We start from the raw sequence: 230686 nt of genomic DNA, 5'->3' as shown, positions 1-230686 counted from the left end.
GCTGTTGATATTGCCATTTGGGATTTGCGTGGCAAAGCAGAAAAGAAGTCCGTCTATCAGTTGCTAAACGGCATACGAACTGAGCTTGCAGCTTACGTTAGCTGCATGGGCAGCAAAGCTCCAGAGGATGCGCTGCTAAAGGCAAAGTACTGGTATGACAGGGGCTTTAACCGCCATAAATGCTTTTTGCCACACCGTCCTATAGAAGCAAAAGGGGTCAGAAGCAATCTTAATTTTGTTGATACTCTTCATAAAGCTTTAGCAGAGGATGCGCAGGTGATGTATGATCTTAGCAGATTAAGTGATCAGCTTAACGATCCATCTTCGCGTAGCACAAGATTGTCCTGGGTCAGCGAGTTGGTAAAAGAGATGCTGCCTTATCGCCCGATTTGGATAGAAGAGCCTGTAGCACCGGATGATATTGAAGGCTACAAAATGATTAAGCAAGCTAATCCTTCGGCAGTGTTAGCCGGTGGGGAACATCTTTACACACGTTGGAACCTCAAGCCTTATCTGGATAATGGCTTGCTCGATTATGTTCAGTGTGATCCGGAATGGTGCGGAGGAATTTCCGAATCAATAGCAATCTGCAAGATGATTGCAGCCTCATATCCGGGGGTTCGCATAGTTCCGCATGGACACATGATTTTGGCAGCATCTCAGATTGTGGCGGCACATTCCGAAGAAGTATCCCCTTTTGTAGAATATTTATATCAAGTCATTCCGAATAGAATTCGTTATTTCAACAATGTGGTAGAGCCGGTTAACGGCGTCTTAAGAGTACCGCTGGAGCATGGAGTTGGTCCGATGCTAGACAGCTCAAAATATCAAGTGGTTCGGATCTACCAGGATGAGGAGTAAAGTGATGCAGGAAATAAAGTTGGTTTTAACTACGGTCGGTTATCAAAACAAGCATTGGGCGCGTTTCTGCGAAATCTTTGCTCCAGCGGAAGTTATTAGGCTTCCAAATGATGACACCGACGGTATCAATGCCGCGCTCCAATATGCTGATGTCGCTGTACTAGAGAGAGAGTTGGACGACCGCTACCTGAAAGCACCTTCTCTGCGTTGGGTTCATTGCGATCATGCAGGTTTGAACAATTGCGCTTGGCCCGAAATTTTTGACAGAGGTTTGCTTGTTACTGGATCAGCGGGCCGTTCCGCTCCTGCATTAGCGGAGCATGCGCTCTTCTTTATGTTGGCGCTGGCTTACCGGGCTCCTGATTTTATCGATGCGCAGCGGGCGCATCACTGGGGAATATCAGGACAGGACCAGCTTCGCGGATTGTTTGGGCAAACAATCGGTATCATAGGTATGGGGCATATCGGGAAGGAACTGGCTGTCAGGACCAAATCCATGGGTATGCGAGTTCTTGGTTATCGTCGAAGTGCAGAATCACCTTCACTGGGAGTTGATCGCTTATATTGTGGAGAAAACGGCGAGACCATGGATGAAATACTGGCTGAAAGCGACTTCATCGTATTGGCGCTGCCTTTGACCAACAAGACCCACCACCTCATTGGGAAGCGAGAGCTGGATTTAATGAAGCCGACGGCATGTCTCATTAATATGGCACGAGGAGCCGTAATTAATGAAAGCGCGCTCGTTGAGACACTCTATGCTGGCCATCTCGGGGGAGTAGGACTAGATACTTTCTCACAAGAGCCGCTGCCGAAAGAAAGCCCATTATGGGATGCGCCAAGAACCTTGATTACTCCACATACGACTCCACAGGTTCCAGACCGTACAGGTCGTTCTCTTGATATCATTAGCGAAAATGCGAGGCGGTTCCGTGAAGGGAAACCACTTTTGAATCAACTGAAGCCCGAGGATATCTACACCCCAGATATTTTAAAAGGTTGAGGAAGGAGGCCGGTGATGAGCCGTTTGGTTCGATTCTAGTCTCAGCCGATGGTGACGTGCTTGGAGAAGATCACAACCATGTATCCGGCGGAGATCATACCCAGCACCCGGAATTCGCGCTGGCGCGTTGGGCGGCAGAGAACATGACGATAGAAGAAAGACACAAGGCGACGGTTTATACCTCGGGGGAACATTGCCCGATGTGCGCCGCTGCTCACGGTTGGGTTGGACTAGGCCGGATTGTGTATGCGAGCTCCTCTGCACAACTGGCACAATGGCTAAGTGAGATGGGGATCGCTGCCTCGCGCGTCCGCAACCTTCCAATTCAGGAAGTCATTCGCGATACGGACATAGACGGTCCTGTTCCCGAACTCGCTGATCAGGTTCGAGAGATCCATAGACAGTTTTACGCGAAGAAACGGTGATCTGAAAGAAACCAGGAAAATCGCTGCTGGCTACTAAAAAGGTCTGTTGCCGAGCAAATAACTCGGTAATAGACCTTACTCAAAGAGGAGCTTTCCCAAGAGAAATCGATCCGGCAACCTTAATCCTCCAAGCAAATGCAAAAAGGATCAACCAGTAGTCTCTGGTCAATCTCATAATACGAACGGCTAGGTTATTCCAATATGTGGTATATTGTTTACGAAGTAAAAAAGTGGGGTTAGAGGAGGATTCGTAGCGGTGAACAAAGACGATATTGTTATTAAACAAATAGCAGAATTAGATAAAATGGAATCAATAATATCATTACAATCGACAATCAATAAACTCGAGAATGCCTTGTCCCAGATGTCTCAAAATGGAACCAATACTACCCTAGTAAAGAAACGACTCAAAGCTGTGTATATCGGCTTGGCCACGCTAGAAAACGTTTGGAATCAAAAAACCCATCATTACACCCAGGAAGACTTAGCAGAAGCTCGCAATGTTATTACTGGTTTATTTCCATCAATTGAAAACAGTTATGTTAAGTCAAAGGCTGGTAGCCCCCAAAGAACGCTTTTAGAAAGAAGAATTAAAGCTTTGGAACTGGCTGTTCAAGCAATTAATGGCCTTTCTGCTAAATAACTCACTCTCTTTGACCGGAGCATTTTATCGAATAGGTAGGACATATAAAGTAGTTAATGTTTTATCAAAGCAAATGCCGAATGAGGTGATTGTAACTGGATTTCGCTTATTACACATGCAAGCATGATGGATTCTTGCAGGCGGCTTTGTCGAATGTCTCCCAAGTCAATAATGTCAAACCAGCCCAGATCTTTAAGAAGAGATTTGACCTGATTTTTGGAATGTATTTCATTGCCCGAGATAAACATGACAGGCACGCCTTCTTTGAAATTTGGATGAACCATTTTCTTGTCATTGATCGTGTTGAGTGTTTTCACGACATAACAGTCTGGTAACAACTCTTGAACCCATTCACCTGCTGACGTATTGTTGAATAGTAAGCGTGGACCGTTATCAAATTGAACAGCATTACTTACATCAATTATCGTTTTATTTTTCAGGTATGCAGGGTCAATCTGTTCAAGCACTTCCTTTAAACATGACCAAGGAAGCGCTACAATGATAATCTCAGCCAACTGGGCAGCCATATTAAACGAAGTGATATCCCCATTTTCCCCTATTTCTTGTTTCCACGCGTAATAATTGGAATTGTTAGGGTCGCGGCTGCTGATAAAAACGTGATGACCTCATGAACTAACCCTTTGCTTAGTGCAATCCCTACATTACCTGCCCCAAGGATTCCAATTTTCATAAGGTGAAACAATGCCTGTGCAATTAAATTAAAACAGCATCTTTTTTTACCATTCAAAATTAATGACAATAGCTGTCACTATTATCAGCTAAACTAAAGCCAGAAACAAAGAAAATAAACCTCGAAGGAGAGATCTACATGACAGTGCAGTTGATTCCCTTTTTAATGTTTAACGGTAACGCCAGTGAAGCCATTTCGTTTTATGAAACGGCTCTGGAAGCCAAGGTGCTTTTTAAGCAGACGGTTGGCGAAGGTCCCCTGAGTCCTGAAGTTCAATTAACAGAAGAACAGCAGGCACAAATTTCCCACTCCATTCTAAGCATTGGCGAAACTGATGTGTATGCCTCCGATCTAATTCCGGGACAAAAGTTGCAGGTTGGCAATCAAGTGACAATATGCATTACCACCAATGATGCTGGAAAGTCCCGCCAATATTATGAAGCTCTGCTGCCAGGCGGGAAGGTGCTGCAGCAGTTAGGAGAAGTTCATTTTAGTCCAGCTTACGGTATGCTAACGGACCAATTTGGTGTCACCTTTCAAATATTTACTACAAGACATTGAAAAGCCATAATTTCCAAGGGGAATGGCTCCCTCAAAGGTTTCATCGAGAGCCTTTAACAAAAACATTTCCGTGAAGCCACGCTATCCAAGCTTAAAGACCAGTTGGACCCAGGAGAGAGTGCTCATATTTTGTTTGAAGATGAGTCTGCCTTGCGGCAGGCTCTCATCTGTATGTGAAGGAACTTAATTGTCATGGACAAGCTAATCATGTTCTTCAGCAGCATCACAGCAAAAAAGCCGACGACTCCTACCCTTGGGTGGAGTAACCGGCTTTTTTATCCCGTGTAAGATAAAAGGATGATGAAGATGAGATGTTTGATAAATTGTGGTGGTTTACAAAGAGGTAGTTTTATTATGAATAATCGTTTGTTCTTTAGCTGCATGGACATTAAGGATAACATTAAGCATAAATAACACGACAGCAATAGCGGTTACAGTTCCTCCAACGGCAACTATAGGTTCCGTATTAGGAACACCGCTAACTAAAAGAATTAAGCCGATCATCATGATAGGAAGTCCGATATTATGCAGCCAAAAATGAAATTTACCTAATCGGGAGTCCGCTGCTTTTGGAAAAACACTATAGACCAAACCAGCTAATGCAAGCGAAACCCAACCAACAAGATTGATATGAGCATGAACCGAAGCGAATTCAAATTTGTGAGTAATCGACATAAACATGCCGAAACAGACACCTACAACAAAATAAATCGATGCGATTTTAATAAGTGTAGCTCCCATTGACGTACCTCCTCAGAATGACTATTTTTAACCTGTAATATCATGAGTGAGAAAATTTCACGTTACTTTTCAATTTCATACGGAAATACCGGGAACTGAATCAGGTCCGATTGAGCAACGGGTACAAATACGATTTTATCATGAACAGGGACTCTTTTTGGTAGTTTATGGAGATTACTTCCGTCATAATATATGGGCTTATCTTGTTCATTTGACACAATAATCACCTCCTTACTTAATGACATTAGAGTCTTGCGTGACCAGACCGGAAACGCTAGCGTTACTGTATACATTAGAGATGGAGATACCTCTCTCAAATTCCATTTACAATTTACTAGCAATTTACGATAACATTAAGGGTACCATTCTGCGTTAGCACATTCTATTATCCGAAAGTAGTAAATCGGGTATACTTTCGTTTTCGTTTTTCCTCACCGTGTCGGAACTGTCCCACGTTACAATTAAAACGCTACATCCTTATCACAAGATCGGTCTGCTCATGCCTGGCAAAATAAGTGAACCGGATACCGGTTGTATGGAGCGAAACAGTTGGAACGTTTGCTGGAAGATCAGCAAAGCGGGTTGCTTTTTTAATTGCGGTCGTTCCATGCGCAGACGATGTAATGGGGTTAATCATAAAAGATCCTTACTAAATCATTGACTTTATAAATTAAAAGATTTAATATTAAGACAGATTCAAATTATAACGAAATCCATACCAAAGCCAGGTCGAGAAATGAGGTGAGAAATAAATGCCGGTTGATATTTTTTCAGCGCTTGCTGATCCTACTCGAAGGAAAATAATTGAATTGCTTGCCGAGCACGAAGAATGCCCCGCATCTTTCATTCACGCGCAATTCTCGGTTAGTCCTCAGGCGATCTCTCAACACCTGAAAATTCTTCTGGAAGCTAATCTAGTCAGTGTGGAGAAAAAAGCGCAGCAGCGTATCTATCGGCTGAATCCCGTGGTCTTGTTAAAGCTTGATGAATGGTCCCATCACGTCAAGCAAAGGTGGAACAGACGTTTGGATGCTTTGGATGCCGTTTTGAAAAATGAGATGGCGAACATGCTCAAAAACCATGAAAAGGAGATTGACGATGAACCTTAATAAGCAAGATGTCGTAATTACACGTGTTTTCGATTTTTCGGTGGAATTGGTGTGGAAGGCATGGACGAATCCATCACTTGTGATGAAATGGTGGGGGCCTGCTCATTACACGTCACCAAGGTGTGAAATCGATTTTCGAGAAGGGGGAAAGTTTCTGTTCTGCATGCGTGCCCCCGATTCACATGGCGGTCAGGAGTCGTACTCTGCAGGTGTCTACAAGGTAATCAAGCCAATGGAACGCCTTGAGTTCAATCAGTATTTAAGCGATGCAAACGGCAATTACATCGATCCGGCAGAAGCAGGACTCCCTTCGGATTTTCCCTGCAATGTTGAATTTGTAATCGAGTTTTCCTCAAAAGGCGAGCAGACGGAGCTTAAGATAACGGAATATGGCTGGACGCCGGGAGAGATGTTGAAGTATGCGATCATGGGGATGAACCAGTCGCTCGACAAGCTTGCCGAACGAATCGGACCGATGAATCTGTCTTAGCTGACAAGACGCGCATGTGTATGACAAGATCTAACAGATTAACAAAAATAAACCTCTGAAAGTCCGAGTCGCAACGTCATTGGGGAATGAAGCGCAATTCCAGCATCCAAGAGGTTTGTTTCTAAATGGAGCTATAACCTATGAAATTGAAAAATTCCAATAAAAGTGAGGAATGATAAAATGGGAAAAGTAATAGCGTCAGTAAGCTGCACATTGGATGGTATTTTTACAGGATCGACCGGTGATGAAAATAATATGGTTAGCTGGGCAATGCCCGGTGTCATAGATGCGATGATGGATAATCTGGTTATGTTTCAGCAGGCTGAAGCACTTTTGATGGGGCGAGTCACATATGAAGGATTTTCCATGTACTGGCCCTATCAAGAGGGAGATTGGGCTGATGCCATGAACAAAACCCGCAAGTATGTGGCAACCCGCAATCGTGAGTGTGATGTGAAGTGGGGGGATTACCAAAATACGATTACGCTTCTATCCGGCGATGTGGAGGCACAATTGGAAGAGCTTAAAAATGAGCTTGATGGCGATATCGTTATCCCTGCGAGTGCTGGTCTGGTACAATGCCTGTTAAATGCTGGCTTGGTTGATGAATTTAGCATGATCGTTCACCCTGTTATCCTTGGGAGCGGCAAAAAGTATCTGAAGAACATCGCAAGCAGAAAGGATTTAAAGCTCCTGCGAACGCAGCACTATGAGACTAGCGGATCTCTACGGTTATGTTATGAGGTGATGAAGTAACGGCAGTTTAACCTCGTAGCCGGCTTGCCCCGCTCCGCGTTGAACGGCTGCGGCTAGTATAGCGGAATTGCCGTTTCGACGTGGACTGCTAAGCCCTACCAGGCGAGGATAAGCTGAAGTGTTGGGGCAAGCAGAAGCGACTTTTGCTGATAGGGTTTGGATTAGAGCAATTCGCATGAGTTCAAGTCAACGAGGTATAAATATTTTCAGTATACTTAGTAATGGCTTCATCGTAATCCGGATACTTGTATTCGAGACTTTCTGCCACAGCCTTTGAGTACTTTCTGAATAACTCATAACTAGTTAATAAGGACTGCCACATTTCCTGATACCCATTCTCAGAATAGGTGGATAGTAAGGATGCCCAATCTTCATTCGGAAGGTAACGATTTATAAATTTATAGTTTTTCCCCACACTAAAGGTATATCCCTGCTCTGATCCAATTTGCCAAGCCATCATTCTCAATAAATTAGGTCTTGCAATCTCGTTTAAATGATCAATAGCAACAAGTATTTCTTTTCTCGCTAATCCTTTTACTACGTAAGTTGAAACCATCCAGAACTCATTGCAACAATCATCAAATTCTCTTGCAGTTGGCTTTTTAATCCAATATTGACGATCATCAGCTATCACTTCATTTTTGATTTGAGTATCCTTATCGAGCAAGACCGCAACTAAACCATCGCTCTTGGTAAAATAATCCTCCACCTCGTTAATTGGAATAAGTGTTAGGTCTACTTTATTACCATCCTCAAATAGAATTAAATATGAAAACCAATTACCTAATTCTGACGGAAAAAGCTCCATATCCTCGGGTTTTTGCATCATAACACGATTTCCCAAAATTTCAAGCCATTGATCATTTTCCTTGAAAGAATCAATATCTGTTACAAAGTAAGAAATGTCATAATCTTGGAATGTATCAGGGGGAATATTGTTGTTTGTACGTGACCCTTCCAAAGTTACCAATCGGATTCTATCATCATTCATAGCAAAATCTACAAGGATATTCATCATTTCCTGTTCACTTCTCAATACAGTAATCCTCCGTTCCAATCATTTTCTTTTGTACCATTAAAATTAGAGCTTCAATATTGCCGCATTACTTTGACGAAGACTGACATTAGTCACATTTTCCGCTGCTGGCGGGATCTGTTTACTGTGGATAAGGGTTTTCTTATTTTACCAGGAAAGAGAGGATTTTTGTATTTTTATTTCATCAGTGCGATGTTCATTCCTTTCCAAATTATTATGCTTCCGATTGTAAAGCTTACAACGGCATTGCATAACTTGGCATTTGCGTCTTATCTGCTTGCACTCGCCCCGATGGTTATCGTATATCTGATTGCGCAAAAATGGATTATTAATGGAATTACGCAAGGTGCTTTAAAGTAAGGATATTGGAATAGTAGGAAATATAGCATTTACAAGGCCCCTCAGCGTTTTCTGAGTGGTCTTTTCGTTGTAGCATATCCATTTTCCAACGGATTTGTTCTAAGGAAATGCATGGCGAATTTGAAGGTATTTTTCTAAAGATCTCGAATTATTCGATGTATGAATTCGATTACAAATCTTAGGAGGGATTTATTGTGTGGAACCCGGATGAGTATATTAAGGATCTATATGAAAGCGTGCGTCCTGTCGAAATCTTTCGTGCGGACTCGCAGCTGGAATGGGAGAAGTGGAGAGGGCGCTTACGTAAACAGCTGGTTGATCTGCTTGGCGGTTTTCCCGTTGAGGTGCCAAGTCTTTCACCGGTTCTGCTCGAATCGGAGGACTGCGGAACGTATATCCGTCAGCGCATTCAAATTCAGACTTATCCACGACTCTATATGCCCATCTATGTCCTTATCCCTAAAGAAAGCAAAGGCCGTCTTGGAGCGGTTATCGCCTGCCACGGTCACGGATACGGTAGTAAGGATATCGTAGGTCTAAACCCCGATGGCACGAAAAAAACGGGAAATCCAGGATACCAAAAGGATTTTGCTGTCGAGCTGGTTAATCAAGGTTTTCTTACCATCGCGCCCGAATTGTTTGGATTTGGAGACCGCAAGCTTCAAGAGGATGCCAAGGCAGGGAACTCCTGCCATAGGTTATCTACGTTTCTCCTGGCAGTAGGCCAGACGATGGCGGGGTATCGAGTTTTTGAGACGCTGCGTTGTGTGGACTATTTACTTACACGTGAAGATGTTGATGCGGAACGAATCGGATGTATGGGCATTTCTGGTGGAGGTCTTGTCTGCTCATTTGCGGCCGCCATAGATGATCGAATTTCTGCCGCGGTTGTAAGCGGGTTCGCCAACACCTTCCAAGCCAGTATTTTATCTATGCATCATTGTGTGGATAATTACGTCCCTGGGTTGTCACTTGTTGCGGAAATGCCAGATCTGCTGAGTCTGATCGCCCCTAAGCCTCTGCTCATTGAAGCGGGAACGCGAGACCCGATTTTCCCCGTTCACGCCACCAAGGAGGCATATGAGAAGCTCCAAAGCATTTATCATTTATTAGGTGCTGTTCATAATTTGGAATTAGATCTATTCGAGGGTGAGCATGAAATATCGGGTAAGCTCGCTTATGATTGGTTTCGTCGTGTGATGGTGTAATCAACTACGCCAAACTTGGATGTGAACATTTTGGATATGCCTCTTGCACATACCAATGCATCATCCAAAGTGTTCCATGTATCGTAGACTCCATTTACTTTTGAATTATCTATTTTTCACCAGAAAAATCTGCCAAATCCTCAGTCTTTATACTCGTTACATTCAAAGGAGAAATTATCTCGGGACGATAATACCATTTAAATTATCTGACTATTCTTATTATAAATGAATCCAATATGCTTACCAAGATGAAGAATTTCATCAGGAAAGCTGTATTTCGATCATATATTACCAATATTTTCTAATTATTATGACATAAGTCATATTGGATTCTGTAATTTCCTTTGCAACTTTTGGAAATTCATGATAATGTCGTTGTCAGAACAGCATGGACATGGAGGTTAATTGCGGTATGGCTCAACTAGACCAAACTATCCGTTTTAGGGCAATGATTGCGTTTTTTTTGCCATTGGGTTTTTCCGCATTACTGATATCGGTTTCTCATGTCATAATTAATAGTACGCTAGCTCATGCGATCATAAATCCTGAAATCGTGATAACAGGTTATGCGATGGCTTTCAGCATTTTTGGTTTGACAGAAGAAGCAGCTGTCTTAATGAGGCAAACGTGTACCGTGCTGGTAAAAGACAAACGGACGTTTAAATCGCTTTTAATTGTTTGTTTATTCCTGATTATTTTTATTCTATTGATTTCTTCCATTGTTGCATACACTCCTGCAGGAGCCTGGTTGTTCGGATATGTATTCGGGGCCTCTGAGGAGCTTCAAACGGATATTCTCGGTACCTATAGGGTTTTGGTATTCGTCACTATTTTTTCTGTGCTTAGATGTATTTACCAAGGAATCATCATTTCCAAAATGCGTACCAAGTGGCTAACGATTGCCATGATTATCCGATTATCCGTAATGTACGGATTATCTTTATTATTTATCAGCAATCCGCATTTAATTAGCGGCAGGACGGGTGCTTTTATTTTTTTGGCGGGTATGATTGTAGAAGCGGCAGTGAGTTATGCGGAGGGGCGTATGCTTGTAAACAAGCTGCCCGCTTTTTCGGATGATGGCGAATCACGGGATGTTCGGGGTGTTTTTCGATTTTATCGGCCGATGCTTATATCCGTTTTTCTTGCCGTTAGTGTCACTCCTGCGATTAATGTGCTGCTGGGCAAAACGGTTAATATGGAATTAGCCATTGCCTCTTACACTATCGCATTCAGTATTACTTGGCTTGCGACAAGCTTTCAGACGTATATGCATCAGATCGTTCTGAATTATTACAAAAAAGCACCTCACCTTGTTTTTAGGTTTGGAATCATCTTTGGGATTATGCCAGGGTTTTTCCTTTGCTTGTTGGGATTCACCCCGCTTGGACATTGGGTATTACAGCATCTCGTTGGAATTAACGGTGATCTGCTGACAGCTACCGCACAAGCGCTAAACATATTTGTACTGTTCTCGCTTATTTTTCCTTGGGTCGACTTTTGCAACGGAATTGTCATGCTGCGCAGCCAAACCGGTATTATGGTGTACTCCCAGGGTTCCAATATAGTTATGACTTTAGTTGTACTCCTGATTGGCATTTGGCTCGTTCCAGACTGGAATGGAGCGATTGGTGCATTGGCCCAGTCCATTGGAAGTGCTGCCGAACTTGGTGTGCTGGTGCTTTCGCTGTATAGACTACGTCAGCCTTCGACTTACTCAATAGGGAATTAGGAGGAAGCGAGGAGGAGGAGGAGGAGGTTAATAAGTATTCAAATGAAATATCATTTGTCTCTAATTTTGCTGATTCTAATTATGGTTCTTCTGGGTGGATGCAATGATAATCCTTTTACAAAATCTAATAGCGGATACAAAGATGCAATCCCTATGACTACAAAAAATGAAGCTGACTCTGCACAAAAGAAACCATCAGACATCAACACAGACATAACTCTGGAAAAAAAGGCTAGTTGGGCTTTAGGAATAAACTATGCATGGTCAAATACAAACGGATTTGGATATGATTTTTCAGACTCAAACTGGACCAAGAATTGGGATAAAATTCAATCAGATATCAATACGATGCAGTCCAAAGGAGTAAAGTCGTTACGTTGGTGGGTTTTTGCTGGACTTGATAAAGCGCCTTTGTGGTCTGGAACAGAAAGAGGCAGTACAGTAACAGGTCTACCTGATCATTGGATAGAGCATATGGTTGCTGCTACCAATTATGCGAACAAACAAGGTATTAAAATCTACTGGTGCCTACTCAGCTATGATCTTGCCTTAAATTATAATTCTCAAACCCATGATGATATCATTGATAATCCTGACGTTCAAACTTCATATATAAATAACGCGTTGATTCCAATTATAGAAGCGTTAAAAGATAATACGGGAGTAATGGGATGGGATATCATCAATGAACCAGAATGGATTATACGTGCCAACGATGGGGGAGATCCTAACCATGATGCACGTAGAGTCTTTACTTTAGACCAGTTAAGAAGTTTCGTTGAGCGTAACGTGAACCAAATCCATTTGCTTGGTGCCAAACAACCCGTTAGTGTAGGTAGTGCATCCGCAAAATGGAGTGGTAAGCAGTATTCCTTTTGGACAGGACTAGGCCTCGATTTTTATGACTTTCATTGGTATGACTGGTACACCCCATATTTTGATCCTTCCACAACGGATGCACAATCATTGGGTTTGGATAAACCCATACTGATAGGTGAGGTGATGTCTGATCCTTCCACGGAGTATAGTGGATCCACCGTACCCAAAAATCATCAATCATTAGCCGAACGCGTACATAGTCATGGTTATGCAGGATATATGCCATGGGCATGGTCAGATAGTCAACACAATGCTAGCCAGACAATTACACCTTATTTTAACAATATTAATACAGAGCATCTCAAAGCTGTACCCATTACTGATTCTAAACATAAGGAATAAACTGAGGAAAAGTAATAAGTTTCGGAATACGAGCAAGGAATGCATAGATTGTTTGGTGGCAATGCCAAGTATTAATGAACCTGCCAAGGTGGCAGGTTCTATTTGTATGTAACAGACCATCAGGGAATAAATTTTTGCAAAAGTTAATTAACAAATAACGTATAAATCTGTTACCATAGAACAACATCCATCCCAGAGCAGGTTGCTTATAGTTAGATAATTTACAGGAGAGTGCGCTATGAATCACAGAAGAAACCCTTCATTTTCCTTATATTCCCAGTTAGGTCTGCGCTCCAAAATATTATTGATCTTCATACTGATTCTGGTTATTCCTCTGAGCTTGCAGGGAATCCTCACCTATTATGAATTTTCAGCTTCTGTCCAAAGAAGGTCCGCTGACTATTCAACACAAATTGTCGGGCAAATTAACCGCAACCTGGACCGGACGCTAATGGAAATGCAGCGACTCTCTCTGATGCCACTATACGATACACAAGTGTTAACGATTTTGCATAAATACAGCCAGGCCGAATATGCCCAAACCCGACCTTCGCTTGCCGAAATGGAAAAAATGTTCCTGTATATCTCGGGCTCAGCCTACAATCGATCCGAAGTGAGAGGCATTCAGATTATTGCCGATAACGGTTTTATATTTACCAATGTAGACTCCGCACTGATGAATTTTTACGTGGATGTGAGGCAGGAGGATTGGTATCGAAGAGCGCAGATAGCGGACGGTGCCTGGGTCATTATCCCCCAGCATCAACCAAGCTATTATACCCAAAACTCCGCGCAAGTGTTTTCCGTAGCCCGTATGATTCGCGAGCCTGATACCAATAATGTAATCGGTATGATCAAAATAGATTTAAAGCTGGATGTATTCAGGCAAATATTGTCCAATGTCAAGTTTGAGGATAAGGGCAGCATACTTGTTGTGAATGACCGTAATGAGTTTTTGTTTGAAGAAAGCAGCCCTACACTAGAACCTCGACTAGCTGCTGCTATCCGATCTACGAAACCATCCAATGAAAATAAGGTCAAGAATCTGGTTCTGGGCGGAAGGCCCTTTATAGCCATTGTTGATTATTCTGATTATTCCGGGCTTAAGGTGATCGACTTTATTCCGGTGGATTCCTTGCTGCTAGAAACCAAAAATTTACGCAACTTCACAATCATCATAGCCGTTATTTTTGTTGTTGCCACAGGTATTCTGGCCTTTATTTTCTCTTATAACCTAAGCAGCCCCTTAATACAGCTTAAACGCAAAATGCAGCTGGTTGAAATGGGCCAGTTTGATCAAAGCGTGCCGGTCGTCACACAGGATGAGATTGGACAGCTGAGCAAGGGCTTTAACCGAATGGCCGAGGAAATCAATCACTTGGTCAAAGAAGTCTATGTGATAGGACTAAGGGAGAAGGAAGCCGAATTAGCGGCGCTGCAGAGCCAGATCAACCCTCACTTTATTTATAACACGCTCGAATCGATCAATATGAAAGCGCTCGAACGGGAAAATTACGAGGTATCCGACATGATCTCCACACTGGGTCAATTGATGCGATATTCGGTTGATCCCTACGACAGGCTGGTGCTGCTAAAGGAAGAACTGGCTTCTGTAGGCTCCTATGCAAAAATCCAGCAGCTGCGCTATGGTAATAGACTGCAATTTATTTTTGATATTGAGCCTGATCTTGAGAACGCACTGGTCCCTAAGCTGTTATTGCAGCCGCTCGTTGAAAATTCCATTTTTCATGGTGTTGGGGACAGGCCTCAAGGCGGCACGATATGGATCTCTGCCGTTCGATTCGCGGATGATTTGCTGCTGACGGTTCGAGATGATGGAATCGGGATGACCGAACAGGAAATCGAACAATTGAGATCGTCTCTAAGATCCTCCTTGCCTGACGATAATGTTCAGAAGCAAGGTGTAGCCTTGCGAAATATATACCAGCGTCTTTTATTAATGTTTGGCGCATCTTATGAGCTTCAGTTTGATGGAAGTCCTGACCAGGGAATCTCTTTTACCATTACGATACCGATAACGGAAAGGACGAAGGAAGATGTATAAAATCATGCTGGTTGAGGATGAAGAAATCATTCGTACAGGTATTAAAAATCTCATAACCAAAGTTTCCAGTAAATTTGAAGTGGTCAAAGAAGCCGCACACGGAAAAGAAGCATTAGCTTATTTGCAAGCTGAAATACCGGATGTGGTCATTACAGATATACGAATGCGCGAAATGGATGGATTATCACTCATTGCCAAAGTGAGAGAGCGCTACGCGCATATGCCGCTATTAATTATAAGTGGCTATAGTGATTTTGAGTACGCGCAGAAGGCGATGCGCTTCGGAGTATCGGAATATTTGCTCAAGCCTATTAATCGGTTGGCATTGGTATCCGCACTTGAACGTATTTATCAAACTCTTGAGCTTCAAGAACACGGCGGGCAGCCGACTCGGACTGTCCTTCACACAGAAGGAGCCCCAGATGAAACCATAATCAAGAATGGTGACGGAAAACGGCTTATTCGCAAAATCAAGGAATATATACAGGGCCATCCGGAAGGCGACTTGCGGCTGCAGGCTCTAGCTGAATACGTCCATTTAAATCCGGCTTATCTCAGTCAATTATTTAAACTGGAAACCGCTATGAACTTATCTGATTACATTATGGAAACCCGAATAGAGAGAGCCAAATATTTACTGATCTCGACCCAATTAAAAATTTACGATGTAGCACGGCTATCGGGATACCAGAGTCCCAAACATTTTATGCTTGTATTCAAGCAGCAGGTTGGCATGTCTCCAGGCGCATATCGAGAGGATCAAGGTTTGTAAAATATATATAAATAACGGACCAAATCTGAATATCGCGTGATTTTTTTGGTGCAGGGCTACCCGTATAATGAGGGCTGTAGAGGTTTACTTATTATTAAGGGGGGAATTGTATGAAGAAAAAGAAATGGTTAAGCGGTCTTCTAGCTGTAGCTATGGTTATGGTGTCAACCGCATGTACGAAGCAGGAAGCAGCCGTATCCGGTGATGCGGCCGGTAATTCAGCGAGCAATAAACCAGTAACATTGAAGTTTTTGACATGGGGGAACCAGGCACATCTGGATATGTATGCCAAGCTGCTGGAAACCTACAAAAAGCAAAATCCCAACATTACAGTAACGCTGGAGTCCATCCCGTTCGCAGATTATCAGCAAAAGGTTTCGGTGCTCGCTGCCGGACGAGAGCTGCCTGACATTGCCTGGGTATCCGAGCGGATGGTACCGCAGTTCATGGCCAATGACATTCTGGCCGATGTGTCAGATATCAAAAATGATGCCGCCTTCAATTTGAACGATTTTATTCCTTCCACCTTGAATTTGTTTACGAAGGAAGGGAAATTGTATGGACTGCCGTTCTCAACACCTCCAAGCGTGATGTTTTATAACCAGGATTTATTTGATAAAGCAGGACTTACGTCTCCTAACGAGCTGGCCAAGCAAGGGAAATGGACGTGGGAGGAGTTTACCAAGTCTGCCAAAGCTCTCACAAGCGGTACGGGAGCCAACAAAGTATACGGCGCTAATTTCTTCCGTGATTGGAAAACATGGATTATGCTAGCTTCCTACGCATGGTCAAACGGCAGTGGCCCGTTCAATAAAGATATGACGAAATTTACATGGTCTGACCAATATGGTGTAGAAACGTTCAAGATGCTTCAAAATATGATGTTTGTGGATCAATCCCATCCTAAAGCAGGAGAACAAATCAATTTTGAAACCGGAAAAATCGGTATGTTCTTCGATGGATACAGCTATATGTCCAAAGCCCGTACGATCAAGGATTTTAAATGGAGTATTGCTCCAATGCCATCAGGTTCCAAAGGCTCGGTTCCTATGATGGGCCAAGCAGGTTACGTTGTGTTTAAAGAAAGCAAGCATCAAAAAGAAGTGAAGGATTTACTGAAGTTTTTTGCCAGTCAGGAAGGCATTCAGACTTCTTCCACGTTCTTCGTGCCGCCACGCAAAACTGTGCTGAACTCGGATTCATTTCTTAAACAGCCTGACAGCCCCGACCCGTCCATCATTAAACAAGTTGTCATTGACGAGATGGAGAAAGCCGTCGTACAGCCAGGACATGTTCAATGGCAAAAAATCGATAATGAGATATTGGGTGGCTTTGATCAGCTCTTTGGTCAAACCGCACAGCCAGAACAAATTGTGAAAACGATGGAAGATAAAATTACTCCGCTGCTCAAAAAATAACAATGATGTAAGCTGCGGTTCATTCCATAATGGGCCGCAGCTCTACAGGATGGGATGTTACTATGAATCGGTTACGCCAAGCGTTGCATGAACCTAAGCTTCAATTATTTGTCAGCCTGCCTTCCAATGATTTGGCATTGGCGCAAGCGGCCATTGAGGAGGGGGCGGATGGACTGAAGGTACATATCAATGTAGATCACCGCGCCAGTGGAAACAGCTTTGGGCCTTTATCGGAGTATGCAGAGACATTCGGTCAAATTCGTTCCTTGCTGAATGGACCTTTAGGCATCGTTCCTGGTGGCTCGCTTGATGCCATTAGTCCGCAGGAAATCGAGCAGCTGATCGCACTCGGCATAGATTTCTTTTCGATTTATGCCTGGCATATGCCAACGTTCTTATTACATTATCCACAATTGGCTCCTACCTTTGCTATTGATCATACATTTGATGCCAGACTGCTGGAAGCAGCCAAAGCTTTTCCGATCCAAGCGCTGGAAGCTTCCGTTATTCCATCGGAGCAATACGGGACACCCCTTAACTTTGCTGATCTGCTTCGATATCGTTGGTTGGTGCAAACAGCTGGTTTACCTGTAATCGTTCCATCTCAGCGCAAATTGGTGCCTGGAGATGTTCCGGCTCTAAAGGATAGCGGAGTTCGAGCCTTGCTGCTTGGCGCTGTCGTCATTGGCAAAAGCGCCGATGAAATAAGACGGGCGATACACGACTTTCGCAATGCGATCGACAGTTAGGAGTGAATACCTATGGAAAGCGCACCTTCAGCAAGAAGGAAAAAAGCAATGAATCCATTGAAGCGTGAAGCGAATATTACAGGATGGATTTTTGTTTCACCTATGGTTTTGGGGTTTGCCGCCATATTGATGGTTCCATTGTTCCAAGCCTTTTACATGAGCCTGACGGATTGGCCCTTACTTGGAGAAGCCAAGTTTATCGGTTTTGATAATTATGTAAACATTTTATCGGATCACGACTTTTGGGTTGTACTCGGCAACACCTTTTATTTTGCAGCCGGGCTGGTGCCGCTCAATATTGCTATTGCTCTACTTTTCGCGGTACTGCTAGCCAAAAGCATGCCAGGCATCAGCTGGTTCCGCACGGCCATATTCGTTCCTGTTATGACCTCGTTAATCGTCTGGTCGATCGTCTGGAAATACATGTTCGCTACAGACTCCGGCTTTATCAATCAGATTTTGCAGCTCATCGGTATTGAGGGTCCTGCTTGGTTGTATAACCCTCAATTGGCGATGCCAGCTGTCATCATTACCAGCGTGCTAAAAAACGTCGGCTTAAACATGGTCCTGTTTATTGCAGCTCTGCAGCAGGTGCCTGTTCATCTGTATGAAGCCGCAAAAATAGATGGTGCCAACCGCTTCACTCAATTTATACGAGTTACGATTCCACTCATAACGCCGACCTTGTTCCTCACCATTATTATGACGGTCATTGGTTCTATGAAGGTGTTTGGCCAGATTTATGTCATGACTCAGGGTGGACCCGGAAGCAGTACCAAGGTGATGGTGTATTATATTTGGGAAAAAGCATTCAAGCTGTTTGAATTCGGTTATGCCTCAGCTTTGGCTTATATTCTTTTCTTTCTGATTATGGCATTCACTTTGATTCAGTGGACGCTTAGGAAGAGGTGGATTTTTCATGAAAACTAGATCTCTAATGGAAACGGCTTCCAGAAGAGTGGGTGTTACTGCTCATTACGCCGTTTTAACGATATTCTCACTTCTGCTGCTGTTTCCTTTTATCTGGATGATCTCGACCTCGTTAAAGGAACCGTCGCAAATTTTCGTTTTTCCTCCGGTATTTTTACCGTCGCCGATCCGCTGGGTAAATTACACGGAAGTTCTTCATCTCATACCGTTTCACCTGTTTTATTTTAACAGCTTGTATATTGCCATCGTGGTTGTCATTGGAACGATTTTCTTTGCTTCTCTGGCCGGTTATGCGATCGGTCGAATTCCGTTCGCTGGAAGAAATCTGATTTTCTTGCTCTTGTTAAGCACTATGATGGTTCCTTCTGAAGTTACAGCTATTCCTTTGTTTCTGTTCATGCGGGATATCGGCTTCATCAATACACATCTTCCTCTAATTATACTGCCGATCTTCGGGGCGGGCGGTGTCTTTGGTGTCTTCGTCATGCGCCAATTTTTCCTTGGAATGCCCAAGGATCTGGAAGAAGCCGCTATGATCGACGGATGCTCACAGTTCCGTATTTATTGGAATATTATGGTCCCCTTAGCCAGGCCGGCCATCGCGACCTTAACTATTTTTACTTTTTTAACGAGCTGGAACGATTTTTTTGAACCGCTCATTTTTATTAATGACCGTAAGCTTATGACGCTGCCGTTGGCGCTATCGCTGTTTACGGATGAAGCTGGCACATCGTGGCATCATTTGATGAGTGCTTCAACTATGGCGACCTTGCCGCTGCTGATCGTATTTTTCTTCGCGCAGAAGCAATTTATTGAAGGCGTAGCGATGACAGGATTAAAGGAATAGGAGTGAGGATAATGACTCGCAAGCTACATGCGGATGTTGTGGTTGTCGGAGGAGGCCCCGCTGGAATTAATGCGGCTATAGCCGCCGGAAGACAAGGAGCCAGCACCATACTGATAGAACGGTATGGCTTCCTTGGAGGGATGTCAACTGCCGCCTCGGTTTACCCTTGGATGACCTTTCATACGGAAAGCGGGCAGCAGGTTATTAAAGGGATCGCTCAGGAAATCATCGACCGGTTGATTGAGCGCGGTGGATCACCTGGACATTTACGCGATACGATCGGCTTTGTCCACACTGTGACTCCCTATCACCCGGAGATTTATAAGCTGCTTGCCATTGATATGCTGAAGGAGGCTGGGGTGAAGCTGCTCCTGCATAGCTTTGTGGATGGCGTCCAAGTGGATAATAATATGATCCAATCTGTTCAGCTTTCAGGGAAATCAGGACCTATTCAGGTTTCTGGTCAGATGTTCGTCGATACCTCCGGGGATGCGGATATGGCTTATTTGTCAGGAGCCCCTACACAAACAGGGCGTGAGGGCGATAAGCGGACCCAGCCGATGACGATGAAATTTCGTATGCGCGGAGTAGATCTCGAAGTCATTCGCCAGGAGATGATCAACAATCCAACTAACTTTTATCATAAAACACCGTTTCATGAGCTGAATGAATTGCCGTTAACGGGCATTCAAGGCTTTTACTCCCAATGGAATGCGGCCAAGCTGCCGATTAATCGGGATCAGGTGCTGCTATTTGCCGGACCGGAGCCTGACGAAATTCTGGTCAACTGCACCCGTGTCCAAGGTCTGGATGGTACGGACATCGAGGACTTGACTTTAGCCGAAGAGGAAGGTCTTCGACAGGTGATGATGATGGCCGAGTTTTTGCAAAAATCGGTTCCCGGATTCTCCCAAGCTTCCATTTCCTCTGTGGCTGCACAGATCGGTGTGCGCGAGACGCGACGGATTGATGGGTTATATCGTCTTAGTATGGATGACGTAGTTACAGGGAGACGCTTCGAGGATGTCATTGCGCGCAGCGGTTATCCGATCGATATCCACGATCCATCCGGCAAAGGCGTTACGGAGGCTTTGGTCCGAGGTGATGGCGCTTATGATATTCCTTATCGCTGCTTGGTGCCACAACAGGTGCATAATCTGCTCGTAGCCGGCCGCTGTCTGTCAACTACCCATGAAGCATTGGCAACAACAAGATTGACTCCGAGCTGCATGGCAACTGGACAAGCTGCAGGGACAGCAGCTGCTTTAGCCAGCGCTGCGGGTACTACGGCTGCTGGGGTTGATGTGACTCAGCTGCAGAAGGTGCTGCTGCACAATCATGCTGTCTTAACCTAGAATCACCAATATAGCAACGATCGTCGAGCCGATTAAAGAAACCGAACCGTCAGGGTAACTTCAAAGTTACCCTGACGGTTTTTTTGGGTTCATTCCTTTTGTTTCACAGAACCCGAACAAGCCTCATATTTTACCGTTCGGATAGCATAGAACAACCAGTGACAATATGTGCAACAAATGACTATCAGACCGTGTTTCCCCCTCTGAAGCAGGGGCTTTGCAAGGTGAGCAAGTAGAGACTATGGACGGCAATTGGGCATCACCATTATGATAAGGCTACGAAACTTGTAATCAGTACATCAGTCATTGAGTGTGTAAACATTACATCAGTCATGAGAAATGAGAGGAAGAAGGCAATATGCAAACGAGTATGGAAGCGCGTATCCCGGCAGCTTCGAAGTCATCCATGCTATGGAAAAAACTGCTGCGAAACCGCTGGCTTTATTTCATGGTCTTACCTGGTCTTCTGTACTTTTTGATTTTTAAGTACTGGCCTATGTACGGAATATTTATTGCATTCAAAGACTATCAGCCTTTTCTTGGCTTTTGGGATAGCCCCTTTGTCGGACTCAAGCACTTTGAGCGTTTTTTTAACGATTCCAACTTTATCGTACTTTTCCGAAATACTCTGATTTTAGCGTTCTATAATATTGTATTTTTCTTCCCGCTTCCCATTATTATTGCGCTCATGTTGAATGAATTGAGACAGGAGTTCCTTAAGCGGACTTTCCAGACCCTGATTTACATTCCGCATTTTATGTCTTGGGTTGTTGTTGTCGGGATAGCTTACATTTTCTTAACTACTGAAAACGGGATTGTTAATGAGCTGCTAGTGCAATTTGGCGGACAAAAAATCAATTTTCTGGTGAGTCCCGATTGGTTCCGAACGTTAGTTACAGCCGAGGTCATCTGGAAAGAAACAGGCTGGGGTACGATAATATTCCTTGCCGCACTGGCCGGAGTGGACCCGCAATTATATGAAGCTGCCCGCATGGACGGAGCAAATCGGTTTCGCCAGCTAGTGCACATCACATTGCCCGCTATCCGTACCACGATTATCATACTGTTAATCCTTCGGCTCGGTCATTTCCTCGATACTGGCTTCGAGCAAATCTTCCTGATGCTGAATGCGATGAATCGCGATATCGGCGAAGTATTTGATACTTATGTGTATGCCGTCGGTATTAGTCAAGGGCAGTACAGCTTCAGTACAGCAGTCGGTTTGTTTAAATCAGTTGTAGGCTTGATTCTTGTAGTAGCTTCCAACTATTTGGCTAAAAAATTCGGAGAAGAAGGCATTTACTAATGAGAGTTACTAGATAGAAAGGAGCGTCTAAACGCCATGCTTCACAGACCAACCTGGGGGAGTCGCATATATGACAGCCTGAACACTACGGTGCTGACCCTTTTTGCCATAATGACCGTTGCCCCTTTCATTTACATAATCGCCGGCTCGTTTGCCACTCAGAAAGAACTGCTGCTGCGAGGGTTCATCCTGTTTCCTACAGAGTTTACGCTGGATGCATACAAATACATTTTTTCTACGCAAACTCTTGTCAGGAGCTTGGGGGTTACCGTTTACATTACGGTTGTAGGCACTTTTATTAATATTTTCTTTACGAGTCTGATGGCTTATCCGCTTGCCCGGAAAGATATGGATTTCCAGAAACCCATCATCCTGCTCGTTCTGTTTACGATGCTGTTTGGCGGTGGGATGATTCCAACGTTTCTGGTTATCAAGCAGCTTGGGATGATCAACTCGTATTGGTCTTTACTGCTTCCTGGCGCGATCAGCGCATTTAACTTAATTATTATGCGTAACTTTTTTCAGCAGCTGCCGGATGGTTTGGAGGAATCAGCGAAAATCGATGGCTGTAACGACGTAGGCATTTTTTTTCGGATCGTATTGCCTCTATCCTTGCCTGCTATCGCGACATTCTCATTATTTTATGCGGTAGGACATTGGAACACGTTTTTCAATGCGGTACTCTATATCAACGACAATACCAAGTGGCCTATTCAAGTGCTGTTAAGACAGATCGTAATCTTATCCTCAGGTGGAGTCGGTGACTCGGCCCAGATGGATGCGACTTATGTCGCTCCCCCGGAGCAATCCGTCAAAATGGCTGTTATTGTGGTATCGACCTTACCGATTCTACTTGTATATCCATTTTTGCAAAAGCACTTTGCCAAGGGAGTTTTACTTGGTTCAGTCAAAGGATAGAAGATATAATTACTGGTTATAAGGATCGTTTTACTGAAACAAAACACTAGGAGGATATTAAAATGAATAGTAGTCACAAGAAGAAACCCAGAATAAAGGCCGCCGTTTTGCTTACGATAGTAGCTTTAGCCGTTACGGCATGCGGCGGGAAGGATCCTCAAGGAGATCCAAAAGCTGCCGGGCAGCAGGGACCGCTTAATCTTACTATGATGTTACCTACCTACAATCCCGAACAAATGCCGACAGACAGCTCGGTCTTGAAGCAGCTTGAAGAAAAGACAAACACCAAAATTACAGTTTCATGGGTGCCTTCGTCATCTTACACGGATAAATTAAGCGCTACGGTTGCATCCGGAGAGCTGCCCAAGACGTTCGTTGCGTTGGAGCCGAAAGCCTCGTTTATTGTAAACGCCGCCCGTTCGGGTATGTTTTGGGAAGTGGGTCCCTATCTGAAAAGCTATCCGAATTTGAGCAAAATGTCCGATATCGTGCTTAAAAACATATCCATAGACGGCAAAATCTATGGCGTTTACCGTGAACGGGATCTCGCTCGTTTCGGTCTGATGATTCGTCAGGATTGGCTCGATAATTTGGGATTAAAGACGCCGAAGAATATGGATGAGTTCTACAATGTGCTGAAAGCCTTTACGACGGGTGATCCGGATAAGAATGGCAAATCAGATACGATCGGGCTTGCCGTTGGGATGCAGGGCAACACCATAGCAGGTTTCAAAGATATTCTTGTTTATATGGGTGGTCCAAATGAATGGGAGTTGAAAGATGGTAAGCTGTCTCCGGCCCATATGACCCCTGCTTACCTGGATACGCTGAATTTTTACAAAAAACTGTATGACGAAAAAATCATCAATCAAGACTTTGCTATCGTGAAAGACGGCAGGCAAGTGATAAATAAGGGTCAAGCAGGTGTTTGGATCGATAATATGTTCGACGGTAAAGGGATCGATGATAATATTAAGAAAATTGAGCCGAAAGCCCAAATTAATCTGATTAATCGCATCTCGGGTCCAAAAGGTGAGCAAACCCGCGCGGGAGCCGGCTATCTGGGAATGTACATGATTCCAAAAACGAGTGTGAAGACAGAAGCGGAATTCAAGCAAATCCTTGAATATTTCGATAAAGTATCGGGTAAAGAAATTCAGAACCTGATGAAATATGGCTTCGAAGGCAAGCAGTACACCGTAGAAAATGGAAATTATAAGCAAAGCACCGATCCCAAATTGAAAACGGAAATTCTGGACGGCAACCAATTTATGGTTATGCAAAATGAAGTTATAAGCTACGGCAATGATCTTGAAAAGCTCAGCTATAAGCTCTTTCAAGACAATGCGACTATTGCCCTTGCGAATCCTGCCGCTCCGTATATCTCCAATACCGAAGTAGAGAAGGGTAAAGAGATTTCCAAAATTATCGATGATGCCGTAGTAAAATACATCATGGGTTCAATAGACGAAGCTGGTTGGAAGCAAGCGCTTGAGAAGTGGCAGCAAAGTGGCGGTAATAAAGTCATTGAAGAAATAAACGCCGAGCATGCGAAACAAGCAAAAAAGTAGGGTTTACCGGGAAGGGTCATAAGACTCTTCCTTCTTCCTTTTCATGTTCCTAAAAGAGGTTGGAACGCCATCTTTGAACACGCACTCACTAATAGTGTGGTATAATATAGCGTTTTTAAGTATACTCAAGGAACCAATACATGGAGGCATTATGAAACTTCGATCCCCCTCATACTTAATCAAGCTTATGTTATTTTCTGTCCTGATCGGAACCGTACCCGTTGTTGTACTCGGCACCTTTGCTTACTTAAACTCATCCCAGACGGTACAAGAAAAAGTAAACGAAAGCAATAAGCAGCTGCTGCAGCAAACCCAAATGCGAGTTGAGCAAATTCTTAAGACGATAGACGCTTCCGCTACGCAGCTGCTGCAATCACCAGTTGTCACATCTGCCTTTGATAATGAGATTTCCAGTAAGGATTTCGAATTAGTACGCGAGCTGTTCAAAGGAATCTCACTAATTCAAACCTATGAGCTCGGTACCAAGGATGTATTTCTATACAGCTTATCCCAAAACTGGATTGTTAATGGTAGCGGGGTTAATGAATACAGCGTCCCAGGTGCTAGATCTCAGATGGAAGCATTTTCCCGGCTTGCGGGAGGCTCTTTCTGGACAAGCGGCATGAATAAGGACATTGCTTATAATAGCGCAGATTCCCAAGGCTCGATACATTCTATTTATTTTGTAAAAAAATTTCCCTTTAACGCCATTAACCCGAAAGGAATAATAAGCGTTGAGCTTTTGCCGGATACGATTAAAGAGCTTGTTACGTTGCATAACGGAAAGACAGGCAGCACGTTTCTCCTGGATCAAAATTTCAACATCATTGGACACCATGATCGTGCGATGCTGGGGAATGACTTGTCCGGCGAAGCTTACTTAAAACCCATTGTGGAAACCGATGATGCCAATGGGCAATACAGAACCTCCAAGGAGGGTAAAGAAGTTACCGTTACTTACCGGAAGTCCTTATACAACGGTTGGAAATATGTCTCTATCGCTTCAATTGAGGAAATCAATGAACACAACAAAATTATCGGCTGGCTTACCCTATTAGTCAGCGTGGGCATTCTGCTGGTCACACTGATCCTCGCATGGTTAGGGTCGAAAAAAATGTATAGCCCCATTCAATCCATCTATACGGCTCTTACAAGAGAACCCTTTGCGGCTTCTACCGAAAACAAGAGAGGCGAACTTCAGTTCATTGGCGAACGCGTCGATTATTTAATTCAGAATCAATCCCTGCTGATGAATGAGCTGAAGGGTCAGCAAGTTCAGCTTAAGGAATTTTTTATGCAAAAATTGTTTAATGGCACTATCAAGTCTGACGAATTCAAGGCAAAATTGAGTTTGTACGGTTTTAAGCGTCATTGGCCTGTCATGTCCGTTCTTGCTGTGCAAATTGACACGCTTAAAGATACCAGATTTGAAGAGACGGATCGGGACCTGCTCATGTTTGCCATTAACAATATCGTCGGTGAATTGATCCCCGCCGAGCAAAGGCTTGTACCTATTGTAACCGCAGACTGCCAAGTCACGATAATCGGATCGCAGGAAAGTGATGCCGATTTCAAAGAGCAAATTTTTTCGCTCTCCGACACGATTCAAAAAGCAATTGTACAATACTTGAAAATTAAGGTAAGTATGGGGATCAGCCGCCCTTTTACTACGATGTCCGAAACGCCGCAGGCATTTCACGAAGCCGTAACAGCATTGAAGTACAGAGTTGGGCTCGGACAGGAGTCGATACTATTTATCGAAGACGTTCAGCCGCAAAGAAGCAATTTATATTTATTTCCGCAGGAGCGCGAGCAATCGCTTTTTGATGCTATGCGGACAGGCAATCTGGAGCAATCCGAACGGTCCTTAAAGGAATTTATGGGGGAGCTGTTTCAGCATCGCATACAGCATCAGGACTATCAGTTATCCTTACTTCGGTTATTGGTGGATATTATTCGATTTGGTCAGGAATTTTCAATTCCGACAGGTCTTATTAATCAAGACGAGGCTACATTAATTCAAACCTTATTTAATCTCAGATCCATTGAGGAGATTGAACAATGGTTTTGGACCACGTTCGTAGCGCCATTCATACTTGAGCTTGGCAGGAGAAGGGAATCTCAGTTTAAGCATATTTCGGAAGCTATCATTGATATAATTCATAGAGAATTCGACTCGGAGCTAACGCTTGAAGGGTGCGCTTCACGCATTAATTACCATCCTCATTATGTAAGTCGGGTATTCCGTCAAGAGACTGGCATTAATTTCGGTGAATACTTGACTCAATATCGAATGGAAACAGCGAAGAAGTGGCTGAAGGCAACCGACATGAAAATTTCTGAAGTCGCAGAGCGGTTGAGATACAATAACTCCGCCAATTTTATTCGCTCTTTTCGGAAAACTGTAGGTATGACTCCGGGACAATACCGGGAGGAAGGCTAGTACTCTATCTGAACAAAAACCAGTGCAGTTATCCGATAGCGTATGTAAGGTATCCGGCCAGCTGCACTGTCTGCAAGTATGGTAGTTTTGACGTTTGTCCGTCGGGCCCCACCAGTGCTGCCGAGAAGCAGGCATTTACAGGTTAAAGCTGCAGAAGGGGTTTGATTGCTACATCCGGTTTTTTGTTGCCTATTAAAGTTAACTTAAAATAGGTTGACAACTTATATCTACATAGTGTAGATTAACATAGAACTACATGATGTAGAGGAGGATTCGCATGACAAAATGGCTACGCATGTCTGATGCTGAGAAACAGATCATGGACATCATATGGGCAACCGGGCGACCTGTTACAACATCGGAGATTATCAGTAAACTACCGGAAGATAAGGCATGGAAGCAAAGTACAGTCCTTACGTTTTTAGCCCGGCTGATGGACAAAAACATGATTACAGCCACTCGGATAGGAAAAGCGAATCATTATGAACCTTGTATCACCGAACAGGGGTATCTGAATATAGAAACCAAGCAATTTATTAAAGAGGTTCATCGCGGTTCTGTCTCTGGATTAATTAGTGCGCTTTGCGACAGTGAGGATTTAACGAAGGAAGATATTGAAGACTTGATGAAAAGGCTGAAAGCGCAGTCCGAAAGATGATGGTGGAATTATGTTTCTCTTTACTCCTCATGTCCACCGTTGCTACGGCACTATATTTGGTTTTTAAATTTTTCATCAAAGTGACACAGAAGCATTTTACCGCTTCCTGGATCTATTATTCCCATGTCCTGCTCAGCACCTTTTTTCTCATTCCGTATTACAAGCTGTACGCCTATGCGAATGAGGATTTTAAGCAAATTGCTCACCATGGCTTAGAGACAACCACTGTCGCCACTCCGGTTCGTTCCGTGATTCAAAATTATATTACTTCTCAGAGCTTGCAAGAAGAAAGCTATGCTCCACTTGTTGGAACAAACAGCGCTGTTTCGTTTTCCATTAGTCTTTTACCCTATGTGTTTATAGCCGGAGCCTTTGCTTTTATTGTAGTTATCGTGTATCAGAATATAAGGTTTCATCGTCGTATGTTCAAAATATGTGAATGGACCGATGATCCTCTGATCATGGGGGAACTTGCGACATGCAGACAAACCATGGGGGTTAAACAAGAAATTCAGGTCTATTTATCACCCTATATCAGTACACCGTTCCTGTATGGGATTTTTAAACCACGAATCGTATTGGCTGCCAATATGGAGTTTACACCAGAACAATATCGCCAAATTTTTCTTCACGAGCTGACCCACTATAAGCGTTATGACATTGTACTAAAATGCCTAATGGTTTTCATTAACGCAACTCATTGGTTTAATCCATTCGTTTATTGGGCTAGACGGGACATAGATCGCTATTGTGAACTGTCCTGTGATGAGAAAATTGTTCCATACATGAATGATGCTGAAAGAAAAAGATATTGCGAATTATTACTTCATGTACTATGGAATGCTGTCAACCAAAAAGATGAGTTGTATTCCGCCTTCAGCGGCAAGCGAGACTATCTGGAGAGGAGAATTAGTATGATTATGAGAAGCAAACACTATAAGGGCAAGCAATCCGTTCGTGTCTTTACTGTCGCAATATTGCTTTCTGTTGCCTTCATAAGTACGGCTTTAGCCTATATCGGAAGTCATAATGAATCTCTTAAAATGGGCGATGAGCCAAAATCCGCTGCTAGTCCTGCAGGTGCCTATGTACCCGATAAGTCTATTATTCTCGAAGGTGAGGTTGGTACCACAATTCGCAAAGGTGACTTGGTTTTCGAAAGAATTGTAAGTGATAGCCGTTCATTTCCTGAACAAGCAGATGCCATTTTAGCCAATAATTCGCAAACGCATCTCATTAGAAATAGCAGAGGCAATGAATACTGCACGATATGGATCCAAAATGCGGCCAGTGGCCATCTTATATTTACAATAACAAAGGGTTCTCCTACTGGAACTGTGGTACCTGGTAGTATTGTGAAGATCCCCGCTTATACAACTTGGACTGTCTCTACTCTCAATCCTTTGAAGGCAGAAGCTTATTATGCCAACTTTACATCTGGGTCTGTTGATATGTCAGGTCAAGTCGCATTCACATTCTCGAAAAGGTAAGCGTCGGCACCGACTGTCCGCTTCGCTAACGGGCAGCTTAAGGCATCGCCAACAAAGTCCTTGTTATGTAAGGACGTTTATTCAGGAGATGGGGCCGATCTGGTGGAGTTGAATATGGATGGTTACATGCGAAAAATGCGCGGTAATGCCGGGAGAAGCCTGTCCATTGTAATAGGATCGTCGAAATTCCATTTGGCTTCCGTCACATAAACGTGTTGACTGTCAAATGAATTCCAGTAAGTGCTATTCATTACACGCATTGCTTCTTTTTTGGAACGCTCACTCTCATCCACTAATAGAAACAAACGGTCAGCATCATACTCGCTTATTTGCTCTAATTCAACAGCATAAAAGGGAATTCCGGATTCGATCATCTTCTTCACCTTGTCAGCAGGCTCAAACGCCATTGGGTGATAGAGTGTCAATGCAATTCCTTTCATCCCCATCACAAATAATCTACCTTCCGCAAAGACGAAAATTGCAGCCGTTTCCTTTGTTCCTTTATGGGCAGCAAGATGCTTCCACATTTCCTCAGATTTCCGCTTATGGCTCTCAATCCACTGCTGAGCGAGGTTTTGCTTGCCGAATAGCTTTGCTACTTGGATAATTCGAGAATAAGTCGGTTCATTTCTATCAATAGAGACGGTAGGGGCAATTTTGGACAGATCCTCCATTTCATCCTGTCGAAAGCTGCTATACAATATTAAATCCGGGTTCAGCGCCTTTATTTTGCCTGGTTCCCCCAATAAGCCGATATCTGAAATGTTGTGCAGTTCATTGCGATAAACAACCTTCTTGCCGATAACGGTCATATCCGCACCAACGGGTCTGATGCCCAGAGCAAGCAAATCTCCAAGTACATAACCAACCGCAACTACTCTTGAAAAGGGATTAGCGCCCTGGTCACTTACCGATTGATTATAGCTTCTAGTCCTCGCATATTGCTTCGGCGTCAGGCCCATCGTATGGCGGAACCTGCGTGCAAAATAATATTCATCCTTATAACCGACCCTGCGGGAAATTTCCCGCAAAGGATCGTCGGTCAGCAGCAATAGTTCCTTCGCCCGATTCATTCGCAGCTCTGTCAAATAATCGAGAGGCTTCTTGCCTGTCAAAGACTGAAATAAAGCGCTATATTGCCAGCGGGCTACGCCGGACATTCTGGATAGCTGCTCAACGGTAATTTCCTCCCGGTAGTGCTGAGCCATATAGGCTACGGTGCGCTCTACAGCCAGTGCCGCATCTGATGCGGAATTCGAAGCTGTGACATTGTCCATAAGCATAACAAGCAGCTCTTGCAGGCGAATTTGCTGCTTGAGCTTCTCGACTTCTTGATGGCTTTGATCGGTTGAAGCCACCTCTGCCATTTGTTCCAGCAAATCAACAAAACGGGACATGGAGGTCACATCGATCTTCGTCTCATAAGGCAGCTTTAATCCGATCTCATTAGCTGGTTGCTGCTCTCCCAAACGGTAGGCATCGAATGAAATGACGTACACCGCATCCAAATAATCACCATTTCCGCTTAATTCAATTTCTGCTTTCGCATCTGGTGCGAGCAGAAGGCACACTCCTTTATCGACATGGATGGAATGGCCCTCTAGATGAAGCTTGCCTTCGCTCTGGACAAAGGCCACGATGCGATGGCCCGACCGCTGTAAAGACTTGGCGGATGAATTGAGTGCTGAATCTACTATATGAACTTTCACAGGAACGTACAAATAAGGAAGTAACGGGGAAGCCGATGGTTCATCTGGTTCTAACAATGGATAGTCATTCATCAGCGGACCCCTTTTAATCATTATGATTATAATAGTATATCGGAATATAAATAGCCTATCAAGAAATTAGCTGCGCTCTTCATTTTGTCCAAAAAAAAATCAGACATTTCTCTATTGTTATTATCGAAGAGAATTCTTAGTATTATTGATGATAATAATCATTCTCAATATAAAAAGGGGTACCTACTTAAATGTTCAGAATAAAAGGAAACACATTCGTCCCTAAGATAGCCATGCTACTAGCCTTGCTTATGCTGGTAATAGGATGCACACAGCAAAACGCTGCTTCGACCGACACTAAGGAAATGGTAACAAGCGATACAGCCCAAACGAATAAAGCGATCACCGTTGCGTGGCTGAGAGATATAGGACCCTTGAATCCTCATGTTTATTACCCATCGCAATTATTTGCCCAATCAATGCTGTACGAGCCACTGGTCAGCTATAAAGAGGGCGGTCAGCTTAAGCCCTATTTGGCTGAGTCATGGACCATTTCAGCTGATGGCAAAGAATACACCTTCAAGCTTCGCAAAGATGTCAAGTTCTCAGATGGATCATCCTTTAACGCTTTTCTTGTAAAAAAGAATTTCGATGCGATCATGGTAAACAAAAGCGTTCATAGCTGGGTCGGATTAGTAAAGGTGCTTAAACAAACGGAAGCTGTGGACGAGCATACGTTTAAAATAACTTTGACTGACCCCTACTATCCGACCTTGCAGGATTTGGCGATCGTGCGGCCTTTCCGTTTTCTTGCAGAAGCTGGATTCCCGGATGATGGGAACACTACCAAAGACATAAAGAAACCAATAGGTACTGGACCTTGGCTGCTTGCCGATTATAAGCAGGATCAGTATGCGGTATTCACCAGAAATCCGAATTATTGGGGAGATGTTCCCAAAATTGACAAGATAACCGTTAAAATCATACCTGACGGTGAAACGCGAGTGCTGGCTTTTGAGAAGGGCGAGCTGGATCTGATTTTTGGCGAAGGGGCCATTAGCATGGATGCCTTCCAGCAATTGAAAGCTTCGGGCAAATATGAAACCGAATTATCCGAGCCTGTAGGTACAAGAAGCCTGCTGCTAAATACATTAAATGAAAAGCTGGCAGACCACCGGGTGCGGCTTGCTCTTCAGCACGGCTTCAACAAAGCAGCCATGGTGAAGGGGATAACCGGAGATGTAGAGGAAAAGGCAGACAACATTTTGTCCAAAAACTATCCTTACTCCAATATCAACGCCCAGCCGATCAACTATAATGTTGATAAAGCTAAGGCCTATCTGGAAGAAGCCGGTTGGAAGCTGAAGGCGGGCCAAACCGTAAGGGAAAAGGACGGACAAAGGCTGGAATTAGAGTTAATGTATGATAAGGGCGATCTCATTCAAAAAACGATGGCAGAAACCATTCAGTCTCAATGGGGAGAAATTGGGGTTAAGCTGAACCTCTCAAGCGTTGAGTTAGCCGTTATACCCAAACGGTTGAGAGAGGGCCAATTCGACATCCACTTCTGGTTCAATTATGGTGTACCTTATGATCCGCACTCGTTAATCAATTCTGTAAGCGAGCCGAACTTCGGCATTTCCGAAGCCCACAGCCGTATCCCGATGAAGGCAGAGCTGGATCAGCAAATTCATGCGGCACTGGCTTCAACGGATGAGACCAAACGCCAGGAGCTGTACACGTCTATTTTGAAAACATTGCATGAGCAGTCGGTTATCCTGCCTATTTCTTATATTAAACAAACGGTGGTTTACCAGAAAAAAATCAAAAACTTTAAATTTCCGGCAAGCCGTTGGGATCATCCCTTTGATGGAATTACAATCAAACCGTAACGAACAGGAGGTCCCTTCCATTATATGAGCAGCTATATCGGGAAGCGATTTCTGGCAATCATCCCTATGGTTCTTTTTGCGACACTCATCACGTTTATACTCATTCATCTTTCGCCGGTCGATCCGGCGGAGGCTTATTTTTCAGCAGCACATATTAAACCAACCGAAGAGCTGCTATCCGAGAAACGGCATGAGATGGGGCTGGATATGCCGCTGCTAGTACAATATGGACATACTGTAGCACGTATAGCCCAGCTTGATTTTGGCACCTCGTATCTTTCGGGTAAACCTGTCTGGCAAGAGGTAAGGCTTCGCTTGCCCGCTACGCTGCAGCTTGCCCTAAGCAGTATGTGCTTCACGATTGTGGTCAGCGTCCTGCTTGGGTATGGATCGGCGATTTATAAAAATAGCTGGGTGGACTATTTCAGCAGATTGCTTTCGTATTTCGGCGCCTCGATCCCGCAGTTTTGGCTTGGGTATTTGTTGATTTTCTTCTTCTCTGTTCAGCTGGATTGGCTGCCTGTAGATGGAATCGGCACTTGGAAGCATCTCGTTCTTCCTTCCTTAACGTTGTCTTTGGGACTCATCGCCATCTATACTCGACTGCTGCGGGAAAGCATATTGGAGCAATTGCAGGAATCTTATGTGCTGTACGCGCGGACGAGGGGAATGAAGGAAAAAACGATTATTTTGAAGCATGTTATGAAAATTGCAATTTCTCCCGTCATTACCGGTCTTGGCATGAATTTAGGCAAATTGCTGACAGGAACGATTATCGTAGAGCAGCTGTTTTCATGGCCCGGATTTGGACGTTATTTCGTAGAGGCCATTTTTAATCGGGACATTCCCGTTATTCAATGCTACGTAGTTCTCGCAGCCTGTCTGTTCCTTATAAGCAATCTGCTCGTTGACTTGGTGCAAATGTATATGGACCCGAGAATTTCGTTGAAGGGAAGAAGCGTTCATTGATTGCAGCCATTCACAATACCTTCAAAGGAAGGAAGACAATTGCGGTATGCTCCTCTGTACTGCTGCTTTGCTTTCTTATTACGATTCTAGCGCCATGGATCTCGCCGCATGATCCAGTTAAGGTCAATCTGGAGCTTAAGCTGCAGCCGCCTTCATCCGACTATTTATTAGGAACCGATCACTTGGGACGCGACAATTTATCTCGTCTCCTGTTTGGGGCCCGAATATCGTTGGGTCTTGTTTCCATGGTCTTTATGGCTTCATTAGGAATGGGGCTTCTCGTTGGAACGGCGGCAGGCTACAGAGGCGGCTGGATCGATTATGCTGTCATGCGGTTTTGCGATGGGGTTATGGCTTTTCCAAATCTTGTGCTCGTATTGGGGATTGTTGGTATCTTTGGTCCTGGAATTATGCAAGTCGTGCTAGCCCTCCTGTTTGTGCAATGGGTATATTATGCGCGAATGTTTCGCGGACTCGTTGTCAGCTTGAGAGAACGGCAATTTATAACCGCTGCGCGGATTAGCGGCTCCTCTTCATGGAAGATTATCAGATTACATATAATTCCAAATGTACTGCCACCCATTATCGTCATCGGCACTCTGGAAATGGGCTGGGCGATTATGGATATTTCTGCTCTATCCTTTCTCGGTCTGGGCATTCAAGCACCTACACCCGAGTGGGGAGCCATGATTCATGAAGGCAAAGCCTTTATTCGCAGCCATCCCGAATTAATGCTGTATCCAGGACTGCTTATTTTGCTTGTTGTTATTAATTTCAATTTGCTGGGAGAAGCTTTATCCAGTCATTTTGGGGTAAAAAAACATTTTTGAACAGGAATGAGACCTACGATGGAAGAGCCTCGCAAAGTGATGCAGGTAAGCGGTTTGAGCGTCACCATGAAGACGAAGCAGGGCTTGCTCCCGCTCATTCACAATATTCATTTTGATTTGAAGCAAGGTCAGGTGCTTGGTCTTGTCGGAGAAAGCGGCAGCGGCAAAACCGTTACCTGCAGCTCCTTGCTGCAATTGTTAGGTCAACAAGCTATCAGGGAAGGCAGCATTCAATTAAACGGACGTGAGCTGAACGGCTTGAGCCAGCAAGAGATGCAGCGTATTCGAGGCAAAGAGATTGGCTTTATTATGCAAAATCCGATGAATGCCTTTACACCCGTGTATACGATTGGCCATCAATTTATAGAAACTATCCGTATGCATTGCAAAATGAGCAAAAAACAAGCATTCGAGCTGGCAGCTGTTTGTCTGGAAAATGTAAACTTGCCTGATCCTTCAAGTCTCATGAAGCTGTATCCTTTTCAACTGAGCGGGGGCATGCTTCAGCGGGTCATGATTGCCCTTTCCATGTGTCTGAAGCCTGCCGTCGTAATCGCCGATGAGCCAACGACTGCTTTGGATGTGGTCAACCAGCTTCAGGTGTTAAAGCAGCTTGAACGGCTGAGATCGGAATACGGTACAACGATTTTATTAATTACCCATGATTTGGGCGTCATTGCGGAGATGGCGGATGAAGTTATCGTCATGCATCAAGGGTCTATCGTTGAACAAGCCGATGTATTTGAACTGTTCGATGCTCCCAAGAACGACTATACAAAAACTTTGTTAAACGCCAGGCTAAAGCTGCCTGCTTCGTTGACAATGAGGACATGATCGTAAATGTAATTTAGCAAACGGGGTAGAACCATATGAGCTTGCTGCAAGTAAAAGAAATCACCCTTGCTTATGGAAAATCCGGACTGTTCGGCTTATCGCGTCGAGGTATTCCCGTCCTCTCCAATGTCTCTCTAACGATTGATGAGGGTGTTTGTCTCGGTCTGCTTGGAAGCAGCGGCGCAGGGAAAAGTACGCTTGGCAAAGTTATTTTGGGCTTAGAGAAGCCATCGCATGGCCAAATTATTTTTCAAGGAAAAGATCTTTACAACATGAGTGCTTCTGATCGAAAGCAGGCCAGAAGGGATTTGCAAGTCGTGTTTCAGGATTGTTATTCCTCGGTAAATCCACGAATGACCGTAGAACAGATCATTGGAGAGCCGCTGGATAACTACGAAATCAGGTCACCGAGCAAACAAAAGCATGCAATTGGTGAGCTGTTGGAGATGGTCGGCTTAAAGGCGGAGGATATGACCAAATATCCGAATCAATTCAGCGGTGGACAGCTGCAAAGAATTAATATCTCCAGAGCGATTGCCTTAAAGCCGAAGCTAATTGTACTGGATGAATCGGTAAGCAGCCTCGATATGGTTACCCAAACCCAAATTTTGGATTTATTGAACGATTTAAAACGCTCATTTGGGCTTTCTTACTTATTTATTACACATAATTTGGAAGCTGCCTATGTTCTGTCAGATCGGTTAGCCGTGTTAGACCAAGGTGAACTGGTTGAAATGTTTGCGGAAAAGGAACAAATCTTCACTTCGCCACATCCTGCTGTACAAAGTCTGCTGCAATCTGTTCTAGCCGACCATCCGGGAAATCGGAAAGTAAGAAACGTTCAGCAAACTACTTAAGTGTGTGAGGCATAACCACGAGGCGATTCAACGTGGCAGCCAACACACTTTTTTACGTGATGGCCTCTGGCCACTGTGCCGTACTTGAAAGGAGTAAGTTTACCACTATGAGCACAAATCTGTCCGTATCCTCACCTTTTATTAGACTTTATGTCATTACGTTTTTGTTTTTCAGTGCAAATCCCATTATCAATATTGTTGTTCCGCTGCGTGGTGAAGCCGAAGGGGCAAGCAATACCGAAATTGGTATCATGATGGGCGCTTATATGATGACCAGCATGCTGTTCCGCCCATGGGCGGGCAACGTTGTCTACCGCTTTGGCCCACTATTCGTGCTGCGTATTTTATTAATGGCAAACTTCGTTATTTTGGCTCTTTATACACAATCCGGTCTGGAATGGTACTTTGTTCTTCGTGCTCTGCAAGGCATTACGACAGCTTTTTTCTCCTTAGCCTTGCAAATGGGCCTTGTCGACACGTTACCCGAAAAAGAGCGTTCGCAAGGCATCTCACTGTATTTGTTAGCAGGCATGCTGCCTACCGTAATCGGACCCATGGTCGCTTTATATTTGTGGGATTGGGGCGGGATGAAGGCGTTCGCTTCTGCCATGCTCATAGTTGGCCTTGCATCCAGCGTTATAGGATACCATTCGCCACTTCCGTCCCGTATGATCAGTAACGATGACGGGAAGCCAAAAAGCTCCATGATGGCCCAGCTCAGCCAATTATGGAGCAATCGCGCCTTTCTCGTATGCAGTATGGCTATGCTCATTGCTTCCGCAGGCTTTGGCGCTGTTGTAACGTTCATTGTGCTGTATACACAACAAAGCGGAGTCGGCAATGCCGGCCTCTATCTCATGGTTCAGGCGGGCGTCATCGTATTATCCAGATTTGCTCTTCGCAAAAAAGTACCTTCAGAAGGGAAATGGCATGCCCCTTTAGTTATCAGCCTGCTGCTGTGCTTAACCGTAGGCATTCAGCTATTAGCCATGTCTATACATTATGGAGCAGCCCTTATGTATGCGTCGGCTGTATTAAACGGACTTGGCATGGCACTGCTGTATCCAACGTTAATGACGTATTTAACCTTTGTGCTGCCAGCGGCTTCCCGCAATACGCTTATTGGTATATTTATTGCGGTATCAGACCTTGGCGCCGTGCTCGGCAATATGGCAATGGGACCGATTGCTGACCATTGGTCATATTCGTTGATGTATAGCGTATGTGCCAGCCTGCTGCTTGTCGCTGCTGGAGTTGTATACGTAATCGGGCGTCGCTTGAATAGACATTGACAAGACGTTTCTCGAAACATTTCATTACCAGTGTTTTTATTAATTCTCTATGATTTATATCACTTACGTTCTTAACCTAACAACTTATAATCAGTTCTATAAGCAGCTAAAGTTAATAACGAATAGGTGGGGGTATGATTTATGGAGTTAATGAAAAATACAGAACCGAAAAACCAATTTAGCGGACTTGGCCTTGTTATTTTCCTGATGGGTGTGATTACGTTCGGCCCTTTTATTTATTTTATGATTAGCTGGGCGCTTGGCAATGTGCCTCTGGTTTCTGGGGGAAGTGTACATTAATTATTTGTAAAATTATGGATAAACTATCTTGTTGATAGCATACGGAAAAAAATCCTCCAGCTGCCTCTGTGGCGACTGGGGGACTCCGTTAAAAAGGACATTCCATTTTCCATCATATCGAAGCTGCCAGCTTGGCAATTTCCGCTTTTTCCTCCGGGAACTTAGTGGTAAAGGAATCATAGATTTGTTGATCATTTTGCCCTAATTTTTGCAAGGCTGCCAAGTACCATCTCACGATCATACGTGAAATGGGCGCATCCGATTGAAGGCCGGCATTCAGTCGCAGTACATCTGCCGCGCCTTTGTAATCCTGCCGTTCCGCGTAAATTTTCCCTATCGCTAATGAAATGCCGGGAGTAACATCAAATGGCTCCCCTTGCATCTGTCCTTTGGGAAGGCTTTTTAAAGACTCCTTACGGGTCAGCACCTGCTGGTAAGTCTCAACAGCTTGATTCCATAGCTTGACATTCAATTCCTTGTTGCTATCCGTTCTCGCACGGTCACCCAGCTCAGCATAAAGACCAATCGCACGTTCATACCAGTTCTGTCCGCCTTGTCGAATATTAATACCCCAGCTATTATTACGCAGGTTTCTCTCTGTCACGGCTAAAGCCTCGTTTAATTTCCCTTCCGTAATGTACTGGTTATACTCAGTCTCAAGGCTTTCTTTATTATAGGGCTCCTTCTGCTTCAACAGCTCCAAATAGGTTTTGGCCTCTTCGTTCAGGCTAGCATTTTTAGTTTGATTGTAAGCTTGATACAGCAGGCTTAGCTTTAGATTCACATAATCTGGATGAGCAGGTGTCGCGGCCAAGGCAGCATTCATCGGTTTCATCACATCTTCAAAACGAACCTGTTCGCTGCTCTGCAGCTTTTCTAGTGTCGCCATGTACTGCCGATTACCATTTAACTCTTTAAGTCCGGATACCATGACAACAATCGAGACAACACCGATCAAGAACGGGTATATCCAGCGTGCTTTGCCTTCATTTATGCGACCGAACAGAGCTTTTTCCTTGATTAATGAGGGGATGAACCGCAAGCTTGCAGCCAAACCACCCAGAGAAAGGAACACAACCGAAGCCAGATAAGCATAGCTCATTTCAAAATCAAGTAGGCTATGGATCAAAATCGATACGGAAACGATATAGAAAACCTGATAGCCGCCCCGATCTTCGATGTTTTGCTTGAAGTACTGCCTGATATACAAATAATAAATAGTAATGAGCAGAACAGACAGTAGCAGTATTCCAATCAAGCCGGTTTCAACCCCATATTGCAGGAAAAAGTTATGGACTTGTTTAACGATATAAGGATTGTTTTGATACTGCTGATATAAAATCGTCCATGCGCCACCCCCGGCTCCAGTAATGGGGTAATCACCTACCAATTTCATAGAATCCTTATACATGGTCAAACGTTCTAGAACACTATGCTGCTGGAAATTAATCGACTGCAGTCGAGTCTGTAATTCTACGGGCAGGAGCCTGGAAACAAAATTGTTTCCCGACAGCAGTATAGCCCCGAACAAGCCCGCTACAATCAGAATGATCGGAATAAACAGATTGGCTAACCGATATTTGTTAATCGCAAGCGTTCGCTGCTCCAGCTTCGGCACCGCGTATCGTTGAATAACCGTAATGACCAGTCCCGCTAGTATCGATACGGAGCCTACAATCAGCCAGCCCTTTAACGACTCAGAATCAAACAGGCTGAGTAGAGCAGGTTGAAGGGGGTCACCCGCTGTTACTTGCTGAAAGATACGGGTCGTAAGACTTCTTATCGGCTCAAGAATCAGCAGCGCGCCGATGGCTCCAATTATCGCATACACAAAAAAACAAATCTGCTGTATGAATCTGAAAAAAGGTAAAATAGCCAGCGCAATCAGAGGCAATACGACTAATCCACCTCTGGAAAGTGTGAGAAGGAACGACACAAGCAGCGGCACTATCATAACCGCGTGGATCGAGACCATATACCATTTGCGTTCATTCATTAACAGCCACAAAGCAGATAGTAGAATGGCCAGCAAATAAGCGGCATACGCATTGGCATATTGAAAAACCGAAGTTAACCTCAGTCCTTGATCGGATAGCATCACCGCATCCCTAAAATAGGCATTGCCAAACATATTCATAAAACAATAAATGACAGCGACGTAACCAGCTAATACGATACCGTTTTGAATAATTCGTGCGCCGAGCTTGTCCTTGGCAAAAGCTGCGGCTAATACAAAAAAGATACTATACATCACATTTAACATAATCATACTGGAGGCATAGTGGCTTGAAACAGCATGGAAGGATGCGAGAATGTAAGCAGCGGGTATTGTCCATATCCATAGCCCGAGCACATCACTGACATCCGTTAATTTCCAATGGTAAGCTTGATAAATGCTGAGTACAAACAGCATGATCCCAGCCCAAATTAACGCAGAATTCAATGCGTATTCGTATTGTACGGTGTAGCCGTAAAAAAGCCCGGTTTGAAACAACCATACGAACAAAAATACGATAATTAATGCAAGCGAAAGCCAATACAGCAGAGATCTTTCCTTAAAGCTCTTGTTTCCTCGTTCCCTGTCCTTTTTGTATGAATGGGGTATTGATGATGCTGCCATACCTAACCTCTTTCCAAGAAAATTTTGTCTTTTTTTGATTCACATATCATCTAATATTTTCCACCCCATTAGACGTAGCAAGCCCTACATTTGTTTCATTTTCTGGAATATTTATATTCTTAAATATTGCTCTTCCCGAAGTTATACGGATTCGATTCCAGGAACTCCTCTTAGCTTGGATGATTTATGTTTAAACTGTAGATTGTGATTGCCGCTATGAACGATTCGAAGTATGATATCCATGGGTAAACGAAATGATGGAGATGATACCATGGCATTTGGAAGTTCTCGATTCAAAAAAAGTATAGCCTTTAAATGGTTGCTGTCCTATTCGATCATCCTGATCATTCCCGTGCTGATTAGCGCCTTTATTTATGCACAGACGGGGAAAATTGTCGAGTTTGAGATCAATCGGGCTAACAACGCAATGCTCAAGCAGGTAAAATACATTGTTGACAGCGGAGTGGATCATACGACTAAACTGGTTAATCAGCTATCGATCAACAATGAAATTCTTGGTTATATCAATTTGACCAAGGAGACAGAGCCAGCGTACCAATTCACGATTTATAAAATGGGCCAGGAAATTAGCAAATATCGTCTCTCCAACGATTTTATCAAGGACATTTACATTTACTCGAAAAGCTTGAATGCTGTACTGACCCCGGAAACATATACCCAAAGTGACTTGTTCTATAACATATTCCACAAAAGCGATACGTTTACTTACGATAAATGGACCCAACTGATGAATGCTCCGCATACAAAGGAATACATACGAATACTGAAGCTGGACAATGATCATCTTGCCGAAACCACTGCATATATGCAATCCTTGCCCATCCAAATGCCTGCGGATTCATTGGGTACATTGGTAATTACGCTTAACAATACTAAAATCGAGAAGATTCTTCAAAACATGGATTGGGTTGACCGTGGTCATGTTGTGATTGTGAATGCAAACAATCAGATTCTGTTCCAAAATGATCCTGCCTATAAGCCGATGATCGCTTATGAAAGCATGGCAAAGGCTCGGGAGGGCAGCTACTTCGACACCATTGACGGGGAAAAGGTAATGGTTTCGTACACGACGTCCGAAGCCGCAGATTGGAAATATGTAACGATCATTCCATCCCGGATTTTTTGGGAGCAGGCTGAATATATGAGGAACCTGAATTTACTCGGATTGTTCGTCTGTTTTGTAATCGGTGGCGTGGTGATCGTTGTTTTTGCCCGAAGGAACTACAATCCGATTAATCAAATGGTTCGCTTGTTAACAGGTAAGGCGAAGCTGAATATGGACAACGAACAAAATGAATACGAATTCATCCACAAATCCATCATGGAAACGATCCGGGAGCGGGATGATATTAACAATAAGCAGCTGCAGCAGATCAAGCTGCTCCGCGGATATTTTGTGTCCAGGATGCTGAAGGGGCAGCTGGAAAAGGATGTCGATCTAGCGGAATCCCTGCACATATACAAAATCGAACTGCTTTCCTCTCAATTTGCTGTGCTTTTATTTCAAATTGACAGCAGCCGCAGTACGGACAAGGAGGCCCAGCTTTCTCAGTTTATTGTATCCAATATTGTCCAGGATGCAGTGGGCAGTATGCATTCGATCTGGTTCAGCGAGATTGATGGAACGTTGGCGGCTTTATTAAACTTCAGCTCGGAGGACACGACTCAATGGAAGGACACATTGGAGGAAAGTCTGGGTGAGGCCAAAGATTTCATAGAGCATAGGTTCCGGATTCAATTTACTGCTGCGGTTAGTGATGTGCAGACTGGATTTTCGGAGATTCATCAAGCTTTTTTGCAGGCACTCGAAGCCCTTGAATATCGAATGGTCGTGGGAGAGGGTCAAATCGTATGGTACAGCGATATCAGGAACACGAACCATACCTACTCGTATTCCGTGAATCAGGAGCTGGTTCTGCTCAATTTGTTAAAAAGCGGCAGCTATGAAGAAGCTCGCCAACTCGTTCTTGATGTGCTGGATCATAGCTTTGGTCAAACTCAAATCTCAATGGAAATGCTCAAATGCGTGATGATTGATTTGATCAGCACCATGATGAAATCTATGGACAATGAAGACAATGGCATGAGAATTTTGGAAGAACTGAGACCGGTCCGAAGAATACTTACGTGTAATACCCGACTGGAAATTGAAACCGAACTGCTGGATATGATCAAGCGGGTCTGCGATTATGCTGAAGGCAAGTATAAAGCCTTATCCAATTCCAGTATGGGCGATAAGGTCACGGAGTTTGTAGAGGCGCACTATGCCAATCCCGATTTGAACGTATCTTTACTCGGCTCGCATTTCTCGATTACACCGCAATACGTGTCCAAGCTGTTCAAGGAGCAGACGGGGCAAGGGCTGCATGAATACATCAGCCAGACCCGGCTCAAGCATGCCAAGCGTTTGCTGCTGGAGGGTGCAACCATTGATGACACGGCTCAGCGCGTCGGATTTGCAAGCAGCAGCGCATTTATTCGGGTATTTAAAAAATTCGAGGGAGTGACACCCGGCAAATTCAGAACCATTCATTAACTGATTTTCTTCAATAACAGCCCAGGGTAATGAAGGAGCGTGTCAAAACGTTCCTGCGCCCTGGGCTTTTGTTATTGGCAAACAAAAGCTGATTTATTTACATCGAATAGGCTTCCCATCTGAGGTTTTTTTACAAAATGAGCATTGTTTTTAAACTGACTACTGCGATTTTCGTGATTTTGTCGATCATTTTCAAATTGAAACTTGATGACCTGGCGGCTATCGCCTACATTAAAAGCGGGTACCCAATCCGGATTTAAGCAATCGATCAAAAATAGCAAACAACGGAGGTCTATGGATGAATAGAAATAGGTATAGCATGTGCACCGCATTATTAGCAACTATCATGCTGATGTTATCCGCTTGCAGCTCGGAGCAGGCAGCTCCAGCAGCAACGGATAAAGGTGCGGATGCAAAGGGAACGACCGATACTCCCCAAGGAGCGATCTACCCTTTTAAAAAGAATGTGACGGTGTCCTACATGACGGAATTCCCGGGATCCGAGCAAGGGTTCAAGGAAGAGTTGAAGATCGAGAACTCATGGCAGCAGACGATGGAAAAGCGTACAGGCATTAAGCTCAATCATCGCGGTGGAGCCAAAATGAACTCACAGGAGTTCAATCTGATCCTTGCTTCCGGCGATCTTCCCGACATTTGGACGAACGATTGGCTGAATTTTCCGGGCGGCCCCGAGAAGGCGATCGAGCTCGGATACATTATGAAATTAAACGATGTCATTGATAAGTATGCCCCTAATTTGCAAAAGGCTCTGAAGGACAATCCAGAGATGGCCAAATCGATTCGTACAGATACAGGCGCTTATTATGCGTTTCCATTTTACCGTTCACCAGAAGCTCAAATCTACGGAGGACCTATTATAAGGAAGGATTGGCTTGACGAATTAAGTCTACCGGTTCCTGCGACGATGGATGAATGGTATACAGTCCTGAAAACGTTCAAGGAGAAAAAGGGGGTAAGCGCTCCATTCACGCTTCGTACGATGTTTTGGGAAAGAACCTCTGCCTTCCAAGGGGCTTATGGCGTGATGAACGGTTTTTATCAGGAGAACGGGAAAGTGGTCTTTGGTAATATCCAGCCTGGTTACAAGCAGTTTTTGACCACGATGCACAAATGGTACGCTGAGGGCCTTCTGGATAAAGACTTTGCTTCGATTGATGCCAAAACGGTCGATAAAAAAATGACGACAAACGCCAGTGGTGCGACGGTTGGATGGACAAACGGTTATATCGACAAATATATGGATGCTTTAAAGGCGACAGAGCCAAAGGTGGAGCTTGTTGGTACGACTTATCCGACCTTAGAGAAGGGCCAACGGCCGAAGTTCGGACAGATGGATAATGCTTACTTTGGCTGCTGCTCAGGTGCGATCTCAGGAAACTCCAAAAATGTTGAGGCTGCCGCTCGTTGGCTGGATTATAACTATTCCAAGGAAGGCCAGATGCTGAATATGTTCGGCATTGAGGGTCTTACGTATACGCTGGAAAATGGCCAAATCAAATATACGGATCTAATTACGAAAAATCCTGAGGGAAAAACACCATTTGCCGCCCTGTCCGGAATCGCACGTATTACGAATCATCCGTTTATGCAGGTTGGACCGGAGCCTGCAACGGTTAAGCAGGCTGCAGATGCGGTCAAGCTTTGGCAGAATACTGACCATGCCAAATATTTGCTTCCTCCGATTACACAGCTTCCTGAGGAATCGAAGGAAATCGCCAAGATATTGAATGAAGTGAACGTGTTGGTAAAGGAGTCGGAAATTAAATTCATTCTTGGTGATAAACCACTTGATGAATTCGATGCTTATGTGGGGCAATTAAAGAAATTGGGAGTCGACAAAGCAGTTGAACTCAAGCAAAAGGCCTTGGAGCGTTATCAAAAAAGATAAGACGAAAAAGTGAGGGGGGAAAGCTCTTGGTTTTCCCCTGCAATTTGCTTGACAGTAAAGGGGAATTGAATGATGAATGTGCGGATCGAATCAGGAGAAGCCAGTTTAAAATATACAAAACGATCTTCATGGTTGACCATTGTGCGCAAGGATTTTGTTCGTAATAAGGCACTATATTTGCTCGTAACGCCCGTTGTGCTGTTCTATATTCTGTTTGCTTATACACCTATGTATGGAGCGATCATTGCTTTTAAAGACTACACACCGATTAAAGGAATTGTGGGCAGCCGCTGGGTTGGGTTGGAGCATTTCAAGGAATTTTTTGGAAGCCTGTACTTCTTTCGCATTATGAAGAATACGCTGCTGCTAAGTTTTTACAATTTACTGTTCGGGTTTCCGGCTCCGATTATTTTGGCAGTGCTGCTGAATGAGCTCAAAAGCTCCATTTTTCGAAGAGTCACTCAAACGATAACGTATATGCCGCATTTCATTACACTGGTTGTCGTGTGCGGAATCCTGCGCGATTTCACGCTAACAGACGGCTTGATCAACGATATGATTGCTTATTTTGGCGGGGAACGTATCGCTTTTCTGCAAAAGGCGGATTTTTTTCGAACCTTGTACGTTTCTACGGAAATTTGGCAGGGGATCGGTTGGGGAACCATTATTTATTTGGCGGCAATTACGGGTATCGACCCTCAGCAGTACGAGGCAGCCAAGATCGATGGGGCGAACAAGTGGCGGCAAATCTGGCATATTACCCTTCCGGGTATTCGTCCGACCATCATTATTCTGCTGATTTTGGCGATCGGAAACATGATGAATGTTGGATTTGAAAAAATTATTTTACTTTACAACCCGGCAACCTATGAAACGGCCGACGTGATTTCGTCCTATGTATACCGTAAAGGGATTCTGGAATTCGACTATAGCTTTAGTACGGCAGTCGGGCTATTTAACTCGGTAATTAATTTTATTGTGCTTCTCGCAGCCAATTATTTAAGCAAGAAGGCCAGCGGCAGCAGCTTATGGTAAGGAGGCAGATGTCATGAACAAGAAAGTAAGTCTGGGTGAACGCTTATTCGATATCAGCAACGTGCTGTTGATGCTGGGCTTGATGATAGCTACCTTTTACCCGATTTTATACGTGGTAATTGCATCACTTAGTAACGGCAGCAGATTAATTGCCCATCAGGGCTTGCTATTGTGGCCACAGGGCTTCTCGCTTGATGCTTATAAAGCCGTATTGCTAAATCCAAGCATTCTTCAGGGCTACAAAAATACACTTTTCATTGTAATCGTGGGTGTTGCCATTAATTTGGTGTTGACCTCTATAGGTGCTTATTTTCTATCCAGGGACAACGTATTCTGGAAGGCGCCGATTATGATGATGATTGTCTTTACGATGTTTTTCAGTGGAGGTCTGGTTCCCTTCTACCTGACGGTGCGTGCGTTGGGTCTGTATGACAGTATATGGGCATTGATTGTGCCTGGAGCGATCAGCACCTTTAATCTGATTATTATGCGTACTTATTTCCAGTCGATCCCCAAGGATATGGAAGAATCGGCGGTGATGGACGGAGCGGGCCACTTTACGATTTTGTTCCGGGTCTACCTGCCCTTGGCTATGCCGGTTGTTGCCGTCATGATTTTATATTATGGGGTCGGTCATTGGAACAGCTGGTTTAACGCGATGGTTTTCTTACGGAATCATGACTTGTATCCGCTCCAGCTCATATTACGCAATATATTAATCGATAATGATGTTGAATCGATGATGGGACAAACCTCGACCTACATGTCGAAGCAGGAAGTTGCGGAAACGGTTAAATATGCTGCGATTATGGTATCGATTATACCGATTCTGCTGCTGTATCCATATGTACAAAAGTATTTTGTCAAAGGTGTAATGATCGGTGCATTGAAGGGCTGATTAGATGCTTCTTAACAGACTCCAACATTTAGCTTCCCAAGATCGAAAAGCAATGAAAACTTCGTAAGGAGCGATTCAGATTATGATTAGAGAAAACATGGACAGAGCTTGGGAGTTTTCACATGGTCAAGCTTCTGGCGGGAGCATATATGCGGCATTGCAAGAAGAAAAGCCGGGAAGGACCGTTCACTTACCGCACGACTTTACGATAGAAACAGATTCTTTTCCTGAGGCGCCTAGTGGAACAAGAAGCGGTTATTACGGCGGAGGGATTGGTACCTATAAAAAGATCCTGAATATTCCTGAAGCGTATACAGGAAAACGTGTACTAATCGAGTTTGATGGGGCATACATGAACACAATCGTTGCATTGAACGGTCATCAAGTGACTCAGCATCATTACGGCTACACACCATTCCATGCCGATCTCACTCCCTATCTGAAACCAGGTAAACCTAACCGACTTACCGTAACCGTCAACAACTCGGCTCAACCGAATGAACGTTGGTATACCGGCTCTGGCTTATACCGACATGTGAACATGCTTACCGCACCGCAGCTCCATATCGCTCCTTGGGGGATTTTTGCCCGCACTTCTCATATTACAGACAGAACTGCCTTTGTCATCGTTGAAACTACGGTTGAAAATCATACCGCAGATCTCGCAAACCTGTGGGTGGAGGTCAAAATTGAGAAGGAGTCGGATGGTACACAAGCCGGTACCGGAAGGATTAAGGTTCTTGCACATCCAGGGACAAAATCCGTGGGCCGGGTTATGATTGCGGTCGAACATGCCGAGCCGTGGGATATTGATTCCCCTCATCTTTATAAAATCAAAGCGCAACTGACGAACAAAGAGGCGATTCTTGACAATGACAGTACTCTGTTCGGAATAAGAACGATTTCCGTTGACACGAAAAACGGTTTCATGTTAAACGGACGAACGATTAAGCTTAAAGGCGGCTGCGTTCATCATGACAATGGAATTCTGGGTGCAGCATCTTTTATGGATAGCGAGTACAGAAAGATGAAGATTCATAAAGATAATGGATATAACGCCATACGCTCCTCCCATTACCCGCCGTCCAGCGAAATGCTGGAAGCATGTGACCGCTTAGGACTTCTTGTCATTGACGAGGCTTTTGATGTCTGGACGATGGGGAAAAGCCCTCATGATTATAGCCTGTACTTTAAGGAGAATTGGAAGGCGGATATGGAAGCATTTATTCTTCGCGACCGTAATCACCCATGCATAATCATGTGGTCGACGGGCAATGAGATTACGGAACGCGGCGGGCTGTCTGACGGATATACTTGGGCTGCCAAGCTGGCGGCATGGGTACGAGAGCTCGATCCTACGCGCCCGATAACAAATGCAGTCTGCGGATTTTTTAACGGGCTCGATGACGAGGATATGGCGGCTTGTCAGGAAGAAATGCTGCATGAATATAGAAGAAGCGGAAGCATACAAAATTTCGAGTCCAAATATGGGAAGGCGATTTGGGGAGATCTGACGGAAGCGTATTGTGCCCCGCTCGATGTAGTGGGGTACAACTATCTGGCTCACCGTTACAAGGAAGATGGGATGAATTATCCAAACAGGGTCATCTGCGGCACGGAAAGCAAAGCTATGGACATGGCGGAGTACTGGGATGCTGTTGAAAGTAATCCTCATGTAATCGGTGATTTTACCTGGACGAGTTGTGACTACATAGGTGAAGCGGGTATCGGCAGAGCGGATTATTTGGATCCCGAGGACACGATAGACATGCTCAATTTAAAAAATGTCAAATTTCCTTATCGTCTTTCCAATGACGCAGACTTTGATCTCTGCGGCTTTCCACGGCCTCAGCATGCCTATCGAAGGATCGTGTGGGGGTCTAGCGAGACCTTTATCGCTTCCCGTAATCCTGAAAACTATGGCAAGAGGGAAATCTTGGGAAAATGGGGTTGGCCTGAATGCGAAAATGCTTGGAGTTGGGCCGGTTATGAAGGAAGTCCAATACAGGTTGATGTCTACTCAGCCGGAGAAGAAGTGGAACTGATCCTGAACGGCAAAAGTTTGGGAAGAAAACCTGCCGGTAAGGGAAACCATTTTACAGCGAAGTTTGATATCACATATGAACAGGGTGCGTTGGAAGCCGTAAGCTACACTGCAGGCAAGAAAGTATCATCCAGCCTGCTTACGTCTTCAGCAGAGCCTGCCGGTATTCGTATTAACCTCGAGAGGAATGAACTTGCGGCAGACGGACAGTCATTATGTTTTGCTATTGTTGAAATCATCGATAAAGACGGAAAGGTCGTTCCAACAGTCGAAATGAAGGCAACAGCTAAGGTTGAAGGAGCAGCAACACTGGCGGCATTTGGCACTGGCAGGCCTCAGACCAATGAAAACTATACAAGAGGTGAGTTCACTTCCTATAAAGGGAAGCTGCTAGCGATTGTCCGTGCAGGCTATGAGTCCGGTCTATCACTTTTGACGGTTAGTATTGACGGTTTTGATACCGTGACCGTCGAAATACCCGTAAAGTAAGATCTGCTAAGTTGACCGTCTAAAATCGGGTTGCCCAAAATTTTCCCGAGGCGGATTTGTATGGAACGGCGTATGCCAAAGGACATCGCTGCTGCGGTCACGATTCAGCTGGTGAATCTGCCGCCCGGCAAGCTGCTGCTGGAGGTGGAGATGTACCTGCTGGATCGTGAGCATCACAATACGTACCGGCAGTGGCAAAAGCAGGGCAGTCCGCGAGCTCCGGAGGAAGCGCATATCCGCGAGCTGCTCCTGGCGGGCGAACTATCGCCGAACTCCCAGTTTAAGGCCTTTGTTGAACAGGGGTCGGCCAGCTTTGAAGTACTGCTGTCCCAGCAAAGCTTGCAGCTCTATATCGTGAGGTTGTTCAAGAATAGAAAGGATGATGACACTTATGATTCACAGCAAACTGCCCAAAATCTGGTATGGAGGAGATTACAATCCCGATCAATGGCCCAAAGAGGTTTGGGATGAGGATATGCGCCTGTTCAACGTAGCGGGAATTGATGTTGCCACCGTGGGTGTATTCTCATGGCCGGCGCTCCAGCCGGATGAAATCACCTATACCTTCGAATGGCTGGACGAAGTGCTCGACAAAATGGCGGCGAACGGTGTCTATGCATGTCTGGCAACGGCAACGGCAGCGGTTCCCGCCTGGATGGCCAAGCGGTATCCCGATGTGCTGCGGGTTGACTTCGAAGGCAGAAAACGCAAGTATGGCGGCCGGCATAACTTTTGTCCGAACAGTCCAACCTTTCGTTTGTATGCAGCACGGCTTGCCGGCAAGCTGGCCGAGCGCTACAAGGACCACCCAGCGCTGCTGCTGTGGCACATTAACAACGAATATGGCGGCCACTGCTACTGTGAATATTGCGAGAAAGCCTTTCGGGTATGGCTGAAAAGCCGCTATGGCACCCTACCTGCGCTGAACAAGGCGTGGAACACGAGCTTTTGGGGACATACGTTCTACGATTGGGACGAAATCGTACTGCCTAATCTGCTGTCGGAGCATATCAATAACGAGAAAACAACGTTTCAGGGCATTACGCTTGATTACTACCGGTTCCAATCGGATTCGCTGCTGGAGTGCTATAAAGCCGAGTATCGGGAAATCAAGGCAGCTACACCGAACATCCAGATTACGACCAATCTGATGGGAACCTTCAAGCCTCTTGATTATTTCAAATGGGCTGAGCATATGGATATCGTATCGTGGGATAATTATCCTCGCTTCAATACCCCGATGAGCTTGGTCGCTTTGCGCCACGATTTGATGCGCGGGCTGAAGCACGGCGCCCCCTTCATGCTGATGGAGCAGACGCCCAGCCAGCAAAACTGGCAGGCCTATAACAGCCTGAAGCGGCCCGGTGTGATGAGGCTCTGGAGCTACCAGGCGGTAGCGCGTGGGGCGGATACGGTGATGTTCTTCCAGCTGCGCCGTTCTATCGGAGCCTGCGAGAAGTATCACGGAGCGGTGATCGAGCATGTGGGTCACGAGCATACGCGCGTGTTTCGCGAATGCGCGGAGCTTGGACGGGAGCTGAACCAGCTGGGAGATTCCTTGCTGGATGCCAGGACGGAAGCGAAGGTGGCGATCGTCTTCGATTGGGACAATTGGTGGGCCATTGAAATGTCCTCGGGTCCAAGCATCGATCTGAAGTATGTGGATGAGGTACACAAATATTACGAAGCGTTGTACAGCCAGAATATAGCCGTCGACCTGATCGGTGTAGACACACCGCTCGATGGCTATGAAATCGTGCTGGCTCCGGTGCTCTATATGGTAAAACCGGGGTATGCTGACCGCCTGAAGGCGTTTGTCGAGCGGGGAGGCACATTTCTGACGACATTCTTCAGTGGTATAGTTAATGAAACGGATCTTGTTTCATTGGGCGGATATCCGGGAGAGCTGCGCCCGCTGCTTGGAATTTGGGCTGAGGAAATTGACGCCTTGTTTCCGCACATGAGCAATCAGATCGTCATGAACCAGCCGCTTGAGGGCATGAAGGAAACCTATAACTGCGGTCTGCTGTGCGATCTGATCCATTCGGAAGGGGCCGAGGTGCTGGCTGTATACGGATCGGACTTCTATCAGGGGATGCCAGCGCTGACCCGCAATCGGTACGGCCAGGGTGAAGCCTGGTATGTGGCCTCCAGTCCGGATGCTGACTTCCTGAATGATTTTGTCTGGCAGATTTGCGCAGCCCGAGGGATTGAACCGGTTCTGAGCACGCCAGCTGGTGTTGAAGTGACCAGACGGGCGAAGGATGGTATTCCTTATTTGTTTGTCATGAATCATAATGATACCGCAGTCCAAATAGAACTTGAAACGACCTCTTATCTGAATGTACTAAACGATAAGCACTATACAGGAACGATGGCATTGGCAGCCAAAGATGTCTGGATTCTGTTTCAAGTTCAATAAACCCTTTTGTGGGCATTGCAAAATCGAGTAGTAGTGTCGACTTGAGCACACGAACGCACGAACATATACAGCAAAAAACTCGTCTTTGGCTTTATGAGCCCAAGACGAGTTTTTTGCTGTTTGCTACCAGATAGGCACGAAACCGTTAATTTCGTCCAGAACGGCATCGACCGCCTGTACAACTTCAGGGGACAAGGCAACTCCGCTTGCTTGGATATTTTCTTCGATTTGTGCTAGTCGGCTGGCTCCGACAATGGCTGAGCTCACACCCGGCTGTCTCAATATCCAGGCGATTGCGAGCTGCGACAAGGTCAGTCCTTGATCTTGGGCAATCGTATCCAGTTTGCCAACGCACTCAAGAACATCGTCCTGCAAATAGCTGCTGATCCAGCGGTTGATATCGCTGTTGGCTGCGCGGCTTTCGGATGGAATCGGCTGGCCTGCCTTGTATTTGCCGCTCAAGATGCCTTGTGCCAGCGGAGAAAATACGATTTGTCCCAAGCCTTCTTTGACGGAGGTTGGCAGCACTTCTTTCTCAATATAACGGACAAGCATGTTATAGATAGGCTGGTTCGAAATTAACGGCCTCAGGTTCAACCTTTTGCCTATATGGACCGCATCAGTAATCTGTGCTGCCGACCATTCGCTGACTCCGGCATACAGGACCTTGCCCTGACTCACCAAATCGTCCAGAGCGCGCAGCGTTTCCTCTAACGGCACCTCTGGATCGAACCGGTGACATTGGTACAAGTCGATATAATCCGCCCCAAGCCTCTTCAGGCTGGCTTCGCACTGCTCAACGATATGCTTGCGCGACAGTCCTTTATCGTTGGGTCCGTCACCCATTGGGAAATACAGCTTCGTAGCAATGACATAGCTTTCACGCGCATAATTTTTAAGCGCTTCGCCGACGACGATTTCCGAAGCACCGCGGTTGTACGCGTTGGCTGTATCAAAGAAATTAACACCGTTATCGTAAGCATACTGGATGCAATCGATTGCAGTCTGCTTCTCCACTGCAGTACCGTACGTTAGCCAGCTTCCCAACGAAATCTCACTGACTTTTAATCCACTTCTGCCTAAATTCCGATATTTCATGTTTATATTCCTCCTGTTTAATCGATCTGTTTGCTTAATAGCGATACTAACAGCGTTCCTGATCCTCATGATACAGGATGGAAAGAAATAATTTAAGAACTGACTTATTATGCAATTAGTTACCTTGAAGTAACCATGATAGAGATACTCCGAGAGATGAGGCTGTACCGCCAGCACTTTTGGCTTGCCCAAAAACCATTTTGTCCCATAAAGCTAACATTGACAGATGCTCATTAGTGGCATAATAATTAACATCTAAGAACAGTCAGGTTCCAAGGAGAGCCAGATGTTTAATTTGAATGAACAAGGAGAATCCTACTATGCTAAATTATGATTCGTTATTTCATCCGTACCCTTCTCAAAGAATGGTGACGTATGGCAGAAAAGGTATGGTCGCAACGACACAGCCCTTAGCTGCACAAGCAGGATTGGATATACTGAAAAAAGGCGGGAATGCGATTGATGCCGCAATTGCTACAGCTGCCTGCTTAACGGTGGTTGAACCCAATTCCAACAGTATTGGCGGCGATTGCTTTGCTCTGATATGGGTGGACGGGAAGCTGCATGGCCTCAATTCAAGCGGCCCTTCTCCAGCGGCGATTACTGTCGACAAGGTCAGGGATGCTGGACACAGCGTTATGCCGACTTATGGAATGGTACCGGTAACCGTTCCGGGAACGCCAGCAGCCTGGGCGGCGATGTCAGAGCGATTCGGCCGCTTGTCTCTGGCGGAAGTGCTGCAGCCCGCTATCGAATATGCGGAACAGGGTTTCCCGGTGTCACCGACCATTGCGAAGTACTGGAAGCATGGCTTTGAGGCGATCAGCGCTTTGAACAGCAGTCTGTACGATCCCTGGATGGAAACCTTTGCTGCAAATGGACGCGCACCCTATGCCGGAGAAATGTGGCGTTCCGAGGGACATGCCCGCACACTCCGTTCGATCGCGGAGACGCAGGCGGAATCGTTTTATAGAGGCGCGCTGGCGGAGGAGATAGATCGTTTTTTTCGTAAGCACGGAGGTTTTCTGACCAAAGAGGATCTGGCCGCGTATAAGCCGGAATGGGTGGATCCGATCCAGGTCAACTACAGAGGCTACGATATCTGGGAAATTCCTCCGAACGGCCAGGGGCTGGTTGCTCTTATGGCATTAAATATTCTTAAGGGGATGGGTTTTGACGCCAAGGATACGGTGGATACTTATCATAAACAGATCGAAGCTGTAAAGCTGGCGTATGTGGACGGTCTGAAATATATTACGGATGCGACCAAGATGAAGGTGACTACCGAGCAGCTGTTGTCCGACGATTATGCCAGGGAAAGAAGGGAATTAATCGGTACGGAGGCGATACTGCCGTTGGCCGGTGAGCCGCCCAAAGGTGGAACTGTATATATGGCCACCGCCGATGAAGAGGGCAACATGGTATCGTTCATTCAGAGCCATTCCGGTGATTTTGGTTCCGGTGTTGTGATTCCGGGGACCGGAATATGCATGCAGAATAGGGGAGCTGGATTTTCGCTCGATCCAGAGCATCATAATGTCCTTGAACCCGCCAAAAAAACACGGCATACGATTATTCCGGGATTTATTACGAAGGACGGCATGGCCGTTGGACCCTTTGGCGTGATGTGCGGATCGATTCAGCCACAGGCACATGTACAACTGGTGATGAATACGATTGACTTTCATTTGAATCCACAGGCGGCTCTAGACGCGCCGAGATGGCGTTGGGTGAAAGAAAAAGTGATCGAAGTCGAACCGCAATTTCCCGATCATATTGCACAGGCCTTGGCAAGACGCGGGCATATCGTGCAGCGGGCGCTGGATTCAGGTATGTTTGGCAGGGGACAGATTATTTGGCGAGATACGACATCCGGGGTGTTGGCAGGCGGAACGGAACCAAGGGCCGACGGTGAAGTGGCTGCCTGGTGAGTGACGCTTACAATGTTTTTATTTTCCATATGGTATAGGCAGCATCTTCGAAAAGATGGATTATTAAGCTTATAGTAACTGCATTAAAAATTTGGATATTATATTAATTGGCTGGATACCCCTGTCACGTAACATCATTATATAATATTGTTGTAAGGTGAATGTTAAATTAAATAACATGAAAAGAGGGGATTATATGAAAAATGCTTTCATCCAAAAATCATTACTAGTCGTTGCCTCTGCCGCTCTTGTTACGGCTACAGCTTGTGGGAATGTGGACACCAAAGAAGCAACCCCAGCTCCCGGCACTGCAGTGAAGGAAAATGTAACCCTTACAATGGAGTACAACTGGTCAAGCCCGAATGCCGACAACCAGCTGTACAAGGAACGGATTCAAAAGTTTATGGCTGCGAATCCAGACATCAAGATTGAGGCGCAGGATATCCCCTCGGCCCAATATCGAACCAAGCTGCGTACGGAAGCGGCAGGCAACAGCATGCCGGATATGTTTATCTTATTTCCTGGAATAGAAATGGACCCGTACATCGATGCCAAAGTGCTTATGCCTCTGGATGAGATTATGGACGCCTGGAAAAATATTTTACCCGCTCAGGCATTGGCTGGCTATAACGTAGACGGTAAGCAGTATGCGATTCCGACAAAAATGACCTTTGTTGATATTGTTTATTATCATAAGGATATGCTGGCCAAGGTTGGCTACAATCAATTCCCGAAAACCTATACCGAATTACTTGATTTGGTGAAAAAGCTGAAAGCATCCGGTGTAGTACCGATTGGCATCGGCAATAAGAACAGATGGCCATTGCAATCGACTGTTCTCTCGACTGTTGAGGATCGGATTGCAGGAACGGAATTCCTTACCAAGGTGAAGCAGGGCCAAGCCAAATTTACAGATCCCGATTTTATTAAATCGCTCGCTGTCTTTGATGAACTGAACAAGCTGGAGGCGTTCAACGCCGATTTGAACACGATGGATGAAGTGCAGCAGCAGGATTACTTCCTGCAAAAGAAAGCCGCAATCACGATGACAAGCTCCACGATCGATACCAAATTCCGTGTCAGCAATCCTGAAGGCGGAGACAATATTGGTGTTGCACTCTTCCCGACTATTGATGGCGGAAAAGGAACAGCAGGCAAAAGCGCAGGTGTCGTTCAATATGGAATCGGGCTCAGCAAAGAATTAAAAGGAGCCAAGAAGGAAGCTGCTTTCAAATTCCTGAAATATTTCTACGCGCCTGAGCTGTATCAAGAATTGATGAGCAAAGGAATTGTAGTTCCGGCCAAGGTTGATATGCCTGCAGATACGAGCAAGTATTTGAAGGAAATGCTGGAGCTGACGAAAAACGGCGATGCGCTTGTATTTGACAGTGTGATGCCAGCACCGGTTAAGGACGTTATCGAGAATGGCCTGCAAGCCATTACGATGGGGCAAAAGACGCCAGAGCAGGTTGCTCAGGATATGCAGGCTGCAATTGAAAAAATAAAAAAGTAACTGCACGTGGTGAATAGGGAAGTAGCCGCAAAGCTTCTTTAAGAATCATGATGAGGATAGGGAGGAATAGCAGTGAAAGCCTCAATCGGAGGATTTTCCTTCTATCAGCTGTTAAGCGAAGGCGAAATGGACATCTTCGGATATCTCGAAACTGTCAAATTCCGTTATGGGTTGAATGCAGTCGATTTGTGGAACGGTTTTTTCTGTGATCGCAATGTTCCTATCTGGACTTTGGCAGATGAAGATTATTTGAGAAAAATAAGAAAAGCGCTGGATGAGAAACAGCTGACGGTTGCCAATTTGGCTGTGGATCGGGCCCACTTATGGGACCCCGATCCTGAGGTCAGAGAACAATTGCATCACAATGCGCTGCTGCATCTGCGTGCAGCGGATATTCTGGGAGCGAAATCGGTTCGTATTGATGCGAACCGGGGCCCGGGCGCCATGACAGAGGAACGGTTTGATTATACAGTCGGGCGTTTTCGGGAATATGCACAGATTGCTTCCGACTACGGATTCACGGTAGGTCCTGAGAATCACACAGGAGCTTCATTGAATCCTTACTGGATGAAGCTGATTGCCGAAGAGATTGACCATCCGGGCTACGGCATTCTGCTTCATATCGGACGCTGGGAAGATGGAAACCCGCAGGGCGATCTGATGGTCGCTCCTTGGGTAAACCATATTCACTTTGATGCACGTACAGTCGGTTCGGCAAAAGCGGAAGAAACGGTCAAGCTTCTGAACAACCTTGGCTATACCGGATATTGGGCTGTGGAATACAATGCGCCGCAGAACCCTTATACGGAGCTCGGGTGGGCGCTCGGCTCCATGAAGAGAGTGCTCGTATCGGCAGGATTATCAAGCTAAGCTGGAGGCGTAAGCAATGGAACGGAAAAAGATCAGAATTGGCGTTATCGGCGTTGGGATTATTGGAAAAGCACATCTGGATAATTACGCCGGTATCGACGGTGCTGAAGTGGTTGCTATCTGTGACATTAATGAGCGCGAGGCCCTTCAGGTCGCAGAGAAGTACGGAATTGTCCATGTGTATACCGATTACAAGCAGCTGCTGGCCCGCGATGATATCGATGCGGTTGATGTCTGTCTTCATAATAATTTTCATGCTCCTTTGACTATTGCCGCCCTACAGGCAGGGAAGCATGTGTACTGTGAGAAGCCGATAGCCGGATCTTATTATGACGGTCACAAGATGCTGGAAGCAGCAAGGGAATGCGGAAAAATGCTGCATATCCAGTTAGGCCTGCTCTATAAAAAAGAAACGAAGGCTGCGAAGGCTCTGATCGACGCCGGGCAATTAGGCAAGCTGTTTCATGCACGCTCATCCGGGTTTCGACGTCGGGGCAGACCCTATGTCGATGGCTTTGGTACCTCCAATTTCACGCGCAAACAAAGTGCAGGCGGCGGGGCGCTGCTGGACATGGGCGTCTATCATATCGCGCAAATGTTGTACTTGCTCGGTGTCACCTCCGTTCAAAGAGTAACCGGCAAGCTGATTCAGGAGATGGAAATGGACCCGCAGCGACAAGCGGACAGCGGGTTTGACGTAGAAGAACTGGCTCTCGGCTTCGTTACGTTCGAAGGTGGACTTACATTGGATATTTTTGAAGCCTGGGCCGTCCATTTGGGTGGCGTAGAAGGTAGCAGTATTATTGGATCCAAGGGCGGAATTCGCCTTCCGTCCTATCATTCAGCCGAACAAACGGCTGACTTCAGCTTTCATACAACGGTTGCCGACATGGATCTGGACAGCAGGATTGATTTAAACCGGATGGATATCCGTTGGCACAGAATGAGAGAGAATGAGGATGCGTACGATTCGTCACAGCAGCACTGGATTGCCGCTCTGCAGGGCAGGGTAGAGCTGCTGCCGACGGCTGATATCGCTCTGGCGACCATGCTGATCAGCGAGGGACTTTACCTCTCGGATAGGCTGGGCCGCGAAACGACGGCGACTGAAATTATCGCGAATTCGCAGTCTCTTGCGATTCCGATATAAGCCTTGCGGTTCCTCCCGCCGGGAACGGGGAGCGTGCTCTTCGTCCCCGGTAATCCTCTCATTAAATTCAGAGTGAAGGAAGGCTAAATATGAATGTAACGAAGCGGATGGGAATCACTATATTTGTCGGAATGCTGCCCGCCTTGATTATTTATATCGGCATTGCATTGATTCCGGTTGCGATGTCCTTGTATTATTCATTTTTCGATTGGAATGGCTTGTCTTCCATGACTTTTGTCGGCTTGGATAATTATGCTGCCGCCTTGAAGGACAGTATATTCTGGAAAGGTTTTCAAAATAATATTTACATGATGATAAGCGGAATTGTGGGACAATTGCCAGCGGGCTTGTTTTTTGCGCTGCTGTTAAATCGGTCATTGCGGGGTCTCAAGTTATATCGCTCCGTCCTATTTCTCCCGGTTATTATATCGGCGGTTATCGTTTCCCTGGTATGGAACATGGTGTATGGAACGGAATCCGGCTTGCTCAACAGTATCCTTAGCTCATCGGGTCTGGATTCATGGAAGCAAAACTGGCTCGGCAGCCCGCGTTGGGGCATGTTATCGGTAAGTATCACTTATTTGTGGCAGAACTACGGATTTTTTATGGTTATCTTTTTGGCTGGCTTGCAAAATATTTCGGAAGAGGTCAAAGAAGCGGCTGTTATGGATGGGGCGACCAGTTGGAAGCGGTTGTGGTTTATTACGCTTCCGATGCTGAAGGAAACGATCTGGGTATCACTCATTTTCTCGATCAGCAACAGCTTCCGGGTATTTGACCTGATCTATGTCATGACGGCTGGAGGACCTGCGCACAATACCGAGGTCATGAGCATTTATATGTATACCAATGCGTTTTCGAACATGTACTTGGGGCTTGGGAGCGCCGTATCCATCCTGATTCTGATATTCAGTCTGATTGCTATATATGCAGCCAAATTGATTACCCGTAGAAGCGATTAATCCAGGCAAGCTGAAGAAGGAGGAGCGAGTAGCTATGCAAACATCACTTGGCAAAAAAACAATTATTCATATCCTGTTGGCGGTTTTGTCCGCCATCAATATACTCCCGATCGTCTGGATGGTCGTCAGCTCTTTTAAATCTGAGGCAGACTTTGCCACGAATCCCTTGGGACTGCCTAAGACCTGGAATTTCAGCAACTATACGAGCGCCTGGAAGGTTGCCCATCTGGGTACTTATTTCTGGAATAGCGTGCTCGTAACGGCAGCTTCGATCCTGCTGACGGTGCTGCTCGGCGCACTGGCCTCCTATTTTTTATCCAGATTTGAATTTCGGATGCGTGGATGGTTGTACGGGCTGTTTATTATAGGGATGACGATTCCGATTCACGCTACGCTCGTACCGATCTTTATCGTGATGAAAAAAATCGGCTTGTTGAACACCCACCTCTCCTTGGTGCTTCCTTACACGGCCTTTCATCTCTCGATTACGATCTTTATTCTCGCAGGCTTTATGAGAGGGTTTCCGAAGGATGTGGAGGAATCCGCTATTATGGATGGGGCAGGACTGTACCGAATATTCTGGTCGATCATTCTTCCGATGACCCGACCTGCTCTGGCCACTGTCATTATTATTAACTTTATTTACAATTGGAATGAATTTTTGTTCGCGCTTGTTCTGATTAATAAAGCGGCTCTGAAGACGCTGCCTCTGGGATTGGCTAATTTCGCCGGAACCGAGACTCGCTTTCAGACGCTGCAGATGGCGGCATTAACGATGGCCCTTGTACCGCTTGTCGGCTTTTACCTGGCGATGGAGAAGCAATTGATACAAGGTATGACAGCTGGCGCGGTCAAAGGATAATCGTCAATAAAGATCGTTTTACCTGCATAACTGGTTATTTATAACATGGATTTAATATTTAGGTAGCATCGAACCCTGGTTTTCCTTTAATGTAGAGAGGAAGCGTATTGCGGACAGGGGGAGCAGGATCAAGATGAGAGCTAACGGAACGCAACTATGGAATTTCAGCTTAAGAAGGAAATCGGTAGCGATCTTTTTGCTGCTGGTCACTATTCCTTCTATTCTGGTAGGTTACGTGATATTGAGCTGGTATGACGAAATATTGAGGCAGCAATTCATAGATTCCATGGAAAAGAATCTGAACACCATCGAGCTGAATCTGACGGAAAAAATCAAGGCTGTTGAAGATATATCTGACTATATGATCTATCAGGATAACTTTCGCAATTTCATGGAAACACCGGCGACTCCGGCGTACAGAGAGCAAGTCAATAAGGATAAGACCGCAATTGAAGGCTTCATTGCCTTCCAAACGATGTCAAAACGATATATTAAATCGATGTCCTTACAGGGGGTAGGCGGCAACGCACTGCAAATAGGCGAGCCTGTGATGGGATTGGAAACGAAGTGGACCGATCAGGCCAAAGCGAGCAAAGGTCGTATCCTCTGGACGGATTCCTATCCGCTGGAGAGCGGTTGGACTGGCAGCAAACGAGTCGTCTCGATGATTCGTGTCATTAACTCCTTTGAAAATCCTTCGCGTCCGGTGGGTGAGGTCATTGTTCGTTTGGATGAATCGGAAATAACAGACTTATTATCGAATGCTGTTCCCAAGGATCAGGGCTCGATTTTTATTGTACGTGCGGACGGTACCGTTCAGCTTCATCAGGATGCGATGCTGGTAGGTCAACCATATCCCAATGCAGCCTTGCTGCAAAAGGTGGCAAAGCCGGCTAACAAAGTGTTTTCGTTGAAGGAAGATGGAGTCTCCTACGTGGTGTTCAACCAACAAATGAAAGCGACAGGCTGGAACATTGTAACGATGATCAAGGAAAAGACCATTGTAGAAAAAACAAGGGCAATCAAGGCATCCTTGCAAATTTTACTGTTCGTTTTCCTCGTCTTTGGATTGTTTGCTTTAATTGGCTTTGAACTGACGATTATCCGACCGATTCTTGCCTTAAGAAAAGAGACGCACCGTCTGAAGCAGGGCGATTTTTCCGCACAGGTGGAAATTCGGTCCCGTGATGAGGTTGGGGAGCTCGGCAGGCAATTCAATATCATGGTAACCACGATGAGGGAATTGATCGATAACAAGTACAAGCTGGAAATTCGGCAAAAGGAATCCGAGCTGCGCATCCTGCAAAGCCAGATGGACCCGCATTTTCTGTATAATACGCTCGACATGATCCGCTGGACAGCCAGACTGGAGAAGGCTCCCGAGACGAGCCAGCTTATCGAGACGTTATCGCGATTTTTTCGAATGGGTCTGAACAGTGAAAAGCGTTTTACCACATTGGCCGGAGAAATGGATTTTGTTCGTTCTTATTTGAATTTACAGCAGAAGCGGATGGGCAGCAAGCTGCAATTCAGTCTTTATATGGAAGCGTCGCTTGAGGATGCCGTCCTGCTGAAAAAGGTGATTCAGCCGCTTGTAGAAAACAGCATCAAGCACGGGTTCAGGCGACGGGGCGGCCGGATTCATGTACGCTGCTATCGCGATGGACAAGATATGATCATGGAAGTCGTTGATACAGGGGTCGGGTTTACGAAGGATAAAATGGAACAAATTCGTCAGGCGCTTGTTGAAAGAAGCGATGATCCTGCTGTGATGGATCATGCAATCTGTAACATTCATGAGCGCACCTTGCTGGTTTACGGCAGTGGATATGGCGTCGAGCTGCCTGAACAACAGCAGGAAGCTGGAGCGTGCGTAAGGCTAAGAATCCCTCTATGGATGAATGAACAGGAGGCTGAAGCATGACCATCAGAATGTTGATTGTGGATGACGAGCCGATCATTTGTCAAGGGCTGAGAGAGACCATTGCTTGGGATACCATCGATGTGGAGGTAGCGGGAGAAGCCTATGACGGTCTGGAGGCTTTACAATTCGCAGCCAAGGAGCCGATCGATTTGGTGTTGACGGACATTAACATGGACGGAATGGACGGACTTGAGCTGGCCAAAACACTTAAGGAGCGAATGCCGCATATCCGCATCATTATTCTTAGCGGTTATGATGATTTCGAATATGCACGCCGGGCGCTCCGTCTTGGCATCGAGGATTATTTGCTTAAGCCGGTAGACATTGAAGAACTTATGGCGATGGTTCAAAGAATCGGCCAGGAAATCGTACTGGAAGCTGAGCAGGCGCATAAGCGCAAGCAGGAGCTCCAGTTAAAGTGGTTCTCCGAGCTTATCCAAGGCGGAGGGACCATACAGAAGGATACGGATATACCATCCTTTATATCTCGTGATGTTCATTCCTTCCGATTTATCGCCAGCCAAATTACGGATTATGCAGGCTGGGCCGAGCACGCTTCCGAGGAGCTTCGGCGATCTGCAAGAAGCCAATGGGAGGCAGCGGTTGCAGCTGCATTAAAGAGCTGCGATCAGGAGGTTATCTCTTTCTTTCATCATCCCAATTTGCTGTTAACGTTATGCATGGGGACATATCAAGTAAGCGGTGTCGATTTGACTGTAGCCTTATCGGAGGCACAAGGCCAGATGTCGGATTGTCCCCGTCTGCATTTTGGAATTTCATCGGGTTATGCCTCATTGAAGCAGCTGTATGCCAGTTATACAGAAGCGATGTCGGTTTTGCAGCTGGATGCGATACCGGGCTTCGGAAGCTTCAGATTTTACGATGAGGAACAGGTTTTGAAAAGGAGACCTCAGCAATTTGCCCCTTTGGAGCTGGAAAAGCAGCTGATGCAAGTGCTTTTTTATGGGAGCTATGAAGAATTGGATGAGGTTATCGAAAAGATCATGCAGGAGCTTCGCGAGCAGGGGTATCTGCTGAAGGAAATTTTGCAGGCGATCAAGGAATTGAGCATCATTTTGCAGCGTAAACTTCGTACTAACGGGATAGATTTAACGCGCCACACTGATTTATTTAATGCCCATGAAATTGATCTGCTGGTGCACAATTCCAGCAGGGCCTTGGAATCGCTGCTCCGCCGTGAGCTGTGGTCGATGTTTTCGATCATTCATTCCACTCTTGAGGGCAAGCATCACTGGATCACCGAACGAGTCATTACCTATATCGATTCCAGACACACCACGGATTTGAAGGCTTCGGAGGTCGCTGCCTGGCTCAAAATTACGCCGAATTATTTCAGTATTATTTTTAAACAAAACTTTGGCAAAGGGTTTGCTGAATATTTGAATGAAGTCCGCATCAATCACGCCAAAGCAATGCTCGTGGAAACGGAGGAGCGCGTATTTGAGATTGCCGAAAAAGTAGGGTACCGCGAATACAAATATTTTTGTTCGATTTTCAAAACATACACAGGAATCACCCCAACCCAATACCGGAAGCTTGCGGTAGCGCCGTCAGGCTCTCCTGGAGCTTTGGCGATGCGTAAACGCTAGCAGGCTGGAAAGCAGGGAGTGGCAGTTAAGATGTCTGAAGCTTCTTCAGTGAATGTACGTTCTTTTGGCGTCATCAAAGGATTCAACTTTTTTATATATGGGGCTATTGCGATTTACAGCTCGTTTTTTCCCCTATATTTGAAAGCAGTAGGGATGTCGAATTTTATGATCGGTCTTCTGCTCGCTGGAGGTCCCTTCATTTCACTGCTGTCCAATCCTTTTTGGGGCTATTGGAGCGATAGGCTGCAAAATGGCAGACGTATTCTGATCCTGCTGTTAGCAGGTAACGGGGTAGTTATGCAAGCTGTTTTTGCGGTCCATTCGACCTACTTTATTTATGGTTTAATGCTGATTTACTTTTTTTTCCAAGCCCCATTATTTTCACAAAGCAATAGCTTAATACTGGATGTCGTTGAACGGACAGGCCACAAATTTGGCGCTTTTCGACTATGGGGAGCATTAGGATGGGCGATCATGGCGGTGGTCACAGGGCCCATTCTCGAATGGCTCGGTATCGGTGAATTTTGGATCGTGTACGGCTTAATGATTGTGATTTCTATCGTGCTCGGTTATATGCTCCCGCATCAGGCTCCTGCCGTGAGCACGAAGAAGATTTCCGCTGGCGGCTACGGTAAGATTCTCGGAAACAAGCTGTTCCTGTCTCTGATTATCATCGGAATTCTGATCTCGATTCCCAACTCGATGAATAATATTTTTGTATCGATCTATATATCGGATATGGGAGGAAGCAATGCCTTGATCGGCTGGTCTGCATTTCTATCCTCGATATTTGAAATTCCGGTTTATTTGCTGCTGGATCGCTTTTTACGCAGAGACAACAAGACGATGATCGCCTGCCTGATTGTGGTCAGTCTGCTGTATGCACTGCGCTGGCTGCTGATGTCGATGGCGGTAACTCCCTATCAGATTATTTTCACACAAACACTGCATTGCCTTACCTTCGCCGGCTATTATTATGTAGGCACTCAATTAACCGCTTATTTGATACCACAGCAATTTCGGGCCTCCGGGCAGGCTGTATACGCTTTAAGCTGGGGAGGCTTGGCCGGCATCATAGCGGGCATTATCGGTGGATGGATGTTTCAGGATCTGGGAGCGACCACGATGTATCGCATTTGTACCTTAATGGCTTTACTGGGGGCAGCCGGATTTGCTGTCATGTACATGTATGTCTTCAAGTCATCACGTCATCATACTTAATTTAACTATTATAGGAATAATAGGAGGATTTTATCATGAGCAAATTGAAAATCGGCATTATCGGGGCTGGCAGTATTTCAAGCCTGCATATGGATGCTTACACGAACAATAAGGAAGTTGAGCTCTATGCCATTTGTGATATGAATGTGGAAAGAGCTCAGGAGAAAGCGGACAAATACGGAATTCCGCACGTATATTCGAACGTTCAGGAGCTGCTGGCTAATCCTGAGGTGGAAGCTGTCAGCATATGCACCTGGAACAATACGCATGCGGAATTCAGCATCGCCGCTGTGAACGCGGGCAAGCATGTGCTCTGTGAAAAACCGCTATGTCAAACGGTTGAGCAAGCATTGGAAGTTCAGTCTGCTGTGCAAAGCAGCGGCAAAGTGTTTCAGGTAGGCTTTGTCAGACGTTATGGGAATACCACACAGATGCTGCGGCGCTTTATTGATGCTGGAGATTTGGGTGAAATTTATTATGCCAAGGCCAGCTATTTGCGCAGACTGGGCAATCCCGGCGGCTGGTTCTCTGACAGCAAGCGCTCTGGCGGCGGACCGCTTATCGATCTTGGTGTGCATGTGATCGATTTGTGCTGGTATCTGATGGGCAAACCGAAGGTTCAATCGGTTAAAGGCAATACGTATCGCAAGCTGGGCAACCGCGCAAATGTAAAGCATCTATCGTTTTATCAGGCTGCTGATTATGATGCAACCCGGAATGATGTTGAGGATCTGGCGAATGCGCTCATTTGCTTCGAAAATGGTGCATCGATCATGGTCGATGTCAGCTTTACCCTGCATGGCATCAAAAATGATGGCACCATCAGCATCTACGGAACCAAGGGCGGGGCACAGGTGGAACCGGAGCTGCAAATTGCAACGGAAAAGCATGACATGATGCTGAATCTTTTGCCTCAGGCTGACACGCTTACGTTCGATTTTGTTGCCGGCTTCCAGAATGAGATCAACCATTTTGTTCGCTGCTGCCTGGGAACGGATGAGACGCTCAGCCCCGTTGAGGATGGTGTGGAAATTATGAAAATTTTATGTGCAGTCTACGAGTCGGCGCAGACAGGGAAAGAAGTTCGTTTCGACTAGAGTGGCAAGGTTGTATGGGATTTAATAAACGGAGTCAAATGGAGGATACCGATGAAAACGAGCTTGAGTGTGTGGAGCTGCCATAAGTATTTTTACGATAAAACATGGACAAATGCGGATTTCATTCATTTTGTCGGTCAACAGACGAAGGCGGACGGAATCGAGCTGCTGCATCGTTTTTGGCACCCGGAAACGGATACCCCGCAGGTTGAAAAAGCCTTGCAGCAGGAAGGACTGGAAATAGCATGCGTTGGGGCCAGCAATAACTTTGCCCTGCCAGACGCAGCAAGCCGTCAGGAGCAATTGAATCACATCATCGAATCGGTCGATATTGCTGCCCGATTTGGCGCAAAGGTTGTCAGGGTATTTTCCGGCAATCAGCAGGATGGTGTTGCGTACGATGAAGCCAGGTACTGGATCATCGAGGGACTAAAAGCAGCGGCCGACTATGCAAGCAGTAAGAACGTCGTATTATGTCTGGAGAACCATGGGTTATTTGCAGGCAAATCGGAGCAGGTGCGTTCGATCATTCGGGAAGTGGATTCCTTTGCTCTTCGCAGCACGTTCGACATGGGGAATTTCATGCTGGTGGACGAGAATCCGAATGATGCTTTTGAACAGCTTCAATCTGTCGTTGCACATGTTCATTGCAAGGATTTTATAAAGGTTGGGGAAGACTTTCAGGGCGAAAGCTATGCTTCCTTATCCGGAGACAAGTATGCCGGTACTATTATAGGAGAAGGCAGTGTAGATTTGCGGCACCTGTTGGGTCGTCTTAAGGAGAACGGCTATGATGGCTGGTTAACTGTCGAATTTGAAGGAAATGCAGAACAGAAGGCAGGCTCCATTCAATCTATCGATCACTTGAAGCAGCTTTTGGGCGAACGATAAGCAGAAGATTCATGTTAAAGCAGCGCAGATAGCGCTGCTTTATTTGTGCAGCACGAAACGAACAATGAGCAAGTAAACAAAAACAAGAGTAGAGCATGTGGTACAGCGCTCTACTCTTTGCTATTAGCTTCTATTAATCCCGTATTTCCGCAATAATTTCGATCTCGACCGGTGTATGGAAAGGCAGCTCGTTCGTTCCGATAGCTGATCTTGCATGTTTGCCGTTATCACCAAACACGTCCACCAATAAATTAGACGCACCGTTAATTACGTAAGGCTGATCGGCGAAGCCGGGCGCGCTGTTGACAAGGCCCAGCATCTTGACAATTTTCACGACACGGTCCAGATCTCCCAAATAGCCTTTCATTACAGCTAGACAGTTGATAATCGTCTGGCGGGCTGCCTCCTGTCCTTGCTCTATCGTAAGATCCGTACCCAGCTTGCCCTCATACATCAGCTCGCCGTTAATGCGACAGTCCTGCCCGGACAAATAGATCAGATTACCGGTTTGAACGCAAGGAACATAAGTAAACCGCGGTTCCGGTGATGGGGGGAGTACGATACCAAGCTCGAGTAGTCTTTGTTCAATTTTTGCCATTGTTATAAACCTCCATAAATTGATATTAGTGATGCGTGCAGCAGTGCTGCGCCCGAATCAATTGACCAACTCTCGCATGTGTATGCTGATCACGATCAAAGGTTGGCTTGCCATTAACGATAACCTGAGTGATGCCTTGCGGATATTGTCTGGGGTCCTCAAAGGTTGCATGATCCTGGATGGTTTCTGGATCGAATACAGCCAGATCGGCCGCATAGCCTGGGACGAGCAAGCCGCGCTTGCCGAGCTTGAAGCGCTGTACAGGGAAGGAAGTCAGCTTGCGCACTGCCTGCTCAAGAGTCAGCACCTTCTCGTCACGTACATATTTGGCAAATACCCGTGGGAAGGTGCCATACAGTCGCGGATGCGGCTTGCCAGTTTCACACGTCAGGCTATCCGATGCAATTAGCGATCGTTCATAGCCGACTACTTGCTTGACATCCTCATCAGCCATATGGAAATACACAATCGAAATGCGTCCGTCCTCTTCAAGCAGCAAATCAAGCATGCAATCAACCGGATGCTGACCTCTGATTTCGCTAATTTCCTCAATATGCTTGCCTTCGAGAGCCTTGTTCTTCTCGGAATGAACAGCTGACAGGTAGATGCTTTGCCAGCCGGTGGAGCAGACGAGGTTATCCCAATCCTCATGCTCACGTCCCAGCTCCTCGCGGATACGTTTGCGCATACTTGAGTCTCTGCATAACTCCAAAACGCCATTAATGCCGCCTTCAAGTGACCACGGCGGGAGCACGGTCGTTAAGGTAGTGGAGCCAGCGCTATATGGGTACACATCGCAGGTAACGTCAAGTCCTCGGGCACGAGCCTGTTCAATCAGCTCCATCGCTTCCATGACCTTGCCCCAGTTGCGCTTGCCTGCAGCTTTCAAATGACTGATATGCAGTGCAACGCCAGTTTTCTCGGCAATCCAGATCACTTCCTTGACGGATGGGATCAGATTGTTGCCTTCGCCGCGAATATGGGTCGAGAACAACCCATTATACTTGGGCAAAACGGAGCATAACTCAGCGACCTCCTCCTTGGAGGTGTAGCTGCCCGGAGCATAAAGCAGTCCGATGGAGAAGCCGATTGCACCGGCTTTAAGTCCCTCCTCCAAAAGCTGCTTCATTAGCTGCAGCTCCTGAGCTGTCGCATCGCGTTTGGCGAAACCCATTACCGCAATCCGCAATGCTCCATGTGCGACGTAAGTCGCGATATTCTCGGAGGGAGCGGAACGCGCGAGCGTATCCATGTACTGGGAGACCGTTTCCCATGGCCACTCCCATGAGGTTTTTCCAAGCACAGGCTGGACGTAGCTTTGCAGCAGGTCGGCATTCTGCTTGAAAAACGGGGCAGGAGCGAGTCCGCAGTTACCCACGACCTCTGTTGTCACACCTTGCCGGATTTTGATTTCGCTATGGGGATGATCCAGTATCATCAGATCGGAATGGCAGTGTCCGTCAATAAAACCGGGGGAAATGACCTGTCTATGGACATCGATCGTGCTGCGAGCTTCCTGATTAAGCTTGCCAACTGCTGCAATCAACCCATCCTTAATGCCGACATCACCCAAAAACCATGGATTACCGGTGCCATCCACAATGCGACCGTTTTTCAATATGAGATCAAGCATAATAACGTCTCCTTCTGTTCGGATTCGGTAGTTATTCCAGCATTCCGCGCCCAAGCACGGTCAGTTCCTCGTATGCAGCGCCGTCATTGAAATACACTTTGTTGTGCAGATTAACCGTACTGCATATATGGTTAGGGATGATCCGCAGTCGGCTGCCGACCTGAGGGTTGGCAATCTGCGCGTTCGGACCAAGCCGCAGCATGCCATGCTCTTCGGAGAGCCGCTCCAGTACCGCATCGTCCAGACCCTCGATATGGCCGAAGCCCTGAAGCATAAGCGGTTCGACATTTGGCTGTACATCGGTGGCAAACGTTTTACTGCCGCCATCGACCACAGCGAGATCTTCTGATGGTCGGCTCACGACCGTGACCCAGACGCTGCCCGCACAATCCTCCAGACTGCATACACCCAGACGAGCCTGCATGCGATCTTGATATACATAAGTGCCCGGACGGATTTCGGTTACGCCCTCCACGGCAGCTGCATACATGCCTGTTGGAGTTGAGCCTACACTTACATCGACGATTGGAATGCCATTCGCGCGCAGCCGCGCAGCCAGATCAGCCATGATATGGCCCTCATCCGCACCTGCGGTTTGCAAATCAAGTGTTGGCTTCTGCTTGTAGATCGCTCCACGGAACGTATAAATACCTGTCAACCGCAAGTGCTCCAAGGTGTGGATACGTGCAGCCAGCTCTGGAGCCTGATCGTACAACACGCCAGTTCGACGCAGACCAGTATCAATCTCCAGTCTCACCTGAAGCTGGTGGCCGCTGCGGCCGGCTGCTTCGTTCATACGTTCAGCACCCTCCAGGCTGTCCACAGCTGTAATCAATGTGATCTGTTGGCTCAGCCGGATTGCACGTTCGAGCTTGTCGGTCGTCACAAGCGGATAAGCGATAAAAATATTTGTGATCCCATGCTGTGCCATGACCTCAGCTTCGGATACCTTGGCTACGGTAATGCCTACAGCTCCGGCTTGCAGCTGCTGGTGGGCGACCCAAGGCAATTTATGTGTTTTGGCGTGGGGACGGAGCTGAACCTGATTGCTGCGGGCCACCTCCGCCATCTTGTGAATGTTACGCCCCATTGCCGCTTTATCAATCTGGATAAAAGGGGTTTGTGGTTCGTTATTTACGTTCGACTTGCTCGCTGCTTCGCTCATTCCTGATCCTCATTCCTCTCAGTTTGAGATTTGCTTTCTTCCAAATAGCTGTACAGCGTGTACTTGGAAATGTTCAAGTAGCTGCATATTTTCTCGCCGCTCTTTTTTACCAGGAAGGCTCCTTTCAGGTCCAGCAGCTGAATCATCTTCATTTTGTCCTCTTTCGTCATCGCGGCTACGGGCTTGCCTACCTGCTCCTGAGCTTCCTGAAGCAGCGCTTCGAGCAGGTCACTCACATTGCTGACGAACGATTCCTTCACATCTACCTGCTGCCCGCCAGTCGTGAGTGAATCCAGGGTTCGCTTTGCCATCATCAGATCGGTTACATCATAATTAATGCATATGGCTGCGATCGTCTTGCCCTTGCTGTTTTTCTTATACAATGAAGTGGAACGAAGGATGCGGCCTTCCTTGGTCTGGGTAATGTAATTGAATCGATTTCCATTCACCTGACTGCCGCGCAAAATTTCCAATCCGAGGTTGGTACCGGGGTCACCGACCTTCCGGCCTGTGATATGACCGTTCTCAATCGCTACAATGGTACTCTCGTAGTCTCCGGTCAAATCATGAAGCACGACCTCGCATTGCTCCCCGAATTGAGCGGCAATACCTTTAATCAGATCGTTAAAGAATTCAAAATCCTCACGAATAGACTCCATCTTTCATCACGGTCTCCTTATTTAATAATAACTCATGTAAAAGCAGCACCTGCAAAAATAGTAACACAAACAAAAAGAAATTCAAACATAAATTTAGTTAGAATAAATAAAAGTTTGAATGATCGATGTTTGTAGTATAAAAAAATGGCATAAACCACAATATAAGGATGAGGTGGGCCATATGTCATTATCCTGTGAAAAAACGACACAATTGCAGATCAACCAAATATTTGAGCGCAGCTATGATTTCATATGTGCAGAAACGGTACTAAATAATACAATCGTACATATTTGTTATTTGCAAACCTTAGTGAGTTTTAAAGAAACGTTGGATTTGTTAGTAAATCAGCTTAGCGATGCCGAAGAGGGTATGGATCCGATTCGGTATATGGCATTATCCTATAATGCCAGAGTCAACTTGCCCTTGGAGGAACTGGTTCAATCCGTGTTGCGGGGTATGTTGATTGTTTTTAAACAGGATGAAACAGAGAATGTGGTATTTGAACCTTTACATCCCAGTATTGCCCGGAGCGTCGGTGAAGCTCAAAACGAGAATCCCATCCAAACATCCATGGATGCTTTTACCGAGGATATGAAGCTGAATGTGGGTCTGATGCGCAGAAAAGTGATGTCAAAAGACTTGATCATTCAATCACATTCGTTAGGGTCTGATTACCCGCGCGAATTGTCGGTTCTTTATCTCCAGGATCAGGCTGACCCGAAGATGGTCAAGCTTATTCAGGATTGTCTTAACGAGAACAGAATGATGGACATATCCGATATTCAGCATTTATTGAAAGTATTAAAGCAGCCTCGGTTCAGCCTTGTCCCCACCTATGTGACTTCAGAGCTTCCCGTAACGACAAAGCACTACCTGCAGGATGGACGGGTCGTGATTTTATTGGATCATTTTCCGTTTGCGATTTCGTTTCCCGCTATTGTAACGGATTTCTGGGCAGTGAAGACTGATCAGGACCATCCGGTCCCGTTTATGATTCTATATCGAATTATACGCGTCATTTCTCTATTAGTAGCCATTTCCATGCCCGGCTTGTATGTGGTCCTCAATGCTGTCAATCCTGAGCTTCTGCGAATTCAGCTTGCGGTGTCCATTACAGATTCCAGAGAAGGGGTTCCGTACCCGGTATTAGTTGAAGTCCTGCTCATGCTGATCATCATTGAAATGGTCATCGAAGCGAGTATCCGGCTTCCCAAGAGCATCGGTCCAACGATCACGATGGTAGGCGGTATTATTCTTGGAGAAGCGGTAGTTCAAGCCAGACTGATGAGTAATTTTTTGATTATTATCGTAGCGGCTACCACCATTGCGCATTTTTCTTTGGGAACGTATATGAATTCACTCTCGATTCGATTGTATAAGTACGTAGTTATTTTTTTCAGTGCTTTATATGGAATTTTGGGTTTAATGTCCTCCCTTGTTCTATTGTGTTTCTATTTGGGGAGTATTACTACCTTTTCCGTCCCTTATTTGAGTTATACCGCTAAAAGAGGGAAGTCTGATGAATAAAAATTTGGTTTTAATTTTATTTTCACTTGTTCATCTATCTTTGTTTTTTTATCTGTATCCGGTGAACATTATCGAAGCGGCAGCGAAGGGCAGTTGGGAGCCTATACTGGTCGGTTTTCTGTTGGAGGCGCTTCTTACTGGTGTATATCTTAAGGGATTATCGGCTTTTCCAGGTAAGGATATTGTCGATATATTCACTGGAATTTCGGGAAAATGGATAGCAAGAGCTATGCTTATTCCCTATTTCATTTTTCTGTTTGTAAATTTCAACGTTGCCCATCGTATGGAATTGGATTCGGTTAACGTTGTACTCCTGCCCAAAACCCCGATGTTTTTTCTGTTGTTACTTTATGGGATCCCCCTTTACGCAGCCTGGAAAGGCATTCATTCTATTGCACGAGGGGCGGTAATAGTGAGTGTTTTCGGTGTGCCATTAATCCTTTTTTCCTTGATGAGCGGCCTCAAAAATTTTAATTTCCATCAGATTTTCCCTTTTTGGGATGCCCATATGACGTTCTTCAGTAAACCACAATTTTATTCGGCCCTTTTCGCTCACACTGGTTTTTTATTTCTGGGGATGATAGGTCTCAAGGATAAGGTAAGCATGCGTTATATCATTCCGGTCTTCATGATGCTTTTCTTATTTGGACTGTGCGCTGTTTATGTACCCTTATTGATTTTTGGTCCCGAAGCGATTATTTATTTGCGGTATCCCGTCGTGTTAACCTCGGATACAGTCGATATGGAATGGGTTATTTTTGATTGGCTGCCTACATTTTTTATTATTTCTACGATAGCCGTCTCTATGGTGGAAGCAGCCGTATCCTTCTGGATCATGACAACCCTATTGCAAAAGCTGTTCTCCTTAAGAAAAAGAGGAGGGGCGATCATGGTTTTAGGTACCTTGTCGTATGTCTTTAGTGCGATGATCGTGAATACGGATTGGCTGGATAGACTGAATTCATGGAATACGATATTTTGTTTGTACAGCATTCTTGTAATCCCTATGATGGTATGGAGGATGAGCTCAAAGTATAGGAGGAATTCCGCGTGATACCTCGATTTATGATCCGTATAGGACTCTTTTTGTGCTGTCTGGGTTGTCTCGGAATTCTTACTAGCTGCTGGGACACCAAGGATATCAACAAAAGACTCATGCCTGTTGTCATGGGGGTTTGCAAAAATGGCGATCAGCCCTACAAAATTATATTGCAGGTTCCGAGTCCTCAGAAGAAGGGTTCTCAATACTTGGAGGGTGAGGCCCAAACGATTAACAAAGCCATGGATGAAATACGTACAAAATCTGAAAAAAGTGTTGACCTGCTTCATTTAAGATTATTTCTAATATGCGAAAAAACGGCAAAAAGTAATATTAATGACATTGTCAATTATGGGGTACAGGCAAACGATATTTCGGTAAAAGGATTAGTCGGTATTGTGAGAGGTGATTTCGAGCAGACGATGTATCACAAAATCCAATCCAATCCGGAGCTGTCTTCCTATGATTTTTTCAGTGAACAGGCGGGATGGACTCCCGACAATACGATCAAACGGTTATGGGAAGTATTTCGTGATATCAATTCGTATACACAGGACATGGCCATTCCTATTCTCAGTAAAGGAACCGACACCCTGTATAATTTCGAAGGTTCTGCCATTATGCGAAGGAACAAAATGGTGGGTGATATTTCTCCGGATGAAACCTTGATTTACAATGCCTTTCAAAGAAAGTATACAGGAGGAACGATAGAGGTTTCTAAGAATAGCAGTGTCTTGATTAAGAAGGCAACGATTAGACATAAAGTGAAGTGGACGGATGTAGGTCCCAATATGCAAAGTCGGCTGAAATTGGAGGTAGTCATTGCAGAGAATAGAGATATCCTATCCGACGATGATATCGCAAAGCTGCTTAAAGAAGATATCGAAAAAAGAGCGGAAAAGCTCATTAACCGACTGCACACCTATAAAGCCGATGCCCTTGGCATAGGACAATATTTTCGAAGAATCATGACGGAGAGTCAAATGAAAAACTGGAAAAGGCAATGGTTCCCGCAAATGAAGCACGAAGTCGCCGTAGAAGTAACGATTCTCAACAACATTTATTTCAAATCTTCTAATAAAATGAAGGCAAGACCTGGTAATTCACCCGAAAGTAAATGAAATGTAACCGTGTTAAATCATTAAACAGCACCTAGTTATACCTGTAATGGGAGCGTTATAATATTAAATATAGAAGGCCTGCTGCCAATCTGGAGGAGGCCATTGGTTTCAAAGGGGGAGAGAACAATGACCATAAACAAGAGACAGTTATTTTTCTCGCTTCGTCTGAAGTTTTTACTTGCTTTTACCTTATTTATTGTGGCTCCCGTTCTATTGATGATGTACCTATACTTCGTTCAATCTGACAAAATATTTATGGAAACGATGACCGATACACAAACGCAGGTGCTGAAGCGGGTTACGGATCGGGCTGACGATATGTTGAACCGTACTTTAAATGTTTCTAATCTGCTCATTAACGATTATGATGTTTTGCAGTTGCTAAGAAGCTCGGGGCTGTCTAATTTGGATGATTACCCTACCTATCAGAGGGTCATTGGTCTACAAAGCAAGATGGACAATCTGATCGCCTATATACTGGACAACCATGCCGTTGTTGCGGTTTATGGGTTGGATGGCAGCATTTATGCGACAAATCAGGATGAAACGATTCTTAAAGTAATGCCGGATTACGTGAAGCAAGCCAAAGAAAAAAACGGTGCTCCTGCCTGGGACGTCAATCCTTCATTGAAAGTTAAAGGTCTTGAAGGGAACCAGGAGGGGGGCTTTATTACCATGGTCCGGTTAATTAAGGGTGAGACGACAAAGGGGTACGGCTTGGTCTTTATCGCATTTCCCATCAAGGAGATGTTTCTCGGGTCCAGTGGTGTAGAGGAGGATTCCCGTGCCCAGTTCCTGATATCCGATAGGAGTCGTTTGCTGTGGGGACAGGATGATTTGTGGAACCGGATTGAATCGGGTAATGAGCAAGCCCTATTTACACAAACCTTAAAAGCAACAGGCTGGCAGCTGCGGTGGATCCCCTTGCAGGAACCATGGCTGCAGCAATTGAAAAACGTACGTTCCACGACGACATGGAGTGTTATCATTGTATTCGCATGCTTCCTATTCATCTATGTCTACTTTACGCTTCGATTAATGAAGCCTATTCGTTCGCTCGTGCAGGCCATGGGGAAAGCATCATCCGGAAATTTTGAAAAGCCAGCTCTGGCGGGAGGAAATGATGAAATCGGACTGCTGAGCCACCACTTCAATCGTATGCTGTCCAGCTTGAAGGAAATGGTTGCAACGCTTCGGGAAGAGCAGCAGCTAAAAGAGGAAGCGAGATTTCTTGCCCTGCAAGCCCAGATTTCACCTCATTTCCTGTTTAATGCACTCAATTCGATTAAGTGGCTGGCCTTATTCTCAGGTGCCAAAAACGTCGCGGATATGATTACCTCCCTTGGTATTATGCTGAGCTACAGTATGAAGCAGGAGAGCGAGGTTGTCACATTGAAAGCAGAGCTTGATTTTATACAGCATTATTTTGCACTCCAAAAAATTCGTTTTAATGATAATATAGAGTTGTCGATTGATGTCGACGAAAATTTGTTGTCTGCCCGCATGCTTAAATTCACCCTGCAGCCTATTGTGGAGAACAGCATCATTCATGGGAATCGAATACCGCTGGTCATCCGCATCACGGCCTATCATGAAGATGACTTATTGTTCGTCACCATTACAGATAATGGGCAAGGGCTGTCTGAGAGTAAGCTTGCCGATAACGATTCACAGAGATCCGATCCCATCAGGCAAGGGAAATATAGCGGAATCGGGCTTGAGAATGTACAAAGTCGGATACGCATGCATTTTGGCGAACCGTATGGGCTATTTATGCACAACAGGTTGGATGCGGGAGCGGAGACGGTGATCAGGCTGCCTTGGAGGGGGATGGAAGATTCAGCATGACAAAGCTTTTATTAGTGGAAGATGAATTTCTGGTGAGGCTCGGACTCAAGACATTTATTCCCTGGGAGGAGTTCGGGTTTGAATTGATCGGTGAGGCTGTAGACGGATTGGATGCGCTTACCATTCTTGCTGACAAGCCGTGTGACCTGTTGATTACCGACATTTCCATGCCGAATATGGATGGAATCACGCTGATGGAACGAGTGAAGGAACGATATCCACATATTAAAATTTTAATTTTATCCAATTATAATGATTTTCAATATGTTCAACGTGCCTTGCAGCTGGGTGCTTCCGACTATATATTGAAGCTGACCATGCAGCCGGAGGAGCTTCAAGCCAAGCTTCAGCAGATCCGGGTGGAAATTGAGGATGAACGTAAAAAGCAGGAGGAAACGCTGCAGCTGAACCGGACTGCGTTTCAATTTCGTCAAGAAATAACGATTGAAAAGCATTTGCGTGATCTCATGACCATTCGTTACTCTACACGGGAAGCGGATGAGCTCTCACAGGAATATGAAAAGCTGCTTCCGTCCTTTCCGTGGACAGTTTCGATAATGAAAATTGACCGATACGAGTTTGTTGTCGAGGAGAATCGCTTTAAGAGTGAAAAGCTGCTGCGTTTTTCCGTAATGAATATACTTCGGGAAATTATGCGCAAATATAAGGAAGGTCACATTGTGGAACTGGATGGAGGGCGTTTTGGGATGATATCCGGTATGGGGGCGGAGCCGATGCTGCTGGAGATGACGGAATGTATCCAGCGTTATCTGAAGCTGCCTGTCTATTTCGGTACTTATTCCCCTGTTGAACGTGTATACGACCTGCATGAAGCATACCGATTTGCGGAAGAAGCACTTTTGGGGAGATTTTACGATGACTTGAATCGTGTCATTCACTACAGAGAGCAGATGTTTGTTGATCAAGCTTTACCCGTTTCTTCGCAGGAAATATTTCTCGATTTGATGGCCCGGCAGGACCAGCGTGCACTCCAGAATGCCATCAGGAATATGGCGGATGCCTGTTTGGAAGACAAGATATCCCGCCCCTATCCTGAGCTGGTCAGGGAACGCTTCCTGCATATTGTACATCTCTTCGAGGTGTTCCTGCTGCATAAAGGGGGAGACCTTTATTCCATCATGCCTTACGAAGGAAAATATCCCCACCATGTAGTGAGAACCTCGGAGTCTATCCAGGAAATCAGCATCTGGTTGAGTGGCTGGATTGCAGTTTTCTTCGAGTATGTACGCGCAACCACGGTCCATCAGCCTCGCCCCGAAATTCAAGCCGTGCAAAGAATGATCGAAGAAAAGTACAGTACTTCTTTTAAAATGTCCGATTTGGCAAAGGAAGTTAATTTTACGGAACCGTATTTAAGCTCCTTGTTCAAGAAAGAAACCGGCGAAACGATGATTGAATATATGATCCGTATACGAATGAAAAAAGCGAGGGAAATGCTCAAGGATCCCAATGTTAAAATATATGAGATTGCAGACGCGATCGGCTATTCCGATCCTAACTATTTTGCCAAGCTGTTCAAAAAAATTGAAGGGATCTACCCGCAGGAATATCGCAAGCGCTACATTCATTAAAGAGGTAATTCAAAAAGGTAATTCAAAAAGTCGATAAAATAAGACTGGTAAGATCTTAAATGATTTCATTACGCAGGAATGATCACTTTGTTATGCTAATGATGTTCCATACGGATGAAAACAAGTAAGAGAGGGGTTTTACCAATATGAAAAAATCGATTTCTTCCGCACTATCACTCACCATGGCATTCAGTTTGGTTCTTGCCGGCTGTTCAAAAGGCGACACCACAACAAGCTCATCTCCCGCCGCAGCGCCCACGACAAGCACTGCGGCTCCGAAGAAGACCGTTAAATTGAAGCTTTGGGGCGGTATTCCTGAGGAGAGCGGGCCCAAGGATGTGGTTACAAAATGGAACAGCACGCATCCTGATATTCAAGTGGAATATACGCGTTATGTAAACGACGATAGCGGCAATACCAAGCTTGATACGGCTCTTATCAGCAACTCCGATGCCCCGGACATCTTCTTCAGCTATGGCGAGACGAATTACAATCGCCGTGCGAACGCGGGAGTCACCTTTCCGTTAGATGATCTGATTAGCAAGTACAAGCTGAATGTGGATGATATTATCGGCAAAGATAATGTCGTTCCATTCAAAGGGAAAACGCATTATTTACCTGCGATGAAGCTGCTATCTTCCGTTATGATTAATCAAACGGCCTTGGAAAAAGCAGGAGAGAAGATTCCCGCTCAGGGATGGACATGGGACGACTATATGGCACTGGCCGAGAAGCTGAATACATCGAACCAGAAGGGCAGCTTTATCAAGGTTCCAGACGATAGTATGGTACGTTTCGCCATTCTAGAGAACAAGCCGACCGATTCCTACTATACAGCCGACGGATTATCCAGCTTCGACAGTCCTGCCGTCAAGAAGGGTTTGGAGTATCAAAAGGCGCTTCAGGATAAAGGCTTATCCGTCAAGTGGCCGGAAATCATCGCCAACAAGCTGCTTCCTCCAAACGAGCTTTTGACTGGTAAAGCGGCGATGATCTTCGGAGGTACACATTTGCTTAGAAATGTAAAGGATGCCAAAAGCTTTCCGCATGACTTCAAAACGATTTTTGCACCAGTGCCACAGCTGGAGAAGGGCGGCAAAGTAAATACGGCGGGCTTTAATGACTTTATGTCCATCAACAATACGTCTTCCAACAAGGATGAAGCCTTTCAATTTATTTCCTGGTACCTGACGGAAGGGAATTTGCTGATGATTCCGGGTGGACGTCTGCCTTCCTCCAAGAAGATCGATGTGGATAAAGTGGCTGATCTCATGGTTGAAGATGCAGCAAACCTGATTAATGTGGATTCGCTGAAGGCTCTGATCAAGGGCGATTACACGTTCCCCGTTCAAACGATTTCCACCGCTTTACCGGAAATGACTAAAATCATTAACGAGGAAACCGAGAAATATGTAATGGGCGTGCAGCCTCTCGAGAAAGCAATCCAGAATATGAAGACAAGAGCGGATCAAGCGATTAAGGCTGAGAAAAAATAGTTAGCGTTAGATCAAAAGAACCTGACACACTTCCCTATAGGAAGTTCTGTCAGGTTTTTAAGTGTGTTCTGATTTCCCTACATCTTAAAAACAACCGTGTAACAACCTAAATCACGCCATTCCACTCGGGATCATTACTGCTTATGATTCATGTATGGATTTAATATAGCTGAATGAGGTGCATCATGCGACGAATGTCCAAACATAACATGAAAGAACAAGTGGCGGGTTATTTGTTTATTTTGCCGAACTTTCTCGGCGTTTTTTTCTTCGTCATTCTCCCTCTGTTGTTCAGTTTTATACTGATTTTTGCAGATTGGGACTACTTAAAGGGTTTTGACGGGCTTAGCTTTGCCGGACTTGGCAATCTCCAGAAACTAGTGGATGACGTTTACTTATGGCGTGCACTGATCAACAATCTTATTTTAACCGGAGTAACGGTGCCCAGTGCGATGGCGATCGGTTTGGTAGTAGCTGTACTGTTGAATCGGCATGTGTATGCCAAGGGGGTATTGCGAACTTTGTTTTTCCTCCCTTATGTCAGCAGTCTGGTTGCCGTGTCTGTGGTGTGGAGCGTGCTCTACAATGCTCAGGAGGGTCCGATCAATGCATTCCTGAGATCATTGGGGGTTGAGAATGTCCCAGGGTGGCTGGGAAGCAGCTCTTGGGCGCTGCCGGCGATCATCATTATGGTCACTTGGACCTACATCGGATATACGATGGTGCTATATATGGCAGGACTACAAGGAATCCCCAAAGATTTATATGAAGCCGCTTCGATTGATGGAGCAACAGGGATAAGGCAATTTTTCAAAATCACTATTCCTATGCTGCAGCCAACTACCTTTTTAATTGCAGTCACGCTGATCATTTCGACCTTTCAGGTCTTTGCCGTTGTGAATGTGATGACGCAGGGCGGGCCGATCAATTCAACGATGGTGATTGCGTATCATATTTATCTCACCGCCTTCCAGAACTATAAAATGGGTTATGCGGCAGCGATGTCGTGGGTTTTGTTCGTCCTTATCTTTTCAATTACTTTGATTCAATGGCGCGGCCAGAAGAAGTGGCAGCAGCATTTTTAATGAAGGAGTGTTCAAGACTTGTTATCGTTGCGAAAAGTAAGCGTTACGCTTGTTATGTTGGTTTTGGGTATGTTGGTCATGATTCCGTTTATCTGGATGATTTCTTCATCTTTCAAAATTCAAGCCGATTTATTCAAATACCCGATCGATTGGATTCCCAAAAGACCGATTCTTTCGAATTACGAGGAGGTTTGGGGCGGCAAATATAAATTTGCCTTGTTTTATTGGAACTCAGCCAAAATCACATTCATTACGGTGGTTGGCTCCATCATCACCAGCTCGCTGGCCGGGTTCGCATTTGCCAAGCTGAAATTCAAGGGAAGAGACTTTATCTTCCTTATGTACTTGGCTACGATGATCATACCAGCCCAGGTGCTGCTTGTCCCCAGGTTTATCCTGTTCGATCGGATTGGCTTGGTGAACACCCATATGGCCGTCATTTTACCCGGGATTTTCACCGTGTTCGGCACCTTCCTGATGCGGCAATTTTTCAGTACGATCCCGAACGAGCTGCTTGAAGCAGCCAAAGTGGATGGAGCCGGATTCTGGCGAGTTTATTGGCAAATTTGTTTGCCATTAACGAAGCCTGCCATTGTGACACTTCTCATCCTTACCTTTACCTGGCATTGGAACGAATATGAGAACCCGTTGATATTCCTGCGTTCTAGTGATTTGTTTACGCTGCCGATTGGTCTTTCGAGCTTCGTGGATGAATACGGTGCTAATTATTCATTAATCATGGCTGCATCTGTGTCAGCATTGCTTCCTCTCATCATCATTGTTGCCATCTTCCAAAGATTCTTTGTTGAAGGCATTGCCAGCAGCGGGCTGAAAGGGTAACAAAGTCCGGTGAAGGATATTTGGCCGCTCCGTTCCTTATTCACCGGATTTTAAGAACATATACAAGGAGTGATATGCATGAAGGATTCCATTAACGATTTTGATATTGTGATTGTCGGGGCAGGCGTAGGCGGTATTTGCGCAGCTTTAGCGGCCTCCAGATTAAACTGCAAGGTGCTGCTTATTGAAAAAATGAGTGAAATTGGCGGGACCGGGGTGCATGCAGCCGTTGCCTTAGTGTGCAAATTTCGTGATCATGACGGACGGTGTGTGAACACAGGTATTCACAAGGAATTATTTCCACAGGCCTATCAGAACACAGGCTTGACCTTCAATGAGGAAACGGTATCCAGCTATGATGAACAGGAATTGAAAGAAACCTATCATCGATTAATTCAAAAAGAGCGCAATTTGACTGTGTGGACCGACTGCGAAGTCGATGGCGCACAGGTGGAGGACGGAAATATTCGTTCGTTGACGATCACAGGAGCTAAACAAACTCGTGTATATGGCCGCGTATTCCTTGATGGGACAGCAGACGGAAATTTATCTGTATTGGCAGGAGCCGAGTTTCAAAAGGGTCGGGCAAAAGATGGAAAGATGCAGATGGCGACGGTCACCTTCAAGCTTACCGGATTCGATCCCTCGCTGTTTAAAGTAAAGGATGTTACTAGCTGGGGCTGCTTTTTTTGGCTGGAAGAGACGCTCAAACCTTATTATCTTGCGATGAAACAGAGAACGAACAGCACTAATTTACGTCAAGGCGTTCTGGCCTTCCCTTACCCGGATGGAAAGGCATTCCTGTTTAATTCGACTGCTGTGAGCGATGTAGATCCGACAATTCCGGGAGCAGTTGAACGTGCGTTTGAAACAGGGAAAGTTCAAGTAGTAGAATTGGTTGAAGCGATTAAGGAGCATCCTGCCTTTCGGAATGCCAAGATGGAGAATATCTTTACAAAGCTTGGAGTTCGTGAAGGACGCAGAGTTATCGGTGACTATATGCTAACCGGAGAGGACTGCCTGGGTGTACGCAAGTTTGACGATATGGTGGCTGCTTGTGCTTATGATGTGGATGTACATGATCCTGATGGAACTAAAAATCACCAGGAGTATACGACTATGCTGCCAAGTCCGGGGTATTATCATATTCCGTATCGCTGCCTCATCGCTAAAGGACTAAACAATCTGTTGTTAAGCTCGCGCTGCATTAGCGGCACATTTGAGGCTCACGCTTCTTATCGTGTGATGTCGGGAATTAGTGCCATCGGTGAAGCGGCAGGAACCGCAGCTGCTTTAACAGTCAAATCGGGCTTCAGCAATGTTCGCGGCATTTCTGCCGAAGAGATACGTTATGTCCTTCAGACCCGAGGGCAGTTCGTAGAAGGGCCTGTTAAGGAAACACATGTAATGTGTAAGTAAAGACGCATTTAACCGTCAGCAGGGAGGTGCTGCGCAAGCAGACCCTTCCTGCTGACGGATTCTCTGATTTTTTTGGCCCTATTAGGGTAAGAATCCGTCTGCAAAGGTGAGCACTTCGTTTACAGTATAGTTGTTACTCAAAAAAGTAAGCGCTAACAATCGGGAGAAATGATATTTTATCTGAAGGGAGCATTCATCTAATGAAAAAAATGCTAGGTCGTCTAGTTTCAGTATTTCTGGTATTGTGTCTATTGTTAGGGGGCGGGTTCAACCTTATTTCGGTAAGGCAAGTGGCATATGCGGCAGCACTTACCATCGAGCAAAATACGATAGGAAACATTTTCTATGAAAATGATACGAAAAGCTTCAAAATCAATACGGATGGGGATTCGATTGATTGGGCTTATACCGATTATTGGAATCAAACCGTGCAGTCCGGAAGTCAGGCGGTAAGCGGTGGGAGTGTCCAACTCATCGTTAATCCCGGTAAAAAGGGATGGTTCAACCTGGTTGTTACCGCCAAGCAGAACGGGAATATTATTGCCACGAAAGATACATCGTTCGCTGTTGTTTCGAATTTTGATCTAAGCCAGGTGGTGGATTCGCATTTTTCCGTGCAGACACATGCCGCCCGAACCGACCTTATTGCTCAGGACTCGGCAGCTCTGATTCCGATCGCAAGAAAGATGGGAGTTAAATATATCAGAGACGCCTTGAGATGGGGAGACATTGAGGATACGACAAAAGGGATATATAACTTTAAAGCCTACCATGATGATTTCATGTCGCGTGTTGCATCGAATGATCTCAAGCCCTATATGACCCTGGCGTTATACAATGATTTATATGACGGGGGCAATGCGCCAACGAGTCCGGAGGCAAGGGCGGCATTTGCCGAATATGGCAAGCAATTATTGAGCAGATACCCCGAGGTTGGTCAGGTGGAAATTTGGAACGAGCCGGATATTCCTTCGTTTGGCAAAGGACTTAGCACGGAGGCAGAGAAAGCGGAGTTCTATTACAATTTGTTAAAAACATCCTACGAGCAAATTCATCCTCTCTATCCCAATGTGAAAATAACGGGGTTTGTATTTGGCGAAATGGGTTCAGATGCATTTTTGGAAGCGCTGTATCAGAAGGGTGCGCTCAATTATTTGGATGAGTATTCGTTTCATTCGTATACGAGAAATCCTGAGGATTTCGTTAAGGATATCAATAGGCACAAAAATATAATGAAAACCTATAACAACAATCAAACCGTTCCGATCAATCTTTCCGAGACAGGCTTCAGCAACTTTAATTTCGATGAGCATGTTCAAGCCAACTATGTAGCCAGAAGAATTGTCACTGCTTTGGCAAATGGCATCCAAAAAATCAACATTTATAATTTGCAAAATAAATCGACGGTTCCGGGTGAATTTGAGGGGACTTTCGGTTTGATTCGGAATCCTGATGATGCCAAAGGGGCCTATGTTCCTAAGCCTGCCTATGCTGCTTACGCAACCATGACCCGGGAACTAACTGGGGCGGATTTCCAAGCAACGGAGGAGGTTTTCCCTGGCATATATATTCACAGGTTTCATAAAGGAACGGAGGATATTCGGGTAATGTACGCTCCTACGGGAGCCGATCTCAAGCTTTATACGCACGATAGCCTTGATGTCACGGACATCATGGGAAATACGCATGCTTTAACACCGACGAATGGCTATGTGCAAATTCGGCTGGATGAGAACCCTATTTACGTAAAGGGTAGATTGGAGGCTCCTTATATCGAAGAGATTCCACCGAGCAGTACAGATCCGATCACTTTGTATACCGGATACAGCACAGGTGGATATACAGAGGTCAATGGGCCTCTGGGAACTGCTACGAATAAATGGGTAACTTCTTCCGTGCTCAAAGGCTATAACGGGGGCATATCGAGAGCGATTACGATTCCGACCGGTGCATCCGCCAAATGGACGCCAACTGTTCCCCAGACAGGACAGTATAGAATCTCGACTTATCTTCCCGGTACACCCGCCGCTCCGGTGAATACGACCAAAACGGCTGCGTATTCGATCTATATCAACGGAGTGAAACAGGAAACGAAGACTGTCGATCAATTCTCCCTGCAAGGTTCCTGGCAGGTATTGGGTTCGTACCAGCTTCCAAGGGGAGCCAATAGCTATATCCTGCTGGAAGACGGAAATCCCGCTCACGATCGGCCGCTGCGCGCGGATGTCATCAGGCTGGAGATGATTCCTCCAACAGGGATTGCCCTGGATACGGGTTCACTGAACCTGCGGGTTGGAGATATTCATGCCTTCACAGCGGTGTTTACTCCTGCCGAGGCGACCGACCGGACGCTGGTTTGGACCAGCTCTGACAATCAAGTCGCGACTGTCGATGCCGCGGGACAAGTGAATGCCGCGGGGGCCGGAGAGGCGGTGATTCGTGCCACAAATCCGCTAACCTCGCTCTACGCGGAAGCCAGGATCCAGGTAACGATACCCCCGATTGAGCGGGTTACGATCTATAATAGTTATGGTACCAACGGGGGATACACGGAGGTTAATGGTCCGATTGGAACCGCTACGAATAAGTGGGTGACTTCAACGGTTCTCCAAGGCTACAGCGGCGGCATATCAAGAGCGATCACGAATCCAACAGGCGCTTCCGCCAAATGGACGCCGACTATCGTCCAGCCCGGACGTTACCGGGTATCGGTTTATTTACCGGGAACACCCGCGGCTCCCGTGTATACGACCAAAGCAGCCGAGTACTCCATATATATCGATGGTGTGAAGATAGATTCGAAGATCGTTGATTCTTATACACTCCAGGGCTCATGGCAGCTGCTGGGCATCTATGATATGCCGCGCGGCTCTACCAGCTACATCACTGTCGAGGATGCAAATTCAGCCCATGACAGGCCCCTTCGCGCGGATGCAGCCAAGTTCGAATTCATCCCTGCTACAGGTATCAGCCTGGATACCCAGACGCTTAATGTGCTCATAGGAGATACTCATCAGTTTACGGCAGGGATCACGCCGAACGATGCAACGGAACAAGCTCTGCTTTGGAGCAGCTCCAATAGCGAGGTGGCAGCCATTGACGCCCAAGGACATCTGCGTGCCTTGGCTGTCGGAAGTACGTTGATCCGTGTCTCGAACCCGCTGACGTCCCTCTATGCTGAAGCCGAAGTGAAAGTGACTCAGGTGGATAAGACAGCTCCAACGACAACAGATAATGCTCCGGCAGGCTGGGTAAACCATGATGTAACCGTAAGCTTGAACGCAAGCGACAGCGAATCAGGGGTTGCAGCTGTATATTACACAGTGGATGGCGGTGCGCAGCAAACCGGTACGACGGTTACATTGACATCTGAAGGCGTACATACGCTTAGCTTTTGGAGCGTGGATAATGCAGGTAATATCGAAGCCCAGCGCACGACAGTCATTAAGATCGATAAAACGCCTCCGGCTGAAGCAGCCCTAACAGCGGATAAGACAGCACCAACCGCCACCGATGTCACTGTAACAATCAGTTATCCGGCAGATGCCATGGAGAAAGAATACAAAGTGGGTGCCAATGGCACATGGGCTGCTTACCTTACACCTGTTGTTGTTTCAGAGAATGGTACGGTGTATGCGAGAGGAACCGATGCAGCTGGCAACCAGTCCAATGAAACCAGCTATGTGATCAGCAATATTGATAAAGTGATCCCAACAGCAACCATAGCTTACAGCACAACCACGACAACGACTCAAGCCGTGTATGCAACACTGACACCGAACAAACCGGTAACCATCACAAATAACGGCGGTTTAAGCAGCTATACGTTCTACTACAATGGCAGCTTCACTTTCGAGTTTGTTGATTCCCATGGTACGAAGGGTACGGCAACGGCAATTGTTAACAATATCTTATCGAATAGCAAGGCCAAACCGGGTGTAATCACCCTTTCAGATGACAATGGGTACGATACAGGTATTCAAGACGGCAGCTACCAGATTACAATGAACATGTGGTATGGAGAGAATGGCAGCCTCTATAATCTTTATGAGAATGATGCATTAATCGATACGAAGGTTGTTGCAGACAACTCACCCCATGCACAGGCAGTGACTACCCGAATTCATGAAAAGAAAAATGGGACCTATCGCTACTATGCAGAGCTTATAAATGCCTACGGTACAACGACGAGCGGTACACACGTTGTCACTGTATCGAAAGCAGTACCAGACAAACCGATATTATCGGCTGATAACTGGGATGGTGATGGAAACTTCAAGGTCAGCATGAACCTGTGGTGGGGAACCAACGGAACAACTTATCATTTATATGAGAACGGTGTTCTTATTTATACACAAGCGTTGACGAACCAAACACCTTCTGCCCAATCAGCAGTGACAGCGATAACCAATAAAATAAAAGGCAGCTATGAATATCGCGGTGAGCTTGTCAACTATGCGGGTGCCACATCGAGCGATACGATAATTGTACAAGTGAACCGGTAGCTGAACCTCTTAAGTTAAATTATGAAATAATACAGACGGATTGCCTCCTTATGGGGACATGAAGCTGTCTGCAAATCATAGTGTATATGTTACAAACGACCAGGACTGAACGAAATTTCGTTCAGTTTTTTGGTGAACTCAAGGTTCTGTAAAACAACGAATCAATAGGCAGGAAGCATGCTGAAGCACCGCTTCTCCAGCGTGCAGCATTTGCCAGATGCATTCCTTTAAAGAGAAGACCCGGAACAACATCCATTAATCTTGTAAAGTTGTATTATATCATCTAATTCATGTAAGATTGCGGATTCTCAAATTACTATGCACAAGTGCGGCTTCGTCAGGATGTTAGAGTGCGGAAAAATTCGATTTAGCAGCTCATTACAGGACGATATGACAAGTTATAAGTCGTATATTACATGGCTTGCCCATAATACACGATATATAATTTTCTTGTAACAATATAGTACAACGAGACAACATAGTACAACTGGGTACATTACAGGTGCGTACAAGGAGGAAAGACATGCGGTACATGGTCGGAGTAGATGTCGGAGGAACCTTTACCGACGTAACATTGGTTGATACACATTCAGGAGAGATCTTAAACCATAAAGTTCCCTCCACCCCCAAGGACCCATCCCGGGCCATCATGAACGGTGTTGAGCAAATTCTGGAAATGAACGGAGTTTCGGTTTCAGAGGTTCGTTATCTGGCGCATGGCACGACGGTGGCTACCAATTCACTGATCGAAAGGAAGGGAGCGCTCACGGGGCTTCTCGTCACCGAAGGCTTCCGTGATTTACTTGAAATCGGGCGTCAGACCCGCCCGAGTCTGTATGATTTTTTCAAGGAAAAACCGGAGCCGGTCATTCCCGGCCATCTGCGGCTGGAGGTCGACGAACGGCTGTATGCAGATGGCAGTATACGAAAGCCGCTCGATCGCGACCGTCTGTGTGAAGTAATAGAACGCTTGAAGCAAGAAGGTGTGCAATCGATCGCAGTATGCTTCCTTTTCTCCTATCTTAACCCCGAGCATGAGAAGCAAGCGGTAGAGGAAATCCGCAGGCTGTACCCGGAGGCCTACGTTTCCGCTTCGCATCAGGTCGTTCCGGAGTTTAGAGAATACGCACGTTTAAGCACTACAGCTCTCAACGCGTATCTGGGACCGGTTATGCAGCGGTATATGGAAAATTTTCAGCAATCTGTCCGTAAGGCGGGCATTCCGGTAGATCCGTACATCACACAATCGAATGGCGGTATCATTTCGATTCAGGAATCTGTAGCTAATCCGGTACGCACAGCAGTGTCCGGACCTGCAGCTGGTGTCGTGGCGGCTGCACATCTGGCCGAGCTGACAGGATATAAAAATATGATTACGTTTGACATGGGAGGCACTTCGGCTGACTTTAGTCTGATTGAGAACGGTGAACCGAAAATATCGATGGAACGTGAGGTTGAAGGTTTCCCGGCACGCATTCCGATGCTGGATATTCATGCCTGCGGTGCGGGCGGAGGCTCAATTGCGTGGCTGGATGCCGGCGGTGCATTGAAGGTGGGACCGGAAAGCGCCGGATCCATGCCCGGACCCGCAGCTTACGGACGTGGCGGAATGCGGCCGACCGTGACTGACGCTAATACGATACTCGGTCGTTTGAATCCGGAGGGTATCCTGGGCGGAAGAATGGCTCTTGATGTGGAAGCGGCGAAACGGGTCGTGCAGGAGAATATTTGTGACAGAACGAATTTGCCGCTGCTCGAAGCGACAATGGGCATTCTTTCTGTAGTGAACGCGAACATGACGCGGGCGATCCGCTTGATTTCCGTCGAGAAGGGATACGATCCCCGTGAATTTACGCTCGTTTCCTTTGGCGGAGGAGGAGGACTTCACTGTGGGGCATTGGCGCGTGAGCTCGGTATTCCCCGGATTTTGGTTCCGCCTTCACCGGGTACATTTTGTTCGCTTGGCCTTCTGGTGACGGACGTTCGCTCCGACTATGTCCGGTCTTCGCTGCTTGAATCAAGTGCTGGCAGCATGGAGGCAATCCGCGGGCTTTTCGCTGGAATGGAGCAAGAGGGAGCAGCGATGCTGGAGAAGGAAGGCATTACAGAGTCGAAGCGCAGATTTGTGTTTGGAGTGGATCTACGGTTTAAGGGACAAAATTACGAATTAACGATACCCGTCGAAGGGTCTGAATTGACTGGCGAAGGGCTGCCAGGGATCTTGACACGCTTCCATGAGCAGCATGAGAAAAACTATGGATACTCCAACCGGACAGGAATCGTGGAGTTTGTCAACTATCGGGTCACCGCTCTTGGCGAGCTGCCCAAGGCGACACTGCAGCGGGCGGATGAGAACGGCAGTCGGACGGTGCAATCGTCCCTGTACCGCGAAGTGTATTTCTCGGAAGCGGACCGTCCCGATTATTACCAGACGGCTATTTATCAGCGGAGCGAGCTGGCTCCCGGGGATCGGGTCACGGGTCCAGCCATTATCGAACAGATGGATTCCACGATCCTGCTGCTGCCGGGGCAAACCATGCAAGTGGATGCGTATCGCAATCTGCTGATTCATACCTTTGGCGAGGAGGAACAACAATGAAACGGATAGATCCCATTACATTAGAAATTGTCGGAAATTTGCTGCTCTCCGTTGCGGAGGAGATGGGCGTTACCTTGGTGAAGACGGCTTACTCCACCAATATTAAAGAGCGAAAGGACTGCTCGACAGCGCTGTTTGACGGAAAGGGGCAAATGATTGCGCAAGCCGAATATGTGCCTATGCATCTAGGGTCGATGCTCGGCGTCGTCACCGAGGTGTTGAAGAAGTTTCCGTCGCAGTCGCTGCGTCCTGGCGATATGTTCATTACAAATGATCCTTATGCCGGTGGCGGGACTCATTTACCCGATATCACGATGGTATCGCCTGTTTTTATCGAGGAACGGCTGGTGGCATTCGTGGCCAATATTGCGCATCATTCGGATATCGGCGGGATGGTGCCGGGTAGTGTATCGGCGAATTCGGACAACATCTACCAGGAAGGGCTGCGGATTCCGTTAGGACGGATTTGCCGGGCGGGAGAGCTTGTTCAGGAGACGTATGACTACATTATCCTGAATACCCGGACACCTGTAGAGCGGAGCGGAGATCTCGATGCGCAAATTGCTTCGAATATTGCAGGAGCGAAACGGATGGGCGAGGTTGTGCGGAAATACGGTGCTGATTATTTTGCCGAATGCACCGATGCGCTGCTGGACTATGCGGAACAGCTAATGCGCGCCGGAATCCGCACGCTGCCGGAGGGAACCTACACGTTTGAGGATTATTTGGATGATGCCGGCGCGAATTCAGATACGCCGATTCCGATTCGAGCTGCGATAACGATCGAGGACGGCATGGCTAAAGTGGATTTTGCGGGAACGAGCCCGCAGGTGCCGGGTCCGCTGAATATGACCTATTCGGGACTGCTGACAACGGCCTTCTATTGCTTCAAAGCGGTTGCTGGACAATCCATCTTCGCCAATCAAGGGATTTACCGGGCTTTGCAGGTAACGGCACCGGAAGGCTCGATTGTCAACTGCAAGCTGCCGGTTCCGGTGGGCCAGAGGATCGATACAGCCCAAAGGGTAGTGGATGTGATCTTGGGGGCGTTAGCCCAAGTGGCCCCGGAACGTGTCCTCGCGGCTTGCAACAGTGTTGTGACATCGGCCATTTTCTCGGGCACGAACCCGAAGACAGGCAGCTATTTCGTTTATCTGGAAACGATCGCAGGCGGGTCTGGGGCACACAGCCGGGGAGACGGATTAAGCGGCGTTCAAGTGCATATGACCAACACGTCGAACCTGCCCGTAGAGGCGTTGGAACGCGAATACCCGGTATTGGTGGAGCGGTATCAGCTGCGCGCTGATTCTGGAGGAGCAGGACGGTTTCGAGGCGGTCTCGGCATTCAGAGAGACTTCCGGATTTTGAACGATGGGATGAGCTATACAGGTCTTGGTGACCGCCATAAGTTCTCCCCCTGGGGCTTGGAGGGCGGGCAGAGTGGTAGTCCGGGCAGCTTCCGGGCAGCGCTGGGCGGAGGCGAGCTCAAGCAGCTGGGCTCTAAAATATCCGGGGTTACACTAAACAAAGAGGACTTGGTAAGCGTCTGCGCGCCGGGATCAGGCGGGTACGGAAATCCATATGAACGCCCGGCGGAGTCCGTGCTTAAGGATGTACGCGAAGGGAAAGTTTCCCTGGAATCGGCGCAGGCGGATTATGGGGTAGTGCTGGTGAATGCCTCTGCGGGACTGCAGATCGATGAGTTGGCGACTAATGAATTACGAAACGGAGTAAAGGCATAAAAGAGGTGAGAGCGAGACCATGAAGCTGATTGGAATCGGAGATAACGTTGTTGATTATTATCAGGACCAAGGGCTGATGTACCCGGGAGGCAACGCTTTGAATGTGGCGGTCGCCAGTAAACGCAACGGTGCGAGCGCATGCGCTTATCTGGGAATCGTCGGGGATGATGCGGCGGCAGAGCATGTAGTGAAATGTATGGTTGAAGAAGGAATCGATATGTCCCGTATTCGCCAGGCATACGGCCCTAGTGGCGAAGCAGTCGTTGCTCTCGATGAGGAGGGCGACCGGATTTTCGTAGGTACGAACCGGGGGATCCGGGTACAGTCCTTGCTCATGCTTCAGCTTACGCAAACGGATATCGACTATATTAACGAATATGACGTCGTGCACATGAGTGTTAACAGTGATATCGAGCATGAGCTGTTCCGTTTGGCGCATAAACCGCTTTCGTTTGATTTTTCCACAACGAAGCGATGGGACAAGGCATATTTACAGCGTGTTTGCCCGTATTTGACCTATGCTTTTTTCTCGGGCAGCGACATGTCACACGGCGAAATCAGTGTCTTGTTCAAGGATGTTCACCAACTGGGAGTAAAGGTGGCTGGTGTAACAAGAGGTGCTGCGCCTGCTGTATTTTCGGAGGACGGCATCATCTTCAGCCAGCCCCATACGACAGGCAATGTTGTCGATACGATGGGTGCGGGTGATTCTTTTATCGGGGGCTTCCTTGCACATTATCACGAGCATCGTGATGTAAAGGCCGCACTCCTTCAAGCTTCCCGGTCAGCTGCGGTCACTTGCGGGTATTACGGCGCTTTTGGCCACGGCAAGAAAAAACAATAAGCAAATTACAGGAGGACTATCCAAATGGTAAACTCAACACCTTATATGAATGCAAATGCGCAGCTTGAACGGATTTTCGAAGCTTTTAAACAAAGGACGATTACCCGCGTGTTTTACGTGGCGTGCGGCGGTTCATCGGCACTTATGTATCCGAGCAAATATTTCATTGACCGTGAATCCAGCAAGATTACAGCTGAAATTTATAGCTCCAATGAATTCATTCACAGAAATCCGCAATCGTTGGATGAGCATTCATTAGTCATTTTGTGCTCGCATAAAGGCAAGACTCCAGAAACGACGGAGGCTGCCAAATTTGCCAAAAGCAAAGGCGCTTTAACGGTTTCGCTGATGTATGTGGAAACGGCCCCGCTTGCCGAGGAGTCTGATTTCATTGTTAACTACAGCTGGATTTCGGCCGGCAATATGGAGCCGCTCCCGGAAATTATGAACTATGCCATCCTTTATAAATTGGCCATGGGGCTTTTGTATGTGAAGGAAGGCAACAATAAATACGAAAAGCTGCTGAGCAGTCTGGACAACCTCGGTACTGTATTCGAGCGAGTCATGAAACAGAATGCAGATCAGGTACAAGCATATGCCGAGCAATATAAGGATGAAAAAATCATGTATACGATGGCTAGTGGAGCGAGCTACGGTATGGCTTACTCCTTCGCCATATGCATATTGATGGAGATGCAGCGGATTCATTCTCACGCCATTCATGCCGGGGAATTTTTCCACGGACCATTCGAGATACTGGATAAGGACGTTCCATTCATTCTGTTAATGGGCTTGGATGAAACCCGTCCTTTGGAAGAGCGGGCGCTGACGTTCCTTAAACAATACGGTGAAAAGCTGATTGTGGTCGATGCCAATAACTTTGATCTTACCGGCATTGATGAAGAAATGAAAGGGTATCTGGCTCCGCTCGTCATCAATGTCGTACTGCGCATGTTTGCCTTGGCGCTGTCGAAAACCAGAAATCATCCGCTTGAAACCCGGCGTTACATGTTCAAGGTTCCTTATTAATTTGCAGCAAGCGTACAACCATTCCTGCGGTCATGGTACAGATGCATTTCACTGTGCCGTGGCCGTTTTTCCTACAAACGGATGGTGTAGCCGAGTTGTTCCTTTCAAAGTGAGACATAAGCTGTTGCCTGAGCAAAGAGCAGCCCGAAGTCATTGATAAAGGCAGGTGAACGCCTCATGAAGAACATACTGGATCCCGCTATTTCAACTCCGCTGTATGTCCAGCTGGCCGAGCAGTTCCGGGAATTGATTCAATCGGATCAGCTTCAGTTTGGCGACAGGTTTCCCGCCGAGCTGGATTTAGCCGCAGAGTATGGAGTTTCCCGCATTACCGTCCGCAAAGCGATTGAGGATTTGGTGAATGACGGGATATTAGCCCGGAGGCAGGGCAAAGGGACCTTCGTATCCAAGCCGAAAATCGAACGGGAGCTTGTTAATGTGACCAGCTTCACGGATCGTATGCAGGCACGAGGGATGATTGCAGGAGCCAAATCCATGGACATCAAAGTCACGCCTGCGTCCCCGAAGATGGCCTTATTGCTGGGAGTGCCGGAAAACTCCGGGATCGCTGAAATTCAGCGGCTCCGGCTCATTAACGATGAACCGGTTTCGCTGGAAACCTCCTACTTGTCGGTGGAACGGTGTCCAGGGATTCAGCATGAAAATCTGATTGACCAATCCTTGTATCAGATACTGGACAAAAGATACGGCCTGCGGCCTGCATATTCTAGTAAAACGCTGGAGCTCGTCTACGCTTCACCGAGTGAGAGCAGACTGTTGAATACCGCGAAAGGCGCGTCCATGTTTCTGATGACTGCATTGGTATATTCAGAGCAAAGACAGGTTATGGAATATGTTAAAATTATTTCCCGTGGTGACCGATTCCGGTTTCAAATGTAGATGGCATGTACTTTCAATTATAAGACGATAATACAACAAATTCTGAATATCGTAGATCAAATCAGAATCGTTCTTCCCGGCTGATTCAGGATCGTGCTTTTTTTATAAAATACGATATGAATTTACAAGGAAAACATACGGTATTGCATGGTATGAAATATGACATATATCTATAATGAGTTATAGAGAGATTAATAAATTATGTTATATTCATGTTAGATGTAGTGCGATACAAATAGTCTTGGAGCGATTACATCGTTGTCGGGCGAACAAAGCTGGGAGTGATACTTATGAGTGATGCCCTATTGAAAATTAGCAACCTGACTGCAGAGTTTAAGACGGACAAGGGTGTGTTCCCGGCGATTAGCGGCGTTAATTTAACGATTAATAAGGGGGAAATCGTGTGTGTTGTCGGCGAAAGCGGGAGTGGGAAAACCGTAGCCTCGCTTTCCCTGATGAATCTCATTCCCGCGGTAGGGAAAATAACGACAGGCGAGATCTCGTTTGAAGGTCGGGATTTGCTAAAGGTTAAAAAAAAGGAAATGTCACAAATTAGGGGGAAGTCCATCGCGATGATTTTTCAGGACCCGATGATGGCTTTGGATCCCGTATATACTTGCGGCAGCCAGGTTATTGAAGCCGTTCGAATACATCAGAAAATATCGCATCAAGATGCGTACGACAAAGCGATAGAACTGCTAAAGCAAGTTGGCATCCCTCACCCGGAACGATGTATGAATGCTTATCCCCATGAACTTTCCGGAGGGATGTGCCAGCGAATCAGTATTGCGATGGCGCTGTCATGCAGCCCCAAGCTTCTTATTGCGGACGAGCCCACTACGGCGCTAGATGTGACGGTGCAGGCGCAAATTCTGGAATTGTTGAAAAAAATCAGGAACGAAATGAATATGAGCATTATGCTGATTACGCATGACCTCGGAGTTGTAGCCGAAATGGCTGACCGTGTTGCCGTTATGTATGCGGGAAAAGTCATGGAGGAGGGGGATGTCAGGTCGATTTTTCACAATCCGCAGCATCCGTATACCCAAGGACTCATCAAATCGATCCCTCATATGGGTCAAAAGAATGAAAAGCTTTACAGCATTAGCGGCATCGTTCCGAGCATCAGCTCGATGCCGGACGGCTGCCGGTTTAGCCCCAGATGCCCGGATGCGGCTGATATTTGTCGGCAAAAAGAACCGGAGATGATGCAAGCCTGTCATAACGGCAAGGCTCGCTGCTGGAAGCTGGATCAGGCATGGAGGGAAGGTGAGGCGGGATGAAGGAGATTCTTTTGGAGGTTAACAACGTTAAAAAGTATTTCCCTTTAAAAAAGGGTTTTTTTTCAAAACGGCTCGGATATGTCAAGGCGGTTGACGATGTCAGCTTCTCCATATTCAAGGGGGAGACCTTCGGACTTGTCGGTGAATCCGGCTGTGGGAAAAGCACGCTGTCCCGCGTCATTATGCGGCTTACCGATGCTGACAGCGGTGAAATTAAATTTGAAAATATCGACCTGTTGAAATTGAAGGGCGAGCATTTAAGGAAGCAGCGCGGCAAATTTCAGATGGTGTTTCAGAAGCCGTTCGAATCGCTAAATCCGCGAAGAACGGTTGGACAGATCATAGGAGCGCCGTTTGAAATTCACGGTGCGGCTGCCGGAGCGGACAAGGACAAAAGGGTTAAGCGTCTGCTGGAATTAGTGGGCCTAAGTCCACAATATATCAACCGTTATCCTCATGAATTTTCAGGGGGCCAGAGGCAGCGGATCGGAATCGCACGGGCGATTGCGTTAAATCCCAAGCTTGTCGTATGCGATGAGGCTGTATCCGCTTTGGATGTGTCTATCCAATCCCAGATTCTCAATTTGCTCGACGATCTGCAGAAAGAATTTGGTTTGACCTACTTGTTTATTTCCCACAATTTATCGATCGTCAAGCATATGAGCAACCGTATAGCTGTCATGTACCTCGGGAGTATTGTCGAGATTGCCGATGCTGAGGAATTATACGCTAATGCCAGACATCCATATACGAAAGCGCTGCTGTCCGCCATCCCGATGCCGGACCCCGATTTCAACAAGGAGCGCATTATATTGAGCGGCGACGTTCCAAGCCCTGTTAATCCGCCGACAGGCTGCAGGTTCTGTACAAGGTGCAAGGAGGTCATGCCGATTTGCAGCGAGGTCGCACCAGAGTTTATTGAGCTAAGCGACAGGCATGCCGTTGCATGCCACTTATTTACAAACGCAAGTGCAGAAGTACAACAACCGGTTTTGCTGAATAGAGGGTGATCGAATGGTACGTTATTTGGGTGAAAAAGTAGTGCTGCTTATCGTTCAGGTGCTTGTCGTCGGTACTTTGGTGTTTTCGTTGATTCACTTTATGCCAGGTGATCCTGCCGTTCTCGTACTGGGTACGGAAAGAGGAGGAGACGCTGTGGCAGTGGCGGAAATGCGCCATACGCTTGGGCTGGACCAGCCTTTATTTATGCAGTATTGGAATTGGCTTGTTAACTTTGTGAAATTTGATTTGGGGCAATCTCTTTATGATAAAACCCCGGTCAACACATATATCTCGCAAAGGCTTCCGAACACCATAGAGCTGGCGATTGTATCGATCATTCTCGCCATGATCATCGGAGTGCCGCTTGGTATTGCCGCTGCCTTGAAACGGCAGAGCTTCATTGATTTGGCGCTTTCGTCTGTGGCGGCATTAGGCGTTTCTTTCCCCGTCTATGTGCTGGGCGCCTTTATGATTCTCATGTTCAGCTTCAAGCTTCAATGGCTTCCTGCCAGCGGCTTTGTCGAATTTACCGATAACCCGGGTAAGCATATGCTGCGCCTGATCCTGCCTTCTTTAACGCTGGCACTCGGCTTGGCGGCTTCGATCGCAAGAATGACGCGTTCGTCGATGCTGGAGGTATTAAATAAGGATTTTATTCAAACGCTTAGAGCAAAAGGGGTACCAGAGTGGAAGATTATCTCTAAGCATGCTTTCCGGAATGCGATTATTCCCGTCATCACGATCATCGGCCTGCAGCTCGGCAACCTGATCGGGGGTACGGTGCTCATCGAGTATTTGTTTAACTGGCCGGGAATGAGTACGCTGCTGGTCAAATCGATAGCCAACCGTGATTATCCTTTAATTCAGGGCTGTATCGTCGTTATGGCCACATTCTTTATCGTAGTTAACATATGGGTTGATCTGTTGTATGGCTTTATGGACCCAAGAGTTCGCTAAAGCCAAAGGCAGCACGTACTGTGAGATGCCGAATATCGTCAAGGAGTTGGATGTATGCTGAACAAGTGCATCAGGAACAGAACGTTTGTCATCAGCTTTTTAGTGCTGCTTCCTATATTAATCATTGCCGCGATCGGACCGTGGATCATTCCTCATGATCCGCTGGAAATCCATCCCGATATCGTACTGAAATCTACCCTGCCGGAGTATCCCTTCGGCACGGATGAATTTGGCAGAGACATATTAAGCAGGCTAATTTTGGGAATACGCCCTTCGCTTACTGTAGCGATAGGCTCTACTATAGTCGCATTTACCGTTGGGCTGCTGCTCGGGATCGTATCAGGCTACTTCCGGGGAATTGTTGAAAAAACGATTATGCGGGCTGTGGATATCGTTTTGTGCTTCCCGCCGATATTGCTGGCATTGATGGTCGTAGGCTTCTGGGGAGCAGGCATCAAAAATCTGATCATTATTATCGGAATCGTCTATGCTCCTCACTTTGCACGGATCGCCTACTCATCGACCTTGCAGGTCAAGCAGCAGGAATATGTAGAGAGTGAACTGTCATTGGGGGCATCTCATATGCGGGTGTTGTTCGGCTGTATTTTACCCAACATTATGTCCCCGCTGATCATCCAGATCAGCTTGACTATAGCTGCCGCCATTCTTCTTGAATCCGGACTTAGCTTTCTAGGATTAGGCGTAATTCCCCCTGAACCTTCATGGGGGCAAATGATTGGTCAATCAAGGGGGTATATTAGCTTGAACCCGATGTATGCCGTTTGGCCTTCTCTATGTTTAGGCATCACCATTCTAGCCGTCAATTTGTTGGGAGACAGTCTGAGAGACATTTTGGATCCGAAATTAAACCGCTCTTAAGCTTTTGGTAATAATGGCACCATTTCTAAAAGTCCGGTAAATAAGTCTCCGCTGCGCGACCAAATATCCTTTCGATCGCTGTTGTTTCCATATTTTTTGGAATGTATAACGCTTCTCCAGGTCAATTTGGTCGCTTCGCTCCTTATTCACCGGACTTTTAATGGATGTCCCTATTATAAATACCGTATTATAAACAATAAGGGGAGGCATGAAGTATGGTGAAGCGTTTGTCTAGAATGATGTTCTTAATTATGGTTGTTGCTTTGATTGTGAGCGGCTGTGGAGGGGCTGAGCCGAACAAAGCGGCGGATTCTGCCAAAGCCGACAACACGGATAAAGGAAGTACTAAAAACGGCAACCTCATCTTCGGTCTATCCGGCGAGCCGACGAGCATGGACCCGCTGGTGCAGAACGGTCCAGGACGAACGATCAAACTTGCTATCTATCGCGGGTTGGTCAATTATGACAAGGAAGGTAAGTTAAGCAATGAATTGGCGGAGTCTTATTCTTTATCATCTGATAAGAAAACGTACACAATTAAGCTTCGCGACGCTAAATTTCAAAACGGCGATCCTGTAACCGCTGAGGATGTGAAATATACTTTCGAGAGAATCGCGAATCCGAAAAATAACGGGACGTTCCGCAATGAATTATCTGTCATCGACAAGATTGAAGCGACTGACGCCAAAACGGTTGCTTTCATATTAAAAGAGCCATCCGCTCCTTTCATTCACTACTTAGCTCTACCCGAGTCGGTTATTGTATCTAAGAAGTGGACCGAGGAGAAAAATGGCGACTTGAACTCAGCCCCAATGGGAGCAGGTCCTTTTCAGTTTGTTAAATGGACGAAGGGTCAAGAGTTTGTTGTGAAAAAGTTCGATGGGTATTATAAGAAGGATAAGGGTAAGCTGGATAATATAAGATTCGTTTTTTATCCGGATGAGAACACAAGAGTCAATGCGCTTAAAGCCGGCGATGTGGATTTGATCGACTATGTGCCTTGGAAGGACGCGGCTGCGATTGAGCAGGACACGAAGCTGAAGCTTGATAGTGTAAGCGGACCTTTTATGCAGCTGCAATTCAATACGCAGTTTGCACCGTTCAGCGATCCTAGAGTCAGAAAGGCCATTTCGTATGCGATCGAACGCAAGTCGATTATCAACACAGCGTTCAACGGTCGCGGGAAGCCGATCTACGGTATGGCTATCCCGCAAGGTTATATGGGTTATAATGAAAAGAATGAGAACTATTTCGAGTACAATATTGAAAAGGCGAAGAAGCTTCTTGCAGAAGCGGGTTATCCTAACGGCTTTAAAGCGCGATTGCTAGCTACTTCACAATTTTCATTCCACCAGCAAACGGCGGTTGCTGTTCAGTCCGAGCTAAAGAAGGTTGGGATTGACATTGAGCTTGACCTTCCTGATTGGGCTACCCGTGTGAAGAAAAATACCGAAGGCAATTATGATTTTGTTGTGGCGGGTACATCGGGGGATATAACAGATGCAGACTGGCTGAGCAACTTCTACACCGGCGGCCCTGCAAGACTTAACAATTCAGCTTTCTTTGATGACGCACAAATTAACAAGCTGCTGATCGACGGAAGAAAAGAGCTGGATGATACGAAACGTAAGGAAATCTATGAAAAATTGATTGACCGTGCGCTGGACTTGTCGCCGTTCGTGTATTTATCTTGGCGCGAGCAAGCCTTTGGAATGAAGGCGAACGTCGAAGGATTTAAGAACATGCCGGGATTCTTATCGTTCCAATCCGGCATTACGCTGGAGGATACATTTATCAAGTAATGGCCGCCCGAGCTTTGGCAGCCCCCAGGTCATTTTGTCTGGGGGCTGCTTATATAAAGGTTGCCCGTCCTATAAGAGTTCAGTACAATAGATTCAACATCATATTTACAAAGTGCTTTCACCGCAGCGGTAGGAAGGACATCTGACCGCGTAGCGGGACTTATTCACCAGCCTTTTAGGAGGGGAAACCAATTCTGTACAAGATGAAGCAATGGATTGGTTTTTTGTATCGCAATCTGCAGATTCGGATCATCATTTCCATTGTCATACTTGTTTTTACAGCCGTCTTCTTTTCGTTGAACATCAATTTTAAGCATACGGAGACGTTATTCGAGAAAGAAACCTCCGACCTGTTAATCAGCAACCTTGAGCAGGTGGGCAATCAGGTCGAGAATGTGACTTTGGACATGATGAAGATATCGAATGTGTTAAGTCTGGATGATACGATCACATCGAATTTAAGCGCTTTTGCCCGAACCCCGGTTTTCAGGCATTCAGCAGGATGAAGCTTCCGCAAGAGCTGACCACTGAAGATTATGCGAGAATGTCCAAGATCGAGAATCGCCTGAATTATACAAAAAACAACAATTTTTTCAATTACAACGCGCATTTAATCATGATCAGCCCCGATGGCATTGTCAGCAATGTAATGGGTAATATTGTAAGCGATATCGATAAGAACCAAGAGTATTTGAATTTCAAGCAAGAATTCGGCTTTTGGCTGAAAGAGGATGAGTGGTTTAATTCGCTCATTCGCCATGAAAGAGATTCGGTCTGGACGGTTCCCTTCATGTACCATTCGTCCAACTTAAATGACGATAAGCAATACGTATCCCTTGCCAAGTCGGTCAAGAGCAGCTTTACCGGTGAAATGCTCGGTGTCGTGATGATTAATTTGGACCTGGATAATTTTGTATCGTTGTTCACAGTTCGTTCCAAAGGCTCGATTCTGCTGCTGGATAGTCAGGATCGAATTATTAAAACCTCAGGCGAGGTTGAGATCAACGATATTAACAATGTGAAGCAGGACCTGAAGCTGTACGGTACGCAAAAGGGGTATTTTATCGGGGCTTCTGACAAAAAGCGGTATATGGTTACTTATTATATTCTCAACCGGCTGAACTGGACGGTCGTATCGGTTATTCCTTATGAAGATGTGATGAAAAATACGTCAAGCCTTAAAAATCAGGTGTTGACTATTAATTATATTGTATTTGGTTTATTTCTATTGTCGAGCGTTTCGCTGATTCTGTATATTACCAATCCTTTAAAGCTGCTTATTAAAGATTTAAGGAAGAAAAAAATCGGGGTTTACAGCCTGGGTACGAAGGATATTACGTACTCCAACGATGTGAACAGTATCGTCAGAAGCTTTGACCATCTGTTTAAAAGGGTTGATGAGCTGGTTCTTAAGGTAGTCGAAGAGCAAAGCAGAGAACAAGAACTGAAATATGAAGCGTTGAAGGCGCAGATTAACCCGCATTTTCTGTTTAACACGTTAAATATTATTAAATGGACGGCGATGATGAACGGGGCGGGGAATGCCTCGAATATGATTGCCGATTTGGGAAGGCTTCTGGAGGTCAGTATGAAGAAAGGCGACGAGGAAATCACCTTAAAAGAAGAGCTGCATCTCGTTAAAGCGTACATGAACATCCAAAGCGCTCGTTATAATGACAGTTTTGAATTGCAGATGGAGATCGACCCGAGCTTGGAGAAGTATCAGATCATCAAGCTGTTGCTGCAGCCGGTAGTGGAAAACTGCATTCTGCATGGGCTCAAGAACAAAAAAACCGGCGGCCAGATCCAGATCGGAGCGCAGCTGGAAGCAGGATGCTTGCGGATCGATGTGACCGACAACGGGGAAGGAATTGACGAGCGAAGAATCCATGAAATTTTTAATGAGGCGAGCGAAGATACAGGAATTCAGCACAAATTCAGCGGCGTAGGCCTCCGAAACATTCATGAAAGATTACAGCTTAAATATGGTGAGCCGTTCGGATTGCGAATATCGTCATTCGGGGGAGAAGGGACAACGGTGTCTGTAATGATCCCGGCGATGATCAAAGAGGAAGACAATTCCTATTAAGGCTTGAAGGAAAGGGTGGTCAATCCCATGCTAAAAGTCATTATCGTGGACGATGAAGCATTAGTCCGAATAGGTATCAAGTCATGTATTGAATGGGAAAAGTACGACTTTGAATTTGTCGGGCAAGCGGAGGATGGCGTGCAGGCGTTGGAGCTGATTGAGAAAACCCGTCCCGATATCGTGCTTACTGATATATTAATGCCGAATATGAATGGCCTGGAGCTGATTGGACAACTGTCAACCCGTTACCCGCATATCAAAGTCATCGTTTTAAGCTGTCATAATGAGATGGATGCCGTCAAAAAGGCGATGAGACTTGGAGCCGAGGATTATATATTGAAGCTTTCTATGCAGCCGGATGGTCTTTTGGAGGTGCTGCTCAAAACAAAGGCGCAGGTGGAAAAGGAAAGGCTGCAAAATGAAGAGAAAATCAATTTTGAATCGGTGCTAAGAGCGAATAAACAGGTCATAAAAAACGGGCTGTACAAGAAATTGGTGAGCGGCTCTATCGCTTATTCCGATTTTCAAAAGGAAGCGTCGATTATGCAGGTTCAGCCGGATTTTGGTCATTTCCTTGTTATTTACTGTACCATTGATGATTATTTTAATGCCCCAACCAAAAGCAGATTGAGAGACAGTCATTTGTTAAGCTCTTCGTTTCTTAATATATTGAAGGAAGGGCTTGCCGAATTTACGAAAGCCGAGTTTGCCGAGTTGGATGATGGGGATTATTTGATCCTGCTGGACGCCTCGGTTCATGCAGCGTCAAACCAGCAATTGATGACTGAATTTTACCGCAAAATGAATCATTCTCTCAAACGCTATTTAAACATAACCATTTCTTTTGCGGTTTCGGGAAGGACCAACAGCCTGAAGGATGTTCCTGTGCTCTATAGTAAAGCCAAACGTGCTTCCGGATACCGTTTCTACCAAGGGAGAGAATGTATTATTTTTGTCGACGGTATGACGGAGTTCATAGATAAAGAAATTATTTTCGGCTTAGAGGAAGAGAAGCTGTTGATTGAATATATTCATGCTAATGATTATGACGGTGTGAAGATTGTCATCGACCGTTTTTTTAACACGATTTTGTCCAAGAGGATCCATCATCCGATGAGGATCAAGATGGCCATATTAAATGTGCTGTACATTTTCATGAAGGTATTCAAGCCTTATGAGGAGCATATGCCTCCGGCGTACAACGATTCAAACATGAAATGGACGGAAATGATCCTAGACGCAGAAACGATGCATGACATCAAAGGATACGTAGAGGAATTTATTGCCGGGTACATCCAGTCGATGCTTTCCATCAAGGGAGAGGCGGCAAGGCCTGAAATTATGAGCGTCAAGAGGTTTGTTTACGACAATATTGAACAAAATATTTCACTTGAGGATGCGGCCAAATTTTCAAACATGAGCAGAAGCTATTTTTCCTACATTTTCAAGAAAGAAATGGGCGATAGCTTTACTAATTTTGTGAATCGCACCAAGATGGAAAAAGCCAGAGAATTAATTTTAAAACGAAACCTGAAGGTATATGAAGCTGCGGAGCAGGTAGGGATTAAAGATGAGGCCTACTTTAGCAAGCTGTTCAAGAAATATATTGGAGTCAGCCCCGGAAAAATTAAAGGAAAAGGCGGTACTTATGAGTAATTGTAAAATTTGCTTGAAGGAGCAAAGCTCCGATCCGTATTTTGTTATGGAGAAAGGCCATTATGTGGTCTACCATGCTCCTGTGGAAAAGCAGCTTGTTGGTTATTTGTATGTGGAGCCGAAGAGGCATGTTGAATCGTGGCATCACTTAACGTTGGATGAAAAAAACGAGCTTCCTGAGATCATTGCACAGCTCGAAGAAATGCTCTATCGGGAGCTGCAGGCTGAAAGGGTATATACGCTGACCGTGGGAGAGGTTGTCAGACATCTGCATATCCATCTCATTCCAAGGTGCGCAGGTGCAGCGATTGATGGACTTGAGCTGATTCAACGGGCAGCTGGTCCTGCGGGTACAGGGCAATCCGTATGTGAAGGGGAAATCAGGCAGTTTATTGAGAGCATACAAGCACTCAATGGTAAATAACAAGGTGTAAAGAACCGAACATGTAAAATACCCTTCATCTCCACTTGGATTGTGGTTTTGAAGGGTATTTTTTGCACATGTACCGGAATTGGCTGGATTATGATAAGAATACGCTCTTAAGGCTTTGTTGTTAGCTCGAACCGAATATATGTCTCTTTCACTAGTGTAGTCAAGCGCGGCGGTGTTTAAGGATTCTGCACATCCTTTTACAAAATAATCAAGAAAAAAGTCAGACTTTGGTAGGAGAGCAAATAGTACTGCATGTTTTGGAAAGAGGCTGAATGATCCTGAAAAAAAGTTAACGTTACATGACCAATGGTAAATATTAGGTACGCATTTTCAGAACATGTAGGGCCAGTCACCCAAAAAAGACTCATTTTTGTGATAAAGGACACAAAAATTAATCAAAAATGCGAATTGTATAAGAGTTTATAGTTAAAATCTGGTTGTTGATTTTTATCATTTTATATGTTTCAAAAGCTGGTTTTTGGGTAACTATCATTGAAGTCTCTACATAAGTGTTACAATTCATAGTTAGACAGGGGAGATTTAACAAATTCATCAGATCGCCCAATGTTCTTGGTATTTGTGTAATTGAAGAAAATGTTTAGCAAACAGGATAATAAGGGATGGTGATGCTGGTGAAAGCAATTGCGGTCAAAGAGGACCGCGCAATTTATTTCTTTCGGTACTGTTCACTCTTACTTACCTCTCTGATTTATTTATTAGGCGACAGGGATCCGCCATTCATGTTTAAGTTGAGTATAATTTTGGCGTTGTTTATTTTTGTAAAAGGAATCACAAATATTTATAAAAGGATCCAAGAATCCCCATGGAAGTTCAAGTCAATTTTATGTCTGGAAACGGTGGGGATGTTTCTTCAACTCCTATTCACAGGCGGATTCGACAGCCCATTTCTATGGTGCGTCATGAACCCATCGTTAATCGCGGCCAGCTATATCTCTGCTGCTTACGGCTGTTTATTGCTGCTGGGGTACTTGCTGCTTGCTACATCATTCTTTTATTACATGTCTGGCGGCAGCTATGAATCGATTGGGACCTTTTTATTGGACAACAGCTACTTTTACTTGCTGCTCCTGCACATGATTTTTTTCATTCATGTATTAAACGATGTGAAGAACAAGCTGGAGAGGGCGAACACACGGACCAACGAGACGTTATGGCATATCAAGTCGCTATATCAAATCGTAGAAGCAGCAGCCCAAAGCGAATCAGGCAACCTAAGAAAGATATTTACTGAGTTTGCGTTAAGGTTGACCGACCAGAAAATGGCTTTTTTTTGGGACTCAAACGCCAATGAAGATGATGAGCGATTAATTGTCCACGGAACCACGGGCAGTGAAGTCGTGGCGTCGATAGGTTTTGCAATGGAATCGAGATCGAAGGAATTTCAAAGCCAGGATAGCCCATTGTTAGTCAACCTGTTTTTTCACGGTGAATATTTGATTATGCCGGTCAAATCTACAACAAGATTCTGGGGAGTGCTCGGTATCAAGATGGAGGCTTATTCTCAGGAGGAAGGAAAACACTGGTTCGTTCAGCAGCTTTATTTTCTATCTGAGCTATGTGCCATCGTTCTGGAAAGGCATCAGCTTGAGCGTATCGAGAATCAATTGATCATTATTGAGGAACAGAACAGGATCGCTGCTGAAATGCATGATAGTGTATCACAGCATATGTTCGGTATTGTGTATGCCACACATTCTTTAATTCGACAATGGCCAAACATCCCGGAAAAGCAATTGAAGGAGCAGCTACAGCTCATTCTCGAATCATCCAATATCGCTTCACAAGAACTTCGCTCATCCATTTATAGTCTAAGCTCCAGAAAAAACGGTAGCTCCTTTTGGGTTAGCACGGTCACATCCCATCTGGACAGCTTGTCCAAGCTGCATACGGTGGAAATCCGCATGAAGGTAACAGGGGACGAGCATCGTCTGCCTGTTAATCATCAGAAGGCCTTCTTCAGGATTATTTCCGAGGCGGCCGGTAATGCCATTCGTCACGGATGCAGCAGTTCCATTGAAGTAGAGTTAATTCTAGCGACGGGTGAAGCCAGGCTGGTTGTGAATGATAACGGAGATGGTTTTGATGTATTTGGACGATTATCCGATCCGAAGCTTAACGGACTTGGTGTCAGTAACATGAAGTTTCTTGTGCAATCCTTAGGCGGAACTATTGAAATTCGCAGCAATCAGGGAAAGGGTACCCAAATCCTAGTCATAATGCCTATTGATTATTACGAAAAAAGAAATTAGATCTCCCAATATACGAAAGTAGGTGCTTGAGTATGAAGATTGTTATTGTAGATGATCATCCGTTGGTGAGAAGAGGATTGTCGGCGGTACTGACTCTTGAACACGATATCGAAATTATGGGAGAATCTGAAATGGTTGAAGAAGCGATAGAGTTGATCGAAGAAACGAAGCCTGACTTGGCTATTGTGGATATTAAGCTGGGCAACCGATCAGGATTTGAAGTTGTTGAGCAGTTAAAGGATTCATCCTGCCGTTGCATGATACTGACTTCTTCGATGATGGAGATGGACGTTAGAAGGGCCGAGGCTGCTGGTGCGGAAGGGTATGTGCTGAAAGAAGCGCTTCCTGAAGAGTTGTTATTGGCTATTAAGCTTATTTTCAAAGGCAAGAAATATTATGACCCTGGTCTGATGGAGATTTTGTTCAAAAAAGATGATGACAATGACTTGCATAAACTAACTCCCAAAGAGCGTGAGGTTCTCATCGGCCTCGGAGAAGGGTTGTCTAACAGCGGCATAGCGGATAAACTGGTAGTTACTGAATTTACCGTTAAAAAACACGTAAGCCAAATTCTAAGTAAATTGAATTTGAACGATCGTACTCAGGCTGCTTTATACGCACATTCCAGAGGACTTGTTAACTTTTCTATGGACACTGCAGGCTCCATGCATCAAAATTTCCAGTAATCCTATTTCTCATAAGATTCGGGTGCACCCTATCCTACCTACTACCTCCTGAAGGCTAAGTCCTTTTGGGAGGTTTTTTGATTTGCCATATTCTCATCTGGTACAAAAGTATACTTTTCAGATATTAAATAGAGGGGGACAACCCTGCACAAAATAGCTTCAAAAATCATAACATCGGATAATACCCAAAGTCCCAGCGTTACTATAAGATTTATCTATAAGCAGAATTCTCGACATAGGGTGAGCAAAAATAATCGATAGTTAGGATACGGGAGGATGACATGGAGAAAACGATACTTGATTACTTCATCATAGTTCGAAAAAAACTATGGTTGATTGCACTGTTTGTTCTGCTCTCTTGTGTAATGACTTACTACGTCAGTAAGACGTTCGTCCAGCCTGTATATCTTGCAACTAACCAACTGCTGGTCAACAGTGTCATGAAGGACTCAGAATCTATCAGCCTTAATGATGTCAACATGAATCTAAATCTGATCGAAAGCTACAAGGAGATCATCAAATCAAACACGATTACCGAAGCATTAATTGCTAACCACCCTGAACTGCAGCTGACAAGAGAACAATTGGACAAGAAACTGAAAGTAAGCTCCGTCGATAAGACGAACCTCATCAAAATCGAAGTGGAAGACAGCAATTATGGCAAGGCGGTTCTGATTGCCAACGAAATAGCACAAACCTTTATAAACGAAGTCCCAAGCTTAATGAATGTGAACAATGTCAAGATTCTTTCTCCCGCTAATCTGGGTAAACTGCCTGCTCCGGAAAATGCCAGTATCGCGATGAATCTCGCCGTCAGTTTCATTCTTTCTGCGATGGCGGCTCTCGGTGTGGTATTCTTCCTGGAAAATATAAATGACACCCTTCGTTCCGAAAAAGAAGCTGAGCATTATGTAGGTTTGCCGGTTCTTGCAACGATTGGAACGATAAAGAAAACTAACAAACGAAAACGATCTAAAAACATGAGCGAAGAGGTGAGTGATCAAACTTATGTCACTGTTAAGTAATGTACTTGTCACTAAGACTGATCCAAGCTCTGCCGTTGCCGAATCTTATCGGTCTTTACGTACTTCAATCAGGCACAAGAGACTTAAAAAGTCGGATGAGGGAATCGTCCTCATGATTGCATCTCCTAAAGCACAGGAAGGCAAGACGACTACCTTATCCAATCTTGCTGTCACCTTTGCGCAGGACGGTCAGAAGGTCGTTGTCGTCGATTGTAATTTACGCCAGCCTTCTTTACACGCGATATACGGTCTGCCTAATGATGCTGGACTTGCCCAATATCTAAAGTCGGCTGCTCCTGTTCAAGGCTGCACTTCCAAGGCCGCACTTCCCAATCTGCATCTGATTACGTCGGGAGGGCAGCCACCTAATCCTTCGGAGCTGCTGGGTTCCCCAAAAATGGCGGAGCTGTTGGATCATTTAAAACAGCAATACGATGTGGTTCTTCTGGACTCGCCGTCCGTATTGGATTTTACAGATGCCGGGCTGCTTGCAGAGTACAGCGACGGTATCATGCTGGTTGTCAAACAAGACAGGACTAAACGTGAGTGGGCCAAACAAGCCAAGGAGAGGCTTGAACAATCAGGGGCCAGGATGCTGGGTATGATCATAAACAAATAAGAGTGAGCTTCCACAAATCGATAGGAGGATAAGAGAGATGAAAAAAGTGAAGAAAGCAATTATTCCTGCAGCAGGATTAGGAACACGGTTCTTGCCAGCTACGAAGGCAATGCCCAAAGAAATGCTTCCAATCATCAACAAGCCAACTATCCAGTATATCGTGGAAGAAGCAATTGAGTCTGGGATTGAGGATATTATTATTGTGACTGGTAAAGGCAAACGAGCGATTGAGGACCATTTCGACAATGCTTTTGAATTGGAGAGCAAGCTGCTCGAAACCGGCAAGCTGGAAATGCTGAGGGAAATACAGCGTTCCGCCAAAGTGGAAATCCATTACATTCGGCAGAAGGAGCCTAAAGGCTTGGGACATGCAGTCTGGTGCGCAAGGAGATTCATTGGGAATGAGCCGTTTGGTGTACTGCTTGGTGATGATATTGTCACTAGCAAGGTTCCTTGCTTGAAGCAGCTTATTGACCAATATGAAAGCTCCGAAAATTCTGTTATAGGTGTTCAGAAGGTACCATCGGATATGACCCACCGTTACGGTATTATTAATCCCGGTAGACAGCAGGATCGGTTGTATCAGGTGAATGATTTTGTAGAAAAGCCTGAGCCTGGAACGGCTCCCTCCAATTTGGCGATTATGGGCCGTTACGTATTCTCCCCCAAAATCTTTGAGTTTCTGGAGCTTCAAGAGAAGGGGGCAGGTGGAGAAATTCAATTAACGGACGCCATTCAAAAGCTGAATCAAATCGAGCAGGTGCTCGCCTATCAATTTGATGGGATTCGGTTTGACGTAGGCGAACGACTCGGTTACATTCTCACCACACTAAGCTTTGCTCTGCAAAGTAAGGACCTTCGTCACCCGGTGTTGGATGCTATGGCTTCCATGCTCATCACAGAACAGTATCCGTCCATACTCGATCATAAAGGAGGTAGGGACAATGGGTTTGCGAGAACTGCGGGAGGATTATGATTATGCTGTACCGCACAAGAGATATTATGGCAATGTAGCCCACAAGGAGAAGAGCTACGCTGCATATCTGTTTATGAAACGTATGCTGGATATAAGCTTATCCTTATGCGGAATCCTGTTCCTACTCCCCTTATTGGTCCTTGTAGCTGCATGGATCAAAATAGAGGACCCGAAGGGAAAAGTTTTCTTCAAACAAAATCGGGTCGGTAAGGACGAGGTACAGTTTCCGATGTACAAATTCAGATCCATGGTTTCCAATGCTGAACAATTAAAGGAGCAATTGAAGGCTCAGAATGAAGTCAGCGGTGCGATGTTCAAGATGAAAAACGACCCGAGAGTCACTCGTGCAGGCAGGTTTTTACGCAAAACGAGCATCGATGAGCTTCCCCAATTATGGAATGTATTGATAGGCGATATGAGCTTGGTAGGACCGCGTCCTGCACTTCCGAGCGAAGTGCAAGAATACACAAATTACGATAAAAAAAGGCTGGTTGTAACGCCAGGCTGCACAGGCCTTTGGCAAGTAAGCGGAAGAAGCAGCGTAAGCTTCAAGCAAATGGTCGAGCTGGATTTGAACTATATCAAAAAACGCAGTATAGGGTTCGACTTGAAAATTATATTTAAAACTGTATTTGTACTATTGGGCTCTAAAGATGCCTTTTAATTCGTAAAAGACAGGGAGGGGAGCAAATCCATGGTGCCTAATAACCAGCAGCTGCATGTCTCCATCGTGATATGCACCTATAATCGGGCTGATTTGCTGCGTATAACTTTAGAATCCCTGCAGGGCTTGTCCAGTCTCGATAGGGCTGAGGTGATTATTGTGGACAATAATTCCACCGACCATACACGCAGCGTTGCGGAGTCCTATATGAAGCGCAATACGGGTCATGTGGAGGTGGGTTATTACTTCGAGCCCAGTCAAGGACTGTCTGCAGCGCGAAATAAAGGAATCCAGGTGGCGAATGGACCTATTATCGCATTTCTGGATGATGATGCTATCCCCTGCTCTGAATGGATCAGCACGATTATTGCCGTATTCGAAAGCAGGCAGGACGTTTATGCGCTTGGAGGCATTATTCGCCCTAACTTTGAAAGCGATCGCCCTGACTGGTTGATTACATCGCTTGAATTGCCGTATACGATTGTGGATATGGGTAGTGCAGTGAGAGAGTACCCGCCGAAACGTCATCCGTATGGAGCTAATATGGCAATCCGCAGTTCGTTTTTTGAAAACCATTCCTTCCCAACGAATCTTGGCCGAAAAGGAAGCATGCTGCTGTCAGGCGAGGAATCCTGGATATTCGATAGAATGAAAAAAGAAGGCAAAACGATCCTTTATCATCCGGGGATGGCTGTCGTTCATTTTATCCCTGCCAGCCGGTTGACCCGGGAATGGATTCAACAAAGGTACTATTATCAAGGGATTTCAAATGCATGTATGCATAGTGGTTTTGGTAGTAAGGTTAGCCTTCTCGGTACGCTGGCAGGTAAAATGCTCTACATTATTGCTGCTTCTTTATTCGCCCGCAATGAAGGCAGCAGGCTGCTGATCAAATGTAGGCTGGAAAGTATACGCGGTACGCTCGATATGCTAAGGAGACGCGGAAATACGCCGCTGGTCAGGTGAGGGTGCCTATGACGGACCTTCATCTACATTTGAAAAAACCGGTATATGTCACAGCTGCCTATGTATCCACTGCATGGATAACTGGAATCGCAGCGGTTTACCAGCCCGTCTTAAGTATCCTTGGAGTAGCTCTCCTGCTCCTGCTGGCTGTTACCGTTCATAACCCGGCGCGAATCAGCTACCCGGTACTACTGTCTACGGCCATATCCGTCAACTACATCATTGATGCTGATGTGTTCGGTATTGAAATGATCTCGTTGTATAAGCTTGGGATTCTGGTGCTGCTTATCCCTTGCATGCTTCAAAACGGAATTCGCTTGAGGTTTGTGTATCCCATTCTTGCGTTTGCCGCCATGCTGTTTCTAACTTTATTTTTCTCGGAATGGCACCCGAGACTAAGCGCTTCTTTATCGCTGAAAGCTTTTATCGGACTTGCGCTGCCGTTCGTCTTTCTGTTGATCCAATGGAAGAAGGAGATGGCGCAGCGGCATATTCAAATCATCTGCCTGCTTCCTCTGGTAAGCGTTGCAGCAGGACTCCTCCTTCAGCTCGCACATCTGTATTCGTTTCTTGATGTCGAGTTCACAGGAGCTGTCAGGGTGCAGGGAGCGAATATTGCACCGCACTTGGCGATGCTGGCTTTTTTGGGAATTACAATTGCTCTGATTGAAACGAAACGCAATCCGGATAAGGCGAAGTTTTTTTATTTTACGTTAGCCGCCAATTTTGCAGTGCTAATCGCAACAGGAACACGCGGTCCGATACTAGCCATGCTGGCTATGGTTGCGTATTACTTCTTTGATATCGTCAGACAATATGTCAAAGGCAAGGTTATGCTGATTATTCCGCTTGTTTGTTCCGTAGCCTTGCTTGCGGCAGCTGTGTATGTGCAGTGGGACAATATGACGAAACGTTCCTTTGAACGTCAAACAGGTACGGGAATTGACTTATCTGGCAGAACCGAAGCCTGGGCATTCTTCCTGAAAGGAGTGGAAGATTCTCCGATGGCAGGCAGAGGGCTTGGCTCCGTTACGGTTGCAAATGACGGTAGCTTATATAAGGGATTTGTCGTTCCGCATAATGAATATATTCGCTTCTACTATGATTCCGGCTACATCGGATGCGGACTACTATTTCTGTCTCTGCTGATTGTATTTGCTTTGATTTACCGGAATCTAGCTCCCAGCATAAAGGTTTATTATTTGGCATTTATATTCGGGTTCTTCCTGTATTCCTTTTCGGATAATACATTGTCTACCGTTCAATTCATTATTCCGTTCTGTTGGTACTTGAACTGCCTGTATCTGCTATCCAGGATAATCCCCAAAAAAGAAGATGTGATCCCATGAGTAGAGTGAATATGTTTAATGTCAATTTTGATAATTATGATTTTATGGATCTGCTCGGATTCATTGATGAAGTAATTCGCCAAAACAAACATTCCTACATTTTAACCTGCAATGTCGATCATTTGATCAAGCTTAGAAAGGATACCGAATTTCAAAAGGTATACTCAAACGCCGGGGCGATTGTTGCAGACGGAATGCCGATTATATGGGCCTCGAAGGTGCTAAAGAAGCCGTTGAAGCAGAAAGTATCCGGTGCCGATCTGTTTGAAAAACTGGGAGAAGCTTTTGAAGATAGGCAATACCGTTTGTTCTTCCTGGGATCTGCAGCTGGAATTCCAGAACAAGCGATGAGAAACCTTAAATCCTTATTTCCAGGTATGAATATCGTCGGCTGTTATTCGCCTTCATACGGCTTTGAAAACAAGGAAGAGGAGAACCGGCATATCGTACAGATGCTGATTGAGGCGAAGCCGGATATTGTATTTGTTGGCGTAGGCGCTCCTAAGCAGGAGAAATGGATATACCAGCACTACTTGAATTATCAGGTTCCGGTTTCTATTGGAGTTGGGGCTACCTTTGACTTCATTTCTGGCTCGGTCAAAAGAGCTCCCGATATTATGCAAAAAACAGGATTTGAATGGTTTTGGAGACTTGTACAGGAGCCCAAAAGGCTGTGGAAACGTTATTTGGTCGACGATTCCATGTTTATCGTTATGGTATGGAAGGAGTTCAGGAAGCAATTCAAGCTGAAACGGAGGGGAGCGTAATGAATGATGAATCATTCGTCTGGAATACCCGGAGGATGGCTTCTAATTGGGTACCTGCCCTTATCGTGATGGCTGTCATATTCGTCCTTTCCTCCCAATCCTACGAGCAGCAGACGATCAAGACGCAGCTAACGCATGTGGTGCATAGTACTAGCGTGAGCGATTATTTATCTAACATCAAGATCCAATACGGCTCACTAACGATTGACGGCAATAAAGACGGACCGGGTGGAGTGCTTGAATTTATGATCCGTAAACTTGCCCATGTCATCGAATATTTCCTGCTGAGCATAAGCTTGCTTAGAGGTATCCGCTATACGACAAAGCTCCGACTTCCCAATGCCATGATCATTACACTCTTGCTGTCCGTCTGTTTTGCTGTGACGGATGAGTTTCACCAGTTGTTCGCGATCGATCGCGGGCCCAGACCGCAGGATATTGTTCTTGATACAGCAGGTGTGTTGATCGGGATACTGGTATACGGCTTGCTTGCATTATGGAAGAAGAGAAGACTTGTCAATACGTACAAGACGGAGGGCTTATGAGAACGATAAAAGAGCTGTATTCATATCCCTTCATGAATAATGCGGCTGTCGTTGGCTTATGGGTATGTGCTGCATTGCTTGTTTCTGTCATTATTGGCTTTTCCAGCGCAAACCTGAGCCATGACATCAGTACAGAGATTGCAATCTTGTCAGTGATTCTGTTCCCGGCCTTCGTTATGGCATTGCTTGAATCACGCAAGATTGTCCCTTATATTTTGCTTGTCTGGGCCGTATGCCCTGAGATTAGAAGAATCGAGGATTGGCTGGAAGGCTCCTATCATTCCGTTTCGATGTTAAGTCTGGCACCGCTTCTTACAAGCGCTGTTCTCATTATTCCGGTTCTGGCCAATATACACAAAATCGACTCACCCATTCGCAAAGTGCTTTTATTCCTGTCTTTGGCTTTGCTCTACGGATGTGTAATCGGTCTTACGAAGAACGGGGTAGGTACCCTTTACGATTTGGTCAATTACCTGATTCCGATGCTGTTAATTCCGTATTTTGCCGTTGCTCCATTTGAAAAGAAAGATTTGGACCGGTTGCTTATCACCTTCTCCAATATAGCGATTCTGGTTGCGGTTTACGGAATTATCCAATATATGACGGTGCCGCCATGGGATGCTTTTTGGATGAATCATGTGGAAATGAGCTCGATAGGCAAGCCCTATCCGCTGGAAATACGTGTATTTTCCACTCTGAATTCGCCGGGACCTGCCGGTATGTTTATGGGGACTGCGCTTGCACCGATGATTCTGGAGAAACGATGGCGCGGAGCCTTGGGTTGGATTGGTATCCTGCTGGTAGCCGTAGGCTTGCTCATCACACTTGTTCGCTCGGCGTGGCTGCTGCTATTCATCGATATTGCTGTCTATACGATGCTCTCATCGGGAACGCATAAATGGAAGCTGCTAACTCAAATAGGGGTGGCTGTAACCGCTATGTACTGGATTATCCCGAAGCTGCCGGGTGCTCAGGTGCTTATTGCCAGACTGGAAACGATGACAGCCATCCAGGACGACCATTCCTACAACGAACGATTGGATTTTTTTCATACGGTTTTCCCTATGATGCTCAGCCAACCGCAAGGATTAGGACTCGGAAGTATAGGTGTCGGAACGAAATTGGACAATGGGGGCGCACTTGGTGAATTTGGCATATTCGATAACGGGTTCGTTGCCGTCTTTCTTACATTCGGTATTATTGGAGGATTTCTATTCTTTCGAGGGCTGACACTGATGGTCAAATATCTGATTACACGAAGTGAGGAAATGGCTGGATTTTTATCATATCGAAGTATGGCGGTTGCCTCCATAATAGGCAGCATAGCGAGCTTGATGTTTGAGAATGGCTATACGGGCTTGAGGGGCTTTCTGCTGTGGAAGATGGTGGGTATAGGGATCGTGGCGCATAAAGCCATAACACAGGGAAGGAGGCGAAGCCCGGATGCAGCAGCAGATCAACTTAAAGTTAGTACGGATTAGGCCGATATTCGGGTTACTTAAAGCACTATTGTCCAGTAAGAGTAATATGGCGAATACAATCAGAACGATGCTCTTCAGTATTTTGATATTAGGAATTAATATGCTTACGGGTATTTTAACCGCACGCTTTCTGGGACCGTCTGGACGAGGCGAGCAGACGGCCATGGTGTTATGGTCACAGTTTCTCGCCTTCAGCTTTACTTTCGGCATTCCTTCAGCATTAATTTATAACGTCAAAAAGAACATACAGGATGCTGCCAAGCTGTATACGACTGCATTGTGGATGGGGCTAGCTGCGGGAACTATAGCTATGGCTGCGGGAATTATCTTTCTGCCCTATTGGCTCAATTCTTATTCCCATAATGTCGTGCTGTTCTCACAATGGTCGATGCTCTTTGTTCCCTTGATCGTTCTCTCTCAAATCAACAATGCCATGATGCAGGTGAGAGGAGAATACAAGCTGTACAACCGGCTGCGGTTTCTGATTCCATTAAGTACGCTGGCCTGCTTGGGTATTCTGATCTTGTCGGGAACTATGCATGCTTATACATCAGCAGTCGCGTATTTGGCTCCGGCGGTTCCTTTCTATATATGGACGACACTGCGTTTAATTCAAGCCTATCAAATCATCTTGAAGGATGCTTTTCAAACCTTCAAGCAATTAATTAGTTATGGGATTGGCTCTTACGGTAACGATTTAATGGGTAATCTTTCTTATTATATTGATCAGATTGTCATAGTTGGGTTACTGAACCCGGCGCAATTGGGGCTTTACGCGGTTGCAGTCAGCCTCTCGCGGGTGGTCAACGTCTTCTCCACTTCGATAATCGCGGTGTTGTTTCCCAAAGCATCGGGCTTGCCGAAGGAAGAAGTAGTACAGCTGACCTTTCGTGTATTTCGCATTAGTACCTGTATCGCCATCATGGTATCGGCAGCCATTATGGTCATTGCGCCTTATGTCCTGACTCTGCTGTATGGTAATGAATTTAGGGAGGCGCTCGGCGTGTTCAGGCTGCTGCTGCTGGAGGTTTCCATATCCGGTGGAACGATGGTTCTGGCTCAAGCTTTCATGGCGCTCGGTAAACCGAAGGTTGTCACGATTCTTCAGGGGCTTGGACTGCTGCTCGTCATTCCGATGCTGATGCTGCTCGTTCCAAAGCTTGGACTTACCGGCGCAGGGATTGCGATGCTGTCGTCCGTATTAATCCGATTTCTGTTCATTCTCATCAACGTGCGATTTACCTTGAAGATGAAGATCCCGTGGCTTCTGATTACCAGGGAAGATGTGCGTTGGTTAATATCAGCGTTATCTGCGTATAAAGCGAACAAGTCTGCTGAATCAAGCGAATAAAGGAGGTGTAAAACCGATGATCGACCATTGTGCTTCTGCAGGGAAGTATCTCATATCTGCGGTCATTATTGCGCAGGATGATGAGTCAAGGATTGCCGGTGCTATAGCTTCCTGCAAAGCTTTCGCCGATGAGATCGTTGTGGTTGACGGAGGGAGCAAGGACGGTACCATTCGAGTCTCCGAGCAATTAGGCTGCAAGGTGTATCAGAATCCTTGGCCTGGCTATGCCAAGCAGCGTATTTATGGGAGCGAGCGGGCATCGCATGACTGGATATTCGTCATCGATACCGATGAGGTGGTGAGCGAGCTTTTAGCCAAGTCCATACTGGAGAGAAAGAGAGATCTATCAGATGGGAAAATAGCTTATGCTGTGTTTCGAATCGGAGATTTTTTGGGTCGTTGGATGGGGAAGGGAGAACGTCTGGTTCGTTTATATAATCGAAACAACGTTCAATATAAAGACAGTCTGGTTCATGAAATACCGGATGTATCGAATACACAGGTTATGAATTTACAAGGGACATTATGGCACTACGGTTTCCGCAGCATTAACGATCATGTTGCCAGGTTTAACAAATATACCGATTTAGAGGCGGAGGAGGCCGTTATTGCGGGGAAGCCGTTTAGATGGATTCGATTGCTGTACCGTCCTCCGGCGCGTTTTATACAAAAATATGTGATTCAGGGATTGTACAAAAAAGGTGTTCCCGGCCTTGCCGTTGCTATATTCTGGGCGATGTATGAGTTTCTGGTTTGCTTAAAGCACTATGAAAGTGCTCTTGTTCACAGCAAGGTGAAGCATCGGCATGAAGAAGAACCGCTAAAGGAGGGAAAGAAATATGCCATCCAATAAGCTGCAAATTCTGTCTATCGGGATGGGCTGGCCGTCTTCCCAGGCGGGTGGGTTGAATACCTACTTTAAAAATATTTGCGAAAATCTTTCAGACCGGAGTAAGCTGCATGCTCTGGTATGCAGCAAGGATAACCCAAAGGTTAGAGAGGGAATGCGCGTTACCAGCATCGCTGATCCTGATATGAAACTCGCGAAGAGGCGGAGCATGTTCCGCACGTATGCAGCCAAGCTGATGGATGAGCAGAAGATTGACATCCTGTATTCGCATTTTGCCCCATACGGCGTGGGGGCCGCCGAGGAAGCCAGGAAGCGAAATATTCCGATAGTCATGGCGTTTCACGGTCCATGGAGCGAGGAAATACGTGCGGAAGGGGGCAGCCTCACGCACCGTATCAAAGCATGGATCGCCAAGTCGATGGAGATGAAGGCCTACAGGCTTGCAGATGCTTTCATCGTATTGAGTGAAACCTTCCGTGACGTTTTGCACCATCAATACGGGATTCCAGTTGACAAGATATTCATAATTGCCGGTGCGGCTGATATACGGCGGTTTCAGCCGTCCGAGGACCGAAGGGAGGTACGGAGAAGTCTTGACTTGGCGGAAGATGGCACAACGGTGCTGACGGTAAGAAGGCTGGTCAATCGAATGGGCTTGCTGCAATTGCTCGATGCGTGGAAGGAAGTTGTCAAGCACTTTCCTGATACTGTGCTTTTGATAGGAGGGAGGGGGCCGCTAAAGGAGCAATTGGAAAGCCGAATCGCGGAATACGGTCTCGAGGGCAAAGTTCGACTGCTTGGTTACATCCCTGACAGCGATCTTCCCAGATATTATCAGGCCGCTGATTTGTTCGTAGTGCCCACCCAATCGCTGGAAGGCTTCGGATTGATTACCGTCGAAGCCATGGCCTCAGGACTTCCCGTGGCAGCAACGCCTGTTGGAGGCAGCCGGGAAATATTAGAGAAGTTCCGCCCCGAAATGCTGTTCAAGAGTGAGAAGAGCAGCGCTATCGCAGAAGGGATCATTCGTTTAATGAAGCATAAGCAGCAGTGGCCTACCGCTGAACAATGCAGGAATCATATTCTGGACAACTATACGTGGGAGCATGTAACGAACCAGGTGGAAGCTGTTTTTGAAACGGTGCTTGACAAGTATCGAAGCACCGACGGCCGGGATCGCAATTTATGGACACCGAGCATACGGAAAGGGAGGCATGATGCGGATGTTAAGAGTAGCGTACATTGATCATACTGCCAGATGGAGTGGCGGAGAGGTTGCCCTTTATAATATTTTGACCCATCTGGGCAGCCATGTGGAACCGTTGGTCATTTTGGCGGAGGAAGGCGTCCTGGCCGACAGACTGAGGGAAAAGGGAATCCAGGTTCGTGTCATCACCATGAATGAGAAAGTCAGAAACCGCAGCCGGAATGCCGTCAATATGCAGATTGTCTCCGCAGCCTTTCAATTATTGTCCTACGGAAGAGGACTTGCCCGGATTTTGAAGGAGGAGCAGGTCGTCTGCGTTCATACAAATTCCTTGAAATCAGCGTTTTACGGTGCGGTTGCTGCGAAATTAGCTGGAATTCCATTGATCTGGCACATCAGGGACCACATCGGCGAGCCCTATTTGAAGCCAGTCGTAGCGAAGGCCATCCGGTTGTTGTCACGTATCCTGCCTAACGGTATCATTGCCAATTCCAATTCTACTCTAAATGCTTTGAAGCTGCCGAAATCGAAGAAAACATTGGTCGTCTATTCTTCCTTTGCCAAAGCTATCAACCCCATACCGGGCGTAACGGTGCTGAAGCCAAAGTTCACTGTGTTGCTCGTTGGGCGTCTTGCCGAATGGAAAGGCCAGCATATTCTACTGGAGGCGGCCAGGTCGTTCTTGCCTGATCAGCATGTCCAGTTCTGGCTTGCCGGCGATGCACTCTTTGGAGAGGATGCTTATAAGGAGGAGCTTATTCGTCAGATTGAAGTATACGGGCTATCGAATGTAACCTTGCTCGGGCATGTCGAGCATATTCAGGAATTGATGCAGCAGGCTGATCTACTCGTCCACACCTCAATTACACCTGAGCCTTTCGGGCAAGTGATCGTGGAAGGGATGGCCGTAGGGCTGCCGGTTATTGCCTCTAATGAGGGCGGACCTACTGAAACTGTTGTACACGGCGAAACAGGATTGCTTATCACACCTGGAGATCCCGCTCTGCTTGCCCGCTCGATCCGTGAGCTTCTGGGGAATCCGGAAGAAAGACGCAGAATGAGTGAGAATGGCAGGAAACGTGTACAGGAGCATTTTGTCATTGAACGAACCGTTACACAAATCACAAACTACTACGAAGGATTAATTTCCAATATTTAACTAAACCATGGGAAAAAAGGATGGATCAAATGAAAATAGCAATAGCGCATGATTATTTGATTCAAATGGGCGGTGCCGAAAGAGTCGTAGAGGTCTTTCATCATATGTATCCGCAGGCGCCTATTTTCACCACGGTTTTTAGCAGCAATGGGCTGCTTGACGCACTTAAGGATGCGGATATACGTGCATCCTGGCTTCAAAAAATGCCAGGAGGGGCAAATAACTTCAAGGGAATGCTTCCCCTTTACCCCTTTGCGATTAGGGATTTCGACTTCCGTGAATTTGATATGGTGCTCAGCTCGAGCAGCGCATTCATGAAAAGTATTCAAGTGCCAAAGGAGACCTTCCATCTCTGTTACTGTCATACACCAATGCGGTTTGCATGGGACTATGACACTTACATGCAAAGACAGTCCAAATCCAATGTGCTGAAGCAGCTTTTGAAGATCTACATGCAGCAGCTTAAAACCTGGGATCAAAGAACGTCAAAGAACGTAAATCAATTCGTTGCCAATTCATCTGTTGTGAAAAACAGGATTCAAAATTATTATAACCGGGAATCCGACGTTATTTTTCCTCCGATCAATACATCGAGGTTTCACAGCTCAGCGACAATCGGGAGCTACTATTTGATTGTTTCCCGGCTTGTGTCCTATAAACGGATTGATCTGGCCGTGGAAACGTTCAGCCGCAATGGACTTCCTTTGTATATCGTCGGAGAAGGGCCCGATCTTGGGCGGCTGCGTCAGTTGGCTAAACGTAATGTGAAATTTCTCGGCAGGCTGGAGGATGGGGACGTTACGAAGCTGATGGCGGAGTGCCGAGCATTGATCTTTCCCGGTGAGGAGGATTTTGGCATTACGCCGCTTGAGGCCAATGCTGCAGGTAGGCCGGTTATCGCTTATCAGTCTGGAGGCGCACTTGATACGATCATGCCGAAGCTGAACGGGATTTTCTTCAAACGTCAAGAAATCGATGATCTGGATGCTGCTATACATGAAGTCGAAAATCACGCTTGGGATGTACAGCAAATCGTCAACCACGCCCGGAAGTTCGATGAGAAGGCATTCATGGTGAATTTCAAAAATTATATAGGTAAAGCTTATGAAAAATTCAGAGAGGGACGGTGACAGAATGGAAATCGCTGTAATTGGAACCGGTTATGTCGGACTTGTTTCGGGAATATGCTTTGCAGAAATGGGCAATCACGTTATTTGTGTCGATCAGGATATAAATAAAATTGAGGCTTTGCGAAATCTGGCTTCCCCCATTTACGAGCCAGGAATCGAAACATTTATGGAGCGCAATGTACAAGCCGAACGTTTGAAGTTTTCATCCAACTTGATCGAAGCGGTACGGCAATCCGAGCTTATTATTATAGCGGTAGGCACTCCCTCCCTGCCAAGCGGTGAAGCCAATTTACAGTATATTGAACAGGCAGCAGGCGAAATAGGCAGAGCCATGAACGGCCGGAAAATCGTCGCTACGAAAAGCACCGTCCCCGTTGGAACGAATGAGAAAATACGCCAGATCATAGCAGGGCAAACGGAGCAGCCATTTGATATTGTCTCCATACCAGAGTTTCTACGGGAGGGTTCGGCTATACAGGACACGCTTCATCCTGACCGGATTGTGATCGGGCTGGATAACCGGGAGTTGGAAGCAACCATGGTGGAGTTGCACAGCAGCTTCACGGACCAGATCTTCGTCACGGATATTCGCAGCGCGGAAATGATCAAATATGCTTCCAATGCATTTCTGGCAACGAAAATATCATTTATCAATGAAATATCAAATATTTGTGAAAAGGTGGGTGCTGATGTGACGGAGGTCGCTTTAGGAATGGGTAAAGATCCCAGAATCGGCCCTGCGTTTTTGAATGCAGGAATCGGCTATGGAGGATCATGCTTTCCTAAAGACACCAAGGCATTAATCCAGATTGCGGGTAATGTTAATTATGAATTCCAGCTTCTGAAGTCGGTGGTGGAAGTCAATAAGGCGCAAAGATACAAAGTAATTGAGAAGCTGAAGCAGTCGCTCGGACAACTGAGTAACACCGTGATCGGAATATGGGGCTTATCTTTCAAACCGAACACGGATGACATCCGCGAAGCGCCTTCGATTGAAATTATTGAAGCTTTGATCGGCTTGGGTGCACGGCTTAAGCTCTATGATCCTGTCGCCATGGGCAAATTTAAGCATAACTTCGACCACCCTTCCATTACGTGGTGCGCTAATGCGCTGGATGCTGCAGCAAATGCGGATGCCGTGTGCTTGCTGACAGATTGGCAGGAATTCAAGGAGATTTCATTGTCACAGTTAATCTATGTGATGGAACAACCGATTCTTATTGATGGAAGAAATGTGTACAGTAAAGAGCAAATCGAAGGAGCAGGGCTTCATTATTATTCAATAGGAAGGCCTGAACCTATACCAGCTTTCCGTTCTCAGGTCCATGTCGGATAGGCTTAACTAATCATAACCATAGGGAGAGTGACATTCATGAAACTTGTTCTTCTATCTGGAGGCTCGGGTAAGCGGCTTTGGCCATTGTCCAACGATTCAAGATCCAAGCAGTTTTTGAAAATACTCGAAAGTCCGAACCATGAGATGGAATCTATGGTACAGAGAGTATGGAGGCAGCTAAATAACGCAGGCTTGACAGATTCCGCTTATGTAGCTACAAACCGATCTCAAATGGATATGATGACTAGCCAGCTTGGGAACGAGGTCCCGATCATTATCGAGCCCGAAAGGAGAGATACCTTCGCTGCTATTGCGCTCACGGCTACATACATGTATTCGATGGGCAACGTTCCGCTTAATACCGTCATAACCGTCATGCCAGTCGACCCTTATGTAGATGAGGCTTTCTTCGAAGCTATCAAGCAACTGGAGCAGGTTCTTCAAGAGACGGATGCCAATCTGGCGTTAATCGGTGTGGTTCCAAGCGTACCTTCAGAGAAATATGGCTATATCGTTCCCTCCGAGCCTCATGCTTCAGATCCTAATATACTTCAGGTCAGTCATTTCAGGGAAAAACCTGACCGTGCGCAAGCCGAAGCTTTAATCCAGCGTCATGCTCTATGGAATTGCGGAGTATTTGGATTCCGTCTCGATTACTTGATTAATGTGCTGATTGAGAAAGGACTTCCCATTCAGTATGAGGAGATGCTCAAGCAGTATAAAGATCTGCCCAAAATCAGCTTTGATTACGAGGTCGTAGAGAAGGAAAACAATGTAGTCGTGCTGCCCTACAGCGGATTCTGGAAGGATTTGGGCACCTGGAATACGTTGACAGAGGAAATGAGCTGCTCCCAGATCGGGACTGGAATTATTACGGAGGACTCCGTAAATACACACCTGATCAATGAGCTGGACATCCCAGTTACCGTGATCGGCATGCACGATGTGGTAGTAGCTGCAAGCCCGGACGGCATATTGGTCACTTCCAAAGTGGAAAGTCCAAGAATTAAGGAAGTTATGAATCATATTGTGCAGCGGCCGATGTACGAGGAGCGGAGATGGGGACGATACCGCGTCGTTGATTACATCAAATATAAAGAAGGTAACGAAGTATTGACCAAACGCATTATGGTCTGCGCAGGTAAAAACATTAGCTATCAGCTTCACTATAAACGAAGTGAAGTATGGACCATCATTAGCGGCATTGCGGATATTGTGATCAACGATAAGCCGTTTCAAGTGAAGCCAGGCGATGTAGTCCGTATTCCGGAAGGGACCAAACACAGCATTCTGGCTATAACAGATATGGAGCTTATCGAGGTACAGACCGGTTCGGAATTGGTTGAGGAGGATATCGTTCGAATTTGCATGGAATGGAAGGACATACCGCTTCATCAGTTCATATGAAAGCGGATATTCGGAATGAGCAACCGCCTTTTATTCTCTTTGTGGGGATGGAAGGCGATTGTTTATTTGACCACTAAGTATAAAATAATGAACCAGATCGGCAAGGTTATGACAATAGCCCAAATACAGCCTCTTGGCATGGATAGCTTAGAATTATGATTCACTCACTAGCAGCTCCTTTAACAAACATAAGTTTTGCAAAAATTATACCATATGATTTTGCTGCAGCATAGCAGAAGGGTGGGTGTGGTTATAAAAGTGATTTCTATTTTACTGTTACTTACGTTGGTTGCCCCTCATTTTCCTGTTGATTCAGATATTTCGTCAGCTTTATCGGCACCGGTTAATCCAGTAGCATCAACCGAAGCCAAAGCAGTGTTGCAAAATCTCTATGAGATTTCAGGGACGAAAATCATAACTGGTCAGCATGATTATTTGGAAAGCCCCGATGAGCTGAACAACAAATTAAAGAAACAGACTGGCAAGAACGCGGGAATTCACGGCTATGAGCTTGGAGCCATTATGAATCAATCCCCTTCGGAAGTAGCCTCGCAAAGGCAGAAGGTGGTGAACAGCGCGATCGCTTGGAATAAAGCAGGTGGTCTTGTTACGATGACTTATCATGAAAGCATTCCCGATACTTGCCGCTGCTGGTCCAATGTTCAAAAGGAAATGAGTCAATCTGAGTTCGATAAATATGTGACGCCGGGAACCGTGGAATATAATCATTTGATTGCGGACCTGGATGAGGTGGCTGTATCCCTGATTAAGCTTAAGGATGCTGGAGTTCCAGTATTATGGCGTCCTTATCATGAAATGAACGGAGGATGGTTTTGGTGGGGCAAGAAGAATAACTTCTCTGCTCTATGGAATATCATGTATGACCGGTACGTAAACGTGCATAAGCTGAACAATCTTCTGTGGGTGTGGAGTCCGAATGCACCTACGGAATGGGCCGATCCTTATACGCTGACTTATCCTGGCGCTGACAAGGTGGATATTCTGGCTGTTGACATCTATGGTAATGATTTCCGGCAGGAATACTATGACAAGATTGTTGAGCTTTCGGGAGGCAAACCGGTGGCGATTGGAGAAACCGGCGAAATCCCGGACGCTGCTGTCCTTGAGAATCAGCCCAAATGGGCTTATATGATGGTTTGGGGCAAAATGCTGACCGAAAATAACACAGCAGAGCGTATCCACTCCTTTTATACCAGTTCAAGATCCATCAAGAGGGGGACGGTTCCACTTACTGTCCGAATGCCCGGCAAGGCTGCCGGTAAGAATGGTTTGGTAGCCGAATACTACGATAACAAGGACTTTACAGACCTTAAGGAAGTTCGTGAAGATCCTAATATCGACTTCAATTGGCGGCAATTGGCTCCAACTACCGCTGTACAGGCAGACACCTTCTCTGTGAGATGGACGGGCAGGCTTTGGCCCAGCTTTACGGAAACTTATACGATATCCACCTTGAGCGATGACGGAATAAGAGTTTGGGTGAATGGGGATTTAGTTATAGACAGCTGGTTCAACCAAAGCTGGGTTGAACGATCCGGCACGATTGCACTTACCGCGGGAAAGCCCGTCGACTTTAAAGTAGAGTTCTACAATGATAAAGCAGGGGCGGCAGCCAAAGTCATGTGGGCGAGCCTTTCCCAAGTCAAAGAAATCATTCCGGAGAGTGCGTTATTTATTCCTAAATGAAGGACGCGGTTCAAAAAAAGGAATGGAGACACACCATGAAGAGAAAACTGGTTTTGTTGCTTGTTTTGCCAGCAGTTCTGTTATGCTTGTTCATTGTATCTTTAGTTTCCTGCGACCCATGCAAGGCAGCCGTTCAATTAACGCGTGCTGAGCCAGCTTCAGCTTTGCAAAGCCAAGACAGCTGGATATGGCTGCTTGGGAAACAGGATGATTCCTTTAATGAGTTCGGTAATTCGGATACCGGGAGACAAAGCTATAGCTTTTCTGCCGATTCCATTAAGATTACGGATTGGAAGAGTGTGCCGAGTGGACTCAATAAATCGGTGAATCCGTCATTGAGCATCAGCTATTCGTTGGAAGCGATCCCGCAAAACGGCGTTCATTTACAGTTCAAGGTGCTCGATGCTTATAAATCAGTCCCGCAAATGGCTGTATTCACCAACCGTTTGTTATCGGGCATTGTTCAGATCGCTGGTGTCGGTGGTACGACAAGCGAATACCCATTCAAAAAGACGTACGAGCTTTACATCCCAAAGGAGCAGTTACAGCTTGGTAACAATGTATTGGAGCTGCAGGCTGCAGGTTGCTTATATTGCTCGGCTTCCGAGAATGAGTATCTTTGGTGGAAGTGGGATTATGTCGGGTTAAAAGCTTTGTCTGCACCTGTGGAGGAACCGATTCACGGCAGCTATATCGCATCAGGTACAAGCCTCAACAATATGTCCTTTTACTACGACGAAGGGGCCGTCCGGCATCTCCCTTATGTCTTGAAATGGATGGGCATCGCTTATAGCGGCAATGTGATGCGTACCGGCTGCGCTACCGATGTGAAGAACGCTTGTTCAGCTATTGGGACTTATTACGAGACGTTACGGGACTATAATACTCAAGCTGTATCGTTTCATTTGCACACAGGCAATATCAAGCTGAAAATGGATGGAACACTACCCGATGATGCCAAGGATAAATTGGTTAATTATTTAAAAAATTACGGTTCTCTTTTTCAATATTATGAGATCGATAACGAGCCTGGATTGTTTAATCGTTCCAAAGCAGTAAATCTGGCCATAGCCAATTGGTTAAATACCAATATTCCTGTATTGGCACCCCATCTGAAAACCGTTGCCCCAGGCTGGGCCTATGCGCTCCCGTATGAGATGAAAGCTTGCAAAAATCAATCACCCGATGGAAAACGCCAATGCGGGGATCCTGACGGGTGGGAAAGCGATCCGTCCCAACGCAGGGAGCTGGAAAATGTGACTAATCTAACCAATGGCCATTCCTATGGCTCTTCATTTGCGGATCGTGTGGGAGGAAGCTTTATAGAAAATATGAAGACGTTTGGTGGAGCCGAAGACGGTTTGCCGAAGCTGATGCTGAATACTGAATATGGTACCTCGGATACTCATATGGATGCTAAGCAATTCGGGGCCGTTGAGCCGAAATCGGCGGTTTTTGACCGGATTATGCGCGCTCATATTGGTTATGCAGACATGTTCACCCATCATGCTGCCTTTTATCCTAACTACTCTTTGTTTGAAACGGGCTTTAATTTGAATAACCACAATCCTGCTGCAACACGAATATACGAGAATACTTCAGAAACAGATTCCCGAGCAGGAATTATGAGACGGCTTAATCTGGCCTATGCGACCCATGGCAAACCGTTAGTTTACCAAGTAACCAATGCCAATGCTTTATATGATAAGCTAGTATACTTCCGTGGGGTAGACACGTCTTCGCTGAGGCCCTTGCCCGGATCCGAGGGAACCTCTAACAAAATATTGCTGAACTTCGTTAATTTTGAGAAAAGTGCACAGACGATAGCTGTTAAGGTGACTATGCCTGAGCAGACTATTTATGAAGGGGAAAGATTTGGAACAGGCAGCACCTATGAGGAAGCACGGACGTATATATCGGGATTACAGGCTTCCCCCGATCTGGAGTTAAAGGAAACGCTCGGTCCTGGTGAAGCGGTTCAATATATCCTGACACGTTCTGAAGATGTTAAACCAAAACCACCGACTTGGGTGAAGGCGGCGCCTATACAGCAGCATTCAATAGAACTCTACTGGATGGAATCGGAGGGTGCCAAGGGCTACGATATTTGGCGTAGTTCAGATGCGAGTGTGAGCTACGAATTAATCGCTGCTAACGTGCAAAAAAACCATTTTATCGACAGCAGCACTTTGGCTGGCACGACATACAAGTATCAAATAAGGTTGTCAGGCGTTAGTGGGACTTCCCAAACTGTTGAGACAGCCGCGACGGATTATGTGCCTTTGGACCGTAAGAATTGGATCGTCTCTGGAAGTTCTGGAGGGAAGCCACAAGGCGCGATTGATGATAACAGTAATACAAGATGGGATACTAATGGCGCACAGACGTCGGGACAATATTATCAAGTAGATATGAAGAATTCCTTTATGATCAATCGAATAGAGCTTCAGACGGAGGGATCGCCTAACGATTACCCACGTAAATACGAAGTTTATGTGTCGAACAATGGCTTAACATGGACGGGGCCGATCGCATTCGGCAACGGAAATAAGGTGACGGAAATAAAATTCAACCCTCAGCAGGCCAGATATGTAAAAATTGTGCAAACCGGAACAAGTGGAAATTACTGGTCTATTCATGAGCTGCAGATTTATGGTTTTGAATGATAGCTGAGAAGGTAAATCCCCCATCCGGGGGATTTTTTCGATAAAATTATCCTAAAATAGGATAGGAGCTACAAAATTGAATTTTAGTCTTCTTGACATTTCAATAAAAATGAGATAAATTAATTGTATGAAATTAAATTGTATACAATTTAATTGAATGGAAAGAGATGCTTATGAACAGAGACGAAATATTGAAGCTGGATAATCAATTATGCTTTGCGGTCTATGCGTTCTCAAGGGAGATGACAAGGCTATACAGGCCGGTTCTGGACAAGCTGGGACTTACATACACCCAATACATTGTGCTATTGGTGCTTTGGGAGCAGGATGTCATCACAGTTAAGGAGTTGGGCAGCCGATTGTATCTGGATTCGGGTACCCTTACGCCGTTGCTGAAGAAATTGGAAGGCATGGAATTGATTCGAAGGAACCGTGACCCTCGGGACGAGCGCAATGTCATTATCCGGTTGACGGATCAGGGGCATTCTCTTAAGGAGCAAGCACAAGAGGTGCCTGAACGCGTATTTTGCCATATCAATATGGCGCCTGATGAAGCCTTCACGATGAGGAAGCGTCTTACCGAGCTGTTAGAGCAAGTCCATCAACTTACACAGGAGGAATAAACTATGGGAGTTCATTCGTTTTCCGCTACCAACATTCGAGGTCAAGAGGTGCATTTGGATCAATATAAAGGCAAGGTGCTGCTTGTAGTGAATACAGCAAGTAAATGCGGATTTACACCACAATATACCGAGCTGCAGAAGCTGCATGAAAGCTACAGTGATCGGGGACTTGTGATTCTTGGCTTTCCCTGCGATCAATTCGGCGGACAAGAGCCTGGCTCGAATGAAGAGATCGATACCTTCTGTCAAATCAACTATGGTGTTACCTTTCCGCTCTTTTACAAAATCGAGGTGCTCGGTGACAACCAGCATCCGTTATTCGGCTATTTGACAGAAGCTCTGCCATTCGAAGGCTTTGACCTGAACGACGGAACCGGTAAAATGATGCACAATATGCTGACTAAAGCGGGTACGATTGAAGGCAACGATATCAAATGGAATTTCACCAAATTCCTTATTGATGCTGATGGCAAGCCGATCCAACGCTTTGAACCCACGGTTTCGCCTGCAGACATGACCTCTGAGATTGAAGCGCTGCTGTAATTCATTTACAGAAACGAAATGACCGGGACCCTTTTTACAAAAAAAGGGTTCTTTGTGTTTGAACGCAGCTATGTTTGTTAAAAAATACACTTATTCCAAACATCTGTCGGTTCCAATCCCCCCAGCATCCATTTAAAATGATCATGCATGAACCGAAGCTTGCTTCTGTTTGCAGCTTAATTGACATTAGGAGCGATTCATTTGATTAATGTGACCCGTTACTGGGAAGATCTTAAAGGATTGTTCACCTCGATTATAAGATAGGTGGAGTAGGCTCCAATTCCTGCGGACCTGAGCTTTTGGTACCTTACCGGTTGGATGAAAAGGATTTCAAATTTGAGCTTAAAATCAAGCCTATTTTTAAAGAGGATGAATAAACAACGGCGTGGTGGTGTTCCCTAAGTAATTAGCTTGGGGGAAACCACCCCTATTTTTTAGAAAATGTATGCTATGGAATAAACTAAGGGTGGAATCAGCAAACATAAATCGTTATACTACATTATATCTATTTATCATCTCAAAGCAGGTGAAGCATGAAATACCGATTTCCCTCTGAAAAGCTGCCCTACCGGTTTCAATTGTCCAAAAGTGTTCAAGCTAGACTGATCATTTTTTTATTGATCGTGGCTATTTTGCCTTTAATAACACTGGGTTACTTTTCTTATTATAAGTCATCCCAGGTTGTCAATTCTCAATTCGGAAACTACGGCCTATATGCGGTGCAGCAGCTTAGGCTTCATCTGGATACCAACTTGAAACAAATGGAAAATATCACGGGGAATATATTAGCTTATTTGACGGCCACACCTATTGTAATCGAGGATGAGGATCTTCAGACCTACAGCCAATATACAGATGAAAGAGATCTGAAAAGACTGCTCGCCTCTTATACAAATTCGGATATCATAAGCGTAAACATTGTTACCAAATCGGGAAAAGTCTATGGGAACGATACGATTAATGCTCAGAAGCTTATGCTTTCCGACTTATGGAAGAACGTTACAGAGCGTCCTATAATACGCAATAAAATTATGATTCATCATCCGGATTATTACTCGTCCACATCGGTGAATTATGTGATAAGTTTAGTCGTACCTATACAAAAACAGTTCAGATTGCCGGAAGGAAGTCATATTTTAATTGAAATGAAAGCGGATTCAATATTAGGCTTATTTCGTACCTTTGAACATGATTTGAAAGCGCATCTGCAAATTCTTGATCAAAACAGAGGGGTGTTGCTGCAAACCTCAGCTGATTATTCTTTTGCTGATAATGATATTATATGGTCGGATCGGTTAGATACGAATGGGTGGATTATTGAGGCCAGATTGCCTTATAAGCAATTTTATGAATCCTCCAGTGTTATTTTAAAATATTCACTGTTTGTTTCTTTATTAGCCCTTGTCTTGGTGGTTATTATGGCAGGTATTTTTTCTTCGCGGTTTACGAGGCCCATTAAAGAATTAGCTAAATCGATCAAGAGATTCGGTCAAGGTGATCTTTCCGTTCAGACGAGAATTACAACATCAGATGAGCTGGGCTATCTGGGCGATGCCTTCAACAGGATGACGGAGCAAATCAAACAGTCGGTACATGAAATCAGCCTTAAAGAAAAGCTCAAAAGCGAAGCTGAGCTGAGAGCTCTCCATTATCAAATTAATCCTCATCTGCTATTCAATACATTAAACAGCATTCAGTGGAAGGCAAGATTAGCCCACCAGCCGGATATACAAAAAATGCTTGTGCATTTAGTCGCCGTGCTGGAGGCCAGCTTTAATTTTAAGCAATCGCTTGTACCGCTTAAGACGGAGCTTGAAGTGACACAGCATTTTCTGGAAATTCAAAAGTACAGATACGGAGATGTATTCAATGTTGTATTGCATGTGGAGCCCGAGCTGGAGAATTGTCTTATACCACGCATGGTGCTTCAACCCTTGTTAGAGAACATCTTTTTTCACGCTTTTACCGATGGTAGGGGTCAATTGAAGCTTACGATTTCTTCCTTACGGCAAAACATTTGCATGGAGCTTATCGATGATGGTTTGGGTATCAAGCCGCAGCATCTGGAATATATCCGAAGCGGCCACAAAATTCCTGATAAGCAGGGCGGGCTGGGTTTACGGAATGTCGACGAACGATTTAAGCTGCATTTTGACTTGCAGTACAGGATGAACATTGAATCAGAGAGAATGAAAGGAACGAGGATGATGTTCATATGGCCGAAATTACTGTAGATACTGTTTTAAAAGTGATGATTGTTGATGATGAACAGTTGGTCAGACAAGGTCTGCGAATGACCGTTGATTGGGAAAAACATCAAATGAAGGTCGTTGCGGACTCTGCGAACGGTTTACTCGGTTGGGAATCGTTCCTGAAGCATCGGCCGCACATCGTCATTACCGATATTGTGATGCCGGAAATGGACGGAATCGAGTTGGCCAAGCGAATCTTGGGGGATTATCCGGAGACTAAGATATTATTTTTAAGCTGTCACCGCGATTTTAGCTTTGCCAAGCAAGGGATTCAGCTCGGTATATCCGATTACATTGTAAAAACTAACTTTGATGATGCACAAATGGACGACAGCTTGGCAAAAATACGCCAGGAATTACTTCTTCACAAACCGGAGAAAGCCTCCGTCACGACGCCAAAAGATCAAGATCGCACAGATAACCTTCTGCAAACATGGCTTATGGAAAAGAAACAATCGGCCGCTGCTCAATTGAAGCAGTATTTGGACACTGATTGGAAATGGATGGTTTCCGGGAGTCATTTATTCCATCTGTTTATGAACAAAGCTGGTGATACGGGCGAGAAGGGTTTGGATTTACTGGAGGAAGTAAGTCAAACCTTTCCACTTGTGTGCGCTGAGGGAATCCTTTTTCTGAATAATGGACAGGACTCTTTGTTTTTATGTTGCGGCTCGGATCTTATGCATGCATGTAAAACTGAATTGCTCGCCATGAAATTGAACAAGCCTTGGCTGCATTGGAGAAGCGAGGGAGCTATACAAGATGCTTCGGGCTGGATGAAGGCCACAGAAAAGATGCACCGACTTCGGCAAATCGAGCTGCAAATCGAATTGCGCAGCGGGATTCATAAGGATGATGTGCTTAGGGCAATTGATTTTATCGATCAGCATTTGCATCTGGATATACGGGCTGCCGATTTGGCTAACCGAATAGGCGTTAGCAGAAGCTATTTTAGCACGATATTCAAAGAAGAGGTTGGCTGCAGCTTGATCACTTTTATTTCTGATCGTAAATTGAAACGGGCCAAGGATTTGCTGCGTCTGACCGACCTTCGAACGGATGAAGTAGCCGAGCAGGTGGGCATTCAGGACGTCAAATATTTTTCCAAATGGTTTAAAAAATGTGTGGCTCAAACCCCCAGTCTATACCGACATCAAACAAAATAACGAAATGATGGAACAAGATTACGACAACCTCCTGAACGTCAGGAGTGTTTTTTTATTTTTCAAAAATAGTACACTATTATCAAACGAATGTCAGTTTGAAAGCACTTTCAAAAAAACTAAGATAAAGAAGAACAAAATAAGGAGGGTATTGAACAATGAAAAAGAAAAGTTGGTCGCTATTACTGGTCCTCTGCATGTTTTTCTCTATCATGGCCAGTGCATGTTCCAATCCAAGCAGCAAACCTGCAGAATCGGCAAAGCCCGGAGAAGCCGTCAAGCCTGCAGATGCCGGTAAAAAGACGAAGCTGGTCGTTTGGATTTGGGAATCGGCAAAAACGGGTGTAGATTTGAACATGGAAGAATTTAAGAAGCAATACCCGAATATCGAGATTGAATTTCAATTGATGAAATCGACAGACTTGTATCAAAAGTATTTGATCGCTTCCAATACGGGAGATGCAGTGCCGGATATTGTCTCATTGGAGTCTACCAATCTTTCCCAAATGGTGCAAATTGATTCCTTACTGGATATTACTTCTCGTGTCCAGCCCTATAAAGACAAAATGAATGCGTACAAATGGGAAGACGCCACAAAGGATAATAAAATCTACGCGATGCCATGGGACAGCGGTCCCGTTGTGATGTTTTATAGAAATGATGTGTTTGCAAAAGCCGGTCTTCCTACCGATCCGAAGGAAGTTTCACAAAAAATCCAGACTTGGAACGATTACTATGAAGCAGCGAAACTAATTAAAGAAAAAACCGGCGTTCTGATGTATGGAGACTCAAAAACAAATTCGAGCAACCGTGTATTCGAGTCCATGATGTGGCAGCGCGGCTTGTGGTACTTCGATAAGCAGGGTAACGTATCCGTCGATTCGCCTCAGGTGAAAGAAGTAGCTGATTTTCTGGTCAAGATGCAAAAGGAAGGACTCGTATTTGATGCCCGTGCTAATACCGATCCTTGGGGTAATGCTATCAAAGAGGGTAAATTCGCTACCGTTGTAGGAGGCTCCTGGCATGACGCGACCATCGAACAGCAGTATGCCCCTGGAGATAAGGGGAAATGGTCGGTTGCCATGATGCCAAAATGGTCCAAGGATGATAAATATGTCAGTGCCAACCAAGGCGGCTCTAACATGGCTATCAATAAAAATTCCAAGAATCCTGAGGAAGCATGGAAATTCATTGAATTTATGTTGGGTAAGGACAGTTCTCAAGCGAAAATGATGACAAAAGCAGGATTGTTCCCGGCATTGAACACGGTATATAGCAGTCCGGATATGGACGCGCCATCTGCATACTTCAACAACCAGCCGGTCCTGAAAATGTATGCCGAGTCGTTAAAACAGACTTTCCCGCTTGCTTACACTTCCGACTTTCCATTAGCCAATAAAATGATGACGGACGTATGGGCGCAAATTTTTTTAAATAATACGCCTTCGGACAAAGCTTTAAAAAGCATGGCTGACGAGCTTAGGCAAAAGACGAAAAGAAAGTAAGCACAAAATACCTATTCAATCTCGACAGGAATAACTGAGGGAGTGTCATGTTCATTCGAGCGAATGTGAATCAGCATGAGTTCAATGGGGATGATGCCCCCTTTGTTTTTTTGCTAAGCTTACGAAGTCAGTTTCGCTAAAGCAAAACTCAGCAAATGCTTACGAAGTCAGTTTCGCTAAAGCGAAACTCATAGGAGGAAAGCTATGAGAACCACAAGCTGGAAATGGCAGTTTCGACTCGCTCCTTATTTTTACATATCGCCATACTTTTTGTTGTTTATCCTGTTCTCTTTATATCCTATTATTTATTCATTTTATATAAGCCTCACGGATTGGAACGGTTCTAAAGTAAAGTCGTTTATCGGATTACAAAATTATACGACTTTAATGCATGATAACCAATTCTGGTTGTCTTTATGGAACAGCGCTGTGATCTATGTGATTTATGTGCCTATCATGCTTTTTCTGGCGCTTATTTTTGCCAACCTGCTTAATGCGAACTGGATGGTCGGCAAAGGCTTTTTCCGTATGGCGTTGTTCGTCCCGAACTTTGTATCTGTTGTTGCCGTATCATTCGTATTTGTTTTGATATTCAACACGCAGGATGGACTTTTGAATTCCCTGCTTATGAATTTGGGATGGTTGGATAACCGTATTCCGTGGCTGGAATCACCGGGCTGGGCTCGGTTTACTGTGGCGATGATGGTATTGTATCGGTGGCTCGGCTACAATATGCTGTTGCTTATGACAGGACTGCAAAGCATTCCCAAAGATTTGTATGAGGCCGCATATGTCGATGGCGCCACCAAAACCCAAAGTTTCTTTCTGATTACGATCCCTCTGGTGAAAAAGATATTACTATTTTGTACGATTTTGTCCACGATTGGGACATTTTCATTGTTTACCGAACCCTTCATCTTAACCAAGGGAGGCCCTTTAAACTCTACGTTAACTCCTGTTTTGATGCTGTATAACGAGAGCTTTCAAAACTTTAACTTTGGTTATGCTTCTTCGATCGCCGTATGCTTTTTTATTCTCATGATGTTGGTCTCGTTAGTTCAATTACGCCTGTTTGATGATAAAAATGGATAAGGGGGGAGAAGGCATGCAGACCTCTGCTAAACAGAGTTACAACTGGAATCGCAAAAATGAATTAAACACTATCCTTATGTTTATTGTCATGACTGTTATTTCCGCCATTATGTTATTTCCGTTTTTTTGGCTGCTAAGCTCTTCATTAAAAGCGGTAAGTGAAATATTCGTCAACCCTCCCATATGGATTCCTGAAACCTTGCATTGGGGAAATTTCGGGGAACTGTTTTTGAAAAGAAGCTTTGGTATTATTACTTGGAACAGTGTTTTACTATCCACAACCTTTACTGTTGTAACACTGTTTCTATGCAGCTTGGGCGGTTATGCCTTTGCCAAATACGAATTCCGCGGAAAACAAGTTTTATTCATATTTGTATTAGCTTCGTTAATGATTCCTCACGAAGCGACAATGGTACCGCTGTTTGTCATCTATAAGCAGCTTCATTTAATTGATAATATTTGGGGGGTTATCCTTCCAGACCTTGCCAATGCCTTTGGTATTTTCTTTATGAGACAATACTGTCGGTCGCTGCCAGATGAGATGCTGGAAGCGGCACGGATTGATGGATGCTCGGAATTTACACTGTTCCGAAAAGTAGTGCTGCCCAATTTGAAGTCGGCTTTTGCAGCTTTGGGCATTATTTTGTTCGTTAAGCAGTGGAACAATTTTTTGTGGCCCGTTGTCATTTTAAGGTCCAAAGAGAACTTAACACTTGCCGTAGCGATCAAAGCACTTGAAGACAGCAATTATACACCGTATCACTTGATCATGGCTGCTTCGGTTATTAGCGTCTTACCGCTGCTTATTGTCGTGCTCGTTTTTCAAAAGCAGCTGATTTCCGGATTGACTGAAGGATCTGTCAAAGGATAATCGATACTGACGACCTATAAGCATCAGAATCGGTCGAGGAACGATCGGATTCACTGGTTTACAAATTCTTCACTTGTGTTTGATATTCTGATAACAAACGGCTGATAAAGTAGGTAGTGTAGCAAACAACCGAATAGGTAAGGGTACGAGTCGAGGAGAATACCCTTTATGCAACAAATGGAAGAGCCTTTGTTTTGGCGCGCCGCTTCCGTTTGATGGATAAAGGGTTTTTTGTGTTGTTCAAAGGAAGGAGACCGAGGGCTTAACAACAGATGAACACATGTCGATGGTATGTAAATGAACTCATGAAAGGGTTGAAATTTTATGAAGAGGTACTCGTTAAAAAAGCATGCCAAGTATGTAGTGGTAATCATGATAATAAGTTTAATAAGCAGTATGTTTCAAGTCCCTATGCTTCCATCCGAGGTTCATGCTGCGGATGCAGGGAGAAAATCGCTGGATGTGAAGAAGACGTTAACAGCACCTGTAATAGATGGGAAGCTGGATGATTCCGTCTGGAAAATTGACCAGCCTCTGAATGCGCGTGTAGGCGAAGGCACCTTTAAAGACAGCAAATTCGGCTTACTGTGGGATAATAAATATTTATATTTGGGAATTCAGGCCGATGACGACACGCTTGCCAACGGCGGAACGGGGAATTGGTTTGAACAGGACAATATTAATGTGTTCCTGGATCCCAAGCTTCATCAATCCACACCTTATGTGACCGATGACATGCAGATGGGTTTTGTATATAAACCGAATACGACGGTACCTGAGTTTCATTATGGTGCTGCAGCTAATGGTCAGGCAGCCAAGGATGATAAGAAAATATTGAGAGCCAGTAGTAAAACTGCTACAGGTTGGTCTCTTGAAGTGGCATTACCGTGGGATATGATCAATTTTGACCCGGTGTTGAAAAAACAATTGGGTTTAGAAATTGGCGCTACAGACCGTTATGATACGGACCCTGCCAAGAATAGAACCAGCTTCTGGAGTGCCTATAACTCGGTTTCCTTCTGGAATGATACGTCCGGTTTTGGAACCATTACGCTTGTGGACAGCAGTCCGGTTTCAGGCAGCCTGAACAATGTAATTCTCCAGGAAAATTTCGACAATTATGCTACAGGTCAAATTCCAGACGGATGGATTTCGGATATTAATGCCGGAAGCCCCCCATTCTCAGTAGTGAAAGATACATATGGCAATGGTAGAATGACGTTTAATGGTAATTCATCAGGCACGCAAAGCCGCATTCTTGCGCCGATTCAATGGGACAATTATGAGATCGAAGCGGATGTTCGATTCGATGCATGGTTCAATACGGGCAGATGGGGCTCCATCATGTTCCGGGCACCCTCCACCGGAAAACCTCCTTATTCACAAATGGCTATTAAGCCGAATGGTATTATTGAGGTTGCCTACAGAAAAGCTGATGGCAGCTGGGACTCACCTATAACCGTTACGGGCGCGGGACTCGTACTTAAAAAAGATTATACGATGAAAGTAAGAGTCTTCGATAATCATGTTCAGGATTATTTTAAAGATAAGAGTGCACCTGCTTTTGATCTCAAAGGGGACAAGTTTTTGACTCCGGATAAACTGACGGAAAGAGGGGCAATTGGTTTCCAAGGCGATCAGAGTATCGTATCCTTCGATAATCTGAAGGTGACCCGAATAACGGCGGATCGGCTCGATATGACGATGCCTGGCACACTTGAGGCTCTGACAGGACCGGCTAGCGTAACAGCCAGTGTATATTATTCGGATGGAGTGACAGATTCCCCTTCCGATGGACGAGTGAAGCTGTATTCATTGGATGAAAGCATTATTAGAATCATAGACAACAAAATCTATCCTATCAAACCAGGTAAAGCAATGGTTAAAGCTGTTTATTATAACCAGGAAGTATCTAAAGAAATTACGGTTACACCGTCTCTGACAGGGATTAAGGCGACATCCATCAAGCATGACGATGGTTATATTTTGGCTACTGCAGGTCAGGATGTGCTGCTGAATTCGGTTATCTTTAAAGCGGAATTTAATGACTTTTCAACGGGCACCATCAAGGGCGATGAATTAACCTGGACTCCCAGCAGTCCTGATGTTGTTGTAGCGAATGGCAAAATAACGGCGCAAACAAAAGGCGTTTACACGCTTACTGCTGCAGCAAATGGTGCTACGGCCAACATCGCTCTAGTCGTTAAAAACGCTAGTGATACTGAATATACGCTATACGAAGAGAATTTTGATAACGTCGCAGAAGGAACGTTACCTCAAGGATGGACGAGAAAAGAGGGGGCTACCGTCAGTGCGGCTGTGGTAAAATCCGGAGCGTTTGAGCTGAACGCGAGCTCTTCTCCTGATAATCCTTCCCGAGTGCTGCTTCCCGATTATTTGGGACTGTTCGGTAATTACAAGATTGAAGCTGATGTTACGCATTTGGCTGCCAACGATGCGGCCAGATGGCACTCGATCATGTACAGAATACAAAACAATGACTATCCCTACTACCAAATGGCCGTAAGGAAAGATGCAACGGCATCCAATGGGATTGAATTTGCCGAGCGAACAGCCGCCAATGCATGGAACGTAATGGAGACAGGCTCGAATACAGAAGCTATCGATGCAGCCAAAACTTATCATTATACAGTCAAAACCCATGGAAGTCGGGTACAGCAATTGATTAATAACCGGGTAATGATAGACACCAACGCTGCGACAGCATATACGAAAGGAAGAATCGGGCTTCAGTCCAACGGAAGTAAAATGAAGGTGGATAATATCCGTATCACCCTGCAGCAGGAGGCATTGCCTCCTATGCCGAGCGAACGATTCGTCCAGGTAACAGAACCCGCAACCCGGATTTCCATGGCGCCGTCTGTGGTCACCGAGCTGAAGACGATGAAGGACCTGACCGCTTTAACAGGACCTGTTCTGCCCGCAACCGTAATGGTTCATGTGAACAGTGGTTTAAAGGCTACTGATCCAACAGGCCAGACAGAACTTGCAACTCTTGACGCTATTCTGGACACGATCGGATACCGGATGATTCCTGCTTTCTACGTCAAGGATGAGCAGACTGTGGATAAGCTGATGGATGCTTTGAAGAACAAGGGTGTGGAAGATGCATTTGTTATCTCTGACAAGGGGGATCTGGTCAAGAGGGCAAGAACGACCTATCCAATGATCCGTGGTATTATGGATTTCAGCAATGTTAAAGATGTAACACAAGAGGGCTTGTTGGACATTCGTAGACAAACCACTCGCAGCCTTGCCAAGATCGCACTGCTGCCGCAGAGTGTAGCCTCAAAGGACAATGTGGCATACCTTCAGCAGCGTCTGATCGTAGTATGGTCGAAGGAAGCAGCGGGAGCGACTGGCCATAGCCTGCCGATGCACAGCTTGATTACTGCTGGAGTGAACGGAATCGTCACGGATTCACCAAACGAAGCTTTCACTGCTTTTCAAGTTTATTCGAATAACACAACATTAATCCGTAAGCCTTATGTTATCGGTCATAGAGGCATGCCGACGAGCGCTCCCGAGAACACGATCGAAAGCGACAAGCTCGGGTTGGATTACGGAGCAGACTTTATTGAAAATGATATTTATGTAACCAAAGACAAGCGTTTGGTCATTATCCATGATGCTGAATTGTCTCATACAACGGATGGTGCAGGAAATGTTGAGGACTTTACACTCGAGCAATTAAAGAAACTGAATGCCAATAAGCCGTTCCCTACAGGCTTTCCGTATGTGCAAATTCCGACACTGGATGAGCAGATTGAACTGGCTGCAAGCAGAGGGAAAATGGTTATGGCTGAAATCAAGACGAGCACGCCAGCCGCTGTTGATGCCTACGTCAAGCTGCTGAAAGAGATGAAGGCCGAAGCAGTTGTAGACTCGATGTCCTTTAGCTCGAATCAGTTAAAGCTGCTGGCTGATCAGATGCCGGAGATGCCTTCGGGCTTGCTCGTAAACAACATCAGCTCCAATGAAACGAACGCCAATAAATCACTGCGTGATGCGCTGAGAACGGTTCAAGGTCTTAATGCCACGTTCAACGTAGGCTATTATGGGATCGGCAAGAATTTCCTGGAGGCAACCAAGCACCGTGGATTAATCGTATCGCCGTGGACCATTAATAACCAGGATGATCTTAAAAACTTGTTCGCGCTGGGAGCCTTTGGGTTAACGACCGATTATGCGCTGTGGGCTGCAGATTGGGCCGCTTCGGTCAAACCGGAGAAAGACAACTATGTGATGCTGAAGGATGAAGGCTTGTCCTTAAACGCAACGGTCGAAACCTACAAAGGCACCAAATCGACCGTAACACCGGAAATCGTGCTAATCGACGGACAAGATTTCATCGGAGTGGATCAAGGAAAAATAACAGCCAAGAAGTCAGGAACCGCACATGTGCTGCTCAGATATACAGCCGCTATGGACGCCAGCCGGAAATACGATATCTATACGAACCCGGTCACTATTGAGGTCAAAGGGCAGGAACCGGAAAACCCTGGGGAGAATCCAGGTGGAGGTAATCCAGGAGAAAATCCAGGAGAGAATCCCGGTGGTAACCCAGGAGAAAACCCAGGGGGCAACCCAGGAGAAAATCCAGGAGGTGGTAATCCCGAGCCTGTAGTCTACACACTCAGTGTGGATCCGAGCCAATATACGATACTAGTTGGCGGCGATCGGAACATTGACAAGGTTACCTATATGTCTGCAAAGGATAGTCAACTTGTAACTCAATACGCTTCATATACTCCACGTGACAATACTATTGTTTCTGTAGAGAATGGTATAATGCGTGGGATTCTTACCGGATCCACAGTAATTGACGTCGTTTATCGCAACACGACCGCTTCCATTGCCGTTACAGTCGTGAAAAGATCGTCGAATTCGGGTTCAGGAGGCGGAGGCTCCACAACACCGGATACATCCGGAACAGGAACTGGATCATCCGGCACAGGCAATAACGGTGATGGCAAGCAGTCCGTTAAGGTTGAAGCCGTCGATGGCAAGCTGGATGCGGGACAGCTCCACAATGCATTTGCTGCTGGCACCAGAGTTGAGGTGCATATGACAGGCGACAAGCTGGAGCTCAGTGCGGCTGGGCTGTTGGATGCATCACAAATAAACGGAAGCACGCTAGTCATTACAGGCGATAGCAGCGCTGCGTATTATTTGCCAGTATCCACTTTAAACCTAACGGGATTGGCACAACAGCTGGGTGTAAGTGTGAATGACCTGACGATCCAGGTGACGATCAAGAAGCTTGACGACAGCATGGCGGCAGCAGTTGCTTCAGCTGTGGTGAAAGCAGGCGGACAACAAGTCTCTACTGCTGTAGATTTTGATGTTCAGGCAGTCAATAAGAATGGCCAATCACTTCCTATAACCTTTGGCTCCACCTATGTGGCTCGCGAGTTAAAGCTTGGTAAGGAAGTCGATTTCAAGAAAGCGACGGGTGTACAGTTTATCCCGGAAACCAAAATACTCCGGTTCGTTCCGACCGTTTTCGAAACGAAGGATGGTCAGACAACAGCTACACTCAAACGAAATGGCAACAGTATGTATACCGTAATGGAGAATAACAAAAGCTTCACCGATCTGGCCAACCATTGGGCAAAAGCGGACGTGGAATTGCTGGCCAACAAGCTGGTGGTTGATGGGGTTAGCGATAGCCGTTTCGAGGGTGATCGCAATATCTCACGCTCGGAATTTGCGGCACTGCTTGTTCGTGCCTTAGGTATAAGCCCAACTGCTGCCAAGAGCGATTTCCGCGATGTAGCCTCCGATGCCTGGTATGCTCCTGAGGTGGCTGCTGCGGCTAAAGTGGGTCTGATCAGCGGCTACGAGGATGGTACATTCCGTCCTGATAAGGAAATTACACGTGAGGAGCAGGCTGCGATGGTCGTCCGCGCCATGTCCTTCGTAAGCGTGGATGCAGCGATTTCCGCAGCACAGCAAACCGAAACCTTGGCGCCGTTCAAGGACGCCAATAAGATCGCTTGGGCGAAATCCGAGGTAGCTGCTGCTGTTCATGCGGGTCTGATGAATGGTATGACACCAGATACGCTCGATTTGGCAAGCTATGCTACTCGTGCTCAATCCGCTGTTATGCTGAAACGATTCTTAAGCAAAGTCAATTTTATTAACTAGCAAGAGGGTTGCATACAAAGTTTGCTTGGGCTGTGCCTAACAGTCCAAGTAAACTTTTTGTTGATTTAAGTTAATATTGCGCAAACAATAGTCTGGTAAATTGGAATAGGCGTAAGAGTTGGAAAGGATGTTGGCTAATGAGTCATATTGAACATGATTATTGGGGCCCCAAACGGATCATTCCTGCGGTTCGCAAGGTTGAGGATTTGCAAACAGCCTGCCGAAGCGACAGTCCGGTAGTTTTCCTGCTGATCGGCGATCTGCTGACCGTGGAGGATTATATTAAACAAGTGCAACAAGCAGGTAAAAAGATTTTTCTGCACGTCGATTTTATTACGGGATTGGGTGGCGATCCGATTGTAATGAAGTTTGTAGCCGAGCGATTGCGGCCGACAGGCATCATATCCACAAAGAGCCATTTTGTAAAGCATGCCAAAAAAAATGGGCTGATGGCGATCCAACGGATTTTTTTGATCGACACGTCGGCTTTGGAGCATGGCATCCACAACATTGAGCAGAGTGGGCCCGATGCTGTTGAAATTATGCCTGGGTTGATCCCTCGTGTGATTACCAAACTCTGTGATACGATTTCCATACCTATTATCGCTGGTGGATTAATTCACGATCATAGTGAGATTACAATGGCTTTACAGGCTGGTGCCAGCGCCGTATCGATGGGCAGTAAGCGGCTTTGGATTTGATGATGTCACAGGTTTACAAAATCTTAACTTCTGCTTGATGCTCCGATAACAGAAGCTTGGTAAAGTAGAGATGTAATAACTAATCGAATATACAAGGGTACGAGCCGAAGAGAAAACCCTTTTATGCAGCAAGTGGAACCGCCTTTATTTAGGCGCGCCGATTCCGTTTGATGGATAGAGGGTTTTTTGTGTTGTTCCAAGAAAGGAGATGCTCACAGATTGCCGGAAGTGATGGATTGGGATGGTTACTTTTTTGATTTGGATGGAACGATTTTACTTGGAGAACAGCTGCTCCCGAGTGTCTCGGAAACGCTGGCTGTGTTAAGGCAAACAGGAAAGAAGATTTTGTTCTTGAGCAATACTACGACGCGAACCCGTAAGGATTGCGTGAATCGGCTGCGCAAGCTTGGCCTTGAGGCGCACCTGGAGGAAATCGTGACGGCCGCTTTCACGGCTGCTATCTATCTGCGTGAAGGCAAGCAGGAGCCGCTAGTATTTGCCGTGGGAGAGCCGGCATTGTTCAGCGAGCTGGATGAGCAGGGAGTCAAGCATACGACAGATCCGCTTGCCGCTACGCATGTACTTGTAGGTATGGATATGCATTTTGATTACGATAAGCTGCATCATGCCATGACGGCAGTGCGCAATGGAGCTGTGTTAATCGCTGCGAACCCGGATCCGAATTGTCCGGTTGTCGGAGACGTCATCCCTGATACGTGGTCGATGGTGAAGGCCATAGAAGCAGCAAGCTGTATAGCACCACATGCTGTGATCGGCAAGCCCTCCGAGCATTATGCAGCTAAAGTGCAGGAATGGAGCGGTCTAAGCGCTGATCGTTGTCTGATGGTAGGTGACCGGCTGGAGACGGATATTTTATTCGGGTCGAATCATGGTTTTTACACGGCGCTTGTATTGACGGGGGTCACGGCAAAGGGCGATATCGTACACTCTCCGATTCAGCCTGATTACGTATGGGATTCGTTAGATGACTTATTATCGATCCTGCACATGCATAATGAACAGACATAAGCAGTCAATTTCAGCAAACGCGCAGCATGAGAGTTTACACCTGCTTCACACAGCTGTAATCATGGGATCACAATGATTTGTTACAGTGAATGTGGAAGCGGCGGAAGTAAGCAGTTCTATACAAATAAGATCATAGGAAAAAGGAGAGATTTACTTATGCGTTCCCTGACAACAAAAATGATAGGTCTTACTTTATGCGTCTCCATGCTGGCCGCCTGCGCCAAAACGACAACCGAGCCATCTGCGGCAGCACCTGCAGGGGCACCAACCGATGCGAAAGCAGAGAAGGTCGAGCTTAGCTTCTATTATCCGATTGCGGTAGGTGGTCCTCTGACGGCTACGATTGAAAGCATGGCTCAGGAGTTTACCAAGCTTAATCCGAACATCACCGTTAAACCAGTATATACAGGCAGCTATGCGGATACCGCAGTCAAAACTCAAGCAGGCGTACAGAGCAAAAATCCACCCGATGTGGCCGTGCTTCAGTCTACCGAGCTGTTCAGTCTGCTGGACATGAACGCAGTCATTCCATTGGATGATTTCATTGCCAAAGAGGGCGGCGATAAATATTTGTCCGATTTCTATCCGGCATTTATGTCGAACTCGCAAACCGGCGGGAAAACATACAGCATTCCGTTTCAACGCAGCACCATAGTGCTTTACTACAACAAGGATCTGTTTAAAGCCGCTGGGCTTGATCCAGAGAAGGCTCCGCAAACCTGGGATGAGATGAAGGATTATGCGAGCAAGCTAACCAAAAACGGCGTGTGGGGCTTGGAAATTCCGGTAACGGGATATGCTTACTGGATGATGCAAACCTTTGCGCTGCAAAACGGTAAAAACTTGATGTCCGAAGACGGCAAAAAGGTCATGTTTAATACTCCTGAGAACGTGCAAGGGCTGCAATATTGGAGTGACTTGGCGAAGAAAGACAAAGTCATGCCGGAAGGCGTCACCGAATGGGGAACCGTACCTTCTGACTTCCTGGAAGGCAAAACAGCGATGATGTATCATACGACAGGCAACTTGTCCAACGTGAAGAAAAACGCCAAATTCAACTTTGGTGTAAGCTTCCTGCCTAAAAATAAAAGCTTCGGTAGTCCAACGGGTGGCGGAAACTTCTACATCTTCAAGGATATCGATAAGAAAAAGCAGGAAGCGGCTTGGAAATTTGTGAAATTTATGACCGAAACAGAGCTTGCGGCACAATGGAGCATCGATACCGGTTATGTCGCTGTTAAAAAATCGGCCTACGATACAGAACGTATGAAGAAGTATGCGGCTGATTTCCCTGCAGCTCTAATTGCCCGTGATCAGCTGCAATATGCCGCTGCCGAGTTATCCACACATAACAACGGCAAGGTTATGAAAGCATTAAACGATCCGATTCAGGCCGTACTGACTGGCAGTATGGCACCTGCTGAAGCTCTGCAAAAGGCACAGGAGGAAGCGGATAAGGCGCTTGCACCTTTTAATAAGTAATTGTTGAAAGCGGGGAGGCACTGCTGCGGCACTGAGCAGGATGCACAGCAGGCAGCTTCCCCTTACTTAGCTTCATGATGTACGGACTTACTCAGATATTAATGCGAGGAGGCCCCCAATTGGGCAGCAAAAAATCAGTCTTTAGCTGGAAAACCAACGCGTTTGCCTGGATGCTTCTAGCGCCATCGCTTGTCTTTTTGTTTCTATTTACGTTCTACCCGATTGCCAAGACGATTCGACTTAGCTTTTACCAAGCCGATTTGGCGACACCGGTACCTATTTTCAACGGTTTGGATAATTATAGGCATATGCTGGACGATATGGTTTTTTGGCAGGTCATGTCCAACAATATGTGGTTTGCGATTGGTACGGTACCAACCTCGATTCTGTTAGCGATCCTTATGGCGGTATTTACCAATAAAGTTATGCGGGGCACAAGCCTGGCACGGACAGCCTTTTTTTATCCGACGTTAATTCCGATGATTGCTGTAGCTAATATTTGGTTGTTTATTTACACCCCGCAGTACGGACTGCTCAGCCGAGTGATGAAAGGCTTTTTGCAAACCGATGTGAACTGGCTGGGATCACCGCAGTATGTGATGTGGGCAATGGTGGTTATGGTAATTTGGAAGGAAGCCGGATATTTTATGATTTTTTATTTAGCCGGTTTGCAAAATATTTCCCCGGATCTGTACGAAGCTGCACAGATGGATGGTGTAGGACGCTGGACGGTATTTCGTAAAATTACCTTTCCGCTGCTCATGCCGACAACATTATTCGTTTCCATTGTGGCCTTGACCAACTCGTTCAAGCTGGTGGATCACCTGCTGATTATGACGAAGGGCGGACCGAACAACGCCAGTAATTTGCTGCTCTATTATATTTATGAATCTGCGTTCAGCTTCTGGGATCAGGGAATGGCTTCAACCTTGACGGTTGTAATGATTGGGGTTCTTCTCTTGTTTGCAGCGTTAAATTTCCTTGGATTGGACAAAAAAATTCATTATCATTAATGCCTCCTCAAGGCCCAAGTAAGCTCCCGTAAGGGGGAGAAAGGCGAACCCTATGCTGCTTAAAAAATTGAACATAAGCCAATGGCTCTTATATATAGGTGCCGCCTTCTGGCTGGTGCCGCTGCTTTGGATGACAGTAACTGCATTCCGCCCCAAGCAGATTGCTTTGTCACCTTCGTTTTCACTGGAGTTCACACTTGATAATTTTGGCCGGGTCTGGTCGGCTGCGCCATTTGCACAATACTATTTGAATACGATCCTGATCGTGGTGGGCGTATTCCTCGTACAGATGATTACAGCTTCAATGGCCGCCTTCGCCTTTGCAAGAGTGGAGTTTCGTGCGAAAAATATCGTGTTCCTGCTGTTTCTTATCCAAATTATGGTGCCTGCCGATGTGTTGATTTTCCCGAATTACAGCGTGCTCAAGGAATTGTCACTGCTAGACACCAAGCTGGGTGTGATGCTGCCGTATTTTGCATCGGCTTTCGGCATCTTTCTGCTGCGGCAGATGTTCAAGACGATCCCGCCGGAGCTCGATGAGGCTGCAGTAATGGAAGGCTACTCGAAATGGCAGATTTTGTGGAAAATCTATTTTCCGCTTTCCCGTCCTACTTATGTGGCCTTTGGGCTCGTATCGGTCAGCTATCATTGGAATAACTTTTTGTGGCCTTTGATTGTTACCAACTCCGTAGAAAACCGTCCCTTGACGGTAGGTCTGGCTATATTCGCACAGTCGTTCGAAATAGGTGCTCAATGGACTGAAGTCAGCGCTGCTACGCTGCTCGTCATCGCACCATTGATGATCGGATTCCTGTTGTTTCAACGTCAGTTTATGAACAGCTTCATTCATTCAGGAATGAAGTAATAACCAGGAAAGGATGATGAACATGCTGAAAGGCAATGAATGTTTGATCTCGACGTATGCTTTGGCGGAAATGCCCTTGGATGAGGCGGTTAATCATTTAATAAATGAGGGCTTTACAGCGATAGAAATTATGTGCGAAGGGCGTCATGGTGAATTGTTGAATTGGCAGCAGGAACGACTGAATATGCTGAAACAGCTTGGAGATGAGAAATCAATCATCTGGACGATTCACGCTCCCATAGCGAATCTGAATCTGGCAGCGGAGGAGGAGGAGTTGATTCAGTCCAATATGGAGCTGCTGCTTCGGACTTTGCAGATTGCGGAGCTGCTGGAATGTGCTTATGTAGTGCTTCACCCCGGCGAGCTGAGCAGCGACAACATGGATCGGGATGGCGCGAGTCATGAAGCAGCGCTGAGAATAGCTGCCTTTTTGCAGGAGATTGTGAACGAAACCGAAGGGTCACAAGTCATTCTTGCTTTGGAAAATGTGCCTCCTTATCCCGGATTGCTAGGAACAGATAGCGTGTTTTTGAAAAAGGTGATCCATCTCGTACAATCCCGTCGTGTAAAAATTGTCTATGATGTGGGACATATGCATTTGACGGGTGAAGAGCAATGTGAACAATCATTCCAAAGCCTGCTGCCGTTTATAACGAGCATTCATCTTAGTGATAATCAGGGGCAGCACGACGATCATCTGCGACTGGGAGTTGGAACGGTTCCTCTGAAATCGGTGCTTGCCATAGCCAACGAATTCGGTTATTCAGGTGCCTGGGTGCTGGAAATGAGCAATATGAACGATATCCGATCATCTCAGGAGTGGCTTGGTCACTGGCGCTAAACATTTTTTAGCTAAACGAACAATTATTCGATGTAATTGAATATATGTTTAATAAGGAATGTTTAAGGGGGGACGTCATGCAAATTCAGGTTGTGCAGCCAGGCCAGACGCTCTATCAGCTTTCACAGGCTTATGGTGTAAGTGTTCAAAGCATTGCAGATGCAAATGAGCTATCGCTGGATAAATCGTTGGTCGTGGGACAGGCATTAGTAATCCCGATCACGGGTCAATACTATTGGGTAACGAGCGGGGATAGCCTGTATACCATTGCCCATAAATTCAGGATATCACCGCAGCAGCTGGCATCCGCAAACGGATTAGCTATGAACCATCCGCTTAGCGTCGGACTCAGATTATATATTCCACCGAGGCCGCGCAGGAATGTCGAGGTTAATGCTTATATCGAGCCTCGTGGTGATACGGTCGCACCTCCACTGCTCCAGGCAGCCCGGCAAGCGGCCCCCCATCTTACTTATCTGGCTCCTTTTAGCTTCCGCATCCAACGCGACGGCACATTGAAGGCTCCTCCTCTGAGTGGCCTCCAGACCATAGCCAGTAATAACAATGTGACGCTGATGATGGTCATAACCAATCTGGAGCAGCAATTTAGCGCAGAGCTTGGCGCAGCCCTATTGAATAACGAGCAGCTGCAGGATACCTTATTGGATACGATTATTCAAACAGCCAAGCGGCTTGGTTTCAAGGATATTCACTTTGATATTGAGCATTTGCGTCCACAGGATAGAGAAGCCTACAATCGTTTCTTACGTAAAGCAGCGGATATCATCCATAATGAGGGGTTTTTGATGTCGACGGCACTCGTGCCTAAGACCAGCGCAGCCCAAGCGGGTCCGTGGTACACGGCGCATGATTATCGTACCCATGGTGAGATTGCCGACTTTGTTATCATCATGACCTATGAATGGGGGTATAGCGGTGGGCCTGCTATGGCCGTATCCCCGATAGGTCCGGTTCGACAAGTATTGGAATATGCGTTGACGGAAATTCCCGCCTCCAAGATCATGATGGGACAAAACCTCTACGGATACGACTGGACCTTGCCCTTTGTGGCCGGAGGAGCGTATGCCAGAGCTTTAAGTCCTCAGGAGGCTATTAATTTGGCCCGTGAGCGGCAGGCAGCGATTCAATACGATTACGTGGCGCAGGCTCCACATTTCACCTATTGGGACGATAATGGTAAAACCCACATCGTATGGTTTGAGGACGCAAGATCGATTCAAGCCAAATTTGATTTATTAAAGGAATTAAACCTTCGGGGGATCAGCTATTGGAAGCTCGGATTAAGCTTTCCTCAGAACTGGCTGCTCATCGAGGATAACTTCAATGTGATCAAAAAATGAAAAATCCGATACGTCGTCTGCTTTAATTAGATGAATTTCCGTATAATAGCTAGCATGAGGCCTGCTTGATGGCAGGCTTTTTTCATTTACTTAGGTTATAATAGGAGAGGTATCATCATTCCATTTCAGGAGGTCATCCAGTGAATATTGCTTTTGTTGGTTTGGGAACAATGGGGCGTCACATGGCAGTCAACTTGTTAAGGGCCGGATATAAATTAAGCGTTTACAATAGAGATCGGCGCAAGACTGAGGGTCTTGGCCCGTCCGTCCGTGTAGTAGATTCCCCCGGCGAAGCTGCCCAGGGAGCAGACATCGTGATTACGATGATCTCTGATGACCGTGCAGTAAAGGAAGTTTATTTGGGTGAAGGTGGAATTGTTCCTGCGCTACAGCAGCAATCAGGTGCCAGGACACTTATCGATTGCAGTACAATCTCGCCGGATACAAGCTTGGAACTGGCTGCTCACTTATCAGCTGTTGGCGTACAGATGCTGGATGCACCGGTTACAGGCAGCGAGCCTCAAGCAAAAGAAGCACAGCTGACTTTTATCGTTGGTGGGGATCGAGAATTATTTGAGAGCTGCCTGCCTTTATTTAATGCGATGGGGAAAAAAGCGGTACATATGGGAGCACAGGGTACAGGCTCACAAGCGAAGCTTGCCAATAACGCTCTGGTGGCTATTACGCTAGCTGGACTTTCCGAAAGTATCTCGCTCGTTCGCCAAGCTGGCATTGATCCTGCTTTATTTCTTGAGGTTGTAGCGGGTGGCGGAGCGCGCAGCGGCATGGCCGAGATGAAAGGACCCAAAATGCTGAGCGGTGACTTTTCGCCGCAATTCATGACTCGGCTAATGCTGAAGGATTTGAAGCTGGCCCGTGGATTGGCGGAATCGTTTGAGCTTCCGGTGCCTGCTTTATCAGCCGTCAAGGAGCTGTTTCAGGTCGCTTGCAACGATGGGTATGGCGATGAAGATATGAGTGCGATTGTTAAATGCTACGAAGACTGGGGCAAAGGAACCAGCCATCGCAGCTAGCATCATGCCCACGACACATGTTGGACTCCTCCTTATTTCTTCGAATCACATCTTCCTAAAAGTGCGGCGAATAAGCCCCACTGCGCGGCCAAATATCCCTCCGATCGCTGTTGTTTCCGTATTTTTTGATTTTATAAGATATTTAGCGGAAAAAATACGGAAACAAAGGCGAACGCTGACGCTTCTCCGGGATCATTTGGCCGCTTCGCTCTTTATTCACCGGACTCCTAAAGATCAGCTGGTTATCCAAGCTGATCTTTTGTTTCATTCGAGATAACACTCCACTTACCCTTAGCCAACAGGTGTAATTTTACGGATACGGATTTGATGGGTTGTCGTGCATGATCAACAGCTTTATACTAAGGATAATCATGGAAACATCCTGCTGTCTGAGGATAATTTATTAGAATAGGTGGAAAAAACCGACTATGTATTATTGGAAAGCAATGATCGAAAAGCCGATTGAATTCGTATCTGCAGGGCACTTTACTGCTGGTTATCCGTGGATTCACGGTAAACGTTCGATAAACAGCTTTGAAATTATCCTCGGGCTGCGCGATACTGCCTATATTCAGCAGGAGGATGAGCAGTTTGAGGTGACTCCAGGCAGTGTACTTCTGCTCTTGCCGGAGCAGACCCATTGGGGTTATGCGTATTCGGACCCACAGGTTTCTTTTTACTGGCTGCATTTTGAATGTCCTGAGAGCAGCATGGAGTTCATGGACGAGAAGCAGACCGAAGCCGAGCTTGGGCGTTACAAGCACAATCCTTATTTGGACCAGGGTATGCCATTTGTTCTGCTGCCCGCGTTTTTTAAACCACCCGAGGTGGACAAAGCGGGGATTTTGTTTCGTCAGCTGCTGCACATTGTGGAATCACGCTACTATACCCGGCAGGGGGCGGACTACATGCTGACTTCTTTATTAATTGAGCTGACGCAGCAGTCGATGGCAGCTTATGCAAGTCCTCAAGGAGGAATGACTTCGAGGCACCAGAGGATGATGAGTGTGCTGGAGTGGATTCGCATCCATGCTGTCAAGCCTATATCGGTTGATGATGCTGCACGTGAATTCAATTACAACCCCGACTACTTGACACGTTTATTTAAAAAGGAAATGGGCATGAGCATGCAGGAATATATTCAAAGGGTCAAAATCGACCGTGCAAAGGAAGAACTGGGCCGCACCGATCTTTCGATTAAAGAAATCGCCCATCGGTTGGGATTTGAGGATGAAAAATATTTTATGAAAGTGTTCCGCAAGCATCAGCAGATGACGCCTACGGAATTTCGACGCGCTTTTTACCGGACACATTTGAATAACAAGTAGATCGTTGATTCCCCTAAAGTAGACACTTGAAACACAGTAGGAGAAATGAAGCATGTTCTTTCACATAATTATGGACAAATGAAACAGCCTAATGGAAATGGTTCATCATTTTCAGCATGAAATCGATTACAATACAATCAGAGCGGTTGTTTCAAATATCCACTTACGGTTGGCAAGGAGGGCACCATGAGTATGAATAATTGGATTAAGGTGATGCGAAAAAATAAGCTGTTTTTCAAAATTCTGATGTACTTCTTATGCTTGCTGCTCCCTATTCTGGTAGTAGGTTTTATTGCTTATTACAATTTGCTTCAATGGCTGGGACAGGATGTATCTGCCAAGCTGGTCAATAATTTGACGGCAAGCTCCAGGAAAATAGATGTTAATCTGGAAATGGCGCAGTATACACAGATGAATTTACTGTTTAATAATGCCGTTCAGCAAAACCTGCAGCCGTATTCGGAGTTTGTAGCATCCAATGGAAGAAACCTGCCTGAGCTTATTCGGGCGATTGCCTACAGCAGGAGCATTGTGAGCTCTTATGTCGACAATATGTATCTATATATGGATGATAAACGGATTTATCGCAGCGACGGGGCCGATGATTTCAACTTTTTTTTCAATAGTGTGAGCCGTTATGAGAAATATAACGCATCGTTTTGGCAAAATAAATTGCAGGCGTATCAAAATTTCGAAGTATTAGAAGCAAGCGATGTCAGTGCCTCAGGGTCAGATACAAGCAAGAAGGTCGTACCGATTCTGTCTGCCCAGTATATTGAGGGACATATGGCGGTACTGGTGTCGGATTTATCCGTTCAGGCGATGGCGAAGCAGATGAAGGACAATTCGCTTTTCCCCGATACCGGTTTTGTTATTACGGATCAGCAGGGTCGATTGATTGTCAATACGGGACTATACACCGATACGGAAATTAATGAAATTACCGCAGGATTAACGGATGATCAGCCTTCAACTCTCAAGATGAAGCTGCAAGGTCAGCCTTCACTCGTTGCCCATATATCCTCAGAAGCCATCGGGTGGTCCTATTATTCCATAACACCGGAATCGGCCTACAATCATCAGGCATCCAGTGTGCTTGGCATTGTTTTTTGGATTTGCCTGCTTTTAATCGTGTTTGGTGTAATCTTATCCTTTATTTTTAGTGTCAACTTATATAATCCGATTCGCAATATGCGTGACGTGCTGATTCAGAGTGAAACGACAAAATTTTGGGATGATGAGCTGACAGGCAACGAGCTGGAGGCGATAGGCAGAGGAATCCGCAAATTGCTGGAGACTAACGATATGGCTAATCGAAAATTCAGCTTGTTCTCAAGCGAGTTCCTCGATAATGCGTTTACCTCGTTAATACGCGGCGTTCCACTGGTTCATCAGGAATCCTTCTATCGCATGCTGAATGAGGTCGGCTTTGAGAATGGCCGTTATGTATGCTGCTGTATGCTGTTCCAATTCCGGGATGCTTTCTATGAAGAGATTCAGGATACAGAACGATTCATCATACTGGAGAAGCTAAAAAAGGTAATTTGGGGTGTACTGCAGCAGCATGTGACCTGCTATTTGATCGAATATGAGCACAATGCGTATGTTGGTATCGTAAAGCTGGAACCGAGCAACGATAAGAGCAAGCTGATGAAAGGACTCGAAAATATTAAGCAAACGTTCGGCTACGATGTCAAATACTGCGATCTGATGATCGGCGTCGGTACGGACTACTCCGACATTCAGGATATCGTGAAATCCTACAATGAAGCCATTACGGCGATTGGTCATAAATCGAATGCTGATTTTGACGATATGGTGATCATGGACGCCGCCGATTTGCAGATTGAGCACAACTACTACTACTCCTTTCTGGAAGAAAATAAAATCATCAGCAGTCTGAAATTCGGAGACATGGAGCTGCTTGAGAAGAGTATGGAGGAATTGATCAAAATGAACAAAGCGCGCGGTGCCTCTCACCAATACCTGGACGCACTGCTCATGGAGCTGTTCAGTACCGGCAATCGATACCTGGCTGGAAAGAAGCTCGATCTCCATACTTTTCTGTCCGAGAAGGAGCACCTGACTTTGACCCGTAAAGGGCTGCTGCCGCATGAGTTTGATGCAAGAGTCAAGCTGCTGCTCACATTTTACAAGCGGATTATCGGTCAGACTGCAACGAAGCCGGAACGTAAAACGAATCAAGTCGTTCCCTTAATCGTCGCCTATATCAACGAGCATTACTCGGAAAACCTCTATCTCGAAATGATTGCCGATGAAATGGGAATGTCGCCCAAATACATTTCTCGTATATTCAAGGAAACTACAGGGCAAAACCTCACAGACTATATCAGCTTGACCCGCATTAACAAGGCCAAGCAATATTTAACCGAGACGGATCTGTTAATTGGCGATATTTCGTCCAAGGTTGGGATTCACAGCCGATCGACCTTTTTGCGGTTATTTAAAAAGTATGAAGGCATTACCCCGATGGATTATCGAATCACCCTTGAACAAGAAAGTTCCTGATTGTGAAATCAGGTTCTTTTCTATCGGTTAATAAGTCTTCATAGCTGTAGTGGTTATCCGGATATTTGAACAGGGTGGACGAATGACACATTGAATCAGGTCTGGAAATTTGGCACATGGAGGTACCTCTTTGCCACTTTAACTATAACGCTTATGGACTTACAGTAAAGCTATTCCGAACAATAACAACAAGGAGGAGTCTACATGGTAAAAAGAACCAGCAAAACGATTGCCGTTCTCATGTCTTCTATGCTCGCCACAGGAACATTGGCTGCCTGTTCCCCCACCTCGAAGGGAACGGATAACAAAGCTGCAGGTGATAGTAAGGAAGCTGCCAAATCGATTACCGTCAAATGGATGAGAGGAGAAAATCCGGCACAGCCGCTGATTAAGGATTCAGTGGTTATTAAACAGCTGGAGGTAAAGACAGGAGTCAAAATTGATTTGGAAGCGGTACCAGGGAGCAATTATGAGGATAAGAAAAAGACATTATTTGCAACCAACAATATCCCGGATCTTATGATGGTGACCCTCACGGATATATCCAACTTTGCCGATACCGGGATGCTGCTGCCGCTTAATGATTACATCGATAAGTACGCGCCTAATTTCAAGAAAATCATGCAATCGAATCCGGAGATTAATAAATTGATGATCAACGGCAAGCTGTACGGTTTCCCGTCCCTTCACAGATGGCAGATTGACTACGGCCAGCTCCCGATGATGCGTGTGGATTTGCTCGATAAACATAATATCAAACCGCCTACGACCTTCGATGAATTGTATCAGGTTTTGAAAAAGCTTAAGGAGATTTATCCGGATTCCTACCCGATGACAACCCGTAACGGGACCAAAAGCCTGCTGGACATTTTATCCTTCAGCTTTGGCGGCGGGTATAACATTTATTATGATCCTCAAAAAAAGAAATATCAATTTGGAGCGTTGACCCCCGAATTCAAGGATACACTGGAATATGTGCATAAGCTCTATAAGGATAAGCTGCTCGACCCTGATTATGCAGTTAATACCGCCCAAACGTGGCAGGAAAAGCTGAGCTCAGGTAAATCATTTTATTTCCACGATAATATTACGTTTGCAACGAACTTTACGAAAACGCTGCAAGCGAAGGAGCCGCAGGCCAAATTCGACCTGCTGCCAGTGTTAGGCACAGCGAAAGGCGTCAAAAGAAACAGTATGTACCCGGCTGGTCATTTAAGCGAAGCCCATGTAATTAATGCCAAAACGAAAGACCCGGTTGCTTTAGTTAAGCTAATTGACTTCCTCTACAGCGAAGAGGGTGCTGACTTGCTTAACTTTGGCATCGAAGGTACGCATTATACGAAAAAGGGCAGCGAGTATGTAATCAATGACAGCCTGCTCAATCAGTTCAAGGATAAGCAGGACCCTTTTCGTGCGATGCAGTCCTCAATAGGAACCGGTTACTTGGGACTTGCCTTGCTGGCTGATGACCGGCCGCAAGCCGTTGTATCGCCACCCGAGCTGCTGAAATGGGACAAAACAGTGAAAGAAGCGCAAGCGAGAGGCGAGCTGTTTGCCCAGCCGCTAGACCCTCAGTTCACCAAGGAAGAACGTGAAAAGCTGAAGCAGCTCCGCTCTCAAGTCGATACACTAATGGCTCAAAATGTCGATAAGTTCATCATGAACGAAGGTGCGTTTAATGAGTTTGACGGCTTTATCAAGCAGTTGACGGATAAGGGCGCTTTGGAAATTGAAAAAATTTATAATGATGCGAATGCTCGTGTAGGCAAATAAGTAAGTAAGCTCCCAGGCATTGCGGGAAGGAGGAGACTGAATGCAAGACATATTGCAGGCTGCAAAGCCTGTCGCACAAGCGCGGGAACGAACGCTAAAGGCTGTAGGCAAGCAAATTCGCAAAAATCTGGTGCTCTACGCGATGTTCCTGCTTCCGGTATTATATTTTATCGTGTTTCACTATATCCCTATGTTTGGGAATTTAATGGCTTTCGAGGACTATAATGCTTTTCAAGGATTTTTTGGCAGTCCATGGGCAGGCACCAAACATTTCGAGGCTTTTTTGGGAGACCCGTATTTTTGGAAGCTGGTACGCAATACGCTGCTGCTCAATGTGTATTCGTTAATTTTTTTCTTCCCGGCTCCGATCCTGTTTTCGCTGCTGTTGAATGAGCTGCGGCAGCGGTTGTTCAAACGTTTTGTGCAAACGATTACGTACATCCCGCATTTTTTGTCCACGGTTGTGGTCGTTGGTATCATTGTGAATCTGCTGTCGCATGACGGACTGATCAATCAGCTGATAGCCTTTTTCGGTGGGGAAAAAATATCATTTCTGATGAAACCGGATTGGTTCCGTTTCATATACGTGAGCTCTGAAGTGTGGCAGGGTGTAGGCTGGGGGACCATTATTTATCTGGCAGCCTTGACTGCGATAGATCCGCAGCTGTACGAGGCAGCCACACTGGACGGGGCCGGGCGCTGGAAGCAGGTACGCCATGTTACACTTCCAGGCATTCAACCTATCATAACGATCATGTTCCTGCTGACGCTTGGCCAGATTCTGTCTGTTGGCTTCGAAAAGATTTTGCTATTGTATAACGGCGCCACCTATGAAACGGGGGATGTGATCCAAACCTTTATTTACCGTAGAGGTCTGCTCGATAGTGATTTCAGCTTTGCATCGGCTGTTGGCATTTTTCAATCGCTGCTTGTCTTTACTTTAATTGTCACAGCTAATAAAATTTCAAAAAAGCTCAGTGAAACGAGTCTTTGGTAGGGAGGAGGCGGACAATGAGAACGAAAAAATTCGGTGTGTTCGATGCCTTTAACCTGATGATCATGATTGGGATGCTGTTTGTAACCCTGTATCCGCTCTATTACATGTTTATTGTATCTATCAGCTCAGGGAACGCCGTTTCCAGAGGCGATGTTATCTGGATGCCCATCGATATCAGCTGGCAGGCTTATAAAATCGTGTTTGACGATCCTTCTATTATGAGAGCTTACGGCAATACACTTCTATATACGACGCTCGGTGTAGGTATCAATCTTGCCATGACCTCACTCTGTGCGTATCCATTATCACGTAAAGGCTTCTATGGACGAGGCGTATGCTCACTGCTGATCGCTTTTACGATGTTCTTTGACGGCGGGCTGATTCCGCGCTTTATGGTCATAAATGAGCTGGGGATGGTCAACACAATGTGGGCGCTTCTGCTTCCCTCGGCGATTAACGTCTGGTATATGATTCTGATGCGTACGTTTTTTCAGGGCATACCGGATACCCTTCATGAATCTGCCAATATTGATGGAGCAGGCGAGCTGCGTATTTTTCTCCGTATTGTGCTGCCGCTGTCAACGCCGATCATAGCAACGATGATTTTATTTTACGCAGTCGGGCATTGGAACAGCTTCTTCCCTGCTTTGATCTACTTGAATGATAAGGACTTGTTTCCTTTGCAGGTCATTTTGCGAAATATTGTGATTCAAGGCGATATGGCAAGTCAAGGGCTGGATATGGGCGGAATTATGGGATCGTTGGTTATTGCCCAGAACATTAAGTATGCAGTCGTTTTTGTAGCTATAGCTCCTATCCTGGCTGTGTACCCGTTTGTTCAAAAATATTTTGTGCAGGGGGTGATGGTTGGCTCGGTTAAAGGCTGAGGTTATTCATACAATTACTTCATTATACAATACAAAGGAGAGATTCTACATGAATATTCAATCCCAAAAACAATTTATATTTGAAGACGACCGCCCTTTTCCAAGCTGCCATGCTTCTACGCTGGTCGTTTTGCCGAATGGCGACATCCTAGCTGCATGGTTCGGAGGTCTGCATGAGAAGGCTAGCGATGTGGCGATCTGGATGTCGCGGCGTACAAGGGAGAGCTGGTCAGCACCTTTTCTAGCTGCAGATGAAGAGGGCATTGCCCATTGGAATCCGGTGCTTTTTGATGATGGCCGCAAGCTTACGCTTTATTATAAGGTCGGTCATGAAATCACAGATTGGTTTACGCGGGTCATTCATTCTGTGGATGGCGGACAGACATGGACGGAGCCGAAGGAGCTTGTTGAAGGTGATATCGGCGGACGAGGGCCGGTACGCAATAAGCCGATTTCCTTAAGCAATGGCACCATATTGGCGCCTGCTTCAATAGAGAGGAAGGACCCGAATGCGCCGGGCAAGCAAATTTGGGAAGCCTTCGTCGATATATCCGACGATTTCGGACATACCTGGAAGCAGAGCGGCCTTGTGCCCATGGAGGTCTCCAAGCTGGTAGGGGCGCTGCATTCACATGCCAAAGGGTTTATTCAGCCGACATTGTGGACGTCAGGCGGGACGCATGTCCATATGCTGCTGCGCAGCACCGAGGGCTTTATTTATCGCAGCGATTCAGAGGACAACGGAGAAACCTGGAGCTTGGCCTATCCGATAGACCTGCCCAACAACAACAGTGGAATTGATGTCGTACAAATGGACAACGGGCTGCTGGCGCTTATTTTTAACCCGGTGACCGGTTATTCCACAAGCAGTCCACGCACACCGATTGTCATTCGTTTTTCTTCGGACAATGGCAGTACCTGGACAGATGAAATCAAGCTGGAAACCGAGCCTGGTGAATATTCATACCCAGCCATTGTTGCCAAAAACAATGAGCTGTTTGTAACGTATACCTGGAAGCGGGAACGAATTGCTTTTTGGCAGCTGACCTTGCAGCAGCAAGCAGTCTATAGCTAGAGTTGAAGAGTCGACAATCATGCTTCCCAAAAAGTCCGGTTCTCCCACCTGGGAAGCAACCGGACTTTGGTTTTATAGCTAAACGAGTTTTTTGATATAGGACATGTAAGCGGGCAGTGAAACCTCAGGTTCCTCCAGATAAGGAGCCCACTTCTTCTCGTATTCCAGCGAGAGCCAGCCGTTATAGCCATTTTCCTTGAGAATGCTGACAATCTGGGGGACAGGCACATCGCCATCTCCGATCAGACAAAGCTTTTTACCGTTTTCGCCTTTAATCGCGTCCTTGACATGGGTATGCTTGATGTAAGGAGCAAGCTCTCTGTAGGTAAGTTCAGGCTCTTCCCCATGCAAATAAGGATGCTCAAAATCCCATAGGACGCCAACACTGCTGCTGTCGGTTTGATCCATTATTTGTTTGATGATGCGGTGATTACTAATATCTCCGTGAGTTTCCAGCAGTACAGTTACGCCGGTTCCTTCTGCATAACGCCCTAATTCAGTCAGCCCTGATGCGATTGTGCCTGCAATTTCCGTCTCGGAAGTGCCTTCGGGAATGATATCTCCAAATACGCGGATGTAAGGTGCCTGAAGCTTCACCGCAAGATCTATCGCATCCTTACCTTCTGGAATGGCGGCACGGTATTTCTCCTCATTGTGAAAGGCGCAGGATGTGTCCAGACAACAGATTTCCAAACCCTTTTGTTGTAAATCCAACAAGGTTTGCTCTATATTTTCGGGTAAAAACGGTCGCGCCCGGGGTAAGTACATCTCACCTTCCACGCCTCTTAACTCAATGCCGTCGTAACCAAGCTTTACAGCTGCCTGCAGGGTTTCCTCCCAGCTCCAATTCGGGCTTGCCAGTGTTTGAAATGCGATTTTCATCAGATGTTCTCTCCTCAACTATACAAATGTTCATGTATGCATCAATGACTTTCTTGATAAGAATAGAGTATGATATAGTAAATGCAATTTCATTGTAATTTTTGGTGATAATATGGACTAAATTGATGTTTCGTGGGGGGATCGTACTGCTACATACTTATTTAGACCAAATCGATCAATGTATTCAGTTTTTACATGTTCAGCGCAAAAGCCACAGTATTGATTTTCATCTGCATCAAGGCTGTGAAATTTATTTTCTTCTTCAAGGGGATGTTAAGTACTTTGTCGAAAAGACAGTGTATCCACTTCAATTCGGTGATTTGATTATTACGAATCAGCATGAAATCCATAAACCATCCTTTTCGTCCGATGTGGTTTATGAGCGAATCACGATCGAATTTGATCCCCAGCTTGCTGCATTGTTTCAAACGGACGGTTTTAATCCTTTATCCTGCTTTTATGACAGACCTATCGGGAAAAGGAATAAGCTTTCTCTAACCAGTACGGATTCAGCCGCGCTGCTCCGTTTATTTATGAAATATGATGCTTTAAAAAACCATCCGTCCTTAGGGAACGCCGTTATGAAAATGGGTTGTTTTATGGAAATTCTCGTTCATATCAACCGCCTGTTCCAGGAGCAGAAGCTTACGGATCAAGGGCTCGATTTGCATCATAAGCTGTCTCCCGTTCTGGACTATATTGAGATGAATTTGGGAGAGGATCTGAGTCTTGATCAGTTGGAGAAGCAATTTTTTATTAATAAATATTATTTGATCAAGCTTTTCAAAAAGTATACCGGAAATACGATTCATGAATACATCATTTACAAACGTATCTCCTTGGCCAAAAAATTACTTGCAGAGGGCAGCAGTGTTACCGAAGCTTGTATGGTCAGTGGATTTAATGATTACACCAGTTTTTTGCGTATGTTCAAGAAAAAAGTAGGAACCCTGCCTCGGGATTATCAAAAAAATTATTTGGGATAGCCCTCCATTTGTAAAGTCGGTGTTAAGTCAATAATTCCTATATATTCATCAAAAATTACAAGGAAGTTGCATTTATCACCCCTTACAATGAGAGAGAGCGTGATATCACAGAAATTTGAGGAGATGTTTGATGTGAACGAACGTAAAATTAGCATAGGATTAGTAGGGCTTGGCAACATCGGCTCTACACACGCCAAAATATTGAAGGAAATGAGCAATGTTCACATAGCAGGTGTATGTGATGTTGTTCAGGAAAAAGCGGATTCCTATGCCAAGGACCTGAATACGCAAGCTTATACCAATTACAAAGATTTGCTGGAGCAATCGGGATTGGATGCTGTCATTATTGCCGTGCCGCATTATGATCACCCTACTGTTGCTTTGGAAGCCTTTGCACGTGGAATTCATGTTATGTGCGAAAAGCCGATTGCTGTTCATCTTAACGACGCCAAGCGTATGATCAATGCCTACGAGGAAGCTAAAAAGCAGCACCCGAATTTGGAATTCGCCATCATGTTCCAAGAGCGGACCCTGCCTTTTTACCGTAAAGTGAAAAGTGTTGTAGACAGCGGCCAGCTCGGTAAGCTTACGCGTGCTACCTGGATCAATACGGCATGGTTCCGTTCCCAGGCTTATTATGACAGTGGAGACTGGCGTGCGACCTGGGCAGGCGAGGGCGGCGGTATTTTGACAAATCAGTGTCCACACACACTTGACATGTATCAATGGTTGTTCGGTGTACCTGCCAGCATTACCGGACATGCACATATCGGCAAATATCACAATATCGAAGTCGAGGACGAGGTAACCGCATACTTTGAACATGCTAACGGCATGATCGGGCATTTGATGGTGACGACAGCTGAGTCGCCGGGAACGAATCGAATGGAAATTATCGGTGAACACGGCAAGCTTGTGCTGGAGGATGGCAAGCTGGTTCTCTACAAGAATCCGATGTCCATGCTGAAATACTCCAATGAAACCGAACAAAAGTTCAGCAAAATGGAATACGAAAAGATCGAGATTGAAGTCGATATGAGCGAGCCTTCCGGTCATCAAGTGGTGACTACCAAATTTGTTGAACGGCTGCTGAACGGTACCGGAGAGCTTATCGCTCACGGCGTTGAGGGAGAAGGCGCACTGACTTTGGCAAACGGCATTATGTTGTCCTCGTTCCAAAAACAGACGGTAACCGTTCCGATTGATGCCGATGCCTTTGAAGCCAAGCTGAAGGAACTGATTGCCGGTTCAAAATTCGTTAAGAAAGCGGCTGCAAGCTTGTCGCAAGAAGAAGATATGTCCAAATCCTTTGGCAAGTAATGAATGGAGAGGGGACCTTGCTGTGAGTCATGTAAAGCTTACTTGTTTTGCCGATGAAATAGCTTCCGATTTAAATGAACAGCTGGATGCTCTTGAGCAGGAAGGTATCAAATATTTGGAGTTACGTGGAGTATGGGGCAAAAATGTGCTTGATCTGAATGAAGATGAGCTGAATCAAATTCAAGCAGCTTTACAACAACGAGGTTTTCGTATTTCATCTATTGCTTCACCGATCGGCAAGTACTTAATAACGGACCCCTTTGGACCACAGCTTGAGGCACTCGATAAGGCGATACACGCGGCGCATTTGTTTGAAACTCCATTTATTCGCATTTTTTCTTATCGGCTGCCTGAAGGCGAGCCCGTTGAAGCCCATCGTGCAGAGGTGTTATCCAGACTGAAGCAGCTCACAGAGGCTGCCAGCCGCCATGGAGTCATATTGATCCTGGAAAATGACAGCAATTTGTACGGTGCAACCGATGATTGCTGCCTGGACATTCTTACTCATTGCGATTCCAAGCACATGCGTGCAGCGTTTGACCCCGGAAATTATGTAATGAATAATGTTCAACCCATGCACGACGCTTATCCCAAGATTGCTCCCTACATCGACTATGTCCATATTAAGGATGCTACACAGGTGCCCCGTCAATTCGTCCCAGCTGGTGTAGGAGAGGGTCACATTGAGGAATTGCTCGTAACATTAAAGGAACGTCAGTATGACGGGTTTCTATCGGTAGAACCTCATTTAAAGCATTATTTGCCTGAAGCAAACGATTCGGAGCGTGTTGTTGCGGCAATCCGAGCATTAAAGGTATTGCTTGATAAGGTAGACCAGGCTTGGGAATAGCTTGTGTTAATTACATTGAACCCGGCTCTCCACTCGAATATGGTTCGGGAGGGAGCCGGTTTTTTGTGCATCGATTATCCGATCTCTGCTTTGCTTACCCCCGATATCCCTTGGGAGATATTCCGTACAGCTTCGTAAAAGCACGGGTGAAAGAGAACAAATCCGGATACCCGAGAGACAGGGCGATTTCAGTTACTGAAAGCTCGGTTTTCTTGAGCAGTTGGCTGCCTTTTTCCAAACGAAGCCTTTGTAAATACTGCATCGGGGAGCAGTCAAACTCTTTCATAAAAGCAGTATACAGATGGGACCGGTGCACACCCATATACCGCGCAATATCGTCTATTCTGATATTTTCGGTGCAATGCAGCTCCATATAGGGCTTGACCTCGGCAACCCAATGGCGCTTTGGCATGGCTTGTTGAATGTCGGTGTTTTGTTTGATTCGCCACAGCAGCTCGAATAGCAGACTTTGCTCGCGCATAGGATCAAGTTTGCCTTTTTGAAAATATTGAATGAATTGTCTGATCGTCGCCCATACGCGATGGTCCAGTGCCTGCCGGAGATGAAACGAAACATCCGTCAAACCCAGCTCCAGCAGTAAGAAGGGGACCTGTGGGCCATCCAGCGCCAGCCATACCATGTGCAATTCCTCAGAACAATCCGGTATCGCTTGATAAATATACGATTTCCCAGGAAATAGACAGAAAGCATCGCTCTCCGCCAGCTCTACCATTACGCCTCCGCTTGTCACCTGAACTTTCCCTGATTGAATCAAATGAAATCCGTATTGCTGAATGCTTTTCGGTCCGACAGCATAATGCGGTTTCGCTTTATTATGTCCGGCCCGGACGATCCAACTGCCGCCTGCCGCTTGCATAGGTGTGGGAAGCGAGTACCAATGCTCAGCAAACTCATGGGCGTATTCCTGCATATCCATCGTCAACTCCCTGATAACCTGTCCTGCCTTCAGGATAAATCAACGGACAACATAATGACAAGTACAACATATTTGCATTCTCACGGAAAGGAAACCGATTTATACTAATAAGATAAAGAAATCGATTCCTAACAGGAGGATTGCATAATGAGTAGGCCCAACATATTGCTAATTACAAGTGACCAACAGCATTGGAATACCCTTGGCGCTTTTAACGGTGAGATTTCCACTCCGAACCTGGACAGATTGGTGAAGCAGGGAACAACCTATACGAAGGCTTATTGCCCGAATCCGACTTGTACACCTACGAGAGCTTCCATTGTTACCGGCATGTATCCGAGTCAACACGGAGCCTGGACCTTGGGAACGAAGCTTTTGGAGGACCGACATACCGTTGGCGAAGATTTGCAACAGGCCGGTTACCGAACGGGATTGATCGGGAAGGCGCATTTTCAACCGCTAAAGAGTACGGAGGCATATCCTTCCGTGGAGTCGTACCCGATCATGCAGGATCTGGAATATTGGAAAAGCTTCAACGGTCCTTTCTATGGGTTTGATCATGTGGAGCTCGCACGCAATCATACGAACGAAGCCCATGTGGGGCAGCATTATGCAATCTGGATGGAGCAAAAGGGCTGCACGAACTGGCGTGATTATTTCCTCCCCCCGACCGGAACGATGGATCCGTCCGTGCTGCATAAATGGCCTATTCCTGAGCAATTTCATTACAACACCTGGATAGCCGAACGAACCAATCATCTACTTGAAGATTATAGTCAGAATGGGGACAGCTTTTTTCTATGGGCAAGCTTTTTTGATCCGCACCCTGACTATCTCGTACCGGAGCCTTGGGATACGATGTACGACCCGGAGCAGCTAACCATTCCAACCATGACACCTGGTGAGCATGATCAGAACCCGCCGCATTTTGGAATGACTCAGGAGCCGGAGCCAGATTTCTCGCATTTACTGGAAAGCGGCTTTGGCATCCATGGCTACCATTCCCATAATCGGCACTCGGAGAGTGAACGCAAACAGCTTGTTGCCACTTATTACGGAATGATCAGCTGTATGGACAAATATATCGGCCGGATTTTGGATAAGCTCGATGAACTGGGGCTAACGGATAACACCATTGTCGTGTTTACAACAGACCACGGCCACTTCTTTGGTCAGCATGGTTTGCAATATAAGGGTGGCTTTCACTATGAGGATCTGATCAAAATTCCGTTTATCGTCCGTTATCCGGATCATGTGCCAGCAGGTGTGCAATCTCCGGCTATTCAATCACTTGTTGATCTCGCGCCGACATTTTTGAGTATGGCCGGAATTGCAGTCCCTCACAGCATGACGGGTGTCGATCAGAGCAAGGTATGGTATGGAAAGTCCGATCAGGTGCGGGACCATGCCATCTGTGAATTCCGCCACGAGGCGACTACAATTCACCAAAAAACGTATGTAGATCAACGATATAAAATAACAGTCTACTACAATCAGACCTATGGCGAAATCTTCGATCTGCAAGAAGACCCGGGCGAGTTGAATAACCTGTGGGATGACAGCAAGAGTGCAGCATTGAAGACAGAGCTGCTGTTGAAATATGTATGGGCGGAGCTTGGAAAAGAACCGCTGCCGATGCCGCGCATTTGGCACGCTTAGACGCCACCAATAGAAAAAGATGGTTTCCTTGTAGCGAAACCATCTTTTTTATGTTCCATCCAATCATGGGAAGACTGTACCTTTGCCGCGTTTACTTCGTTAATAAATCAAACAGGCTTTTATTCACAATAGTCACTCGTGACTATTTTTCTCCCCTATTACAATTTCGATGAGCTCTCCGACTCCACCCTCTTGTAATTTTTCTTGTATTCAGACGGATAACACCCGACAAATTCTTTAAACAGCTTTGTAAAATGTCTTGTGCTGAAATAGCCAACCTGCTCGGCGGCTTGCTGTACCTGCACCATTGGATCGGACAGCAGCTCCTGCGCTTTCAACATCCTGAGCTTGGTCACATACTGCATAAAGGTCGTTCCTGTTCGCTTATGGAACAAACTGCTTAAGTGATTGGGAGTCACACTGAACTCTTCTGCAGTACGACCTAACGTTAAATCTCCTGCATAGTGCTTTTCTATATAAGCTATGGTTTTCCCTACCAAATCTGGCTTGGTATCGACTTGTCGGATCTTTTTATCCAGAAGGTTGACTCCAAGACCTTTGAGTGACTGCAGCCATTCCGCTTCCCCAGTTGGAATGAGCACAGGCGCTTGGATGGAGCAGTTGAGAAACCGTGAAAAAGCCAATGACGTTTCTAGAGATACCGAATTGCACGGCTCTGAATAGTGTTTAATAAATTGCTCAATCGTATCCATATAGCCTACATATTGTGCTCTGTGGTATTCATCTACTGCTTTATTTAAGAGATGGCATAACTGAGAAATCATTGGCTGCGATTCAACCGCAAGTAAATCTGCTTGAGTCCAACTGCGTGAAATCCCCAAAGAACAGCGGAGATAAGAAAGCTTATGAAGCATATTTACCTCAGCTAACAGGGAGGTATAAGAATCGCATTCACCAGATTGTACCAGTGTAAATGCTTGACCCGGCTCCTCAGCCTGCTGTACCAGCTCGACGTGAGCAGAGAATAGCTGCTCCAATTGCTCTGCCCCCTGTGAAGTCTGGTACTTCCCGACTACAACCCAATCCCCGCTAGGCAGAATTAAAGTAGCCAGCTCCAAATCCTTGTGGTAATACTGGGACATTGCAGAGCGAATGGCACTGATCAACAGCTTGATGGCTGCTGATTTTTCCGTTTCCGAGTAGCAGCTGTCCATATAAATAATTTGACCTCGAATCCCGCTGTAAGGCTTAGGGGCCGGTTCAATTTCCTCCCAGTCGCGAATGAGACCGTGAAATAAGGATAACATGTCCGACTCAAACAGCTTGTTCTTCTCAATGATCTGCAGTAATGCCGTCTGCTGTATTTTGCTCAGTAGCACACGTATATCCTGAATATCGACCGGCTTCAGCAAATACTCCATCGCTCTCAGTCGGAGAGCCTCCTTGGCATATTCAAAGTCAGCGAAGCCGGTTACTATAATCCATTGGGTATCCGGTGATAACGGGGCTGCTTCTTGAATCGCTTCGAGACCTGATTTGCCGGGCATTCTAATGTCCACAAAAGCAGCGTCAGGCTGGATGCGTTCAGCTAATTGAATCAGCTCCTTACCGTTGCGTGCTTCATGAATATGCAAATCAGGGCAGATTTCCAACAGCATAATCGATAACGCTTCCCTTGCCAATTGTTCATCATCTGTAATCACAATATTCATGGTGCCAGCTCCTCTTTGTAAAGGGATATAGTGATCGTTACGGTAGTACCCTGTCCTGGGCTGCTAACCAGTCCAAATTCGTGTTTATCCGGAAAAGCGAGCGCTAATCGTTCCTTAACATTGCTTAAACCGATATGCTGATCATCTATGTGCACGGAAGTATCAAATCCTAATCCGTTATCTGAAATGCGAATGACAAAGCTGTCTCCGTTAACGCTATCGGGAGCCATTTGAGCGCTTACTTCAACCATGCAAGGATGCTCACAAGGCTCAACGCCGTGAATGATAGCGTTTTCGACTAACGGCTGAATCAGCAGCTTGGGAATATAAATAGGTGCCAGCTCGGGTGCCAATGTGATGTTTATTTGTAAGCGGTCACTAAAACGTATGCTCATCAGCTCGCCGTATTTATGAATACTGGAGAATTCCTCCTCCAGACTACAGGAATCATGAGTGGTTAAGAAGTAACGGAGCATTCCGCTTAACGATAATATAGCACGCTCCAGCAGCGCGTGTTCTCCTTTTCGGTTTAGACTCACGAACGCATTTAATGTATTATACATAAAATGAGGGTGAATTTGTGACTGCAGTGCGCGAAATTCGGCATTTCTTAGCTTCAGCTTGTTCAGATACTCATTCGTAATTAATTCATCCAACTGACTGATCATTTTGTTCAAAACAGTTCCCAATTGAGCGATCTCATCCTGCCCTCGAACGGAAAAGCGTTTGTTCATATTGCCGAGCTGAACCTGTCGCATGACGCCGATCATTTCTTTGAATGGTGTCAGTAAGGTTCTGGAATAGGCCAAAAACAAGAAGAAGGTAAGCACCACGCCAGCTGCTGCAAATATCGCTCCCGTTAAGCGCATCCAATGGGTTTTGGAGGCCAGCTCTGCTTTGGATAACCAAACGGTAATTTTCCAGGAGCTGGTCGGAATTACCCTAGATACAGCTACATAGGATTGCTGATTAAAATCGTTGTTGGTCGGATTTTTCAGAAATTGGTTCAAAGCTTCATGAGATAAATTCGTATTCGAATATATCAACCTTTGATCCTTATCCGTAATCGTAACAAAAGAATCTGCGTTAACGGAAATTTGTCTTACGATTCGATCCAAAATGATCGTGTCGGCATCAGCCATAATGACGGCAAGCGGTTGCTTGGAGTCCGGATCCTTAATTAATCGTGCCACAGAGAATACCTCTGGGACAGCAGTCAGCTTTAAATAATCCTGGGGATGGACATTAACAAAGGCTACTCTTCCATTAGCTGCAACGGCCTCACGATACCAGTTTTGCTCTGTATAAGGATAGGCGCTACGAGTTTCAGTCAGCTGCGAGCTGCTATCATTATAATAGACAGAACCATCAATAGCCACAAGCAGTGTGCCTAATATATCCTTACGTAAATTCACTAGCAAGCTCGGCAGCGTATGGTACAAGGTATAATCGGCTTTAAACTTGGAATACGAATCAACAGGACTATTGACGCCCCGGGCTTTTTGCTTGAGTGAATTCATCACATCATTATTCGTGTAGGGAGAGATTGTGACTCGTTCCAAATCGTCCAGATACGTTTGAATGTTTTCGGTCAGACCGATCAAGGTAGCATCGGTAAGCTTTTCCGTTTCTTTCGTGATAATTTTCACATAATAGGCAGGCATCACAAAAGCAATTATAATAACAGGAATCAGTATCGTTAACGAGTAGAGCAGAATCAGTTTCACTCGAATCGAGATTTTTGGCTTATTCAAGAGAGACTCCCCCTGCATGAATTTGAGGTCGATTATACTTGAAAATGAATAGGGTTGCAAGATTAATTATGAGCGCCTGAAATCGTAGATTTAGCGTATATGTAAACCCTTACAACTGTGATAGGATTTTTGTGTGAAGGAAATAATAAATTTAAAGAGGTGGGCACATGTTGAAAAAATGGCAATTATCTTTGGCGTTAACCCTGGTATCCGCAGTAGCTATAAGCGGTTGTTCCCAGCGCCCTGAATCAGCTTCTCCAGCACCGGCATCAGCACCTTCAAGTGGAAAGGAAACTAGCAATAGCGCACCAAAGAAAACGTTATCTATGATAGTGAATATTCCTGATCAGCCGGTACAAGAGGTGTATCGCCAAATTCTTAATGATTTCTCAAAGGAGAACCCGGATATCGCCGTAAATATTCAGTTCCCGGGCTCGGCTTATGAAAATAACATGAAGGTAAAGATGGCGGCTAATGATCTTCCAGATGTATTTGATACGCATGGATGGGCGCAAGTCCGCTACGGAGAATACCTGGCCGATCTGAAAGATGAGCCGTGGGCCAAGCAATTGACCGATACGATCAAAAATGTCGTAACCGACAAAGCTGGCAAGGTATACGTCTTACCATTAAGTGAAGCCAAGGACGGCATTATGTATAACGTCGAAATGCTCAAAAAATATAATTTGGAGCCGCCTAAAACCTTCGACGATTTAATAACTGCTGCTGAGAAAATTAAAAAAGAGAGTGGCGGAAAGACAACACCATTTTTCTTATCAGGTATTGATGAAAGTACAATCGGCACCTACTTTGACTATTTTGCCAACTCCTTATTGATCAGTCCGGAGAACAATTCGGCCGCAGACTTGTTGAAAAACACCTTCGATTGGAACAAGTGGAACGTGCTTCCGGAAAAATTGCTCGATATTAAAAATCGCGGGCTGATTAACGAAGACTTCTTGACTGCGAAACGAAGCGAAATTCCGGCTGCATTTGCTGCAGAGAAGGTAGCCTTTGTATTGCTGGCTCCATCCTTCGTCGATGCGGTTAACAAAATAAAGCCGGACATGAAGGTCGGATTGATGCCGATTCCGTCGATGTCAGCGGATGATAAACCGAATTTTTCTGGCGGAGAACGGTCCACGATCGGGATATGGAAAGACTCCAAGAATATGGCTGAATCCAAAAAGCTGCTCCAGTTCTTTGCTAAACCAGCCAATATGACCAAAATTGCCAATGTAACGAAGCTGCAGCCTGGCTTGAAGGGCATTGAGTCGAAGCATGACCTGACCGAGTATTATGAAAAATATGCCGATATTCGAGTGTTCCCTTATTTTGACCGCGTTTACTTGCCTAATGGAATGTGGAGCGTGATGTCCAAATCAGGAACTGAGCTGCTTGCGGGACGAATTACACCAAAAGAATATTCAGCAAATATGAAGCAGGAAGTCGAACGTTTACGCAAAAACTAACTATGATCAGCTCGTATCACGCCTTTTGATTCTATATCCTGCCTGATCGATTGCGGTCCAGTAGGAGGATCAACGGGCGTGGTGCGAGAATGTTAACGCTGTTTCACATTCGTGTCTTATTTTTATGAAGGAGGATTAAACGTGGAGACCGTGTATCGTAAAGCAGGTGAGAGAGGAACTACTAAAGGTCGTTTACGTCGCTGGATAAATTCCCCATCCTCAATAAACCTGATGTACTTACCTGCGCTTCTGCTATTTATATTATTCATTTATTATCCATTTTTCCAAGGCATTATGATCTCTTTCACGAATTGGGACGGTTACTCGCAGCTGTACAAGTATATCGGCTTGGATAATTATAAAAGAATGCTTTCGGATCATCGAATCGGTACAGTAATTGTCAATACGCTGATTTATGGAATTGGCAGTACGGTTTTACAAAATGCCATCGGTTTAGCCTATGCGCTCTTGCTCAACTACCATATCCGTGGAAAGACCCTTATTCGTACGATTGTCTATCTTCCCGTTATCGTCAGTCCGCTGGTTATGGGTTATATATGGTATTTCTTCTTTCAGTTTAACGGCGGGGCACTTAACGATATCATTTTATTATTTCGCGATAAGCCGATCAATTTACTCGCTGACACTCAGCTTAACGTATGGATTATTACGCTAGTGAACACGTATCAATTCCTCGGTGTTGCGATGATTATTTTCCTGGCCGGTCTTCAGTCCATTTCCAAGGATTATTATGAGGCAGCGGAGATGGATGGCGCTTCGGGGTTATCTAAATTCCGCAATATTACGCTCCCGCTGCTTGCGCCTGCCATTACGATTAATATTGTACTTAACCTGATCGGTGGCTTGAAGCTGTTTGATGTTATAACCGCATTAACCAATGGGGGACCCGGCTATGCATCCGCTTCGTTATCGACGATGATTTATCAATTATATTTTGCTCATCAAGACGCTGGCTACGCAGCTGCATTAGGTAATTTTATGTTTTTGCTTATATCTGTTATTGGTTTGACCTCTTTGTATGTATTACGTAAAAAGGAGGTTTCCTCATGAAGCGTGCAGGCGTTCTGTATACCCTCATAGGTGCGTTAATAGGTCTCATGCATATCGTTCCTTTTTATGTGCTCATCACTACCTCATTTAAAGATACCTTGGACACCAGCTCTAAATGGATCATGCCGGGTTATGCATATTGGGATAATTTTATTCATGCGTGGCAGCTCGCAGGTCTGGACAGGGCATTTGCCAACACGGCCATCATTACATTATTATCCATTGCACTGATCTTGATTCTCGGTTCGTCAGCGGCATTTCCACTTGCCCGTAATCAAAGCAAGCTCAATAAATGGATGTACGGATTTTTTGTGAGTGCGCTTATAGTTCCACCGCTTACGATCCTCGTTCCTTTGTATAAAATGTTTGTTGAAATCGGGGCCATGAATACGTATATAGGGATCGTGATTCTCCATGTTACCTTTCATCTATCGATGGCTATCTTTTTGTTCACAGGCTTCATTAGTACGATTCCGAGAGAGCTGGACGAAGCTGCGATGATTGATGGCGCTTCTAGGGTTGGGTTGTTTTTTCGGATTATACTGCCGGTACTTATGCCGATTACGGCGACTGTTATCATCATGAATGGCGTTTCGATCTGGAATGACTATCAATTCTCTGTATTTTTCCTGCAGAAATTAGAATACAGAACGATCACTGTTGCTTTATCGACATTTTTCGGTGAGAACAATTCCAACATCGGTTGGGTAGCTGCCGGTTCCTTATTAGCTGCCATTCCCAGCATTTCCGTCTACCTGTTTTTGCAAAGATATTTCATCTCAGGCATGACCTCGGGGGCTATTAAAGGATAATAAACATAGAATTTGAGGATACAACATTCATAGAGAAGAGGAATGGCAATATGAAGAGAAAACCGGTAATGGGCTTAACCTTGGGAGATGCTACAGGCATCGGATCGGAGTTGGTGGCTAAAACACTACAATCCGAAGAAATTCGTCAAATAGCGACATGGGTTGTAGTCGGTGATGAACGTGTTTTTCTACAAGGCCAATCCGTAGCAGGATTATCAGTCCCTTATGTGAAAATCGCTAACATCGAAGAAATCGATAGCGAGGACAAGGTTTATTTGATAGACTTGCACAATTTGTCTCCGGATACTTATTCTTTGGGCCAATTATCGGAAGATTCCGGTCAAGCAACCGGTGAGACGTTGACGTACGTGTTGAAGCTTGCACAGCAAAAAAAGCTGGATGGTGTTGTTTATGCGCCGATCAATAAGGAAGCTTTGCATCGAGGTGGATTTCATTTTCAGGATGAGCTGCATTTTTTTGCATCACTTCTGGATTGCAAGGAAGGCTTTAGTGAAATTAACGTGATGGGAGATCTTTGGTTTACGCGAATAACCTCGCATGTGCCGTTAAAGCAAGTCAGCAGCCTCGTAACCAAAGAACGCGTTGCCCGTATTATCCGTTTTGCTCAGGATACTTTGACCAGCGTAGGCTTCGCTAATCCCAAAATTGTCGTAGCCGCCCTTAATCCGCATGCCGGCGATGGAGGTCTGTTAGGCACTGAAGAAATCGACGAAATTCGGCCTGCCATTGTGAGCGCTCAGGAGCAGGGGATTAACGTAGAAGGCCCTTATCCGGCGGATACCATCTTTTTGCGGCTAAAAACAAAGCCTTTCGATTGTCTGGTTAGTATGTATCACGATCAGGCACAGACCGGTATGAAGCTGCTGGGCTTTAATAAAGGCATTACGGTCAGCGGAGGACTTCCTGTTGTCCTCACCACACCTGCGCACGGTACGGCATTCGATATTGCAGGGCAAGGGATCTCTGACCCTGGCGCTACAGAGCAGGCCATGAAGCTCGCTGTAAGATTAGCAGGATTCTAATAAAACCATACAATGGGGAGGCAAGGTTTATGTCAAAGATTACTTTTCTAGGTGCTGGCAGCTCGGTATTTGCCAAAAATGTGTTGGGTGACTGCATGATGACCCCAGCGCTGCAAGGCTTTGAATTAGCATTGTTCGATATCAATGAAGAACGTCTCAAAGATTCTGAAAATATGTTAAATAATTTAAAGCTGACACTTGGAAGCACCTGCACAGTACAAGCGTACACCAACCGCAAAGCTGCGCTTCGTGGGGCCAAATATGTAGTTAATGCGATACAGGTGGGCGGTTATGATCCGTGTACGATTACAGATTTTGAAATACCAAAGAAATACGGCTTGCGTCAGACGATCGGCGACACCTTGGGAATTGGAGGCATCTTTCGTAATCTCCGCACCATTCCGGTCATGCTCGATTTTGCCAAGGATATCAATGAAGTGTGCCCGAATGCACTGTTCCTGAACTATACGAACCCGATGGCTGTACTGACGAATGCAATGATCACCTATGGTGGAGTACAGACAGTCGGCTTGTGCCACAGCGTTCAAAGATGCATACCTTACTTATTTAAGGACTTGGACATCGATACCGAAGGCGTTCATACCAAAATAGCCGGTATTAATCATATGGCCTGGTTGCTTGAAGTCACCAAAGACGGAGTGGATTTGTACCCGGAAATCAAGCGTCGTGCCCGTGAGAAACAACAAGAGCAGCACGAAGACATGGTCCGTTATGAAATGATGTTCCGCTTTGGCTATTACGTTACCGAATCCTCCGAGCATAATGCTGAGTACCATCCGTATTTTATTAAGAGAAATTATCCTGAATTGATTGAGCGTTTCAATATACCTTTGGATGAATATCCACGCCGTTGTGAACGCCAAATCAAGAGATGGGCAACCATGCGCGATGAACTGGTCAATAACAAAAATCTGGGACATACCCGGTCTCATGAATATGCATCCTTTATGTTTGAGGCGATGGAGACCAACAATCCGTTCAAAATCGGCGGCAATGTGATGAATACCGGATTAATTACGAATCTGCCTGAGGAAACCATAGTCGAAGTACCATGCCTGGTTGATGCAAGCGGTGTGACTCCAACGTATGTAGGGGATCTGCCTCCGCAGCTGGCTGCATTGAATCGCACGAATATCAATACGCAGTTGTTAACCCTGGAAGCAGCTGTCACCGGAAAAAAAGAGCATATTTATCACGCAGCGCTGCTTGACCCTCATACGGCAGCCGAGCTTTCTATCGATGATATCGTAGCTATGTGCGATGATCTTATTGAAGCTCATGGCGATTGGCTGCCAAAGTTTGTGTAGGCTTTATTAATCATATAGTCAATTGGATAAGATGACTCCTGATCTCATACATCAGGGGGCATCTTTCTTTATATACAGGTTCTAAATGATCCTGAATGAGATTCTTGATCCACAATCAGCCTTAATGTAGTACAATGATTTTGAAGTCATATCAAGAGGATGATTGGATAACCCAATGAGATTTATTAAATCCTTACTCAATTCATTACGATTTAAGCTGCTGGCCATGATTGTATTAATTATTGTGCCTTTAATTACTGTACTGCTAGTTAATAATCATTATGCGGTTCAGGTGGTTCGCAACGGTGTGGCCCAAACCAATGCCAATTTGCTCAGCTTGTATATGGGACAAATTGATCGAAATCTGGACCAGGTGGACGGTTATTTGTACGATTTGTCGCAGCTGAACACGGATCTTTTGAATTTGGAAAATACAGATCCCGCGAATGAATCCGAATATTATAAGGCGAAAATTCGTTTGGACAATTTAATAGCAAATGAAATTCGATATTATAAATTTATCGATTTGTTTTTCATTTATTCAGCGGCTAGTCAGGACTTGATTCTGAATCAAAATTTCGGGAAAAGCCTTGAGGAGCGGGAAGCTGTCAAGGCCTCCATTAACCGTATGCTTCAAGGGAATACGGCCTCCTACAAGAACAACAGATGGTATGTATGGAAAGATAACGGAACTTACAATTTATTCCATGTGGTCAAAATTGGTAAGGTTTTTGTCGGGGCTTGGGTCAATGCAGAAAAAATCATGGTTCCTTTGTCTTTAATCGATTTTGGCGAGTCCGGGGCTGCGCTGCTGACAACTGAGTATTTTGAGCCTATGAATCATGCAGACCTGATCCATGATCAAGCCATTGAATTGAAGACATCGTCAAGGGATTATTACTTATCCGGAAAAAATAACCAGTATATGGTAATTGAGAAGCCCTCAACGAAAGGCGGCTTTAAGCTCATTGCTTTAATACCGGATGATATTATTTTGGATAAGCTCCCATTTATGCAAAGGATTGCTTCCATTATTTCCGTGATCGCTGGCTTATTTGTACTTCTATTTGTATTTTTCATGAGACAGGTGTTTTTGCTGCCGATCAACCGAATGCTAGCCGCCATGAGAAAGCTTCGTGACGGACAGTGGGAGACTCGACTTCAAGATCATCCGACTTCGACGGAATTCGAGCTCATGAATGAAACCTTTAATCGAATGACAACCGAAATCCGTGAATTGCAAATCAATGTGTATGAAGAAAAGCTGAACCATCAAAAGGAGGAGCTTAGACGTTTGCAGCTTCAGATCAATCCGCACTTCTTCTTGAATTCTTTAAACATTATTTATAATTTGGCCACCGTAAAGGATTACAGCTTAATCCACGAAATGACCAAATGCTTGGTCGCCTATTTCCGGTTTATGTTTCGCAGCAGCTCAAATTTTGTTGCTTTGCAGGATGAATTGAATCATACGGAAAATTATTTGCGTATTCAGCAGCTGCGATTTCCGGATTGCCTCACTTACCGGATGGACTGTCAGCAAGAATTGATGCCCAGTTTAGTCCCTCCACTCCTTATTCAAACGATTGCAGAAAACTGCGTTAAGCACGCGATGAACACAGACTATCCGCTGGAAATCAGCATTAGCATTGATAAAGGGAACATCAAGAATAATCAGCATACCCCCTATATGCGCATTATCATTTCAGATACCGGACCAGGCTTTGCGGACTCTACATTGAAGCAGCTGCAGTCGAACGAAGAGCTTGTAACTGAGGAGGGTGAACGTATCGGTTTGTGGAACGTGAGGAGGAGATTACGACTCTTGTACCCGAATCAGGTTGAGATCAGATTTTTTAATTCAGCAGCCGGAGGAGCTGTTGTGGAGCTTCAACTGCCGGAGACTTATAATTAGAAAGGATGTTTGCTCATGTATCGTGCACTGATTGTCGACGATGAAGCTCACGCGGTTAGAGGGCTTCAGACAGGTGTGGCTTGGGAGCGGCTTCACATTACTGACGTTGAAACGGCTTACAACATCAGGCAGGCGAAGGAGGTGTTTGAAGCGCATGCAGTCGATGTGCTTCTGTGCGATATTGAAATGCCTCAAGGAAGCGGTCTTGATTTATTAAAATGGGTCAGAGAGTTTTATCCCAAAACCGAGACGATCTTTTTAACCTGCCATGCGGATTTCTCATATGCCAATCAGGCAATTAAACTGGATAGCTTTGACTATATGCTGAAACCGGTCGATTATCTGGAGCTGGAGACAAGTATTCAGAAGGCTTTGGACAAGCTGCGTGCCAATGAGCAGCTGCTTACATTCGAAGCGACCTACAAGCACTATCACCAGCTATGGGAATCCCATCAGCCTGTATTAATGGAACGCTTCTGGCAGGATCTGATTCATCAGGGGCTGTCTTCGACACCGGAAAGAATAGAAGAACAGCTGAGAAGGCAAAGCATACCTTATTCTGTCGATACGTTGTTTCTATCAGTTTATATTAATGTGAAGCATTGGCATAAAGCGCTCACGCAGCGGGATTACAAAATTATGGAGTATGCGCTGCAAAATGCGGCAGAGGAGCAAATCGCAAAGCATGCTAACCAATCCTTAGTCGTACCCATACAGAACGGGTGCTTGCTCGTCATACTTCCATTAACGAATATGGAGCTTACTGGCACAAGCCTTGCTTCCGACTGTGATCAATATATCAGGTCGTGCAATCATTTCTTTTTTTGTGATTTATGCTGCTACATTGGGGAACCGGTACGCATACATGAGATGGCTTCCATGGTACGCGGTCTGCAGGAGCTGGACAAAAATAATGTGACCCTGATGAATCAGACCTTAACGCTAAAGGATGGTGGAGATTCCATTTCGTATGTTCATCCTCCGCATATCAAAGGCTGGTCGGAGTGGATGAAGCATGGAGATAAAGAGAAGCTTCTCGCGGATGTATCTGCCTATATGGAACCGTTTAAACAGATGAAATCCGGGATTGATGCCCAGTGGCTTCAAGGCTTTTACCAGGACTTCCTACAGATGGTTTTTTTCGTTCTGCAGAGTAAGGGCTTGCAGGCGCATCACGTGTTCTCAACTAACCTGTTAACGGAAAAGCCGGAGCGGGTCGTTCGTTCCTTGACGGCTCTTCAGGAATGGATTTCGGATGTGATAGAGGTAGTAATGAATCACATTCAGTCGATCCAGGAAAATATGTCGATCGTTGAGAAGGTCAAGTATTTCATTGATGAGAGGATCGGAGAGCAGTCGTTGTCCTGTGAGGATATCGCCAGTGCGGTTTATTTGAATCCTGATTACTTGACGAGGGTGTTTAAGAAGGAAATGGGCATACCGATCTCTGAATACTTACAGCAGAGACGGTTGACCTTGGCGATAGACCTGCTAAAGAAGAGCAATCAATCCGTAAGCGATATCGCGCTTACTGTCGGGTATTCGAATCTATCCTACTTTTCTACCCTATTCAAGAAAGCGACAGGCGTTAATCCGAGTGATTACCGAAAGCAATTCAAATAAAATAGTTATACTGCCATAGCCGTTCTTACTCCAATGGAGTGAACGGTTTTTTTTGTTCCATACAAAAGAATAGTCGGATTATCTAAAGTGACAAGTCGCTTTATTGGTGAGCGGAAGAGGGCAAGCTTATATATAATAGGATTACACAAAGAGAAAGCGAGGAAGGCTGCTATGAAGAGCATCACAGAGGAGGACTATCCGAGTATACCGCAACTAAAGAAATCGGCCGAGGTACATGTTGTATTAAAGGCCTTCAAGAGATATCGAGCCTTGTTCTTGATGATGGTGCCAGGGTTTCTTTACTTACTGATTAACAATTATTTACCTATGTTCGGTGTTATTATCGCATTCAAAAATATTAATTACTCCAAAGGCATTCTCGGAAGCAATTGGGTGGGCTTCAAGAACTTCGAGTATTTATTCAAAACATCGGATGCTTGGGTCATTACGCGAAATACCATTTTGTATAACGGATTTTTCATTATTCTTAATCTAGTTCTGGCTGTTGCAGTAGCCATATTGCTGAATGAGGTGAGAATCCGCTTCATGTCCCGTTTTTATCAAACTGTAGTGCTGCTTCCTCATTTGATTTCAATGGTCATTGTCGGATATTTAGTGCTTGCCTTTCTAAATGTGGAAAATGGCTTTGTCAATCGTCATATTTTGCCGTTACTCGGAGTTGACTCGATCTCGTGGTACTCGGAACCGAAGTATTGGCCGTACATTCTTTCGATCGTTAATGTCTGGAAGCATGTGGGCTACCTATGCATCATTTTCCTGGCATCTATTGTCGGAATCGACCATGAATATTACGAAGCAGCGACGATAGATGGCGCAAGCAAATGGCAGCAAATTCGAACCATTACCCTTCCGCTGTTATCACCTACAATTATCATTATGACCTTGCTTGCCATCGGCAGGATTTTCTACTCTGACTTTGGCCTGTTTTATCAGGTTCCGCTTAATTCCGGGCCGCTGCAGCCTACAACAGACGTCATTGATACGTATGTTTACCGCGGACTAATGACATTGGGAGATATCGGCATGTCGTCAGCAGCCGGATTATATCAATCATTGGTCGGATTTATTCTAGTGTTAGTATCCAATTATGTCGTAAGTCGGAAAAATCGCGATCAAGCCTTATTTTAACAAAGGAGCTGTATGTGATGAAATCGAACCATATTAATCAATGGTTTGTCCATAGCTTGTTTATCTTATCCACTATCGCCAGTCTATTCCCGTTTATGCTTTTATTTATGGCATCGATTACTGATGAAAAGTCAATTATTGTTGACGGATATTCAATTTGGCCTAAGATATTCAGCTTGGATGCGTACCTATTTTTGCTGAATGATTCAACCACCATGGCAAGGGCTTACGGCATTACGATTTTCATTACCTTTGTCGGGACGTTGATAGGCTTGATTATTTCTACCCTGCTGGCATACCCGTTGTCACGAAACGACCTGCCTTTACGAAAAACGCTATCATTCCTGGTGTTCTTCACCATGCTGTTTCATGGAGGGCTGGTTTCCACATACCTGGTCTATACCGAGGTGTTTCATCTCAAGAATACGATTTTGGCACTCATTGTGCCAGGCTTGCTTACGAATGGCTTCTACATTTTGCTGATTCGTTCCTTTTTTGCGACTTCGATTCCGGTTCCCGTGATAGAATCAGCTTATATTGATGGAGCATCGGAATTCAGGATATTCTGGAATATCGTGCTGCCCTTGTCACTGCCGATTTTGGCTGCTATTGGTCTGATGCTGAGCATTTCTTACTGGAACGACTGGTTTAACGGGTTGATCTACGTGACGGATAGTAAATTGTTCAGTATTCAAAATATGTTGACCCGCATGATGACGGACCTTCAATTTTTGCAGCAGAGTGATATGGGTGCGGCTGCGGGCGCCAACATTCCAACGGATACGGTTCGTATGGCAATCGCAGTAATCGGAATATTGCCGATATTTTGCGTGTATCCTTTTTTCCAAAAGTATTTTGTCAAAGGTCTTACGGTTGGCGCAGTTAAAGGCTGAGGCTCTACTCGAATCTCCGATTCGGTTAGCATAATGGGAACTTCTAGTTCTTGAATTCACAAATATAATTTCAGGGGGTAATAACATGTCTGTAAAATTGAAGGCGGCAAAAGGATTGCTTAGTATCGCCGTAGCCTCGTCTACGTTGTTGGCGGCATGCGGAGTCAACAGCGACAGTAAGACAGGCACGCCTGCAAAGGAATCAAAGGATTCCAAGCCTTACGAAATCACGATGGCGTTGATGACATTCAACAATTTGAAGGATATAGAGCTCGTTCAAGAAGAGATCAGCAAGATTACAAAAGAGAAGATCAATGCGACCGTTAAGCTGTTGCCTATCAGCATTTCGGCTTGGAATCAGCAGGTGAATCTCATCCTGGCGGCCAATGAAAATCTGGATCTGCTCGTCACCATGGCAAGTCGAAATTATAGCAGCCAGGTTGCCAAAGGGCAGCTTATTCCTCTGGACGATTTGCTGAACAAGCACGGTCAAGGGGTTAAAGAGGCAGTGGGCATGGATCTTCTCACTGCAACCAAGGTTGGAGGTAAAATTTACGGTGTCCCCAGCATGAGGGATTTGGCCGCGGATTATGGGATCAGTATGCGCAAGGACCTGGTGGATAAATACAAAATCGATTTAAGCAAAGTGAAAACATGGGCTGATTTGGAACCGATCTTTAAGACGATTAAGGATAATGAGCCTGGCATTACTCCACTGGTCCAGCAGAACAATTCACAGACGCCTGCTTTGAAATTGTATAATGCGCAATTCGATCTTCTAGGAGACAGCATGGGCGTGTTAGCCGATGCCGGGAATGACTTGAAAGTACAAAACCTGTTCGAAACGAAGCAGTATGCGGAAAGCCTTGAACTCATTCGTAAATGGTATCAGGCCGGCTACATCTTGAAGGATATTGCAACTTCCCAAGAAACCGGCGCAAATCTGGTCAAGGCGGGCAAAGCATTCGGGTTCTTAACTAATTTGAAGCCGGGGTACGAGCAGCAGGACAGCGCACAAGCAGGCAAAGAAATGGTGGCCGTTCGATTAACTAAGCCATTTATGGCGACCTACAATGTGACCAGCTTCATGATGTCGATTCCCAAAAATAGCGGGAACCAGGAAAAAGCGATGCAGTTCATGAATATGATGTACACGGATAAAAACATCGCCAACCTGATCTCGAACGGTATCGAAGGAAAACACTATGTGAAAAAATCCGACAATATGATCGCTCCCCTGCCAGGCGTCACTGAAAGTGGATATTTATTCAATCAATGGGAGGTAGGGAACAATTACTTGACCTCTGTTTGGGAGGGCACAGACCCGAAAATTTGGGAGCAAATGAAGGCATTTAAAGAATCGGCGGTCAAATCCAAAGCGCTGGGCTTTACGCCGGATTTTGAAGCGATCAAGACGGAAGTAGCCGCAGTAACGAATGTTATCAATCAGTATAAAATCGGTTTGGAAACGGGCACGTTGGACCCGTCGCTGCTGCCCGAATTCAATAGCAAGCTGAAAGCGGCCGGTTTGGACAAAATTATTGCTGAAAAGCAAAAGCAGCTTGATGCTTGGGTAAAAGCGGGAGGTAAATAAGCAAGGAATCCTTATAACCATGCTCTGGCTTTGTCAGAGTATGGTTATATCTATCCAGAAGGGAGACATAGTATGGCAGCTAATAAACGAATGAACTTTGTTTTCTTTTTTCCCGATGAAATGCGTGCTGAGAGCCTGGGGTGTTATGGCAATCCCGTGGTCCGCACTCCTCACCTGGACCAATTGGCATCAGAAGGCGTCCGGTTCGACCAATGTCATGTGCAAAATACCGTATGCAGTCCATCGCGCTGCAGTCTCATGACCGGATTATATCCGCATGTCTCCGGTCATCGAACGCTCTGGCACTTGCTTCGTCCGCATGAGCCCAGTTTGTTCCGTTATATGAAGCAGGCCGGGTATGAGGTGAAGTGGTATGGTAAAAATCATCTTTATTCAGAGTCCTATTTAATTGAAATCTTAGGTGATGAGGCTTTCCGTGAACAGAGTGTAATGGCAAGGGAATTTAGAGGCGATTTCAAGAAGCGCAATCCTTATGATCCGGATGATCCGCGGTTCTATAGCTTTTTGATGGAACCGGAGCAAGGCGATGTTCATTCTACGGAGACGGCTATGGCGGTTCAGAAGGCGACTGCCTTTCTCCAGTCTGCCGAAGCACAAGAAAAACCGTTTATGCTATATATGCCTACACTGCTGCCCCATGCGCCTTATGCCGTACCGGAACCGTATCACAGCTTATATGATCCAAAAGCAATACCGCCGCTCAGACCCTCTGGGTTGGAGGGAAAACCTTCTTTCCATGAGCACATACGTTCCTATCGAAAACTGGACCGGATAACGGATGATACCTTATCACAAATCCAAGCGGTTTATTTAGGCATGATCAGCTATGTGGACTGGGCGTTTGGCCAGTTGATGCAGGCATTGAAGGATAGCGGTTTGTTAGAACATACAACTGTAATCGTATCCTCGGATCACGGCGATTATGCAGGCGATTACGGGTTAGTTGAAAAATGGCCAAATGGCATGGAGGATGTGCTGACGCGCGTTCCTCTAATCATCCGCTCCCCGGACAGCAAGCCTGGTCATGAGGTCAAAGAGCAGGTCGAGATGTTCGATATTATGGCGACGATTCTCGATTTGGCAGGCATTCAAGCAGAGCATGATCATTTCGCACAATCCCTGGTACCGCAGCTAAAGGGGAAGGCTGGCGATTCAGAACGCGCTGTATTTGCCGATGGAGGTTATAATCTGCGAGAGCCGCACTGCTTTGAGGGAGATCCCATAAGAGATGCATGGTTTGCAAATCATCCGGACAACATGTATTGGCCCAAGGCAAGACAACAGCAGGAGCAGCCGCATAGTGTATGCCGCACGACCATGATGCGCACGAAGGATTATAAGCTCATTCGGCGGACAGAGGAGCTTGGAGAGCTGTATGACCTTAAGAAGGACCCGCTGGAGCTGTGCAATGTGTATTACGATGTCGAATATACGGACATAAAGGCAAGCCTGGAATCACGTCTGCTGGATTGGTATTTGCATACTTCGGATATTGTACCCAACGATTCTGACGCGGGAACGTTTGTAGTGAAGCAGCCGATTAAGTAAAAATGCACACCATAAAGTAAATCATTGCACCCTCTTGCATTATTTATAGAACATGTACATTATTATATATAAACAAATAAAGTATAAATTTCCAGAAAGAGGGGAATCACGTGCAGAACAATCAAAAGGACGAAACTATTCGCTATGTTAAAAACGATAGAGGACCAACGCTGGGCTATTCCGAAGCGTCCGGTGTACGTATTCTGTATCAGGACGGGCTTGCGTTCAAGGACCTGAACAAAAACGGCACCTTAGACAAATACGAGGATTGGCGTCTGTCCCCCGAAGAACGTGCCCGGGATCTCGCATCACAAATGTCAATTGAACAAATTGCGGGACTTATGCTGTACAGCAGCCATCAAGCCATTCCCGGGAATCTCGGCTGGAAGCCGGCCACTTACGCCGGAAAGCCGTTTAAGGATAGTGGCGCACAGTCACATGAGCTCACAGATGAGCAGCGTGTATTCTTATCCCAGGATCACATCCGGCATGTGCTGGTCACGAAGGTAGAAAGTCCAGAGACTGCGGCAAAGTGGAACAACCGCTTGCAGGCGTATGTTGAGGGGCTGCCTCTCGGCATACCGGCCAATAACAGCTCGGACCCTCGTCACGGGCTTGACGCTTCCGCGGAATTTAAGGTAGGCGGGGGCAGCAAAATTTCGATATGGCCGGAATCGATGGGACTTGCCGCGACCTTCGATCCTGAGATCGTACGAAAATTCGGCGAGATTGCATCGCAGGAATACCGCGCGCTCGGTCTAGCTACTGCGCTGTCACCCCAGGTGGATATCGCTACCGATCCACGATGGTTCCGCTTTGGCATGACCTTCGGCGAGGACCCGCAGCTGTCGGCCGATATGGGTCGCGCGTATATAGACGGGTTCCAGACGTCGGAGGGAGAAGCAGAGATAGCAGACGGATGGGGTTATGCAAGTGTCAATGCCATGGTGAAGCACTGGCCGGGCGGAGGGTCCGGGGAAGCGGGGCGTGATGCGCACTTTGGCTATGGCAAATACGCCGTATATCCGGGGAACAACTTTGAGCAGCATCTGATTCCTTTTACAGAAGGGGCTTTTCAGCTGTCAGGCAAGACAAGACAGGCATCTGCGGTGATGCCGTACTATACCATATCCTATGGGCAGGATGCGAAACACGGGGATAACGTTGGAAATTCCTACAACGCTTACATCATCAACGATTTGCTTCGAGAGAAGTTCGGTTATAACGGTGTCGTGTGTACGGATTGGGGGATTACGAATGATGAGCCTTTGGATATCACCCTATTGTTTCCAGGAGGCCGCTGTTGGGGAGTTGAAGAAGGTTATACCGTGGCGCAGCGCCATTACAGGCTGCTAATGGCAGGAGTAGATCAATTTGGAGGCAATGATCAAGCCGGTCCGATTATCGAAGCCTATCACATAGGCGTCAAGGAACACGGTGAAGCATTCATGCGTAAACGGTTCGAGCAATCCGCCGTTCGGCTGCTTATTAATATTTTCCGTTTGGGATTGTTCGAGAATCCATATGTGCAAGTAGACGAAACCATTGCCAAGGTAGGCTGCGATGAATATATGCAAGCAGGGTATGAGGCTCAGCTGAAATCGTTAGTACTGCTGAAAAATGACAATCAGGTGCTGCCTCTGCAAAAGCATCGGAAGGTGTATATTCCTAAGAGAAGTCTGCCGGCAGGCACAAATTGGCTTGGTTTGCCAACTCCGGCTGTAGAGGATTATCCGGTCAGCCTGGAGATCGTTAAGCAATATTTTGAATGGACAGATCAGCCTGAGGAAGCTGACTTTGCGCTCGTATTTATCGAGAGTCCCCGCTCAACCATGGGCTACAGCAAGAAGGATGCAGAAGCGGGAGGTTCGGGGTATGTCCCGATCAGTCTGCAATACGGTCCCTACACGGCAGAGTATGCTAGGGAAACAAGCATTGCAGGTGATCCCCGCGATGTACTTAACCGAACTTATCGCGGCAAGACGGTAACCGTTTCTAATGCAGGTGACCTTGATATGGTGCTCCAGACGAAGCGAATGATGAAGGAGAAACCGGTTATCGTTGTACTCCTGCTGTCTAATCCAGCTATTGTTGGTGAGTTTGAACAAGAAGCAAGCGCAATTCTGGCGCATTTCGGGGCGCAAGAAAAAGCGATTTTAGAGCTGCTAACCGGAGCAGCTGAGCCGAGCGGACTTTTACCTTTTCAAATGCCCGCCCATATGCAGACGGTGGAGGAACAGCTTGAGGATGTTCCGCACGACATGGAAGTTTATGTGGATACTGCCGGAAATGCCTATGATTTCACGTTTGGGCTTAGTTGGGACGGAGTCATTCAGGATCGTCGAACTGTACAATATGGGAGAGAGAAGGAACAGTTAAAGGAGAAGTGAAGATGGCATTTACGGAGCATACGAAGATAGGTAAAATTTGGTCAAATGAAGCTGCTAGGTCTATACTATTGAAGCATATCCCGCAGCTTTCAAGTTCACCGAGCCTTACCTTTATTAAAAGGAACACGCTGCCTAATCTATTGGATTCCAATCAGGCATGGTCTTGGACGGAGAGCATCATGCCAACCTTGTTGGCCGAGCTTGCTCTTGTTCAGGATGAGCCCATGACCGACGAGGAAATCATTCCTGATATTCAGTATGAGGGAGATTCGGTACCGATTGGCTCAGTAGCCGTCATAGCCTCAGAACAAGCTGAGCAATGGGGCATATTCCAATTGGAGCTGCGGGGTCCGGATCACGGTAATCCGTTTGTTGAAGTATCCTTGAGTGCGGAATTTACGTTCGAGAGCCGTACGATGTCGGTATTGGGGTTCTATGATGGTCTGGGCATATACCGTGTCAGGTTTATGCCTGATTGCCCAGGCGTGTGGACGTATCGGACGAGGAGCTCTGCCCGATCGCTGGATAGCCTTGAAGGTCAATTTGTATGCTTCCCTGCTTTGGAAGGAAATCATGGTCCTGTACGGGTAAAGAACACGTTTCATTTTGCATTTGAAGACGGAACTTCCTATATTCCGATCGGGACAACTTGTTATGCATGGTCGCACCAGGGAAACGAGCTGGAGGAGCAGACGCTGGATACACTGAAGAAATCTGCTTTTAACAAAATGCGGATGTGCGTCTTCCCGAAATCGTATTCGTTCAATTCGAACGAACCGCGCTATTATCCTTATGAGGGCAGCTTGGAGGAAGGCTGGGACTACACGCGTTTTAATCCCGCCTTTTTCAGGCATTTGGAGGAACGGATAGCGGATCTTATGGAGCTGGGCATCGAAGCGGATCTTATCCTGTTTCATGCCTATGACCGCTGGGGATTTTCAGAGATGCCGAAGTCTGCAGACGATCGATATTTGCGTTATGTGGCTGCACGACTTTCAGCGTACCGCAACATATGGTGGTCGCTTGCTAACGAGTATGATTTGATGTGGGCGAAAGAAACGGACGATTGGGAGCGGTTTGCATGCGTAATGAAAGATCATGATCCCTATGGTCACCTGATGTCGATCCATAACTGCTTCGGATTCTATGATCATCACCGGCCATGGATTACCCACTGCAGCATACAGCGCACCGATGTGTATAAGACAGCGGAGAATACGAGAGAATGGCGCAGCGAATACAACAAACCGATAGTCATTGACGAATGCGCCTACGAAGGCGATATTGACCTTGGTTGGGGGAACATCACGGGCCAGGAGATGGTCCGACGCTTCTGGGAAGGCGCGGTACGCGGCGGGTATGTGGGACACGGAGAGACTTACCTGCATCCGGAGGATATTTTGTGGTGGTCCAAAGGCGGGAAGCTGTACGGCAGCAGTCCGGAGAGAATTGCCTTCCTGCGTAGAATAATGGAGGAAGGTCCGGCAGAGGGGCTGAATCCTCTGCAATCGGATTGGGATGTGCCGGTTGCGGGCGTTCCTGACGCTTATTATTTGTTCTATTTCGGTTTCAATCAACCCCGATACAGACAATTTACCATGAAGCCTGGAATCCGGTATCAAGTGGATGTCATCGATACGTGGGAGATGAAGGTCGAGGAGCAAGAAGGCATTTACGAAGGGGTGTTTAAGATTACAATGCCAGGCAAGCAGTATATGGCTGTCAGGATGAGAGTGGTTTAAAAACAAGCCAGATCGGTTCCCATCAAGGAGGGGAGCGGTCTGGCTTGTTTTTTGAGAGAACTCTAAGAAGTGTAATCAGAGGCGGCTAGCGCCTCTGCTTTCGCTGTAAATCCCGAAGCTCGCGCCAGCCAATCACACGGATTCCTTCCAGCCAGATCGCTTCTTGAATGTCCGGGTCGAGGAACAAGTCGTACTCGAATCGGCGATATGGCCATGTCGCAGTAATCGCTTTCAGCTCATCCGTATCCAGAGAAGGATGAAACAGCAGTTCCGTTATACCTTGAGGAAGACGGCGGATCATGTCGATTGCCGCTCTTTTTACATCGTCATAGCTCGTTGGCTTCTCGTAGAAGAATGGCAGCATTTGCACATGGTCCGGATGCAGCACACCCTGCTCCTTGGCCCTCTGCGCGATAAATGCTATCTTCTCTCTGGTCTCGATTGCCGCATTCGCTGAGGACCGCTTCGAGAAGCGGATAGGCAGGTCGAATTGGAGGGCCAGTTCGAAGTACAGCTCGAAATGATGCGACTGCAAGCTGCCCATATGATTATCCAGATGGGTGGGATCGACCCCCATACGTATCGCCAACTGAAGCTGGGCTAACAACTCCTCGCGGACTTCCATCGGATCCGCATTCGCCATATGAGCCGTATTCTGCGGAAAATGACCCAAGCCATCCACAAGCGTGCCAACCTTTCTGTTCCCCCCGACAGGCCCCCACTTGTAGGAGTCCCACTCGCTCGTCAGCGTCAAATGAACACCTACATCCAGCATAGGATTGTCCGCAGCGAAGCTGGCTGCTTCGAGCGACCAAGGGCAGTTGACCATCAGCGTAGTCGAGGAGATGGCCCGTTGCTTCAACAGATGCAGGATGGCCGTGTTGGTGGCATGGCACATGCCAAAATCATCGGCGTGCAAAATAACGTATCGTCCGTTCTGCAGAGATTGTACATCGGGGAGTTCAGATATTTTAGGAAAAGGTGTCACCAATCATCCTCCTGTTCGTATCGAAGCTCATTCTATATTACGATTATAATGGAATGAATTGGCCACTGCTACACTAAAATAGACTTTTCAGCAATTTTGCTGCAAAAAAAGAAGGTGTTATCAGAATATACAGAATTGACATAATATTCAAAATAATAAGGGAGGATGGGTGGTTAAATTTTGTATCATTCATACGATATGCTTGCATAAACTGGTAAGAGACATCTTCTTTTGCAAGCGGTTTCATCTGCTTGAGTAAGTGACATGTTTCACAAGCTGTATAAGATGAACCAAACAAGCTCGCAGCGCCTCCTTGCTCTCATGATGTTCAGTTCATTTTATGTAGGATGCAATGGAACAAGGATTGGGAATGATTTGGAGGATCGATTCATTATATTAGTTTATGGCTAATATGCCAACCCATGTTAGGAGGCTCACCGTATGTTGCATGTTGTTGTATGTATTAAGCAGGTTCCCGACAGCCGCGAAATTCGGATTGACCCGAAGAACAATACATTAATCCGGCAAGGGGTGCCGAGCATTGTTAACTTCTATGATTTGCATGGTCTGGAAGAAGCTTTACGAATCAAGGATGAGCTTGGGGCGAGGGTAACTGTAGTCACGATGGGGCCTCCCCCGGCGGAAAAAAGCTTGAAGCAGTGTATCTCGTTGGGTGCGGATGAGGCTGTGTTGGTAACGGATCGAGGATTTGCAGGTGCGGATACACTCGCTACCTCTTACGTGATAGCCAAGACACTTCAAAAGGTAGCGGAAACATGGGGTGCCATAGATTTAGTATTTTGTGGAAAACAGACGCTGGATGGGGATACCGGACAGGTCGGTCCGGGCGTAGCCTGCAGACTCGATTTGGAGCAGCTGACCTATGTCAGTAAGGTGGTAGAGGTCGATACGGAGAAGCGCAGACTGACAGCTCACCGCTTACTTGAGGATGGCATTGAAGTGGTACAGACCAGCATGCCGGTGCTGATTACGGCCTTGAAGGAATTGAATAAGGTACGCAGAGCCGCTATGCCAGGGATGATTCGGGCCGCCAGGTACAAGCCGGTGGTATGGACGACAGCCGATTTTCCGGATTTGGAACGATCTATGATTGGATTAAAGGGTTCGCCAACGATCGTGTCCAAAACCTGGGTACCCGAGGTCAAAGCCGTCAACTCGAAAATGATCACAGGCGATTCACCGGAGGCAACTGCCGTACAGCTGCTTGACCAGCTGTGGGAGCGGGACTTACCAAGCCGATTAGGCTGGACTTAGGAGGCGACAACATGTCCAATGAACCAAAAAAGGACACACAGGATGCGGGGGCTATGCCGGATTGGTCGGCGTATCGCGGGGTTTTAATTGTCATTGAGCAAAGGGATGGGGAAGCCAAGAAGGTGTCCTGGCAGCTGCTGGGTGAAGGTAAGAAGCTTGCAGCCAAGCTGGAGGTTCCCTTACTGGCTCTAGTCATCGGCAATGGGGTTGAGCCTCTTGCGAAGGAGGCTGCTTATCATGGTGCTGACAAGGTTTATTTGTGTGAAGCGCCTGAGCTTGGCGTATATCGGACACGGCCTTACAGCCGCATCTGCCTGAAGCTGATCGATGAGGTGAAGCCTGAGATTGTGCTGTTCGGCGCGACGGGAACAGGACGGGATTTGGCTGGAGCGATTGCGACACACCTGCCGACAGGGCTTACCGCGGATACAACGGAGCTGGATGTGGAGCCACACCCCTCGCGGCTGCTGCTCGCAAGCCGACCGGCCTTTTCCGAGAAGATGATGGCAACGATTCTATGCAAGCAATATCGCCCGCAGATGGCGACGGCGCGTGCCGGCGTATTCCAGGCATTGCCACGGGATGAGACACGCGAAGCTGAGATCATCAGGATCGAGAGTTCGATGCCAGAAGAGGAAATTGCTGCGCAAGTAATCGACTTTATACGGGATACAGGTAATCTGAATCTGGAGGAAGCCGATATCATCGTATCCGGCGGTCGCGGTTTGGGAGGGCCTGAGCCTTTTGCGATGCTCAAGGAATTGGCCGATGCGTTGGGCGGGGTCGTTGGCGCTTCCCGTGCAGCTGTAGATGCCGGGTGGATCAAGCATGAGCACCAAGTCGGACAGACAGGCTCAACCGTCCGGCCGAAGCTTTATTTTGCCATCGGGATCTCGGGCGCGGTTCAGCATACGGTAGGTATGGGCAATTCTGACATCGTTATCGCAATCAACAGGGATGAGAAAGCCGCGATTTTTCAGTTTGCCCATTATGGGATTGTGGGGGATTTGTTCAAGATCGTGCCAGCGATAACGGAAGAAGTCAAAAAACGTAAAAGCCTGTTCGGCATTCAACTACCGGATACAGAGGCAGCATCACAAGAGCTTTCGCGGCAGCAGAATCTGGAACAATCTGTATAGAAGCCATCATTTTTCGTCGTCATGCAGAGGTAGGACTATTATTGTGAGGAGCGGATTGCTTTGAACGAAAAATTTGATGCTATCATTGTTGGGGGTGGACCAGCAGGTGCCGCCGCCGCATTAACGATGTCCCGGGCCGGCTTGTCTGTTGTATTGCTTGAGCGTGGTGAATTTCCCGGTGCCAAAAATCTGTTTGGTGGTGTATTATATCGTAAGCAAATCGAGGAGCTCGTCCCGGAGTTTTGGAAGGAACGTAATTTCCCGATGGAGCGGTATATTGTAGAGCAGCGAATCTGGATGATGGGCAAGGAATCGATGGTAACCTTTGGACATCGGAATGAAAAATATTCGGAGCCCTACAATTGTTTTACTGGCTTGCGAGTCAAATTTGACCAGTGGTTTGCCGACAAGGCGGTTGCTGCGGGGGCTCTGCCCGTCTATGAAACCGTTGCACTGGATGTCATTCGCGAGGGCGACCGGGTAGTGGGCGTTAAGACCGATCGGGATGACGGCAATTTGTATGCGGATGTCGTAGTCATAGCGGATGGAGTCAATTCACTGCTCGGCAAGGCGATGGGCATTCACAAGGAATGGAAGCCCGATGAGGTCTCTCTGGCGGTAAAAGAAATCATCTCCTTGCCCAAGGAAAAGATCGAGGATCGCTTCGGTCTTGAAGGGGACGAAGGCGTCACGATTGAATTTATGGGTGAGACCTCGCTTGGCATGGCGGGGATGGGATTCTTGTACACGAACAAGGAAACCATTTCGTTAGGCGTTGGGGTCATGGTCAATCATCTGCGGGACAAAAAGGTTAAGCCTTATGCCATCCTGGATGCCGTGAAGCAGCATCCGATGATCCGCAAATTAATTCAGGGCGGGGAAACTAAGGAGTATTCGGGTCACCTGATCCCCGAAGGAGGCTTTCATTCGATTCCTCCGCTGTCTGGAAACGGCTGGTGCGTATGTGGAGATGCGGCTCAGCTTGTCAACTTTGTAAATCGGGAAGGCACGAATCTGGCAATGACCTCGGGCCGCCTGGCAGGCGAGGCCATTATTGAAGCTAAAGGCAGAGGCGATTTCTCGGCCGCTTCGCTGAACGCTTATGACCAGAAAATCCGCAGCTCTTTTGTACACAAGGATTTGAAAAAGTACAAAGGTATGCACCAATTTCTCAAAGAACAAAATCCCGAGCTGTTATTCGATAAGCTGCCCCGGGCATTAAATGAAGCGGCGTATAATATGTTTTTAGTTGACGGCATCCCTAAAGCGGATAAACAGAAAATGGCTGTTAATTTAATTAAGGATGCAGCCGGCGGCACCATGAATCTGATGAAATTAGGCTATAAAGGGTGGAGGGCGATGAACGGATGAGCTGTAATGTTTCAGAAAAGCTATTTACGATCCGTTATAAATGCGATACGGAGTCCCATTTGGTCATTAAAGAAACAGAAACCTGTTTGAGCTGCAAGACCAAGGACTGTAATTATTTTTGTCCGTCTGACGTCTATGAGTGGGAGAAAAAGCTGAAGATTACGACAGTAGCCTTTGAGAACTGTATTGAATGCGGCACCTGTCGGATTGCTTGTCCATCCGATAATATTGCTTGGGTATATCCCAAAGGCGGCTATGGCATTACCTATAAGTACGGGTGAAACCGGGAGCGGCTGAATCCATGGCATATGAAACGAGCCTCGCAGTTTTTCAGCAGGCTCGTTTTGCATTTCTGGCATGAATAAGATGATTATTGGTATGCTTGCACATTCAGTAAGGTTTCGAGATCAACGATATCGTAATTTCGTTTTTGCAGCTCTTCAATCATAATCGGCACGGCCTTGGCGGTTTCGTTGGTTCTTGATGTAGAATGCATGAGAATAATGTCGCCATTTCGAATATTATCGATGACATTATGAACAATATTATCGCTTTCTCGCTGAGACCAATCCAATGTATCTATCGACCATAGGACGATCTTATGACCTGTTTCGGTTGCAGCGGCGACTACTTTTTCATCGGTATCCCCATACGGGGAGCGCATCAGAGCAGGCTTCTTGCCGATTATATCCTCAATGATTTTATCAGTCTGATTAAGATCCGCTTGAATTTGATGATTGGTTTTCTGGGTTAAATTGTCATGCTTGTAACTGTGGTTTAACACCAGGTTTCCATTATCGAATGCATGGCGCACAACCCCCGGGTAGATTTTGGCCATTTCGCCTACAAAAAAGAAGCTTCCTTTAACCCCATATTTCTTCAATGAATCGATAATAGCAGGCGTATTGACGTTATCAGGACCATCATCAAAGGTCAAAGCGACTCTATTCCGGTCAGGCCCATTGATGTAGACGCTGTCACGATGTTTCCGGGCAAAAGTAATGATGTTCTCGCGCCACTCGGTCATGCTTTTTAAAGCTTTGGGAGTTAGTTGGTTGGATTTCCCCTTAATTTCCAGCATGTACTCTGAAGGTTCAGGCTCGGGTTGAGCTGGTGTTTCTTCAGGTATGGGTAAAGCCGTTTGAGCTGCAGGTATGCTCAAGACAGCAGAAGCAGTGATAGGTGCAGCTGTCACGGAAGGCTCGGATATCAACGAAGGTATGGATGGGATAGAAGGAATGGACGCGATGGAGGGCTCCGACGAATGGTAGAAACAACCGCCCAACCATACCATGTTTGCCAGCACCAGCAGAAAAGTAAATTTGTTATTCATAAGCTTCATAGTAAATAGACACTCCCTTTATCCGATCATACCAAACTACGGTCATATGTAAAGGCTCTCAGACTCGATTTGTAGACATTATTTAATATAGACGGACAAGCAGTCCTTAGAGTTGTATGTTCATCGTGAATAACTATTAATATCGTCAATAAATGCCATTTTTAAACACAATAAGGGAGCGGCCGTCATGGGAGTATTGGCGCCTTTTTGTTGTGTATTGGTTGATTTCCATAATTTACACATACTTTCTATTACTATAATTTGATAGACTTTGTATGTGACAGGAATAAATTTTAGGAGGAATTGCATGAAAAGGTTTGTCATTTCAACTATGCTGGCCGGGAGTCTTTTATTTGGAGGGATAGCTTCAGCTTCCGCGGCATCAACAAATCCGTACCTTGCTACAGATTCCGACACGTTCTGGAGCATTTCACAAAAGTTAAATGTTAATGTTTCCGACCTTATCGCTGCCAATCCGCAGATCGATCCACAAAATGTGCATGCCGGTATTTCTATTAATCTTCCAGGATCGCAAGCAAAAGGCTGGGAAGCACAAGCGGATGCTATCATTGCGACAGGGATGAAACAGCTTGGAACCCCCTATGTGTTTGGCGGCGACACCCCTTATGTGGCATTTGATTGCTCAGGCTTTGTACAATATGCATTTAATGAAAATGGTTTTGACCTTCTTCATTCTTCTTCATTGCTGAGTCAGATGGGAACACCTGTAGATAAAGGTGATCTTCGTAAAGGCGATCTTGTATTTTTGCAGGGCACCTATACGAGCGGCGTTTCCCACGTTGCAATTTATCTTGGCAATAATCAGGTTCTTCAGGCGGGAACTATGGGCACCCGTGAAGTGAAAATCAGCACTTTTTTTGGTACACCTTATTATGATGAGCACTATTGGGGCGCACGCCGTCTCATTAATTGAATACGAGGGCAGGTCGAATACAATTATTCGTCTGCCCTTTTTGCTGTAAATGGGAAGCACCCAAATCTGCAAATACGAAAGCGGTTCCCCATTGACAGAGATGAATCGATATGATAAGTTGAATCCAGGAATAAACGCGCGTCCAAAAAAACAGGAATGGCTGATGGAATTTTGAGAAACTTGGATATTAAAAGCAAGGAAATCGCTGAAATTGCAGGTGTGTCCAGAAGTACAGTAAGCAGAGTTATCAATAATTACCCTAATGTCCCGGCTAAAACAAGGGAAAAGGTCATGAGGGTCATCGAGCAATATAATTATTTTCCGAATATATCGGCGCAAATCCTGGCTGGCAAAAAGACCAAAACTTTAGGTTTGTTCTTTATCGATCAATCTCACTTTAGCGAAGATTCTTCCGCCAATTTGTTGATTACAGGCATAATCGAGAACGCTTCCATTCTTGGATATAATGTGCTTGCCTATATAATTCGGGACTTGAGTACAGCTGAGAACATGAAAAATGTCAAAGAAGTGTTTTATCAGGAGCGTATTGCCGGTGGAATATTTATTGGAGCGGAAAATCACGAGCCTATCGTTGAGGAGCTGATCGCCGGAGGGTTTATCGTAGGGATATTAGATCAGGTTCTACCCGGACGCAGTGAGCCTAACCGAATTGTATATAACCTGGATAATGAAGGGGCCGCTATGCAAGCTGTGGATTATTTGGTCCGTTTAAACCATACCAGAATCGGGATTATCAATAGTACAATGAGCAGAGCCTCCGCCAGCTTCAAGTTCAAAGGCTTTATGAATCGCATGCAGCATCACGGCTTGGAGGTTAAGAAGCATTGGATCATGCATGGTCAATACGAATCCGGCGGCTACGAGGCGATGGACAATTTGATTAGAAATTCAAACGATTTACCGACAGCGATATTTGCAGCCAATGACAGCATTGCCTTTGGTGCGATTCGGGCCGCTAATGATCATCAATTAAAGGTTCCCGACGATATTTCCATTATTGGAATCAATGATCAGAAGCTGAGCGCTTATTACAAACCTGCGTTAACTACGTTTCGTTCTAACTTTAAGGAGTTTATATCCGGGATTACTACAAGTGTGATTGAGGCTGTAGAAAATGGTGTAGCCAGCGAGTCGATAAAAGTAACCCTGGATTTGGAATTGGTTGAAAGAGAATCCTGTAAAAGAGTTGAAGAGTAAGGAACAGCTTCATTCTTTTACATCCATTTATAAACGCGCTTTCATAAGGAATTGGGTAAAGAAAGGGATGATTCCTGAAAGTATCCGTATGTAATAGCATAATCGTATCACCTGAGAAGTAGAGAATGGTATTGATGTTAATAGTTTTTCTTGTCCATAAATAAACGCGCGTCCAAATTTAAAATTAAGTGTCGGGAGTGAGCCATGAAAACTATTTTTATTACAGGAGCCAATCGGGGATTAGGGTATTGCTTAGCAGAGGAGGGACTGCATAGAGGATATGCGATTTACGCAGGCGTAAGATCTGCGGATTCCTTTGCCATGCTGGATTCGTTGTTTAAACAATATCCCAATCGGGTCCATTTGATTGAAATCGATGTCGCGGATGAAGATTCGGTAAGAATGGCAAGCAGTGAGATCTGCAAAACGACAAACTCACTGGATGCCATCATCAATAATGCGGCCGTTATGGTGGAAAGAGAAAAAACTATCGAAGAGCTGGACTTTGATCTCGTTCGCCACAGCTTTGAAATCAACACATTCGGGCCGATGCGGGTGGTCAAACATTTGCTGCCACTCATCGGAGCAGGCACCCAACCGGTAATAATGAATATTTCCTCGGAAGCAGGCACCATTATTAACGCATTCAGTACGAACTATCCTTACAGTATGTCCAAGACTGCATTGAACATGTTCACGGAGAGGCTGCGGCATTATGTTCAGGATCAAGGAATAACCGTGTATGCCGTGCATCCGGGTTGGATGAAGACGGATATGGGTGGAGAGGAAGCACCAAGCGAGCCGGCAGCTGCAGCCGAAGGAATTTATAATATCATCGAAAAAAAGATTACGGTTACAAGTAAAATAGCTTTCATTAATCACCTGGGCAAACCAATGCCGCTTTAATTAGGTGGCAGGCATGGGAAGGAGTGATTTGCATAAGGGTTGGCATCAATTAGGAGTCCATTTTTGAACAGTACCACAGGTACTGCTTGAAAACTTATGTACCAAACTAAGGGGGAAACCACAATGTTGAATCTGAAGAAGCTAAGTGTGACGGGGGCGGCCATCGGTATGTTAGGATCGCTTCTGGCCGGATGCGGAGATAATAATGCTGCCAATGGTGTAAGCGCTGACAAGAAGGTGGAATTGACTTTCTGGGATGCAGCCTGGAATGAAGCCATTACTCCCGGTGTCATCAAAGAATTTGAAAGCAAAAATCCGAACATCAAAATCAATGCCCAGTATAACCCCGACAACGGCATGTCTGATAAATATTTGATTGCTCTCAAACAGAAAAACGGACCGGATATCATTAATATCAACCTGGATTGGGTGACTCCGTTTGCGACGATAGGCGGACTTCAAGCGTTGGATAGTTTTATTCAAACCGATAAAGTGGATTTAACCGATTTTTTTGATGGCTCGATCCAATCGGCCAAAGTGAAGGATAAAATTTATACGCTTCCCTATCGCGCCGAAACACATGGCCTTCTGTATAACAAAAAATTATTTGCAGATGCAGGCATAGATGCTGCCAAGGCACCGGAAAACTGGAAGCAGGTGCTTGAGGATGCACAGAAAATAACGAAAGGTGACGTATTCGGCATTGGGCTGGTCGGGACGAATTTCGGAAATTTAACAACGCAATTATTTAACATGATTCAATCCAATGGCGGCAGTATTCTCAACGCCGACAATACCAAATCGATGCTGAATGAGCCTGCTGCCGTTGAGATGGCTAAGCTCTATGTGGAGCTGTCCACCAAACATAAGGTAACACCGAACAGCATTTTGCAAAACGATAATATCGCTAACCGCAACTTGTTCTCCAGCGGCAAAATCGGTATGTACATGTCGGGAGCATATGACGTAGCGCCGATTAAACAAGCCAATGCGAACATCGATCTCGGAATTGGGATGGTCCCCGCCAATCAAACCCGTAAAACGATTCTTAGTGGTTGGGGTACGTCCATTACCAATTCCAGCAAAAATCCTGAAGCTGCATGGAAATTCATTAATTTTCTGGCTACGCCGGAAATATCGACAAAGTACAGCATTACCTTCTCGGCAAGAAAATCGGCTGCCAAGGACCCCAAGTATCAGGTTCCACAAACCAAAGCTTTTGTCGACGCACTCGCCTTTGCTCAGCCTCTGCCGCAAATTCCAGAGCTGACCCAAATTAAACAAATTGTATTTAATCAAATTCAGAGCTCCCTTTCCGGTAAATTCACACCCGAGGAAGCGATGAAAAATGCATCCAAAGAAATCGATGATCTGTTGGCAAAGAAATAGTAGCGATCGAATTGTCAGTGTTCCGCTTCGGTCGATTCATCCAGACGCGCTGGATGTAAGGAGGTAAACCCTATGCAAGCTTTGAAAAATATTCGTAGTCCGGGTCCGATGTTCGTTTTTCCTGCCATACTGATTATTGCTCTTATCATGATCTTTCCTCTGCTGTATACGATCGTCTTAAGCTTTAATAAAAGTGATATCTACACGGAAAGCTGGACATTTGTTGGTATTACGCAATATGTGGAGCTGTTTAAAAATCCCGAGTTTCTACTATCGCTGTATGTTACGTTTGTATGGACGATCGGCAGTGTGGTTTTTCAGTTTTTGCTTGGATTTGCTGCAGCCGTTGTGATCAACCAGGATTTTATCAGATGGAAGACGTTAATTCGCATCCTGCTGATGGTTCCATGGGTGATCCCGAGCATTATTAGCGTGAATGTTTGGAAATGGTTGTATCATGCGGATTTTGGCATTATCAATTATTTATTGAAATCGCTTGGTATCCTCTCTACCAGCATCAACTGGGTATCCGATGAGCATACCGCATTATTTTCCGCGATTCTGGTCAATGTGTGGAAGATGTATCCACTGGTCATGATCATGGTTGAGGCCGCTTTGCAATCGGTGCCCAGAGAATTAAAGGATGCGGCCAGAGTAGATGGGGCAACCGGATGGAGGGAATTCACAACGGTGACTATCCCGCATATTTCCTCCACATGTATGTCTGTCATCCTGCTGCTCACCATTTGGACGATGAATGCTTTTACCTTTGTATACGTGCTGACAGAGGGCGGTCCAGCTCATCAAACGGAAATTCTTTCCCTGTTTATTTATAAAGCAGGCTTCCAAAATTACAATTTCGGTGTTGCTGCAACAGCCAGTACGATATTATTTATCATTACAGCCGTTTTAAGCTTTGTGTATATGAAGCTCTTTATGAAGGGGGAGGATGGCTGATCATGAAGCGTGAACCCAGACCTTTGGGAAGAGCCATCCTAAGTTACATGTTCCTGATTGGGCTTATGATGTTCGGCTTGTTCCCGGCCATATGGATGTTTATCACATCAATTAAGCCGATGAATGAAAATTTCACGATCCCGCCACGCATTACGGTACAGCAGCCTACTTTAATGAATTATCACAAGGTGTTGTTTGAAAGCGGAATTCCGAGAGCATTCCTTAACAGCATCGTGGTAACCTGCAGCGCAACCTTAATCACGTTAGTTATTGCCATTCTGGCGGGCTACGGATTCAGCAGATTCAGGTTCAGAGGGGCGAAGAAGCTTTCTTCCGGATTGCTTTACGGTCAAATGATGCCAGGTGTTGTCATTATAATGCCGATTTATATGACCTTCTCCAAAATCGGAATAATTGATTCCTATCTCGGCCTGATCATTGCCAATGTTGCCTTGACGATCCCGATGTCGGTGATTATGCTCACTTCGTTTTTTAAGACCGTACCGAGGGAGCTGGAGGAAGCAGCCAAAATTGATGGCACAACCACGATTGGCGCTTTATTTCGGATCATTCTGCCTGTCTCATCACCCGGACTTATCGCTGTAAGCGTGTATGCCTTCTTGCATATATGGGAGGAGTTCCTGTTCGCATTAAATTTATCGAATTCCGATACCGTGCGAACCCTGCCTATAGGCATCACTCATTTTAGCGGAGAATTCGTTGTGGATTGGGGGGCTATGATGGGAGCCTCGGTGTTGGTTTCGGTACCTGTGCTGATCATTTTCCTGTTGTGCAGCAAGTACTTTGTACAAGGACTTTCCGACGGCTCGGTAAAAGGCTGAGTCATCTGTTGATTATTGCTGGAGGTGAGTGCCGTATAAGTCGTCCAAGGGTATTCCTTGTCATCAAATAACAGAGCACCATCCATAGTTTTAACCTGTATTTACACAATCGAACTCAAAAAAGCGGAGGTTATTCACATGTTTAAAGGAATCGGCCATACAGCCTACAACGTAATCGATATGGACAAATCATTGCAATTTTATTGTGACGTGCTTGGATTTAAAAAATGCTTCGAATTAAAAAATGATAAAAACGAGCCGTGGATCGTTTATCTAAAGGTTCTTAATTTACAATTCATCGAGCTGTTTTATAACGCTAAGCAGGGCGTCGACAACGACACCAAAGTTACTAAAGGCTATAACCATCTGTGTCTGGAGGTCAACGACATTCACGAAATCGCCAACCATTTGAAAAGCAAAGGACTGACTTTGGATGTGGAGCCCAAGATGGGAGCGGATTTGAACTGGCAGTGCTGGGTTAGAGACCCCGATGGTAATCGTATCGAATTTATGCAGCTTGATCCTGAATCACCGCAAGCCAAATCCTAATTAAAGGGAGTGTCTGACTTGGAACAAATATCGAATAACCGCATCATCAAGCTGGGTGTCGTCGTGGACAATCTGGAGGAAGCGTTCCAGTATTATGTGGAGTTGTTCAAGCTTGACCCGACCAAGATGAGAGCACCCAGGCCAAGACCAACCGCATCAGAGTTATCTCAGGCACCAGCAGCTGCAGCTGCACCAGAGGGTGGCAATACCCCTTATGTATGGTACAGAGGTGAATATCGGAATGCACGATGCCGGACGGCTATTATTCCATTGGAACCGATTTATCTGGAATTGATTGAGCCTTATGATGAGCTTAGTCCATGGACGGAATTTAGAGAAAAGCACGGTCCTGGCATCCATTTTATGACATTTCATATTGATGGCTTCGACGAGCATATTGAGCTAATGGAGAGCAAGGGAATGCCTGCCTTCCATAAGCAGGAAAAAGGTAAGGAGCGGTACGCCTACTTTGATTCCGTAGCCAAATTAGGGGCAACGATCGAGTTTAAGGAAATCGATAAGAACTAACAAACAAACCAAGGCCGTTCTTCAGTCCATTGTGGCTGTGAACGGTCTTGGTTCTGTTACATGGAGGGGTTAACCAGGCGGGATCACCTGATTATAGCTTTCTCTTCGAATTTCACTTGGCGTTTTTCCAGAATGTCGTTTGATCGTCCGGGCAAAATGGTAGGAGGTTTTGAAGCCGACCTGTTCTGCAACGGCTCCAATCTGCAGGCCTGTGCTGCGCAGCAGGTCAATTCCCTGCTTGACACGGTAGTTCCATAAATATTGGATGGGCGTCATATCTTCATCACGTCGGAATAAACGAATCAGATGCTCTGGTGTAAGTTTAGTAACCTTCGATAGGCTGCTTAGCGTCAAATCCTCAGCATATCGCTTATGAATTTCCTCCTTGGCAATCAGTACGGAAGGATGCTTTCTGTCATTGATGTTCCCTTGACTGCACTCTGACCAATATAATAATATCGCTGCTCGTCCCAATGCTCGGATTACTTCCTCGTCTTGCCGTACCCCATCGCTTTGCAGGGATCGTATAATGTCTGTTAGCTGATTCATCCTTTCGGATAAGGGAATGAAGAGAGGGAGGGAACCGAGGAAGTTGACCGCCATCCCGTCCAGAGGCGCAACTGAAACAGCGATCCAGCGATGCCAGGTTTCCCGTTTATCCGCGAACACGAAATTCTCCATATGTCCGGGTTTAAGAAGCACCACATGTCCAGGGGGCACCTGATGTTTGACTTGGTCGATTTCCACGGTCATGGCACCTGAATGCAGCAGTACGAGCTGCAAATCCTGCTGAATACGTGGACCATATGCCCCACCGGGACCGTAAACTACACTGCCTCCGTAAGTTTTAATAACAGTAAAGGACGGAGTCGCTTCCGTCCCTGATTGTTCGATCATCCCGATCCCTGCCCTCGTAAAAGCGTATTTACCTCCCATTATACAAGAGATATTTTACGTTTTAAATCCTCTCTTTCAATCTTGGAATCATGCCGGATATAGTGGCACACGTAAGAACGCCTCCAACGATTCGAGCGATTGCGGGTAGACGAGTGGATAAGCAAACTGTCAAAAATAAGGATATCCCCCTGGTCCATGATGACCGGAATTTCTTTACTTAAATCAACGTCCTCAACCTCGTCAGTCCACGCCTCGTGCTCCTGCAAATTTTTGACGGCTCCATGGGAGAGAACCCCCAGCTTATGTGATCCCGGTATGACCCATAGACATCCATTTTCTTCATTGACCTGTTCCATCGCGATCCACGCTGCTGTTAAAGTATTCGGCTCATTGCGAATATAATAATAATCCTGATGTGCCGCTTGCCCGGGGGAGTTCGGTTCCTTATAAAAATACATACTTTGAATGCCTGTGGCCTCGTCGCCGAGCAGCTGCGCCAGTGACCCGCGAACGATGGGCAGCTTCATCATCTGAAGTGAAAATCCATCATGGAGGTGTGGGTTAAATAACCGAACGGAGAAGCGGTCTTTATCATCGATGAACTCTTTGCCCTTTTTGGGCTTGGCCCAGTCCGGCATGTCATCCGATGAGCGGATAGCATGAATATGAGCATTGAAGGTGTGGATCAAATCGTCGGAGCAGCCCCCTTTGATGATAATAAATCCATCCTCCTTGTATGTTGCAATTTGCTCTTTGGTAAGGGGAGTGGTCCTTTCGAATTGAACTTGAACAGTCATAAGTAATGCCCTCCTTTAAAGTTCAAAACCGAATCGCCTCTCCTGAAAGGGCTGCGATATCCGTTTTGTTATACTCCAAGTGTAAGGTACAGGGGGATAAAACAAAATGCTTTCAGCTAATATTTTGTGTCTGTAATTGATATTTATAAAAAAGATAATTGCGTAGAGCGCCCAATTTAACAGCTTTATCTGCAGTCTCTTCGTAATTTCAAAAAAAGACTATAGCCGGAAATTTTTCAGAGGCATAGTAATAATTTGTTATTATTGCACGTTCGGCAAGCTCTATCCTAAAGTAAGGGCATAAGCCAATCGATTCACCAAAGAACACTTTAAGGAGGAAGGCTTCATGGATGTTCAAGCAACAAAGTCAATCTCGCAATCGCTTTCCAAAAGTAAAAGCAAAGCCTCGCTATGGGCCGAACTAAAAAGAGATAAGTATTTATATCTTCTGGTTCTGCCAGGCGTACTGTATTTTCTCGTTTTCAAATACTACCCCATGTGGGGCATCATCATCGCCTTTCAGGATTATTCCCCTTATATGGGAATATTCAAAAGCGCTTGGGTCGGTGTCGAGCATTTCATCCGCTTTTTCACGAACCCAAGCTTCTACTTGCTTTTTCGCAACACGATGATGATAAGTCTCCTTAGTCTGGTCTTCTTCTTTCCTTTGCCCATTGTGCTATCCCTTTGCATGAACGAAGTGAGCAACAAATATTTTAAGCGGGTGATTCAGTCTGTGGTGTACCTGCCGCACTTTCTCTCATGGGTCATCATTGCGGGGATTACGTTCCTGCTCTTATCGCAGACGAACGGGATTATCAATCTGATGCTGGAATACATGGGCCTTCCGAAAATTGCTTTCTTGACCAGCGAGAGCTTGTTCTGGGGACTATTAACCGGACAAAATATATGGAAGGACACCGGTTGGGGGACGATCATTTTTCTCGCAGCGATCACAGGTATCGATTCGCAGCTGTATGAAGCAGCTAAGATCGACGGGGCCAACCGGATTCGGCAAATGTGGCATGTGACCCTGCCGGGCATTCGCAACGTTATTATAATTTTGTTGATTCTTCGATTGGGTCATATTATGGATGTCGGCTTTGAGCAGGTGTTCCTGATGGCGAATGGAGCGGTAGCAAATGTCGCTGATGTTTTTGAAACCTATGTGTACCGTAACGGTATTCAGCAAGGTCAATTCAGCTATACCACAGCTGTTGGACTATTCAAATCGGTCATTGGCTTAACGCTTGTTGTTTGTGCCAACTGGCTGGCCAAGCGGTTTGGTGAGGAAGGTGTGTATTAAAACATTGGAGCGTGTTCAAAATGTTGGTCGCTATGGAGAAGGGGTATGCCTCCGGTCGCTGTTGAAATCGTGAATGGTTATTATATTCAGCGGTATATTCACGATTTCAAAGGCGAACGCTACGCTCCTACAGCACACCCCTTCTCCTCCGCTGTTCATTTTGAACACGCTCCAAATAAGGAGAGGGTAGAGGGAGAGATACATTCGCTAAGCGTAATGTATCTTGGTAAGGGACTTGCTAAGGGATGATCAAAAAGAACGCTGAATCATGATCAGCGTTTAACAGCTTTGCTGGTAGTGAAGCTATCATTTGCAAAAAAACGATGATGATGAACACCTTTTCAGCCCCTATCGCTAAATATTACATTCGGCTTCTCTTGCTTGCTGCCTCCGCTGAGTTCCATAACGATGAAAAACATCGTTATACGGAGTACAAACCGCATGGAGCGCTTGTAACGATGTTTTTAATCGTTACAACAGACATTAAGCGGATTTAGGCCTTCATATCGCCCTGATACGATGTTTTTCATCGTGCCGCAAGACTATGTGGCATTTCTTGAACTTCTAACGATGTTCTTCATCGTTACAAGAGAGTGCGCGCTTAGAAAATGCAACAGAAAAGTACTCTTTTAATGCGGATACGATGCAAATAACGCATAATGGCGTTGCTCTAATCAATATTCAATGCTAACCCATTGAATAAATGCCCTTTAACTTCAGCGATATTTATAAAATAAGCTTCGTCCTTTGTTCTGCGCCTTGCTTGCGCCCTGCGGCCTAGAGGGCCGCAAAATGCGGTGAATACGCAGCGGAGCGTCCGTGGTGTTCTGGAGATAGCGGAGCGGTGCCTTTGTTCCCGGATTTTCACCTATAAATCCCTTATACAATAATAAAATCCGGGAACAACAGCAATCGTAGGAACACTTCGGACGCGCAGCGACAACCGATTCACCGCATTTTATCCCTTATCCCTTATCCTTATCCCTTGTCCAGCATCTCGCAAACCCATCTTATTTTAAAAAGGAGCCACCCCTCATGAGAGAAAGCTTAGGCGACCGCCTGTTCAGTATGGCAAACCTGGTGCTGCTGGTCATCATCGGCATCATTACGTTGTTCCCCTTGTATTACGTTTTCGTGGTTTCCTTCACAGAGCCACGGGAGTATATCGATAAATACGGTTTTGTGTTATTCCCGAGCAAGTGGAGCCTGGGCTCCTATGAATACTTAATGTCCACATCCGCCTTTATTCGAGCAACGGGTGTCAGCGCTTTTCTGGCAACGGTGGGCACGCTGCTCAGCCTGATGGTAACCTCGGCCTTTTCATTCGGACTTTCCCGCAAAAGGCTGAGAGGCCGAAAGCTGATGATGTTCATGGTCATGTTCACGATCCTGTTTAATCCCGGCATTATCCCGCTGTATTTGCTGGTGCGCGATTTGGGGCTGATCAACAGTGTATGGGCGCTCATTATTCCGGTATTGACCAGCGGCTGGTATGTCATTTTGATGAAGAGCTTCTTTGACAGTATTCCGGTAGAGCTGGAGGAAGCCGCCATGATTGATGGCTGTAACGACTTAAGCATTTTCTTCAAAATCATTTTGCCGCTTTCTGCTGCATCGCTTGCCGCATTTGGCTTATTTTACGCAGTTGCTTATTGGAACACCTTCTTTAGTGCGGTGTTGTACATTAATGATTTTACGAAGGTACCGCTGCAAATTGTACTGCGCAACATGCTGATCGATTCCGATACCGCGATGGGTGGGGCGTCAGCCGTGGAGATGTCATCAGACAAGCAGCTGCCTACGCAAACGATCAAAATGGCTGCTGTTGTCATCTCAACCTTGCCGATTCTGATGGTGTATCCGTTTTTGCAAAAGCATTTTACGAAGGGTGTTATGTTAGGTTCTGTCAAAGGTTAAGTGCAGCTCGCACGTCGTTGCTTAATCACGCATCGGCAGCAGGGCTCACCTCGATCCGGCACACCAACAATCATATAAATACAAATAGCAGAGGAGCAAATGAAAATGAAAAACTTTTCCGATTTGGACAGCACTTGGCGTATTGAGTCAATTGAGCAGGTACTCATGAAAGGTGAACGCCGCAGATTGGCGGGCTGCAATGCAAGACTGGGGGTACATGGCAAAGAGGTCAGCTTTCCCTTGGTGCGTATTACGATTGGCGGCATCGCGGGGTATAGCTGGTCCCGTGTTTCCCGCGAGGCGGCAGCAGCGTTGATCGGGACTCCGATAGGCGAAATCTTTTGTGAGGATCAATGGATCAAGGACCGTTTTCAAAGCATCCAATTCCCACTGTTTGACTGGTTAGCGAACGTAAGGGGCATTCCGGTGTATCAGCTGCTAAGCGGTCAATCGACACCTTTGAGTGTTGCTTGCTATGATACGTCCTTGTATTTTGATGATCTGCACCTGAGCTCTGAGACAGATGCGGTGAAGCTGCTGCAGGAGGAAGCGATGCAGGGCTATAACGAAGGATTTCGTGGCTTTAAAATCAAGGTCGGCCGTGGTGCGATGCACATGGACCTAATGGAAGGCACGAAGCGGGATATCGCGATTGTAAACGGCATCCGTGAGGTGGTCGGCCCGGCATGCAACATTTCAATCGATGCGAATAACGGCTATAACCTGAATTTGACGAAGCATGTACTGAAAGAAACGGCGCATGCCAACCTGCTGTGGATGGAGGAAGCGTTCCACGAGGATGATCGGCTGTACCGTGATTTGAAGGCATGGTTGGCTAAGGAGGACATCAATGTCATGATCACCGACGGTGAAGGCTTGGCGGCGGGACCGATTGTGGAATGGGCGGAGCAAGGCCTGATTGATGCCATCCAATACGATTTGAAGGATTACGGCATAATCAATTGGTTGAAGCTGGCGAAGCGACTGGCTGCAAGCGGCGTGAAAGCAGCCCCGCATAACTATGGCGGCTTCTATGGAAACTTTGCTTCGGCACAGGTATATCCAGCCATCGAAGGCTTTATGTTCGTAGAATGGGATGAAGCGCAAATACCGGGTATCGATACGTCCGGCTACACCATTCAAGACGGCAAAATCTCCGTACCTTCTACACCGGGCTTCGGCTTGCACATCGATACGGACCTTTATGAAAGCAAGCTTCGGGAGGGCGGTTGGGCCGTATAAAGCAGCTCCCAGAGCAGGTAAGTTATCCACAACAAATAAACCAAGGAAGCCAAACTAATTTTAAGGGGATGATTTGCAGTGAAATTAACAACAACCAAGTTACTTAAAAAACGGACTTTGTTATTTGTATCCATGATGGTCGTATGTTCTTCATTTGCCGCAGCTTGCTCGTCACCAGCACCTTCACCTGGATCTGCGCCTGCGCCGGCAGCAGCCGGTAAGGAGGAGCCCAAAGCTCCAGCCAAGCCTACGGAAATCAAAGTGATGGCGGATTACACGATAGCGCAGCCTCCATCGCCAGACAATCAGGTGCAGAAGGAATTTGAAAAAAGAACGAATACGAAGCTGACGGTTACCTGGGTACCGGGTGGAGATTATGCGGATCGTGTGAACGTGGCGCTGGCTGCTGGCGATATTGCCGATCTGATTAAAATTCCGAACATTACAACCCCGTTGTTCCGACAAATGGTCAAGCAAGGGGCATTCTGGGATTTGACACCTTATATCAAAAACTATCCGAACCTGATGGCCATAGATCCGAAAATATGGAATAACACCAAGATCGATGGAAAATCGTTTGCGGTTCCTGCAGGACGCCCATTAAACGGCGGCGGATTCTTCTCGATTCGTAAGGATTGGCTGGACAAATTGGGCTTGAAAATGCCGACAAATCTGGATGAGCTGTATACCGTTTTGAAGGCCTTTAAGGACAACGCACCTGACGGTAAAAAGGACACGACCGGCTTTACTATGCGCGGCGGCTCTGGTGTATTTGAAGAGGTAATCACCGGAACTGTTGGCAAATGGAAGGAAAAGGACGGCAAGCTCGTCAATATGACGCTGGAGCCGGAGATGAAGGAAGCTCTGATTTATGTGAGTAAATTGTACAAGGAAGGTTTAATTCCGCAGGACTTCCCTGTACTAAAGGAAAATCAGTATTGGGAGCTGGCTACAAGCGGCAGAGCGGGGCTGACATCGGAAACACCAGAGGCTTTATTCAGATACACCATGGATCAATGGAAGAAGGATCCGAAGGTCGAATGGACACCGATGCTTTCACTGGCTCCAAAAGCCGGAGGTAAAGCTTACGTACCGCAGGCAACAGGCTTTAATGGCGTGCTGGCGATTCCCAAAACCGTACCTGAAGACAAAATGAAGGCGATTTTGAAATTCGTGGATTACGGCTCGGGCGGCGAGGGCCTGGATTTGACCCTTTATGGCATCAAGGATGTTCACTACTCCATTGTTGACGGCCAAAAGATCGCGAATGATAAGGCTGTAGCCGACAGTGTGGGAACCGCTTCATGGGGTAAAATGTTCAGTACACCTGTACTTGATCTGTGGCAGTATGCAGCCGGTATGCCCAAAGAGGTTTATCAACGCAACATAAAGCTGGCTGAAGAAAAAGCAAAAATTTCCACGCCTGACCCGGCTATTGGTTTGGTTTCCGACACAGAGCTTAAAATGGGGGCTGACTATACGAAAAAAATTGCTGATATGAAGACACAAACGATTATTGGCAAAATTTCATTGGATGACTGGGATAAATACGTAGACAGCCTTAAGAAGGATCCCAACTACACCAAAATTACGGAAGAAATCAATGCAGAGTACAAAAATCGGTTGGCTCAAAAATAAGCTGATCACAAGTTCATTTGTTCAGAGGTAAGGGTGGCCCCTTGCCTCTTGGTTGGTAGCAGCAGCGGCGAGTGGTCAATGTGCAATGGGGATAGATGAGGACGCTTAATGGCAGCTGCTGTATCTGATCGGATGCAGCAGTTTTTTGCGTTGTCAGCGCTCTTGAATACGTAAATATGTATAACCTTTTGTTGATTATTTCATATACAAAATATACAATGTATATTATACATACGCAATTAATTGCAGAAGCATTGATCGGTGCGCGGCGATTGGGCCCCATCAACTAAAGGATGTGAAATGTCCCGATGAGCAGGCCAAAGGGCAAACCTAAAGGGTCAATCTATTGGAAAAATTTAAGTATAGTCCTGCTGATCACATGCATCCCCATCGCATTAATCAGTGTTATTCTTTACTATATCGGAACGGATCGTATTGGAATGGAAGTGAACAAGGCCCATCAGAATCAGTTGAGCCAGTCGATTCAGCACATGGAGGATTATTTATCCAACCTGGAGCATACGGTGGTGCGACTTGCATTTGATCGAAGTATGGATGAGACGCTTAAGCAAATGGATTTTATTATGGAATTTCAAAAGACGAATGAATTAATGAGATCGTTTACATTGATGAGGGAATCGAATTCCTTGATTGGTGGAGTGAGCTTATATTTACGCGATGCCAATAAGCTTATTGGAGATGAATTTGGATTTCAATCCGTTCAGTCGGAGGATGACAGGAAGCTATTAAGATCCTTATTGGAAAAAGAGCGTACCATCTATTGGAACTATTCGTTAAGAAAACCGGGTTATTCCGACACCCTGTACAAGGCTATTGTGGTCAAGCTTCCTGGTGGTCAAATGTATGATTCCTACGGGGCATTCATCCTTTATTTGGATCAAGCTAAATTAAATACGATGGTGCAAAAATTGGCTTCCGGAGAAGGCGTTGCTTTCCTGATTAATGAGAACGGTGATTATTTAACTACTCCCCACACTAATGAACTTTCCAAGTTAGACCTGACACTTGAGGATGCGGTAAGAAGCCGGATCGCCCAGGAGGATCTTCGCGACCATACCTTTAAATTTGATTGGCAAGGTCAAAGCTACACCGTATCCTACGGGAAAATATCCAAGCTCGGCGGCAAATGGACGTTTGTCTCGGCAACCCCGATGTCGCAAATCATTGCTCCGGTCACTTCGCTGTCGAGATTAATTCTTTGGATAAGCCTATTCGGCCTGACGGTCGGCTTGCTGTTATCGTGGTTCGCCTCCAACAAAATTTACGATCCGATTTATCGCTTGAAAAGCTTGTTCGAATCGTCCAAGCCTACCAGATCGGATGAAAAGGATGAGGTCACCTACATTGAGAATCAATGGAATCAGCAGCTGGTGGAGCAGCAGACCCTTGCGATGCAGATCAAGGAATCCATCCCAACCTTAAGAGAGAGCTTCCTGCTGCAGTTTTTGCAGGGGAATTTGTATACGCATACAGAAGCGGAGCTCATTGACAAGATGAAGCAGCTGGATTGGGATGTGGAGGATAAAAGATTTGCGGTTATGGTGGCGCAGCTGCATGGGATATCGGAGCTGGGTGGCAAATTCTCGGAACGGGATTCGCAGCTGATTACGTTCGCCGCCTCCAACATTATATTGGAGCTGTGCTCTGAGCAGCTGAACATGGTACATGTAATTAATTTCCAAGATTTATCTGTCGGTGTGTTTTTTGTTCTGAATCGCAGCATTACGAATGAGGAAATCAAGGCTGTACTCAACAAGCTTGCCCATGATTATATCGCGGCGGTTAATAACGTGCTGCGAATGAAGGTGACGATTGTCACGAGTAAAATATCCGATTCACTGGTGGATATGCCGAATGTACTGGAGCAGACGCGTAAAGCGCTGCGCTTCCGGGATCTTCATACGTCCAATCAAATGCTCGATATGAATCAATTTATGATAGAGCCTAACAGTGCAAAGCACTTTCCTTCGGAGCTGGAAAGAGAAATCGTACATGCCGTCAGCCTTGGTCTGGAGGAGGAAGCCGTACGTTTAATTCGACTGTTTATACAGGAGCTTCAGGGGGATAACAGTACCGAATTGATGGTCCATCAAGGGATGATGAAGCTGCTGGGCACCCTGCATGACACGATTATCAAGCATGATGTGAATATGTATGCTTTGTATGAGGGGGTTCATCTGTATGAGCAGCTGATGCTGTTAACCGAGCCGGATCAGATCGTAGACTGGTTCCAGTACAAGCTGATTCACCCTTTTATCAAAACATTGTCCATGACCTATGACGGTAATTTGCGGGAGGTGATCGATAAGCTGCTCGTGCAGATTCAAGAGGAAATCCTGATGGATGTCTCACTGGAAATATATGCAGACCAATTGCAGATGAGCTCCTCCAAGCTGAGTAAAGCCTTCAGACAAATCCACGGCACGAACTTTATCGACACGATTATTCGTTTGCGTATTGAAAAGTGTAAGGAGCTGCTGTGCAGGACCGATATGAAAATCAATGAAATCGCAGAGCTGCTGCATTATCAGCCCTCTTACCTCATTCGTATGTTCAAAAAAAGCGAAGGTTTGACACCAAGACAATACCGGGAAAAACATGCGCAAGATTAGCCGTGAGATCTGTGCAGCTATGAAGAGGGAAGCTTGAAAAAAAGGATATTGTCCAATGGTTTACATTTCCACACTTATATTGTAGTATTGCAATGTACATTGTGTATTAATAATATAAAAAAGGGTGATAAATATGACGGTGCAGCCGTATAGACAAGACTATCCACGTCCACAATTTGAGCGGTCTGAATGGCTTAATTTAAATGGGGAATGGGAATTTGAATTTGATGACCATCAGGTAGGGAACCTTGAAAAATGGAATATAGCGCACGATTTTACTCAAAAGATTCAAGTTCCTTTTTGCTTTCAAAGCAGCTTGAGCGGCATTGGAGATACGGGTTTTCATGATACGGTCTGGTACCGTAAAGCCTTCACTGTACCTGCCGCCTTTGTCGGCAAAAGGATCGTATTGCATTTTGGTGCTGTTGATTATATGTCATGGATCTGGATAAACGGCCAGTTGGTGAAGGTTCATGAAGGTGGGCATACCCCTTTTTCAGTAGATATTACCGAACATCTGCAGGGTAATGAGAACACAATCGTCGTGAAGGCTCAAGACTACAGCCAGGATCAGACTCTTCCCAAAGGCAAACAATATTGGGAGGAGGAATCGGCAAGTATTTGGTATACCCGGACTACGGGCATTTGGCAAACTGTTTGGTTAGAGCCTGTAGCCGAGACGTATCTGAACAAGGTAAAGCTTACCCCTTACATCGATTCGAATGAGATTAAAATCAGGGCATTTATCGAAGGACGACTAAGCGATAATCTTTGGTTGAAGACAATTATATCCTTTAAGGGAGCTCCCGTAGCTGAAGAGATCGTTAAAGTCACAGAATCGGAGCTGATGCGGCGTGTTGGTTTGCACGATTTTAACGATCATGGAAGAGGTCGCTGGTGGTCGCCAGAGAAACCGAATTTATATGATATCCAATTCCTCCTGCTAGATGGCGATCAAGTTATTGATCACGTAAACAGCTACTTTGGAATGCGCAAAATAGCTATCGAGGACGGCAAGGTATGCCTGAATAACCGTTTTTATTATATGAAGCTTGTGCTCGATCAAGGTTATTTCCCGGACGGTATTATGACGCCACCAACGGATGACGCGATCAAACAGGATGTTGAATTGACCAAAGCGATGGGCTTCAACGGAGCACGCAAGCATCAGAAGATCGAAGACCCGCGTTATTTGTATTGGTGTGACCGTTTGGGACTGCTCGTATGGGGAGAGATGGCGAATGCCGCGGCGTATTCGGAAAATTATGTGCGTCGCATCACCTCGGAATGGCAGGAGGCTATCGAACGTGATTACAATCATCCCTGCATTGTGGCTTGGGTACCATTGAATGAAAGCTGGGGCGTACCGAATATTTTGGTGGACAAGTTCCAGCAGCAGCATGCGCTTGGTTTGTATCATTTAACCAAATCCTTGGATGACACCCGACTTGTTATTTCTAACGATGGCTGGGAGCATATTAAATCCGATATTTGCACGATACATGATTACGAAAGCAGCCGGGAAGTGCTCGTAGAAAGATACCGTACCGTCGAAAATGCAGTTCAGGCAAAACCAGCCAACCGTTGGATTCATGTGCCTGACTATCCTTATGAAGGTGCTCCGATCCATGTGTCGGAATATGGCGGCATATCATTCAAGAAAAGCGATTGGGAAGGCTGGGGCTATTCAGCAGCTCAAAGCGATGAGGATTTTATCGAACGCTATAAATCGGTTACGCAGCCCTTGCTGCAATCGCCGGTCGTACAAGGCTTTTGTTACACGCAGCTGACCGATGTCGAGCAGGAAATTAACGGATTGCTGACCTATGATCGTAAACCGAAGGTAGCATTGGAGCTTATAAAGCAAATTAATGAAGGAAAATAAGCGGAAACCTATATAGATGAAAAGGTGGTTTTTGGATCATGCTGCGAGTTCCTTTTTCCGAGATGATGGATCAATTTGTACGCGTGCTGCTTAGCAAGGGCTTCACTGAAGAGCGGGCGCAGCAGTGTGCAGCGCTGTTTGCCGAGGCCAGTCTCGACGGGGTGTACTCACATGGGCTGAACCGATTCCCATCTTTCATCGAATATATGGATAAGGGTTATATCGATATCAATGCTGTACCCGAATGCATCCATAGCCTCGGGGCAATGGAGAGGTGGGATGGACATCTCGGACCGGGCAACCTCAATGCCAGCTTGTGCATGGACAGGGCGATTGCTCTGGCCAAGCAGCATGGCATGGGTTGTGTAGCTCTCAGGAATACGAATCATTGGATGCGTGGCGGAAGCTATGGCTGGCAGGCTGTTGAAGCAGGCTGTGCAGGGATTTGCTGGACCAACACGATGCCCAATCTGCCTCCGTGGGGCTCCACCGAAAGAAAGCTTGGCAACAATCCGATTGTATTTGCAGTGCCACGGGCAGAAGGAGCTATCGTATTGGACATGGCGATTTCCCAATTCTCCTATGGGCAGCTGAATACGAAGAAGCTGCTTGGATCGCAGCTTTCAGTTGATGGCGGGTATGACATGGATGGTAATCTGACTAAAGATCCATCCGCTATCCTGGAGTCGGGAAGGCCGCTGCCTATCGGCTTTTGGAAAGGCTCGGGCTTGGCTCTTGTGCTCGATCTGATGGCTGCAATGCTTGCCGATGGTCATACCACTCATGAGATTGGCAAGCTGCCCGTTGAGCATAGCGTATCGCAAGTATTTATGGCTTTTGATATCGGTGCATTTCCTAACCTTGACTACATTAACGAACGGATTCATGAAGCGATTCTCGATTTGCAAGGTGCTGCACCACTTGAAGAGGACAGTACGGTTCGTTACCCCGGTGAGGATACACTTGTCAGACGGCAGTATAATTTGGAGCATGGAATCCCGGTGGAGCCTTCCATTTGGCAGCAGGTCACCCGTTTATAAGTTCTGCGTTCATCTTATGGGAGGAATTCACAATGAAATTCAGTGAAACGACGATACTCCACAAACGGACCCTGTACCTAGTATCCACATGGGTTGCCTTGTCTTTCTTTACTGCGTGCTCCATTCCGCCGTCAGAAGCTCCTGAAGTCCATGTCAGTGAAGAGTCCCAAGCCTCTGGCAAGCCGACCGATATCAAAATCATGGCGGACTACACGATAGCTCAGCCTCCATCTCCGGATAACCCGGTACTGAAGGAATTTGAAAAAAGAACCCACACGAAGCTTACAGTAGTCTGGGTGCCTAGCGGGGATTATGCGGATCGGGTCAATGTGGCTTTGGCTACCGGTGATATTGCCGATTTGATCAAAATCCCGAATATCACGACACCTCTGTTTCTTCAATTGGTGAAGCAGGGTGAGTTCTGGGACTTGACGCCTTATATCACAAATTATCCGAACCTGATGACACTGGACCCGAAGATCTGGAACCATACGCAGATTGATGGAAAATCCTTTGCAGTTCCGGCAGGACGCCCCTTGAATGGCGGTGGTTTTGCCTCAATCCGTAAGGATTGGCTGGATAAATTAGGTCTCAAGATGCCGACTCATATGGATGAGCTGTACACCGTGCTCAAGGCGTTTAAAGATCAGGCGCCTGACGGCAAAGAAAATACGGTTTGTTATACGATGCGGGATTGGCGTGTTGTTGAAGAAGTATTTACGGGAACCGTTGGTAAATGGAAGGAACAAGACGGCAAGCTGATCAATATGATACTGGAGTCGGAAATGAGAGAGACACTCGTTTACCTGAACAAGTTGTATGTCGAGGGTCTGATTCCATACGATTTCCCTGTGCTGAAGGAAAATCAGTTTTGGGAGCTCGCTACAAGCGGCAGAGCCGGATTGACCTCGGAAACACCGGAAGCGTTGTTCAGATATACGATGGAGCAATGGAAGAAGGACCCGTCGGTCGAGTGGACCCCGATGCTTTCCCTGGCACCCAAGGCAGGAGGTAAAGCATTCGTAACGCAGACTACCGGCTTTAACGGTGTATTGGCTATTCCCAAGACCGTACCTGAGGAGAAGATGAAAGCCATTCTCAAGTTTATTGATTATGGCTCCGGTGGGGAAGGATTGGATCTAACACTTTACGGGATCAAGGGTGTGCATTATACGGTGGTTGACGGTCTGAAAATCGCGAACGATAGAGCATTTGCAGACAGCATAGGTACGGCTACATGGGGTAAAATGTTCAGTACGCCCGTGCTGGATTTGTGGCAGTACGCGGCAGGGATGCCCAAGGAAATATACCAGCGCAACATGAAAATTGCTGAACAAAAAGCAAAGTTATCTACGGGTGACCCTGCGATTGGTCTGGTTTCCCAAACTGAGCTTAAAGTAGGAGCCGACTACAACAAGAAAATTGCCGATACGAAGGTACAAGCCATTATCGGGAAAATTTCCATGCAGGAATGGGATACCTTTGTAGATACGCTTAGGAAAGATCCGACCTATACCCGGATTACCGATGAAATCAATCTCGAGTACAGCAAGCGGATGGCACTCAAGTAAATAGGATCCCCTTACGGTTGATAACGAAGGAAGTTGTCGACGAAGGGGATTTTTTGCTTTTCCAATTAATAACGCTTACATTTCCAATCAAATTGGCATTTTAGCATATCAGAGTGCCTTATTTAATGATCAGGATCGATGATATTATGAAAGCGTAAACAAATTACAAGATTGAAAGGGGTATACAAATGAAAAAGTGGATTGCGATGCTTTGCGTGTGTGTATTGTTTGTCATCTCGGCCTGCAGTGGGAGTGGGACAACACCTGCGGCACCGGCAGCTCCAGATGCCAAACCGACCCAGCCGGCTCCTGCAGCTAAAGCTGGTGAGAAAAAGAAGCTATCGTTCTGGTATATTGACACAGGCAAACGGAAGGAGCTTATTGAAGCGGCCGTCCAAAAATTTATGAAGGATCATCCTGACGTGGATGTAGAAGCGGTTCAAATTCCTAACGACCCTTACAAGACGAAGCTGTCCGTAGCAATGGGCGGCGGAAATCCGCCGGATGTATTTCACTCCTGGGGCGGCGGCTGGTTAAAGCAATTTGTAAGCGCTAACCAAGTGCTGGACCTGACTGGCAAAATCAGCAGCGATGCGTTTTTGACTGCTGGCCTGGATGTAGCTACCTTTGATAAAAAGGTGTATGGTGCACCACTTGCCATGTCTGTCGTTCCCTTTTATTACAATAAAGAAATTTTCGCCAAATACAATATACAACCGCCACAAACCTATGATGAACTGCTCACGATCATCGATAAGCTGAAGAAGGAGAACATCATTCCTATCGCTCTGGCCAACCAAACCAAATGGCCTGCGGCATTTTACCTGATGTATTTTGCCAACCGTTTGGGTGGCTCGGAAATCTTCAACGAAGCCTTCGAAAGAAAGGGACGTACCTTTGATGACGAAACTTATGTAAAGGCCGGAGAGATGATTCAGGATTTGGTTAAACGCGGCGCCTTCAATCCCGGCTTTAACGGTATTCAGTACGACACCGGAAATTCCCGTCAGCTGATGTACACAGGTAAAGCGGCTATGGAAATGCAAACGTCTTCCTACATTAATAACATTCGTGCGGAATCACCTGATTTCGAGAAAAAAGTAGGCATGTTCCCATTCCCCGCAATACCTGGCGGCAAAGGTAAAGTTACCGATCTGGTAGGGGGCGTATCTCCTGTATTCTCGATCGCTGCCAAGACCAAATATCCTGCCGAAGCGGTTGAGCTGGTTAAAGCCTTGACTTCCAAGGAGCTTGCACAACAAATGGCGGATCAGGCGAGCACAATCTCGGCAGTTAAAGGAGTTACTTATTCCGATCCTTTTGCCAAAGAACTTAATGATATGCTGGGCAAAGCAACCTCCATGCAGACCTTCTATGACCAAACCTTGCCTGCTGAGCTTGCCGAGCTGCACAAAGATACAACCCAAAATTTATTTGGTAATTCGATGACACCGGCTGCAGCAGCCAAAGAGATGGAAACGAAAGCCAAAGAAGTACTGAAAAAATAAATCGGGTGATGGATTACTGATCAGGGAGAGGGTAACCTCTCCTTCCCGGTAACACACCAGAAGAGAAAGGAGCTTCCCATGAACAGCAGTAATCCTGCAGCGACTTCTGCTCCGACAGGGAGCGGCACGACCTCGACCGAACAGATCCGCAGACAGAACAAGCTTCGAACCAACCTGTTTTTACTAAGGTTTATTGGCCCGACACTGCTTATTTATCTGGTCTATGTCATCTATCCTATCTTTGCGACGTTTTATTACAGTCTATTTAACTGGAACGGCATTCAGGCTGAAAAAACGTTTATAGCTCTAAATAATTACAGTGCATTATTGTCGGATAAAGTATTTTGGATGACGATTTCTAATAATATGCTGTTGGTTATCGCTTCTGTGGTAACGCAGATTCCACTTGGGCTCATCATGGCACTCATTTTATTTGCCCCACTTCGAGGGATGCGTATATTTCGTACCGTATACTTCCTGCCGCTGCTCATGTCTACCGTGGCAGTCGGAATTTTGTGGACATTCATCTATGATCCAATGTTCGGTATTGTCAACAAGCTGCTGGAGGTTATCGGGCTTAGCTCGTGGCAAAATGGCTGGCTGGGCGACCCTAAGACTGCTTTTATTGCGGTAATCGTGACGATCTGCTGGCAATATACGCCGTTTTATATGATCTTATTTCGTGCAGCGATTTCGGGAATTCCCGATGAAATTTACGAAGCAGCAGAAATCGATGGATGCAGCGGCTGGAAAAAGTTTTGGAGCATTACGCTTCCCTTGATTAAGCCGACAATTATCACATCCTCGGTGTTATCTGTAATCGGCTCGTTAAAATATTTTGACCTGATTTTTGTTATGACCGCGGGCGGACCGTCCAGTAGTACGGAGCTCATGGCAACTTATATGTACAAGCAGGCCTTTTCCAAATTTAACATGGGTTATGCCAGTTCCATTTCGTTTACGATGTTCGCCATCGCATTTGTGGTTGCACTCATCATCCTGGCGGCCGACAGATCCCGCGATAAGACAGCCTGATAATCGGGGACAATACAGCATAAAGAAGGGGATGATCGCAATGCTTTCCATGATAAAGCGTGCATGGCTTTATCTTATTGCACTCGTATTACTCATTTTTACCGGATATCCGTTTGTATACATGATAGCGACCTCATTGAAAACACAAACTTATTTTTTTCAGAATCCCGCGTCCTTATGGACCAACTTTGTGCTTGAAAACTATGGACTTGTTTTTAAACTGGGGATCGACCGTTATTTTGTGAACAGCCTGATGATTTCGATTTTTTGCGTAGCCGCCGTTATTGTGTTGTCAGCGATGGTCAGCTTTCCACTCTCTCGAATGAGATTCAAGCTCAACCGTCCGATTTATTATTTGTTTCTTGCCGGTATGATGATCCCGGTGCATACTACGCTCATTCCGGTGTATATTCTTACTAAAGAAATCGGCTTGTACGATTCGTTATGGGCGCTGGCAGGTCCTTATATCTCCTTTAGTCTGCCGATCTCTATTATCATCCTGGCACAGTTTATTCGGGAGATTCCCCGAGAGCTCGATGAAGCGGCCATTATGGATGGAACGACCCAGCCCCAATTATTTTGGAAAATCATTCTCCCGTTGCTGTCTCCGGCTCTGGCAACGATAGGAATTTATAATTTTATTCATATATGGAATGAGTTTGTATTCGGTCTGATTCTTATAACAACACCGGCCAAGATGACGCTGCCGCTTGGACTACGTGCCTTTTACGGTGAATTTTCGGTCAATATTCCGGGAATTATGGCTGCACTCACACTCGGCTCCTTGCCGCTGCTGATCGCTTATTTTGTTGCTCAGGAAAAGGTAGTCAAAGGGTTATCCGCCGGCGCTGTAAAGGGCTGATCCTGCGAGAAACAAACCTGTTAAAGTGCGAGTTCAAAAAGACGGCTTTTTGAACAACCTGTTAAATTCAATATGTTGCATGCGGACCATCCCTATAGTGTAATATAGGAAATGGTTCTTTGTGTTTAAAGGATGTGTTGGACATGTACAGGATGATAGCAAATCTTCAATTGAACAGGACCCGAGTGCAAATTTTGCTTGGCTTCCTGCTCGTTATGGTCGTAGTGCTTTCCGTTGCAGGGGGGCTTGTATATCGTTCGATATCGGATCTGCTGATCCGTAATGCCGAATCTTATGTAGGGGAGACGGCGAAGCAAGCAAGCGCACGGCTTGATGCCGTTCTCGCTCAGGTCGATTCGCTCAGCCTGCAGCTGGTGACGGATGCCCGGATCCAGCAGCTATTATATAAAGCGAAGACAGGAGAGGTACTCACGATCGATCAGAAGCTGTCGGTCCGCCCGATTTTGAATAATTTGATGGCTTTATCGTGGCTGATTCAAGGCATTGAGCTGTATGCAGGGGATGAACCCTTATATCCGCTGGAAAACCAAAATATTTCGGAACGGATCGGATTGGAAACGGCTACTTTCGCAAATATCAAAGAAGGCCAATTGATATGGGCGGAAATGCAGCGCAAGGAAAGCGGGCATCTTTTTGCCGTAAGACAAATTCGCCTGGAGGAGGATTACTTGGGAAGGGGAGGTTACGCAGTATTCCGGGTTACGGATTCGCTGCTTGACTTTTTCAATACGGAATTTCCTACGGTCAAGGGAAGCACGATGCATTTGTTCGATCGGCATGCACAGCTTGTGGCCTCAAGCTCCCCTTCACTGCTGGATTCGGTCGATCCGGCGATTCTGACAAGCACGGCTGCGCAAGGAGCGCATTCGATTATTCAAATACAAGGTACAGACTATTTGAAAATCGTTCGTCAATCAACAGAGACTAACTGGTCTATTCTGATGCTCGTACCCCTGGATACGATAACCGAAGGACTATTGGTTTTAAAGCAGGCTTTACTGTGGGCGCTTGTTATCGGTGCGGTGCTGTGTCTTCTGCTTCTGTGGATTCTGTCCAGCATCATAACAAAGCCGATCCGCAGGCTCAGAAATAAAATGCGTATCCCTGTATTTGCTCTGCCGCAGCAAAATGACGAGGTCTATTTTAACTTTGAAATGAATGAGCTGAACATCTCGTACAACAATCTGGTCAGAGAGCTGCATCAGCTTGTGCAAACGGTTTACGAAAAGGAACGTCTGAACAATCAGGCAGAAATCAAAATGCTGCAGGCGCAAATTCATCCGCATTTTTTGTTTAATACACTGGAATCGTTGTACTGGACGTTGATAGAGAAGCAGGAGGAAGAAGGTGCTCAAACCGTTATTGCTTTATCCAAGCTGTTCCGATATACCATTAATGCAGGAAGCAACGACGATTGGGTTAGCCTCAATGCCGAAATCGAGCATTGCCAACGTTACATGGAAATTATGAAATACCGGATTGGTCACCGCCTGCATTGGCAATTCCATATTGATCCGCTTCCCTACGATATCAAGCTGCCCAAGCTGTTGATCCAACCACTCGTTGAAAACGCTATCCAGCACGGTATTGAACCAAAGGTTGGCGCATCCTCCCTGCTTGTATCGATCCGAAATGTGGAAAGGGACGGGAAGTCTTTGTTAGGCATTCAGGTCAAGGATGATGGAGTTGGCATGGACGCAGAAACGCTTGCAGCCTTGACCCAAAGGTTGGAGATTCATCATCAGCCGGACCCCCACTCATCGTCCTCTTCATCGGGTATGGGCTTGTTAAACGTACAACGACGAATCAAGCTGTATTATGGCCAAGAATACGGAATTCAATTTCAAAGCAGTCCCGATCGAGGTACAATCCTAGATCTTTATCTTCCCTATGGAGTTGAGCGTAATGTCTGAATATCCTTGCATTCTGATAGCTGAGGACGAGCTGCCTACCCGAAATGGCGTATTAAAAGCATTACAGTCCTGGTCACAAGGAAAAGTGAATTTACACACCGTGGAAAACGGTCTGGAGGCTTTTCAATACCGAAAAATTCATCCCGTGGATTTGCTGATTACGGATATACGGATGCCTGGTCTAAATGGCATTCAACTGCTTGAAAGGCTCAGGAAGGAGGGACTGGAGACGACGTCCATACTGCTGACCGGTTATGCGGAGTTTGAGTATGCCCGCAAAGCAATGGCACTGGGAGCCGTGAACTACATCCTAAAGCCCGTTGAATACCAAAGCCTGATTGCCGCGGTGGAAGAAGCATTTGAAACCAGAAAGCTGTGGAAACAATCACATACCGATTCTGCTCTTGCCATGCCGCAGGTGCACAATGATTCAATCCGCAAAGCGTTAATCTTTATTTCTTCCGAGCTGTCGAATCCTTCTCTGGGTATTCGGGACGTTGCCGAGCATATTCATTTGAATTCGAGCTATGTATCCGTACTTTTCAAAGAAGAAACCGGACAAACCTTCAGCGACTTCCTCACCCGTCAGCGGCTGTCGAAGGCTAAAGAGCTTCTGCTTGGGACGGATATGCGAATATACGAGATTGCCGAGCGTACGGGATTCAGTTCGTCCAAATATTTTGTGAAAGTATTTCGCGAAGCCGAGACCTTGACTCCAAAGGAATATCGCAACGACAGGAAAAAAATTCAAGAGAAGAGCGGGAGCGACCGTGATGAGAACGCGTAAGCCTAAGTTATTGGTACTAGCCGTACTACTGGTCTCCTTGCTGCTGGCCATCATGAGCAAAGGCTGTCTTTCGTCTGCATCCCAGACACCTCAAGCTGAGCTTCCCGCTCCTACAGTACCCGTTAAAATTACGTTTTGGAACCAGGAAACCAACGACCGCAGGCAGGAAGTTGTCAAGGAAAGCATTCAGAGCTTTAATCAGACACATCCCCATATTCAGATCGTACCTTATTTTTACGAGGGGGAAACCTATAAAGCCAAGCTTAGAGTGGCAGCCATTTCAGGGAAAATGCCGGATTTGTTTTATTATTGGACAGGGGAATCCTTTAAGTATATGGTCGACTCCCAGATTGTCGCCGATTTAACTGACTTGATGCAGGAGAATCTCGCGTATAAGAAGCAATTTTATCCGGAAACGCTGCAGAATTCCAGTTATTATGAAAGGCTTTACGGGCTTCCTCACACTACCAGTCACGTCATGTTTTGGTATAATAAACGCCTGTTTGCCCAATTCGGGATTACGCCTCCGGAAACGTGGGATGAGCTGATACTCGCTGCCGAGAATCTGTTAAGTAAAGGGATTTCGCCGTTTAGCGTCTCCGGTAAGGAAAGATGGCCCCTGCTTAATTGGTACGCTTATCTGTCCAACAGGCTGGGAGGAACCACTTCCTATCAGCACACGATTAAGGGTACGGGAGATTTTACCGACCCCAGCTTTATTGAAGCAGCCCTGCTATTTCGTGAATTGGTGAAGAAAAAAATGTTTGAACCGGGTTTTCTGGGGGTAGATAGGCAGACGGCGGAGAACATGCTTTTAAACGGCGAAGCGGCGATGTATTTGCAAGGTGATTGGGCTGCCGAAGAGATGCTGAGCAACCCTGATATCGGTTATTTTCGCTTTCCGACGGTTCATGGTAATGGTGATCGTACTGTTTATTATGGCGGCTCCTCCGGCTGGGCGATTTCCAAAAACAGTAATCTACAAGCTGCCTTTGAGGTACTCTCCTATATGGTGAGTATGGAGGAAAGGAAGAAGTTCGTCGAAGCCAGCGGCCAGCTCTCTACACTTAAAGAGCTGCCGCTTTCGCCAAGCCATATGAAGCCGTCGATCTATGATTATGTCCAATTTATCGAAAAAGATCCGAGCAATTATTTTGGCTATTATGATCAGGAAATTGATCCTCGCCGGTCCGAATTGCTGCTAGATGCGGTGGTGACGATGGCCGGCGCGCAAACCATGTCTCGCAAAGAAATAGAGGATTTATTGAAGCAGATTCGATAATGCTTATTTAACAACCAACACCGGAATTTTGGCATGCTGTACGACATTGTGACTCACGCTGCCCAGAATAAACTCACTAATTGCATTAAGGCCTCTGCTGCCGATAACAATCAGATCAGCATGAACCTCTTCGGCATATTCAAGAATAGTTTGGGCGGGACTGCCTTGCCGAATTTCAATATGCGTATTATCGGGGTTAAGCAGCGATTTTTGAATTTGGGCAACGATTTGTTCAGAATAATTGCTATTGATTTCCACGGGTGGAATGTAAACCGCTTCACCTACAACGTATTTGGGAATATTGATAACATGTATAATTTCCAGGTGGGAAAAATGATTAAGCTTGGCCAGCTTTATCGCGGAATCCAGTGCTTTTTCGGAAATTTCAGAGCCGTCATAGGCAACAACAATTTTTGAATAGATCATCGAAATCACTCCTTATGTAGTTGATATGTATATTTTAACATGATGACATGTAAGCAGGTATGATAAATATCACAGAGAAATAAAAAAGAGCCTTCCACATGGAAAGCCCTAGACTTACAGGCATCAGGACGGAATATTCATCGCCGTCTGGATGTTTTGCAAATCCAGCTGAATTTGCTCATTAACTTGATAAGGGTGGTATAAACCGCGTTTCATCATGTAGTTCATGATCTGCTCATGGGACTCAATGGCTTCTTCCAGCTGTTTAGCTAACACAGTCTTAATTTCAGGTGTAACGCATTCCGTGACGGCCATGGCGTAATTTCTTACGCCACTCTTGGCGTTATTTAGGAAATCCATTGCAATAACTTCATCCGTTAGAGTGTTCGTTCCCGTAATATATTCTATGATTGGGTTCATAATTTCATCTCCTATCCTATCACTTTAGACAGCAGACCGCCTAGTTCCTGAAGCTGCTTAGTCGATACCTGCACGTCTTGTTGTAATATTTGTTTCAGCTCCGGGTCTGATACCAGAGCTTGCATCGTTTTGGACTTGGTCATGCAGACCGTTTTGAATGCGGTCAATTCATGAACCTCCATTGTCTCGTGTAAACCATAGGTCGAGTTCATATGGCTGCTGCCTCCCTTATCAAATGAGTGTTCACGGCTTGAGAATGACTTTAATGCAATTATCCGTCTTCGTGTCAAACACTTCATATCCGTGCTTGGCTTCACTTAGTGGAATAACATGCGTCACGATATCGCCGGGATTGACTTTACCTGACGTAATCAATTCGTACATATACGGCATGTAGTGAACGACCGGGGCTTGTCCAGAGCGTATGTTGACGTTACGCTGCATAATATCGCCGAGCGGGAATCCGTTATAACGTCCACCGTACACGCCTGTGATCTGGATCGTTCCACATTTACGAACAGCTTGAGAAGCAATGATGATCGCATTCATGGTTCCACCCTGCAGCTTCAGTCCACTGGCGAGAAACTCAAGATCGCTCATTTTTCCGTCCATCCCTACAGCGTCAATGACTACATCGGCCCCGCCTTTGGTCATTTCCTTGAGATAGCTGCCGATATTCGGCTCTTGCTCGAAATTAACAATCTCTACATGGTTCGTTTTCTTAGCATGCTGCAGGCGGTAATCCACGTAATCGACCGCAATCACTCGCTTTGCGCCTTTCAACCAGCAAAACTTTTGAGCTAGAAGCCCTACTGGACCACAGCCAAGTACGATCACCGTATCGCCCTGTTTTACCCCGGCGTTATCGACGCTCCAGAATGCCGTTGTCATCGCATCAGCGATCAAACAAAGCTTTTCGTCCGGTTCCTCACAGCTTTCTGGAATCTTAAAGTGGGTGAAATTAGCGAAGGGTACACGTAAATATTCGGCTTGTCCGCCTGGATATCCGCCAGTTGTTCCGGAATAACCAAAATAAGCACCCATATCGCCATTCTCATTTGAATTGTCACATTGGCTTTCCAACTGATTTTTGCAATAAAAGCATTCACCACAAGCGATGTTGAATGGTATGATAACCCGGTCGCCCTTCTTTAGCTTTGTGATAGCAGGACCAACCTCTTCGACGATCCCCATAGGCTCATGCCCGATGACATAATTCTCCTGCAGGTTGGGAATCATCCCGTGGATAAGGTGGAGATCGGACCCGCAAATCGCTGTACTGGTCGTTCTAATGATCATATCATCAGGCTTCTCGATCTTAGGATCGGGAACCTCTTTCACAATTACATTTTTGATACCTTGATAAGTTACAGCTTTCATGCATGATTTCCCCCAATGTGTTCATCTGGCGTCCGGTCGAACATCCCTTTGCGCGACGTATCACCTGGAAATAATTTCATTTGCCCAATCATGACAGTATTATTCGCCGAAAGCTGGTCTAACTGATACTGTTCATTCAACTCGTAGGGATGAAACCATTTCTTGCGGATCATGAGTTCGGTAATTTCCTGATGCAAGGCGATACCTTGCTTTAGTTGGCTGCGCAGTAATACTCTAACATCTGGAGTAACCGTTTCCGTCAGGGCAATCGCTGTATTCCTTACGCCCTCCTTGGCACGCATGAGGAAGTCCGTGGCAAAGGTCATATCCGCCATTTCCGGCATATTTAACGCGTTAATAGGATCTTGATAATCGTTATTCATTGAGTTCACACCTTCAGTTCAGTATGGGAGTGGGTCGACTTTGTGGGATGGGCGCTTGGAAAGGAACTCTTGCATAGACAGCTTGAAGATTGGCAATCGCTTGGGTGGATTGCAGTACATCTTTTTGCATTAAAGCTTTGAGTTCTTGGTCGAACACGAGACCTTGTATCAGCTTAGACTTGGCGAGGCAGAGCGTTTTGAAGTTAAGCGCTTCGTGAAGCTCCATGGATTCATGTGGTGCTAGTGTTTGATTATGCATGGAGAAATCATCACCTCCTATTTTTTATCAACAATAGCATTTCCCAACACTTTCGGTTTATGCAGAAATAAGAAAAGCCGGAGGCTGAGCCCCCGGTTACCGTTTATGCTTGAGATGTATAATCTTTGTGCTTTATTTTTGATCTGGAAGATTCAACGCATTTGCTGAAGTCTGTGCTTGATCTAGAAACTCTTCGGCTTGAGACATTTGTTGTCGAATTTCTTCCAAAGCTTGCGAGTTAGTCGACAATTCAGTTTGATTGATCGAATCAAGTGCTTGAGTTAAAGCCGTTTTCACTTCAGATACTGCGTTTGCTCCATGCTGCTCTAAAGCATTTACGTTGGAATTCAATGCACCTTCCGCTGGTTGGCTTGCTGCTTTAGTTGACAAATCAATTTTATCTTCATTAGGCAAGTTTATGTCCTCCCGATATTGATTTGTGCTCATTTAGTTTAAAACACTCAATTAATATGAGAAAGAGGCTCCGTTTTTATTCCCATTGAAGTTGTTTTATCTGTGGATAGAGAAGGGGCTGCTGCTTGTGGACTTGCAAACTGATTCTCGCTTTTGGCAATAACGACCGTTGCTACGCTGTTGCCGATCAGATTCGTGATCGCACGGGCTTCAGACATGAAGCGGTCAACGCCAAGCAGCAGAGCCATACCTTCGATTGGAATCACATTACCCGGTACAGCGGCCAAGGTAGCGGCCAAAGTAATGAAGCCTGATCCGGTAACACCTGCTGCGCCTTTGGAGGTCAGCATCAGGACGCCAAGCACGGTTAAAATTTGAATCCAGGTTAATTCGATTCCATAAGCCTGAGCGATAAACAATGCGGCCATGGACAGATAAATCGAGGTTCCATCCAGATTGAAGGAGTAGCCGGTAGGAACAACAAGACCTACTACCGATTTGGAGCAGCCATATTGCTCCAGACGCTGCATCAAACGCGGGAGTGCCGATTCGGAAGAGGAAGTACCCAGTACGAGCAAAATTTCCTCTTTAATAAATTTCAATAGATTGAATAAGCTAAAGCCATAAATTCGGGCAATCGTTCCTAGAACGATTACGATAAACAGAAACATGGTGATGTAAACCGAACCCATCATTTTGCCTAACGAGAACAAGGAACCGAGGCCGAATTTACCGATGGTATAAGCCATAGCGCCACCAGCAGCAATAGGGGAGAAGCGCATGATCAAGCTGACTAGACGGAAAAAGATTTCATTCATTTTTTCAAAAAATACAGTTACCGGCTTCGCTTTCTCGCCTAATCCGGCCATAGACAACCCGAACAGAACCGCGAAGAACAAGACAGGAAGCATCTCGCCTTTGGCTAATGCACCGACTGCGCTGTCCGGAATGACACTAACGAGAAAATCCATAAACCCATGCGGAGTTTCCGCAGCCTGCTTCGTATACTTGGCGACTTCTGCAGCGCTTTTGCCGACTTTACTGATATCCATACCCGATCCTGGGCTGACCATATACATCACTGCGATGCCGATAGCCATTGCGAAGGTTGTAATAATCTCAAAGTAAAGTAATGCCTTGCCCCCAATACGGCCTATTTTTTTCATATCACCCATATTGGCGAAGCCGATGACAATTGTGAAGAATACGATAGGGGCAATGACCATTTTAATCATTTTGACAAAAATATCTCCAAGTACCTTCAATTCGACGCCTGTGGCAGGGAAAAATTGTCCGATTAGTATACCAATTACGATAGCACATAAAACCTGGACCGTAAGGTTTTTAAAATTAATTCTCATGGAATTACGCCTCTTTTCTCTTAAAGGGTTAATTGGTATGGTTTCGCCGTTGTTGTTGAAGAATCAGGACGGACAGTTTTGCGGGCTACACCGCTTTCATATGCGGCTTGAATGACGGCATCACGAACGCGTTCGACGACAGTATGATTGAACACACTTGGAATGATGTAATATTCGTTCAATTCTTCATCCGTGACGACTGAGGCAATCGCTTTCGCAGCAGCAAGCTTCATTTCCTCCGTAACCCGGGAAGCCCGACAGTCCAGCACCCCGCGGAATATACCGGGAAAGCACAGCACGTTATTGATTTGGTTCGGATAGTCGGAGCGGCCTGTTGCCATAATTCTGACGTAAGGCTCTGCTTCCTCCGGTAAAATTTCCGGTGTTGGATTCGCCATCGCGAAGATGATGGGATCTGCTGCCATGCGCTGTATATCCTCGACCTTGAGCACCCCTGGCCCTGATACGCCGATGAATACATCCGCACCGCGAATGACTTCTGACAGTGAACCGCTAAGCCGTTCGGGGTTCGTATGCTCGGCATACCACTGCCAGGCTTCATTTTCGTAAACCTCGCCCTTGACGATAGCTCCGGCACGATCAACTCCGATCAGATTGCGAACACCAGCGGTCAGCAGCATTTTGGAGCAGGCGGTTCCGGCAGCGCCGATACCGCAGATGACAACCTTGCAATCCTCCAGCCGTTTGCCTATCAGCTTAACGGCATTGAGCAGTCCTGCCAGCAGAACGACTGCGGTGCCATGCTGATCGTCGTGAAATACGGGAATGTCAAGCTCTTCAATTAACCGTTTCTCGATTTCAAAACAGCGCGGGGATGAGATATCCTCCAGATTAATGCCACCAAACGATGGCGCAATCGCTTTCACGATCTGGATAATTTCTTCCGTGTCCTGAGTATCCAGACAGATAGGGAACGCGTCAACGCCGGCAAATTGTTTGAACAGCACGGCTTTGCCTTCCATAACCGGCATTGCTGCTTCCGGTCCAATGTTGCCCAAGCCGAGCACCGCAGACCCGTCAGATACAACCGCGATCGTATTGCGCTTGATCGTTAGCGAGTGGGCGCGGGATTTTTTCTCGTGTATGGCCATGCAGATTTTGGCTACACCCGGCGTGTAGACTCGGGACAAATCATCGCGGTTTTTAATCGGTGTCTTAGGAGTCATTTCGATCTTGCCACCGATGTGCAGCAGAAAGGTTTGATCGGATACATGGATAACTTTAACGCCTGTAACGGCGCCAACCGCTTGCACGATGAGATCTGTATGTTTGTGATCGTACACATTAACGGTAATATCACGAATGGTCGTTGTTTTATCCGAGCGATTGACGTCGATGGCGATAATATCGCCTCCAGCGTCGCTGATAGCTATAGCAATCTGGCCGAAAGAC

At 45.9% G+C, this 230686-nt stretch carries 188 protein-coding genes and 3 pseudogenes (2 of these 191 cut by a window edge); 162 read left to right on the top strand and 29 right to left on the bottom strand.

Translation table 11 applies throughout. From position 1 onward, the window contains the following. The 4 genes from LRL21_RS08915 to LRL21_RS08900 form a co-directional block, all read left to right on the top strand. Positions 1-861 carry the 3' portion of a mandelate racemase/muconate lactonizing enzyme family protein gene (locus tag LRL21_RS08915; RefSeq protein WP_240415419.1) on the top strand. Its footprint begins 372 nt before the window's first position, so only the last 861 of its 1233 coding nucleotides appear in the window; its start codon lies beyond the left edge, outside the window; the stop codon is at positions 859-861. 4 nt (positions 862-865) lie between these two features. Further along, a complete protein-coding gene (locus tag LRL21_RS08910; RefSeq protein ID WP_240415418.1) occupies positions 866-1864 on the top strand; it encodes a D-2-hydroxyacid dehydrogenase in 999 nt (332 codons plus the stop codon). Next, a complete protein-coding gene (locus tag LRL21_RS08905) occupies positions 1861-2289 on the top strand; it encodes a nucleoside deaminase (RefSeq protein ID WP_240415417.1) in 429 nt (142 codons plus the stop codon). Before LRL21_RS08910 ends, LRL21_RS08905 begins: the two co-directional genes overlap by 4 nt. A gap of 304 nt (positions 2290-2593) precedes the next feature. Beyond that, positions 2594-2932: a hypothetical protein gene (locus tag LRL21_RS08900; protein ID WP_275900668.1), complete on the top strand. Its 339-nt coding sequence runs from the start codon at positions 2594-2596 to the stop codon at positions 2930-2932. A 53-nt stretch (positions 2933-2985) separates the two neighbouring features. On the opposite strand, the pseudogene LRL21_RS08895 reads toward LRL21_RS08900, so the two are convergent. Then, positions 2986-3546: pseudogene (locus LRL21_RS08895) on the bottom strand (NADPH-dependent F420 reductase); the annotation flags it as partial. Between the two features lie 215 nt (positions 3547-3761). Between LRL21_RS08895 and LRL21_RS08890 the strand changes: the two are divergent. Beyond that, the gene (locus LRL21_RS08890) at positions 3762-4184 is read left to right on the top strand and encodes a VOC family protein (RefSeq protein ID WP_240415416.1); all 423 of its coding nucleotides are present in this window, start codon (positions 3762-3764) and stop codon (positions 4182-4184) included. Between the two features lie 333 nt (positions 4185-4517). Here the strand turns inward: LRL21_RS08890 and LRL21_RS08885 are convergent, their stop codons facing one another. Together LRL21_RS08885 and LRL21_RS08880 are read right to left on the bottom strand one after the other, a co-directional pair. Next, positions 4518-4925, bottom strand: coding sequence for a cbb3-type cytochrome c oxidase subunit I (locus tag LRL21_RS08885; RefSeq protein ID WP_240415415.1), 408 nt, complete (start codon positions 4923-4925; stop codon positions 4518-4520). A gap of 62 nt (positions 4926-4987) precedes the next feature. After that, on the bottom strand, positions 4988-5143 hold the full coding sequence (locus LRL21_RS08880; protein WP_240415414.1) for a hypothetical protein: 156 nt from the start codon (positions 5141-5143) through the stop codon (positions 4988-4990). Between the two features lie 218 nt (positions 5144-5361). Here LRL21_RS08880 and LRL21_RS08875 point away from each other — a divergent pair. The 4 genes and pseudogenes from LRL21_RS08875 to LRL21_RS08860 all read left to right on the top strand — a co-directional run. Then, positions 5362-5486: pseudogene (locus LRL21_RS08875) on the top strand (MerR family DNA-binding transcriptional regulator); the annotation flags it as partial. A 191-nt stretch (positions 5487-5677) separates the two neighbouring features. Further along, positions 5678-6034 carry an ArsR/SmtB family transcription factor gene (locus LRL21_RS08870; RefSeq protein ID WP_240415413.1) on the top strand — a complete coding sequence of 119 codons (357 nt, stop codon included), beginning with the start codon at positions 5678-5680 and terminating at the stop codon, positions 6032-6034. Beyond that, the gene (locus LRL21_RS08865; RefSeq protein ID WP_240415412.1) at positions 6024-6524 is read left to right on the top strand and encodes an SRPBCC family protein; all 501 of its coding nucleotides are present in this window, start codon (positions 6024-6026) and stop codon (positions 6522-6524) included. The genes LRL21_RS08870 and LRL21_RS08865 overlap by 11 nt, the downstream gene beginning before the upstream one ends. 180 nt (positions 6525-6704) lie before the next feature. After that, the gene (locus LRL21_RS08860; RefSeq protein WP_240415411.1) at positions 6705-7280 is read left to right on the top strand and encodes a dihydrofolate reductase family protein; all 576 of its coding nucleotides are present in this window, start codon (positions 6705-6707) and stop codon (positions 7278-7280) included. A 181-nt stretch (positions 7281-7461) separates the two neighbouring features. Here LRL21_RS08860 and ant(6) read toward each other — a convergent pair whose 3' ends face one another. Beyond that, positions 7462-8316, bottom strand: coding sequence for an aminoglycoside 6-adenylyltransferase (gene ant(6), locus LRL21_RS08855; RefSeq protein ID WP_240415410.1), 855 nt, complete (start codon positions 8314-8316; stop codon positions 7462-7464). A gap of 168 nt (positions 8317-8484) precedes the next feature. Here ant(6) and LRL21_RS08850 point away from each other — a divergent pair. From LRL21_RS08850 to LRL21_RS08770, 17 genes and pseudogenes are all read left to right on the top strand, one after another. Continuing rightward, a pseudogene (locus LRL21_RS08850) lies at positions 8485-8676 on the top strand (hypothetical protein); the annotation flags it as partial. A 194-nt stretch (positions 8677-8870) separates the two neighbouring features. Continuing rightward, a complete protein-coding gene (locus LRL21_RS08845) occupies positions 8871-9884 on the top strand; it encodes an alpha/beta hydrolase (protein WP_240415409.1) in 1014 nt (337 codons plus the stop codon). A gap of 412 nt (positions 9885-10296) precedes the next feature. Beyond that, positions 10297-11616 carry a multi antimicrobial extrusion protein MatE gene (locus LRL21_RS08840; RefSeq protein ID WP_240415408.1) on the top strand — a complete coding sequence of 440 codons (1320 nt, stop codon included), beginning with the start codon at positions 10297-10299 and terminating at the stop codon, positions 11614-11616. Positions 11617-11658: 42 nt separating this feature from the next. Further along, positions 11659-12837 (top strand): glycoside hydrolase 5 family protein, encoded by a 1179-nt coding sequence (locus tag LRL21_RS08835; RefSeq protein ID WP_240415407.1) that lies wholly within the window; start codon positions 11659-11661, stop codon positions 12835-12837. Positions 12838-13075: 238 nt separating this feature from the next. After that, positions 13076-14902 (top strand): sensor histidine kinase, encoded by a 1827-nt coding sequence (locus LRL21_RS08830; protein ID WP_240415406.1) that lies wholly within the window; start codon positions 13076-13078, stop codon positions 14900-14902. Continuing rightward, complete coding sequence (locus tag LRL21_RS08825) at positions 14895-15674, top strand: response regulator transcription factor (protein WP_240415405.1); 780 nt, start codon at positions 14895-14897, stop codon at positions 15672-15674. Before LRL21_RS08830 ends, LRL21_RS08825 begins: the two co-directional genes overlap by 8 nt. Positions 15675-15784: 110 nt before the next feature. Then, positions 15785-17092, top strand: coding sequence for an ABC transporter substrate-binding protein (locus LRL21_RS08820; RefSeq protein ID WP_240415404.1), 1308 nt, complete (start codon positions 15785-15787; stop codon positions 17090-17092). A gap of 62 nt (positions 17093-17154) precedes the next feature. Then, positions 17155-17841, top strand: a complete 687-nt coding sequence (locus LRL21_RS08815) for a hypothetical protein (RefSeq protein ID WP_240415403.1) — start codon at positions 17155-17157, stop codon at positions 17839-17841. A 12-nt stretch (positions 17842-17853) separates the two neighbouring features. Continuing rightward, positions 17854-18771 carry a carbohydrate ABC transporter permease gene (locus tag LRL21_RS08810; protein WP_240415402.1) on the top strand — a complete coding sequence of 306 codons (918 nt, stop codon included), beginning with the start codon at positions 17854-17856 and terminating at the stop codon, positions 18769-18771. Between the two features lie 7 nt (positions 18772-18778). Continuing rightward, the gene (locus LRL21_RS08805; protein ID WP_240415453.1) at positions 18779-19618 is read left to right on the top strand and encodes a carbohydrate ABC transporter permease; all 840 of its coding nucleotides are present in this window, start codon (positions 18779-18781) and stop codon (positions 19616-19618) included. An 11-nt stretch (positions 19619-19629) separates the two neighbouring features. Further along, complete coding sequence (locus tag LRL21_RS08800; protein WP_240415401.1) at positions 19630-20973, top strand: FAD-dependent oxidoreductase; 1344 nt, start codon at positions 19630-19632, stop codon at positions 20971-20973. 358 nt (positions 20974-21331) lie between these two features. Beyond that, positions 21332-22279, top strand: coding sequence for an ABC transporter permease (locus LRL21_RS08795; RefSeq protein ID WP_240415400.1), 948 nt, complete (start codon positions 21332-21334; stop codon positions 22277-22279). Positions 22280-22315: 36 nt separating this feature from the next. Next, positions 22316-23197 carry a carbohydrate ABC transporter permease gene (locus tag LRL21_RS08790; RefSeq protein WP_240415399.1) on the top strand — a complete coding sequence of 294 codons (882 nt, stop codon included), beginning with the start codon at positions 22316-22318 and terminating at the stop codon, positions 23195-23197. A gap of 62 nt (positions 23198-23259) precedes the next feature. After that, positions 23260-24768, top strand: coding sequence for an extracellular solute-binding protein (locus tag LRL21_RS08785; RefSeq protein ID WP_240415398.1), 1509 nt, complete (start codon positions 23260-23262; stop codon positions 24766-24768). Positions 24769-24919: 151 nt separating this feature from the next. Further along, complete coding sequence (locus LRL21_RS08780; protein WP_240415397.1) at positions 24920-27211, top strand: helix-turn-helix domain-containing protein; 2292 nt, start codon at positions 24920-24922, stop codon at positions 27209-27211. Between the two features lie 277 nt (positions 27212-27488). Beyond that, on the top strand, positions 27489-27869 hold the full coding sequence (locus LRL21_RS08775; RefSeq protein ID WP_240415396.1) for a BlaI/MecI/CopY family transcriptional regulator: 381 nt from the start codon (positions 27489-27491) through the stop codon (positions 27867-27869). Next, positions 27866-29359, top strand: coding sequence for a M56 family metallopeptidase (locus LRL21_RS08770; protein WP_240415395.1), 1494 nt, complete (start codon positions 27866-27868; stop codon positions 29357-29359). The genes LRL21_RS08775 and LRL21_RS08770 overlap by 4 nt, the downstream gene beginning before the upstream one ends. A 122-nt stretch (positions 29360-29481) precedes the next feature. On the opposite strand, the gene LRL21_RS08765 is transcribed toward LRL21_RS08770, so the two are convergent. After that, positions 29482-31140, bottom strand: a complete 1659-nt coding sequence (locus LRL21_RS08765; RefSeq protein WP_240415394.1) for a helix-turn-helix domain-containing protein — start codon at positions 31138-31140, stop codon at positions 29482-29484. A gap of 191 nt (positions 31141-31331) precedes the next feature. On the opposite strand from LRL21_RS08765, the gene nikA reads away from it, so the two are divergent. The 7 genes from nikA (at position 31332) to LRL21_RS08730 (ending at position 38054) form a co-directional block, all read left to right on the top strand. Continuing rightward, positions 31332-32972, top strand: coding sequence for a nickel ABC transporter substrate-binding protein (nikA, locus tag LRL21_RS08760; RefSeq protein ID WP_240415393.1), 1641 nt, complete (start codon positions 31332-31334; stop codon positions 32970-32972). 24 nt (positions 32973-32996) lie between these two features. Beyond that, entirely contained in the window at positions 32997-33941 is a 945-nt protein-coding gene (gene nikB / locus LRL21_RS08755; RefSeq protein ID WP_240415392.1) for a nickel ABC transporter permease subunit NikB, read from the top strand. Then, positions 33938-34771 carry a nickel ABC transporter permease subunit NikC gene (nikC, locus tag LRL21_RS08750; protein ID WP_240415391.1) on the top strand — a complete coding sequence of 278 codons (834 nt, stop codon included), beginning with the start codon at positions 33938-33940 and terminating at the stop codon, positions 34769-34771. Before nikB ends, nikC begins: the two co-directional genes overlap by 4 nt. An 18-nt stretch (positions 34772-34789) precedes the next feature. Then, the gene (nikD, locus tag LRL21_RS08745) at positions 34790-35605 is read left to right on the top strand and encodes a nickel import ATP-binding protein NikD (protein ID WP_240415390.1); all 816 of its coding nucleotides are present in this window, start codon (positions 34790-34792) and stop codon (positions 35603-35605) included. Between the two features lie 35 nt (positions 35606-35640). Further along, positions 35641-36462, top strand: coding sequence for a nickel import ATP-binding protein NikE (gene nikE / locus LRL21_RS08740; RefSeq protein WP_240415389.1), 822 nt, complete (start codon positions 35641-35643; stop codon positions 36460-36462). Positions 36463-36569: 107 nt separating this feature from the next. Beyond that, positions 36570-37754, top strand: coding sequence for a staphylopine family metallophore export MFS transporter CntE (gene cntE, locus LRL21_RS08735; RefSeq protein WP_240415388.1), 1185 nt, complete (start codon positions 36570-36572; stop codon positions 37752-37754). Positions 37755-37895: 141 nt separating this feature from the next. Beyond that, positions 37896-38054, top strand: coding sequence for a hypothetical protein (locus LRL21_RS08730; RefSeq protein WP_240415387.1), 159 nt, complete (start codon positions 37896-37898; stop codon positions 38052-38054). Between the two features lie 112 nt (positions 38055-38166). On the opposite strand, the gene LRL21_RS08725 is transcribed toward LRL21_RS08730, so the two are convergent. Beyond that, the gene (locus LRL21_RS08725) at positions 38167-40674 is read right to left on the bottom strand and encodes an O-antigen ligase family protein (RefSeq protein WP_240415386.1); all 2508 of its coding nucleotides are present in this window, start codon (positions 40672-40674) and stop codon (positions 38167-38169) included. A gap of 271 nt (positions 40675-40945) precedes the next feature. On the opposite strand from LRL21_RS08725, the gene LRL21_RS08720 reads away from it, so the two are divergent. The 7 genes from LRL21_RS08720 to LRL21_RS08690 all read left to right on the top strand — a co-directional run bounded on the left by LRL21_RS08720 (position 40946) and on the right by LRL21_RS08690 (position 52028). Beyond that, complete coding sequence (locus LRL21_RS08720) at positions 40946-43231, top strand: helix-turn-helix domain-containing protein (protein ID WP_240415385.1); 2286 nt, start codon at positions 40946-40948, stop codon at positions 43229-43231. Between the two features lie 298 nt (positions 43232-43529). Beyond that, complete coding sequence (locus LRL21_RS08715) at positions 43530-45140, top strand: extracellular solute-binding protein (RefSeq protein WP_240415384.1); 1611 nt, start codon at positions 43530-43532, stop codon at positions 45138-45140. 132 nt (positions 45141-45272) lie between these two features. After that, positions 45273-46175 (top strand): ABC transporter permease, encoded by a 903-nt coding sequence (locus tag LRL21_RS08710; RefSeq protein WP_240415452.1) that lies wholly within the window; start codon positions 45273-45275, stop codon positions 46173-46175. Between the two features lie 13 nt (positions 46176-46188). After that, positions 46189-47073, top strand: a complete 885-nt coding sequence (locus tag LRL21_RS08705) for a carbohydrate ABC transporter permease (protein ID WP_240415383.1) — start codon at positions 46189-46191, stop codon at positions 47071-47073. A gap of 82 nt (positions 47074-47155) precedes the next feature. Further along, a complete protein-coding gene (locus LRL21_RS08700) occupies positions 47156-49606 on the top strand; it encodes a glycoside hydrolase family 2 TIM barrel-domain containing protein (RefSeq protein ID WP_240415382.1) in 2451 nt (816 codons plus the stop codon). 60 nt (positions 49607-49666) lie between these two features. Next, a complete protein-coding gene (locus LRL21_RS08695; protein WP_240415381.1) occupies positions 49667-50077 on the top strand; it encodes a hypothetical protein in 411 nt (136 codons plus the stop codon). Further along, on the top strand, positions 49998-52028 hold the full coding sequence (locus LRL21_RS08690) for a beta-galactosidase (RefSeq protein WP_240415380.1): 2031 nt from the start codon (positions 49998-50000) through the stop codon (positions 52026-52028). The genes LRL21_RS08695 and LRL21_RS08690 overlap by 80 nt, the downstream gene beginning before the upstream one ends. A gap of 123 nt (positions 52029-52151) precedes the next feature. Here LRL21_RS08690 and LRL21_RS08685 read toward each other — a convergent pair whose 3' ends face one another. Next, a complete protein-coding gene (locus LRL21_RS08685; RefSeq protein ID WP_240415379.1) occupies positions 52152-53126 on the bottom strand; it encodes an aldo/keto reductase family protein in 975 nt (324 codons plus the stop codon). Positions 53127-53446: 320 nt separating this feature from the next. Between LRL21_RS08685 and LRL21_RS08680 the strand changes: the two genes are divergently transcribed. The 11 genes from LRL21_RS08680 (at position 53447) to LRL21_RS08630 (ending at position 67157) form a co-directional block, all read left to right on the top strand. After that, on the top strand, positions 53447-55057 hold the full coding sequence (locus LRL21_RS08680; RefSeq protein ID WP_240415378.1) for a gamma-glutamyltransferase family protein: 1611 nt from the start codon (positions 53447-53449) through the stop codon (positions 55055-55057). 196 nt (positions 55058-55253) lie between these two features. After that, positions 55254-56570 carry an extracellular solute-binding protein gene (locus LRL21_RS08675; protein ID WP_240415377.1) on the top strand — a complete coding sequence of 439 codons (1317 nt, stop codon included), beginning with the start codon at positions 55254-55256 and terminating at the stop codon, positions 56568-56570. Between the two features lie 72 nt (positions 56571-56642). Further along, on the top strand, positions 56643-57440 hold the full coding sequence (locus LRL21_RS08670) for a sugar phosphate isomerase/epimerase family protein (RefSeq protein ID WP_240415376.1): 798 nt from the start codon (positions 56643-56645) through the stop codon (positions 57438-57440). A gap of 16 nt (positions 57441-57456) precedes the next feature. Continuing rightward, complete coding sequence (locus LRL21_RS08665; RefSeq protein WP_240415375.1) at positions 57457-58590, top strand: Gfo/Idh/MocA family protein; 1134 nt, start codon at positions 57457-57459, stop codon at positions 58588-58590. 89 nt (positions 58591-58679) lie between these two features. Beyond that, positions 58680-59552 (top strand): carbohydrate ABC transporter permease, encoded by an 873-nt coding sequence (locus LRL21_RS08660; RefSeq protein WP_240415374.1) that lies wholly within the window; start codon positions 58680-58682, stop codon positions 59550-59552. 34 nt (positions 59553-59586) lie between these two features. Next, positions 59587-60414: a carbohydrate ABC transporter permease gene (locus tag LRL21_RS08655; protein WP_076229352.1), complete on the top strand. Its 828-nt coding sequence runs from the start codon at positions 59587-59589 to the stop codon at positions 60412-60414. Positions 60415-60547: 133 nt separating this feature from the next. Continuing rightward, entirely contained in the window at positions 60548-62338 is a 1791-nt protein-coding gene (locus LRL21_RS08650; RefSeq protein ID WP_240415373.1) for a sensor histidine kinase, read from the top strand. After that, positions 62335-63948 carry a response regulator gene (locus tag LRL21_RS08645; RefSeq protein ID WP_240415372.1) on the top strand — a complete coding sequence of 538 codons (1614 nt, stop codon included), beginning with the start codon at positions 62335-62337 and terminating at the stop codon, positions 63946-63948. Before LRL21_RS08650 ends, LRL21_RS08645 begins: the two co-directional genes overlap by 4 nt. Positions 63949-63978: 30 nt before the next feature. Beyond that, on the top strand, positions 63979-65169 hold the full coding sequence (locus LRL21_RS08640; protein ID WP_240415371.1) for an MFS transporter: 1191 nt from the start codon (positions 63979-63981) through the stop codon (positions 65167-65169). Between the two features lie 35 nt (positions 65170-65204). Then, the gene (locus LRL21_RS08635; protein WP_240415370.1) at positions 65205-66266 is read left to right on the top strand and encodes a Gfo/Idh/MocA family protein; all 1062 of its coding nucleotides are present in this window, start codon (positions 65205-65207) and stop codon (positions 66264-66266) included. A 51-nt stretch (positions 66267-66317) separates the two neighbouring features. Further along, positions 66318-67157: a sugar phosphate isomerase/epimerase family protein gene (locus LRL21_RS08630; protein WP_240415369.1), complete on the top strand. Its 840-nt coding sequence runs from the start codon at positions 66318-66320 to the stop codon at positions 67155-67157. A 133-nt stretch (positions 67158-67290) separates the two neighbouring features. Here the strand turns inward: LRL21_RS08630 and LRL21_RS08625 are convergent, their stop codons facing one another. The 4 genes from LRL21_RS08625 to LRL21_RS08610 are packed head-to-tail and all read right to left on the bottom strand — an operon-like array spanning position 67291 to position 71212. Then, the gene (locus LRL21_RS08625; RefSeq protein WP_240415368.1) at positions 67291-67755 is read right to left on the bottom strand and encodes a RidA family protein; all 465 of its coding nucleotides are present in this window, start codon (positions 67753-67755) and stop codon (positions 67291-67293) included. Between the two features lie 25 nt (positions 67756-67780). Next, positions 67781-69388, bottom strand: coding sequence for an N-acyl-D-amino-acid deacylase family protein (locus LRL21_RS08620; RefSeq protein WP_240415367.1), 1608 nt, complete (start codon positions 69386-69388; stop codon positions 67781-67783). A 31-nt stretch (positions 69389-69419) separates the two neighbouring features. Next, positions 69420-70553 carry an alanine racemase gene (locus tag LRL21_RS08615; RefSeq protein WP_240415366.1) on the bottom strand — a complete coding sequence of 378 codons (1134 nt, stop codon included), beginning with the start codon at positions 70551-70553 and terminating at the stop codon, positions 69420-69422. Then, a complete protein-coding gene (locus LRL21_RS08610) occupies positions 70550-71212 on the bottom strand; it encodes a helix-turn-helix transcriptional regulator (protein ID WP_240415365.1) in 663 nt (220 codons plus the stop codon). Before LRL21_RS08610 ends, LRL21_RS08615 begins: the two co-directional genes overlap by 4 nt. A 181-nt stretch (positions 71213-71393) precedes the next feature. Between LRL21_RS08610 and LRL21_RS08605 the strand changes: the two genes are divergently transcribed. The 61 genes from LRL21_RS08605 (at position 71394) to LRL21_RS46200 (ending at position 151607) form a co-directional block, all read left to right on the top strand. Beyond that, positions 71394-72740, top strand: a complete 1347-nt coding sequence (locus LRL21_RS08605; RefSeq protein ID WP_240415364.1) for a spore germination protein — start codon at positions 71394-71396, stop codon at positions 72738-72740. Further along, the gene (locus tag LRL21_RS08600) at positions 72733-73794 is read left to right on the top strand and encodes a GerAB/ArcD/ProY family transporter (protein ID WP_240415363.1); all 1062 of its coding nucleotides are present in this window, start codon (positions 72733-72735) and stop codon (positions 73792-73794) included. The genes LRL21_RS08605 and LRL21_RS08600 overlap by 8 nt, the downstream gene beginning before the upstream one ends. Then, positions 73791-74900 carry a Ger(x)C family spore germination protein gene (locus LRL21_RS08595; protein WP_240415362.1) on the top strand — a complete coding sequence of 370 codons (1110 nt, stop codon included), beginning with the start codon at positions 73791-73793 and terminating at the stop codon, positions 74898-74900. Before LRL21_RS08600 ends, LRL21_RS08595 begins: the two co-directional genes overlap by 4 nt. A 126-nt stretch (positions 74901-75026) precedes the next feature. Beyond that, positions 75027-76748, top strand: coding sequence for a histidine kinase (locus tag LRL21_RS08590; RefSeq protein WP_240415361.1), 1722 nt, complete (start codon positions 75027-75029; stop codon positions 76746-76748). After that, the gene (locus LRL21_RS08585) at positions 76745-78340 is read left to right on the top strand and encodes a response regulator (RefSeq protein WP_240415360.1); all 1596 of its coding nucleotides are present in this window, start codon (positions 76745-76747) and stop codon (positions 78338-78340) included. The genes LRL21_RS08590 and LRL21_RS08585 overlap by 4 nt, the downstream gene beginning before the upstream one ends. Before the next feature lie 146 nt (positions 78341-78486). Continuing rightward, on the top strand, positions 78487-79836 hold the full coding sequence (locus LRL21_RS08580) for an ABC transporter substrate-binding protein (protein ID WP_240415359.1): 1350 nt from the start codon (positions 78487-78489) through the stop codon (positions 79834-79836). Between the two features lie 209 nt (positions 79837-80045). Beyond that, positions 80046-80921: a carbohydrate ABC transporter permease gene (locus LRL21_RS08575; protein WP_240415358.1), complete on the top strand. Its 876-nt coding sequence runs from the start codon at positions 80046-80048 to the stop codon at positions 80919-80921. Positions 80922-80939: 18 nt separating this feature from the next. After that, positions 80940-81761 (top strand): carbohydrate ABC transporter permease, encoded by an 822-nt coding sequence (locus LRL21_RS08570; RefSeq protein WP_240415357.1) that lies wholly within the window; start codon positions 80940-80942, stop codon positions 81759-81761. Positions 81762-81839: 78 nt separating this feature from the next. Beyond that, positions 81840-83180, top strand: a complete 1341-nt coding sequence (locus LRL21_RS08565; protein WP_240415356.1) for an FAD-dependent oxidoreductase — start codon at positions 81840-81842, stop codon at positions 83178-83180. Between the two features lie 200 nt (positions 83181-83380). Next, on the top strand, positions 83381-87685 hold the full coding sequence (locus LRL21_RS08560) for a golvesin C-terminal-like domain-containing protein (RefSeq protein ID WP_240415355.1): 4305 nt from the start codon (positions 83381-83383) through the stop codon (positions 87683-87685). A gap of 523 nt (positions 87686-88208) precedes the next feature. Next, a complete protein-coding gene (locus tag LRL21_RS08555) occupies positions 88209-90284 on the top strand; it encodes a hydantoinase/oxoprolinase family protein (protein ID WP_240415354.1) in 2076 nt (691 codons plus the stop codon). After that, on the top strand, positions 90281-92026 hold the full coding sequence (locus tag LRL21_RS08550; protein WP_240415353.1) for a hydantoinase B/oxoprolinase family protein: 1746 nt from the start codon (positions 90281-90283) through the stop codon (positions 92024-92026). The genes LRL21_RS08555 and LRL21_RS08550 overlap by 4 nt, the downstream gene beginning before the upstream one ends. A 19-nt stretch (positions 92027-92045) precedes the next feature. After that, positions 92046-92870 (top strand): PfkB family carbohydrate kinase, encoded by an 825-nt coding sequence (locus LRL21_RS08545; RefSeq protein WP_240415352.1) that lies wholly within the window; start codon positions 92046-92048, stop codon positions 92868-92870. A 24-nt stretch (positions 92871-92894) separates the two neighbouring features. Continuing rightward, positions 92895-93899 carry an SIS domain-containing protein gene (locus LRL21_RS08540; protein ID WP_240415351.1) on the top strand — a complete coding sequence of 335 codons (1005 nt, stop codon included), beginning with the start codon at positions 92895-92897 and terminating at the stop codon, positions 93897-93899. Positions 93900-94076: 177 nt separating this feature from the next. After that, positions 94077-94799 (top strand): GntR family transcriptional regulator, encoded by a 723-nt coding sequence (locus LRL21_RS08535; RefSeq protein ID WP_240415350.1) that lies wholly within the window; start codon positions 94077-94079, stop codon positions 94797-94799. Positions 94800-95089: 290 nt separating this feature from the next. Next, positions 95090-96082 carry an ABC transporter ATP-binding protein gene (locus LRL21_RS08530; protein ID WP_240415349.1) on the top strand — a complete coding sequence of 331 codons (993 nt, stop codon included), beginning with the start codon at positions 95090-95092 and terminating at the stop codon, positions 96080-96082. Then, positions 96079-97092, top strand: coding sequence for an ABC transporter ATP-binding protein (locus tag LRL21_RS08525; RefSeq protein WP_240415348.1), 1014 nt, complete (start codon positions 96079-96081; stop codon positions 97090-97092). The genes LRL21_RS08530 and LRL21_RS08525 overlap by 4 nt, the downstream gene beginning before the upstream one ends. 4 nt (positions 97093-97096) lie before the next feature. Further along, positions 97097-98041, top strand: coding sequence for an ABC transporter permease (locus LRL21_RS08520; RefSeq protein ID WP_240415347.1), 945 nt, complete (start codon positions 97097-97099; stop codon positions 98039-98041). A 54-nt stretch (positions 98042-98095) separates the two neighbouring features. After that, positions 98096-98920, top strand: coding sequence for an ABC transporter permease (locus tag LRL21_RS08515; protein ID WP_240415346.1), 825 nt, complete (start codon positions 98096-98098; stop codon positions 98918-98920). Positions 98921-99135: 215 nt separating this feature from the next. After that, positions 99136-100722, top strand: coding sequence for an ABC transporter substrate-binding protein (locus tag LRL21_RS08510; RefSeq protein ID WP_240415345.1), 1587 nt, complete (start codon positions 99136-99138; stop codon positions 100720-100722). A gap of 203 nt (positions 100723-100925) precedes the next feature. Continuing rightward, positions 100926-101228: a hypothetical protein gene (locus LRL21_RS08505; protein WP_240415344.1), complete on the top strand. Its 303-nt coding sequence runs from the start codon at positions 100926-100928 to the stop codon at positions 101226-101228. A gap of 38 nt (positions 101229-101266) precedes the next feature. Next, a complete protein-coding gene (locus LRL21_RS08500) occupies positions 101267-102811 on the top strand; it encodes a sensor histidine kinase (protein ID WP_240415343.1) in 1545 nt (514 codons plus the stop codon). Positions 102812-102838: 27 nt separating this feature from the next. After that, positions 102839-104467, top strand: a complete 1629-nt coding sequence (locus LRL21_RS08495) for a response regulator transcription factor (protein WP_240415342.1) — start codon at positions 102839-102841, stop codon at positions 104465-104467. Then, positions 104460-104891, top strand: a complete 432-nt coding sequence (locus tag LRL21_RS08490; RefSeq protein WP_240415341.1) for an HIT family protein — start codon at positions 104460-104462, stop codon at positions 104889-104891. Before LRL21_RS08495 ends, LRL21_RS08490 begins: the two co-directional genes overlap by 8 nt. Before the next feature lie 929 nt (positions 104892-105820). Then, positions 105821-107170, top strand: a complete 1350-nt coding sequence (locus LRL21_RS08485; RefSeq protein WP_240415340.1) for a sensor histidine kinase — start codon at positions 105821-105823, stop codon at positions 107168-107170. A gap of 32 nt (positions 107171-107202) precedes the next feature. Continuing rightward, positions 107203-107856 carry a response regulator gene (locus LRL21_RS08480; RefSeq protein WP_240415339.1) on the top strand — a complete coding sequence of 218 codons (654 nt, stop codon included), beginning with the start codon at positions 107203-107205 and terminating at the stop codon, positions 107854-107856. 281 nt (positions 107857-108137) lie between these two features. Continuing rightward, on the top strand, positions 108138-108881 hold the full coding sequence (locus tag LRL21_RS08475; RefSeq protein WP_240415338.1) for a YveK family protein: 744 nt from the start codon (positions 108138-108140) through the stop codon (positions 108879-108881). Then, complete coding sequence (locus LRL21_RS08470) at positions 108865-109500, top strand: CpsD/CapB family tyrosine-protein kinase (RefSeq protein ID WP_240415337.1); 636 nt, start codon at positions 108865-108867, stop codon at positions 109498-109500. The genes LRL21_RS08475 and LRL21_RS08470 overlap by 17 nt, the downstream gene beginning before the upstream one ends. Before the next feature lie 37 nt (positions 109501-109537). Further along, positions 109538-110476, top strand: a complete 939-nt coding sequence (gene galU / locus LRL21_RS08465; RefSeq protein ID WP_240415336.1) for a UTP--glucose-1-phosphate uridylyltransferase GalU — start codon at positions 109538-109540, stop codon at positions 110474-110476. Further along, positions 110445-111140 carry a sugar transferase gene (locus LRL21_RS08460; RefSeq protein ID WP_240415335.1) on the top strand — a complete coding sequence of 232 codons (696 nt, stop codon included), beginning with the start codon at positions 110445-110447 and terminating at the stop codon, positions 111138-111140. Before galU ends, LRL21_RS08460 begins: the two co-directional genes overlap by 32 nt. 30 nt (positions 111141-111170) lie before the next feature. After that, on the top strand, positions 111171-112106 hold the full coding sequence (locus LRL21_RS08455; protein ID WP_240415334.1) for a glycosyltransferase: 936 nt from the start codon (positions 111171-111173) through the stop codon (positions 112104-112106). A 29-nt stretch (positions 112107-112135) separates the two neighbouring features. Further along, positions 112136-113455: an O-antigen ligase family protein gene (locus LRL21_RS08450; RefSeq protein ID WP_240415333.1), complete on the top strand. Its 1320-nt coding sequence runs from the start codon at positions 112136-112138 to the stop codon at positions 113453-113455. Beyond that, the gene (locus LRL21_RS08445) at positions 113452-114222 is read left to right on the top strand and encodes a WecB/TagA/CpsF family glycosyltransferase (RefSeq protein WP_076229381.1); all 771 of its coding nucleotides are present in this window, start codon (positions 113452-113454) and stop codon (positions 114220-114222) included. The genes LRL21_RS08450 and LRL21_RS08445 overlap by 4 nt, the downstream gene beginning before the upstream one ends. After that, positions 114222-114767 (top strand): VanZ family protein, encoded by a 546-nt coding sequence (locus tag LRL21_RS08440; protein ID WP_240415332.1) that lies wholly within the window; start codon positions 114222-114224, stop codon positions 114765-114767. Before LRL21_RS08445 ends, LRL21_RS08440 begins: the two co-directional genes overlap by 1 nt. Further along, a complete protein-coding gene (locus LRL21_RS08435; RefSeq protein WP_240415331.1) occupies positions 114764-116248 on the top strand; it encodes an O-antigen ligase family protein in 1485 nt (494 codons plus the stop codon). Before LRL21_RS08440 ends, LRL21_RS08435 begins: the two co-directional genes overlap by 4 nt. Next, on the top strand, positions 116211-117599 hold the full coding sequence (locus LRL21_RS08430) for a lipopolysaccharide biosynthesis protein (protein ID WP_240415330.1): 1389 nt from the start codon (positions 116211-116213) through the stop codon (positions 117597-117599). The genes LRL21_RS08435 and LRL21_RS08430 overlap by 38 nt, the downstream gene beginning before the upstream one ends. A 16-nt stretch (positions 117600-117615) precedes the next feature. After that, a complete protein-coding gene (locus LRL21_RS08425) occupies positions 117616-118452 on the top strand; it encodes a glycosyltransferase family 2 protein (protein ID WP_240415329.1) in 837 nt (278 codons plus the stop codon). Next, positions 118439-119695 carry a glycosyltransferase family 4 protein gene (locus tag LRL21_RS08420; protein WP_240415328.1) on the top strand — a complete coding sequence of 419 codons (1257 nt, stop codon included), beginning with the start codon at positions 118439-118441 and terminating at the stop codon, positions 119693-119695. The genes LRL21_RS08425 and LRL21_RS08420 overlap by 14 nt, the downstream gene beginning before the upstream one ends. Then, positions 119673-120815 carry a glycosyltransferase family 4 protein gene (locus LRL21_RS08415; protein WP_240415327.1) on the top strand — a complete coding sequence of 381 codons (1143 nt, stop codon included), beginning with the start codon at positions 119673-119675 and terminating at the stop codon, positions 120813-120815. The genes LRL21_RS08420 and LRL21_RS08415 overlap by 23 nt, the downstream gene beginning before the upstream one ends. 29 nt (positions 120816-120844) lie before the next feature. Further along, entirely contained in the window at positions 120845-121945 is a 1101-nt protein-coding gene (locus LRL21_RS08410) for a glycosyltransferase (protein WP_240415326.1), read from the top strand. Between the two features lie 4 nt (positions 121946-121949). Further along, on the top strand, positions 121950-123281 hold the full coding sequence (locus LRL21_RS08405; RefSeq protein ID WP_240415325.1) for a UDP-glucose dehydrogenase family protein: 1332 nt from the start codon (positions 121950-121952) through the stop codon (positions 123279-123281). A 36-nt stretch (positions 123282-123317) separates the two neighbouring features. Further along, the gene (locus tag LRL21_RS08400) at positions 123318-124688 is read left to right on the top strand and encodes a sugar phosphate nucleotidyltransferase (protein ID WP_240415324.1); all 1371 of its coding nucleotides are present in this window, start codon (positions 123318-123320) and stop codon (positions 124686-124688) included. A gap of 258 nt (positions 124689-124946) precedes the next feature. Then, entirely contained in the window at positions 124947-126395 is a 1449-nt protein-coding gene (locus tag LRL21_RS08395) for a glycosyl hydrolase (protein ID WP_240415323.1), read from the top strand. Between the two features lie 35 nt (positions 126396-126430). After that, positions 126431-129061, top strand: coding sequence for a discoidin domain-containing protein (locus LRL21_RS08390; RefSeq protein ID WP_240415322.1), 2631 nt, complete (start codon positions 126431-126433; stop codon positions 129059-129061). Between the two features lie 173 nt (positions 129062-129234). Further along, positions 129235-129684 (top strand): MarR family winged helix-turn-helix transcriptional regulator, encoded by a 450-nt coding sequence (locus tag LRL21_RS08385; RefSeq protein WP_240415321.1) that lies wholly within the window; start codon positions 129235-129237, stop codon positions 129682-129684. A gap of 3 nt (positions 129685-129687) precedes the next feature. Further along, on the top strand, positions 129688-130227 hold the full coding sequence (locus tag LRL21_RS08380; protein WP_240415320.1) for a glutathione peroxidase: 540 nt from the start codon (positions 129688-129690) through the stop codon (positions 130225-130227). 239 nt (positions 130228-130466) lie between these two features. Continuing rightward, complete coding sequence (locus LRL21_RS08375; protein ID WP_338044596.1) at positions 130467-130604, top strand: beta-galactosidase small subunit-related protein; 138 nt, start codon at positions 130467-130469, stop codon at positions 130602-130604. A gap of 156 nt (positions 130605-130760) precedes the next feature. Further along, the gene (locus LRL21_RS08370) at positions 130761-132461 is read left to right on the top strand and encodes a sensor histidine kinase (RefSeq protein WP_240415319.1); all 1701 of its coding nucleotides are present in this window, start codon (positions 130761-130763) and stop codon (positions 132459-132461) included. Then, entirely contained in the window at positions 132443-133645 is a 1203-nt protein-coding gene (locus tag LRL21_RS08365; RefSeq protein ID WP_240415318.1) for a response regulator transcription factor, read from the top strand. Before LRL21_RS08370 ends, LRL21_RS08365 begins: the two co-directional genes overlap by 19 nt. Before the next feature lie 155 nt (positions 133646-133800). Next, positions 133801-135147 (top strand): ABC transporter substrate-binding protein, encoded by a 1347-nt coding sequence (locus LRL21_RS08360; protein WP_240415317.1) that lies wholly within the window; start codon positions 133801-133803, stop codon positions 135145-135147. A gap of 204 nt (positions 135148-135351) precedes the next feature. Continuing rightward, positions 135352-136239: a carbohydrate ABC transporter permease gene (locus LRL21_RS08355; RefSeq protein ID WP_240415316.1), complete on the top strand. Its 888-nt coding sequence runs from the start codon at positions 135352-135354 to the stop codon at positions 136237-136239. A 13-nt stretch (positions 136240-136252) separates the two neighbouring features. Next, on the top strand, positions 136253-137110 hold the full coding sequence (locus LRL21_RS08350; RefSeq protein ID WP_240415315.1) for a carbohydrate ABC transporter permease: 858 nt from the start codon (positions 136253-136255) through the stop codon (positions 137108-137110). Between the two features lie 372 nt (positions 137111-137482). Next, positions 137483-143281 (top strand): glycerophosphodiester phosphodiesterase family protein, encoded by a 5799-nt coding sequence (locus tag LRL21_RS08345; protein WP_240415314.1) that lies wholly within the window; start codon positions 137483-137485, stop codon positions 143279-143281. A gap of 137 nt (positions 143282-143418) precedes the next feature. After that, the gene (locus tag LRL21_RS08340; protein ID WP_240415313.1) at positions 143419-143982 is read left to right on the top strand and encodes a glycerol-3-phosphate responsive antiterminator; all 564 of its coding nucleotides are present in this window, start codon (positions 143419-143421) and stop codon (positions 143980-143982) included. Positions 143983-144210: 228 nt separating this feature from the next. Further along, the gene (locus tag LRL21_RS08335) at positions 144211-145011 is read left to right on the top strand and encodes an HAD-IIA family hydrolase (RefSeq protein ID WP_338044595.1); all 801 of its coding nucleotides are present in this window, start codon (positions 144211-144213) and stop codon (positions 145009-145011) included. A 156-nt stretch (positions 145012-145167) separates the two neighbouring features. Beyond that, the gene (locus tag LRL21_RS08330; protein WP_240415311.1) at positions 145168-146493 is read left to right on the top strand and encodes an ABC transporter substrate-binding protein; all 1326 of its coding nucleotides are present in this window, start codon (positions 145168-145170) and stop codon (positions 146491-146493) included. 170 nt (positions 146494-146663) lie between these two features. Then, positions 146664-147506: a carbohydrate ABC transporter permease gene (locus LRL21_RS08325; protein ID WP_420832432.1), complete on the top strand. Its 843-nt coding sequence runs from the start codon at positions 146664-146666 to the stop codon at positions 147504-147506. A gap of 52 nt (positions 147507-147558) precedes the next feature. After that, positions 147559-148371, top strand: coding sequence for a carbohydrate ABC transporter permease (locus tag LRL21_RS08320; RefSeq protein ID WP_240415310.1), 813 nt, complete (start codon positions 147559-147561; stop codon positions 148369-148371). 22 nt (positions 148372-148393) lie between these two features. Beyond that, on the top strand, positions 148394-149212 hold the full coding sequence (locus tag LRL21_RS08315) for a sugar phosphate isomerase/epimerase family protein (RefSeq protein ID WP_240415309.1): 819 nt from the start codon (positions 148394-148396) through the stop codon (positions 149210-149212). Between the two features lie 77 nt (positions 149213-149289). Then, positions 149290-150573: a glycoside hydrolase family 18 protein gene (locus LRL21_RS08310; protein ID WP_240415308.1), complete on the top strand. Its 1284-nt coding sequence runs from the start codon at positions 149290-149292 to the stop codon at positions 150571-150573. A 140-nt stretch (positions 150574-150713) separates the two neighbouring features. Continuing rightward, the gene (locus LRL21_RS46200; RefSeq protein WP_240415307.1) at positions 150714-151607 is read left to right on the top strand and encodes an NAD(P)-dependent oxidoreductase; all 894 of its coding nucleotides are present in this window, start codon (positions 150714-150716) and stop codon (positions 151605-151607) included. A gap of 142 nt (positions 151608-151749) precedes the next feature. Here the strand turns inward: LRL21_RS46200 and LRL21_RS45570 are convergent, their stop codons facing one another. Next, positions 151750-151875, bottom strand: coding sequence for a hypothetical protein (locus tag LRL21_RS45570; protein WP_275900652.1), 126 nt, complete (start codon positions 151873-151875; stop codon positions 151750-151752). A 160-nt stretch (positions 151876-152035) separates the two neighbouring features. Here LRL21_RS45570 and LRL21_RS08300 point away from each other — a divergent pair, with 160 nt between their 5' ends. The 6 genes from LRL21_RS08300 to LRL21_RS08275 all read left to right on the top strand — a co-directional run bounded on the left by LRL21_RS08300 (position 152036) and on the right by LRL21_RS08275 (position 160196). Further along, complete coding sequence (locus LRL21_RS08300) at positions 152036-152935, top strand: helix-turn-helix domain-containing protein (RefSeq protein WP_240415306.1); 900 nt, start codon at positions 152036-152038, stop codon at positions 152933-152935. Between the two features lie 192 nt (positions 152936-153127). Beyond that, positions 153128-155464: a helix-turn-helix domain-containing protein gene (locus LRL21_RS08295; protein WP_240415305.1), complete on the top strand. Its 2337-nt coding sequence runs from the start codon at positions 153128-153130 to the stop codon at positions 155462-155464. Positions 155465-155668: 204 nt separating this feature from the next. After that, positions 155669-157237 carry an extracellular solute-binding protein gene (locus LRL21_RS08290; RefSeq protein ID WP_240415304.1) on the top strand — a complete coding sequence of 523 codons (1569 nt, stop codon included), beginning with the start codon at positions 155669-155671 and terminating at the stop codon, positions 157235-157237. Between the two features lie 40 nt (positions 157238-157277). Beyond that, on the top strand, positions 157278-158234 hold the full coding sequence (locus tag LRL21_RS08285) for an ABC transporter permease (RefSeq protein ID WP_240415303.1): 957 nt from the start codon (positions 157278-157280) through the stop codon (positions 158232-158234). A 14-nt stretch (positions 158235-158248) separates the two neighbouring features. Then, entirely contained in the window at positions 158249-159121 is an 873-nt protein-coding gene (locus LRL21_RS08280; RefSeq protein ID WP_240415302.1) for a carbohydrate ABC transporter permease, read from the top strand. Positions 159122-159170: 49 nt separating this feature from the next. Then, positions 159171-160196 carry a sialidase family protein gene (locus LRL21_RS08275; RefSeq protein WP_240415301.1) on the top strand — a complete coding sequence of 342 codons (1026 nt, stop codon included), beginning with the start codon at positions 159171-159173 and terminating at the stop codon, positions 160194-160196. A gap of 78 nt (positions 160197-160274) precedes the next feature. Here the strand turns inward: LRL21_RS08275 and LRL21_RS08270 are convergent, their stop codons facing one another. Continuing rightward, complete coding sequence (locus LRL21_RS08270; protein ID WP_240415300.1) at positions 160275-161078, bottom strand: sugar phosphate isomerase/epimerase family protein; 804 nt, start codon at positions 161076-161078, stop codon at positions 160275-160277. 104 nt (positions 161079-161182) lie between these two features. Between LRL21_RS08270 and LRL21_RS08265 the strand changes: the two genes are divergently transcribed. The 3 genes from LRL21_RS08265 to LRL21_RS08255 all read left to right on the top strand — a co-directional run bounded on the left by LRL21_RS08265 (position 161183) and on the right by LRL21_RS08255 (position 164234). Continuing rightward, the gene (locus LRL21_RS08265; protein ID WP_240415299.1) at positions 161183-162064 is read left to right on the top strand and encodes an AraC family transcriptional regulator; all 882 of its coding nucleotides are present in this window, start codon (positions 161183-161185) and stop codon (positions 162062-162064) included. Positions 162065-162196: 132 nt separating this feature from the next. Continuing rightward, entirely contained in the window at positions 162197-163384 is a 1188-nt protein-coding gene (locus LRL21_RS08260) for a Gfo/Idh/MocA family protein (RefSeq protein ID WP_240415298.1), read from the top strand. Between the two features lie 22 nt (positions 163385-163406). Then, positions 163407-164234: a sugar phosphate isomerase/epimerase family protein gene (locus LRL21_RS08255; protein ID WP_240415297.1), complete on the top strand. Its 828-nt coding sequence runs from the start codon at positions 163407-163409 to the stop codon at positions 164232-164234. A 94-nt stretch (positions 164235-164328) separates the two neighbouring features. Here LRL21_RS08255 and LRL21_RS08250 read toward each other — a convergent pair whose 3' ends face one another. Continuing rightward, positions 164329-165171, bottom strand: a complete 843-nt coding sequence (locus LRL21_RS08250) for an AraC family transcriptional regulator (protein WP_240415296.1) — start codon at positions 165169-165171, stop codon at positions 164329-164331. Positions 165172-165318: 147 nt separating this feature from the next. Between LRL21_RS08250 and LRL21_RS08245 the strand changes: the two genes are divergently transcribed. Beyond that, a complete protein-coding gene (locus tag LRL21_RS08245; RefSeq protein ID WP_240415295.1) occupies positions 165319-166830 on the top strand; it encodes a sulfatase family protein in 1512 nt (503 codons plus the stop codon). 158 nt (positions 166831-166988) lie between these two features. Here the strand turns inward: LRL21_RS08245 and LRL21_RS08240 are convergent, their stop codons facing one another. Next, positions 166989-168503 (bottom strand): response regulator transcription factor, encoded by a 1515-nt coding sequence (locus LRL21_RS08240; RefSeq protein WP_240415294.1) that lies wholly within the window; start codon positions 168501-168503, stop codon positions 166989-166991. Beyond that, positions 168500-170257 (bottom strand): cache domain-containing sensor histidine kinase, encoded by a 1758-nt coding sequence (locus tag LRL21_RS08235; RefSeq protein WP_240415293.1) that lies wholly within the window; start codon positions 170255-170257, stop codon positions 168500-168502. The genes LRL21_RS08240 and LRL21_RS08235 overlap by 4 nt, the downstream gene beginning before the upstream one ends. Positions 170258-170424: 167 nt before the next feature. On the opposite strand from LRL21_RS08235, the gene LRL21_RS08230 reads away from it, so the two are divergent. The 13 genes from LRL21_RS08230 (at position 170425) to LRL21_RS08170 (ending at position 188858) form a co-directional block, all read left to right on the top strand. Next, positions 170425-171729: an ABC transporter substrate-binding protein gene (locus LRL21_RS08230; protein ID WP_240415292.1), complete on the top strand. Its 1305-nt coding sequence runs from the start codon at positions 170425-170427 to the stop codon at positions 171727-171729. Between the two features lie 231 nt (positions 171730-171960). Next, a complete protein-coding gene (locus LRL21_RS08225) occupies positions 171961-172800 on the top strand; it encodes a carbohydrate ABC transporter permease (protein WP_240415449.1) in 840 nt (279 codons plus the stop codon). Then, entirely contained in the window at positions 172797-173612 is an 816-nt protein-coding gene (locus LRL21_RS08220) for a carbohydrate ABC transporter permease (protein WP_240415291.1), read from the top strand. Before LRL21_RS08225 ends, LRL21_RS08220 begins: the two co-directional genes overlap by 4 nt. A 50-nt stretch (positions 173613-173662) precedes the next feature. Next, positions 173663-174655 (top strand): 4-hydroxythreonine-4-phosphate dehydrogenase PdxA, encoded by a 993-nt coding sequence (locus LRL21_RS08215; RefSeq protein WP_240415290.1) that lies wholly within the window; start codon positions 173663-173665, stop codon positions 174653-174655. 29 nt (positions 174656-174684) lie between these two features. Continuing rightward, entirely contained in the window at positions 174685-175983 is a 1299-nt protein-coding gene (melA, locus tag LRL21_RS08210; RefSeq protein ID WP_240415289.1) for an alpha-glucosidase/alpha-galactosidase, read from the top strand. Positions 175984-176158: 175 nt separating this feature from the next. Beyond that, complete coding sequence (locus LRL21_RS08205; protein ID WP_240415288.1) at positions 176159-177898, top strand: sensor histidine kinase; 1740 nt, start codon at positions 176159-176161, stop codon at positions 177896-177898. A 15-nt stretch (positions 177899-177913) separates the two neighbouring features. After that, a complete protein-coding gene (locus LRL21_RS08200; protein WP_240415287.1) occupies positions 177914-179521 on the top strand; it encodes a response regulator transcription factor in 1608 nt (535 codons plus the stop codon). Positions 179522-179692: 171 nt separating this feature from the next. Beyond that, positions 179693-180670 (top strand): ABC transporter permease, encoded by a 978-nt coding sequence (locus tag LRL21_RS08195; protein ID WP_420832430.1) that lies wholly within the window; start codon positions 179693-179695, stop codon positions 180668-180670. Between the two features lie 17 nt (positions 180671-180687). After that, positions 180688-181563 carry a carbohydrate ABC transporter permease gene (locus tag LRL21_RS08190; RefSeq protein ID WP_240415286.1) on the top strand — a complete coding sequence of 292 codons (876 nt, stop codon included), beginning with the start codon at positions 180688-180690 and terminating at the stop codon, positions 181561-181563. Between the two features lie 85 nt (positions 181564-181648). Beyond that, complete coding sequence (locus LRL21_RS08185; RefSeq protein ID WP_240415285.1) at positions 181649-183157, top strand: ABC transporter substrate-binding protein; 1509 nt, start codon at positions 181649-181651, stop codon at positions 183155-183157. Between the two features lie 72 nt (positions 183158-183229). Further along, positions 183230-184726 (top strand): sulfatase family protein, encoded by a 1497-nt coding sequence (locus LRL21_RS08180; RefSeq protein WP_240415284.1) that lies wholly within the window; start codon positions 183230-183232, stop codon positions 184724-184726. 110 nt (positions 184727-184836) lie between these two features. Beyond that, entirely contained in the window at positions 184837-187116 is a 2280-nt protein-coding gene (locus tag LRL21_RS08175) for a glycoside hydrolase family 3 protein (protein ID WP_240415283.1), read from the top strand. Positions 187117-187118: 2 nt separating this feature from the next. After that, positions 187119-188858 (top strand): DUF5605 domain-containing protein, encoded by a 1740-nt coding sequence (locus LRL21_RS08170; protein ID WP_240415282.1) that lies wholly within the window; start codon positions 187119-187121, stop codon positions 188856-188858. Between the two features lie 85 nt (positions 188859-188943). Here the strand turns inward: LRL21_RS08170 and LRL21_RS08165 are convergent, their stop codons facing one another. Continuing rightward, positions 188944-189846: a polysaccharide deacetylase family protein gene (locus LRL21_RS08165; protein ID WP_240415281.1), complete on the bottom strand. Its 903-nt coding sequence runs from the start codon at positions 189844-189846 to the stop codon at positions 188944-188946. A 441-nt stretch (positions 189847-190287) separates the two neighbouring features. On the opposite strand from LRL21_RS08165, the gene LRL21_RS08160 reads away from it, so the two are divergent. Genes LRL21_RS08160 through LRL21_RS08145 form a run of 4 tightly spaced genes read left to right on the top strand, consistent with a single transcriptional unit; the run spans position 190288 to position 193912 of the window. Further along, the gene (locus LRL21_RS08160) at positions 190288-191121 is read left to right on the top strand and encodes an electron transfer flavoprotein subunit beta/FixA family protein (protein ID WP_240415280.1); all 834 of its coding nucleotides are present in this window, start codon (positions 190288-190290) and stop codon (positions 191119-191121) included. An 11-nt stretch (positions 191122-191132) separates the two neighbouring features. Further along, positions 191133-192260: an electron transfer flavoprotein subunit alpha/FixB family protein gene (locus LRL21_RS08155; RefSeq protein ID WP_240415279.1), complete on the top strand. Its 1128-nt coding sequence runs from the start codon at positions 191133-191135 to the stop codon at positions 192258-192260. Positions 192261-192320: 60 nt separating this feature from the next. Further along, positions 192321-193631, top strand: a complete 1311-nt coding sequence (locus LRL21_RS08150; protein WP_076229425.1) for an FAD-dependent oxidoreductase — start codon at positions 192321-192323, stop codon at positions 193629-193631. Beyond that, positions 193628-193912, top strand: coding sequence for a ferredoxin family protein (locus LRL21_RS08145; RefSeq protein WP_076229426.1), 285 nt, complete (start codon positions 193628-193630; stop codon positions 193910-193912). The genes LRL21_RS08150 and LRL21_RS08145 overlap by 4 nt, the downstream gene beginning before the upstream one ends. Positions 193913-194001: 89 nt before the next feature. On the opposite strand, the gene LRL21_RS08140 is transcribed toward LRL21_RS08145, so the two are convergent. Beyond that, positions 194002-194964, bottom strand: coding sequence for a polysaccharide deacetylase family protein (locus LRL21_RS08140; RefSeq protein WP_240415278.1), 963 nt, complete (start codon positions 194962-194964; stop codon positions 194002-194004). 316 nt (positions 194965-195280) lie between these two features. Here LRL21_RS08140 and LRL21_RS08135 point away from each other — a divergent pair, with 316 nt between their 5' ends. From LRL21_RS08135 to LRL21_RS08100, 8 genes are all read left to right on the top strand, one after another. Beyond that, the gene (locus LRL21_RS08135; RefSeq protein WP_240415277.1) at positions 195281-195907 is read left to right on the top strand and encodes a C40 family peptidase; all 627 of its coding nucleotides are present in this window, start codon (positions 195281-195283) and stop codon (positions 195905-195907) included. A gap of 180 nt (positions 195908-196087) precedes the next feature. Then, positions 196088-197125: a LacI family DNA-binding transcriptional regulator gene (locus tag LRL21_RS08130; RefSeq protein ID WP_240415276.1), complete on the top strand. Its 1038-nt coding sequence runs from the start codon at positions 196088-196090 to the stop codon at positions 197123-197125. 204 nt (positions 197126-197329) lie between these two features. Next, positions 197330-198031 (top strand): SDR family NAD(P)-dependent oxidoreductase, encoded by a 702-nt coding sequence (locus LRL21_RS08125; RefSeq protein WP_240415275.1) that lies wholly within the window; start codon positions 197330-197332, stop codon positions 198029-198031. Between the two features lie 123 nt (positions 198032-198154). Beyond that, the gene (locus LRL21_RS08120; protein ID WP_240415274.1) at positions 198155-199420 is read left to right on the top strand and encodes an ABC transporter substrate-binding protein; all 1266 of its coding nucleotides are present in this window, start codon (positions 198155-198157) and stop codon (positions 199418-199420) included. Positions 199421-199492: 72 nt separating this feature from the next. Next, positions 199493-200377 (top strand): carbohydrate ABC transporter permease, encoded by an 885-nt coding sequence (locus LRL21_RS08115; RefSeq protein WP_240415273.1) that lies wholly within the window; start codon positions 199493-199495, stop codon positions 200375-200377. Positions 200378-200379: 2 nt separating this feature from the next. Next, positions 200380-201219, top strand: coding sequence for a carbohydrate ABC transporter permease (locus LRL21_RS08110; RefSeq protein WP_240415272.1), 840 nt, complete (start codon positions 200380-200382; stop codon positions 201217-201219). Positions 201220-201357: 138 nt separating this feature from the next. Continuing rightward, entirely contained in the window at positions 201358-201768 is a 411-nt protein-coding gene (locus tag LRL21_RS08105; protein WP_240415271.1) for a VOC family protein, read from the top strand. A gap of 18 nt (positions 201769-201786) precedes the next feature. After that, the gene (locus LRL21_RS08100; protein WP_240415270.1) at positions 201787-202296 is read left to right on the top strand and encodes a VOC family protein; all 510 of its coding nucleotides are present in this window, start codon (positions 201787-201789) and stop codon (positions 202294-202296) included. Between the two features lie 69 nt (positions 202297-202365). On the opposite strand, the gene LRL21_RS08095 is transcribed toward LRL21_RS08100, so the two are convergent. Both LRL21_RS08095 and LRL21_RS08090 read right to left on the bottom strand, forming a co-directional pair. After that, positions 202366-203232, bottom strand: a complete 867-nt coding sequence (locus tag LRL21_RS08095; protein WP_240415269.1) for a helix-turn-helix domain-containing protein — start codon at positions 203230-203232, stop codon at positions 202366-202368. Continuing rightward, the gene (locus LRL21_RS08090; protein WP_240415268.1) at positions 203232-203990 is read right to left on the bottom strand and encodes a phytanoyl-CoA dioxygenase family protein; all 759 of its coding nucleotides are present in this window, start codon (positions 203988-203990) and stop codon (positions 203232-203234) included. Before LRL21_RS08090 ends, LRL21_RS08095 begins: the two co-directional genes overlap by 1 nt. A gap of 346 nt (positions 203991-204336) precedes the next feature. On the opposite strand from LRL21_RS08090, the gene LRL21_RS08085 reads away from it, so the two are divergent. The 15 genes from LRL21_RS08085 to LRL21_RS08015 all read left to right on the top strand — a co-directional run bounded on the left by LRL21_RS08085 (position 204337) and on the right by LRL21_RS08015 (position 224630). After that, positions 204337-205296 carry an ABC transporter permease gene (locus LRL21_RS08085; protein WP_240415267.1) on the top strand — a complete coding sequence of 320 codons (960 nt, stop codon included), beginning with the start codon at positions 204337-204339 and terminating at the stop codon, positions 205294-205296. Positions 205297-205619: 323 nt separating this feature from the next. After that, positions 205620-205793 carry a hypothetical protein gene (locus LRL21_RS08080; protein WP_240415266.1) on the top strand — a complete coding sequence of 58 codons (174 nt, stop codon included), beginning with the start codon at positions 205620-205622 and terminating at the stop codon, positions 205791-205793. A 538-nt stretch (positions 205794-206331) separates the two neighbouring features. Then, positions 206332-207213 carry a carbohydrate ABC transporter permease gene (locus LRL21_RS08075; protein WP_076229440.1) on the top strand — a complete coding sequence of 294 codons (882 nt, stop codon included), beginning with the start codon at positions 206332-206334 and terminating at the stop codon, positions 207211-207213. A 105-nt stretch (positions 207214-207318) separates the two neighbouring features. Continuing rightward, positions 207319-208455 (top strand): enolase C-terminal domain-like protein, encoded by a 1137-nt coding sequence (locus LRL21_RS08070; protein WP_240415265.1) that lies wholly within the window; start codon positions 207319-207321, stop codon positions 208453-208455. A 78-nt stretch (positions 208456-208533) separates the two neighbouring features. Beyond that, positions 208534-210093, top strand: a complete 1560-nt coding sequence (locus LRL21_RS08065; protein ID WP_240415264.1) for an extracellular solute-binding protein — start codon at positions 208534-208536, stop codon at positions 210091-210093. 308 nt (positions 210094-210401) lie between these two features. Then, positions 210402-212726, top strand: coding sequence for an AraC family transcriptional regulator (locus LRL21_RS08060; protein WP_240415263.1), 2325 nt, complete (start codon positions 210402-210404; stop codon positions 212724-212726). A gap of 133 nt (positions 212727-212859) precedes the next feature. Further along, complete coding sequence (locus LRL21_RS08055) at positions 212860-214611, top strand: glycoside hydrolase family 2 protein (protein WP_240415262.1); 1752 nt, start codon at positions 212860-212862, stop codon at positions 214609-214611. Between the two features lie 38 nt (positions 214612-214649). Further along, the gene (gene yiaK / locus LRL21_RS08050; protein WP_240415261.1) at positions 214650-215651 is read left to right on the top strand and encodes a 3-dehydro-L-gulonate 2-dehydrogenase; all 1002 of its coding nucleotides are present in this window, start codon (positions 214650-214652) and stop codon (positions 215649-215651) included. 32 nt (positions 215652-215683) lie between these two features. Next, positions 215684-217222 (top strand): extracellular solute-binding protein, encoded by a 1539-nt coding sequence (locus LRL21_RS08045; protein WP_240415260.1) that lies wholly within the window; start codon positions 215684-215686, stop codon positions 217220-217222. Between the two features lie 188 nt (positions 217223-217410). Then, positions 217411-218730 (top strand): extracellular solute-binding protein, encoded by a 1320-nt coding sequence (locus tag LRL21_RS08040; RefSeq protein WP_240415259.1) that lies wholly within the window; start codon positions 217411-217413, stop codon positions 218728-218730. A 78-nt stretch (positions 218731-218808) separates the two neighbouring features. After that, positions 218809-219765, top strand: coding sequence for a carbohydrate ABC transporter permease (locus LRL21_RS08035; protein WP_240415258.1), 957 nt, complete (start codon positions 218809-218811; stop codon positions 219763-219765). A 49-nt stretch (positions 219766-219814) separates the two neighbouring features. Continuing rightward, complete coding sequence (locus LRL21_RS08030) at positions 219815-220627, top strand: carbohydrate ABC transporter permease (protein WP_338044588.1); 813 nt, start codon at positions 219815-219817, stop codon at positions 220625-220627. A 152-nt stretch (positions 220628-220779) separates the two neighbouring features. Next, on the top strand, positions 220780-222561 hold the full coding sequence (locus tag LRL21_RS08025; RefSeq protein WP_240415256.1) for a cache domain-containing sensor histidine kinase: 1782 nt from the start codon (positions 220780-220782) through the stop codon (positions 222559-222561). After that, on the top strand, positions 222554-223348 hold the full coding sequence (locus tag LRL21_RS08020) for a response regulator transcription factor (protein ID WP_240415255.1): 795 nt from the start codon (positions 222554-222556) through the stop codon (positions 223346-223348). The genes LRL21_RS08025 and LRL21_RS08020 overlap by 8 nt, the downstream gene beginning before the upstream one ends. After that, the gene (locus tag LRL21_RS08015; protein ID WP_240415254.1) at positions 223335-224630 is read left to right on the top strand and encodes an ABC transporter substrate-binding protein; all 1296 of its coding nucleotides are present in this window, start codon (positions 223335-223337) and stop codon (positions 224628-224630) included. The genes LRL21_RS08020 and LRL21_RS08015 overlap by 14 nt, the downstream gene beginning before the upstream one ends. A gap of 3 nt (positions 224631-224633) precedes the next feature. Here the strand turns inward: LRL21_RS08015 and LRL21_RS08010 are convergent, their stop codons facing one another. From LRL21_RS08010 to LRL21_RS07970, 9 genes are all read right to left on the bottom strand, one after another. Next, entirely contained in the window at positions 224634-225056 is a 423-nt protein-coding gene (locus LRL21_RS08010; protein ID WP_240415253.1) for a universal stress protein, read from the bottom strand. Between the two features lie 123 nt (positions 225057-225179). Beyond that, positions 225180-225476, bottom strand: coding sequence for a spore coat protein (locus LRL21_RS08005; protein WP_240415252.1), 297 nt, complete (start codon positions 225474-225476; stop codon positions 225180-225182). Between the two features lie 11 nt (positions 225477-225487). Continuing rightward, positions 225488-225688 carry a hypothetical protein gene (locus LRL21_RS08000; RefSeq protein WP_240415251.1) on the bottom strand — a complete coding sequence of 67 codons (201 nt, stop codon included), beginning with the start codon at positions 225686-225688 and terminating at the stop codon, positions 225488-225490. A gap of 31 nt (positions 225689-225719) precedes the next feature. Beyond that, positions 225720-226856 (bottom strand): zinc-dependent alcohol dehydrogenase, encoded by a 1137-nt coding sequence (locus tag LRL21_RS07995; RefSeq protein WP_240415250.1) that lies wholly within the window; start codon positions 226854-226856, stop codon positions 225720-225722. Beyond that, on the bottom strand, positions 226853-227239 hold the full coding sequence (locus LRL21_RS07990; protein ID WP_240415249.1) for a spore coat protein: 387 nt from the start codon (positions 227237-227239) through the stop codon (positions 226853-226855). The genes LRL21_RS07995 and LRL21_RS07990 overlap by 4 nt, the downstream gene beginning before the upstream one ends. A gap of 13 nt (positions 227240-227252) precedes the next feature. After that, positions 227253-227498, bottom strand: a complete 246-nt coding sequence (locus LRL21_RS07985; protein WP_240415248.1) for a spore gernimation protein GerQ — start codon at positions 227496-227498, stop codon at positions 227253-227255. A gap of 132 nt (positions 227499-227630) precedes the next feature. Further along, positions 227631-227912, bottom strand: coding sequence for a hypothetical protein (locus LRL21_RS07980; protein WP_240415247.1), 282 nt, complete (start codon positions 227910-227912; stop codon positions 227631-227633). 47 nt (positions 227913-227959) lie between these two features. Continuing rightward, entirely contained in the window at positions 227960-229273 is a 1314-nt protein-coding gene (locus LRL21_RS07975) for a dicarboxylate/amino acid:cation symporter (protein WP_240415246.1), read from the bottom strand. Positions 229274-229293: 20 nt separating this feature from the next. Further along, positions 229294-230686 carry the 3' portion of an NAD-dependent malic enzyme gene (locus tag LRL21_RS07970; RefSeq protein WP_240415245.1) on the bottom strand. The gene runs 65 nt beyond the window's last position, so only the last 1393 of its 1458 coding nucleotides appear in the window; its start codon lies off the right edge, out of view; the stop codon is at positions 229294-229296.

This window comes from Paenibacillus periandrae (genome assembly GCF_022458865.1).
Lineage (GTDB): Bacteria > Bacillota > Bacilli > Paenibacillales > NBRC-103111 > Paenibacillus_S > Paenibacillus_S periandrae.
Note: the sequence above shows the minus strand (reverse complement) of the source record. Positions and strands in the feature narration are given on the sequence as shown.

Excerpts from the sequence above, each read along its gene's own strand:
- LRL21_RS08490 (WP_240415341.1), top strand. The coding sequence starts at position 104,460 with ATGAGTAATTGTAAAATTTGCTTGAAGGAGCAAAGCTCCGATCCGTAT.
- galU (WP_240415336.1), top strand. The coding sequence starts at position 109,538 with ATGAAAAAAGTGAAGAAAGCAATTATTCCTGCAGCAGGATTAGGAACA.
- LRL21_RS08460 (WP_240415335.1), top strand. The coding sequence starts at position 110,445 with ATGGGTTTGCGAGAACTGCGGGAGGATTATGATTATGCTGTACCGCAC.
- LRL21_RS08315 (WP_240415309.1), top strand. The coding sequence starts at position 148,394 with ATGCTGAAAGGCAATGAATGTTTGATCTCGACGTATGCTTTGGCGGAA.
- LRL21_RS08805 (WP_240415453.1), top strand. The coding sequence starts at position 18,779 with ATGGAAACGGCTTCCAGAAGAGTGGGTGTTACTGCTCATTACGCCGTT.
- LRL21_RS08800 (WP_240415401.1), top strand. The coding sequence starts at position 19,630 with ATGACTCGCAAGCTACATGCGGATGTTGTGGTTGTCGGAGGAGGCCCC.
- LRL21_RS08270 (WP_240415300.1), bottom strand. The coding sequence starts at position 161,078 with ATGAAAATCGCATTTCAAACACTGGCAAGCCCGAATTGGAGCTGGGAG.
- LRL21_RS08835 (WP_240415407.1), top strand. The coding sequence starts at position 11,659 with ATGAAATATCATTTGTCTCTAATTTTGCTGATTCTAATTATGGTTCTT.
- LRL21_RS08870 (WP_240415413.1), top strand. The coding sequence starts at position 5,678 with ATGCCGGTTGATATTTTTTCAGCGCTTGCTGATCCTACTCGAAGGAAA.
- LRL21_RS08810 (WP_240415402.1), top strand. The coding sequence starts at position 17,854 with ATGGAAAGCGCACCTTCAGCAAGAAGGAAAAAAGCAATGAATCCATTG.
- LRL21_RS08380 (WP_240415320.1), top strand. The coding sequence starts at position 129,688 with ATGGGAGTTCATTCGTTTTCCGCTACCAACATTCGAGGTCAAGAGGTG.
- LRL21_RS08445 (WP_076229381.1), top strand. The coding sequence starts at position 113,452 with ATGAGTAGAGTGAATATGTTTAATGTCAATTTTGATAATTATGATTTT.
- LRL21_RS08225 (WP_240415449.1), top strand. The coding sequence starts at position 171,961 with ATGTACTTACCTGCGCTTCTGCTATTTATATTATTCATTTATTATCCA.
- LRL21_RS08580 (WP_240415359.1), top strand. The coding sequence starts at position 78,487 with ATGAAAAAATCGATTTCTTCCGCACTATCACTCACCATGGCATTCAGT.
- nikB (WP_240415392.1), top strand. The coding sequence starts at position 32,997 with ATGAGCAGCTATATCGGGAAGCGATTTCTGGCAATCATCCCTATGGTT.
- LRL21_RS08010 (WP_240415253.1), bottom strand. The coding sequence starts at position 225,056 with ATGATCTATTCAAAAATTGTTGTTGCCTATGACGGCTCTGAAATTTCC.
- LRL21_RS08035 (WP_240415258.1), top strand. The coding sequence starts at position 218,809 with ATGAACAGCAGTAATCCTGCAGCGACTTCTGCTCCGACAGGGAGCGGC.
- LRL21_RS08530 (WP_240415349.1), top strand. The coding sequence starts at position 95,090 with ATGAGTGATGCCCTATTGAAAATTAGCAACCTGACTGCAGAGTTTAAG.
- LRL21_RS08680 (WP_240415378.1), top strand. The coding sequence starts at position 53,447 with ATGCTAAATTATGATTCGTTATTTCATCCGTACCCTTCTCAAAGAATG.
- melA (WP_240415289.1), top strand. The coding sequence starts at position 174,685 with ATGTCAAAGATTACTTTTCTAGGTGCTGGCAGCTCGGTATTTGCCAAA.
- LRL21_RS08025 (WP_240415256.1), top strand. The coding sequence starts at position 220,780 with ATGATAGCAAATCTTCAATTGAACAGGACCCGAGTGCAAATTTTGCTT.
- LRL21_RS08820 (WP_240415404.1), top strand. The coding sequence starts at position 15,785 with ATGAAGAAAAAGAAATGGTTAAGCGGTCTTCTAGCTGTAGCTATGGTT.
- LRL21_RS08170 (WP_240415282.1), top strand. The coding sequence starts at position 187,119 with ATGGCATTTACGGAGCATACGAAGATAGGTAAAATTTGGTCAAATGAA.
- LRL21_RS08070 (WP_240415265.1), top strand. The coding sequence starts at position 207,319 with ATGAAAAACTTTTCCGATTTGGACAGCACTTGGCGTATTGAGTCAATT.
- LRL21_RS08295 (WP_240415305.1), top strand. The coding sequence starts at position 153,128 with ATGAATAATTGGATTAAGGTGATGCGAAAAAATAAGCTGTTTTTCAAA.
- LRL21_RS07995 (WP_240415250.1), bottom strand. The coding sequence starts at position 226,856 with ATGAAAGCTGTAACTTATCAAGGTATCAAAAATGTAATTGTGAAAGAG.
- LRL21_RS08415 (WP_240415327.1), top strand. The coding sequence starts at position 119,673 with ATGTTAAGAGTAGCGTACATTGATCATACTGCCAGATGGAGTGGCGGA.
- LRL21_RS45570 (WP_275900652.1), bottom strand. The coding sequence starts at position 151,875 with ATGAAACAAAAGATCAGCTTGGATAACCAGCTGATCTTTAGGAGTCCG.
- LRL21_RS08600 (WP_240415363.1), top strand. The coding sequence starts at position 72,733 with ATGAATAAAAATTTGGTTTTAATTTTATTTTCACTTGTTCATCTATCT.
- LRL21_RS08890 (WP_240415416.1), top strand. The coding sequence starts at position 3,762 with ATGACAGTGCAGTTGATTCCCTTTTTAATGTTTAACGGTAACGCCAGT.
- LRL21_RS08425 (WP_240415329.1), top strand. The coding sequence starts at position 117,616 with ATGATCGACCATTGTGCTTCTGCAGGGAAGTATCTCATATCTGCGGTC.
- LRL21_RS07985 (WP_240415248.1), bottom strand. The coding sequence starts at position 227,498 with ATGCATAATCAAACACTAGCACCACATGAATCCATGGAGCTTCACGAA.
- LRL21_RS08795 (WP_240415400.1), top strand. The coding sequence starts at position 21,332 with ATGCAAACGAGTATGGAAGCGCGTATCCCGGCAGCTTCGAAGTCATCC.
- LRL21_RS08555 (WP_240415354.1), top strand. The coding sequence starts at position 88,209 with ATGCGGTACATGGTCGGAGTAGATGTCGGAGGAACCTTTACCGACGTA.
- LRL21_RS08405 (WP_240415325.1), top strand. The coding sequence starts at position 121,950 with ATGGAAATCGCTGTAATTGGAACCGGTTATGTCGGACTTGTTTCGGGA.
- LRL21_RS08705 (WP_240415383.1), top strand. The coding sequence starts at position 46,189 with ATGAACAAGAAAGTAAGTCTGGGTGAACGCTTATTCGATATCAGCAAC.
- LRL21_RS08240 (WP_240415294.1), bottom strand. The coding sequence starts at position 168,503 with ATGAATATTGTGATTACAGATGATGAACAATTGGCAAGGGAAGCGTTA.
- LRL21_RS08275 (WP_240415301.1), top strand. The coding sequence starts at position 159,171 with ATGAATATTCAATCCCAAAAACAATTTATATTTGAAGACGACCGCCCT.
- LRL21_RS08370 (WP_240415319.1), top strand. The coding sequence starts at position 130,761 with ATGAAATACCGATTTCCCTCTGAAAAGCTGCCCTACCGGTTTCAATTG.
- LRL21_RS08565 (WP_240415356.1), top strand. The coding sequence starts at position 81,840 with ATGAAGGATTCCATTAACGATTTTGATATTGTGATTGTCGGGGCAGGC.
- LRL21_RS08340 (WP_240415313.1), top strand. The coding sequence starts at position 143,419 with ATGAGTCATATTGAACATGATTATTGGGGCCCCAAACGGATCATTCCT.
- LRL21_RS08190 (WP_240415286.1), top strand. The coding sequence starts at position 180,688 with ATGAAATCGAACCATATTAATCAATGGTTTGTCCATAGCTTGTTTATC.
- LRL21_RS08200 (WP_240415287.1), top strand. The coding sequence starts at position 177,914 with ATGTATCGTGCACTGATTGTCGACGATGAAGCTCACGCGGTTAGAGGG.
- LRL21_RS08085 (WP_240415267.1), top strand. The coding sequence starts at position 204,337 with ATGGATGTTCAAGCAACAAAGTCAATCTCGCAATCGCTTTCCAAAAGT.
- LRL21_RS08290 (WP_240415304.1), top strand. The coding sequence starts at position 155,669 with ATGGTAAAAAGAACCAGCAAAACGATTGCCGTTCTCATGTCTTCTATG.
- LRL21_RS08005 (WP_240415252.1), bottom strand. The coding sequence starts at position 225,476 with ATGAACCCAATCATAGAATATATTACGGGAACGAACACTCTAACGGAT.
- LRL21_RS08495 (WP_240415342.1), top strand. The coding sequence starts at position 102,839 with ATGCTAAAAGTCATTATCGTGGACGATGAAGCATTAGTCCGAATAGGT.
- LRL21_RS08560 (WP_240415355.1), top strand. The coding sequence starts at position 83,381 with ATGAAAAAAATGCTAGGTCGTCTAGTTTCAGTATTTCTGGTATTGTGT.
- LRL21_RS08250 (WP_240415296.1), bottom strand. The coding sequence starts at position 165,171 with ATGGATATGCAGGAATACGCCCATGAGTTTGCTGAGCATTGGTACTCG.
- LRL21_RS08115 (WP_240415273.1), top strand. The coding sequence starts at position 199,493 with ATGCAAGCTTTGAAAAATATTCGTAGTCCGGGTCCGATGTTCGTTTTT.
- LRL21_RS08730 (WP_240415387.1), top strand. The coding sequence starts at position 37,896 with ATGGAGTTAATGAAAAATACAGAACCGAAAAACCAATTTAGCGGACTT.
- LRL21_RS08230 (WP_240415292.1), top strand. The coding sequence starts at position 170,425 with ATGTTGAAAAAATGGCAATTATCTTTGGCGTTAACCCTGGTATCCGCA.
- LRL21_RS08655 (WP_076229352.1), top strand. The coding sequence starts at position 59,587 with ATGCAAACATCACTTGGCAAAAAAACAATTATTCATATCCTGTTGGCG.
- LRL21_RS08815 (WP_240415403.1), top strand. The coding sequence starts at position 17,155 with ATGAATCGGTTACGCCAAGCGTTGCATGAACCTAAGCTTCAATTATTT.
- LRL21_RS08475 (WP_240415338.1), top strand. The coding sequence starts at position 108,138 with ATGGAGAAAACGATACTTGATTACTTCATCATAGTTCGAAAAAAACTA.
- LRL21_RS08120 (WP_240415274.1), top strand. The coding sequence starts at position 198,155 with ATGTTGAATCTGAAGAAGCTAAGTGTGACGGGGGCGGCCATCGGTATG.
- LRL21_RS08775 (WP_240415396.1), top strand. The coding sequence starts at position 27,489 with ATGACAAAATGGCTACGCATGTCTGATGCTGAGAAACAGATCATGGAC.
- LRL21_RS08430 (WP_240415330.1), top strand. The coding sequence starts at position 116,211 with ATGCAGCAGCAGATCAACTTAAAGTTAGTACGGATTAGGCCGATATTC.
- LRL21_RS08015 (WP_240415254.1), top strand. The coding sequence starts at position 223,335 with ATGAGAACGCGTAAGCCTAAGTTATTGGTACTAGCCGTACTACTGGTC.
- LRL21_RS08205 (WP_240415288.1), top strand. The coding sequence starts at position 176,159 with ATGAGATTTATTAAATCCTTACTCAATTCATTACGATTTAAGCTGCTG.
- LRL21_RS08825 (WP_240415405.1), top strand. The coding sequence starts at position 14,895 with ATGTATAAAATCATGCTGGTTGAGGATGAAGAAATCATTCGTACAGGT.
- LRL21_RS08900 (WP_275900668.1), top strand. The coding sequence starts at position 2,594 with ATGGAATCAATAATATCATTACAATCGACAATCAATAAACTCGAGAAT.
- LRL21_RS08365 (WP_240415318.1), top strand. The coding sequence starts at position 132,443 with ATGGCCGAAATTACTGTAGATACTGTTTTAAAAGTGATGATTGTTGAT.
- LRL21_RS08790 (WP_240415399.1), top strand. The coding sequence starts at position 22,316 with ATGCTTCACAGACCAACCTGGGGGAGTCGCATATATGACAGCCTGAAC.
- LRL21_RS08390 (WP_240415322.1), top strand. The coding sequence starts at position 126,431 with ATGAAGAGAAAACTGGTTTTGTTGCTTGTTTTGCCAGCAGTTCTGTTA.
- LRL21_RS08785 (WP_240415398.1), top strand. The coding sequence starts at position 23,260 with ATGAATAGTAGTCACAAGAAGAAACCCAGAATAAAGGCCGCCGTTTTG.
- LRL21_RS08505 (WP_240415344.1), top strand. The coding sequence starts at position 100,926 with ATGAAGCAATGGATTGGTTTTTTGTATCGCAATCTGCAGATTCGGATC.
- LRL21_RS08185 (WP_240415285.1), top strand. The coding sequence starts at position 181,649 with ATGTCTGTAAAATTGAAGGCGGCAAAAGGATTGCTTAGTATCGCCGTA.
- LRL21_RS08140 (WP_240415278.1), bottom strand. The coding sequence starts at position 194,964 with ATGAATAACAAATTTACTTTTCTGCTGGTGCTGGCAAACATGGTATGG.
- LRL21_RS08345 (WP_240415314.1), top strand. The coding sequence starts at position 137,483 with ATGATAATAAGTTTAATAAGCAGTATGTTTCAAGTCCCTATGCTTCCA.
- LRL21_RS08620 (WP_240415367.1), bottom strand. The coding sequence starts at position 69,388 with ATGCTTGATCTCATATTGAAAAACGGTCGCATTGTGGATGGCACCGGT.
- LRL21_RS08725 (WP_240415386.1), bottom strand. The coding sequence starts at position 40,674 with ATGGCAGCATCATCAATACCCCATTCATACAAAAAGGACAGGGAACGA.
- LRL21_RS08830 (WP_240415406.1), top strand. The coding sequence starts at position 13,076 with ATGAATCACAGAAGAAACCCTTCATTTTCCTTATATTCCCAGTTAGGT.
- LRL21_RS08720 (WP_240415385.1), top strand. The coding sequence starts at position 40,946 with ATGGCATTTGGAAGTTCTCGATTCAAAAAAAGTATAGCCTTTAAATGG.
- cntE (WP_240415388.1), top strand. The coding sequence starts at position 36,570 with ATGAGCACAAATCTGTCCGTATCCTCACCTTTTATTAGACTTTATGTC.
- LRL21_RS07990 (WP_240415249.1), bottom strand. The coding sequence starts at position 227,239 with ATGAATAACGATTATCAAGATCCTATTAACGCGTTAAATATGCCGGAA.
- LRL21_RS08325 (WP_420832432.1), top strand. The coding sequence starts at position 146,664 with ATGCTTCTAGCGCCATCGCTTGTCTTTTTGTTTCTATTTACGTTCTAC.
- LRL21_RS08440 (WP_240415332.1), top strand. The coding sequence starts at position 114,222 with ATGAATGATGAATCATTCGTCTGGAATACCCGGAGGATGGCTTCTAAT.
- LRL21_RS08045 (WP_240415260.1), top strand. The coding sequence starts at position 215,684 with ATGAAATTCAGTGAAACGACGATACTCCACAAACGGACCCTGTACCTA.
- LRL21_RS08355 (WP_240415316.1), top strand. The coding sequence starts at position 135,352 with ATGAGAACCACAAGCTGGAAATGGCAGTTTCGACTCGCTCCTTATTTT.
- LRL21_RS08400 (WP_240415324.1), top strand. The coding sequence starts at position 123,318 with ATGAAACTTGTTCTTCTATCTGGAGGCTCGGGTAAGCGGCTTTGGCCA.
- LRL21_RS08135 (WP_240415277.1), top strand. The coding sequence starts at position 195,281 with ATGAAAAGGTTTGTCATTTCAACTATGCTGGCCGGGAGTCTTTTATTT.
- LRL21_RS08635 (WP_240415370.1), top strand. The coding sequence starts at position 65,205 with ATGAGCAAATTGAAAATCGGCATTATCGGGGCTGGCAGTATTTCAAGC.
- LRL21_RS08040 (WP_240415259.1), top strand. The coding sequence starts at position 217,411 with ATGAAAAAGTGGATTGCGATGCTTTGCGTGTGTGTATTGTTTGTCATC.
- LRL21_RS08075 (WP_076229440.1), top strand. The coding sequence starts at position 206,332 with ATGAGAGAAAGCTTAGGCGACCGCCTGTTCAGTATGGCAAACCTGGTG.
- LRL21_RS08090 (WP_240415268.1), bottom strand. The coding sequence starts at position 203,990 with ATGACTGTTCAAGTTCAATTCGAAAGGACCACTCCCCTTACCAAAGAG.
- LRL21_RS08520 (WP_240415347.1), top strand. The coding sequence starts at position 97,097 with ATGGTACGTTATTTGGGTGAAAAAGTAGTGCTGCTTATCGTTCAGGTG.
- LRL21_RS08860 (WP_240415411.1), top strand. The coding sequence starts at position 6,705 with ATGGGAAAAGTAATAGCGTCAGTAAGCTGCACATTGGATGGTATTTTT.
- LRL21_RS08535 (WP_240415350.1), top strand. The coding sequence starts at position 94,077 with ATGAAGAACATACTGGATCCCGCTATTTCAACTCCGCTGTATGTCCAG.
- LRL21_RS08155 (WP_240415279.1), top strand. The coding sequence starts at position 191,133 with ATGTCCAATGAACCAAAAAAGGACACACAGGATGCGGGGGCTATGCCG.
- LRL21_RS08575 (WP_240415358.1), top strand. The coding sequence starts at position 80,046 with ATGAAAGAACAAGTGGCGGGTTATTTGTTTATTTTGCCGAACTTTCTC.
- LRL21_RS08630 (WP_240415369.1), top strand. The coding sequence starts at position 66,318 with ATGAAAACGAGCTTGAGTGTGTGGAGCTGCCATAAGTATTTTTACGAT.
- LRL21_RS08615 (WP_240415366.1), bottom strand. The coding sequence starts at position 70,553 with ATGAGCGAAGCAGCGAGCAAGTCGAACGTAAATAACGAACCACAAACC.
- LRL21_RS08245 (WP_240415295.1), top strand. The coding sequence starts at position 165,319 with ATGAGTAGGCCCAACATATTGCTAATTACAAGTGACCAACAGCATTGG.
- LRL21_RS08360 (WP_240415317.1), top strand. The coding sequence starts at position 133,801 with ATGAAAAAGAAAAGTTGGTCGCTATTACTGGTCCTCTGCATGTTTTTC.
- LRL21_RS08840 (WP_240415408.1), top strand. The coding sequence starts at position 10,297 with ATGGCTCAACTAGACCAAACTATCCGTTTTAGGGCAATGATTGCGTTT.
- LRL21_RS08780 (WP_240415397.1), top strand. The coding sequence starts at position 24,920 with ATGAAACTTCGATCCCCCTCATACTTAATCAAGCTTATGTTATTTTCT.
- LRL21_RS08885 (WP_240415415.1), bottom strand. The coding sequence starts at position 4,925 with ATGGGAGCTACACTTATTAAAATCGCATCGATTTATTTTGTTGTAGGT.
- LRL21_RS08485 (WP_240415340.1), top strand. The coding sequence starts at position 105,821 with ATGAACCCATCGTTAATCGCGGCCAGCTATATCTCTGCTGCTTACGGC.
- LRL21_RS08030 (WP_338044588.1), top strand. The coding sequence starts at position 219,815 with ATGATAAAGCGTGCATGGCTTTATCTTATTGCACTCGTATTACTCATT.
- LRL21_RS08585 (WP_240415360.1), top strand. The coding sequence starts at position 76,745 with ATGACAAAGCTTTTATTAGTGGAAGATGAATTTCTGGTGAGGCTCGGA.
- LRL21_RS08640 (WP_240415371.1), top strand. The coding sequence starts at position 63,979 with ATGTCTGAAGCTTCTTCAGTGAATGTACGTTCTTTTGGCGTCATCAAA.
- LRL21_RS08685 (WP_240415379.1), bottom strand. The coding sequence starts at position 53,126 with ATGAAATATCGGAATTTAGGCAGAAGTGGATTAAAAGTCAGTGAGATT.
- nikD (WP_240415390.1), top strand. The coding sequence starts at position 34,790 with ATGGAAGAGCCTCGCAAAGTGATGCAGGTAAGCGGTTTGAGCGTCACC.
- LRL21_RS08590 (WP_240415361.1), top strand. The coding sequence starts at position 75,027 with ATGACCATAAACAAGAGACAGTTATTTTTCTCGCTTCGTCTGAAGTTT.
- LRL21_RS08300 (WP_240415306.1), top strand. The coding sequence starts at position 152,036 with ATGTATTATTGGAAAGCAATGATCGAAAAGCCGATTGAATTCGTATCT.
- LRL21_RS08020 (WP_240415255.1), top strand. The coding sequence starts at position 222,554 with ATGTCTGAATATCCTTGCATTCTGATAGCTGAGGACGAGCTGCCTACC.
- LRL21_RS07975 (WP_240415246.1), bottom strand. The coding sequence starts at position 229,273 with ATGAGAATTAATTTTAAAAACCTTACGGTCCAGGTTTTATGTGCTATC.
- LRL21_RS08650 (WP_240415373.1), top strand. The coding sequence starts at position 60,548 with ATGAGAGCTAACGGAACGCAACTATGGAATTTCAGCTTAAGAAGGAAA.
- LRL21_RS08525 (WP_240415348.1), top strand. The coding sequence starts at position 96,079 with ATGAAGGAGATTCTTTTGGAGGTTAACAACGTTAAAAAGTATTTCCCT.
- LRL21_RS08865 (WP_240415412.1), top strand. The coding sequence starts at position 6,024 with ATGAACCTTAATAAGCAAGATGTCGTAATTACACGTGTTTTCGATTTT.
- LRL21_RS08310 (WP_240415308.1), top strand. The coding sequence starts at position 149,290 with ATGCAAATTCAGGTTGTGCAGCCAGGCCAGACGCTCTATCAGCTTTCA.
- LRL21_RS08095 (WP_240415269.1), bottom strand. The coding sequence starts at position 203,232 with ATGGGAGGTAAATACGCTTTTACGAGGGCAGGGATCGGGATGATCGAA.
- LRL21_RS08080 (WP_240415266.1), top strand. The coding sequence starts at position 205,620 with ATGATGATGAACACCTTTTCAGCCCCTATCGCTAAATATTACATTCGG.
- LRL21_RS08470 (WP_240415337.1), top strand. The coding sequence starts at position 108,865 with ATGTCACTGTTAAGTAATGTACTTGTCACTAAGACTGATCCAAGCTCT.
- LRL21_RS08515 (WP_240415346.1), top strand. The coding sequence starts at position 98,096 with ATGCTGAACAAGTGCATCAGGAACAGAACGTTTGTCATCAGCTTTTTA.
- LRL21_RS08645 (WP_240415372.1), top strand. The coding sequence starts at position 62,335 with ATGACCATCAGAATGTTGATTGTGGATGACGAGCCGATCATTTGTCAA.
- LRL21_RS08695 (WP_240415381.1), top strand. The coding sequence starts at position 49,667 with ATGGAACGGCGTATGCCAAAGGACATCGCTGCTGCGGTCACGATTCAG.
- LRL21_RS08480 (WP_240415339.1), top strand. The coding sequence starts at position 107,203 with ATGAAGATTGTTATTGTAGATGATCATCCGTTGGTGAGAAGAGGATTG.
- LRL21_RS08180 (WP_240415284.1), top strand. The coding sequence starts at position 183,230 with ATGGCAGCTAATAAACGAATGAACTTTGTTTTCTTTTTTCCCGATGAA.
- nikA (WP_240415393.1), top strand. The coding sequence starts at position 31,332 with ATGTTCAGAATAAAAGGAAACACATTCGTCCCTAAGATAGCCATGCTA.
- LRL21_RS08320 (WP_240415310.1), top strand. The coding sequence starts at position 147,559 with ATGCTGCTTAAAAAATTGAACATAAGCCAATGGCTCTTATATATAGGT.
- LRL21_RS08125 (WP_240415275.1), top strand. The coding sequence starts at position 197,330 with ATGAAAACTATTTTTATTACAGGAGCCAATCGGGGATTAGGGTATTGC.
- LRL21_RS08000 (WP_240415251.1), bottom strand. The coding sequence starts at position 225,688 with ATGAACTCGACCTATGGTTTACACGAGACAATGGAGGTTCATGAATTG.
- LRL21_RS08060 (WP_240415263.1), top strand. The coding sequence starts at position 210,402 with ATGAGCAGGCCAAAGGGCAAACCTAAAGGGTCAATCTATTGGAAAAAT.
- LRL21_RS08540 (WP_240415351.1), top strand. The coding sequence starts at position 92,895 with ATGGTAAACTCAACACCTTATATGAATGCAAATGCGCAGCTTGAACGG.
- LRL21_RS08410 (WP_240415326.1), top strand. The coding sequence starts at position 120,845 with ATGAAAATAGCAATAGCGCATGATTATTTGATTCAAATGGGCGGTGCC.
- LRL21_RS08220 (WP_240415291.1), top strand. The coding sequence starts at position 172,797 with ATGAAGCGTGCAGGCGTTCTGTATACCCTCATAGGTGCGTTAATAGGT.
- LRL21_RS08280 (WP_240415302.1), top strand. The coding sequence starts at position 158,249 with ATGAGAACGAAAAAATTCGGTGTGTTCGATGCCTTTAACCTGATGATC.
- LRL21_RS08715 (WP_240415384.1), top strand. The coding sequence starts at position 43,530 with ATGAATAGAAATAGGTATAGCATGTGCACCGCATTATTAGCAACTATC.
- LRL21_RS08330 (WP_240415311.1), top strand. The coding sequence starts at position 145,168 with ATGCGTTCCCTGACAACAAAAATGATAGGTCTTACTTTATGCGTCTCC.
- LRL21_RS08420 (WP_240415328.1), top strand. The coding sequence starts at position 118,439 with ATGCCATCCAATAAGCTGCAAATTCTGTCTATCGGGATGGGCTGGCCG.
- yiaK (WP_240415261.1), top strand. The coding sequence starts at position 214,650 with ATGCTGCGAGTTCCTTTTTCCGAGATGATGGATCAATTTGTACGCGTG.
- LRL21_RS08110 (WP_240415272.1), top strand. The coding sequence starts at position 200,380 with ATGAAGCGTGAACCCAGACCTTTGGGAAGAGCCATCCTAAGTTACATG.
- LRL21_RS08285 (WP_240415303.1), top strand. The coding sequence starts at position 157,278 with ATGCAAGACATATTGCAGGCTGCAAAGCCTGTCGCACAAGCGCGGGAA.
- LRL21_RS08700 (WP_240415382.1), top strand. The coding sequence starts at position 47,156 with ATGATTAGAGAAAACATGGACAGAGCTTGGGAGTTTTCACATGGTCAA.
- LRL21_RS08550 (WP_240415353.1), top strand. The coding sequence starts at position 90,281 with ATGAAACGGATAGATCCCATTACATTAGAAATTGTCGGAAATTTGCTG.
- LRL21_RS08105 (WP_240415271.1), top strand. The coding sequence starts at position 201,358 with ATGTTTAAAGGAATCGGCCATACAGCCTACAACGTAATCGATATGGAC.
- LRL21_RS08055 (WP_240415262.1), top strand. The coding sequence starts at position 212,860 with ATGACGGTGCAGCCGTATAGACAAGACTATCCACGTCCACAATTTGAG.
- LRL21_RS08765 (WP_240415394.1), bottom strand. The coding sequence starts at position 31,140 with ATGAATGACTATCCATTGTTAGAACCAGATGAACCATCGGCTTCCCCG.
- LRL21_RS08510 (WP_240415345.1), top strand. The coding sequence starts at position 99,136 with ATGGTGAAGCGTTTGTCTAGAATGATGTTCTTAATTATGGTTGTTGCT.
- LRL21_RS08610 (WP_240415365.1), bottom strand. The coding sequence starts at position 71,212 with ATGGAGTCTATTCGTGAGGATTTTGAATTCTTTAACGATCTGATTAAA.
- LRL21_RS08215 (WP_240415290.1), top strand. The coding sequence starts at position 173,663 with ATGAAGAGAAAACCGGTAATGGGCTTAACCTTGGGAGATGCTACAGGC.
- LRL21_RS08910 (WP_240415418.1), top strand. The coding sequence starts at position 866 with ATGCAGGAAATAAAGTTGGTTTTAACTACGGTCGGTTATCAAAACAAG.
- LRL21_RS08160 (WP_240415280.1), top strand. The coding sequence starts at position 190,288 with ATGTTGCATGTTGTTGTATGTATTAAGCAGGTTCCCGACAGCCGCGAA.
- LRL21_RS08675 (WP_240415377.1), top strand. The coding sequence starts at position 55,254 with ATGAAAAATGCTTTCATCCAAAAATCATTACTAGTCGTTGCCTCTGCC.
- LRL21_RS08500 (WP_240415343.1), top strand. The coding sequence starts at position 101,267 with ATGTCCAAGATCGAGAATCGCCTGAATTATACAAAAAACAACAATTTT.
- LRL21_RS08625 (WP_240415368.1), bottom strand. The coding sequence starts at position 67,755 with ATGGCAAAAATTGAACAAAGACTACTCGAGCTTGGTATCGTACTCCCC.
- LRL21_RS08195 (WP_420832430.1), top strand. The coding sequence starts at position 179,693 with ATGAAGAGCATCACAGAGGAGGACTATCCGAGTATACCGCAACTAAAG.
- LRL21_RS08455 (WP_240415334.1), top strand. The coding sequence starts at position 111,171 with ATGGTGCCTAATAACCAGCAGCTGCATGTCTCCATCGTGATATGCACC.
- LRL21_RS08145 (WP_076229426.1), top strand. The coding sequence starts at position 193,628 with ATGAGCTGTAATGTTTCAGAAAAGCTATTTACGATCCGTTATAAATGC.
- LRL21_RS08350 (WP_240415315.1), top strand. The coding sequence starts at position 136,253 with ATGCAGACCTCTGCTAAACAGAGTTACAACTGGAATCGCAAAAATGAA.
- LRL21_RS08665 (WP_240415375.1), top strand. The coding sequence starts at position 57,457 with ATGGAACGGAAAAAGATCAGAATTGGCGTTATCGGCGTTGGGATTATT.
- LRL21_RS08545 (WP_240415352.1), top strand. The coding sequence starts at position 92,046 with ATGAAGCTGATTGGAATCGGAGATAACGTTGTTGATTATTATCAGGAC.
- nikE (WP_240415389.1), top strand. The coding sequence starts at position 35,641 with ATGAGCTTGCTGCAAGTAAAAGAAATCACCCTTGCTTATGGAAAATCC.
- LRL21_RS08605 (WP_240415364.1), top strand. The coding sequence starts at position 71,394 with ATGTCATTATCCTGTGAAAAAACGACACAATTGCAGATCAACCAAATA.
- LRL21_RS08770 (WP_240415395.1), top strand. The coding sequence starts at position 27,866 with ATGATGGTGGAATTATGTTTCTCTTTACTCCTCATGTCCACCGTTGCT.
- LRL21_RS08385 (WP_240415321.1), top strand. The coding sequence starts at position 129,235 with ATGAACAGAGACGAAATATTGAAGCTGGATAATCAATTATGCTTTGCG.
- LRL21_RS08690 (WP_240415380.1), top strand. The coding sequence starts at position 49,998 with ATGATTCACAGCAAACTGCCCAAAATCTGGTATGGAGGAGATTACAAT.
- LRL21_RS08435 (WP_240415331.1), top strand. The coding sequence starts at position 114,764 with ATGAGAACGATAAAAGAGCTGTATTCATATCCCTTCATGAATAATGCG.
- LRL21_RS08660 (WP_240415374.1), top strand. The coding sequence starts at position 58,680 with ATGAATGTAACGAAGCGGATGGGAATCACTATATTTGTCGGAATGCTG.